Origin of the sequence: Desulfurispirillum indicum S5, assembly GCF_000177635.2 — a bacterium.
Taxonomy (GTDB): domain Bacteria; phylum Chrysiogenota; class Chrysiogenetes; order Chrysiogenales; family Chrysiogenaceae; genus Desulfurispirillum; species Desulfurispirillum indicum.
Window position 1 is genome coordinate 2,511,915 of the sequence record NC_014836.1, and the last position, 230,686, is coordinate 2,742,600.

Sequence of the window (230,686 nt, forward strand, 5' to 3'; positions counted from 1 at the left end):
GCGCCTTTTCGCATCTGATTCTGGATGTGACCCGCACCATGGGAGGCGGCATATTTGTGCTCTGCACCTCCTACCGGCGCATGAACCAGCTGGCTGCAGTGCTGGAAGGGCCAATGGCAGGGCTGGGCGTCAATCTCTACGTGCAGGGGAGTTTTGCGCGCACGGAGTTGCTGAGGCGGTATCGGGAAAATCAACCGGCAGTGTTACTGGGAGTCTCATCATTCTGGGAGGGTGTGGACGTCAAAGGGGAGGCCCTGCAGTGCGTGATTATTGAGAAGCTCCCCTTCCCCGTTCCCGATACCCCGCTGTTTCAGGCTCGCTGTGAAGCCATAGATCGCGCGGGGGGGCGATCCTTCTGGGATCTTTCAGTGCCCAAGGCGGTTATCCGGTTGAAGCAGGGTTTCGGGCGCCTTATCCGGGACACCAGTGACCGCGGAAGCTGTATACTTTGTGACAACCGGATCGTGAATCGACGTTACGGAACCATTTTTTTACATTCACTTCCATTGAAAAAACATGTATTCTGTGAGGCGGATGAAGTGGCGCGGCATCTGAAATTTTCCATACCCACACTGCCCGAGCACTGAGCCGCGCCAGCGGGCGAATATGTTTGCAAAAGCATGCGAAATCTATTACACGATAGGCTTACACCACTGTTGACGGAGGGTTCCCTTGATATTTGATGCACTGGTTGGGATTTTTTCCCGCGATCTGGCGATTGACCTTGGAACAGCTAACACGCTGGTCTACTGCAACGGCGTAGTGATTAGCGAACCGAGCGTGGTTGCCATAGATGAGAGGACGAAACAGGTTCTGGCCGTCGGGAAGGAAGCCAAGGAGATGCTGGGCAGAACTCCCGGCAGCATTACCGCGATCCGCCCCATGAAAGACGGTGTTATCGCGGACTTCGAAGTCACTGAAGCCATGCTGAAGTACTTTATCCAGAAGGTCCATAACCGCAAGACTCTGGTCAGCCCCCGCATTGTCATCTGTATCCCCAGCGGTATCACCCAGGTGGAAAAACGTGCTGTCAAGGACAGCGCCCGTCAGGCCGGTGCCCGCGAAGTCTATCTGATGGAAGAGCCCATGGCGGCAGCCATCGGCGCCGACCTGCCCATTCAGGACCCCAGTGGCAACCTGATTGTGGATATCGGTGGCGGTACCACTGAAGTGGCGGTTATCTCCCTCTCGGGAATCGTCTATGCCAAGAGCCTGCGTATCGCCGGCGATGAAATGGATGACGCCATCGTCCAGTATATCCGCAAAAAACACAATCTGCTTATCGGTTACCGCACCGCCGAGCAGATCAAGATAGAAATCGGCTCAGCCTTTGACGTCTTCGAAACGCCGCTGACCATGGCGGTCAAGGGCCGTGATCTGGTGACCGGCATACCCAAGCACGTTGAAGTTTCTTCTGACGAAGTCCGCGAAGCCCTCAGCGAGACCATTGCCACCATTGTGGATACCATCAAGGTAACCCTGGAGAAAACACCACCCGAGCTGGCTGCTGATATCGTGGACAAAGGCATTATGCTTGCCGGTGGCGGTTCGCTGATCCGTGGCCTCGACACCATGATTCGCGAAGAGACCAACCTGCCCGTATCCATCGCCGAAGACCCCCTGAAAGCGGTGGTACGCGGTGTCGGCAAGGCACTGGACAATATCGGGCTGCTGAAAGCCATTTCTGTTGACTGATTGCTTCGCCGTGACGCGAAGAGCAGAAGGAAAATGAGGATAAGGAAAAGACGTCGGGCAATCCGGCAGCTTTTCCTTTTTTTCTGGAATACGATAACACGCGCTGGAGTGTCCCATGAGTTTTACCGACTACAAAGTTGCCGATATGTCACTGGCTGAATTCGGCCGCAAGGAAATCCGCATAGCCGAAAAAGAGATGCCCGGACTCATGTACATCCGGGAGAAGTATCGCGCTTCCCAGCCCTTGAAAGGGGCCCGGATTGCCGGGTGCATTCACATGACCATTCAGACCGCCGTGCTGATCGAAACCCTGGTTGACCTGGGTGCGCAGGTGCGCTGGTCTTCGTGCAATATCTACTCCACCCAGGACCACGCCGCCGCCGCCATTGCCGCAGGCAATATCCCGGTTTTTGCCTGGAAGGGGGAGACGGAGGAGGAGTACTGGTGGTGTGTGCACCAGACCATTCAGGGCCCTGATGGCTGGCTGCCAAACCTGCTCCTTGACGATGGTGGCGACCTGACGGAAGTGGTGCATCGCGACTATCCCCAGCTGTGCCAGGAAATAAAAGGAGTATCCGAGGAGACCACCACCGGCGTTCACCGTCTCTACCAGATGATGGGCCGCAATGAGCTGAAATTTCCCGCCATCAATGTCAATGATTCGGTCACCAAGTCCAAGTTCGACAACCTCTACGGTTGTCGCGAATCCCTGGCGGATGGAATTAAGCGGGCAACGGACGTCATGGTGGCCGGCAAGATTGTGGTGATCTGCGGGTATGGTGACGTGGGCAAAGGCTGCGCCGATGCCATGGCGGGATTGGGAGCGCGGGTGCTGGTTACGGAAATAGACCCCATCTGTGCCCTGCAGGCCACCATGGAGGGGTATCAGGTGACGACCATGGATGAAGCCGCAGCCATGGGGGATATCTTTGTGACGGCCACCGGCTGCTGCGACGTGGTGACCGGCGAGCACATGCTGGCCATGAAGGATAACGCAATTCTCTGCAATATCGGACATTTCGATTCAGAAATTGACATGCGCTTTCTGGAGAATCCTGCCAATAATATCCGGGAGACCGGCATCAAACCCCAGGTGGATATGTTCACCTTTCCCGATGGCAAAACTCTTATCGTGCTGGCACGTGGACGGTTGGTCAACCTGGGCTGTGCCACGGGCCATCCCTCCTTTGTCATGAGTAATTCCTTTTCCAACCAGGTTCTGGCCCAGATCACCCTCTGGAATGACCACTACGATCTGGGGGTCTACACGCTGCCAAAAAAGCTGGATGAAGAGGTGGCCAATGCGCACCTGGCCAAGCTGGGCGCCAGGCTGACCAAACTGACCCCCAAGCAGGCAGAGTACCTGGGGATCCCCATTGAAGGCCCCTTTAAGCCCGAGCATTATCGTTACTGACGGGAATACCAACATGGAAAGCCGCCGGCTCAGCACAGAGCCGGCGGCTTTTTTTGTGCAGCCAGAGAATGCATGGTGAATTCATACGGTTTCCATGCGGTGAAACATCATTCTCAGTTTCTGCACCCCGAAACGGCAGGTTGTCTGCGCAGACACTGATGCCATGCTGGAATGGCGGAAATAGTTCTGCGCAGACTGTTTCGCTTGGCATTGCCCTCAGCTTGTTTATGAGTTTCTTTTGCCACTTTTTACCCGCAAAAAGTGGCGCAAAAGCGGCCCCCAGTGCTGTCCTTTTCAGCCGTCCGCTTGCCTGGAACTGGGGACCGCAAACAACCGCCCTCCGTGGCTTTTGGTTTGCGGTTGCCGCCGTCGTGGCGGCAACCCTGCGGGTCCATAGCGTTCCAGTCTTCGCGTCCTGGCTGGGCCAGCACACGGGGGAAAGGCAGAAGCAGGCCGTTCCCCCCTGAGCCCGTCCGGTGAGTGCGACGCCTGGCTGGCAAGACCCGAACGGGACACTCACAGGAAGTGAGTGGTCCGGCAGCACTGCAGGGATGCAGGGGTCAGGCGTGCCGGAAAAACGGGTTCATCCGGTTAAAGCGTACTTTGAATTATGGAGGGCCTTTATTCTGAGCTCGAAGAATTCCATATCTCTGTATCCATAGGCTTGCCTTTTGAGGGTATCAATTTTGTTGTTGATCCCCTCAAGTGGTCCTGTTGATATGGGGTGATCATACCAGTTCAGGATTCCCTCTCGGTGCTTCTCCAGCGTTTTGGCCATTTTCTTCAATCCTTTGATAGCTGATGCTTGAGCCCTGTTGATCCAGTCATCGAGGAATACCGTGGCAGTTACCTTGTCAGTTTGTTGCCATATCTGGCGGAGGTCTTCTTTCATGTAATAGGCAACCGCCAATGGTCGATTGGCCTGCAGGGCAAGTTCAAGGCGTTCATGATCACTGGTTTGCTCGCCAATGCTCTGCGGATTTTTGAGAAGCATCCAGCGAGTGCCTTTGAGAATGCTCTTGTCATGCTGACTTGTGAGCTCATGGTACAGCTCGCGGCGAATATCGGTAAGGCGTTCTATAATGGGCCCAGTAAATCGGACAGGGGTTTAAGTTTGGCAAAGTCATCGGAAGTGGCGTAGATTGACCTGATCCAAACATCACCTGGAGAGTGACTATAGTGCAACGTAAGACATTTACCAATGAGTTCAAAGCCAAGGTAGCCCTTGAGGCGCTGCGTGAAGAAAGACTGTTCAGGAGCTGGCTCAGGAGTATGAGGTTCATCCCCAGCAGATCAAGGAGTGGAAGAAGCGTGCTCTGGAAGCCATGCCTGATATATTCGATCGTCCCAACAAGAAGAAGGGCAAGGACAAAGAGGATCGCAATGTTGACGCCCTTTACAAGCAAATTGGCATGCTTCAGGTTGAGAAGGACTTCCTAAAAAAAAAGTATGTGCAACTCTACGGTCACGAGCCAAAAATGCCATAGAGCCAGGCCATAAAAACCTGAGCATACGGATGCAGTGCAAGTTGCTTGGCATCAGCCACTCGACCTACTATTACCAGTCACGTTCGTCGGCGCTGGAGGAATCTGATCTTGAAATACTGAAGGTTGTTCTCAGGGTGCTGCAAGACATTCCCACCTTCGGTTATCGCAAGATAGCCATACAGCTCAATGAGGAACATGATATGGCCGTGAGTTCCAAACAGGTGCGGCGCATTATGCACAAGCATGGGCTGCGTGCGATTTACCCCAAACCCAATCTTTCACGGGCCAACAAGCAGCACAAGAAGTATCCGTACTTGCTGCGAGGATTGAATATCTGGCTTCCCAACCAGGTTTGGGCCACTGATATCACGTACTTGAAGCTTGGCGCCAAGACGGTGTACCTGACAGCTATCATAGATCTGTTCAGCCGCAAAGTACTGAGCTGGCGCATCTCCAACACCATGGATACCTGCTTTTGCCTCGAAGCACTGGATGAAGCCATCAGACGCTATGGAGTCCCTGGGATATTCAACACCGACCAGGGAAGCCAATATAGCTCAGAGGCATTTACGCAAAGACTCAAGAGTCACGGCATCAGAATCAGCATGGACGGCAAAGGCAGAGCCCTTGACAATGTCTACGTAGAGCGCCTTTGGCGCAGTGTGAAATACGAAAACATCTATATCAAATGCTATGAGAACATGACCGAACTCAAGGAAGGAGTAAAGCGATACTTCACCTTCTACAATAGCAGAAGGTTTCATCAGTCTCTTGACTACAGAACACCAGACAAAATGTACATGTCAGTATTTAGAATAAAGGAGGAAAAGCTTGCGGCATAGGCTGCAATAAGAAAACTTAAACTTCCTCGAAATATGTCTGGACAACTGGGCCCACTTTATTCATTCATAAGCTTGACGACATGGAAACGATCAAACACCAACGCAGCAGATGGAAGGTGTTCGAGCACTGCCGACCGGTAAGCCGGACTCATGTCAGCAGCAACGGCTTTGATAGATGACTTGCGACGACCAAGGCGTTTCCAGAAACCATCAAGCGCTTCTGCCTGTTTGCCTGCTCCAACGTATACGACCCTGGCTGAACCAAGGTCAATGACGAGAGTAATGAAGCCATGTTTGCGTCCTGTGTATTTCTCATCAATGGCGATATACTCAAGCCCAGCAAGTGAAGGGCTACTGTAGTGATGATGCAGATACTGCTTGAAAATGGACTTGACCAGGTCCCAGCCTATACCAAGAAGCCGTGCTACATCAATGAGGGTCATAGCTTGGGCAAGGGAGACCACATACCGAGCAAATGCATGGGTGTAGGAACACCGTGGAGAGGCTATTTTCAGACTCACCCGCCTGACACTACCGCACTGAAGGCACTGGATGCGTGGAACGTGGACGTGCAACCAAGTGGACTTGATCCCCAAAGGCAAACCTCGTAACCGACGAATGCTACTGCCGCGTAATATGACAGAACGGCCAAGGCACGCAGGGCAGCGAATCAGCTTTTTACGGGGCCGGACATGGAAATTGATGGTATTGCCGCAATACTCTGTGCGGATGTAATCGTAGCCAGCAAGGCCGTAGGCATGGTAAAGAACACTGGTGAGCATGGTGCTTCTCCCGGAATTATTTGGTTGTAATCCCGATAAGTGGCACCATGCTCACTTTTTTGTCAATGTATCCTCAATACGGAAGAGCCATATTTTTCTCTGCATCGTTAAATGCGCTATTTGATGAGAGTATTACACTATTTCTATTTCTGAAAAACTCTTCTGCGACCTGATGGGAAATCCAAGCTCTACCGTCAAAGGCATTAATCGCAGCAAGCAAAGCTTCCCTAGTGTCTTCGTGGTACCTATAAAGATCTAAAAGCACGTTCGTATCAACTGTTAGAATTCCCTCTTTCCATATATTTCTAATCTCGTCATCACTTAGAGGGAAATACCACTTAAACAGTTCTTTCATAAAATCTCCGAGATGTGGAAAAATCTAACTATATTTAGAACTTATCCATAAATTACGCCGATTTTCCTGTATGTGATTATGGCTGCCGCAAGACACGTCAACCCGTAGTGAGTGACCTCAAGCTTCTCAAAGCGCACATGAATCTTCCTGAAACGGTTGAACCAGGAAATAGATGCTTCCACTATCCAGCGCCTCGCCTTCTTTGATGGGTCACGCTTCTTGTCCTCGATCTCTTCTTTTCGCTGCTTTACATGGGGTATGTATCCGCGCTGAAGAATGCTGCTGAGCGCCTGCTTTCCCTTGTAGCCACAATCTGCGCAAAGATGCTGCTCCTGCTCTGCAGGCTTCTCGAAGACTACGCCATCAAGAACAGCTTCAAGCTGGCTCACATCATGCCGGTTCGCTCCGGTTACGACGATGGACAACGGGACGCCACGACCGTCCACCAGGACATGACGCTTGCTCCCGTTTTTTTCCCCGATCCGTCGGGTTCTTCCCTACGGTTTCAAGAGCCATTGGTGCTTTGTACATTCCGCCATCTATGCTTTGCCACTCCCAGGCAATTCCCTCCATCTCGTCATACTCAGCCAGCCCTTGACGCCAAATAGCTTCGAATACACCGGCCTTACTCCACTCAATGAAGTACTTGTGCACGGCACTGGCGCAACCAAACTGCTCCTTGGGTATGGCTTTCCACTGGCAACCGGTGCGCAGCACATAGACAATGCCGGAAAACGCCATTCTGGGGTCAAGTCGCTTCCGTCCGCCACCAGGCTTGCGTTTGTAGGTCTTGTCAGGATCTCTTTGCTGGATTGGCAGCAAAGGCTCAACTCTTTGCCAGAAAGCATCTGAGACTTCCCATGATTGCACTTTAGACATAAATCACCGCCATGAATGATCTCTCACTGAATCATTCTATAGCAAACTATCATAATGGTCAATAATTATTTATGGACAAGCTCTTAGGCGTCAAAAGTGACGCTATGCACTTTCTCAAAAACCGTACAAAATGACGGATAAAAATGCCCGCCTGACTGTGCATCCTGTAACTCTTTCATGAAAATATGCTTTCCTGTCAGGCTTTTATCCGGGCCAGTATTTCCGTCAAATCCACAATTGGAAAGACCGTCTTCCTGATGCGTTGCATTGCCGCGCCAGTTGCTTCAGTCTGTATGATATCAGAATAAATGTTACAGGAATACCATTGACCTCCATGGAATTGACAGATGCGTGATTTTATTCCTGGAGCAGCTCGTTTAAACGCTCTGCGTTCAGATCGGCTCATGTACCCCAATCCGCTCCGCAGTTAATCCTCCTGCCTTTCCTTGGTGCCTTTGCGAGCTTGGCGAGAGGTATGTCTTTCTCTCTTTTTCCGTGCCTTCCGTGTTTTCCGATGGAGGGTAACAGCCAGCTGAAACCACGGATGAACACGAATAAACGCGAATCCAGAAGAGTGAAGCAAATCTCTCGCCCGTTCGCTACGCTCACCGGGGTTGCAAAGCCCGCCAAGGAAGGCAGGGGCGCACAGCGTACAGTGGGTGTCCTTAGTTCGCGGGGGCGTCGGGTCTGCATGGGGTTATTTCTCCAGACTGACGTGCAACCTCATTCCCAGAGCATTTGCCGCCTTGCCAAGGGTTTGCAGCGTGATTCCAAGATTCTCCGGGTCAAGCAGACGATTCAGCGAAGCACGGCTGGTGTGCATCTTCTCCGCCATAACCTTTTTGGTCACTTTCTTATCCCGCAGCTCCTGCTCTATCTGATGAGCAATAATTCGTTTCACAGCCACCAGTTCCACTTCCTGAAGAATACCCTCTTCCGTAAGGAAATCATCAAAGTCGCTGCCTATATGAGAATTTCGTTTACTCACCACATACCTCCTTCTGGCGCTTTCTGGCTAGGTCGATATCATTTCTTGGGGCCTTCTGTGTCTTCTTGATGAAACCATGCAAAAGGACGATTGAAAAGAGCGTACCTTTTTTGATTCGCAAGTCAAGGGGTCGCCGGGAGAGCTAAGTGAGAGTTTACCACGAATGGACACGAATATACGCGAATATGGGAGAGGGGAGACTTGTAACCACGGATGAACACGGATGACACAGATGCGCAAAGACAACGAGGCATAAAAACGTAACCGCTGAAGAAGAAAGGCATATTGTCCGCAGATTACGCAGATGAGCGCAGATAACGGCAAATACAAAAAGACGGTTCCTCACGCGTTTGCTGCGCTCACTCAAGTCGCAAAGCCCGCCAAGGAAGACAAGGGGCGCACAGCGCAAAGTGGGTGTCCTTTTCGTCTATTGCTGCTCGACCGTTTATAAGAGTGCAATTAATCCTGATCTAGCCTCATTATAATAGCGCATTACGTTTTCACTTGCTTGCCCTTTCCTGCCTTTGTCTGCGGTAAAAGAATGCTGCTATGCTTTCCCTCCGCAGCTTTGCATGAGACTGTGCCTTTCTCTGTGCCTTGGTGGACTTTGTGTGAGACATATTATCCCAACTGGCGGATGCGCGTTCGCTTATCCGCCCTACATCTATTCGCGTTTATTCGCGGCCATTCGCGGTAAACCCTGCCTTTCCTTGGCGAGCCTGGCGGCTTGGCGAGAGATATGTCTTTCCCTCTTTTTCCGTGCCCTCCGTGTTTTCCGTGGTTCAATCTCTCTTTGCCTTTTCCCCGCGCCTCTGCGTGCTCCGCGAGAAACCTGCCTTCACAGCTCCCTGCATCTATTCGCGTTTATTCGCGTCCATTCGCGGTAAAGCTCCCCCTGCCTTTCCTTGGCGAGCCTGGCGGCTTAGCGCGAGGCATATTTTCCCCTCTTTATTTCGTGGCTTCCGTGTTTTCTCCCCGTGTTATCACGCGGGAAAACATCTGCGCGAAGCGCTGGTGCGCGGTGGTGAAATCGGTGGCCGACAGGGGAGAGCGAAAGCGTTTATCCAGCATGGGGGCGCGGTCGCGCAGAAACTGCAGGGCCAGGGGAGCGCTGCCGCAGTGGGCGGCCAGGGCGCGCAGTTCTTCGGGTTCGGGCAGTTTCCAGAGGGTGTGGCGCAGTTCAAAGGGGATGCTGGCGCTGCACAGATGGGCCAGGCTGGTCAGCAGGGGCTGTATGCTGGTGCAGGTGCGGGTGATGTGGGCCATGTCGGCATCATTAAAGGCTTTGACGTCTACGGCCACAAAGTCCACCAGTTCCTGTTCCAGCACCTGTTTCAGGCGATGGGGCAGGGTGCCGTTGGTGTCGAGTTTGATCCGGATTTTCCGGCTGCGCAGCTGTTGCAGCAGGGTTTCAAGTTCCCGCTGAAAAAGGGGCTCGCCGCCGGTGATGGCGACGGCCCCGATCTGGTGCCGGTCAATGTATTCCAGCAGCTGGTCCTGGCGGCTCCTTCCGGGCTGTCCCAGGACGAGTGCGGGATTGTGGCAGTAGCGGCAGCGCAGGTTGCAGCCGTGGGTGAAGACGGTGGTGGCGATTTCACCGGGAAAGTCCAGCAGACTGACGGGGGTGAAATCGGCCACCAGGGTGGGCGTGTGGCTCATGGGTTGACCGCAAAGGTCTCCCGCTTGCCGAATTCCTCTTTTTTGCCTTCGTTCCAGTGGTTGGTGGGGCTGTGGTAGCCCACGACACGGCTGTAGATGTCGCAGGGGGTTCCTTTGACGCTGGCAAGCTGTTCTTCCAGTTGCTGAATCTGTGCTTCGCGCTGGCTCATGAGTGTGCTCCTGTCAGATTGATTTCGTGCAGGCCGTCCTGGCCTTTGAGTTCGGTAATCCGGGTCTGAATTTCCTGCCGCTGTTCCTGGGCGCAGTGGGGGCAGTGGGTGTGCTCGCCCTTGAGGTAGCCGTGAACAGGGCAGATGGAAAATGTCGGTGTGATGGTGATGTAGGGCAGGTGGTAGCGCCGGGTGATGGTGTCCAGCAGTTTGCCCACGGTGGTGCCGTCCTCCACGGCTTCGCCCAGGAAGATGTGGAAGACGGTCCCCCCGGTGTAGAGGGGCTGCAGCTGATCCTGATGGTCCAGGGCGGCAAAGAGGTCGCGGGTTTTCTCCACCGGTATCTGGGTGGAGTTGGTGTAGTAGGGGCGCTCTTCAGTACCGGAGGTGATGATGCCGGGAAGGGTCTGGCGGTCCTTGCGGGCCAGGCGGAACGAGGTGCCTTCGGCGGGGGTGGCCTCCAGGTTGTAGAGCACGTCTTCCTCCAGCTGGAACTGTCCCAGGCGCTCCCGCATGAATTCCATGACGCGACGGGAAAATTCCAGCCCTTCGGGATGGGTGATATCCACGCCGATAAAGTTCAGCAGCGCTTCGTTCATGCCGATGATGCCGATGGTGTTGAAGTGGTTTCGCCAGTACTCGCCAAAGCGCTGATGAATATCCTGCAGGTAAAAGCGGGAATAGGGGTAGAGGCCGTTTTCCGTCAGGCGCTCCAGGGCCTTGCGTTTGATTTTGAGGCTGTCGCGGGCCAGCTCCATCAGCTCGGCCAGCCGCTCAAAGAAGGCCGTTTCGCTGTCCACGCTGTGGGCGATGCGGGGCAGGTTGATGGTTACCACGCCAATGGAGCCGGTCAGGGGATTGGCGCCAAAGAGTCCGCCACCGCGCTTGTGCAGTTCCCGATTGTCCAGACGCAGGCGACAGCACATGCTGCGCGCGTCGTCGGGGCTCATGTCGCTGTTGACGAAGTTGGCAAAGTAGGGGATGCCGTACTTGGCGGTAGTCTCCATCAGCCTGCCCACCATGGGGTGCTGCCAGTCGAAGTCGCGGCTGACGTTGTAGGTGGGAATGGGGAAGGTGAAGACGCGCCCTTTGGCGTCGCCTTCCATCATCACTTCCATGAAGGCCTGGTTGAGCATGAACATCTCTTCCTGAAATTCCCCGTAGGTGCGTTCCTGGGGCTTTCCGCCTATGATGACCGGCTCGTCGCGGTGGGTGGAGGGGACGTACAGGTCCATGGTCAGGTTGGTGAAGGGCGTCTGAAATCCCACGCGGGTGGGGATATTCAGGTTGAAGACGAACTCCTGCATGGCCTGCTTCACTTCGGGGTAGGTCAGCTGGTCATAGGCGATAAAGGGTGCCAGGCAGGTATCGAAATTGGCAAAGGCCTGGGCCCCCGCGGCTTCCCCCTGCAGGGTGTAGAAGAAGTTGACCACCTGACCCAGGGCCGAGCGCAGGTGTTTGGCCGGCTTGCTCTCCACCTTGTCGGCCACGCCGCGAAAGCCGCGCACCAGCAGATCCTTCAGATCCCAGCCGCAGCAGTACACCGCCAGCAGCCCCAGATCGTGAATGTGAAAGTCGCCACGGGAGTGGGCTTCCTGCACCTGGCGCGGATAGATCTTATTGAGCCAGTAGCGGGCGGTGATGGTGGAAGAGATGTAGTTGTTGAGCCCCTGCAGCGCATAGGTGGTGTTGCTGTTTTCGTTGACCCGCCAGTCGCTGCCGCCCAGGTAGGATTCCACGATGCTCTCCAGACCTTCGAAGCTTTCGGTCATGGCCCGCATGTCGGCGCGCTGGTGGCGGTAGATGATATAGGCTTTGGCGGTTTTGGCGTGGCCACCCTCGATGAGAACCTTTTCCACGCAGTCCTGCACCTGCTCTACGGTGCAGGAACCGTACTGGCCGTACTGGTCCACCAGGGCGCGCAGCACCTGCAGGGAGAGGGCCGAGGCAATGTTACGGTCGCTGCCGCCCACCGAACGGGCGGCCTTGAAGATGGCAGTGGCGATGCGCTCCTGGTCGAAGGGGACAAAACGACCATCGCGCTTCATGACAGTAGTGATCATAGTTCAGGCTCCGTGGCTTCCGCCACTGTCCGTCCGCGAAGACGGCACATCATCCCGGCAAATATCCGGGCAGGCAGTGGCAGGGGTACGCATGTGATGAAAGAAATGGGTACGTGGGCCGCAGAGCGCTGGCTACAAAAGACGGGAACGTGAAGACAGAACTTCCATAGGAACATCCCTCCGCTGTGTGTTCTCGGGGCAGGTATCCTGGCTCGCCATCATCCTCAGCTCCGCCTTCCCGTGTTGTCACAGTGGCGCATGGAGCCTTGTCCGGCTTACAGTTGCGGGGGCAGCGACGGATTTTCACCGCACTTCCCTGAATCCCGGATCGATATAGTGCCCTGCCTCTGCGACCATGTCAACGGAAGATTTCCCACCCCCGGCTTCCCTTGATTGCCACGGGTTTCTGGAGTAGTATCTGCCCATCGGACTCGTATTTTTTTATCCATCTCGAATATCAGGAGGCATTCCATGCATGAAAAAAGTATAGCTCTGCTGAACAAGGCCGTATCTGAAGAAATCGCCGCGCTCCACCAGTATATGTATTTCCACTTTCACTGTGACGACCAGGGCTACGACCTGCTGGCCGGGCTCTTCAAGCGCACCGCCATCGAAGAGATGATCCACGTGGAGCGTCTGGCCGAGCGCATCCTCTTCCTGGGTGGCGACGTGGAAATGAAAGCCGGCTCCAACGTTATTCCAGAACAGGACGTGAATAAAATGCTGGAAATGGCTGCCAAAATGGAAGAGCAGAGCGCCATGGACTATAACCGCTGGGCCAACGAGTGCGGCACCAACGCCGACTCGGTCTCCAAGAAACTCTTCGAGGATCTGGTCATGGATGAAGAGCGTCACTACGACCAGTATGACAACGAAATCGACAACCTCAAGCGTTTTGGCGAAAACTACCTGGCCCTGCAGTCCATTGAGCGCAGCAAGAGCCGCAGCGCCGGACAGCCCGCAGAGTAAAACCCCTCAGAACATGTATATCCAGGGAGCGTCAGCCGGCGCTCCCTGTTTCTTTTGCTGGCCACGGCACCCCTTCACCCCTGCGACAGCCTCACCCACAGCACTTTCCTGCTGAAATGCCCGAATACCCTTGACAGAGGATCGAAAAAAGCGCTAGAAAGTTTGCGTAAACTAACATGATCGCCCGTGCCTCCACACTCACCAGAAGGTGAAGCAGCGTGAACGCGACGCACCCGGAAGAGCGACTGGAAGAGGGCATCCATGTCAGATCAGAATCCCCACGACATCTACCGCAACCACCACAAGGATATCCTGCGCTATTTCTCCAGCCGCGTATCCTCTTCCGGAACAGCGGCAGACCTGACCCAGGAAACCTTCCTGCGCCTGCTGCGCAGCTCCATCTCCCTGCTCAATCCCAAAGCGTACCTGCTGAAAGTTGCCCACAATGTACTGATCGACTACTATCGATCCGCGAGCCACATGCCCGTGGAGGATATCAGCCCCGAAGAACTGGAAAGTGCCATGGGCCGGGCTCCCTCAGCCGAAGACACCGCTTTGTCCCGTGAAGAGCTGGCAATCCTCATGGATGCCATCGCGGAACTGCCCCCCAGGGCCAGGGAGGTCTTCCGGCTCAAGCGCCTGGAAGGGTTGAGTTACAGCGAAATCGGACAACAGCTTGGCATCACGCGCAGCACTATCATGGAACATATGGCCCGCGCCCTCACCCACTGCACCAGACGCCTGGATGAGTACGCCACGCAACAGGAGAAATCATGAGCCAGCACCCGGAGACCTCCTTCACCCCGGACCTTTCATCACCCCAGAAACAGAGTCCAGACGAGCAGGCCATCGCCTGGCTTGTACGCCTGCAGGACGACCAGGCCAGCGAAACCGACCGCCGCGCCTGGTCCGCGTGGATGGACCAGAACCCCATCCACGCCCAATCCTGGCGGAAAATACAGCGCATCTGGCACGGCATGGAGGACCTGGCCCCGCGCCGGGCCAGCACCACCTTTCGCCACCGGGCACTCCGGCAACGCGCCTGGTCCACCCTGGCCACCGCCGCCGCCGTCCTTCTGGTGGTCGCAGGCATCACAAGTATCAGCCTGCACCACTCTCCCGGTCTGCACTGCCTGGGCGCAGACTACTGCACCCGTGCCGGTGAGCTGCGCCAGATTACCCTGGCAGACGGCTCCCGCATCTCCCTGGGGGCCGCTTCGGCCATCAGCGTCCAGATGGAAAACCACCAGCGCCAGGTAACCCTGCGCCATGGCGAAGGGTTCTTTGACGTTGCCCCCGACACAACTCCTTTCCGGGTAAAAGCCGCCGCAGGCGAAGTCCGCGTGCTGGGCACCAGCTTCAACCTGCGCCTTGAGCCCGCTGGCGCCAGGGTCGCCGTGGCCAGCGGCCAGGTGGAAGTTGACACCCTGGGGCACCAGGTAACCCTGAACCCCGGCCAGGTACTGCACTACGACACCAGCCGTCTCCAGCGCCTGCCCGACGTGGATGTCAACAGCATCGGCCTGTGGCGCCAGAAGCGCCTGCTCTACCAGAACACCCCGCTGGGTGAAGTCCTGCGCGACCTGGAGCGCTACCACAGCGCCCGCTTCAGCGTCGACCCGGACGTGGCCGCCATCCCGGTAACCGGAATATTCAGCGCCAGCGACCCCGAAGCAGCCCTGCACAGCATCGTCAACAGCTTTCCCGTGCGCATGAGCCGCTACACCCATTTTTTCATCCGCATATCCGCCAACTGACTGATGCCGCAACCGCACGAAACAACAGGGGCTCACCCTCGCCATAAGCATTAGCTTCGTTGAATTTTTAAAGATTATGCAAAAAATGTTTTCACCGGCCCGTACATTTTGCATGGTTTTCCGTCTTACCTGGTAGAGGGATCGATAACCAGAAAAGAGGAGAAAACACCGCATGCCCCGACTTAGAGCTTGTCCATAAATAATTATTGACCATTATGATAGTTTGCTATAGAATGATTCAGTGAGAGATCATTCATGGCGGTGATTTATGTCTAAAGTGCAATCATGGGAAGTCTCAGATGCTTTCTGGCAAAGAGTTGAGCCTTTGCTGCCAATCCAGCAAAGAGATCCTGACAAGACCTACAAACGCAAGCCTGGTGGCGGACGGAAGCGACTTGACCCCAGAATGGCGTTTTCCGGCATTGTCTATGTGCTGCGCACCGGTTGCCAGTGGAAAGCCATACCCAAGGAGCAGTTTGGTTGCGCCAGTGCCGTGCACAAGTACTTCATTGAGTGGAGTAAGGCCGGTGTATTCGAAGCTATTTGGCGTCAAGGGCTGGCTGAGTATGACGAGATGGAGGGAATTGCCTGGGAGTGGCAAAGCATAGATGGCGGAATGTACAAAGCACCAATGGCTCTTGAAACCGTAGGGAAGAACCCGACGGATCGGGGAAAAAAACGGGAGCAAGCGTCATGTCCTGGTGGACGGTCGTGGCGTCCCGTTGTCCATCGTCGTAACCGGAGCGAACCGGCATGATGTGAGCCAGCTTGAAGCTGTTCTTGATGGCGTAGTCTTCGAGAAGCCTGCAGAGCAGGAGCAGCATCTTTGCGCAGATTGTGGCTACAAGGGAAAGCAGGCGCTCAGCAGCATTCTTCAGCGCGGATACATACCCCATGTAAAGCAGCGAAAAGAAGAGATCGAGGACAAGAAGCGTGACCCATCAAAGAAGGCGAGGCGCTGGATAGTGGAAGCATCTATTTCCTGGTTCAACCGTTTCAGGAAGATTCATGTGCGCTTTGAGAAGCTTGAGGTCACTCACTACGGGTTGACGTGTCTTGCGGCAGCCATAATCACATACAGGAAAATCGGCGTAATTTATGGATAAGTTCTTAGCCTCATGGTACGCGCCTGCGCGCTTGTCGCTCTGGCGCTTTTCCTGAACGCCATACCCGCTCCCGCTGCCAACCTCGCCTCCTTCCACAGCTTCTCCATAGCCGCCCAGCCACTGGGCGGCGCCCTCCTGCAGTTCTCCCTTGCCACCGGCATTGATGTCCTGGTGGACGATCGCATCGTCCAGGATCATCAGTCGCCGGGAGTGCAGGGGCAGTGGCGCAGTGACCAGGCTCTGGAGCAACTGCTGGAAGGAACCGGACTCCAGTGGCACCTCAACGGCAACAACCTCATCACACTGACCCCTCACAGGACAGCTGACATGGAGCTTTCCGTGACGCCAGTCACAGAGCTTCAGGAGCTGCAGGGAGTCCCGCTTCCGGTGGGGTTGCGCCCCACAGAACGGGAACAGGTCGTCCTGGCTCCCGTAACCGTGCGCGGTACCCGCGAAGACGACGCCACCTTTCGCGCTCCCGCCTCGGTCAATATCATCACCCAGAGGGATATCGAACGCTTTCGCGGCACCTCCGTGGGCGACATCTTTCAGGGAACTCCCGGTGTACTCATTGGTGAAAACCGCAACAGTGGCGGACTGGACGTGAATATTCGCGGCATGCAGGGGCAGGGTCGCGTTCCGGTGCTCATCGACGGCGCGCGCCAGGAAACCACCGTCTATCGCGGCTATGCCGGCGTCTCCAGCCGCAGCTACGTGGACCCCGACCTGGTCGGCGGCATCCGCATCGACAAGGGCCCGGTCACGAGCGCGGAAGGTACCGGAGCCACCGGCGGAACCGTCAGCATGCGCACCATTGAAGCCGGCGACATCATCAAGCCCGGCAAGGAGTGGGGCATTCGCCTGCGCGGATCGCTCATGGGCAATAATTCGGGATCGGTACCTGCAGCGGGGACACCGGCCGGCTACCACCTGGGCGCAATCAACGATGACGGCGTCTATCGTATCGACTGCGCCCGCCCGGATATCTGCGAACAGCAGCATTTCACCGGGCGCTCCTACGCCCTGCCCGACAGCTTTGCCCCCGTCGAAGGCATGGATCGCCCCGACCTGTTTTCCCCCAAAAGCCACGCCGGCAGCATCGCCCTGGCCCGGCGCTTTGACTGGGGCAGCCTCCTGGCCGCCTACGCCGAGCGCAGCCAGGGGAACTACTATGCCGGCAAGCACGGCCCGGCACCGTACATGGATCTGTCCGATCAGCGCAAACTGGCCTTTTACACCGAAGTGCGCCCCAAGCGTGAAGGAGCTTCCCGCTTTCGCGCCGAGGAGCGCATCGTCAACAGCAACTACGCCAGTGAATCCCTGCTGCTCAAGGGCCAGTTCCACCTGCCCGCCGATCAGAGCCTGGAGTTGAGCTACCTGCGCTACGACAGCACCTACGGCGAACTCATGCCCTCCCAGTTGATGTGGTTCGGAACCGTACGCCAGACCAACAGCTCCACCGTACTGGCAGAGACCTACAACGCCCGCTACCGCTGGCAACCCGCCGAGCTCGACTGGGCCGACATACTCGTCAGCCTGTGGCAGACCGATACCCGCAGCCAGAATATTTTTTACTACCTTGAAGGCGACTTCTCCAACAACAGCGCCACGGAAATGGGCTCCGCTTCCGCCGAGCGCTACCAGCGTCGCGGCGCCGATCTCTCCAACACCATGCACTTCTGGAGTTACGGTCAGCCCGTTGTGGCCTACGGAATCTCCCTGCAGCACGAAGACCTGAGCCCCACCAGCAAGAGCGCGCAGATGGGCGATGATTTCTCCCGCGATGGCCTGCGCGAAGAGCTGAGTGCCTTCACCGCCGTGCAGTGGTACATGCACCCAAATGTCATACTGGATGGCGGCATGCGCCACACGCGTTTTTCCACCGAAGACCGCAAGGCTGCGGAGGTGAGCAGCACCAGCAGCCTGTGTGTAGACAGCTCCGGCGACGGTACCTGTGACCCGGTGTACTATGAAAGCAGCAGCTCGGGAACCACGCCCATTGTCAGCCTCACCTGGGAGCCCAGAGCCGATATCCAGCTGTATGCCCGCTATGCCGAAGCCATGCGCATGCCCAGTCTGTTCGAGACCACCCAGGGATTTTCCGTCAACCCCAACATGGATACTGAACTCAAGCCGGAGCACGCCAAGAACCGCGAAGTCGGGCTCAATGTCCTGCGCGAGGGGATGCTCACCACCAGCGACACCTTTCGCCTGAAACTGGCCTATTTCCGCAATTACACCAAAGATTACCTCACCCGTACCTCCATCAATTTCTGGGAGGAGTCAAGTACCAACTCCATGGATTTCTTCCGCATGCGCAATATCGACAGCGCCAGCTTCCATGGTGTTGAGCTGAATATGGATTACGACCTGGGCTGGCTGTTCACCGAGCTGGCCGGCACCAAATACACCCATATAGAAATGTGCCACCACGGCAGCCTGCGCCGTTACGACTGCACCGATTACGGCATCTCCAACTCCTACATCAACAATATGATCCCGCCCCAGTGGCACGCCAGCGCCATCCTCGGCGTCCGGCTGCTCTCCCGGAAGCTGGAGCTGGGCACACGGGGTACCTTCATGGGCCAACGCACCATGGCCGAATTTCACGACGACACCAGCAACGGATTCACCAAACCCATACCCTGGCACGAGTACACCCTGTGGGATCTCTTTGTCAGCTACCAGCCCAACGACTGGCTGACACTGGATTTCAATATCGACAACCTCACCGACGAATACTACCTGGACGCCCTCAGCCTGGGCCTGGTGCCGGCACCTGGCCGCACCGCGCGCCTGAGCATGACCCTGCACTTCTAGCAGGCTGCTGAACCTGATGTCATCCGTTGCCATATTTCGCAAACCCCAAACGCCAAGACAAAAAGGAAAACACCATGAAGCGCTCTTTGTTCCCCACCTTCATACTGCTGTGCCTGCTGCTGGTGCTGGCCGCCTGCGGCAGTGACGGTAAAGACAAAACCACTCCCATACCCACCGCCGTTGCCACGGCCCTGCAGGAAACCGTCCAGATGGGCAGCACCGTGCAGCTGGATGGCTCCACCAGCAGTTCGCCCAATGGCGGCAGCCTGAGCTATCAGTGGGCCTTTGTCAGTAAACCGGAACTCAGCCTGGCGGAATTTTCCGACTCATCGGCAAGCAACCCCACCTTCGTGGCCGATCTGCCCGGCACCTACGAAGTGCAGCTGCGGGTAGTCAATCAGGATATCGCCATCAGTCAGCCAAGCCAGATCACCATTACCGCCACCAATACCCAGCCGGTGGCCGTGGCTACGACCCTGCTCAACCGCTTGGTCGACTCCTGGGTCGTCCTTGACGGCAGTCGCAGCGTTCCCCCCACTGGCGAAGACCCCGCCGGACTCACCTACGCGTGGACCCTCAACCCCCCCGATGGCAGCACCGACGAGCTCAACGACCCCACCAGCGCCGCCCCCGGATTCAGCCCCACCAGCGAAGGCATCTATATCGCAACCCTGCAGGTGCACTTCGGCGATCAGAGCAGCAAGCCCCTGCAGGTCATCATCAATGCTTCCAGGGCCAACGCCGTGCCCGTCGCTGACGCTGGCGGCCCCTATGAAATCGAGCTGGGTGAGACCGTCACCCTGGACGGCAGCGGCAGTTCCGACGCCGATGGCGACACCCTCAGCTACCACTGGACGCTGCTGCACAATACGTCGGTGTCCATGAGCCTTGCAGACAGAAAACCCAGGGGCTCCTCCGCCGAACTGGACAGCCGCGACGGCGTCACCGTCACCTTCACCCCCGACGTGGTGGGCACGTATAATGTGCAGCTGGAAGTCTTTGACGGCACCGCCCTGAGCGCCGCGCAAGTCGCCACCATCACGGTCACCAAGCCCGACGGCCATCCCAATACCCCGCCCGTCGCCGTTATCTATGACCACTATCCCATCGGTCTTGGCGGCAGCGTGGGGGAAGCCGAAATCACCGCCTGGGGATACGCCTACTTCTACTCCGGCTCCTACGACAACGACGGCGATGCGCTGACCCATAAGTGGGAGTGGGTCGAAGTGCCCGAGGACTTTAAAGACACCACCCACTACACCCAGGAGTGGCTGAACACGCGCAGTGCCAACGTTTCCTTCATAGCCGCACCCCTAGTGGGTGACGAGTATGTTCCCATCGAGGGATATTACACCATCCGCCTGAGCGTCAACGACGGCACCGTCGACAGCGACCCCGTCGAACAGACCATCCACGTGCGCACCGGTGCCAACACCCGCCCAAGTGCCGTCGCCAACGCTGATATTGCAGCCGTACTGGTAGGTGCCGAAGCCTGGTTTGACGGCAGCGGCAGCAGCGACCCCCAGGACGGCACCACCGGCCTGCAGTACCAGTGGCAGTGGGTCTATACCCCACCGGGAAGCAATGCCGTCCTGAACACCCCCAATGCCGCCCGCACCAGCTTTGTGCCCGACCTGCCCGGCCCCTACACCGCCGAGCTGATCGTCACCGACAACGACGGTGCCTCCAGCCGCCCGGCCCATGGCAACTACACCCCCTCCACCGCCACCGTCAACGCCAAGCTGACCAACTACCCGCCCTATGCGAGATTCAACGACGTCGACATCAGCAATGGTCATGAAAACAAAGAGAGCACCTTTGACAATTATGGTATCGACTATGATGCGACCACCGGAATCTACACCTACCAGCTGGGCTCCATTGTCGATCGCTGTCGCTGGGCGAATCCAGGGACCTTACAATACCACTGCGCCGACAACTTCACCGTAAGAGTCACCGCCTACGACCCCGACGGCGACCCCCTGTTTTACGACATCACACTGCAGCAGCCCGCCGGCAGCAGCTTCCAGCCCTCCTACACCGGAGCCTTTACCTCGGGAGGCTTTAACACAACGCCAAGGGCCTCCGCGGACATAGGCCGTGGCAGAGGCCAGGCGGGCATTACCGTGCCCGGCGACTACCACTTCACCCTGCAGGCCAGCGATGGCACCGACCTCAGCGACCCGGCAACCCTCACCGTGCGCGTGCTGGACTTCCCCGACGACTTCCAGGCCCTGCAGCTCGGGTTCCTCTACGACACCAATTACAGAAGGGGCTCCGCCGATGGCAGCGATCTGACCAACATCCACTACCCCCCCTTCCGTATTTCCAACCCCTCTTTTGCTGAAGGCAGTACTTATGCGGAATTTGCCGATCAGGGCGGAGTGGCGCAGTACTACAAACTCACCGCCATTGGTGGCAGCTACAGCATCCAGAATGCCGAAGCCTTTGTGGAAAAACGTATAGGATTCGCCTATGAAAGGGACTTTGCAGGATCAGAAACCTTCACACCGGAATTCCGCGACCTGCCCACCGTCATCAACGCCGGGGAAACCGTCGTCTTCAGTATCTGGGTACCCAAGCTTCCTGCCCCCGCAGCGAGCCAGGAGCGGTACCGCATGACGTGGAGCTTCGAAATCCCCGAAGTCGCCACGGAAAACCACAGTGGCTTCTATCGTGATCAGATATTCACCATCCCCGCACAGTAACGCCTTCCTTCATCCTCAATAGAGCCTCCAAAAAAAGCCCCGGGGGAATCGGTTCAACCGATTCCCCCGGGGTGCGTGGTGGTGAAAAATAAGGGCTTATCCATAAATTACGCCGATTTTCCTGTATGTGATTATGGCCGCCGCGAGACACGTCAATCCGTAGTGAGTGACCTCAAGCTTCTCAAAGCGCACATGAATCTTCCTGAAACGGTTGAACCAGGAAATAGATGCTTCCACTATCCAGCGCCTCGCCTTCTTTGATGGGTCACGCTTCTTGTCCTCGATCTCTTCTTTTCGCTGCTTTACATGGGGTATGTATCCGCGCTGAAGAATGCTGCTGAGCGCCTGCTTTCCCTTGTAGCCACAATCTGCGCAAAGATGCTGCTCCTGCTCTGCAGGCTTCTCGAAGACTACGCCATCAAGAACAGCTTCAAGCTGGCTCACATCATGCCGGTTCGCTCCGGTTACGACGATGGACAACGGGACGCCACGACCGTCCACCAGGACATGACGCTTGCTCCCGTTTTTTTCCCCGATCCGTCGGGTTCTTCCCTACGGTTTCAAGAGCCATTGGTGCTTTGTACATTCCGCCATCTATGCTTTGCCACTCCCAGGCAATTCCCTCCATCTCGTCATACTCAGCCAGCCCTTGACGCCAAATGGCTTCGAATACACCGGCCTTACTCCACTCAATGAAGTACTTGTGCACTGCACTGCCGCAACCGAACTGCTCCTTGGGTATGGCTTTCCACTGGCAACCGGTGCTCAGCACATAGACAATGCCGGAAAACGCCATTCTGGGGTCAAGTCGCTTCCGTCCGCCACCAGGCTTGCGTTTGTAGGTCTTGTCAGGATCTCTTTGCTGGATTGGCAGCAAAGGCTCAACTCTTTGCCAGAAAGCATCTGAGACTTCCCATGATTGCACTTTAGACATAAATCACCGCCATGAATGATCTCTTGCTGAATCATTCTATAGCAAACCATCATAATGGTCAATGATTATTTATGGACAAGCTCTAAATCTACAACGCATTTCAATAAAAACTACACTACTACTCTATTTCCTCCGCTCAAAGGCTTTGCGTTGATACAGCGAGCTGTTTCAAGCAAAGGTAGTGGAAGAGAAGGAACTTTGAGCCCATCACTGAAAAACATAGCTTCCTTCCCACGAGAGGCATTCCTCGCACTATAGTTCAAAGTATATTGCAGCCATGAGGTATCCGAATAAAGGTCATGAATTGGCCGGACATCATCATAAGAGACAACCCAACTCACATGTGTCAGCCTAAAGACTGATTCAGCAATAGACTTATGATCCTCAGGAGCATAAGCATCATAATACAAATACCGCCCTTTTTCATAGTAAGGCGGATCAATATACACTAAAGTGTTAGGGTTCCAGTTACCTGCTTTCTCCGCAAAAAACTCTTGGGCATCCATACCTGTTAATTCAACTCTAGAGCGAAGCGCTGCTATCTTTTTAATGCGAGAAATCAAATCGCCCTTATTAAAGCGAGCATCAATTTTCCACTTTCCTGTTTGATTGCGTCCACCGATAACCCCTGCATTCAAAATACCAGACCTATTCGTGCGATTCAGAAAGAAAAATGCCAGACCAAGCTTAAACTCATCTGCACCCGTATGATCAAGAAATATTTCCCTTTGCCTATCCCACTCATCAACTGTTAAAGGAATTGAATCAATTGCCTTACATAGCTCCTCAGTACGATGAAGAACCGACATCCAAAAGGCATAAACCGGCCTGCTGACATCATTTATGGCGACGCGCCGCACAACACCTGTAATTAAAAGCTCCCATGCGACAGCTGCTCCGCCAGCATACGGCTCAACATAAAGCCCATCTGATAAACCATTCAAGCGAATAACTTCGCACATAAAGCGCGCTACCTTGCCTTTTCCCCCAGGATAGCGCAACGGTGAGTAACGCCCGCTCTGCGTAACACGTGTGGATTCATTTGACATCAGCTGCTCCAAAAGCTGCAATAAACACTGGCACTGCGGCATCCCACCCCGATCTCAACGAGTCTGAAGTCGGTATCTGGTATTTATTATGAATAAATCCATTAAGAGATTCTATTGACGCAGGCGCCGATTTTTCAATGAACAGAACCCTAAATCCGTGCAAGTCTTTTTTTGACTTAAGGCCACTATCTTCAATATGTTTTACAACCATTACCGCACATTGTGTCAAACTTAACTCAGCTTTGTTTCCATTACGGGTATCCTTCAGTTTAGAGAGGCCATTCTTTCTCACATACTCCTCAAGCGCAGCTTCAATAAACGCACGCAGGAGAAACGCTGATGAAATAGTATACCTATCTACATCAATTAAAGACGCTTCATGGAGTAACCTCTGCACTTTTGTTGATGCTGGTGTCATAAAGTCATGCCGCTTAGGCGACAATGTGCGCCGCTGACGCGGAGTAATTGTCTTCTTAGAGGTGTTTGCTCTGACTGCCACACTTTTTTCTTTGGGCGCTCCTTTGATAAAAATATCCCTGAACGCGCAAGGTGTTAATGCCTTCTTGGAAGACTTCGGCTGAAATTCACCTGGTAGGCTTTCAAAGTAATTCGCAATATCAGACGCTTTATTCAAAGCACGAGAATCAATAATACCATCACGTACATCTTCGATGATATGCTTCAGCACACCTAATGCCCACTTTGGGTCTGACATCAGCATTGGTATTATTTCACTTTCCGATTTTACAATTGCAATTCCAAGATGCTTTCGCCCAGCTGCAGACTCAAGAAGCCGGGCAAGATTTGAAGATTTCCTACTCTCAATCATTGACTTTGTTGAAGCCCATTCGTCATCAGAGTAGTCAGCATTGCGACCAACAAACTCGATGACGTCTAGGATTGATCGATCACCAGAAAAACGCTGAATCTCCATAGGACCCCAGTTTATACGCCCTTCACCTTCAGCTGCTCCAGTGTGACGACGATATATCCAATCGTGCGCTTCCTCGCGATTTCGAAACAGCACACAACGAATAGGCTCAATAGCATCACGATTAAAATCTAGTGCAACTTTGACCAAAGAATTCTTAACAGCAGAGGTCACTTCTATACCGTCAAGTATATCTGGATTTACCAAAATCTTCATTGCAGAAAGGCGGCGATTCCCTTCAAGCACAATATAATCTCGTTTATCGTCAGCCTGGATCACATACAAACTATCGCCTGGATCAAGGCCATTCTCCTTAATACTAACCATCAATGCCCTGAAATGACTGTGATTCAGTTTGATGATTGCCTCCAAAGCTTCAGACTGGCTATCTACAGCGCCAAGCCTTGGATTCTCTTGATCAAGTAACAATTCGTCAATCGTCAAGTCTAGATACTCAATCATTAAATTCCTCGTTGACAGTAAGAGTTCAGCCAATCAACGGCCTCTGGGAGTAAATCAAATGCCTCAATTGGTATACCCTCTCCATGCAAATTCATAGCTTCTTTAACCCGATATGGTATACGTAATCGGTGAAGCACATTACCAAAATTTAGCACATCATCCCGAAACTCACGATCTGGCCTTGCAAATGGAATAATATGATAACAAACAAGCTGCGATACCGGCTGTCTGCCAAACCATCTTTTCCAAAATACGTCGGTAAGGTGCCCCTTAATAGATTTCTCCTTCCAATTTGCACCTGTTGCCACTTGAGCTCCTGCAAGTAAAAAACCAGGCAATCCATCTGGATGGCCTTTCCAAGCAAAAATATCCACTTGATCATCCTGAGGGTGAATCGGTGCTGATGGATCAGGGTCAACCATTCCATCTTTTAAAACCCCCCATATTTCTTTTAGTTTGGTGAAAAAGCCAGTATGGTCTGGGCGAGGATGTCCAAACGACCAAGCCTGTCCACCTATTTCCGCAGCAAGCGCAGCTGTCGCAAAATATTGAAAGTATTCGCGAAGCTTTCTGACTTCATCCTCATGAGGATATACAGATGATCCACTCAGAATAGGTGAAACTGATTTCAAGTGTGACAAAATCAAGCTAAGCAGATAAGCTGCCTGGCCGATCTCGATTGAATCCTTCTGGTAAATAAGCAAATCCCCTTGAGCATCAAGCTTAAAGGGATAACAATCACCAAGAGCTGTTTTGCGATCACCTATACAACGAATTACCTGAGAGCGGATCTCCTCCCTCTGGTTAATTTCGGCATCAACATCCCCATAATCCTCTTCTGCACCTATTTCCGAGGCGTTTATTATGTCAGAAGTAAACGCTTGATTATCTCTCGAGAAAAAACTGGTTAGTTCCAGGTAATCAGCACCAATATCCGGCGTTGCTTCATCAAGCGGGAAATACAACGCAACAGTCATAAGTCTTTCCCCATTGCACTTTTAAATTTTTGATGCATGCGATTATATAACGTCTGAGCTGTTTCGGATACATCCTCGGCAATATTCAGAAGAGACTCATCCTGCCCATTATATCCGCGCAAATTGTGGGATGCCTCGCGCAGGATACTTCGCGCACGAATAATCGCGGATGAAAGCTTCTCATCGGCAGGTTGAGCACTCACGTATGCCTCGTCTAGCGATCTGCCAGCACGCAAGACATGGAGCCCCTCAGTGCTGCATAACACTTCTCCTAAGCGCTTGATGTCAGGATTCTGGGACTCAACGACAGGCTTCATACCGTCTTCTTTAGACCCATAAATCCAAACCAATACTTCTTTTAAGCTCTTAAGTTTATTCCTTGGAATCGGATTAGGACTCGGCTCATATTGTGACCAGGCAATATCAACCCCCAGAAACTCCATGTAGTGACTACGTGATAGAGCTGTGTACAAATGAGAGAAATGAAACTTGGCCGCAAATCTATCGTCAACGGAAAAAACCTCCTCTGCTTCCGCCTGATCCAAAACATAAATTGCCGCAACCATTCTCTTGATAGTATCGTGCTTATCACCTATTTTTTGTGCAATTTCCTCAAGATCGGCACTTCCAGAGCGAAACCATTCTGCTGCAAATTTTGCCTTCGCGTAAGACTCCCATTTAGCAGCACCGTTAATATGTTTGAAACCGATAAAGGAGCGTGCATCTTCGCGGCTCGGAACGCGATAGACCGAAACAGAGTCAAGCGTAGGACGATACTCTTCAGGTAACTCAGGTACACTAATATTCAACTGTTCAGATGTTCGAATTTTATCAAGAAGATCAGGTTCTCGAAACAATCGGATGGCTGCTAAACGCCGATTTCCTTCCAACACAATAAGATTACCATTTTGATCCTGTTCAACTATCAAGGGTTCAATATCAAGATAACCATTTGCAGATATAGACTGAAGCAGTTCCGATAACTCTTCGCTACGATAAAGTTGAGCGATAATTCGTTCTTCTGTTACTCCCGCCCCAAGGCCAATAAGACGAGGGTTCATACGATCGAGATAGAGCCTTCCAATTGAAACTTTATGCGTCTCCCGCAAAGGAACTTCACTATTTTGCATCAATCTCTCACTCATAGCTAACCTCTCTTAGTACAATAGCACTTCGACCACAAAACAAAATACAGGTAATACGAATAGTGCGTCGTGTATACACCCCTAAAGCCACTAGCAAAATCATACTGTGACTGTTATAGATTTGAGATGCTGCTTAATCTAGACACCCATAAATAATGATAAAATTCTATAATACCACATAATTTATCGTCAACCAGCGTTTGCCGCATCAAGAAATCAAATCGTTGCATTATCGTTTCCCCAGTAGCTCCATCGCTTGGCAGCGCCCTACACACCGACTCAAAATACTTGGCATCCTCATCCTGCAGGGAGACGAGTGCCACACTCATAACACCTGACATTCTGTGCCAACGTTATCCTTAACAGTGACATTTCTCTGCGGTCCGGCTATGCCTCGCGAATCCCCTGCATAAACTCCACCAGTTCATGAACATGGGTGCTGGGATTGTCGGTGCCGCTTTGCCGGGCGGCTTCCAGGGATCGCCGGGCGTTCTCCATGGCGAATTCCAGCTGGTCGATATGCGAGGCGAAAAGGGGTTGTTTTCCTTTGCGATAGCGCTTCATATGGGTGCGCAGCTCCTTCAGGAGTTGCGCGCACGCGCTGTTGCCGGGCAGGGTTTCGTAGGGTCTGGTGGTGTAGACGTAGTGCAGCAGCAGCCAGTATTCAAAGCAGGGTACCGAGGGTATGGCGTGATAGGTCTCTTTGGGTGTGGCGCTGGTCAGGATGTCCAGCGCTTCCCCGTAGCGGGCGTGGTCATCCCGGTCAAAGACGCAGTAGACCCGATCAAAGGGGTCACCGGCGTCTTTTTCCTGGCGGTAGCGCTGCCTGGCAAACTCCACGACACCCACGGGATCATAACCGCAGCCATAGACTTCCACATTGGCGGTGTTCAGCTTGTAGTAGTCGCAGATTTCCCGAAAGTAGCCGGGCTCGGTTTTTTCGCCTTCACAGACAATCAGGATTTTCGTGTAAGGGGCGCGTTTCGCGGCACGTCTTTGCAGCCACTCGACTCCCTTTGCCCCGCGCCGGCGCAACAGATCATCGGTGCCCATCAGCCCTCCCGTGTCAGTGAGCGCACATAGGGCAGCGCCCCGTAGCGTCCCGAGAGGTAGGCCAGCTCCAGGTTTTCGCGTCCTTTGCGGGGGCTGAAATCGGTCAGCGGATAGAGCACGGTGGCCTGGCTTTTGTCTTTATCGCAAAACCAGATCTGATCGCGGCGAAACATTGCCTGATTGAGGATGGAAGTCTCGTGGGTCGTAAAAATCAGCTGGGCGTGGCGAGGATTGGTCTCTTCATGGTGAAACAGCTGCACCAGAAACTTCACCAGTTCGGGATGCAGGTTATCGTGCAGTTCATCGATAAAGAGCACGTGCCCGTGTTTCAGGGCCTCAAGCCACGGCCCGGCAAAGGCGAACACCTTGCGGGTGCCGTCGGATTCTTCCGCGAGGTCAAACCGCACCGGCAGGCCATCACTTCCGGTGCGCACGGTCTGAATTTTCAGCAGCTGTTTTCCAGTGAAATCTTCCGCGATGGTTTCGCGCAGGGACTCCGGCATGCTTTCGGGGAGGGCCTTGACATCAAGTGATGTTTTTTCGACCAGGACATCTTCGATATCCAGGTCCGCTGCCCGCAGGAAATCCAGAATCCGTGACTTTGTGGCCTGTTCACACAGGAGTGCAGAGGAGTCGGGGCTCCAGCCACCGACGCCCGACAGGCGCAGCCTGCTCCTGAACCAGTCGAAGACGGGCTGCAGCTGGTGGCTGTTCAGCTGCACCGCAGTGGAGAGAAAGAGGGCGTTGTCGCGGGTGGACTTCTGCCACAGGAGTTTTTCCCCCGTCAGGTGGCTCCCGAACTCCCAGTGGTACTGTTCGCCTTTGGCATTCCAGACGCGGGCAAACCAGCGCTGTGCCCGGTGCTTTGGGTATGCCAGCAGCCATTCTTCGTGGATGCGCTCCGCTGTGGCCGCGAACCCGTACTGATAGCGCACGCCATCGACGATGAAGATCACTTCAAACTCGCTCGGCTGCAGACGGGTACCGGGATCAAGGCGGAAGGGCATGACAGGGAGTTGATCACCCCTTTGCATACTGGTGGCTGACTCAAGAACAACGCGCTTCATGGCCTGCAGGGCCAGCAGAAAGTTCGATTTGCCACCGGCGTTGGGGCCATAAATGGCCGCCGATCGAAGCAGCTCCATGCTGTTGGCCTTGAAGCTGTTGGTCTCCTGCAGTTCGCTCCCCTTGCCCTTGATCAGGCTGAAGGTCTGCTGATCGCGCAGGGAGCGGAAATTGGCCACGCTCAGTTCAACAAGCACAGGAACCTCCTTGGGATGGAAATGTATTCACAGACAGAGCCCTACGTGGGCACAAAGAAAGACAAGACTACGGGAAAATAGCATATAATTGAAGTTTTGCGCCCCGAAACAGCAGGTTGTCGGGATCGACCCTGATGCCATGCTGGAATGGCGGAAATAGTTCTGCACAGACTGTGTGCTTGACATTACCCTCACCCTGTTTATGAGTTTCTTTTGCCACTTTTTACCCGCAAAAAGTGGCGCAAAAGCGGCCCCCAGTGCTGCCCTTCTCAGCCGTCCGCTTGCCTGGAACTGGGGACCGCAAACAACCGCCCTCCGTGGCTTTGGGTTTGCGGTTGCCGCCCTCGTGGCGTCAACCCTGCGGGTCCATAGCGTTCCAGTCGGCGCGTCCTGGCTGGGCCAGCACACGGGGGAGAGACAGAAGCAGGCCATTCCCCCCCTGAGCCCGTCCGGTGAGTGCGACGCCTGGCTGGCAAGACCCGAACGGGACACTCACAGGAAGTGAGTGGTCCGGCAGCACTGCAGGGATGCAGTGTCTGTCGGATCTCCAGAACAGGCGAGCAGGCGATCCGGAAAAACGGGCGTTCGGGGGGCGCGTTTTTGGGTCCTTTTTGCGCGGTCAAAAAGGACAATATCCGGATGAGTCAAGTATGCAAAACCAATACGGTTTCCGTGTGTAAAATAACAGGACAATAACGCCTTAACCCAAAGCGAAAAGATGCAGGACTTCAGATACAATCTCTACATAAGAGAGATATCCTTTCATTTTTGGCGAAATTTGTCAAATACCGCGCCAAGATATGCGCAGCATGGCAATAATAAGCACGCACGCCTGACTTTCCCGCGAAGAGTGGCCGGAAAATCTTCCGCCGAATCTCTCTTTCTTCGCGTTGACTACTTTACAAAATATCCTCAAGGCCTACACTCTGGAGAGAGTTCGAGGGTTCACACCAGAACACCCTCGGAGCAGGTGCGCTGATGCCGTGTGCCCCAGCGTCACTGCACCGCGAAAAATCCAGAACCACTGAGAGGTACCCCATGAATATCATCGACATTCTGAAAAAGCGTCGCACCCAGTACGCCCTGGGCAAAACCCTGCCGATGGCGGAAAACGAGGTTGACGCCCTGATCCGCGAGGTTGTCCGCCAGGCACCCTCTTCCTTTAACTCGCAGAGCTCGCGGGTCGTGATACTGTTTGGCCGGGAAAGCGAAAAGCTGTGGAGTATTGTCAAGGAGACCCTGCGCGCCATTGTGCCGGCGGAAAACTTTGCCAGTACCGATGCCAAAATTGACAGTTTCGCGGCTGGCGCCGGCACCATTCTGTTTTTCGAGGATCAGGACGCTGTGCGGGAGCTGCAGCAGCAATTTCCGCTCTATGCTGAGAATTTCCCGACCTTTTCCGAGCAGTCCGGCGGCATGGCGCAGTTTGCGGTGTGGACGGCCCTGGCCAATGTGGGCATCGGTGCCAGCCTGCAGCACTACAATCCCCTGATTGACGAAGAAGTGGCGCGCACCTGGGGCCTGCCTGCTTCGTGGAAATTGCGGGCGCAGATGCCCTTTGGTTCCAACGAGCAGCCCATCGACGAGAAAACGTTCATCGACGATGCCATCCGCTTCCGCACCTTCCGCTGACCGTTTGCTGAAAATACAAAATCCCCCATCGACACACTTTCGATGGGGGATTTGATTTTGCCCTTCCTGGTTCAAGGGGGGGGTCAGGGAGGGGGAAGCTGCCTGTCTTTTGCCTTTCCCCCGTGTTCTTTCCCAGCCAGGACGCACCGACTGTCAGGCTGCTGAAAAGATTCATCTGCGGCGTTACTCACAAGTACTCGTCGCTGAGGGTATTGCGTGAGCCCTTCTTTTCCTCTTGTGCGGATGTCAGCCTCTCTCGCCAAGAAATTCCAGCAGCATGCGCTCATACTCCCGAACCATGGCTATTTCCACGTACTCGTTTTCCTTGTGGGCCATACTGCCCTGGCCGGGGCCGAAGTTGACGGCGTCGAGGCCAAAGAGGCTGAAGCGGGCCACGTCCGTCCAGGCCTGTTTGGATTGTGGTGGCTGACCGCTGATGGCGATGAGCTTTTGCAGGGCGGGATTTTCCAGGTTGACATCACCGGCGGGGGAGAGGTCGGTGAAGTCGACGCTGGCGGCTCCATGGGCAAAGGCCAGCTCTTCGATTTCACGGCAGGCCTGCTCGATGCTCTTGCCGGGGGCAAAGCGGTAGTTGATGTTGATGGCGAAGGTGTCGGGAATGGTGTTTTTGGTGTTGTTGGTGGTGGTTGTGGTGGCGTGCATCACTTCACGGTAGAGCAACTGGCCGAAGGTGTGATCCACGGGCTGCAGCTGGGCCAGGGCATTGAGGTAGCCGGTGGACTGGTAGATGGCGTTGTCACCCAGCCAGGGACGGGCGGAATGGGCGCGCACGCCCTTGAAGGTAACGGTGGCGTGAATGGTGCCCAGGCAGCCCACCTGCACGAGGTTATCGGTGGGTTCGGGGCAGATGGCCAGCAGGGCCTGGCGAAAGAGGTGGCCGTGCTCTTCCAGCACGGGGCCGAGGCCGTTCTCTTCGTAGGGGCCTTCTTCCGCGTCATAGAGAACGTGTACCAGATGGTACGCGCCGGCCCACTGACGGCCATATGCGCGGATAATCTCCATCATGACGGCGTCGCCGGCCTTCATGTCGCTGCTGCCCAGGCCATAGAGCCTGCCTTCGTGAATTTTGCCGGTGAAGTTGTTGGGGCTGATGACGGTATCCGTATGGCCTGCCAGCACAATGGTTTCGGTGGCGGCGGGGTTCAGCGAGGGCTGCAGGGCGATAATGGCATTGCCGCTGCGGATAACCTGTCCGGCAGGCAGGAACTCCCGGCAGAATCGCTCCACATAGGCGGCAATGGCTTCCTCGTCCCCGGTGACGCTGGGGATGGCCAGCAGTTCCTGGAGGATATCAAGGCTTTGCGGCTCGCTCATTGGCGGATAACCTCCCAGCCACGGGGGGTGTCGGCCTCAAAGTGCCTGGCGGGAAAGCTGATGTTGGGGCGCACGCCATCAAAGGTGATGGTAGTTATATCCAGGCTGGCCCCTTCGTAGATCAGGGTCTTGGGCAGATTGTTCTCCAGCAGGACGGTAATGAAGACCACGGGTTCCTCTTTGGATTCCAGCACCAGGGTGTCGCGGGTGTTCTCCTGCACATGGTAGATGCGCTCCATGGCTTCGCGATCCAGCATGGAGAAGCTCATGGATTCAAATTCCCCGATATCCATGATGGTCAGTTCCCGCTCATCGTAGAGGTAGAGCCACAGGGTGTGGTCGCGGATGAGGTACTTCTGACGCTCGGGCCTGGTGTACTCCCACATGCTGGAACGGGCATCCTTCGAGATGGAGAAGGTTCCCCGGCCTTCCTGCACAAAGCCGTCGGAAGAGTGGGTCTGCTGAGAAAAGGATGCCTGCAGGCTCCGGTAGGAGGTCAGGATATCCAGGGCCGTGTCCGATGCGGCGGCGACAGGTGTGGCAACGAAAAATATCGCCGCCACCAGAAGGGGAGCAATGGCAAACATAGGCTAATCCTCCAAAAGACGGTAGAGAAGGTAGAACTGTTCCAGGCTCAGGGCTTCGGCGCGCAGCTCCGGCGATATTCCCAGGGCGGGCGCCTGATCCATGAAGGTTTCAAACCAGGTGGTTCCGCGATAATTATTCTTCAGGGTCTTGCGGCGGTGGGAGAAGGAGAGGCGCACCAGCTTCTGAAAGCGGACGAAATCTCCGACGGGAAAGCGCGGCTGGGGCAGTCGCCGTCCCTGCAGCACCGACGACTCCACGCCGGGCGCGGGGTAAAAGACGCTGGGGGGGATACGGGAGATGCTCAGTTCCAGATCGTAATAGAGGCGCAGGTAGATGGCCAGGGGGCCGAAGTCCTTGGTGCCGCTTTCGCCCATGGCACGCAGGGCCATCTCCCGCTGCAGCATGACCGAGAAGCTCTGCACCAGCTGATGGTGTTCCACGATGGCCATGAGAATCTGGCTTGATATATTGTAGGGCAGGTTCGCGATGACGCGGCATTCGGCGGGCAGGGTGCCCCAGTCGTAGCGCAGGGCGTCGGTGTGAACCAGGGTGACATTTTCCGGCAGGTGCGCACTGCTTCTGAGATAGTCCAGCAACTGGCCATCAATCTCCAGGGCGATCACCCTGGCCGAGCGCTCCCCCAGGACGCGGGTCATTACCCCCAGCCCGGGACCGATTTCCAGCACAGTATCATCTGGTCCCACGCCGCTTTGCTTGACGATGCGCTGCACAAAGGATTCATCGCAGATAAAGTTCTGCCCCAGGGATTTCTTGGCCATCAGGCCGTGGGTATTCAATATCTGACGGACTTTCACGCTTTTCCTCCATAACTGCGCCGATGCTCAAGAATGCGCACCGCGCAGCGGGTGGCTTCCACCAGGCTCGTGCTGGAGGCCTGCCCCTTGCCGGCGATGCCAAAGGCCGTGCCGTGATCAACGCTGGTGCGCACGATGGGCAGCCCCATGGTGATGTTCACCCCACCGCCGAACCCGGCCATCTTGACGGGAATCATGCCCTGGTCATGGTACATGCACACGGCCACGTCAAATTCATTCCCGGCTGCCATGCGGGCAAAGAGGCTGTCGGCGGGCAATGGCCCGGCGGTGCTGGTGCCGTGGGTGCTGTCATATTCCCTGATGGCGGGCAGGATAATCTGCTCTTCCTGGGAGCCGAAAACGCCACCATCGCTGGCATGGGGGTTGAGGGCGCACACGGCTACCCGGGGCAGGGCAATGCCGATTTCAATCATGCCGCGATAGGCGTTTTCCATGGCCTGCATGATACGGGGACGATTGAGCAGAGCGGGCACGCTCTCCAGGGCCACATGGGTGGTGACCAGTACGACGCGGATATTGCCTGCCACCAGCATCATGGACTGGCTGGTGACGCCGGTATACTCCCCCAGCATCTCGGTATGGCCGGCATAGTGGTAGCCGCCCAGGTTGATGGCTTCCTTGTTGATGGGCAGGGTCACCATGCCATCCACCGCTCCCAGCATGGCTTCCTCGATGGCGCAGATGACGTAGCGGGCACTGGCGGCCCCGGCAGCGGCACTGAGTTTCCCCGGCTGGGGTTCGCGACCATAGTAGCCTTTGTCCATATACTCGCAGTCGGGCACCGTCAGCCCCAGCTTCTGGCCGTAGTATTCCAGCGTGCCACGCTCCCCGATGACCACGGGGCAGCACAATTTCGTAATTTCGCTGAAGGCCTTCAGGAAGACCTCCGGGCCAACGCCATTGGGGTCACCAAGGGTGAAGGCGAGGCGGCAGGGTGTCGCGGACTGCGGCATGGTATATTCCTCTTCGGTAAGCTGCTGGATAATGTATGTGAAGTCTTGAAAATGCTCAAGAGCAGGTTTCGGAAAAATCATCGGAGTTTTCCGCTGCGGCCACCGGATGCCGGGCATCCGCCTTTCCCATTGACGGGTACTGCCGATACGGTATTATGGTGCAAAATTTCGCAACGAGATCATACGGAACATGCCATCCCTTGAACACACCACCCATGCCCTTGCCGGCCAGAGCCTTTCCTGGATCAGTTTCCAGATAGGCCGCCGCATTCTCTTTCCTTCAAAGAACGATATCCTGACAGGCCGCCGTTTCTTCCTGAGCCTGCCCGACGACGACAGCGCCCGCCAGGTCTACCGCACCATCAACTCCCTGAATATTCCCTGTGTCTACCTCTCGGCCTGGGAGATCCTGCCGGGGGAGGCCAACGATTTCTACGCGCCCAATGCCGCCGCCCGGGCCCAGGCCATCGACGCCATTGTGGGCGGCAGCGCGCCGGTGGTCGTGGCCACCCACAAGAGTACTGTCCAGAAGATCCCCCCGGTTTCCCAGCGCATCATGGAGTTGCGTCACGGTTACCGCTACAAAATAGACGATCTGGCCCAGACCCTAGTGGACAAAGGTTACGTCCGTGTTCCCATCGTGGATGACTTCGGTCAGTTCGCCCTGCGCGGCGATATCATGGATATCTACTGTCCGGGAGGCCCTTTCCGCCTGGAGTTCTTTGACGAGGAGCTGGAGCGCATCACCCGCTTCGACGTGGACACCCAGACCAGCCAGGAGGGTCTGGAGGAGCTGATGGTAATGCAGTACCGCGAGTACAGCCAGTCTCCCTGGGAGCTGGAGCGTCAGTCGGTGTTCTCCTTTGTCAGCGACGCCGATATCCTGCTCTTTGATGCTGACCACCTGGAAATGGTGCTGCAGCGCGAACGCCAGCAGTGTCAGTCCATCAGTGCCGATCGTATTCTGCTGAACCTGGCCGATATTCCGGCCCACTGCGTCCTGCTGCCACCACCACCGGCAGCAGCCGGTCTGCTGGAGCCTGCAGGCGAACATGTGGATATCAGCCAGCGCGTTGAGCGGTGCCTGGACATACTGCGCCGCACCCCCCTGGCCTTCCTGAGCTACCGCTCGGAGCAGGCCCGCGACAAATTCCAGGCCCTGTTGCAGGAGCACGGGATCAAAGCCCAGAACCTGGAGCAGCCCCTGGCGGTTCAGGAGGGCACGGTTCTGCTGCCGGCGGACTTCCAGGACAGCTTCGCCATTGACGATCACCGTGTCCTGATCAGCGATCGCGAACTTTTTGGCCTTTCCAGGCCCAAAAAGGAACAGCGCTTCCGGGGCATGACCACCTACCTGACCGACCTGGCCATGCTGCGGCCCGGCGACCACGTTGTGCACGTGGAGTATGGGGTGGGCATCTTCCGTGGCATCGAAAACCTGAGCGCCGCCGGAACCCGCGGCGACTTCCTGAAGATTGAGTACGCCCGTGGCGATATCCTCTACGTACCCAACGACAAGTTCCACCTGGTGCAGAAGTATATCGGCTCCGACACGGGTGATCCGAAACTCGACCGCATGGGCTCCAAGAGCTGGGAGAAGCGCAAGAGCCGTGCCCGCAAATCAGTGGAGGACATTGCCCAGAGCCTGATGCAGACAGACGCCCTGCGACGCCGCCACAAGGAGCACACCTATCTGCGCGACAGCAGCCTCTACGATGAGTTTGTGGCCCAGTTTCCCTACGAGGAGACTGAAGACCAGCTGCAGGCCATCAAGGAGACCATTGAGGACATGTGCAGCCCCCATCCCATGGATCGCCTGGTGTGCGGCGATGTGGGATACGGTAAAACCGAGATCGCGCTGCGCGCTGCCATGAAATGCGTTGAATCGGGCTATCAGGCGGCTATTCTGGCACCCACCACCATTCTGGTGGAGCAGCACTTCCGTACTTTCAGGGAACGCTTTACCCCCTTTGGCATTCGCGTTGACATGCTCTCGCGCTTTCGCTCCGCCAAACAGAATCAGGACGCGATCGCCCGCCTGGCTGCTGGTGAAATCGATATCGTCATTGGCACGCACAAGCTGCTGGGTAAAGGGGTGAGTTTCCACAACCTGGCTCTGCTGGTGATTGATGAAGAACAGCGCTTCGGCGTCACCCATAAGGAAAAACTGAAACAGTTCAAGGCCAATGTGGATGTGCTGACCCTCACCGCCACGCCGATTCCGCGCACCCTGCATATGGCCATGGGCGGCATCAAGAAGATGAGTGTCATCGAGACGCCGCCCAAGGATCGTCGCGCCATTAAAACCGAGGTCATCGAATTCCAGGATGAGATCCTCCGCCAGGGTCTGATGCGCGAATTTCACCGGGGTGGTCAGATCTACTTCCTGCACAACCGGGTGGAGACCATCAACGCCATCGCCCTGCGGGTGCAGGGGCTGATTCCCGAAGCGCGGGTGGCCGTGGCCCACGGCCAGATGAGCGAGGCTCAGCTGGAACGGGTGATGCTGGAGTTTTCCGCCGGAGAGCACGACGTGCTGGTGTGTTCGTCCATCGTGGAGTCGGGTCTGGATGTTCCCCGCGCCAATACCATATTCATCAACCGGGCCGATACCCTGGGGCTGGCCCAGCTCTATCAGCTGCGCGGCCGGGTTGGTCGCAGCGAGCGCCGCGCCTTCTGCTACCTGATCATCCCCCCTTTCGACACCTTGCATGATGTCGCCCAGAAGCGCATCCGCGTCATCGAGGAGCTGAGCTACCTGGGAGCCGGCTTCCGCCTGGCCACCTATGACCTGGAAATCCGCGGAGCCGGAAACCTGCTGGGCATGGAACAGTCGGGGCAGATTGCCTCTGTGGGCTTTGAAATGTACACCGATATGCTGCGCGAGTGCGTGCAGCAGCTCAGGGGCCAGAGCGAAGAGCTCTTTGAACCCTCCGTGCGCACCGAAGCTGCCGCCTTTATTCCGGAAACCTATGTGGAGGACATGCCGGCGCGCCTCTCCCTCTACAAGCGCCTCGGTTCCGTTACCAGCGCAGACGAGATCGCCAGGCTGTCCGCCGAGCTGCGCGATCGCTTCGGTTCACTGCCGCCGGAGGTGGAACGCCTGCTCTGGGTCACCCACATGAAGATCCTCGCCCGCCAGCTGCACATCGACCAGCTCTACCTGGGCAGCAGAAACAGCTCTTTCATGGTCAGTGAAAAATCACGGGTGAACATGGCCACTATCATCCAGATGGCCGTGGAACGAAAACTCACCCTGGACCCCCAGGGCAAGGTGACCCTGCCAACGGAATCGACAGAAAAAACCGAACGCTTTCTGCTGGCCATACGGCAATAACGCCAACACACCACCAGGACTCCTGCGAACACGTCATCACATTTTCCATCTGATCCATTCCACAGGTCAGGCCGCAATGAAAAAAGCCCCGGGAGAATTCCCGGGGCTTTGCTATGACAGAGGAGAAGGCTGTGCGTCTAGTTTGCTTGCGGCTGATCTTCAGCGACCGCCTGCGGCTTTCCACTCTGGCGACGGTTCAGCACAAAGCGCTGCAGGGCGTAGAGGGCCACCAGGATGGCCAGACCACTCAGGTCAAGCAGGTGGTTGGGTGAGACCAACAGGAAGGCGCCTGCCAGGAGCAGGGGCTGCTGCCAGCGATCCACTTTTCCAAAGAACCAGGACTGCACGGCTGATGCCAGGGCAAAGATACCCAGCATGGCGGTACCAAAGCGCAGGACTACATCAAGGGGTCCGCTGCCGGCCAGCTCCATCATGGCTTCGTTCATGAGCAGGTCAGGTGCGTAGAAGAACATGAAGGGCACGATATAGGCCGCGATTCCCAGGCGGAATGAGGTGTACCCGGTCTTCATGGGGTCGGAACCACTGATGGCGGACGCAGCATAGGATGCCAGGGCCACGGGAGGCGTGATGGCGGATACGCAGGCGAAGTAGAAGACAAAGAAGTGGGCCAGCAGAGGCTCAATCCCCATGCTGATGAGGCCGGGAGCCACGACCGAGGCCGCCACGGCGTAGGCTGCTGTGGTGGGCATGCCCATACCCAGGATAATGGCAATACACATGGCGAAGAACATGGCCATGAATTCACTGGTGCCGGCAATGCCCAGCAGCAGCGAGGAGAACTTCAGACCGATACCGGTGAGGGCGATAACCCCCATGATAATACCAGCGGCGGCACACACGGCCATGAGCTGAATGGTACCCTTGGCACCAGCTTCCAGAGCCTTGAAGACCCGGTGTGGCCCCATGCGGTTTTCCTTGTTCACCCAGCTGATGACCAGGGCGGCAATGATCGCAAAGAAGCCGGAGCGGATAACGGACATCCCCATCATGAGCATGCCGAAGAGGATCACTATCGGCAGGAACATGTAGACCTTCTTCATGACCTCGCCCAGGGGCGGCAGCATGTGGCGGGGTACGCCCATCAGACCCAGTTTGCTGGCTTCCTTGTCCACCATGAAGTAGGCGGAGGCAAAGTAGAGCAGCGCGGGCAGGATACCGGCGATCATGATGTGCTGGAAGGGAATCCCGGTCATTTCGGCCATGATGAACACGCCGGCGCCCATAACGGGGGGCATGATCTGGCCACCAGTGGAAGCCACGGCTTCGGTGGCCGCCGCAAATCGCGGTTTGTAGCCAACTTTGCGCATGAGGGGAATGGTCAGGCTGCCCGTGGCAACGGCGTTTCCAGCTGAGGTTCCATTAATGGTTCCCATGAGGGCGCTGGCCAGGATAGCAACCTTGGCAGGCCCACCGCGCAGGTGTCCGCTGACGGAGAAAGCCCACTCCACAAAGTAACGACCTACACCAGATACGGTCAGGAAGGAGCTGAAAATGATAAAGATGATGATGTACTTGGAGGAGATGGAGATGGGAACACTGAAGACCCCATCAAGTCCGTAGATGTAAGTGAAGAAACGCTCCATGCTGTAACCGCGGTGGTTCAGCACGCCGGGCAGGTGGGGACCGGCAAAGGAATAGCCGATAAACACGGCGCTGAGGATGGGCAGGGCCCAGCCACTGGCGCGGCGGGCAATTTCAAGAACCAGGAAGGCCCCCACGATGGACATGTAAAAATCCAGTTTGGTGGGCAGAACACCCATGCGGAACATGAGTATCTGATAGTTCTGGATAATGTACACACCAACCACCACCGAGGCGATGGCAAAGGTCCAGTCCACAAGGTTCGGTTTGGCCTTGGAGGCGCTGCTCCAGCCTGGCAGCAGCAGGAAGCCCAGCACGGAGAGGGTCATGACGTGAAAGACGCGGAAGACCCAAGGGTCAATGGGATAGAACACGAGACTGTAGATGTGCAGGGCGGAAATAACCGCCGCCGCTATGGCAATGGTCTTACCCAGCCAGCCCTCAATGTTGCGTTGAGCGCTGAGCTCTATTTCCTCGTTGATCTCCAGGTTCAGACGCCCAGACTCCGGTGCGGCTCCCCCGGGGGTTTCCGCCCGGAACTGTGCATCTTTAGGGGTTTTGTCGCTCATTTAACAATCCTTCTTAATCCTTGATTTTGCCTTAAAAAAAGCACCCCCGCTCTCGCGCAGAGAGCGGAAATGCTTCTTGTCATCCGTAAAGATCAGGCACTTGCTTAGCGCTGGTACTCCGGGGGGTACACATCGGGATGCAGTTCAATGCCCAGCTCTTCGTAGTAGCGAATCGCGCCGGGGTGCATCCACATCCAGGTGTTGTTGACCACGTACTCTGCCAGGGTCTCCTTGGCAGCAGCGTGAGCCGTTACCATACGCTGGTGGTTGTCGAAAACACCCTTGACGATATCGTACACCAGGTCGTCGGGGAGATCTTTGCTGGCGATAGCCATGTTCCAGATGCCCACAGTCTCAATGTCCTGGTCGAGGAAGTCATAGACGGAAGCGGGAATCACAGCGGGTGAGAAGTAGGGGTACTCTTTGAGGATTTTTTCGCGGTTGGCGCCATCAATGCCGAACATGGTGATGCGGCGCTGATTGGCCATTTCCAGAACAGCTCCAACGGGCAGGCCGGCGGCAAAGCTGTTGGCGTCAAGCTGGCCATCCATATGCTGTCCAACCAGGTCACTGATACCAGCGTGGCGTACGGTGGCATTGATGCCCAGCAGGTCAAGGAAACGGGGGTGGAAGGTACCGGCGGTTCCGCCCTGGGGACCAACGCCTACGCGCTTGCCAGCCAGATCATCAATCTTCGTGATACCAGAGTTCACGGTTGCCCACCACTGGGAGTAGGTGTTGTACATGGGGAAAATAGCGCGCACATTGCGGTGCTCAATACCATTGGTCCAGGCTTCGAGACCATACCAGGCTTCATAGGCGGGGCCCATGGTAACCATGCCCAGCTCCAGGTCGCCCATGTGAACCAGCTGCATATTGTGGTTGGGACCACCGGTTACCTCAACACCGGTGGGGATACCGGTTACACTTTCAATAACCTGCGACCAGCCACCGCCATACACATAATAGGTTCCACCAATAGAGGCGGCTCCGATGGTCATGGACGTGGGACGCTGACCTTCAGCCTGCTGAGGATCACTGCTGCACCCGCTCAGGGCGAAGGCCATGGCCACAACGGCCAGGGCGATCCATTTAAAATGCTTTCCAACTGCCATAGTAACTTCTCCTTTGAATTTGTCTTCTCCCGTAAGAGACATTTCATAATGTCGTTTTACCGTGAGTATATGGATCACGGCCCACGGGAACAAGTAAGATTTATACAAGTGCAGATATCAGGCTCTCACTGGCACATACCTCAGGTTTAACATCAGTATCCCCGTATTAGCCAACGCACCTGCACTATCAAACCTTATTCCATTATCATAGCAAAGATAATTGAACAATCAATGGAATCTTCCTCCCGCCTGAAGCTGCTGCGTCCCCTGAAGGCTGCCACACCGGTATCCGCGGCATCACGGACAAACATTTTCTCAAAAATCCCTGTTCATGCACGGGCTCTTCGGGCCAAAATCCATGAACATGCCGCGGGATGGGGAAAATTTTCACACAGTGTTCTGATACCGGCTCGTCGGTTTTCAGCAAGGTGTTTGACTGGATTTCCCATTGACTTTTCCCGGTACCCGTGTATATATCCCCTTGTCGAATCACCCCTTCCCCTCACAGCTATTCATCCGAACTTTCCCCCGTAATTATGGAGACTCATCCCCCATGGATTTAAACGTACTCAAAGTCACTCCCATCAGTGAGCTGGTCGAGATGGCCCGCGACGCCAATATAGAGGGAGTCAGTGTTCTCAAGCGCCAGGATCTGATTTTCAACCTGCTGATCAAGCACGCCAAGTCCGGCGGGCACATCTTCGGCGGCGGCGTTCTGGAAGTTCACCCCGACGGATTCGGCTTCCTGCGCGCCACCGACTACAATTACCTGCCCGGCCCCGACGATATCTACGTCTCCCCCAGTCAGATTAAGCGCTTCAGCATGCAGACCGGCGACACCATAGAAGGGGAGATCCGCCCGCCCAAGGAGGGGGAAAAATACTTCGCCCTGCTGCAGATCGAAAGCATCAACTACGCCAGCCCGGAGCAGGCCAAAACCAAGGTGCTCTTCGACAACCTCACCCCCCTGCACCCCAATGAACGCATTCACCTGGAAATGCCCGGCAAGGAAAATATCTCCACCCGCCTGGTGGATATCATCGCCCCGGTGGGCAAAGGCCAGCGCGGCCTGATCGTCGCTCCGCCCAAAGCCGGCAAGACCGTTTTTCTGCAGAATATGGCCAACGCCATCGCCCATAACCACCCCGAAGCCCACCTGATCGTCCTGCTTATTGACGAGCGCCCCGAAGAAGTGACGGAGATGCAGCGCTCGGTCATCGGTGAAGTGGTCTCCTCCACCTTTGACGAACCGCCCACCCGCCACATTCAGGTGGCTGAAATGGTCATCGACAAGGCCAAGCGCCTGGTGGAGCACAAGAAGGATGTCATCATCCTGCTGGATTCCATCACCCGGCTGGCACGCGCCTACAACACGGTCATCCCCCACAGCGGGCGGGTGCTTTCCGGTGGTCTGGACGCCAATGCCCTGCATAAGCCCAAGCGTTTCCTGGGCGCGGCCCGCAATATCGAATTCGGCGGCTCCCTGACCATCCTGGCCACGGCCCTGGTGGATACGGGATCAAAGATGGATGAAGTCATCTACGAGGAGTTCAAGAGTACCGGCAACATGGAGCTGTATCTGGATCGCGGACTGGCCGAACGCCGCATCTTCCCGGCCATCGACATCATGCGCAGCGGCACCCGCCGCGAAGAGCTGCTCTTTACCGAAGAAGAGCTGCGCAAATCCTGGATCATCCGCAAATTCCTGCAATCCATGTCCACCCACGAAGCGGCAGATTTCATGATCGACCGCCTCAGCCATACCAAGAACAACCAGGAATTTTTTGACACCATGAACAAGTAGGGAAGTAAAAAGAGCAGAAAACTGCTTGCAAAAATCCACACAGATGTGATAGATGATTGCGCTTGTGGGTTTTTCAGAGAAAACATCTTATGGATATGACGAATACAAGGAGTCAGGAAACATGAAGCAGGGCATCCACCCCCAGATGAATCAGATCAACGTTGAGTGCATGTGCGGCAACGTCATACAAACCCTTTCCACACGTTCCGATGAGTTCAAGCTCGACGTGTGCTCCAGCTGCCACCCCGTATTCACCGGGCAGGAGCGGGTCATGGATACCGCCGGTCGCGTTGAGCGCTTCCGCAAGAAGTACGCTAACAAGGGATAAGGCACCGCCACTCTCTTGCCACTTCTTTTTCAGCTTATCCCCGCAGCACTTCACCGCCGCGGGGTTTTTTCTTATCAGGCTGCCGAGGTACCCTATGAAAACACAGTGCAACGTTGTTCTCCTCAAGCACACCGAAGACCCTGAAGGTTCCGTATACGCGGCGGCGCGGCTCTGCTACAGCCCGGCCCACATTGAAGAGCTCATGGAAGCCAGCGCCACCGAGAAGCAGAAATTCGTCCAGAAGATCCGCGACCTCGGGCACCTGAGCGTCTTTGAGCACGTCAGCTTCACCTTCGCCGTGGAAGGCATCTCGCGAGCCTGCTCCCACCAGCTGGTCCGCCATCGCCTGGCCAGCTACTCCCAGCAGTCCCAGCGCTATGTCCGCCAGGGACAGTTTTCCTATATTGAACCAGACAGCATGGCCGCCATGCCAGCAGGGTGGTTTGCCGAAAAGATGGCCACCATGCAGCGGTGGTACCAGGAAGCCCTGGATGCCGGACTGCCTGCCGAAGACGCTCGCTTCCTGCTGCCCAACGCCTGTGAAACCCGTATTATCCTGACCATGAACGCCCGCGAACTGATGCTCTTTTTCAGCCTGCGCTGCTGCGAGCGGGCCCAGTGGGAGATCCGCGCCATGGCCGATCAGATGCTCGAACAGTGCAGAACCGTTTCGCCTGTCATCTTTGCCGACGCGGGTCCCGGCTGCCTGCGTGGCCCCTGCCCCGAAGGCAGCATGTGCTGCGGCAAGACTGCCCAGGTACGGGAGCGTTATCGCGAAGGCTTGTGAATTGCGCGACTGCTGAAACAGCCGGGCGAAGTGAAGAGCGCGTCAGCGCCTGCGCTGCGCCATGTGATAAAGTACGATGGAAGTCGCCACAGCAGCGTTGAGGGACTCAACCCCCGCGTCCATGGGAATGGAAACCGACTGCTCACGCCAGCGGGCGGGAATGCCGGCGCCCTCAATGCCCGGCACCAGCATGGTGGGATCGCTGAAGACCGTTTCCGCAAGGGGCTTTCCTTCGGCGGAAAGACTGACGATCTGCCCCGGATACGGGAGATGGAAAATATCCTCCAGACGCGGACCCGCGAAGAAGCGACAGTGGAAAACCGCCCCCGCCGAAGCGCGGATGGCTTTGGGCAGAAAGGGGCTGGCGCACTGCTCCAGCAGGAGAATATCCCGCACCCCGAAGGCAACGCTGGAACGAAGAACACTGCCCACGTTCTCGGGATCCTGAAACGCCAGGGCCACGCAGGTGCCCACGGGCAGACTCCCAGCCCACTCCACAGGCTGGGCGCAGCGCACCAGCACCAGGGGAAAATCCGTGCCACAGACATCCAGCTGACGAAAAAGCTCCGGCTCCAGCACCAGCCGGGAAACCGCGTTGAGCCCTTCGATGTTTTCATGGCGGCTGCTGGACACCAGTGCCAGCACTTCAGGACTGCCAGAAGCCAGGAGCTCGCGGACGATTTTCTCTCCGGAAACCAGAGCCTGCTGATATTTACGGATGCCACGCGCCTGCAGCAGGCGCAGCAGTTGACGATAGGTGGGATTGGCCGGACTGGTAATCAGCTTCATGAAAAATCCTCTGAATTCCATTCTTGCGTTACAACTGACGTCTCGCATCTTGTCGTCTTGACTTAAGATACTGTTGCTCTGATGTTTGCCACGCAGAAACCGTATTGATTTTGCGTGCTTGACTCATCTGGTATCTCTTTTCGTTTGTGGACATTGTCCTTTTTGACCGCGCAAAAAGGACACAAAAACGCGCCCCCCGAACGCCCGTTTTTCCGGCTCCTTTACTCGCCTGTTCTGGAGATCCGGCAGCAGGCTGCTCAAAGAGGCCCATCTGCTGCGTTGCCGGGCATCGCTCGTCACTGCGACGTACAGGGAGTACGCCTCCCTCCTGCTTTGCCCGCGCCTTGCACCTGGGCCTCTTTGCGTTGCCTGACCCCTGCCTCCCTGCAGTGCTGCCGGACCACTCACTTCCTGTGAGTGTCCCGTTCGGGTCTTGCCAGCCAGGCGTCGCACTCACCGGACGGGCTCAGGGGGGAACGGCCTGCTTCTGTCTCTCCCCCGTGTGCTGGCCCAGCCAGGACGCGCCGACTGGAACGCTATGGACCCGCAGGGTTGCCGCCACGACGGCGGCAACCGCAAACCAAAAGCCATGGAGGGCGGTTGTTTGCGGTCCCCAGTTCCAGGCAAGCGGACGGCTGAAAAGGACAGCACTGGGGGCCGCTTTTGCGCCACTTTTTGCGGGTAAAAAGTGGCAAAAGAAACTCATAAACAGGGTGAGGGCAATGCCAAGCGACACAGTCTGTGCAGAACTATTTCCGCCATTCCAGCATGGCATCAGGGTCGATCCCGACACCCAGCTGTTTCGGGGATGCGAAAGCTGAGTTACAATACTATGACACAGAAAATCACCGGGTTCACCGGAAAACTCACCGGTGACGCGAGAGGAACCATGAGCGCCACTGCCCACGATCCCGCCAGCTTCAGCCACCGTGAACTCCAGGTCTTGCACCAGGACAATCATACCATCGTGGTATTCAAGCCAGCCCGCGTTCCCGTGCAGTCCGACAGCAGCGGTGACATCAGCCTGCTGGAAGTGGTGCGACAGTACATCGCTGCGGAATACCAGAAGCCAGGCAACGTCTTCGTGGGCATGGTTCAGCGGCTGGATCGTCCCGTCAGCGGGCTGGTGGTCTTCGCCCGCACTTCCAAAGGCGCGGCGCGCCTCTCGGAACAGCTTCGCCAGCATCGCATCTACAAACACTACCTGGCCCTGGTCCATGGAGCACCCTCCGAAAGCGAGGGTACCCTGCGCCACCTGCTGGAGTACCGTGAAGGCACTGCCATAGCGGGGCGCCATGGACAGGGCAAAACCGCCGTGCTGCACTACCGGGTGCTGCAACACCTGCCCGATGCCAGCTTGCTGCATATACGCCTGGAGACGGGGCGTAAGCACCAGATCCGCTTCCAGCTCTCCAGGATCGGCTGCCCCATCCTGGGCGACCTGCGCTACGGCGCTCGCGCTCCACTACCCGATCAGTCCATCGCCCTGTGCGCCTGGGCCCTCTCCTATGAACATCCCACCAGTCGGCAGCCGATCATGGTGCGCCTGCCCGCCGGATTGCTGCCACAGGCCATACAGCCGCTGGCAGAAATACTGCCCGATCCATTTACCAAGGAGACACTCCATGAAGTATGAGGCTCCAGACGCAAAGCGGGGCTTTGTCTATGTGTGTCGCCTGCTCTCCCGACGCGGCTACCACAGCGCGGAGATCCGCCACAAACTACTGAGCAAGGGCTACAGCGAAGAGATGGCTGCCGATATCCTGGAGCAGGTCGGTGGGCTGCTCAACGATAAACTGTTCTTTGACGCCTTTGTATGGCAGCAGCTGGGCAAGCTGCATGGCACGGTGTATATGGAACACTCTCTGAGAATGAAGGATATCGCGTTGCCCACAGGCTGGGATGAGCTGCGGGAGCGCCACTTTGCGGAACGTCTGGACGAACTGGCCCGCCGCGTTGCGCGCAAGTATCAGGAGGCCCTGCAGGAAGGGCGCTGGGCTCTGGAGCAGGCGTTATGGCGTCGCGGGTTTGACCAGCAGGAAATACTCCGGATCATGGAACGCATCGGGGAGCTGACCCATGAAGAGTGAGCTTGAGCGCCACTGCCATGGGGCCGTGGAACAGTATTGCCGCTGGAGTGGTTCTACCAGTATGGTCGTGGCCGTCAGCGGGGGAGTGGACTCCATGGTACTACTGCACCTGCTGGCAAAAATACAGCCCGAACTGAAGCTGAACCTTGTGGTGGCCCATCTTGAGCACGGCCTGCGCGGGGAAGAGTCCCGCGCCGACGCGCGCCTGGTAATCCAGACCTGCGAACGCCTCGGTATCCCCTGCTACGCCCGTTTTGTTGATGAGCACTTCTGGCAAAGGCAGGCGGGCAACTTCCAGGACAAAGCCCGCGCCCTGCGCTACACCTTTTTTCGCCAGGTGGGAACGGATTTTTTTTCAGGTCGGGCCTTTGCCATTGCCACCGCCATGACCCAGGATGACTGTCTGGAAAAGATCTTCATGGATATCCTGCGCGGACGCAGCCTGCTGGGCAGTCTGAGCCATCAGCAACCCGACACACTGCGACCGCTGCGCACCATCAGCAAGGAAGCACTCATCGCCTATGCCACCGGGCAACAGATCTCCTGGCGCGAAGACACCAGCAACCACCAGGATTCCTATCTGCGCAACCGCGTACGCAATCAGCTCATCCCTTTGCTCCGGGAGGAATTCGACTTTCAGAAATCCATACAAAGCCGCTTCATCACGGATATGGAGGAGGGGATGACGTTTCTGAGTGAACAGCTGGACGCCCTCTTCGCATCCTTACTCCGGGAAGGCTCTCTGCGTGTTTCGGATCTTCGTCAGCTGGCATCGTTCCCACAGCGACAGATATGTCTGCGCTTTCTGCAGCACCACGGGATCCCTCCCAGCGAAGAAAAGCTGGCGCTCTTTATCCGTCTGCTGACAACAAAGGGTACGCGCTCCATGGATGCCGGAGGAGGCCGCCAGCTGGTGATTGCGTACGAAAATATCCGTGTCAGCGACCACAACGCTGTCGCGAAACCTGTAACACCATTGACTGTTGTCAGTTGCGGAGAGTTCTCCCTGAATGGAAAACAGCTTCGCCTGACACAATTTACCAGCCAGAGCGAAAAGAGGTTTTCTCTTCCCGCGAATCTTGTTATCTTTCCCCTGATTATCCGCAGCCGTCGCCCCGGTGACACCCTGGCCCTTCCCGGAGGCCATGTGAAACTCAAGAAGGCTCTGATAGACCGCAAGATTCCCCGCCAGATACGGGATTCGCTTGTGGTGGTGGAAAACCGTGCCAGCCAGATTATCTTTGTTGAAGGCATTGGTGCCATTCTCCCCCGAAAAAACTGTTCCGACACCCTGGAGTATACTGTTGAAATCCTATGATATTCAGACCCTTATTCCTCCCCAGCAACTGCAGCAAACCATTGAGCGACTGGCCCGCGAAATCGCTGCGGACTACGAGGGGCAGTCACTGCTGCTGGTATGCATACTCAACGGTTCCTTCATCTTCACCGCCGATCTGGCCCGCGAGCTCTCCCGCCACAACCTGGAAGTGGAAGTGGACTTCATGAAGGTTTCATCCTACGCCGACAGCGAATCCACCGGCTCGGTCAAGATGGACTTCGACATGAGCCGCTCCATTACGGGCCGCAATGTCCTGATTGTGGAGGATATCATCGACACCGGCCGCACCCTGGAGCACCTGCTGCGCCTGCTGCGCACCCGTGATCCCCGCAGAATGGCCCTGTGCTGCCTGCTGGACAAACCTTCCCGAAGAGTCAACGGCCTGCAGGCCGACTACGTTGGCGAGGTCATCGACGATCTTTTCGTGGTTGGCTACGGACTCGACTATAATCACCGCTTCCGGGAGCTGCCCGGCATCGGTATCATGAACATAGAGGAGTAAGACTTTGAATAACAATTTCTATCGCAATATCACGCTCTGGATTGTCATCGGACTGATCGTCATTCTGATGTTCAATACCTTCAGCGCCCCGACTGCTCCCCAGAATACGATCCCCTACAGTGAGTTCATCTCCATGGTGGATCGCGGCACCATCTCCCAGGTGCAGATCCAGGGGAAAAAGGTCACCGCCAGCGGCATGGACGGGCGGCGCATTGAAACCATCGCCCCCGATGACCCTGACCTGATACCCACCTTGAAGGCCCGCGGACTGCGCATTGAAGTCAAAGAACCCGAAGGGACCCCCTGGCTGCTGCAGATCCTGATCTCCTGGTTCCCCATGTTGCTGCTGATTGGTGTCTGGATCTTCTTCATGCGGCAGATGCAGTCCGGCGGCAACCGTGCCATGAGTTTCGGGAAATCCCGTGCCAAGATGCTGACTGAAGAAAACACCAAAATAACCTTCCAGGATGTGGCCGGCATTGACGAAGCCAAGGACGACCTGGTGGAAATTGTGGAATTCCTCAAAGACCCCAAGAAGTTCACCAAGCTGGGCGGCAAGATCCCCAAGGGCGTTCTGCTCATGGGTTCGCCGGGCACCGGGAAGACCCTGCTGGCCAAAGCCATCGCCGGTGAAGCGGGCGTGCCCTTCTTCAGTATCTCCGGTTCTGACTTCGTGGAGATGTTCGTGGGCGTGGGCGCCAGCCGCGTGCGCGATCTCTTTGAACAGGGCAAGAAGAACGCTCCCTGCATCATCTTTATCGACGAAATTGACGCCGTGGGTCGCCACCGTGGCGCTGGTCTGGGTGGTGGACACGATGAGCGCGAACAGACCCTGAACCAGCTGCTGGTGGAAATGGACGGCTTTGAATCCAATGAAGGCGTCATCCTGATCGCGGCCACCAACCGTCCCGATGTTCTTGACCCCGCCCTGCTGCGCCCCGGGCGCTTCGACCGCCAGGTGGTCGTCCCCAAGCCCGATGTCAAAGGCCGCCTGGGCATTCTGAAAGTGCATACCACCAAGGTTCCCCTGGCCAAGGACGTGAACCTGGAAACCCTGGCCAAGGGAACCCCTGGCTTCAGTGGTGCCGATATCAGCAATATGGTCAACGAAGCCGCCCTGATGGCGGCTCGCCGCAATCGCATCAAAGTGCGCATGGTTGACCTGGAAGATGCCAAGGATCGCGTGACCATGGGTCCCGAACGTCGCAGCATGGCTCTGTCCGAGTACGAAAAGCGCAACACCGCTTACCACGAGGCGGGCCACGCCATTGTGGGCAAGTTCCTCAAGGGAACCGATCCCGTGCACAAGGTCACCATCATTCCCCGCGGCCGCGCCCTGGGGGTCACCCAGTTCCTGCCCCAGGATGATAAGTACTCCGTGGACAGCGATTACCTGCAGAAGCAGATATCGGTTCTCATGGGCGGCCGCATTGCCGAAGAGCTGGTGATGAGCCATATGACCACCGGTGCCAGCAATGATATTGAACGGGCCACGGCCATTGCCCGCAAGATGGTCTGCGAATGGGGCATGAGCGCGAAACTGGGTCCCCTGGCCTATGGTCGCAAGGACGAAGAGGTCTTCCTGGGTAAGGAGATCACCCAGCATAAGAACTACAGTGAAAAGACCGCCGAGCTGGTGGACGAAGAGATCAAGTCCATTGTCGATACGGCCTATGGTGTCGCCAGGGAAATCCTGGAAACCAACATGGACATCCTCAACGATGTCTCGGCGCGGCTGCTGGAAGAAGAGACCATCGACGGCACGGTGCTGGATGAGATCATCCTGAAATACCACCCCGATTATGAACCACCAGTCAGCACCTCCGAAGAGGAGCGCAAGAAACAGCGCACCCAGGAGGTCGACGAGAGCACCGAGGCACCAGGCGAGCCTGAGCCTGAAGAAACCAGTGACACGGGGACACCCCTCACGCCAACTGACGAGAACGAGCCAAAATCCTGAAGGTTACCATGAACCTCTGCGCCCCCTGGCCGAAAATTGCGGGCATCCTCAATGTCACCCCCGACTCTTTCAGCGATGGCGGGTGCCACCTGCAGACCAGGAATGCCGTGGAGCGCGGTCTGCAGATGGTGGTGGAGGGGGCGCACATCATTGATGTGGGTGGCGAGTCAACCCGGCCGGGAGCGGCCAGAGTCAGTGCCGAAGAGCAGATGAAGCGCATTCTGCCGGTGATCGATGCCCTGGTCGCCCACGAGGTGCCGATCAGCGTGGATACGACCAGCGCACTGGTGGCCAGAGTCTGCATTGATCGTGGTGCCACCATGATCAATGATATCAGCGCCGGAAAAGATGACCCGGCCATGTTCCCCCTGGCAGTGGAACGCGAAGTTGACATCTGCCTCATGCACAAGCGGGGCAACCCGGCTGTCATGCAGCAGCTGACACACTATGACGATGTGGTTGACGAGGTTCACCACTACCTGGCGATGCGGGCACAGGCATTCCTTGAGGCGGGTGGCAGCGCCGGACGCCTTTTCCTGGACCCCGGCATCGGCTTACCCAAGGACAGCCAGGCCAATCTCCGGCTCATCATGTCCATGGGCAGGCTGCGGCAGCTGGGCTACCAGACCTACCTGGGAGCCAGCCGCAAGAGCTTCATCGGCGCGATATGCCAGGTGGAAGACCCCCGGGAGCGCCTGCCCGGCAGCCTGGTGGTCGCCATGGAGGCATATCGGCAGGGGGTGCACATGCTGCGGGTTCATGACGTTGCGGCGACTGTCCAGGCCCTGAAGATGGCGGCGGCACTGTGGGCACATACAGATAACAACAAGCTCTGATACCTATACTGATACGGTGGCGGCACTGACATGCTTGATATTCTCCTGAACCTCACCTGGCGCGATGCCGTAGATATCTTCCTCGTATGGGTCATCCTGTACAAACTCCTTACCTTTTTGCGTGGCACCACGGCCATACAGGTGTTCAGCGCCATTCTGCTGATCCTCGGCCTCTCCTTCGTCGCCCATGTGGCCGAGCTCAAGACCATCTACTGGCTGGTGAAGAATATCGCCGGCTATCTGGTGCTGGCACTGATCATCCTTTTCCACCCTGAGATCCGCAAATTCCTGGTCACCATAGGCCAGAACGAAATATTCCGCCTCTTTGCCAAGTCCGACGAGAAGCAGCTGGAAACCCTGGAAGAAATTGTCAAGGCCTGTGTCAACCTGGCTTCCCGCAAAATCGGCGCCCTGATCGTGCTGGAGCGGGAAAGCAACCTGGATAATTACGCGGACATCACCGTTATCCTTGACGCCATCGCCAGCAAGGAACTGCTTATCACTATCTTTCAGGAGAGCGCGCCCATCCATGACGGCGCTGTGCTCATCCGCAACAACCGCATCTATGCCGCCGGGTGCTTTCTGACAGTCAGCATGAACCCCGATATCGACAAGGAGCTTGGAACCCGCCACCGCGCCGCCATCGGCGTGACCGAGCAGACGGACAGCGTGGCCATCGTGGTCAGTGAGGAGACCGGAACCATAAGTATCGCCATCGGCGGCAAGATCATCCGCAAGCTTGACAGCACCACCCTGAAAAAAGTTCTGAAAAATATCTTTTCGCCAAAACCCCGGGGAGGAAAGAAGTGATCCGCTTTGTTACCGATAACCTCACCTATAAAGTGGTGGCTCTGCTCTTTGCCCTTGTCCTGTGGGCATTTGTCAAGAGCACCGACAAGAGTACGATTACCGCGACTTTCCCCATTTTTTTCCAGGATGTCCCCGAGGGTATTACTGTCGTCAGCGATGCCGAGTACGTGGAGGTTCAGGTTTCCGGCCCCAATACGATTCTCTCCGGCCGCCTCTTCCAGCAAAGCCGTGTTGAAGCCCCCGTCAGCATCAAGCCCCTGGGCCAGGAGAGCCTGCTGAACCTGAGCGCGGAGCACATCAAGGTGCCTTTCGGCCTGGAAATTCTGGCCATCAAGCCCAATATGATTCGCTATCACCTGGAGACGGTCGTGCCGATTCATGCCATCGTGGTGCCCTCGCTCATGGGAGACCCGGCGGAAGGGTATGAAATCAGGCGGGTGCTCGTGGAGCCGGAAACGGTCAAACTCCTGGTGCCGGAAAAGGAGCGGGAGGCATTCTCCGCTATTCGCACCGCGCCCCTGAGTATTCACCAGCTCAGGGAAACCAGGCGTATTCACACTGTCCTGACCCTGCCACCGTCCATCCAGTGGGAGCCCCAGGAAATACGCATCACCGTAGAGGTGGAGGAAAAAACCGTTACCAGAACCCTCCACGATATTGTCGTTGTGGCGGAAATCGGCGAACAGCTCCTGGTACCCACAACGGTATCACTTACTCTGGAAGGCAAATACCACACCATGGCGTCGCTCCAGGCAGTGACTCTGCAGGCCGTGGCTCAGGCAGACTCCGGTCAGATACACGCGGTACGCGGTCTGCCCCAGGGGGTGCGATTTATCGAAGCTGATCCCCAGTACATTCCACTATTACAGCCCCCTGGGGAGAAAAGTACACCACAGGGATGAGAGGATAACGACATGCGACAATTTTTCGGAACCGATGGCGTACGGGGGGAAGCCAACTGCTATCCCATGACCGCCGACTTTGTGCTGAAGCTGGGAATGGCGGCAGCCCATATATTCAAAGACCGTGATACTTCCAAGAAAAGCCAGATCGTCATCGGCAAGGATACCCGACGCTCAGGCTATATGCTGGAGAGCGCCCTGGTGGCCGGAATCACCAGTGCTGGCATGGACGCTATCCAGCTCGGTCCCCTGCCCACACCGGGCATCGCCCTGATGACCAAGACCCTGCGCGCCAGTGCGGGCATTGTCATCAGTGCCTCCCACAACCCTTTCTTTGACAACGGCATCAAGTTCTTCAACCGCGATGGCTTCAAACTGGATGACAATGTGGAAGAAGAGTTGGAGCGCATCGTCCTGGAAAACGATGTGGAACGCTATACTTCCCGTCGTGGAGCCCTTGGCCGCGCCCGCCGCATCGAAGGTGCCACGGAGCGCTATATCGAATACTGCAAGGGAACCTTTCCCCGCAATATGACTCTGGATGGCATGAAGATCGTGGTGGACTGCGCCAACGGCGCCGCCTACAAGGTCGCTCCCGAAGTCTTTTCGGAGCTGGGCGCCCAGACCATTGCCATCAATACCCAGCCCAATGGGATCAACATCAATGAACAGTGCGGTGCCGTCCATCCGGAAGGGCTGGCCCAGGCGGTCATCAGCCATGGCGCCGAAATCGGCATTGCCCTGGATGGCGACGCCGACCGGCTTATCGTGGTGGATCGCCACGGCAACGTCATTGACGGCGACCAGATCATCGGCGTCGCCGGCCGCTTCATGCACCAGCGCTCCCTGCTCAAGGGGGGTGCCGTGGTGACCACCGTCATGAGCAACCTCGGCCTGGAGCACTTCCTGGCTGGCATGAACATCAAACTCATTCGCACCAGTGTTGGCGACCGCTATGTGCTGGATCGCATGCGCTTCGGAGGGTTCAACCTGGGTGGCGAGCAGTCGGGCCACCTGGTCTTTCTGGACTACGCCACCACGGGAGATGGCATCATCAGTGCCCTGCAACTGATGGCCATTATGGTGGAAAACGGTCGCCATATTGATGAACTGGCTGCCGACATTCCCCGCTACCCGCAGGTGCTGGTGAACCGCTCCGTTTCGGAAAAAATCCCCCTGGAGAATCTCCCTGCAAGCCAGGCACGCATCCATGACATTGAACAGGCGCTGCGCGGCAGTGGCCGTGTGCTGGTGCGCTATTCGGGCACCGAACCCAAGGTGCGGGTCATGCTGGAAGGCGACGACGAGCAGACGCTGAAGAAATACGCCGATGATATCGCTGAGTGTATCGTCAACGAAATAGCCGCGAGGGGGATATGATGGTAAAACTGGGAGTGAATGTCGACCATGTTGCCACAGTTCGCCAGGCCCGCAGGGGCCACGATCCGGAAGTTGTTGCCGCCGCCGCGCTGGCAGAGCTGGGTGGAGCGGACTCTATCACCATTCACCTGCGCGAGGACCGTCGTCATATCCAGGATCGCGATGTACACATTCTCATGCAGACCGTCAGTACCAGCATCAACCTGGAGATGGCCTGCACGGAAGAGATGATCGCCATTGCCTGCGCTGCCAGACCACTGCAGGTCACCCTGGTGCCGGAGAAGCGCGAAGAGCTGACCACCGAGGGTGGCCTGGATGTGCTGGGTAACGCCCGTGAGCTGGAGAAGGCCGCGACACGCCTTCGGGATGCGGGCATCAGGGTCAGTTTCTTCATTGACGCCAATCAGCAGCAGATACAGGCCAGCAGGGATTGTGGTGCCCAGGCTATCGAAATTCACACCGGCCACTACGCCGACGCCCGTGACGAGGCCACCAGCAACCGCGAACTGCTGCGTATTGTTGAGAGCAGCCACTTCACCCGCCAGATCGGCCTCCAGCTCAATGCGGGCCACGGCCTCAACTATACCAATGTCGGACCCATTGCCCAGATTCCCGGCATGCGCGAACTCAATATCGGCCACAGCATCGTCGCCCGCGCTCTTTTCGTGGGCATGCAGCGGGCAGTGGAGCAGATGAAAGCCGTCATCAACCAGTCCATGGGGCTTCGGGAGCTTCCATGATCCAGGGAGTCGGCGTTGATATGGTGGAGGTGGAGCGCTTCGACAATATGAAACTGCACTTCATGGAGCGGGTCTTCACCCCGGTGGAAATCGAATATGCTTCGGGAGTTGCCAATTCGCGGGAACGCTTTGCCGCCCGCTTCGCTGCGAAGGAAGCTTTTCTCAAGGCCATGGGCACTGGACTGCGCGACTGTCGCCTCAAGGATATGGAGGTCTGCCACGATCCCCTTGGGCGTCCATTTTTCACTTTTTACGGTAATCTCAGCCGTTATAATGACCGTCAGCGCTACAATGTACAGCTCTCCCTCTCCCATACCCGCCAGCACGCCATCGCCTATTGCGTGATTGAGACGGGGGAGTTATGCTGTTCGCAGCCTGTGCCCCACGGCCAGCATGACAATACCTCCTGACACCACAGCCTGAAACCCGACGGCTCGTGCGCACCCGTCCTCGCCGGGGCAAACCGATATTTCAAAACAAGATATATACACAGGTGAATAATGAGCAATTTTACACAGAAAAAATATATTTTCATCACGGGAGGCGTTCTGAGTTCGCTGGGCAAGGGGCTGGCGGCTGCCAGCATCGGAGCCTTGCTGGAGGCTCGCGGCTACCGGGTGAAACTGCAGAAATTTGACCCCTACCTGAATATCGACCCAGGCACCATGAGCCCCTACCAGCACGGGGAAGTCTTTGTCACCGACGATGGCGCGGAAACAGACCTGGATCTCGGCCACTACGAGCGCTTCGTCAATATGACCACCAACCGCTACTCCAACATCACCACCGGCCAGGTGTACAACAACGTCATCACCAAGGAGCGACGCGGCGATTACCTGGGCGGCACCGTGCAGGTAATCCCCCACATCACCGACGAAATCAAGCGCCATATCTACCTGGGCAACGAGGACGCCGACATCATCATGACGGAAATCGGCGGGACGGTCGGCGACATTGAAAGCCTGCCGTTCCTGGAAGCTATCCGTCAGTTCGCCTACGACGTGGGACGGGAAAACGTCTGCTACATGCACCTGACCCTGGTGCCCTACATGGCCGCCTCCGGTGAACTGAAGACCAAGCCGACCCAGCACAGTGTCAAGGAGCTGCGCGAAATCGGCATTCAGCCCGATGTCCTGTTCTGCCGCACGGAATACCCCCTTTCCTACGATATCCGCGAGAAAATCGCCCTGTTCTGCAACGTCAAGCCCAAGCGGGTCATCGAAGCCATTGATGTGGATACCATCTACCGCGTCCCCCTCCAATTCTACAATGAAAAAGCTGACGAGGCGGTTCTGGATGTGCTGGGTCTGGAATATAACCAGGCCGACCTGAGCGAGTGGCAGCGCATTGTGGATCGCAGCATCAATCCTTCTGAAGAGACCACCATCGGCGTGGTTGGCAAGTACGCCAAACTCAAGGAAGCCTACAAGTCCCTCTCTGAGAGCATCGGCCATGCCGGTATCGAAAACGACATCCGCGTCAACATCAAGTGGATCGACGCGGAAGAGGTGACGCGCCAGGGGGCAGCAACCCTGTTGCAGGATGTTGATGGCATCCTGGTTCCCGGCGGTTTTGGCGACCGGGGAGTGGAAGGAAAGATTCAGGCCATCCGCTACGCCCGCGAGAAGAAAGTTCCCTTCTTCGGTATCTGCCTGGGCATGCAATGTGCGGTTATTGAATACGCCCGCAACGTCCTGGGCATACAGGAAGCCACCAGTATTGAATTTGACAGCGAGGCCCGACACCCTGTCATTGACTTCATGGCCGACCAGAAAAATCTCACCAATCTCGGCGGCACCATGCGCCTGGGCAAATACGACTGCAGGCTCCAGCCCGATACTCTCTCCCACAAAGCTTACGGCCAGGAGCTGGTCAGCGAGCGCCACCGCCACCGCCTGGAGTTCAACAACAAGTACCGCGACGAGCTGCAGAAGGCTGGCCTGGTCATCTCAGGCACCAGCCCCGATGATACCCTGGTGGAGATCGTTGAAGTGCCTAACCACCCCTGGTTTGTGGCCTGCCAGTTCCACCCGGAGTTCAAATCGCGGCCATCCAAGGCCCACCCACTCTTCCGCGAATTCATCAAAGCCAGTGTCAAGAGTGGCAAACTCTTCAAAGAGGAGTAGGCGAGCTGACTTCCCCATGACGACCCGGCGAAGCGTGGCTGTTTTGCGAACACTGACGGCAAAGGCATACCGGCCATGAAAAAACTCACGGTCATCTTTTTTCTGATACTTTTCCTCGCCATGGCGAGCATTGTCTGGATATCCAGCAAAGTTGAAGGGGTGGTGGAATATCTGCGCCTGGAACACGGCCTGGATGTCACCTACAGCACCCTTTCGGCCAATCTTCGCGGCATATACTTCTCCGACCTGGTCATCGAATACCAGACCCACCGGGCCGCTTTCGAGTCGGCACAGATCACGGTGTTCTGGAAGTGGCCCCTGGCAGTACCCGGCCTGGGGCTGGTGATTTCCGACGGCCAGATCAGCCTCGGCGATCTCTTTCCCCCGGATCGCGAACCCCTTGACCCTGAGGTGCTGGGCAGCAAGCTGCACCAGAGTACCGCCCGCTTCAGTCCAGTGGTACGGGGCATTCGCGTTGAACGTACCGACATCGCCCTTGCAGATGGCTCCCGTGCCAGCAACCTGACCGCGGCCATGGACAGCTCCCTTGATTTCCAGATGACCCTGGATGAGCTCTCCTTCCACGGGCAGACCATACAGAACCTTGAAGCCACGGGCACATTGCACCCCGCTGCACTGGCGGCCTCCCTGGAAGAGGCTGCCCTGGAATGGCAGGATCATGTCCTGCGTGCCCGGGGGCACGTAGGACAGCGGGGAATCGACATGCACCTGGAAACCAGCCACAGCGTCGACATCCGCTTCCTGAAAACGCGCCTGGATATTCAGGTGCGCGCCCATGGCCAGTGGCAGGAGCTGCACCATGAGGGCTCGGTCACAAGTTCCCGTTCCACCATTCTGGGCAATGGTACCTTTCCAGATCTGCGCGCAGAGTTCCATGGCGACATGCAGCAGGTCGAGGTGAACCTCGCTCCTGTGGACAAATCAGACTTCCACCTGCGGGCCACGGTTCCCTTTGACCTGGAGACCATCAGCCTGCAGGCCACCTTTGACCGCTTTCACCTGCACCCCTACCTGCTGCCCCATATCCGCTTTCTGGATTTTGATGATATTTCCGGCGAAGTTGAGGGTTCGTTCTCCCCTGATGAAGGGGTGCTGCGCGGCGCTGGTGTTCTGGATTTCTCCTATAACGCTTTCCACAGGCCCCTGAAAGCCCGGCTCAGTACAGCAATGGATATCGACCGCCATGGTATCCGCTTCCACGATGGCACCCTGAATTCTGAACACTTCACTGCGGAAGCGGGCGGTGAGCTGGTCTTCAGTGGTCCTGACTTCTTTCGCCTGTGGAGCCATGGCGAAGTTCACGACCTGGCCCCCATCCTGGAAAGCTTCTGGGTGAACTTCATCGACGGCAACTCGCGCTTTGCGGTCAGTATCAACGGTCCAGCCACCTCACCGCTGGTGGATGTGGCCTTTGACTCCAACGATCTTCGGGTCTTCCAGGGGCATCTGACCCACGCCTTTGGCAGTGTGCAGGTGGATCTCAACCATATCACCCTGCATGGCATCACCGCACGCACATCCACTGGCGAGGCACAGGTCAGCCAGGGGCAGATCTCTGTCTACGGAGCCAATGATGTCCAGCTGCGCTTCCCCTACACCGCCCACAATATCAGACTCGAGGATGCCCTGGCCTTTGGCAATCTGACGAATCTTCCCTCTCTGCCACGCATTCTGGAGGCTGATGGGCAGATTGAAGGCGAAGTGCGGGATCTGCAGATTACCTTGCAGGGGTCGCTGGCGGAACACCAGTGGCGCGAGGGGTTGTTCAGCCCGAAGCTTTCCGTAAGCGGAGCACTTCTCGACCAGCTTGTCCACGCCTCCATCGAGGACGAGCACTCCCATGTCAGCATCCAGGGGAATATGGATTTTGGCGGCAAGCTGAATTTCCGGGCGGCCGGGCAGGATATTCCCCTCTCCTCCTATATGCGCACCCTGCCTGCCGAGTGGTCCTTGCTGCTGGACAGCTACGGGCTGTACCTCTCAGGAACCTTTGCTGAGCCACGCCTTGAAGGAACCCTGGGTAACATTCAACTGGAAAACCCGGAACAGGATATCTCCCTGTGGGGAGATGTGGAACTTACCTATGCGGAGCGCGTCTTCAGCGCCGACATCACCCGCATGATCCTGCAGCGCCCCCTGATTGTCTCCCTGCACGGCAGTTCATTCCTCCACGACATGAGCGGGGAAACCAGTCGCCAGGAGCTCTTCCTGCGCACGTCCACGGAGCATGGCGTCCTCGAGACTGAGGCCTCGCTCCGGAACTTCTCCTTGGAGCACATGCGCGTGGAGGGTGCCCTTGACCTGGCTCTGGCAACCATCATCTCCCGGGGTGCTCTGGAAGGCAGAGGCACCGTTGACGTGGCCATCGAGGGCAGCGATACCATCAGGGGCACCATCGCCTTTGGCACTGCGGCAGAGCTGTTCGCAGTTGCTCAGCCCCAGCTGCGCATGCGACAGCTCAGGGCCAATGTCACCATTGATCGCCTGGCCCGCCGGGGTTCCATTGACGATATCGCCTTTCTGGTCGGGCGCGATGGCACTGGCGAGGCCCAGGTGTCGGCATCACTGAATGAGCAGGGACTGCTCAGTTACTCCGCTGGCTACCAGTTGCACAATGTGCTTTATCAACAGGGGCGCAATGTTCTGCTGCTCAATATCTCCGGCAGCGTCAGCGGCGACACGGCCACGGAACCCCAGGGAGAAATCGCCGTGGATATCAGGCGTGGCCAGCTCAATATTGACCGCAATGGAGCCGCAGCACCCACCTCACCACTGCTGCAGTTTCCCGGCAACTGGACCCTGAATGTCCAGGCATCTTCTCCCATTCGCTTCTCCATGGCAGAGGGCAGTATGCTGCTGCTCCCCCAGCTGCAGATTCGCCTGCAGGATGGAATAGTCTATCCACGCGGCAGAATCCAGGTGCTCTCCGGCAGCCTGCTTTTCAACCGGGACACCTACACCCTGCAGCGGGGATCAATAGAGTTCAGCGACAGCCTCATCGCAAACCTGAACCTCAGCGCAACCACCACCAAGCAAGGCTACCAGATTGTCATTACCATAACCGGTACCAGTGACGAGCCGCGTTTTCTCTTCCGCAGTGTGCCCAGTCTTCCCCAGGAGCACATCATCAGCCTGCTTCTCCTGGGCAGCTACGACGAAGGACTTTCCCCTGCTTCCGCGGCTTCCCATATCCTGGCCAACCGCATCGCGGAAACCCTCAATGATATAACCGGCCCCGCACTGCGCGGTGAAGCCTCGTTCCGCGTCTCATCCAGCGGTCTGATGAGCGACAATCCCGACATCGCCCTCACCAGTGAACTCTCTCAGCGACTGGAAGTACGCATTGCCCGTGAGCTCAGCGCTGAGGGCACCCAACAGTTCCAGGTGATCTACAAAATCTTTGATTTCCTCTACGTGCGTGGCCGCGAGCATATCGGCGGATCCTACGGCGTGGATATTGAATACAGGATTGGTCGCTGATGCTGGCAGAAATACTGACCATAACCATCATGGGGATAAGTGATGCCGACCAGGAGAAGCTGCAACGGCTCTTCCCCACGCCACTGAGCCAGGAAACTGCCCTGGAAACGGCAAAGCAGCTGGAGAATCTCTCCTACTTCAGTGTGGAAGGGGTGCAGGTGCGCGACCAGGAGCTGCTGCTGCAGATGTCGCAACGCTATCCGGTGGAAAAAATCGTCCTGAAGGGCAACTGGGCTTTCCTGGACAGTACCCTGTTCAGCCAGATCACTTCCTTCCCCGCTTCCGGCACCGATACCGTAGCCATCCGGCAACTGCGCCAGCAGGTACTGGATTTTTATATCCTGGAAGGCTACCTGGACGCCCGCGTTGAAGTGGAGGTGGTGAACCTGGACTACACCAGTGTTCTGGTCATCCAGATCCGTGAAGGCAGCCCCTATGTGGTGACTGACACCTCCTTTGTGGGCAGAAGTGAAACCGGAAGCCCTCCCCTTGTGCTGCCCGGCACTTTTTTTCGGCCTATACGGGTTATTGAGGCCCTTGAACACTGGAAAGCCCAGGCACTCTCCGAGGGCTACTCCCAGGCCGACTATTTCTTCAGCTTTGAGCGCAATGAGCGCACTTTTCCCGGCTTCTCCATCGCGGCCCCCTTCAAGACGCTCTTCAACGTGCTTAACCAGCGTCGAGGCGTCAGCCTCTACATCGGGCTCTTCCCCGGTGACAAGCTGGACGTGGAGCTGGAGGTTCCCGAAGGGATAGACCCCGGGCGCTTCCTGCAGTCTCTGCGCCTGGAGCAGCGCTCGGCCATTGATGAGTTTGAGATTCCCCTGCTGGAGCATGACATCCGCAACTTCATGCTGCGCAATGGCTTCACCACGACATCCATATCCATCGAACCCGCCGCTCCCCACCTGCGCATCCGGGTGGAGGGGCACCGCAAAAGCTATTCGGCTGTCACCATTGAGGCACCGGTATGGCAGTCTTCTCTGGAAAAGCGTCTGCAGGAACAGCTCCGGGATGGCATTCTGGAACAGGAAAGCGTGGCGGACTTCCAGCGCCGGGCCTACCTGGAGCTGTTAAATCGCTCGGTGGAAAGCCGCATCCGCATTACCGATCAGGAAGAAGGGCAGGCCACCATGTACTTTGATATGCGTTTTCCGCGCCTGCCCCTCCACATGAGCGTTCACGATGGCACCCAGGAGGAGGAGCAGACACGGCAGCAGGCGCTCATGACCCTGCACCAGCTCTACATGGATAACGAACGCTCCCTGGATGACCCCCAGCTGATCGCTCAGCGAGTGCGGCGCGTGTACGCTGAAGCCGGCTACCTGGAAGCACAGGTGCGGGTGGAGCGCCACGTGGCACCCGATCACGTGGGAGTTCTCGTGCGAGTGGATGAAGGGCAACGCTTCCGAAGCGCAGGGGTTATCACTTTCGGTGCCGAGAACACTTCCAGACGCTACATCCGCCGCATGACAGGCCACCCGCAAATGCAGCCTTTCGCCAGGGCGTCTGATATCGAAGGCGCCAGACGGGTTGTCGAAGCAGAGCGCATATTCTCCTACAGCCAGTACACCCCGTTACTGGTGGACGGCAATGTTCACCATATTGTCGAAGCCGAAGACCGCGACAACCTCTTCGGCGCTGTTTCCCTGGGTTATGACTCAGCCTATGGTCCCAACGTGCAGTTCCGGGTGGGATACAGCAACGTCCTGGGCCGGGGTGGCGAAGTGACCGCGACCCAGCGGCACAGTGAAAAGCGCCAGGTCACCGCCCTGGAGTACAGTGAGAGCCACTCTTTCGGAATTCCTATAGATACTGCCTATACGCTCTCTCACACCTCTAACGAGTACGACAACTACACGTCCCGCACCGACCTGTTTTCCATGATGGTGCGATACTACCTGCAGGATACGCTCCCGCTGGCAGCAACCTACTGGCGCACCAGCCACTCCTATTCATCGGTTCACCCGGGAATTGTCCAGGGAATTGACTATTGGCCAAGGAGTTCCTATCACCATTTCGGGCTGAACATCCGCAAGGACGGAACCGACAACATCATCTCCCCCACCCAGGGGTATGAGCTTTCCGCCACCCAGCACTATTCACTCAGCGATTCGGCCAACCTCAGCAACTACCACACGAGCATCGTCAGGGGCACCTACTACCTGCCTCCTTGGCCCCGGGGAGTCATCGCACTCCATGGTGCCGCTGGCCAGATTACCCGTGAAGATGACGCACTGCCCGTTCCCCTGGAAAACCGTTTCCGCCTCGGTGGCGCCAACTCCATTCGTGGTTTCAAATACGAGGACATCGCCTCCCGCAGCAGCGGGGGAGCCCGAATCGGCGGATTTGCCTACGACCTGCTCAGCGTTGAATACCGCCACTTCCTGGGAAATTTCGAACTGGTGGCCTTTTACGACCTCGGCAATGTCTACAGCGAGCGCCTGGGAGACAGCAGCAGCTCCACACCCTACACCGGCATGGGCACAGGGATACGCTACCGCACCCCCGTCGGCCCCATCCGCCTGGATGTCGCCCGGGCTCAAAGCCACAAAGACCAGGCCAGCGATTTTGAAATTTACCTGACCATCGGCTACAGCTTCTGAATGCACGTTCCCGCTTTGTCTCCATTCACCATACGGGAGTGTGTATAAACCGGGGTTCACACAACGTCCGCAAAGCCACAAAGAAAGGCATTTCTCACGCCCGTTCGCTACGCTCACTCAAGACGCGAAGTACGCGGAGAAAAGGCAAAGAAACTCAAGTTTCGCATCTTGTTGTCTTGGGTTAAGGTGCTATTATCCTGACATTTATCGCGCGGAAACTGTATTGATTTTGAATGCTTGACTTATCTGGTATTCCACTTTTCGACTCTGGATATTGTCCTTTTTGACCGCGCAAAAAGGACGCAAAAACGCGCCCCCCGAACGCCCGTTTTTCCGGATCGTTGGCTCGCCTGTTCTGGAGATCCGGCAGACACTGCATCCCTGCAGTGCTGCCGGACCACTCACTTCCTGTGAGTGTCCCGTTCGGGTCTTGCCAGCCAGGCGTCGCACTCACCGGACGGGCTCAGGGGGGAATGGCCTGCTTCTGTCTCTCCCCCGTGTGCTGGCCCAGCCAGGACGCGCCGACTGGAACGCGGTAGACCCGCAGGGTTGCCGCCACGACGGCGGCAACCGCAAACCAAAAGCCACGGAGGGCGGTTGTTTGCGGTCCCCAGTTCCAGGCAAGCGGACGGCTGATAAGGACAGCACTGGGGGTCGCTTTTGCGCCACTTTTGGCGACCCAAAAGTGGCAAATAACTTATAAAAAGGTAAAGGTAATGTAAGCGACGCAGTCTGTGGAGAACCACTCCCCCTCATTTCAGCATGACAGAAGGGAAGACGCTAACAACCTGTCGTTTCGGGGTGCGAAACTTCAGAAAGAAAGCTTCTGCTTTTGTAACTCTTCACGGTGTGTTGGCACTCGCGCCAGCATTCCTCCCAGAGACGCTCACTTTCGTCCGAGGACCTACGTCTCTGCCGCTCACCATCCGGGCTCGCTCTCGGAATACTGGCGCTCCTGCTGGAAAAATCGCAGGGGAGCCGTGAATGGTTACCTGCTTTTTTTCTCAGCGTCCTCTGGCGCTTGGCGAGAAAAATGGCTGCTCTGCTTGAATTATCCCATTTGCGGTAAGTGGTTCCTGCTGACTTTTTCAGCAGAAGCCAGAGTCTTGTCAACCGGCTGCGTTATGAAATTGAGTGTTTCGACAAAGGGCAAAGGTATGCTAGACTGCTTTGTTGTGGTGGATGCTCTGAATCACCATAAAGCCAGCATGAGGATCCCATGAAAATCAATACTCCCAATCAGCTCACCATATTGCGCGTTGCTCTTATCCCCCTCCTGGTATTCACCTTGGCCTACAAGAACTTCACTATGGATCTGATTTCCGTGGCCGTCTTCTCCATCGCTGCCATTACCGACTATTACGATGGCTACCTGGCGCGCAAATACAACCTGGTGACTGATTTCGGCAAAATCATGGATCCTGTGGCGGATAAGCTTCTGGTCGCGGCGGCACTTATCTGTCTGGTTGAGCGGGGTGACCTGGCGGCCTACGCGGTCATTCTCATTCTGGCCCGTGAGTTCGCTGTCACGGCCCTGCGTGCCGTGGCTTCTTCCCATGGCTACGTAATGCCTGCCGACAACTTCGGCAAATGGAAAACCGGACTGCAGATTACTGCCATTATCATGCTGATTCTCAGCTGGAAAATCTGGTTCCTGGATATCTATGCCATCGGCCTGCTGATTCTCTGGATATCCATCATCATCTCCCTCTACAGCGGATGGCGCTACTTCGCCGACTACTGGTCCTACCGCAAGCAACAGGGGATGGGCGAATTCAGCTAGCCCATCTGTGAAGAAGAATTCACTCGTTCCCGCACAGGGCCTGTGCGAGAATGCGCAAGGTTGGCTGAAGTGGCCAGCATCCCGTTCAGCTATCGCCTGGAACCTGCATCACCAGGAACAGGTCGCAAATCATTGCCATTGCCCTTCAGGGTTGTTATAAAATGGATCAGATTGCATGGAAAGTGTGTGCTGTGCAATGTTGATGTGTTGTGTGTGAGTAGAATTTGCGGGAATCTTCCCGAATGTCATTGGAGTTGGTATGATGTCTTTCAAGTCGTTTACGGATCATCTGTTTTCTATGAAGGCCATGCTGGTTGTACTGTTTATTATGGCAGTCGCCTGCGCCGCCGCAACGTTTATCGAGAATGACTACGGCCCCGAAACAGCCCGCGCGGTGGTCTATAACACCCGTTGGTTCGAGGCTCTCTACGCCTATCTGGTGGTGAATTTTATCGCCAATATCTTCACCTATCGCATGTGGCGCCCGGCGAAGATTTTTTCCTTTATGTTGCACCTTTCCCTGATATTGATTCTGATTGGTGCCATGGTAACCCGCTATTTCGGCTACGAGGGTATGATGCATATCCGCGAAGGCGAAACCGTCAGCCACATCCTTTCTACTGACACGTACGTGCAACTCCGCGTAGGTGACAAAGAAATCGACTGGCCCGTGCTTATCTCCCAGATGGGCTCAAACTCGTTCACCTATACGGAAAACATTGACGGCAAGGAATTTGCCGTGAGCTATATCAATCACAGCGGTGGGCGGCAGAAGCAACTCAGCGTTCGCGTCTCCTATAACGGAGAAGAGCGCACCTTCAACCTGGTGGGTGGCCAGGGCCTGGAAGGTATCCCCCAGCGCATTACCATCGGTGGTCTGAACGCGGTTCTGGCCTATGGCGCCAAGCCTCTGCCCTTGCCCTTTGGCCTGGAGCTGGAACGCTTTGCCCTGGATCGTTACCCCGGCTCCAACTCACCAGCGTCCTACTCCAGTTATGTCATTATTCATGATGAAGAGCTGGGAGCCCCCAAGCCATTCCATATCTACATGAACCATATTCTCGTCCATCAGGGATTCCGCTTCTACCAGTCCTCCTATGACACCGATGAACTGGGCACCTACCTTTCTGTTTCCAAAGACCCCGGCAAACTGCCCACCTATATCGGCTACTTTTTTCTGACCGTGGGACTGGCGGTCAGCCTCTTCATGCCCCAGGGCCGCTGCCGCATCCTCCTGCGCCAGCTTTCCACCGCCAAGGCCACCCAGACGGCTAAAGCAGCCGCTGTGGCACTCCTGGCTGGAGCCATGCTGGTTCTGAACCCTCTCTCCGTCCAGGCCTTCCCCGAATACGCCAATCAGGAAGACGCCGAGGCGCAGATACAAGAGGCGCAACCGGCTGCTGAACAGCAGCAACCGCCCCAGCAGCGCATGCAGCGCCAACGCCCCGTCATGCCGGTGCCTGACCAGTTTGACCTGCGCCACTCCCAGGAGTTTGGCAAGCTGCTGGTGCTCGACGCCGCCATTGGACGCATCAAGCCCATGGATACCTTCACCAGCGAATTGCTGTACAAGATTGCCCGCACCGTTACCCTGGAGGGCTTTACCCCCAATCAGGTGATCATGGGCATGATGGTTGATCCCTTTGCCTGGCAGTACATGGAGATGATCCGCGTGGAGCACCCCCAGCTGCGCCGCATTCTGGGCATCACCGACGATAACCAGCGCCGTACATCATTCGCCAGCTTCTTTGATGAGCGCGACCAATATGTTCTGCTGCCCTATGTGGAAGCGGCCTATCAGAAGGACCCTTCCCTGCGCAACACCTTTGACCGCGGCGTCATCACCGTCGATGAACGGGTCAGTATCGCCTATATGATTTACACGGGCATGCTGTGGAAGTTCTTCCCCCGCCAGGAGGGCACCACCAACACCTGGTACACCATTACCGAGGCTATGGAGCGCTTCCCCGAAGATCAGCGCCGTGAAGTCATGCGCCTCTACGGCAATTACTTCACCGCTGTGGAACAGGCCATTCAGTCCGGCAACTGGAGCAATGCCGACCGCTTTGTACAGGAAATCCGCCAGTACCAGCGCGATCATGATCCCACCGAAGCCATTCCCTCCGAAGCCGAAGTGAAGGCGGAACTGTTCCTGAACAAGTACAGTATCTTCAAGAACCTGATGCCCTACTTCCTCTTCGTGGGCCTTGCCTTCCTGGCCGGCGCTCTGGCACGTATGTTCATTCCAGTCAACAAGGGCAAAGGCAAAAAGAACCTGCTGGACAAATACTATCCCATGTTCCACAATCTGATGTTTGCTCTGGTGGCCCTGGGATTTGTGGCCTTTACCATTGGACTGGGTGTGCGCTGGTACGTTTCCGGTCACGCCCCCATGAGTAATGCCTATGAATCCATGATTTACATAGCCTGGTCTACCGTGCTGGCCGGTCTGGCTTTCCACCGCAAGCAGTACGCGGCGGCTCCGGCAGCTGCGGTCATGTGTGCCATTGCCCTCATGGTGGCCCACCTGAGCAACATGAACCCCCAGATCACCAACCTGGTGCCCGTACTCAAGTCCTACTGGCTCGTCTACCATGTGGCCGTTATTACCGCCAGCTATGGCTTCTTCGCCCTCAGCCTGCTGCTGGGTATGCTGGTACTGGTTATGTACGCCGTGCGCTCAGAAAAGCGTCCCCACCTGGATACCTCCATCAGGGACATGATGATCATTAACCGAATTTCCATGATCGTGGGCCTGGGCCTCTTTACCATCGGAAACTTCCTGGGTGCTGTCTGGGCCAATGAGTCATGGGGCCGCTACTGGGGTTGGGATCCCAAGGAAACCTGGTCACTCATCATCATCCTGATCTACGCACTGGTTATTCATATGGATATGATCCCCAAGCTCAAGAACAAATACTACTGGATTGCCATTGGCTCCGTGCTATCCTTCTCCACTGTGCTCATGACCTACTTCGGGGTGAACTTCTACCTCTCGGGGCTGCACTCCTACGCGGGGGGCGACCCCATGCCAATCCCAAGCTGGGTCTGGTACAGTCTGGTGGTCATCACGGCCCTGTTTGTGGTTTCCTATCCCAAGCGTGATGGCAAGATGCCCCTGGCGAGGGAGAGCTGATGGAATTCGTACCCAAGTGGATTGCCTGGGAGAGCACCGAGCGCTGCAACCTGTCGTGCATCCACTGCCGCTGCTCTTCCGATATGGAAAAGGACCTTTTCCACCTGGATACGGCCAGGGCCCTGGAGCTGGTGGATCGCATCGCTGAATTCTGCACTCCGGTCTTTGTGCTCAGCGGCGGCGAACCCCTTATGCGGGACGATCTCTTTGAGATCGCCCGCCACGCTGACAGTAAGGGCTTTCGCGTCTGCATCGCCACCAACGGTGGGCTGCTGACCGACGCCATCTGCGAGCAGATGAAAGCCACCAATATCCGCATGGTCTCCCTGAGCCTGGATGGTTCTTCAGCCGAAGTTCACGATAACTTCCGCCAGGTCCCCGGCTCCTTCGATGCGGTAGTGCGGGCAACCAAGCTGCTGAAGTCCCATGGCATTCCCTTCCTGATCAATTCCTCGTTCACCAAGCGCAATCAGCACGATATTGCCGCTACCTTCCGCCTGGCCAAAGAGCTGGGCGCGAAGGCGTGGTATATGTTCATGATTGTGCCCACGGGAAGAGGAGAAGATGTGATGGCTGAGTTGGTGGCCAAGGAGGACTACAACGAAATCCTGCGCTGGCACTATGAGCAGGAGAAGCAGGAAGAAGATGCTATCCTCATGCGCCCTACCTGCGCCCCCCATTACTACCGCATGGTGCCCCAGCTCAACCGTGAAAGCGATACCAAACTGGAGCGCCGCTCTCTGACTTTTTCCACGGGAGGAGGCAAGGGCTGTATCGCGGCCCAGACCATCTGCTTCATCGATGCCAGGGGCAATGTCAAGCCCTGCAGCTATCTGCCCCTGAGCGCTGGCAATATTCTGGAGACGCCTTTCCAGACAATCTGGGAGGAGTCGCAACTCTTCCGGGATATGCGCGACTTCAAGTCCTACAAGGGGCGCTGCGGAGCCTGTGAGTACGTCAATGTATGTGGCGGCTGCCGTGCCCGCGCCTACAGCGTCACCGGTGACTACATGGATGAAGAGCCATTTTGCGATTATGTGCCCCTGAGACTGCAATAGAACATGACCTTCCGGCAACTCAGGAGAACGTCTGCGGTACTACCGTTTCAATTACTGAATAAGTGAGGAATGCATGCCAAATTACGATTTCATCAATGCCTGTTACGGCAAACCCGTCAGCCGCACCCCCGTGTGGTTCATGCGCCAGGCAGGCCGTTACCTGCCCGAATACCGCGCCGTGCGCAAGAACTACTCCTTCCTGGAAATGTGTAAACTGCCGGAGGTGGCCTGCGAGGTAACGGTCCAGCCCATTGATATCATCGGCACTGACGCCGCCATCCTCTTCTCGGATATCCTGGTTCCCTTCGAACCCATGGGCCTGGATCTGGCGTTCAATCCGGCACCGGTTATCGCCAACCCCATCCGGACCCGCCAGGCCGTAGACAGCCTGCGCCTGGATGCCGCCGGAGAAGTCACCTTTGTCTATGACGCCATCAAGCTGCTCAAGAAGGAGCTGGCCAGCCGCAATGTTCCGCTGATCGGCTTCAGCGGTGCTCCCTTCACCCTGGCCTGCTACGCCGTGGAAGGCGCTGGCAGCAAGAACTACCCCACCCTGAAGCGCATGATGTACAGCGACCCGGCCCTCTTCTCCGACCTGATGCGCGCCTTTGTGGTGGTCACCGCTGAGTATCTGAACAACCAGATCGCCGCTGGCGCCGATGCGATCCAGATCTTTGATTCCTGGGGCGGCATCCTCTCCCGCCAGGACTATGACCACTTCGTGCTGCCCCACATGAAGAGTCTGATGGGCCAGCTCAACCGCAGTGTGCCCATTATCTTCTTCATCGGCAACAACGCCCATCTGCTGGAATCTCAGATGTCCACGGGCGCTGATGTGATGGGACTGGACTGGCGCATCCCCCTGGATGACGCGCGCCAGCGTGCGGGAAATCTCTCCGTACAGGGTAACCTCGACCCCACCCTGCTCTTTGCAGACCAGAAGCTCCTGAAGGAGCGCGTGCTCGATATCCTGGGGCGCAACAACGGCCGCGAGGGCTTTATTTTCAACCTCGGCCACGGTATCACTCCGGAAACCCCTGTCGATAATGTCAAAATGGTTGTGGAACTGGTACACGAGTACCCCATTAACTGATTCGCATAACGGGCCTCCCGTCGACTACGGTGCTGTTGTTGACGGGAGGTTCCTTTGTGCATGAGAAGGAAATTTCGCCATGGTCAGTGCCCTTCAGCATGCGAGCTTCATCGCCTATCTGCTCTCCTGTATCTTCTTCTTCCGCTATATCAGCAAAGATACGCAGTTCACAGAGCGGGCTGCATATCTTTTTGCCACCTGCGGGCTTATCTTCCAGCTCTTCCCCATGGCTATCATCATACGTGACGCGGGATACTTTCCCCTGGAAAATCCCCTGATAATGCTTTCGCTGTTTGCCGCCTGCATTCTGGTCATTTTCCTCATCTTCTCTCACCAGCACCGCTTCGCCATTTCCGGCACCTTTGTCATGCCCCTGGTCGCCTTTGCCGCCGCCAGCCAGCTGGTCATGAGTGAACCACACCTCGGCCTGCCTGAAGCCCTGCAGTCCTCCCTGTTCACCCTGCATATTCTCCTTGTGACCATTGCCTTTTCCTTTTTTTTCCTGTGTGCCTGTACCGCGGTGTTCTATCTGATCATGGAAGACCAGCTGAAAAATAAAAAACAGGGAGCCCTCTTCCATCGCATTCCCAGTATCGGCTCGCTGATCCGCCTGAAAAACCAGGCGCTGCTGTGGGGCTTTCTCAGCTATACCGCAGGAATTCTCGTCTCCCTCTACTGGAGCACCCAGCTCTACGGCCTCAGTGTGCTCAGCGGTGACCCCAAGGTTCTGGTCTCCTTTGTCACCTGGCTTATTTACGGATCGCTCTATTTCACTGCGAAACTGGGGGTCATGGATCCACGCCAGTCTTCGTACGCGGTCATCGGCTCCCTGTTCCTCATTATCCTGGCCCTTTTTGGCGTTGGACATATCTTCCCCCGGAACCAGCTATGACATTGATTGCATTAAGCTTCAGTTATAAATCCGCTCCCGTCGAATTCCGTGAACGCCTGGCTTTCGGCCCGGATACCCTGCAGGCCATCCACAGCGACCCAGCGGCTCTGGGCCTGAAAGAAGTGGTCGTCGTCTCCACCTGCAACCGCGTGGAAATTTATGGAACGTCCAGGGACCTTGAACAGACCATTGAACATATCTATTCCTACCTGCAATCGGCCACGCAGCTTGAACTCCAGAGTCTGGAGAGCTGCGCCCAGCTCTTCACCGGCGCCGATGCCGTCAACCACCTCTTCCGGGTCAGCTCTTCCCTGGAATCCATGGTGCTGGGCGAGCCCCAGGTGCTGGGGCAGGTCAAGGATGCCTACCGTGCGGCCCGCGAACTGCAGAAGCTGCCACAGCTGGAAAAGCTCTTTATCAGAGCGTTCAAAGCCGCCAAGCGGGTGCGTACCGAAACCGGCATTGCCCAGAACGCGGTCAGTGTCTCCTTTGCCGCCGTTGAACTGGCCCGCAAGATCTTTGAAAAACTTGATGAAAAGCAGTGCATGCTTATCGGAGCTGGCGAAATGTGTGAGCTGGCCGCCCGCCATCTGGCATCCCACGGTGTCAGAAACTTCATTGTCGCCAACCGAACATTGGAACGAGCCCAGCGACTGGCCACCATGTTCAGCGGCACCGCCTGCACACTGGACAAGCTGGAAGACTATCTGCACACCTGCGATATCGTCATCTGCTCCACCGGCGCCCAGGAACCCGTCATTACCAAAGATATGGCCCGACGCGCCATTAAAAAGCGGGGCATGGAAAACCCCATGTTCTTTATCGATATCGCGGTACCCCGTGATGTGGAGGAATCGGTCAACGACGTTCCCATGGCCTATCGCTACGATATTGACGACCTGCAGGAAGTGGTGGAAGAAAACAAGCGCACCCGCATTCACGAAAAAGAGAAGGCCCTGGGCATAATTGAACATGAAACCGCCCAGTACCTCCAGTGGCTTGAAGTTCGCGACATAAGTCAGTATATTGTAGCCTTTCGCGCCAACGCGGAAGGTATTCTCGCCAACGAGCTTGAACAAAGCGCCAGCAAACTCTCTGCCGAAATGCGTCAGGAGATGGAGCGCTTCGGTCGACGCCTGATGAACAAGTTTCTTCACGCTCCTTCGACCAACATCAAGCGTTTGCTCAGCGATGATGAAAACAGTGCCCTCTATGTGGAAACCTTTAAAAAACTCTTTGATCTGGAGCGTTCATGAAGATAGTTATCGGAACTCGAGCCAGCCAGCTGGCCCTGTGGCAGGCTGAGCACATCAAGGCCGAGCTGGAAAGCCGCTGGGACGATGTACAGGTGGAGCTGAAAAAAATCATCACCAAAGGCGATAAGATCCTCGACTCTCCCCTGGCCAAAGTCGGTGGCAAGGGACTCTTCGTCAAGGAAATCGAAAATGAGCTCATCGACGGTACCATTGATATTGCCGTACACTCCATGAAGGACGTTCCCACCGAATTTCCCGAAGGCCTTGAGCTTTTTGCCATAACCGAGCGCGAAGATCCCCGCGACGCCTTTATCAGCCGCAATGGCAAGAGCATGGCCGAACTGGGACAGCAGAAGGACGTCACCATCGGCACCAGCAGCCTGCGCCGTCAGGCCCAGCTGCTGACCCTCTATCCCCACTGGAATATCGTCTCCATCCGGGGCAATGTGCAGACCCGCCTCAAGCGCATGGAAGAGCGCCAGATGGACGGAATAATCCTGGCCGCCGCCGGTATGAAACGCCTCGAGCTGGAGCACCTGGTCAAAGAGTACATCGCTCCGGAAGTCATGATTCCCGCCATTGGCCAGGGCGCCCTCGGCCTGGAGGTGCGAAGCGCCGACACCGCCCTGAAGGAGCGACTGGAGTTCCTCAGACACCCGGTCACCACCCAGTGCGTTCTGGCCGAGCGGGCATTGCTGCGTACCATGGAGGGAGGCTGCCAGGTGCCCATCGGGGCATATGCTGTTCCAAAGGAGAATGGCAGCGTTTTCCTGAACGCCCTGGTTGCCAGCGTAGATGGCAAAGAAGTGGTCAAGGGGCAGCTGGAGGGGAATAACCCTGAAGAGCTGGGGGTCACCCTGGCCAATCAGATGCTCAACAGTGGCGCACGGGCAATTCTGTCCGTGGTCTATCATAACAATTGATCTTGCGGGAGGTTCTCCGTGAAAAACGTACTCGCAATACTGAGTCTGCTTGCAGTTCTCCTGCTCATAAGCGGCTGTGGTGCTGATCGCTCGGAACCCGGCATCAGCATGGCCCACGAAGTGGAGGCAGCCCTGGCTTCCGGCATGCCCGTTCTGCTTGATTTTGGCGGCGATGGCTGCCCAACCTGTGTACAGATGAAGCCCACCGTCTATCGCACGATCACCGACTACCAGGACACGCTGCGCGTCGTGATGGTAGACACCAATGTGGATCGCCAGCTCTCGGCGGAATATCGCGTTCGCGCTATTCCCACCTATGTCTTCATTGACCCCAGCGGAAGGGAGATCGACCGGCACATCGGGTTTATGGAAGCCAGTGCCTTCGACCGTAAAGTACAGGAATTTATTCAGCGGGCACATCGCTGAATCCGGTATTTTCTTCCATATCCCCCCCGGACCCTCTTTCCCATGAAAGAGGGTCCGTTGCATTTTTCAGCAGCATGAATTCCCGGAGCGACATATCAGGACAACCCGAAGCCATCACTTGCGAAAACATGGCAAAAAAGATACAAGTGTTCCTGATTTACGAGGTACTCCATGGCTCAGATGATCCGCATCAACGATATAATCACGGAAGTACGCCAGCGCCACAAAGATGTTGACGTCACTCCTATCAATAAAGCCTATATCTACGCTGCCCAGGCCCATCGGGGCCTGATGCGCAAATCGGGAGAGCCCTACATCAGCCATCCCCTGGCAGTCGCGTATCTGCTCGCCACCATGAATCTCGATCCTTACACCATCACCGCCGGACTGCTCCACGACACCATAGAAGACACCACGGCCACATTTGAAGAGCTCCAGCAGCAATTCGGCCACGATGTGGCCTTCCTGGTGGACGGTGTTACCAAAATTGAGACCATGGTGGGAAAGAGCAACAAGTCCTCCGACGTCAAGGCCGAAACCCTGCGCAAGATGCTCATCGCCATGGCCAAGGACATCCGTGTCCTGCTCATTAAACTGGCCGACCGGCTGCATAATATCCGCACACTGGAGTACATGCCCGAGGAAAAGCGCAAGGCCATCGCCCAGGAAACCCTGGATATCTATGCTCCTCTGGCCCATCGCCTGGGGATCAACTGGATGAAAACCGAACTGGAAGATCGCTCCCTGGAACACTTTGATCCAGAAACCTTTGCCATGATCCGCAATGAAGTGGAGCCGCGGGAAGGTGACCGCAAGAGCTATGTGGATGAGCTCATCGCCAGGATCAGCGAGCACCTGGCCAGTCTGGGTATCACCTGCGAGGTGCACGGCAGGCCGAAACACTATTTCAGCATCTACAAGAAAATCAAGCGACAGAATGTCTCTCCAAAAGAGCTCTTCGACCTGCTGGCCCTGCGGGTCGTCACCGAGAAAGTCTCTGACTGCTACCTGGTTCTGGGGGAGATTCACCGGCTGTGGCGCGCCGTTCCCAATCGCCTCAAGGACTATATCACCAACCCGAAGTCGAACCTGTACCAGTCCCTGCACACCACGGTTATCGGCCCGGAAGGCCTCAAGGTGGAATTCCAGATCCGTACGGCGGAAATGCACAAGATCGCCGAGGAAGGGATTGCCGCCCACTGGGCCTATAAGGAAGGTGTCCACCCCGAAAATGACGAGACGCAGCGCTTTGCCTGGCTCAAGAGCATCCTGGAGGGGGGAGCTGAGTTTGAGGACTCCAGCGAGTTCCTCAAGGCCCTGCGCCAGGAGCTCTACGTCAAGGAAGTCTACGTCTTTACCCCCAAGGGAGACACCATCGAGCTTCCCGATGAGTCCACCATCCTGGATTTCGCCTTCACCATCCACTCGGAAGTGGGTTACCACTGCACCGGCGGCTATGTGAACGGCAAGATGGTGGGCATTCGCCATCGACTGCAAAACGGCGATACCGTGGAAATCATCACCAGCGACAAGCAGCACCCCCGCAAGGACTGGCTCAAGTTTGTGCGCACCAACCGCGCCAGAATCCGCATCACCTCATATCTGAACAAAGTGGAACGCCAGAAGGCCATTGAAAGCGGCAAAGATATTCTGGAAAAGGGACTGCGCAGCTACCGCAAATCCCTGGACAGCATCGGCCCCAAGAACCGTAGCAAGCTGCTGGAACTCTCCCACATGCCCAGCCTTGATGAACTCTACCGCAACGTGGGCCTGTATAAGATCAACTGCAAGACCCTGCTGGAGCGGCTTTTTGAGGACGATATCGCCAAACGCCAACAGCAGGATGAGCACGGCAAGCATAAGGATGAAGCAGTTTTCGAAGGGGCCAAAGAGCGCCATCAGGAATCGGTACGCGGCTCGACCATTGAAATCAAGGGCATCTCTGATGTTCTCATCCGCGTGGCCAACTGCTGTTCCCCCCTGCCCGGGGACCCCATCATCGGCTATGTCACCCATGGCCGTGGCATCAGCATCCACAAACAGGACTGCCCCCAGATGCGAGACGCCTTCAGCGAGCGCCTGATCGAAGCCAGCTGGAGTGAAGCCGCCACAAAAAATATCTATGCCGTGAATTTCACTGTTCTGTGCAAGGATCAGCCTGGAGTCCTGGCCGGAGTCAGCAGTGTGCTGGGCGACAACAAGGCCAATATCACCAATATCCGCATGGTCAAGCAGGACATCAACCGCGCTGAAGTCTTGCTGGAATTCACCATTGAAGTCAACCACAAGGACCAGCTGACCCACATCCGCAACCGGGTCAAGGGGCTCGATTTTGTGCTGGAAGTGAAATAACGGAAGTTCCGCACCCTGCCACCTCGGCTTCAGGTGGTGTTGTTATGAGCTGAAGTTTCGCATTGCACCATCCCGGGTTAAGGCATCATTATACTGACACTTATCACGCCAAGACAGTATTGATTTTGCATGTTTGACTCATCTGGCACTCCTGTTTTCGTTTGTGGATATTGCCCTTTTTGACCGCGCAAAAAGGACTCAAAAACGCGCCCGTTTTTTTCTTTGCTTCGCCTGCAGGCAATCCTTCGATATTGAATTGATCAATGAATAAATCAATTGGCACACCACGAACGAGAACACAATCACCGGAATCTGAGCTATAGCTCTTTACATACCATTGCTCGATATCAAGAAGTCGTCTATCAGCACTTGACTTAGTAGCACTTGAATCTCTTCTTCCACCGTCACAAATTATTACTCTTACAGGCCAATTAAGACGAGCTGCCTTTTGTAGAGAAAAATCCATTTTCGTTGCTCGCCGAGACTGGGGCGAACTAGCAGCGTTTTTTGCTGTCTCTCTCAAGTTTAGCTTTTGAACTATCTCGCCATCTTGTACTGATAGGTTTTCATACCAAAGATTAAGAACTTATCCATAAATTACGCCGATTTTCCTGTATGTGATTATGGCTGCCGCAAGACACGTCAACCCGTAGTGAGTGACCTCAAGCTTCTCAAAGCGCACATGAATCTTCCTGAAACGGTTGAACCAGGAAATAGATGCTTCCACTATCCAGCGCCTCGCCTTCTTTGATGGGTCACGCTTCTTGTCCTCGATCTCTTCTTTTCGCTGCTTTACATGGGGTATGTATCCGCGCTGAAGAATGCTGCTGAGCGCCTGCTTTCCCTTGTAGCCACAATCTGCGCAAAGATGCTGCTCCTGCTCTGCAGGCTTCTCGAAGACTACGCCATCAAGAACAGCTTCAAGCTGGCTCACATCATGCCGGTTCGCTCCGGTTACGACGATGGACAACGGGACGCCACGACCGTCCACCAGGACATGACGCTTGCTCCCGTTTTTTTCCCCGATCCGTCGGGTTCTTCCCTACGGTTTCAAGAGCCATTGGTGCTTTGTACATTCCGCCATCTATGCTTTGCCACTCCCAGGCAATTCCCTCCATCTCGTCGTACTCAGCCAGCCCTTGACGCCAAATAGCTTCGAATACACCGGCCTTACTCCACTCAATGAAGTACTTGTGCACGGCACTGGCGCAACCAAACTGCTCCTTGGGTATCGCTTTCCACTGACAACCGGTGCGCAGAACATAGACAATGCCGGAAAACGCCTTCCTGGGGTTAAGTCGCTTGCGCCCACCACCAGGCTTGCGCTTGTAGACCTTGTCAAGATCTCTTTGCTGGATTGGCAGCAAAGGCTCAACTCTTTGCCAGAAAGCATCTGAGACTTCCCATGATTGCACTTTAGACATAAATCACCGCCATGAATGATCTCTCACTGAATCATTCTATAGCAAACTATCATGATGGTCAATGATTATTTATGGACAAGCTCTAAGCGGTCGAAACAGTTTGTCAGCTGATCGGCTCGACATGTCATTTGGCGAGCTAATGAACATGTATTCGAACGATGAGCTAGTTATTGATCCTGAATTCCAAAGATTGTTCCGGTGGGATTTAGAGCAAAGGTCTAGGTTCATCGAATCAATACTTCTAGGCATTCCGATACCGTCAATTTTTGTTGCCGAAGACACAGATGGCAGGTGGGAGATTGTAGATGGCCTTCAAAGGCTATCCACAATACTTTCTTACTTCGGAATGCTTAAGCACACTCCTGAAAAGAATGGGTGGGCTCTTGTTGCCGGAGATGTGGTTGAGTCGCTCGAAGGGCTTCAAGTTGCAGACCTCCCAGTTAAATATCAGCTGAATATAAAGCGCTCAGTATGTCGAATTGAAGTTGTTAAATGGGATAGTAATTATGATATGCGTTACGAGCTTTTTAACAGATTGAATACAGGTGGCTCTCCCTTGACTGATCAAGAAATACGAAATTGCATATTTCGTGGTATTTCAGTTGAGTTTACCAACTTAATTAAACAGCTTTCATCAAAAAATGACTTTGCTGAGCTTATTCAGCCAACGCAAAAACAGAAAGATGAACTGTACCTAGATGAGCTGGTTCTTCGGTTTTTTTCTCTCTTTCAGAATCATGAAAAAGTTAATAAAAACCTCTCAGATCATATGACTGAGTATATGAAAATGGCGACAAGGAAAGAAGTTGATTATGAGGGAAAGATGGAGGCATTTAATCGCGTTGTTGAAATTGTAGGACCGATTGGTCGAAGCGCCCTAAGCGGTAAAAATGGACAGCTGTCCACCAGTCTTTATGACGGGGTTTTTAATGGAGTAGCTGGAAACATTGATTTTTATGAGAAAGCGGGTGAAGCCAAACTCCGAGAAAAAATTGAAGCCCTCAAAGAGGATGAGGAGTTCAAGAAGGTTTCTGGTGTGGCATCTAACTACAAGGAAAGGGTTAAAAAGAGAATTGAAAGAGCCATAGAGGTCTTCGCACCGAATGAGTAATTTGCAATCGCTTCTCTGTTGCGAGCTAGATGCTTTGCAGAGCAAGATGTATAAGTGTAAAACGGTACACCTTCGTTACTCAATGCTCCCAGAGCACCGGCACTTCCTGCTTCGTCAGTCAATTTTAGGAATATATGCGGAATGGGAAGGTTTTTTGAAGAAGTCTGTCGCTCTTTATTTACAGGAAATAAACAAAGAGCGCGTTCCATTCTCAAATTTGCATGATCATTACATATCCTACCAAACTGACAATGTCGCCAAATTCAAGTCACCAAAGACGGACTTTGGAACGATAACTAAGTTATCTAGAAATTTGTTCGATATGTATCGGGGGCATGTGGTTTTCAGTACCGCTGTCAATACAGAGTCAAATGCCAATTTGAAGGTGACAAACACTATATTAAAAAAACTGTGTTTGAAATGTCTTAGCTCTGAATATGAAACTCCACTTAATAAGCTATTGAAATTTAGAAACTCTATCGCTCATGGTGATGAGGGTATTCCCGTCAAACAGAGTGATGTCGATGATTTCACCTTGCTCGTTCAAGATTTAGCAACAGATCTTGTTCTGTCCGTCAATGAAGGCTTTCAGGATAAAGTTTACTTAACCCATAACATCGCGTTGTAGGTGATGTCCGGCCCGCTACGCGCGCCAGCTGCACCTGACGGGGGCGTTAGAAAGCCGAGTTATCCACAAGTAGTAAACCAAAAGGATCTTTGATGCCGTCATCACAAAACAATAGGACACCCACTTTGTCCTATTGGAGGATTGGAACTGGTGATAATCTACTTTTCTTGCGGTATGGCGAATATGAGAACACTTAACCAGGCCAAGCACGGCGACAGCTTTTTCGTTACGGCTTCGCCTCCACTACAAAGCTGCGCGTGTTGGCGGCGTTATGTGTATAAAGGAATTTTGAAATGCAACCACTTATGATGGTCAAAAAACATGAAAACCAAGAATGGAAAGATGAAGAACCAGAAATTTTTAAAACATTATTAGAAGGATACAGAGAATGTATGCCATCTATCAATGACATGTTACTTGAAACAAGGTATTTTATGAATAATCATATATTAAATAATGACTTTAAAATAGTACCAAAATATTTTTTGGCTTTTGACGATAGTACAGCTCAAACAAATGACATAGTGTCAATTAGTGCCTTATATGTTTTCCCAAAATTTAGAAATAATGGATTTGCAAAAACGCTATTAGATCAAATAAAATTTTTGGCACAACAAAACATTATATTGCAAAGTGCAGTCAATGAGAATAAATTTGATGAATTAAAAGATTTTTATTTAAAAATGGGGTTCCAAACAACAGGTGTAGTCAATCCACCTGATAGTTTAGGAATTAAGTATATTGATTTATTTTGGTGTATTTCTCCAATTAAATTAACATTTACTCCAAATGGTACGGCAATTGAACGAACATAAAACACATAACAAATCAGGGGAGCTTATGACTATGGCCACACTAAAGGACACCGGCCACACTACAGGACACCCACTTTGTCATAGAGCTGCGCAGCGCCGGTTAGCTCTACATTAGCCGTATAGAGCAGAAAACTATGCGCGTTTCACTTATCGTTTTATCTTTGATCATTTTTCTTCTAAGTGGGTGCGCGAGCACAAAGATTGATGTGACAGGCCTTTCACTGAAAGAGCCTCTGTGTAAATTGGATGCACAGCCGATAACCGCGCATGTCTATTGGACAGCTCAATGGCGCGCTGACCAAAAGGAACCGGATCTTCGTGAAGCTGCCAGAGCGCTAAAGGACACCCACTTTGTCCGTGATAGCCTCACCATATATCCGCTACACTCAACCACCAAATTCCCAGCAGGAGGTGCCCCATGACCATTTCCAGAAGTCAGATTATTGCCCTGGATTCCACGCCCTACTATCACTGCGTCAGTCGTTGTGTGCGGCGGGCCTTTCTGTGTGGCATCGACAGCGTAACGGGGCAGAGTTTTGATCATCGCAAGCAGTGGATTCTGGATCGGCTGGGGATGCTGACTGAGGTCTTTGCCATCGATATCTGCGCCTACGCTCTGATGAGCAACCACTACCATCTGGTGCTGCGGGTTGACCGGGAGCGGGTGGAGGCGATGTCTGACCATGAGGTACTCGGACGCTGGAATGTGCTCTTTTCCGGTAATCCGCTGATCAGGATGTTCCTGGCGGGGCAGAAGCTCAGCACGGTGCAGGAGCAGATGCTGGCGGCTTTGATTCGGGATATTCGACCCCGCCTGTATGATATTTCCTGGTTTATGCGCAGTCTCAATGAGTGGATTGCCCGGCAGGCCAACAAGGAAGATGGCTGCAAGGGGCGTTTCTGGGAGGGGCGATTTCGCACCCAGGCGCTGCTGGATGAATACGGTCTGCTGACGTGCATGGCCTATGTGGATCTGAATGCCATACGGGCGGGGATTGCCGATTCACCGGAGCATTCTGACTTTTCTTCCATTCAGGCGCGCATAGGAGCCTGGGGAAAGGCTTTGGGGAAAGAGGCGGCGGCTCAGTGTCCGCCTTTACTGGGTTTTAACGACAGTGGCACTGATGACGCTCTGCTGCCCTTTACCACCCTGGATTATATGGAACTGGTGGACTGGACGGCGCGCAATGTGCGGGCCGACAAGGCCAGCGCCATGGATGAGGACGCGCCGCCGATTCTGGTGCGCATGGGCATAGACAGTGAGCGCTTTACCAGGCAGATGCGGGGTGAAGGTGGCAGCTTCCCAACCTTTATAGGAGCCTACCACTGTCTGCGCGATGCGGCCAGAGAGCGGGGGTTGCACTATGTGCGAGGCAGTGGTACGGCCAGGCGATTGTTCTGCGGCGAGATGGTTTCATAAAAATGCCATATCGCATCCAGGAGCTGCATTTTATCGGCACCGCCAGCTGTTGCCTCAATCACTGGCCACTGCCAGCACCTCCTGAATAATCTGCGACTGCCAATCAAAATAGGGATTGAAGGTGAGGCGCGCATGAATCTTGCCCGGCTCACGGTAGTCCCAGTCGGAATACCAGACCGGATCACCAGCCTGGCAGCGGGCGGTGTCCTCGTCTGTCTGTCCATTGAAGCAGATGCGTTCACTGCCATCCCGCCCATACAGCGGATTCTGAGGTGAGAACAGGATGCCCATGTGCGAAAACTGGCTGATGCGCTCCTGGGGCAACACATCGGTGCGCACCAGCACGCGTGCCGAGGAGGTTGATCTGGGCGGGGGGCTCCCATACCAGATCAAGCGGCTGGAAGCATGGGTGAAATGGCGCTCAAAGATGTTTCGTACATAACGCACATCGACGACCGAATCATGCTGGGCCAGCACAATGACCGTTGGGCGGTCGAAGGTTCGACCCTTCAGGCTTTTGCGCACCGCCACGCTGCTGCGGTAGAACTGTGCCAGGCCGTTGGTGGGTACGATGTGGTAGCGAAGCGGTGATTGCAGCGGGTGCCTCTCAGGGGAAAGCAGCCAGGGCTTAATATGTACGAGCCAGGGCGTGGCCCAGTCAAACAGCTCGTTCGAACGCAGCGCGGGGGAGAACAGCACCAGGCCCTGGATCTGAGGGTCGTCCAGGGCGTATTCGAGCACCAGGTTGGCACCGGTTGAAAAGCCGCCCAGCCAGACGTCCGGAAAATCCCGTTGCAGCAAGCTGATCTGTTCACGCACCAGTTGTTGCCAGTCTTCCAGCCGAATGCCGATCAGGTCGGCGGGCTGGGTGCCGTGTCCAGGCAGCAGCAGTGTGCGTACCACATAGCCTTGTTCAGCAAGACGGTGCGCCACATCGGTGAAAGACCAGGGTGAATCGCCCAGGCCATGCACCAGCAGGATGGCTTTGGTGGTTGGCGTGGGCGGGTGGAGCTCAAAGGGAGCATTCCACTCGATTTCATGGAGCGGATTTTCCGTCTGAAAACTGCGCTGTGCTCCAAGCAACTGCCGTGTCGTTTCGGTATAAGCCTGAAAAGCCGAAAGGTGAGTTGTGGGTACAGCAATATCCGTTTGCGCGGAACACCCCATTGCCATTCCCAGCAGCCCAGTGGCCACAAAGACGAACATGGAAGCAAGGGAGCGGATCTGCCGATTCATAAACGTATCTCCATGGTGACTCCGTGTCTTGAATGAGCGTAGCAAACGGGCGTGAAACACACCAACCCCCTCTTCTTTTCTGTGTTTCATGATAATCACGAACAGGGCACCTATATAATTTCGGAAGAACTCCATTGCCTGAGCTTCCCATCGCCTGCTTGATTTCAGGTGTTTCAGCAGGCTGTCAGCCCTTCCGGCTTTCGAGCATGCGCAGAAGCAGTTCCTGGAGAAGCTGCTGATCCGGTGCGCTGAGCCCTTCGATAATCGGTGCCAGTGCCTGCTGAGCCTGGGCACGTACCCGCTTTACAAGCTCGACTCCGTCACTCGTCAGGAACACATCCGTCGCTCTCCCATCCTCCTTATTTGGCGCTCGCGCCACCAGCCCCCGTTTTTCTGCTCGGGCGATCAGTCCCGACATCGTCTGTTTCTCCAGACCAAGGTATTTGGCGAGTTCTGCCATGCGCGGGCGCCGATCCCACAGTATTCCCAGGACGCGAATCATCGAGAGGGACAGGTCGTTTTCAGCACCGATCTTATTGATGACAGCCATCGTGACAAAGGAACTTACTACAAGTGCGTCGGCCAGTTCCTCGTTGGATGGAGGGGCTTGTTCCATTGAGGTCTCCTTTCGTATCGCAATTCAACTTGACATAGTTCGCAATGCGAGTCAATAATAGGTTCGCAATACGAATTATTGACTCGCGTTTTCGCCGAAGGAGAACCCCATGAAAGCCACATCCAAGCGGTGCGAGTGCGTCCTCGCCACTTCGACTCCCACTGATCAGTGGATATTCCGGCCATGAAGCGTCACCTCGTCACCATCTTCGTCGTCGCTGGCGTTTTCGCCGCCTGTGTCGCACTGCTTCTGGGCATGCGCAGTGCTGCTCCTTCCATCCCACCCACCTCTGCGGCACCGGCGCTGACGGTCAAGCGTACCTTTGCCACGGCACAGCAGTGGCCACAAACCCTGCACGCCGTCGGCAGCATCGCCGCCTGGCAGGAGGTCATCATCGGCGCGGAAATTGGCGGACAGCGGCTGTCACGCCTGCTGGTCGATGTCGGCGATCATGTGGAAAAGGGACAGCTTCTGGCGCAGCTTAACCCCGGCACGCTTGAAGCGGACTTGAACGCCAGTCGCGCGGCACTTCAAGAGGCCGAGGTCGATGCGGCCCAGGCGCAGCGTGCCGCCGATCGTGCCCGGGCGTTGCAGCGCACCAATGTCTTATCTGACCAGGCCCTCGACCAGGCCCTGTCCACTGCCGAGACGGCACAGGCGCGCCTGGCTGCCGCCCGCGCGCGGGTGCAGGCGGATTCGCTGCGTCTGGCGTATACCGAGGTGCGCGCCCCGGACGAGGGGGTAATCAGCGCCCGACCCGCCGTCGAAGGCGCGCTTGTGCAGGCCGGAGCGGAACTCATGCGCCTGCAGCGCCAGGGCCGGCTGGAGTGGCGTGCCGAGCTGCCTGGCCCGGAGCTTACGCAGATTGCACCTGGTCAGGCTGTTCGCATCACATTCGGTGCTCCACAGTTTGTTGAAGGGCGCGTGCGCAGGGTTTCGCCGCAGGTTGATCCGCACACGCGCACCGGCATTGTGTACGTGGATATTGATCCTTCAGCGCTGGTGCGCGCCGGGCTGTTCGCACGCGGCGAATTTCTGCTGGCGCAGCACCGGGTGCTGACGCTGCCGGAAACCGCTGTCCTGCTGCGCGACGGCTTCAGCTATGTCTTTCGCATCGAAGGCAGCCAGGTGCGGCAGCAGAAGGTCACCCTGGGCGCCCGGCGTGGTGACCGGGTGGAAATCCGCGAGGGAATCGACGCTGACACGCCGGTCGTCGAGTCCGGTGTGGGCTTCCTGTCCGATGGCGTGACGGTACGCCTCGTGACCGCAGGCCCAAATACATATCCCGCGCTGAAGGAGTGAGCATGAACGTCTCCGCCTGGTCGATCCACCACCCGATCCCGGCCATCCTGCTGTTCGCCATGCTCACGGTGGCGGGCCTCTTCGCGTTCCATGGTGCCAGAATTCAGCACTTCCCGGACGTGGATCTGCCCATGGTGACTGTGGTGGCCAGCCTGCCCGGCACAGCCCCGGCGCAGATGGAAACCGAAGTGGCACGCAAACTGGAAAACGCCATGGCCACCATGAAAGGGCTGCGACACCTGCATACGGTGGTGCAGGATGGCGTAGCCACGGTGTCGGCAGAGTTCCGCCTGGAGAAGCCGCCCCAGGAGGCTCTGGACGACACCCGTGCCGCCGTGGCCCGGGTGCGGGGCGATCTGCCTGCCGCCTTGCGCGATCCCGTCATCAGCCGCATCGAGTTCAAGAACGAGGCGATCCTGACCTACACGGTGGCGTCTTCGCGTATGGACGAGGAAGCCCTGTCGTGGTTCGTGGAAGATCAGATTACCCGGCGTCTGCTCGCTGTGCCCGGTGTCGGCGCAATTATCCGTGTGGGCGGCGCGAGCCGTGAAGTGCGGGTGGAACTGGACCCGGATCGACTGCTGGCATGGCGCCTGAACGCCGCCGATATTTCGCGGCAGCTCGCCCAGGTGCAGCGCGAAGCCCCGGGCGGCCGTGCCCGGCTGGGTAGCGGTGAACAAACGGTGCGCACTGTCGCCACGGTGTCCTCCGCCGAAGCACTGGCAGCGATGGAGATCCCCCTGCCCGATGGCCAGGTCGTACGCCTGGATCAGGTCGCCACCGTAACCGACACGCTGGCCGAGCGCCGTAGTGGCGCCTTCCTCGACGGCAGGCCAGTGGTCGGCTTCGAGATCTTTCGCGCCACCGGCGCCAGCGACCTGGACGTAGCCCATGGCGTGCGCCAGGCACTTGCCGAGCTGCGCGAGGAACGCCCCGACCTCGAACTCACCGAGGCCGTCAACGCCACTGACCAGGTTCTGGAGAATTTCCGGGGCAGCCTGTCGCTGCTCATCGAAGGCGCCCTGCTCGCGGTGCTGGTGGTGGGTCTCTTTCTGCGCAACCTGCGCGCCACCCTCATCTGCGCGGTAGCCTTGCCCCTGTCCATCATTCCCACCTTCCTGTTCATGCAGTGGATGGGGTTCACGCTGAACATCATCACGCTGCTGGCCCTGTCACTGGTGATCGGCCTTCTGGTGGATGACGCCATCGTCGAGGTCGAAAACATCATGCGTCATATGGGGCGGGGCAAGGAGCCCCTCGTGGCGGCGCGCGAGGCCGCCGACGAAATCGGGCTGGCGGTCGTCGCCACCACCTTCACCCTGATCGCCGTTTTTCTGCCCACCGCCTTCATGCAGGGCCTGGCCGGCAAGTTTTTCGTACAGTTCGGCTGGACGGCCTCCATCGCCGTGCTCATCTCGCTGGCCGTGGCACGGCTACTCACGCCGATGATGGCGGCCTACCTGCTGAAGAAACCCACCCGTCCCCATGTCGAGCCTTTCTGGATACCAACGTACTTGCGGGTCGCGCGCTGGGCGTTCACCCACAAGAGCGCCACGCTGGCAATCACAGCGGCCTTCATCCTCGTCTGCAGCGTGCCATTGCTCACGGGCGCCATCAAAGGTGACTTCATGCCGCCGAGCGACCTGAGCCAGACCATGATCAGCGTCGAGCTGCCGCCGGGCAGCACCTACGCGCAGACGCGAGCGATCGCCGATGAGGCGCGCGCCATCGTGGCAACACACCCGCATGTAGAGCAGGTTTACACCGCCATCGGCGGCGGCAGTGCGGGAGACAACCCCATGAGCGGTGCCGCCGAGTCCCGCACAGCCCAGCTGACACTGAACCTGACACCACGCAAGGAACGCCCGGGCGTAAGCCAGCAGGACATAGAGCGCGAACTGCGCACGCGCCTGCACGCGGTTGCCGGTGCGCGTATCAAGATGGCCGCGGGCGAAAGCTATACCCTGGCGATCTCAGGCGAGGACAGCGAGCTGCTGGCGCAGCACGCGGCCACCGTGGAGCAGGAACTGCGCGGACTGGCCGGAATCGGCCAGGTAACCAGCAGCGCAGGCCTGCAGCGTCCCGAGCTGATTGTGCGCCCGGACACCGCGCGAGCGGCAGACCTGGGGGTAAACACCGATGCCATCGCGGAAACCCTGCGCGTGGCAACGCAAGGCGACTACGATCAGTTCCTGCCCAAATTAAACCTCGATCAGCGCCAGATACCCATCATCGTGCGGCTGCCCGACGAAGCCACGCGGGATCTCCAACTGCTGCGCCAACTCACGGTACCGGGCGCGTGGGGCCCGGTACCACTGCGTGACGTGGCGGACATCGAAATCACCAGCGGTCCGGCGCAGATCAACCGCCTCGACCGCTTGCGCAACGTGAACTTCGAAATCGAGCTGGACGGCCAGGCCCTGGGCGATGTACAGCAGCGCGCCAGCGCGCTGCCCAGCCTGTCGCACCTGCCACCGGGCCTGACAAGGCACGACATCGGTCAGGCGGAAACATCCAACGAACTGGGCCGGAGCTTCCTGCTGGCAATGGGCACAGGCGTGGCCTGCATCTACATCGTACTGGTACTGCTGTTCCATGCCTGGGCGCAACCAGTGACCATCCTCGGGGCACTGCTGCTGTCCATTCCGGGGACGATCCTGGCGCTGTTCCTGACCGGCACCCACCTCAGCATGCCCGCCATGATCGGAATGGTCATGCTGATGGGTATCGCCACCAAAAACTCCATCCTGCTGGTCGAATACGCCATCATGGCACAGCGTGATCATGGCCTGGCCCGGCTTGACGCACTGCTGGACGCCTGCCGCAAACGCGCACGTCCCATCGTGATGACCTCGCTGGCCATGGGCGCCGGAATGCTGCCCATTGCCCTGGGCTTCGGCGCCGACCCAAGCTTCCGCGCGCCGATGGCCATTGTCGTGATCGGCGGCCTCATCACCTCCACCTTCCTGAGCCTGCTGGTGATCCCGGTGCTCTATGAGATAGTTGACGACCTCGTTCAGTGCCTCTCAGCGAAGCGCTGGTGGCCCAGATGAAAGGAACGGAGCAGGAACCGTCTCTTCCGTTGCATTTATGCCCCTTGTCCTTGAACAAGAATCATGCAATGCATGAATTCCAGGAATATAACAATTGACACAACCAGGACTGATCGGTACATTTTCACTTGTCAGCACCACCACATTCCAAGACGGTATAGTCCCATTTCTTCCAACAGAATGTTACCACTTCAGAACAGCTGAACTGAAAGAACTGCTTCCAGACCTTCCATAACCGAAAACAGGAGAAATGTATGGCTATTACAAAGAGACAATGGGGAAACATTCTGTTGAACATGCTTGGATTGAGAAGTGGCGCAACTCCCGATGATATTGGCAGCGCAGCTTCGTATGCAATGGACTGCGGTGTAACGGCGAGCATTCCATTTCCACCATCAATTCCGGAAAACTGGGACACCCTTCTCCATGGAACGATTAAACACATGCAGGAGTTTCCAGGCTACCAGAGTCGTTATTTACTGATAGTCAAACCAAGCTCTTCAACGAACTTTGAATATCAGGACTGCTTTCCGAAGTGCAGCACGAAGCCGACGGAAGTTCTGGCAAGCATAAGTCTGGATAACACCCCTGAAGAACTCGTGCAATGGGTTGTGGACAGGATACCGAGTGAGTAGTCCGCAATAAACCCATCAGCACCTTGGCATCCCGGATTACACAAGCGAGTTTCCCGAACCCGTAACCTTGAACAAAGCGCTCCCCTGACCGCAAGTGAACTGAATGTGCAGAAAGGGGAGCTTCTTCTCAACGAAAGAGTCCCGAACGGCACAGTGGAAGGAACCCATGTATCACCATCCTGCCGATGAACTGATCGCCATGATGAAGGAGGATCAGCACGTACTGCAGCGGCTTTTCGACTCCGGCGAGCTCCCTTCTGAGTCGTATCACCCCCGAATGAGAGCCCTGCATGAGCGGAATACTTCCCGCCTGAAAGAGATTATTGACTGCCACGGCTGGCCCGGCATTTCACTGGTCGGGGAAGAAGCCGCCAAGGCGGCATGGCTCATCGTCCAGCATTCCGTTTCAGATCCGCAATTCATGGCGGAGTGTGCCGTCCTTCTGGAAGATGCCGTTGCAAGAGCAGATGCGCCTGGCTGGCAGCTGGCATTCCTTCACGATCGGGTGCGGACGTTATCTGGTCGGCCACAGTACTACGGAACGCAGTTTGATGTTGACGAAAACGGCTGGCCGATACCATTGCCCATTGAGGATGCTGCTGCGGTTGATGAACGCCGTGCGCGCCTCGGGCTGAACTCCCTTGAGGAACGCCAGAATCAAATGGCTGAGCAGGAGCGAAAGCGTCGCGCCAGCAGTGCCAACACGAAAAAGTGCGATACCGGCTGACCCAAGCGCCTGCACCTGTTCCCCTCCAGGCGAATACCGGCGACCCGAAACTGCCTGCCCGTTGCCGCGTTTGCTTTTTTTCAACTGAAGCGTCAGAATAACTCCTTGAGCCACAAGCCACACGACTATTCATATTGACAAAAGTGTCTACGCAAACTACATTCCCAGGCTGTCAAGATCTACCCACTTTGTCGCCAGAGGCTTTTTTCGGCGCTGCAGAGAGTCACGCTCCCCTGCAAGGTCACTCCTCACAGAGACAATTCGTTTCATCCATTGCTGCCTGCGAGCCTGGCAGAAAGGGATTTCACTCCATGAAAATCACTTCAGATAACAAGCACTTTCTAGAGCAAGCCCCGGTCAGCCGGGTCTTCCTGAAATACGCGCTGCCAAGTATCGTCACGATGGTGTTTTTTGGCTTGCAGAGCCTGGTGGATGGTATTGTGGTGGGCAATCATCTGGGTCCGGACGCCCTGGGCGGAATAAACATCATCCTGCCACTCTTCAGCATCATCATGGTGCTGGCGCTGATCGTCGGTATCGGGAGCCAGACCCTGGTCAGTATGGAGCTGGGGCGCAGGAATCCCGAAAAGGCGCAGGACGCTATGTCCACTGGCTTCAAGGCCATGGTGGGCATCAGCGCAATGGCCACGGTGTTGCTGCTGCTGTTCGCAGAACCTCTGATCAGGCTGATGGGCGCTGACGAGCGACTGCTGCCATTCTCCCTTGCCTACCTTACAGGGCTGACGCCGTTCATCCTGCCGCTGAGTTTGTGTTTTTATTCCGATGCCATGCTCAAAGCGCTGGGGCACCCCAGGTTTTCCATGGTCATCATGTCGCTGACCGTTGTGATCAATGTACTGCTCAGCCTGTACTTTGTGATCGGGCTGGACTGGGGAACTGCTGGAGCAAGCACGGCCACAGGGGTGGCCTTCACCGTGGGACTGCTGATCTCCGGCAGTATTACCTTCAACCCCAAACAGCGGCTCTCAATGCTGAAAGGTCGTTTTCGCCTGCCACTCCTGCTGCGCGCCGCCTACAACGGCTCATCGGAAGGCGTTTCAGAAATGGCGGCGGCAGCCACTATCCTGATCATCAACCTCACTGTCGTGCGGCTTCTGGGAGCCGATGGGGTGGCCGCGTTCACGGCGATCAACTACATCAACTTCATGGGTGTGCTGCTGTTCCTGGGTATTTCAGATGGCCTGATCCCGGTGCTGAGTTATAATTACGGCGCCAGAAATTATGAGCGTGTCAAGCGCTTCTTCCGCTTTGCCGCAGTGGTCAACACGAGCATCGGCACCGTGATATTCATCCTGCTGCAGGTATTTGGGGGCCACGCAATCCTGCTGTTCTTCGACAGCAGCGAAAGCCAGGCGTTTCAGATTGCCGCCGAGGGCTTGCACCTCTTTGCTTTCGTGTTTCTGGCCAACGGGCTCAATATGCTGATCATTGCCTCCTTCACCGCATTGGGTGAAGCGAAGAATTCACTCGTCATTTCGGTGCTGCGCGGGTTGGTATTCTTGCTGATCGGAGTCACCGTACTGCCAGTATTTTTCGGCATTCATGGTGTCTGGCTGGCAATCCCACTGGCGGAAGTGCTGTCACTTGGCGTAGCGTTCCTGCTGGTTCGCAGGATTTACAAAAGATTGTCTGGAGAGGTATAGGCATATATCCATCCGGCAGATGTGACGCCGGGGCCCAGGTGATCACATCTGCCGGTGATGCACTCTTCAGGGGAGGTTTCAGGCCAGCGGGATAAAGTTCCCGGTCTCCTGAGACAAGCCCGAAAGGGTGCCCGCCTGCAGGTCGAAATACCAGCCGTGCAGTTCCAGGGAGCCGTTTTCCACCCGCTCCTTTATCCATGGAAAACTCAGCAGGTTTTCCAGGGAGAGCAGGATAGCCGCTTTTTCACAGGCCTGGTTCTGCACCTCCACAGGTTTGTGACTCAGCTCCTTCAGCACCTTCTCCTTGGCGGCCTGGGCAATCCCGACCCAGCTGCCGATGAAACTCTGCTTGCTGCACTCGCAGATGCCATCCATCAGCCCCTTGATGCCTCCGCACTGGGAGTGGCCCAGCACAATGATGTGCTCCACATTCAGGTGGCACACGGCATATTCCAGCGCCGCACTGACCCCGTGGTGACCTTCGTCGGGCCGGCAGGGAGGAACCAGGTTCGCCACGTTGCGTACAATGAACAGCTCCCCCGGCAGACAGTCGGTGAGAATGGCCGGATCAACGCGGGAATCGCTGCAGCCGATGAGCATGGCTTTCGGGCTCTGTCCTTCCCGCAATTCATCGAAGAGGGTTTTGTCGGAACCTAGCCAGGTATTCTGGAAACGTTTGAATCCGGAGATAAATCCTTCAATATCTTTCATCTTGCAATAACCTCCTGGTGCACTGCTGCAAGTATTGCTGACGGAATATTACCCTTTGCTTACAGCTGCCAGCGCTTCTTCGGCTGTCTGGTCGTAGCGCTTGCGATCTTCCTCAGCCAGCTTGGCCAGTGCCTTGTCAATGGCGGGGTACTTGATGGCCAGAATGCGCGCCGCCAGAATGGCCGCGTTGCGCGTTCCATCCACGGCAACCGTTGCCACGGGAACCCCTGGAGGCATTTGCACGGTGGAAAGCAGGCTGTCCCAGCCGCTGAGAGGACCATTGCCCAGGGGCAGGCCAATGACGGGAAGGCGCGTATGGCCAGCAATGACACCCGCCAGGTGGGCGGCCACACCAGCGCAGCCGATCAGCACTTCAACTCCCTCGGCGTGGGCGCGGTCGATATAGGCGAACACCTTGGCCGGAGTCCGGTGGGCGGAAGCAATAACCACCTCGCTGTGAATTCCCAGCTCGGTCAGAGTCTCCTGAACCTTGATAACCTTGGGCAGATCATTGGGACTTCCGGTCAGAATACCGACCAGGGTTTTTGAATCACTTGACTTGGACGCAGCCTTTTTCGCCATTGAACACTCCTGTAAAGATTTTGATAGAGCAGCCTGAAAAGAAAAAGGGGCCGCCAGCACACATGCTGACAGCCCCTTTGAGATTACCTACACCATGCGGTGACGTTCCATCTGACTCAGGCTATTTCTCTGAAGACACGAACCACCGGCAAAGGCCCATGGCATATCGCAACTTGCCCGCAGGCCATTTGCGACTCATGTCAAAACAGAATTGATAAAGATATTCAGGCAGATTGTCAAGGAAAATACGCAGTTTACTCCGGCAACGCCTCGGGCCGGGATTCAAGGGAAAAAATGATGATGCGCTCGCCGGTTATGGTGCTCAGATCCGTATGCAGACTCTTGACCCGCGTGCCGAGAATATCATGGATAATCGCATCCAGCATTGGCCGTCCCTTTTCCAGCAGGGCATGACGCATGCGCTTGATCAGATCGCGCCCATTATAAGCATCGGTGGACTCGGCAAGCTGGCACTCGGCCCGGGTCAGCACCCCTTTGAGGCGCACCACCACCAGATCGTCCAGAATATAGGTTTTGGTCTCCAGGGGACCACGCCCCATATACTCCTTTTCGAAGCGGATGACCGCATCGCTGATCTGCGCTTCCAGCTGCCCCCTGGTCTTCTCCATGCACCCTCCTTTTTCCCGCATCCGGAACACCCGTATCTATACCACGGATTCCACTTTCTGGATACTCAAGGGAGCGCATGGCAGGGTGTCATGAACACACCCCGCCACCGCTGAAAACATCACTTCTTGGCCGGTTCCCACTTGCAACGAACGGGCGAGACAATGGCACCTTCTGCCTTGAGCTCCTTGAAGGCCTTATCCACCACGGCGCGATCCAGGCCGGAGTGCTTGACGACTTCCCCTGCGGAAGCTGGCTTGCCGATTTCCTGCATGGCTTTCAGTACTTCTGCTTTCATTTTCCACCTCTGATCCAGTAATGAGAGTTATTCCTGAGCGATAGTAGCATATCTGCACCGGTTTCGCTCGTCAGAAAAGAAGCCACACAGCCCGTTGGATATATCCCGCCGCCTCAGTCAATTTTGCAGCTTGCTGAAGGAAAGCTCGTCAGTGGCGCTTGAACGTTTCCAGGAGCCTTTTGGCCGCCATTCCGGGCGTCGTCACGCCTTCGGCCACACTTTGCTGAATCTGGGGCAGGAGGGCTGCCACTTTGGGGTGGTGGTGAAAGCTGTACTTCAGGCTCTCCATCACGGTGCTCCACATCCAGTCCACGGCCTGGCGACGGCGCTTTTCCTCGAATTCCCCCGTTTCACTCATGGCCTCACGATAGGTTTCCAGCATCTGCCAGACGGTTCCCATGCCTTCTTTCTTCAGAGCGCTGACCAGGTGGACGGGAACCTGCCAGTTGGCGCTTTTGGGCTTCATGATGTGCAGGGCATTTTCAATCTGGCGCCCTGCCAGTTCAGCGCGAGGGCGGTTGTCGCCATCGGCTTTGTTGATGAGGATGCCGTCGGCTATTTCCATAACGCCTTTTTTGATGCCCTGCAGTTCATCCCCGGCATTGGGCAGCTGCAGAAGCAAAAAGAAGTCCACCATGGCAGCCACGGCGGTCTCCGACTGGCCCACTCCCACGGTTTCCACAATGATCACATCAAAGCCGTAGGCTTCGCACAGCAGCATGGATTCGCGGGTTTTGCGGGCCACGCCGCCCAGGGTATCGCCGGAGGGGGAAGGGCGGATAAAGGCATTGGTCTCCCGCGACAGCAGCTCCATGCGGGTCTTGTCGCCCAGGATACTGCCGCCACTGATCTGGGAGGAGGGGTCCACGGCCAGCACGGCCACCTTTTTGCCCTGCTGCAGCAGGTACATGCCGAAGGCTTCGATAAAGGTGCTCTTACCGGCGCCAGGCACGCCACTGATGCCAATGCGCAGGCTGCGTCCCGTGCGCGGCAGCAGCTCCTCCAGGATGGCGGCCGCCCGCTGCTGGTCTTCGGGACGCTGGCTTTCTATGAGGGTTATGGCTTTGGCCAGGGCGCGCAGTTTACCCTGGTGGATGCCCTCAATGATTTGCTGGGGTGTCATGATTCTCCTGTTGTCACTTTACACGATTGTAACTCTTCACGGTGTAGCAGCACTCGCGCCCGCATTCCTCCCGGAGACACTCGCGTTCGTCCGTGGCTCGAATCTCCGTCGTTCGCCATCCAGGCTCGCTCTCGGAACACAGGCGCTCTTGCTGAAATACAGCTGCGAGACCGTGAATGGTTACACACGATTCTCTGTTGCCAAAGATGGTGCCACCCGCTTCGTGCCAGGCAAAGGCTCAAAAGCGAGGTTACCACCCACCCCCTTGGGGTTTCTCGGTGTCGAGATAGAACAGCCCCGGTTTTCACCGGGGCATGTTGATGATTTCCATTGTGGGCGAAAGCAAAGACCGGTTGCGTTACTGCTTATCCAGGACTTCCAGGATGCGCTTGGCCGAATCGGTGATTTTGGTGCCCGGTCCGAAAATGCAGCTGGCTCCGGCGGCGTAGAGGTCATCGTAGTCCTTGCGGGGGATGACGCCACCCACGACGATGATGATATCGTCTGCGCCCAGTTTTTTCAACTCGGCGGCCAGCTGGGGCACCAGGGTTTTGTGTCCGGCGGCCAGGCTGGAAACGGCTACCACGTGCACGTCGTTTTCCACAGCCATTTTTGCACTCTCTTCGGGGGTCTGGAACAGCGGCCCCATGTCCACGTCAAAGCCGATGTCGGCCAGGCCGGTGGCAACGACCTTGGCACCGCGATCATGTCCATCCTGACCCATTTTGGCAACCAGGATGCGGGGACGGCGGCCATGCTTACGGGCGAATTCTTCTGTCGCTTTCTGCAGTTCTGCAAACATGGTGTCACCCTCATAGGAGCTGCCGTAGACGCCAGAGATCATCTGGGTATGGGCATTGTGGCGTCCGTAGACTGTTTCCAGGGCGTCGGAGATTTCGCCCACCGTGGCACGCACGCGGGTAGCCTGTACGGCAAGATCCAGCAGGTTGCCACTGTTGTCGGTGGCGGCCTGGGTCAGGGCGTCCAGGGCCTTTTGCACCGCTGCGCTGTCGCGGCTGGCGCGGATGGCTTCGAGGCGCTTGATCTGGGACTGACGCACGGCGGTGTTGTCGATGTCCAGAACTTCAATGGGATCTTCCTCCGCCACGCGGTATTTATTGACACCGACGATGACGTCTTCAGCACGGTCGATGCGGGCCTGCTTGCGGGCAGCGGTCTCTTCGATCTGCAGCTTGGGCATGCCCGATTCAACGGCCTTGGTCATGCCACCCATGCGCTCAATTTCGTTGATCAGCGCCATGGCTTCATCGATGAGCTTCTGGGTCAGGTTTTCCATCATATAGGAGCCGGCCCAGGGGTCAACGATGCGGCAGACATTGCTCTCTTCCTGAATGATAAGCTGGGTATTGCGGGCAATGCGGGCCGAGTGGTCAGTGGGCAGGGCAATGGCTTCGTCCAGGGCATTGGTGTGCAGGGACTGGGTGCCGCCCATGACCGCCGCCATGGCCTCGATGGTAGTGCGGATAACGTTGTTGTAGGGGTCCTGCTCGGTCAGCGACCAGCCCGAAGTCTGGCAGTGGGTGCGCAGGGCCGATGACTGGGGATTTTTTGGATTGAACTGCTGCATGAGCTTGGCCCACAGGAAGCGGGCAGCGCGCAGCTTGGCGACTTCAGTGTAAAAATTCATGCCGATGGCGAAGAAGAAGGAGAGGCGTGGCGCGAAGGCGTCCACATCCAGCCCTTTGCCAAGGGCGCAGCGCACATACTCCAGACCATCGGCCAGGGTGAAGGCCAGCTCCTGCACGGCATTGGCTCCCGCCTCCTGAATATGGTATCCGGAGATGGAGATAGAGTTGAAGCGGGGCATGTATTGGGAGGTGTACTCGATAATATCGGCAATAATGCGCATGGAGGGTTCAGGGGGATAAATATAGGTGTTGCGGACCATGAATTCCTTGAGAATGTCATTCTGAATGGTTCCCGCCAGCTGCTCCTGGGTGACGCCCTGCTCTTCAGCGGCCACGATGTAGCCTGCCAGAATCGGCAGCACCGCGCCATTCATAGTCATGGAGACGGAAACCTGATCCAGGGGGATATCGCCGAAGAGAATCTTCATATCTTCCACGGAATCAATGGCTACTCCGGCTTTGCCCACATCGCCCACCACGCGGGGATGATCGGAATCGTACCCCCGGTGGGTCGCCAGGTCAAAGGCGACGGAAAGGCCCTGCTGACCTGCCGCCAGATTCCGCTTATAAAATGCGTTGGACTCCTCCGCCGTTGAAAAACCCGCGTACTGGCGAATGGTCCAGGGACGCCCGGTATACATGGTGGCGCGTGGACCGCGAATGTAGGGAGCGAATCCCGGCAGGGTATTGGTATGCTGTACTCCCTCCATGTCCTCGGCGGTCCAGAGGGGTTTCATGTCAATATTCTCCGGAGTGCGCCAGGTCAGATGATCCAGACTCTCCTTCTTGCACTCCTTCTTGGCCAGGCTTTCCCAGTCCTGCAGACTTTTGTGGGGAAATTCGCTCATAAATATACACTCCTGGGTTTTTCGTAAAATGCGCTCCGCGTGGCTGATGACAAACAGCCCGCCGTGATCACGCCAGAGCGACAGAGACCTGGCCCTTGAAAATAAAACACTTTCAGGAAAATCCAGTTTTCTCTGCGCAATTTCGCTGATCTCGCCGGGCTGAACACACAAAACCGCACCAAAAGGCGTTGGCGCGTTTTAGTGAATAAAAAGCAGTTATAGTTTTATATCCAAAAGCGGGAAAAGCTGTCAACGCCCTTTCACGGCGGCATCGGGAGACATTCACCCCAGCTGCACTATTCTCCCGCGAATGACACGAGAGGCACCCCAAACGACAGAATATTTATTCAGCGCATCCAGGTGCCAATGGTCTCCATGCGGATGCAACCGGGTTTCACACACCCCGCATCACATCCGGATACCTGCCCGCACACGCAAAAGGCCCCGCAGCCTCTGGCTGCGGGGCCTGCAAAACACTTCCCTTAGCTGAGAACCGCTTTCAGGTACTCAATGGTGCACTCGCGGCGCTGCTTCTCCAGCTCCTTTGGATCAACTTCCACAAACTTCTCGTCGGGCGTGATCTTGAAGAGCGGCTGCCCTTTGGTCACGATCACCCCTTCACCACCTTCAATGAGGATCTTGTCAACGGTTCCCGAGAAGGGCGCGGTGATCTTGTTGAACATCTTCATAACTTCAATGATAAACAGTGGCTGTCCCTTTTCAAAGTGGTCACCCTCTTTGATGAACTGGGGCATGCCGGGAGCCTCCTGGGCATAGTACATGCCGCCGCAGGGCGAGACGATCTCGTCTGCCTTGGTGGCGGGAGGCGGAACCAGAATCTTCTTCATGCGAGCCTGCAGGTCAGGGTCATTGAGGTGCTCAGGGATAATGATATCCATGTCCTCATCGACACAGAAGTCATAAAACTTTGTGCGATCTCCAATCAGGAAGAGGGTTCCCAGTATCTCCACACCGGCTTCGTAACCGAAGTGCGCCGAGCGCACTTGCTGCCAGGTGCTGTCGTCAAAGCCCTTGGGCGCCTTTTCACTCTGCAGCAGCTCATTGATTTTAAAGAAGTCCTCCTTACCGAGCTTCAGACGCTTGCGCAGCTCGGAATAAAAGGCCAGGGCATCCTGCAGTACCTTGTTGTCATGATCCCAGATGATTTCTGCGGCAGGTGCCTTGGGGTCGTAGGACATATTCAGGTACTCGTAGGTCTCATCCAGAATGACCAGCGGATTTCGCAGCCAGACCACGCGACCACCTTCCAGACGGAAGTTGTCTTTGTTGAGGCTCAACCAGCCCGCCAGCAGGTGGGGGTCATCCAGCAGAACTTCCATGGGGCGGGTCAGGAGCGTGCCTTTGCGATCCAGGATATTGGAGATATTCTTCAGCTCTGCGGCCTGTGCTTCCGGCTCATCGGCGAACATCTCGCCAATCCTGGCCGCGTAGTGCTTCTTCATCTGCAGGAAAGCCGTAACCGGATCAAGCTTGTTGGCCTCTTCCTTGAGGGTTCCCACCAGGGTCAGGTAGGGCACTACAAAGCGCGTCGTGGGCTTGGAGTTGACGCCATTGGCAATAAACCAGTTCACCAGGCCATAGTGGAACTGCAGGTTCGTCGCCAGGTTGGTGCCGCGCAGTTTGGTCTTGCGCAGGACGCGGGAGAGGTACTGATAGCTCTCCAGGCGATTCTCTCCCTTGGTCAGCAGCAGGGCAATGTTGGAGTCATAGGCACCGGCTACGGTGTAGGTCATGAACACATCGGTGTCGGGGTTATTCAGGCAGATCCCCTGGTCATCGCGCACCTCGCCCTCAATGGGGGGCGACCAGTAGCGGATAATACCACCGGCGTGGGGTGAGAGCGAGGCATCGGTCGCGTTCAGGCGAGCTTCAGCGGAAGCGCCGAAACGTTTGATGCGTTCGGGCTTGGGGACACGTTTCTTATGCCTGGCCAGCAGCGCCATGGCTTCCACCAGCGACTCCACGACAAAGAAGTCGTTGGGGTCGTCAGGGTTCGTGAATTTCAGGCTGTAGCACAGCTCGGTAACCCGGTGTTCCACCTGGATGCGGGTGTTGACCTCCATGAAGTAGTGACGGTCGCGATCCACAATGCACTCAAAGGTGGAGGCGGAGTCGAGGCCAACGGCCTGACCAAAGCGCGCCCCTTCCTCTTCCATGCGTCCGAGGATGGTGAGGTCGTTCTGGAGAGACTTGACCTCTTTTTCGTTACCGGCGGCACGGGCCCTTTCAATGGCGGCCTCCAGCCCCTCCTTGGTAACGGAAACCTCCAGCAGCTTCTGCTCGTGCATCTGCACGGAGCAGTCGCGACCACCCAGGGAGACGCACCACTCGCCGTTGCCCAGCAGCTGAATTTCATTGTGGCGGGTCTGCTCGATATTCAGCTCCACGAGGACGTTCTTATTGTCGCCCACGCCATTGGCTTTTACCTCGTTGAGGACTTCGCGCACCAGACCGGGAGCTTCTGCCGCCGCTTTGGCGATAGCCTCCTCGGTTACCTCTTTGGCCACCAGCAGCGAGGCGCCCAGGATGCGCTGCCCCTTACCGCCACCACCGCCGATGGCTTTGAGGCGCACGCGGCTGCGGGGGTACTTGCGGAACATCTCGGTGACTTCCACCTGCACCTGAGCACACAGCTCATCGATGCTGAAGAGGTCGATGCCCTTGGCATAAGAGGCGAAGAGAATGTGGTTTGCCAGCGACTCCAGCGAAACCTTGCTGTCGCCAAGAATCTTCTCGTCACAGCTGAGGCCTTCGCTCTTTACCAGGGCCAGCAGACTTTCGCGGGTGGGGTGCTTTTTGAGCAGAGTGCGGACGGTGACATCATCAATACCAGGCGTAACGCTGACGTTCACTTCCAGCGCCGTACGCTTGGCTTCGTCCTTTTTCCCGGCGCGGGCCTGGGTGATGGAGTTGGGGCCGATGAAGTTCAGGCCCGCCTTTTCAATGGCCGCGACGAACTCCTCGTCTTCCGCCATGAAGCCGTATCCGGCAAAGATGGAGTCGTAGTTGTTGTCCTTGGCGATCTGGATGATCTGATTGATGCGCTCAACCCGCTCTTCCTTGCTGGCGCCAGTGTAGTCGGGAACGCGGTGCACCCGGCTGGGGTCGGTCAGCTGGCGCAGCTCGGGAGCCAGCGCGTTTGGATAGACGATGGAGTCCTTCTCGGAGAGCAGGATACCGTAGTGGTTGATGCCCATCTCCTCGTAGACATCCATGGCCTCCTTGCGGATGGGGCCGCGGCAGACGATCAGAGGCCGCAGATCCTCACAGGAAAAGGAGCGCACCCACTTGGATGACGATTTGCTCAGGCGACGATCCCGGTGGATCAGTGGATTCTTTTTATAGTAGTCGACTTTTTTTGCCATGAATCTGTATCTCCCTGTTCAGTGTCGTTGCTTGGTAAGAGAAGAGGCCATCAGTGGAATTCGCGCTGCACACACTGCATGGGCGAAGGCTTGTAGTGGCGCAGGAAGAAGTTCAGATTCTCACCCAGCACCTTGCGCAGATCCGTAGGCATGACAATGGAGGAGATTGATCCCAGGGCCAGGCCCTCTTTGGGATTCATGAGCTCCTTCTCATAGCGCTGGTTCAGGAGAGCTTCCTCAGCCCGCAGCCAGTCGTTCACCTCTTTTTCCGCATCGCGCTTGGCCAGCGCGCCGTCCATTCCGGCAGCAATACGCTCCTGGGTGCCCTGCTTGATCTTGCCGGCAACCGCAGCGCGCAGCTTGCGAACCTCATCCTTATAGACAAATTCCTTACCGGCAGGGCCCATAACCGCCAGGCGCGTCGTGGGCAGGGCCAGAACCAGGTCGGCACCGGTGGGATAGTTGTTGTAGGAGGCATAGGCACCGCCGAAGGCATTGCGCAGGATCAGCAGAATACGCGGAGTGCGCAGGTCAACGATGGAGTCCAGCATGGAGCGGCCCGCCTGCACAATACCGCGGGATTCCTGCTCGCGGCCGGGCAGGAAGCCGGTGGTGTCTTCCATGAAGATCACGGGAATATTGTAGATATTGCAGAAGCGGATAAAGCGGGCAATCTTCAGAGCAGCGTCCACGTCGATCTGACCGGAAGCCACCGCACTGTTATTGGCACAGAAGCCCACCACATTGCCACCCAGGCGACCGAAAGCCGTGATCACGCAGCGGGCGCGATCGGGCTGCAGCTCGATAAAGTCGCCAAAGTCGCAGATCTGCTGAATGATGATGGAGACGTCAAAGGGAGTATTGAAACCGGTTGGCGAATTGAACGCCTTTTTCAGCAGGGTATTGATCTCCCAGGTCTTGCGCTCCAGGGGGTCGCTGGTGGGCTGGAAGGGTGCCATCACGCTGTTGTTGTCGGGAATGTAGCTGAGCAGACGCACGGCGCGGCGCAGGGCGGCCACTTCATCGGCAACGGTGATATCCGCGACGCCGGACTGGCCGTGAACCTGAGGCCCACCCAGCTCTTCAGGGGTAATGTCCTCACCCAGAACCGATTTCACAACACCGGGGCCCGTCAGGCCGAAAAAGGTGTCATTGGGTTGGATGACAAAGCTGCCCTGACGGGGCAGGTAGCTGCCGCCACCAGCGTTAAAGCCGAACATGCACATGATACTGGGAACCACACCACTGATCTTGCGCAGGGCGGTGAAGGCTTCAGCATAGCCGTCCAGACCACCCACGCCGGCCGGAACGAAAGCACCGGCACTGTCGTTCATGCCGATCAGGGGAATCCCCTTTTCGCCAGCCATGTAAAACAGGCGGGCCAGCTTGTTGCCATTGGTGGCATCCATGGAACCGGCGCGTACCGTGAAGTCGTGACCGTATACGGCCACATCCCGGCCACCGATATTCAGAATCCCCGTGACCAGGGAAGCGCCATCAAGGTTCTTGCCCCAGTTCTGGTAGAGGATATTGGGCTCCTGATCCGTGAGCACCCGAATGCGCTCCCACACGGTCATGCGCTTTTTGAAATGCTGCTTTTCGATCTGGCCGATGGAAACGGATTTGATGGGACGTTGAATAAGCTCGTAGCCTTCTTTCATGGCCTCTTCATAGGGGCCGGTCTTGGCGCTGGCTACTTCGCCTGGAATGTTGAAGTCGATGACTTCAGGTGGAGCAAAAGGATTTTTTAACGAAGGTCGGACTTTGGTCTTGGACATTGCAGCCATCCTTAATGAGATTGATGATAGGAAACTTCCCCCCACTCAACGGATTGCAAATCAAACCCAGGCGCAGCCGTGGAAACGACCAGCACCCAGAGGAGCAGCAAACCGGAAAAGCACGGGAGCGCACACGCGACATACGCCGCATCGTGCGGTAAGGTGACAAGAAAACGCTGAGCCAGAAACGGAACGACGTTCCCCTCGGAAAGCAACAGCGAATAGCCTGCCCCGCCCAATCAGATCACACCATAAATAGCGCAATCTGCTCGGACATAATGAAACTCATCAGCCAGGCGAAATAGAACTGCTTTTTATTGTTCCTCGACAATAGTTGAAAATGTAAACGTTGTCAATCATTATTTTTACACAGTTACCTGCGGAAATATCGCCCATCGCCAAAACTCAAACTTCGGTAAAAAAAAAGGATATAGAACGGCTCTCGCAAAAATATAACGCCGTTATCAAATGATACAACCGACTGCACCACAACCGGGCCACACGCACAGCCAGAAGCCAGACTCCCCCGGCACCGGAATGCCCCTCGCACCTTCGCCGGATGCTCACCGGTCTGCCTTGCATCCGCGCTCCCAGTGTACTATAGTGGGCGCCTTCAACAGCTCAACGCAAACCGGTGCCACACATTATGCAGTCTCTTTCTTTTCAGCTGAAACACACCTGCGGGCAGGCCCGCGCTGGAACCGTCACCACCAGGCACGGAACCATACACACCCCCATCTTCATGCCCGTCGGCACCCAGGCCACCGTCAAAGCCCTCTCGCCCCGCGAGCTGGATGAGGCCCAGGCCCAGATCATCCTCGGCAACACCTACCACCTGTACCTGCGCCCCGGCCACGAGCTGGTCAAGCGCTTCGGCGGCCTGCACGGATTCATGAACTGGCCCAAGCCCATCCTCACCGACAGCGGCGGCTACCAGGTCTTCAGCCTGGGCAGCCTGCGCAAAATCACCGAAGAGGGCGTGGAATTCCGCAGCCACATCGACGGCAGCAGACACTTCATCAGCCCCGAGAAATCCCTGGAAATACAGCAGGCACTGGGCTCTGACATCATGATGGTCTTCGACGAATGCCCGCCCAGCACCGCCGACCGCGGCTATATCGAGAAGAGCCTGGCCATGACCCTGCGCTGGGCGTCCCGCAGCAGAACAGCCTGGACAAACCGTCAGCAACAGGCGCTTTTTGGCATCATTCAAGGTGGACTTTACCCTGATTTGCGCCTACAATCCCTGTCGGCTTTAGTGGAGATGGACTTTCCCGGCTACGCCATCGGCGGCCTCAGCGTCGGCGAACCACCGGAAAAAATGTACGAGGTGGTGGAGCACATCGCGCCAGCCATGCCCGCTGATCGTCCGCGCTACCTCATGGGCGTGGGAACACCGGTCGATCTGATCCAGTGCATCGATCGCGGCGTGGACATGTTTGACTGTGTCATGCCTACGCGCAATGCCCGCAACGGCACCCTGTTCACCTCGACAGGCAAGGTCAACATCAAGAATGCCCGTTACGCCGAGGATCACGAGCCCCTGGACAGCCAGTGTTCCTGCTATACCTGCCGCAACTTCTCGCGGGGATACCTGCGCCACCTCTACCAGTGCGGCGAAATACTGGGGCTTCGGCTGAACACACTCCACAATATCCACTACTACCTGCAGTTAATGGCAGGCGCGCGCGCCGCCATTGCTGACGGAACCTGGAACCGCTGGAAAAACCAGCAGCTTGACATTTACAAGTGATTTACATACAAATAGTTGCGCTGCGAGCCTAAAAAGAGGGCACTCCCAGCGGAGGCTGCGAGGACAGACGTTTTCCACAGCATTACCAACAAAAACCCCCAGGGTTATCAACAATTTTTGTGAAAAAACACAAGGAGCATTTACTATGGAAGGCTTTTCCGCACTCATTCCCCTCATCCTCATGTTCGCGATTTTCTGGTTCCTGATCATTGCCCCCCAGCGCAAGCAACGCAAAAAGCACCAGGACATGGTGAACAACCTGCAGGTGGGCGATGAAATCGTCACCCTGGGTGGATTCTACGGCCATGTCACCCGCGTTGAACCCGAAGTGATCTTTGTCAAGCTGGGACAGAACATGGAAGCCAAGCTGCGCCGCATGAACGTGGCGGAAGTGGTGCGCAAAGCCCAGCGTACCGCTGAGTAAGAGCGCGGAGTATGGATGGCAAGCTTATAGCCAAACTCCTGCTCATCGCTGCCGTTATCGGCTTCTGCATTCACCTGGCCACCCCGCTGAACGAAAAGATCGCCCTTGGCCTCGATCTGCAGGGCGGCATGCACCTGGCCCTTGACGTCGACACCGAGCAGGCCGTCGAGCGCAAACTGGACGCCATGACCAACGCCCTGCGCCTGGAAGCACAGCAGCAGCACCTGGTCATCGGCACCATCCAGCGCCGTGGCATGCAGATTCTGATACCCGTGCCCTACGCGGAGGAAAAGGCCGAATTCAAACGCCTGATGCAACGCCGCTATGGTCAGCTTGAACTCCAGGACGAGCAGCCGGAGCTGCTCGTCTATGGGTACACCACCTACGATATCGAAGAGATCAAGGAGCTGGCCGTAGGCCAGGCCCTTGAGACCATTCGCAACCGTATCGACCAGTTCGGCGTCAGTGAACCCACCGTGCAGAAGCAGGGCGACCGGCGCATCATCATTGAACTGCCCGGCGTTGAAGACGTGGATCGCGCGGTGGAGCTCATCGGCCGCACCGCCATGCTGGAGTTCCGCCTGGTAAACGAGAACGTCTCGACCCGGGACGCCCTGGACGGCTTCCTGCCCGAGAACTCCGAGGTTCTCTACCAGCGCCACATGGACCCCCAGACCAACACCGAAGTGGACCGCACCCCCTTTGTCCTCTACCGCGACGTCATCTTCACCGGTGACCGCCTGCTGGACGCGCGGGTGCGCTTTGACCCCCAGTTCAATACGCCCTACGTCTCCATCACCCTGGATGGCGAAGGAGCACGCCTGTTCGCCGATGTCACCGGCAGGAACGTGGGCAGACGTCTGGCCATCGTGCTAGACGGCCATGTGCACTCCGCCCCGGTCATCAACGAGCGCATTCCTTCGGGACAGGCCTCCATCAGCGGCCAGTTCACCATGGAACAGGCCACGGATCTCAGCATTGTGCTGCGCTCAGGCAGCCTGCCCGCCCCCGTTGACATCGTGGAGAACCGCACCGTGGGGCCAACCCTGGGGCAGGACTCCATCGACAAGGGCATTCTCTCTGTCACCATTGGCATGGCCCTCGTTCTGCTGTTCATGGTGGCCTACTACCGACTCTCCGGCCTGCTGGCCAACATGGCTCTGCTGATGAATCTGATTATCCTGATGGGTCTGCTGGCCTATTTCGGCGCCACTCTCACCCTGCCGGGCATAGCGGGTATTATTCTGACCATCGGTATCGCCGTGGATGCCAACGTGCTGATCTTTGAACGCATCCGGGAGGAATTGCGTCGGGGAGCTTCACCGCGCCTGGCCATTGAAGAGGGTTACGCCAAAGCGTTCAGCACCATTCTTGACGCCAATATCACCACCCTGATTGTGGCAGTGATTCTCTTCCAATTTGGGACTGGACCTATCAAGGGCTTTGCAGTAACCCTGAGCATTGGCATCCTGGCCAGCATGTTCACCGCCATTCTGTGTACGCGGGCCATTTACGAACTGATACTTGTCTATAAACCCATCCGTAAACTCAGTATATAGGGGAGGAACCATGCGACTTCGTTTCTATTACATCCCCTTTATGCGGCTGCGCACCTACGCCGTCGCGGTGTCAGCCATTCTCGTCGCCATTGCACTTATCTCCATGGGAACGCGTGGCCTGAACTTCGGTATCGACTTCACCGGCGGTGCCCTGGTGCAGCTGGAGTTCCAGCAGCCACCAGTCATAGAGGAGATTCGCAGTCATCTTTCTGCCGTAGGGTTGGGGGACAGTACGATTCAGCACTTTGGCTCCGACCGCGAAATCCTGGTACGCGCTCCCATCATCAGCGACGAAAGCGCAGCAGCCATGGAGCTCATTTCCCTGATTCGCGAGACCCTCAGCGCCCAGTACGGTGATCAGATGGATGTACTGCGCATCGAGACCGTCGGCCCCCGGGTGGGAGGTGAACTGCGTGAGCAGGGAACCTACGCCATCCTCTACGCCCTATTAGCCATCGTTGCCTATATCTGGTGGCGCTACGAGCTGAATTTCGGCGTGGCAGCGGTTATCGCCCTGGTGCACGATGTCGTCATCACCCTCGGAATCTTCAGCCTGGCGGGTGTAACCTTCTCATTGCCGGTACTGGCTGCCATACTGACCGTCATTGGCTACTCTCTTAACGACACGATTGTGGTCTTTGACCGCATCCGGGAAAACCTCTATATCCCGGAAGGAAAAGAAAAGCCGAGCATTATCTCCATTATCAACACCTCCATCACCGAAACCCTCTCCCGTACCATACTCACCAGTGGTACGACCCTGATTGTTGTCGCAGTTCTCTACTTCTTCGGCGGGGAAGTGATCAATGGCTTTGCCTTTACCCTGCTGGTGGGCATTATTGTGGGGACCTATTCCTCCATCTTCGTGGCTTCCCTCCTGCTGGTCTATTGGCGGCCCAGGTATATTGAGCCACACTTGAAGAAGCTGCAGGAAAAGCCTGAAGAGGTTGTATGAGTTTTGACCCCGCCCTGATACCCTTGTTTCTGGCCCTCGGCGCCATCACAGGCTTTCTGGCGGCCCTGCTGGGCATCGGCGGCGGGATTATCTATGTTCCGGTTCTGACCTTCATGCTGCCCTGGCTGACGGGCAATGGCGATGACTTCATCCGGGTCGCCATTGCCACCAGCCTGCTGGTGGTTCTCCTCAGCTCCATCTCCAGCAGCCTGGCCAATCTGCGCGCCCACAACGTCCACCTGCCCCTGCTCAGGCGCGCCCTGGTCAGTGGGCTGATCGGCGCCTTTATCGGCTCCCAGTTCGGCACCCTGCTGCCCGCAGCTCTCCTGAAGATCTCCTTTGCCCTGCTGCTGTTCTACGTGGGCTACCGCCTGATGGCATCGGCGGGCAAGCCGGAGTATGTGGACGGTGAAGATATCCTGGACTGGCGACGCGTCTTCCCCATCTCCGCCTTTACCGGGCTGATCACCTCCACCTTCGGCGTGGGCGGCGGATTTTTCAGTGTGCCGGCCTTCAACCAGTGGTGCCACATCTCCTTGCGCAAGTGCGTGGGCACCTCCAGCACCATGATTTTTTTCAACTCCCTGATGGGAGTTTTCGGCTACCTGCTGGGGCAAAGTATCACTGGACTTCCGCTGATTCGTTATGATATTGCAATCGTGATTGCCATTGGAGCCATGGCAGCCGCTCCACTGGGCATTCACCTCCTGGGAAAGGTCAATCTCAGCCTCTTCCGCAGGTTCTTCGCACTGCTGGTATTTGCCTCTGCCATCAACCTCCTGGTACATTGACACGCAAACATTCCCAAAGGAGTTCCCATGACCACAGCCAAGGATATCATGAGCACCAGCCCCATCTGCGTTGCCCCCGACCACTCCATCAAGGATACCGCCCGCCTCTTTCTGGAAAAGGACATTTCCGGCGCGCCGGTTCTGGATGCCAGCGGCAAGCTGGTGGGCATCATCACCAAAAAGGATATCATCGACACCATCAAGGAGCTGAAACTGCCCCGCATGATCAACCTCTTTGACGCCATCATCTACCTGGAAAACACCGAAGAGTACAACCACGAGCTGGGCAAGATCTCTGCCGTGCAGGTGGCCGAAGCCATGACCCGCAAAGTGGTCACCGTCGATCCCCAGACGGATATCGCCAAAGTGGCCGGCATTCTTTCGGAAAGCCACGTTCACATGGTTCCCGTTGTGGATGAGGGCAACCGCGTCCAGGGAATCGTCAGCACTACCGATATAATGAGAGCAATTGCCTATGACAACGGAAATAAAGGTGACAACCAGTAGCGAGGATGATACCTTTTCCCTGGGCGAAACAATCGCTTCGAGGATTCCAGGCCCGATCATCATCGGCCTGAAAGGACAGCTCGGCGCGGGCAAAACCACCCTGGTCAAGGGCATTGCCCGCGGGCTCGGCATAGACCCCGATACGGTGACCTCACCCACCTACTCCATCGCCCAGCACTATGAAGCTTCGCCCCACTCGCTGTGTCACTGCGACCTCTACCGCCTCCACAGCGAAGACGACTTTTACCACAGCGGTATAGACGAAATGCTTGAAGATGCCATCGCCGTTGTCGAATGGCCGGAAATGCTGCCAGCAGCCATAACCACATCTTCCGCTTACGGCGAAATCACGCTGAGCGCGATATCTGAACACGAGCGACTGGTTTCGCTCAGACTCCCCTTCTGGGCAGAAGGACAGGAACTCCCTGCAGGTGAATAGCAGTGCTGAAAAAACTCTTCGGTAAACGCTCCCAGGAGAGCGTCTCCCCCCAGATACTGGAACTCTTCACCAGAGCCGTTGAACGCAACGAGCCCCTTGACGTGTTTCTGGGGGATACCGATGCCTATGACGGATACCGCAAACTGGGCAAGGAAGCGCCCTTCCGCAGCTCCGCCATGGCTGAGCTGGACAGCGCGGAGCACATCCTGAAAATCGAGTACGTCTTTCCCCGCACACCGGTATTCAGGAGCAACCCCATCATGCTCTTCTTCTCCGTGGACGGGGTCATGTTCTACTGCTCCACCACCATAGCCGCCGTTGACCGCGAAAATGACATCATCAGCGTCCACCTGCCCACCAAGGTGCACCGCAACGAGCGCCGCAAAGTCTTCCGGGTGCGCATATCCCAGTACAATATCCGCTGCTCCCTGAAGAACATCTCCAAAACCGAGCTGGCCCACAGCCAGGGCCAGGTCAAGGCCTTTGACTATGACGGCAAGGCCTATGACATCTCGGAAGGCGGCCTCTTTTTCATGTCCTTTGCCACCATGACCCTGGATATCAACGATGTGGTCTACCTGGAGTTCACCCTGCCCGGCATCGACCTGCTGCCGCGCACCAGCGTCAAGGTGCTGGCCCGCGTCGCCCACATCAAGAGCTTTAACCGCTTCTGTGGCCTGGAATTCTTTACGGAAAAGTCCAAGAACGTGCCCTACGTCTCCCAGTATCCCTACCTGGTGGACAGCTCGCTGATGCAGCACTTTGCCCGCTTCTGCCGCGCCGCCAACATCAGCAACCTGGAATCCGAAAACCTGATGGAGCGCACCCAGCAACCCTCAGCCGAAGCCACCCTGCAGGCTGCCGCCCAGGAGCGCCGCGACGTCGTCATCATCGGCGACCGCAGCTCCACCTATTACAACAACGAGGAATTCGAGCAGCGCTACCGCAAGCACTACCTCAGCGATGAACGGGAAATACTGGATTTTCTTGAGGAAAATGAAGACTGCTTTGTCATATTCGACAACCTGGTCACCGCCAAAGAACGCAGGTGCGACTTCACCTGGAGCGCGTTCATCAAGACCCTGCGCTCAAAGAACCTCTTTCACCCCGTCTTTGTCATCGACTCCGACCCCATGGAAAAGCTGAAAAAGCAGAAGCTGCAGGAGTACAAGATCTTCCACTGCTGCCGTTTCGATATCACCAACCCCGCCGACCTGCTCAAGCAGATCAGAACGCTGCTGCCAGCTGTTCAAAAGTCCTGATCTTCGGACTCTCGCCGCACAGGGGACAGTGGGGATCTCTGCTGATTTTCGTCTTCCGGAAGTGCATCACCAGGGCATCAAAGCCCAGCAGCGTATTATAGAGAGGCTCACCGGCACCGGTGAGGTACTTGATGGCTTCCGTCGCCTGAATCGTGCCCAGCATACCCGCCACCGAACCCAGCACCCCCAGCTCCACCCGCTTCTCTTCGCGCGCCGGCGCTTCAGGAAAGAGACAGCGCAGACAGGCCGTCTGGCCGGGATTCACCGTCAGCGTCTGGCCCGTAAACTCCCGGATACCCCCGTGGGAAAAGGGCTGCCCCACCAGCACACAGGCATCATTCACCAGAAACTTCACGTGGATATTGTCCGTCGCCTCCACCACAAAGTCGTAGGGCTCCATCACCTCGGCGATATTCTCCGGCGTAATCCACTGGTGGTACACCTTCACATCCACATCGGGATTGATATTGCGCAGACGGGCGCGCGCCGAGAACACCTTGGGCGTATCCAGATCGGGCGTGCCATGGAGAATCTGCCGCTGCAGATTGGAAATATCCACCACATCCGCATCGGCAATGCCAAGGTGCCCCACACCCGCCGCCGCCAGATACATGGAAACCGGCGAACCAAGACCCCCGGCACCAATCACCAGCACCCGCGAATCCAGCAGCCTGCGCTGCCCCGCCTCGCCGATCTGGGGCAATTGCACATTGCGACGGTAGCGACCCTGGACATCCATGCAAACCTCCTGAAAAGTGTTTTGACCTGTTTTAAGGAGTGCAGTATAGTGAGTAAACCCGAGAATGTCTACCATCATTGACGGTTTACTCAAGATTCTGTCTCGGGCGAATTTGCGCAGGGACAAAATGTAACTGCATGGCTCCGGTACTTTTTGAACGCGCAAAAAGTACAGCGAACGGTCATGAAACATTGCCTTCCTTTGAGCCTTGGTGGCTCTTGTGTAAAACCCTTCCAAAAAAACAGCGTGATGGATACTTATGAAAAACCTCTTCCGCCGCCTTCTGCCATCGGAGCACCCCTTCCAGGAGCTTCGCCAGAATGTCATAAAAGCCCCCGATACCTACTACTTCGACTTCACAGCTACAGGCCTTGGCTACCAGCCCATCGAGGAGCGCATCGCCGAGGCGATGCAGGACTACGCCAATACCCACTCCAAAATCGCCCGCTCGGCAGCCCTCACCTCGTCGCGCTACGATGTGGCTCGCTCGCGCCTCAAGGATTTCCTCGGCATCAACAACGAGTTTGCCCTGCTGCCCTGCGGCAATGGCTCCACCGCCGCCATGAAGAAGTTTCAGGAACTGCTGGGCATCTACATTCCCCCCGCCACCCGCAAACGCCTGGGCATTGCCATTGACCCCGAGCAGCTGCCCGTCTTTCTCATCGGCCCCCAGGAACACCACTCCAACGAAATCAGCCTGCGGGAAACCGGCGCCACCGTCATCCGCATTCCCCTGAACGCCCAGGGCACCATCAACCTGGACACTCTGCGCGCCGAAGCCGCCCGCCACGCCCACCGTCAGATCATCGGCTCCTTCTCCACCGCCTCCAACGTCAGCGGCGACCTGCTGCCCTGGGAAGAAGTCTCGCGCATCATCCGCCAGCACCAGGGCCTGGTATGCTTCGATATGGCCGCATCTTCGCCCTACATGAACATCGACAACAGCCTCTATGACGCCGCCTTCCTCTCGCCCCACAAACTGCTGGGCGGCCCCGGCAGCTGCGGACTGCTGGCCATCCGCCGTACCCTGGTGGACACCAGCCTGCCCCCCACCTTCGGTGGAGGCGGAACCGTGGGATACGTCTCCCGCCAGCAGCACGATTTTGTGGAAAACCTGGAGCAGCGCGAAGACGCCGGAACCCCCGGCATCCTGCAACTCCTGCGCGCCAGCTTTGCCTACCAGCTGCGCAACGAAGTGGGCTTCGCCTTCATGGAACAACGCAAAAACAACCTCAGCAGCGTCTTCCTGGAAGGCCTGGGAAATATCGGCAGCCACACCATCTACGGCCCCGCCCAGGACATCCCGCGCATCAGCACCTTCGCCCTCAACTTTGAAGGCGTCAGCCCCTACAGCCTCTGCGAACACCTCTCCGAACTCTACCGCATCGAAACCCGCCCCGGCTGCAGCTGCGCCGGCCCCTACGGCCACGACCTGCTGAACATGCCCGACGACCACGACCTCGCCCGCAAACCCGCCTGGTTGCGCGTCAGCATCCACTACACCCACTCCCTCGAAGACGTGGAATACCTGCTGGAAAGCCTGCGCAAAGCCGTCAACGCCCTGCGCGGCAGGGAAGACCAGAAATGGGAAGCGTGCTGAAGCTGGGGGATAGGGGCTGGAGAATAGAGAGAGAGGAAAAGGCAGGGAGAGATTGAACCACGGAAAACACGGAAGGCACGGAAAAAGAGAGAAAGACATACCTCTCGCCAAGGCGCAAAGTCGCCAAGGAAAGGCAGGAGGATAAAACCGCAGAGGGTGTTTTTTACCGCGAATGAACGCAAATGGACGCGAATAACTTCCAGTATGAGCAGCCAGTAAGAGGGTTTACCACAGATGAACGCCGATTAACGCAGATGAATGCAGGGGAGCGGGGGTACGGAAAAGAGAGAAAAACATGCCTCTCGCCAAGGCGCAAAGTCGCCAAGGAAAGGCAGGAGGATAAAACCGCAGAGGGTGTTTTTTACCGGTAGAGTAGAGAGCAGGTTTCACCCTGCTCCCCCTCCTCAAACCGGACATGCGGATTTCCCGCATCCGGCTTTCCTGCTGCCTTCACCTGAAGGAACACGCAGAATTATCTGCTTCGCCTGCAGGTACAGCTGCTTCATCAGACCAGGGATTCTTCCGGCAGCATGGCTTTTCCATTACGGGTACTCACGACTCTGCAGGGTTTGTTATCGAGTGAGTCCACTCAAGCAAACATCCCATTTGCCAATAACTCAGCATGACAACAGTAAGGCCCCTTCGCTCCACCAGCATTACCCGGTTTCAGCACTACTATGGGCCTCTCCGACTCCCACATTACAGGAAAACATGGTTATGCATTCCCATGCACCCTTTTGGCTCGAAGCCACAGCAATATGGGCCTCCCAGGTTCCTGACCAATCTGTCGGTACGCGCTGCCTCCAACCACCCCGGAGAGTCCGATGCATGCACTTGTCTGTTGCTTCTGCAACGATTATAGGCTTCACCTCATTCGGCAGGATGGCCACTCTCAATTAGCGTTAACGAGGCCGAATCGAGTTCACTTGCGTTGCGGCTCGCACCTTCGCAGTTACGGGGCTTCGTACAGAAGATTACTCCGATGCACGCCCGGCTGCTACATAGTCAAACAGACAATTACTATGGTAAGCTCCTTTCAGCTTACGAGATTGGCCAGACTTAGCCTGGCGCACCGAATGAACGCAAATGGACGCGAATAACTTCCAGTATGAGCAGCCAGTAAGAGGGCTTACCACAGATGAACGCAGATTCACGCAGATGAATACAGGGGAGCGGGGGTACGGAAAAGAGAGAAAAACATGCCCCTCGCCAAGGCGCAAAGCCGCCAGGGAAAGGCAGGAGGATAAAGCCGCAGAGGGGATATAACCCTCACGGCAGCAAGCCGACCGGAGTTGATCTACGATTACTACGGGTTTCCGGCCGAATCCTACCAGGTTGAATACCCTGCCGCCGGTGAACCGCTTCTGGCGCGAACAATAGCGCAGCAACTGGAAAAAAACGGCATTGAAGCAACCCTTCACGCGTCGAGGGGTTTTGATCACGGCATCCTTGTGTTGTTGTGCGCGCTATGGCCGCCTCGACGCACTCCATATCTCGCGCCTGAGAGATATGGAGTGCGACTTTCCTTTCTTATTTCAAAAAAAATGATATAACCTCTTGGAAGGCTTCCATAAATCGCAGTCGCGAGATAAGAAAGGCAAAGCCATGCGCAGTGGCCAATTTAAAAAAATGCCCGTTGGTTACACGGCTTTTTTCCCCGCCCCTCTCCCGCCGGTTCCGCAGATCAGCCTGGAAGGTGATCTTGCTCTGTTGCTTTCCGAAGCGGATCGCGCCTTGGGGGCGCTGAATGTCGTTGTCACGGTTCTGCCCAATCCCGATCTGCTGGTCGGGATGTTTATACAGAAAGAAGCACTGCTCAGTTCCCAGATCGAGGGAACGCAATCGTCGCTGGTTGACGTACTGGGTGCGGATGAAGACCATGTTCCGACTGCGGACGTAGGCGAAGTCATCAATTATGTCAAGGCCATGCGCCATGGATTGAAACGACTCCAGGAGGATGATTTCCCCATGTCGCTGCGCTTGATCCGGGAAATTCACGGGGTGCTGATGCAGCAGGTGCGGGGAGGAAACCCCAATCTGACCCCAGGGGAATTCCGCCGCATGCAGAACTGGATCGGTGGGACCAGCCCCGCCAACGCCCGATTTGTTCCGCCGCCCGTCGAGGCCATGCACGATGCGCTGGCGGCTTTCGAGCGGTACCTGCACGAGGACGACGCCCTGCCGCCGCTGATCCGCTGTGGCTTGCTCCATTACCAGTTTGAAACCATCCACCCGTTCAACGACGGCAATGGCCGGGTAGGGCGTCTGCTGATTACACTTTATCTGGTCTGGAAGGGGATTCTCGATGAGCCGATGCTCTATCTGAGCGCCTATCTGAAGACCCATCAACAGGAATATTACGATCGCCTGACCCAGGTCAGGGTGGAAGGTAACTTCGAGGCCTGGATCCGTTTTTTCCTCGAAGGAATTCGTGACGTCTCCCTGATGGTGTTGCAGACGACCAAAAGGATTCAGCTTCTCGAAAGGGAGGATTCGGATCGTCTGGTGGCTCATGGAGAAGGATCTTATGGTCTCACCCTGCTGCGTGGTTTGATGCGCCAGCCTGTGGTCATGGTCAATGACGTCGCCCGCATGGTCGGTGTCAGTTACACCAAGGCCAATGCCTTGATCGCCACCTGCGAAGATCTCGGCATCTTGCGCCAACGGGGAACCGGAAAGAGAAACCGGAAGTTTATCTACCATGCCTACGTGGAGATTTTGAGTGAGGGGACGGAACTGATTTCGGGTGTTGATGGATAAATTGGTGGCGGGATTCAGGGAGCGTTGGTCGGGGGAGGGTTTGTGAGGAAGCAGAGTTTGGCCCGGCTGATATAAATTTGCTGTGGAACGCCAGCTCCTTAAGCCGCCAAGAAAAGGCAAGAGGATAAAACCGCAGATGTTTTTTACCGCGAATGAACGCAAATGGACGCGAATAACTTCTAGAATAAACAGCCTGTAAGAGGGCTTACCACAGATGAACGCAGATTCACGCAGATGAATGCAGGAGAGCGAAGGCACGGAAAAAGAGAGAAAGACATACCTCTCGCCAAGTCGCAAAGTCGCCAAGGAAAGGCAGGAAGACTAGCTACGGGTCGGACCCGTCAATAATTCTGGCACATAAAACCGATCTGAACGCAGAGCGTTTAAATGAGACGCTCCAAGTATAGAATCACGCATCTGTCAATTCCATGGAAGTTAATGGTATTCCTGTAACATTTATTCTGATACCATACGGACTGAATCAACTGGCGTGGCAATGCAGAGCTTCAGCAGTACGGTTTTTCCAATTGTGGATTTGACGGAGAAACTGGCCCGGATAAAAACCTGACAGTAAAGCACGGTTTATGAAAGAGTTACAGGGCGCGCAGTCTGGCGGGAATTTTTATCCGTCACTTTGTACGGTTTTCGAAAAAGTGCATAGCGTCACTTTTGACGCCTAAATATAGTTAGATTGGCGCTGCGCGCGCGGAGAAATAATAGGGAGATAGAATATGAAAGAGATTGCTCGCTTTAACACAAGAATAGAAGCAGAAATGTGGTGTGTAGCACTAAAAGAAAAAAATATTCCATATATTCTTCAAGGAAATGATTATGGAGGTGCTAATCCTTTAGTGGGGATGATTAATGGCGTAAAAGTTCTTGTTGCTGATGAAATGATTGATCAAATAGAAAATATTCTCAAGTAGCTAAAGTGTTGGCTTTATCGCTTCACGTGCGGAAATTAAGAAAATCATTAAAAAAGAATTAGTTTTTCAAGAAGAAAAGCAATATTTCATGAAGAAAGAATTTGCTTGTCAAATGGAGAAAAGTTTATTCGAAAAGAAGAAATAAATATGAATGGTTTGACAGGAAGAGAACAAATATTTCAGAAAGAAGAACAGGTCAAGTTCCTTATTTGTCATGATTAGAAGATTTGGTTACGCAAAGATAAATAGAGAATAGATTAGTTTGTCAAAAGGAAGAAATAGTTCAGAAAAAGTAAAGATAAGATTTTTTTCAGAAAGAGAAGAATATTTCTGTCAAAATAATGCAAAAAAAATATAGTAATTGGAATGTAAGATACAGGAAGAAGCAGATTTTTCAGGAATGGATTGGGAAGAAAAAAAGAGAGGATGATAATGAAAACTGAGTTTACAAACTGGATGGTACGCTTCGAAAATAAATCACAAAATACAGCATATCAATATGCTCAATCGATTGATAAAATAAGTCGGCATCATTCTGAAATGACAAAAGAATATTATGATTTATATACGTCTACTGATTTATTGAAAATAAAGGGAATCGCTGTAGAATATGGAATTGGTGGGAAATATTCTGATTTTGGTAATTATGGAAATGGTACAGTTCGTAACGCAATAGCAACATACGTTCGGTTTTTAGAAAAAAAGAATATTGGCAAAGAAATTAATAAAATTGATTCAGATGATATTGAGTTAATGAAAGAAACCAATCAAGCATTAAAAGAAAATAATCTAAATGGAATAAACTTTACATATGAAAGAGATTTACAAAGCTCATTAATACTACAAGCAGAGCAATTATTTCCATCATATAGAATATTTGGGCAGAATAAAGAGGGGATTGAGTATAATATCGAAGGTAAAAGAATAGATCTTTTACTTGAGCATAAAAGTGAAGACAAATTGTTAGTGACTGAACTAAAAGCCGGAGTAGCTGATTTTAAAGTATTTGGGCAAATATCAATGTATCTTGGATTGTTAAGCAAAAAGTATCCAGAAAAAGAAATAAATGGAGTGATTATAGCAAGTGAAATAGATGAATCTTTAATTAATGCAACGTTAACAACAAAACGTATAACATTGAAAACATATAAAATGCAATTAATGCTTGAAGAAATTTAATCTAACGGATAAGGTTAGATTGTGCTCGCAAAGCGAGCCACGATCTGAACCGTTTGTTGGACGGGCCCGGTTATAGAAAATAGCTTTTTTGATCTCATGGTTGTTTAATCAGGTTTTCGAGCCGTTGCGATGCGGAAGAGGTGTCAGGCCTTGCAGATTTGCAACTTCATTGCTCATTAACGGCTGTTTCAGGCGTTTTTCAGGCGCAACTCTCCTATAGCGGCTCGCGCCGCAAGTCAATTTCACAATAATGGTTGTGTTGCGGCTTACATGGACAGAGCCTCCGGCTGTGCTGGCTGGTACAGTATGGCCGGAAGGACTCGTGGCCGTGAAACTCTTGTTGCAATGATTCCCATAGCTGCTCCGCAAACGGGACAAACGATAGATGGCCGTGGTTTTCTGTCGCGCATAAGCAAGCGCCATGGTTTTACTCGCAGTACCACTTGCAGCAGGCGGATCAGCTTTTTACTGCAGGCATGGAGAAACCCATACGATCTTGCTCGCCGGAATCCTCGGGGGAGTACATGGAGCATGAGCAGATAGAGAAAGTACTCGCCCGTGACGGTTCTGGTGCGATTTTCTGCGCTTTTGGCGTGGCGATACTGGAAGGTGACCATGCCGTCCTTGCAGTACAGGATGTCTTGTTCTCTGATAACACCTCGATACAGGTAGCGACCAAGATAGATCAGTGCCTTTTCGCCATTACCTGCATCCTTGCAGTCAACCACCCACTGTTTCGGGCAATCATACGGAACTGGCAGTGTGTTTTCGACGAAACTTTGAAGCAACTTGGCTCGAAACACCCTGGCCAGCGCCTTGTGGCTAAACAGATACTTCCCGGACTTTTCCTTCCACATTCTGGTCTTCAGGTTGATGCTTGCTCCAGGCATGATTACGTGGATATGGGGATGGTAGTCCAGGGTTCTGGAGTGGGTGTGAAGGATAGCGGTAAACCCAGGTGATCCACCGAGCTTTTTGTCATTACCGGTAAAGGATTTCAGAAGATCCTGCACGGCCGTGAACATCAGGGTGTAAACGGCTCTCTGGTTTTTCCATGCCATATCACGCAACTGCCCAGGCAGGGTAAAGGTGATTAGAAAGTATTGACATGGCAGCCGCTTTTCAAGCTGGTTCTCCAGCCACTGCTGGCTCTCGTGGTTCTGGCAGTGGGGGCAGTTCCTGTGACCACAGGAATGGGGAATGTAGACATGCTTTGCACACTGGTGATCCGAACAGTGAGCTACCATGTGCGGTCCATGTGCCTGTCTGCACCGAGCCATGGACTCCAGTGCCTTGATATGGCTTGGCAGGAGGTTCTTCTGGTAAGTGCGCAGAAAGCTTTTCCTGAACTCTTTGATGATTGTGGAGAGCAACATTATTTTCGCCCCCTCCACGTCAGGTCGAAAGAGTTCACAATGGAGTTGACGACCACCCTTGTATTATTGGCCGTTGTGGCAGTCAGGTGGGTGTACCTGGCAGTGGTCAGAATGCTGACATGGCCAAGAATCTGCTGCAGCTCAAGCAGATCTACTCCAGCTTCCAGCATATGGGTGGCATAACTGTGGCGCAGGGAATAGCATGATATTCTTCTCAGACCAAGATGCCGAACCACGCTTTGCATAGCAGACTGGATACCTCCCCTATCCAGAGGCAGATCAACCAGGTGGGCATTCTTCAGGCCCCTTTTCCTGCTGGGGAAAAGAAAGCAAGGATGCCGATGCACCGCCCAGAACTCTCGCAAGACCTGCAACGTCTTATCGGGCAGCGGCACCAAGCGATCCTTGTTCCCTTTGGCATCGCGAATATGCACCCGCATATTGCCTGTATCAATATCATCTACCGTAAGGCGGATACCTTCACCAAGGCGCAAGCCCATGCTGTAGCAGGTGAAAAAGAAGACCTTATAGCTCAAAGTGCTGGTTGCGGCGAATAACCGTCCGGCCTGCTCCACTGACAGAATATCAGGGATTCTGGAAGCTTTTGGGGGCTTAATCAGGAGGATATTCTCCCAAGGCTTGCGTAACACCTCGGAATAGAAGAATTTCAGTCCGTAGAGATCGAGCTTGACCGCACTCCAGGAGTGCGTATCCAGAAGCTCGGTGAAATAATCAAGTAATTGATCGGATGAAAGATCACAAACGTTGCCATCGAAATAGTGACCAATGCGCCGGAGCGCACGAGCATAGGCATCAATAGTTTTAGGTTGCAGGCCCCCTAGCTTGAGACATTTGAGGTGCTTCTGGTACAGTTTGTTGAAACTCGGATCTTGCGGCATGGTGGTGTTCATTGTAATCTCCTCGGTACTTGTATAGAGAGCGGTAGACGCTCCGCTGCTACCATTACCGAATACGGTGAGATTACAAGTGGTTCATCGTGGTGAAATGGGTTCGATCGGTATTTGTCTGCCGCGTAGCGGCTTCGTCCAACAAGCAAATGCAGCCGACGCAAAATACGCGCGGCTGATTTGGGCGTTAGCTGTCAAGATTGACCTCCGTGTCTTGAACAAGCAAATGCAGCCGACGCAAAATACGCGCGGCTGATTTGGGCGTTAGCTGTCAAGATTGACCTCCGTGTCTTGCAAGAGTAGTCATAAACCGACAAAAGTGATACTGTAGTGGCACTTTGAAGGAGGTAGCCCATGAAAGTTGAGCTTGTAACCAATCTAAAGCGTCAAGCGACAAGAATTCTTGCTGATCTGCATGAGAGCAAGGAAGCGGTCCTGATCACAGAACACGGCCAGCCATCCGCTTACCTGGTCGATGTTCAGGATTACGAATTCATGCAGCGCAGGCTGGCGCTGCTGGAAGGATTGTCCAAGGGAGAAAGGGCCATTCTGGAGGGCAGAACGACCTCCCATGAAAAGGCCAAAGAGCGGATGCAAAAGTGGCTGAAATAGTATGGACGGATCCCGCACTGGATCAACTGGAAGAAATCGCAGATTACATCGCGTTGGATAAGCCGGAAGCTGCCGCAGGGCTTGTTAAGAAAATATTTTCAACCGTGGATCGGCTTGGGCAGTTTCCGGATTCGGGACATGTCCCCCCCGAGATTCCAGGCTCGATATATCGTGAAATTTCTGTCAGGCCATGTCGAATATTTTACCGTCAAGACAAGGGTGTGGTTTTCATTGTTCACGTCATGAGGGAAGAAATGTTGTTACGTAAATTTCTTCTGGACGAGGAGTTGAACAGCTAACCATCAATTGCACGTGACCAGCTACGCTGGCACGTGAATATGTGCGTTAGGTGGCCAAGGATGACGCTTGTACCAACATACACTGAGTTCGAATGAGCGGAGACTCTTCGATCGATCGTTTGGAAGCGTTTCGCTCTCTTCATCGGGTACACAACACGGTACTCGGATTCGTCGCCTTGGTGGTTTTTGCCACCTTCATCGTGAATAACGTTGCGGCGGTCGACTTGCCCAGTCGCTGCCGAACTAAAGGACACCCCGAACTAAAGGACACCCACTTTGCGCTGTGCGCCCCTTGCCTTCCTTGGCGGGCTTTGCAACCCCGGTGAGCGTAGCGAACGGGCGAGAGATTTGCTTCACTCTTCTGGATTCGCGTTTATTCGTGTTCATCCGTGGTTTCAGCTGGCTGTTACCCTCCATCGGAAAACACGGAAGGCACGGAAAAAGAGAGAAAGACATACCTCTCGCCAAGCTCGCAAAGGCACTAAGGAAAGGCAGGAGGATTAACTGCGGAGCGGATTGGGGTACATGAGCCGATCTGAACGCAGAGCGTTTAAACGAGCTGCTCCAGGAATAAAATCACGCATCTGTCAATTCCATGGAGGTCAATGGTATTCCTGTAACATTTATTCTGATATCATACAGACTGAAGCAACTGGCGCGGCAATGCAACGCATCAGGAAGACGGTCTTTCCAATTGTGGATTTGACGGAAATACTGGCCCGGATAAAAGCCTGACAGGAAAGCATATTTTCATGAAAGAGTTACAGGATGCACAGTCAGGCGGGCATTTTTATCCGTCATTTTGTACGGTTTTTGAGAAAGTGCATAGCGTCACTTTTGACGCCTAAATATAGTTAAGTACACAAGGAGAAATCGATGAGAATCCTAATTTTATTGGTAGCCGCTATTACTTTGGCTGGGTGTGCTCAAAGTGGATACAAGCAATTCTATAATCCATACGTAGATGCTAGAACACTGCCTGATGTGGAGCTTATATCAGAAAGTGAAGAGCCACAGGTTTTTGGCACCGATAATTTTGACCGAGATATTCTCATTCTCCGTTCAAAGAAGTACATACCTGTAGGCTACTCTTCTTTTAATGGTGGTTACGAAGATACGAAAAACGCAGCGGCACAGGCCAAGAGAGTTGGTGCAACTATTGTGCTTGTAAGCTCTCAATACACAAACACCCAAACAACAACTTCAACATTATTATTACCCGACAATAAGACCACATATCATTCGGGTTCAGTCTACGGCAATACCTCATATAACAGTGCCAATAGTGGCTACCTGGGCAATAGCACTACGACAGGCACATACAGCGGCACATCTACGACTTATGGCACTAAGGCTGTTCCAATAACTTCGCATCAGCGTCGCTATGATCAAAGCGCAGTATATTTTGTTAAGTCAAACCAAAAGTATAAGTTTGGGGTGCAGTTTAACGATCTAACTCCAGCACAAAGAACCCAGTACGAACGAAATACTGGCGTTCTTATAAATGTCGTTATAGAAGATAGTCCGGCTTTTTACTCCAATGTTCTTGCAGGTGATGTACTTGTTGCTGTAGATGGCGCAACAGTCAAGAATACGAATCACGCTATGCAGTTAATGGGAAGTGTCCCGCCCTCTCAAGAACATTCGGTTTTAAAAGTAATTCGAAATGGCCAAGAAAAAGACATTCAGGTTCAGTTCTAAAGTGTACTTAACAAGCGCGTCAATTAGGACGCTCGCAAGCTCGCGCCTATTACGCGGGCGTTATGTGTGGAAGCGAAGTGTCTGCCAATGAATAGAAAGCAGTTTATCGAATCCCTGGGCGCTACCTGTCGGAATTGGACGTGGAGCTGGTCGTTCGTTAACGAAAAGAAAAAGGTGGTCATCTTTGGCGCTTGGGACAGGAACACCGATGGCAACACGTCCCTAATCCTCAGTGAAGACTGGGAGGTTGGCCGTAAAGGACGGAAGCAGCCGGCATATGAACAGGCCAGAGAACACATAAGACTCGTCGAAGAGGAAGGTTATAAGTTGATGACCTTCCCGATGAAGTACTCGGACGCGAACAAGGGTGAGGATGGCACCGGCCCAGCCAAGATCGAAGGATTCGAGCCGAAACTTACAGAAAAGTCTCTCAAGAAGGTTGCTGGGAAGTGGTACGCGTCCGATGGCCTGTTGGGAAGCCTTCTTCCCGAAGAGGTCGAGTCGCCTGAGCAGTTCATCGAAGGAGCGTCGAAGGTCATTGCCGTTAACACCTACGAGCGGAACGCCGAGGCGCGAGCCAAATGCATAAAGCATCACGGCTATGAGTGTGCCGTATGCAAGTTCGACTTTGCGGCGTTCTACGGTTCAATCGGGGAAAAGTACATTCATGTCCATCATGTGGTCCCGCTCTCGGAGATCGGGCGAGAGTACATTCTGAATCCAATCAAAGACCTCGTTCCGATCTGCCCTAACTGCCATGCCATCATCCATCGCACGCGGCCGGCTATAGACGTGGAGCAGTTAAGGAGGCATTTGGAGGAGAGAAATGGCAAAGACACATAACCAGTCGCTCCATCGGACGCCAAAAAGGCTAGCGCCTTTTCGGCGCCGCTGAGCTTCGCGAGTTGCTGAACGCTCTGTCCTCGGCGCGCAGCGGCTTCGCCCCACTTCCTTCGCACCGCGCTAAAAGCGCGGGCTCGGTGCGGGGGTGTCGCTCAACTCGCGCCCCGTTAGCTGTCAAGATTGACCTCCGTGTCTTGCAAGAGTAGTCATAAACCGACAAAAGTGATACTGTAGTGGCACTTTGAAGGAGGTAGCCCATGAAAGTTGAGCTTGTAACCAATCTAAAGCGTCAAGCGACAAAAATTCTTGCTGATCTGCATGAGAGCAAGGAAGCGGTCCTGATCACAGAACACGGCCAGCCATCCGCTTACCTGGTCGATGTTCAGGATTACGAATTCATGCAGCGCAGGCTGGCGCTGCTGGAAGGATTGTCCAAGGGAGAAAGGGCCATTCTGGAGGGCAGAACGACCTCCCATGAAAAGGCCAAAGAGCGGATGCAAAAGTGGCTGAAATAGTATGGACGGATCCCGCACTGGATCAACTGGAAGAAATCGCAGATTACATCGCGTTGGATAAGCCGGAAGCTGCCGCAGGGCTTGTTAAGAAAATATTTTCAACCGTGGATCGGCTTGGGCAGTTTCCGGATTCGGGACATGTCCCCCCCGAGATTCCAGGCTCGATATATCGTGAAATTTCTGTCAGGCCATGTCGAATATTTTACCGTCAAGACAAGGGTGTGGTTTTCATTGTTCACGTCATGAGGGAAGAAATGTTGTTACGTAAATTTCTTCTGGACGAGGAGTTGAACAGCTAACCATCAATTGCACGTGACCAGCTACGCTGGCACGTGAATATGGGCGTTAGGTGGCCAAGGATGACGCTTGTACCAACATACACTGAGTTCGAATGAGCGGAGACTCTTCGATCGATCGTTTGGAAGCGTTTCGCTCTCTTCATCGGGTACACAACACGGTACTCGGATTCGTCGCCTTGGTGGTTTTTGCCACCTTCATCGTGAATAACGTTGCGGCGGTCGACTTGCCCAGTCGCTGCCGAACTAAAGGACACCCACTTTGCGCTGTGCGCCCCTTGCCTTCCTTGGCGGGCTTTGCGACCCCGGTGAGCGTAGCAAACGGGCGAGAGAATTGCTTCACTCTTCTGGATTTGCGTATATTCGCGTATATTCGTGTCCATTCGCGGTAAATCCGGCTGCTCCTCCCAACTGCCTTTCCTTGGTGCCTTTGCGAGCTTGGCGTGAGAAGTTGCCTTTTGCAGGCTGCTGAAAAACCCTCATCTGCGGTGTTGCCTGCGTAGCTTGAGGTATTTCTGCAAGCTGTTTGGTATTTGCCGCTATCTGCGTTCATCTGCGAAATCTGCGGACAATATGCCTTTCTTCTTCTGCAGTTACGTTTTTTGCCTCGTTGTCTTTGCGCATCTGTGTTTATCCGTGCCCATCCGTGGTTACAAGTCGCTTCTCTCCCATATTCGCGTTAATTCGTGTCCATTCGCGGTAAATCCGGCTGCTCCTCCCTCCCCACTGCCTTTCCTTGGTGCCTTTGCGAACTTGGCGTGAGGAATTGCCTTTTGCAGGCTGCTGAAAAGCCTTCATCTGCGGTGTTGCCTGCGTAGCTTGAGGTATTTCTGCAAGCTGTTTGGTATTTGCCGCTATCTGCGTTCATCTGCGAAATCTGCGGACAATATGCCTTTCTTCTTCTGCAGTTACGTTTTTTGCCTCGTTGTCTTTGCGCATCTGTGTTTATCCGTGCCCATCCGTGGTTACAAGTCGCTTCTCTCCCATATTCGCGTTAATTCGTGTCCATTCGCGGTAAATCCGGCTGCTCCTCCCTCCCCACTGCCTTTCCTTGGTGCCTTTGCGAACTTGGCGTGAGGAATTGCCTTTCTCTCTCTCAAAATTCGCGTCTATTGGTGTCCATTCGCGGTAAATTCCCTCTTTCCACAGACAAAAAAAACGGCCTGCTGACGTTCCAGCAAAGCCGCTTTTCCAGAAACCTATTCCTCTGTCTGTGCGCTTTCCATGCGCTTTTTCTGCTTTGCCTTCCGGCGGCGATACCACCAGTCGTACAGGCCACTGAGCCCGATGATCAGCAGCAGTATGCCTCCGATGGGAACCACCAGCATGTAGCTTGTGCCCAGCCACTTTTCAAAGATACGCCCGTTATGGAACTCGAAGAGGTAGTGCCACAGGGAGAGGGGGGTGTTGCGGGCTATCTCGCGGGGCATGGCGGGTGGAATATCGGCACGCTGGGCGCTGAGGGGCAGCATGCCGTCGTGGTAGTCCAGGCGGAAGCGGGGATACCCTTCCTGCAGGATCACGCCACTGACCAGGTCGTTGCTCATGAAGGGGTTGCCGCCACGCAGCCCGGGCCTTGGCAGGCGCCAGACTCGCTGCGAGAGTTCCTCCCACACGAAGAGGCCGGAAAATGAGCCGACCAGGAAGAGTCCCGGCTCCATCTCTTCCAGCACGGTCGCTCCCATGCCATGGATGGAAATCGGCACTGAGGCGGGACGAAAGGGCGCGGAAAAATCAGCTGGCCCACGCCAGAAGCCGCTTTCCGTGGCCAGCAGAATGCTGTTGTCCCAGGTGGAGTAAAGGGCGCGCTGTATCTTGCCGCCCAGGCCGTGGGAGCGTTCGGAAAAGCTCAGCAGGGGGTGCTCCCGTTCCATGGAATAGGGGGCAATGGCAATGAGCAGGGGCGGACGCAGGAGGGCGCCACTGATGGCCAGCACGGCCAGGAAGGCCACGGCGTATACGCCCACTTTCAGGTGGTAGCGCCAGTTGAAGCGGAAGAAGGTGCCGGGGTTTCTGCGCCAGCGGGCAAACCAGCGGTTGCGGCGCGGCACATACCAGATCACCAGGCAGCTGATGCTCAGGAATACCAGGGCCAGTCCGACCACATCCACCAGCAGTTTGCCGGGCAGGCCGATGATGGTGCCGTTGTGGATGTCGTGCAGTATCCGGAACAGGGGAACCCGTCCACGGAAGTTTTCATCGGCGACGGTCAGCTCCACGGGTCGGAAAGAGAGTTCATCGGCCTCTGCCACAAACACCTGACGGGCGGTGAAGGCGACGATCTGCTGGCCAGCCCGTACCACGTCCACCACGTGGGGGGAGCGGCCAGCTCCTGGCAGTTCCAGCTGTCGCCAGGACTGCTGCGAGCGATCAAAGGCATAGAGTCCGCCACGGGTTGCCGCCAGCAGGCCGCCATCCAGGGGCAGCAGGGCCGAGGTGTCCCGTTCGTACAGTGCACGGGGAAAACCCTGTTCCAGTGCGGTGAACACGCCGTCGTCACCGCGCAGCACTCCGGCTTTGCCCGCCACAAACCAGGTGTCGTCGGAGTCAATAAATCCCTGGCGCACCAGCATGCGGTTCCAGTTCTGGTACTCATAGTTGACAGGGGTCAGGTTCCACGAAACGGACATGGAGCGAATCCAGCCGGGATTGTTCAGCAGAAGGCCGCTGGCTCCCATGGCCAGAAAATACAAACACAGGACGAGTCCGAGATACTTATGAATAGGTTTTGAAATACGAAAGAAAAAACGGTACAATGTGTTCAAAACAGCGTTCTCCTGTAGGAATGGGACATATTGAACTTCTCAGCACACACTCCCTGTGCATACCACAGCAGGCGCAGCGGAAAAATTGACCAGGGTCAATTTTTCCCGCACGGGTGACACCTATACTGCACCTATCAACAAAGGGGAAACCACATGTTTGACAATAACCGCCGCAAACATATTATCGCCACCACTGTGATATTCGGCATTCTCCTGCTGGCACTGGCTTTCTATTCCGCCAGCTTCTCCTCATGGAGTGACGAGGACAAAAGCAACATCATCCATTTCCTGAACTCCCTGGAGGCCAACGGGCAGGCGCATATGCTGATGACCTCCCGCACCAGCGCCCGTGGCGAGCTGTCTCCCACGGAGATTGAACAGGTCCTTGCCCTGCGGGAACGGGCCCTGGAGCAGGCCCTGCTGGTTGAAGACCGTGTTCTGGAGAAAGCCCACCGTGACCTGCCCCACCACTTCCGCCAGGACTATCAGCGCGGTCTGGAGGCGTCCATTCGCAACCTCAAAGGCGTCCGCAGTGGCAGCGCGCAGATCCAGGAGTCTCACCAGCTGGAAAGCTGGAACCACTGGATCAGCATCAACAAGCACGAAGTGCGCATACCACGGGTGCGCTGAACCCGCCGCCCACAAGCCCGGAAATACACCACAGCTGAAAATACTCACACAGAACATCCCGGCACCAGGGGAGTGCAGCGTACTTCCCCGCAGATGGATGTTTTCAGGTGCCATGCAAGGAGCCCCCATGGGAAGAGACAGCCGCAAGGCAACCCGCCGCAATCTTATCTACTACTTCCCCGTCTATACACAGGGGTCCCATCGGCTGCTGGGGCGCATTGTCGACCTGACCGACAAGGGGTTCATGCTCGTCCACGAGGAGCCCCTGCCCCAGGGTCACTACTTTGATGTGTATGTGAAGTTTCCCGCTGAAGCGCGGGAGTGGGAGAAAATTCACGTCCCTCTACGCGTTCTGAGCCGCTGGAGCAAGCGCGACATCAACGACAGCCTGCTGGCCACCGGCTTTGAGTTCATCGATAAATCCGAAGAGGCGGAATATCACATCAATCGCGTTATCATGACCTATAACTTTGAAAAACAGGTGACCTGAAGGGTCTTCTGGAAAATCAAAAAGCCCTCCGCATGGAGGGCTTTTGTCGTAAAGGTGTCGTGTGCTGAAATACCGGCTCAGCGCATGGCATTCTCGGCCATAATGCGCGCGACGGAACGGGCGTAAGCGGCGGGGTCGGTGGGTTTGGAGCCTTCCAGGATAAGGGCCTGGTCGTAGAGCAGGCGGGCGTACTCCTTCAGGGTGCCGCTGTCCTTGTCCTTTTCGTACAGGCCATTCATGGCGCTGAAGAGCAGGTGGTCGGGATTCAGTTCCAGGATGCGGCTGCCGGAAGGTACTTCCTGGCCCATGGACTTGAGGATCTTTTCCATCTGGGGGTCCATGTCGGCTTCCCCGGCCACGAGGCAGCAGGGAGAGTCCTTGAGGCGACCGGAGAGGCGCACTTCCTTGACGCTTTCGCCCAGTTCGTTTTTGATCAGCTCCAGCAGGTCTTTGTGCTTCTCCTGGGCCTCTTTTTTCTTCTCTTCGTTCTCTTTATCCAGGGTAATGTCGCCCTTGACGGCGGACTTGAATTCCTTTTCCTGGTACGTGTGCAGGCTGCTGACGATGAAGTCGTCGATTTCATCCAGCATGAAAAGCACTTCGTAGCCCTTTTCCTTGAAGGCCTCCAGGTAGGGTGAACCCTCCAGTTCGCGGCGGCTGGCGCCGGTGATGTAGTAGATGTGCTCCTGCTCGGCGGGCATGTGGCCAATGTAGGACTGCAGGTCGGTCAGCTTGCCCACTTCGGTGTGGGTGGACTCGAAGAGCAGCAGGTCGGCGATGGTGTCCTTGCGGGTGGGATCGTAGTGGATGCCCTCCTTGAGCACCTTGCCGAACTCCCCATAGAAGCCGAGATAGGCGTCGTTTTCGTCGCGCTTCATTTCACCCAGTGTGTCCAGCACCTTCTTGGTGATGGTCTTGCGCATCTGTTCCACCTGGCGGTTTTTCTGCAGGATTTCACGGGAGACGTTGAGGGGCAGGTCGGAGGAGTCCACAACGCCTTTGACAAAGCGCAGGTAGAGAGGAACCAGGTCTTCGCAGTGCTCCATGATCTGCACGCGGCGCACATAGAGGGTGGGGCCGATTTTGAACTCTTTGTAGAAGAGGTCAAAGGGCGCACGCGAGGGCAGGTAGAGCAGAGCCGAAAACTCGCTGGTGCCTTCGGCACGGTAGTGGATGACCTTGGCCGGGTCGGTGAAATCGTGGGCGATATGCTTGTAGAACTCGTTGTACTCTTCGGCGCTGACGTCGGACTTGTCCTTGAGCCAGATGGCTTTCTGGGAGTTGAGGGTCTCCTCGCTGATGACCTTTTTCGCGTCGTCGCCCTCGCCTTCGGTCTTCTCCACATCCATGACGATGGGATATTCGATATAGTCGGAGTAGCGGCGCACGATACCGCGCAGAGTCCACTGGTCCAGGAACTCCTTCTCGTCATCCTTCATCACCAGGGTAATTTCCGTCCCCTTGTTTTCCTTGGTGCAGGCATCGATGGTATAGGAACCATCGGCGGCAGACTCCCAGACCACGCCACTTTCAGCGGGCTCACCGGCCTTGCGGGTGCGCACGGTGACTTTGGAGGCCACCATAAAGGTGGAGTAGAAGCCGACGCCGAACTGGCCGATCAGCTCAGGATTATTCTGCACCTCTTCGCTCTTGAGGGCCTGGATGAACTCCTTGGTGCCGGAGTGGGCGATGGTGCCCAGGGACTTGATGACATCGTCACGGTTCATGCCGATGCCGTTATCGCTGATGGTGATGGTGGCGGCATCCTTGTCGATGGCAATTTTGATCTTGCCGTCGCCCTCGCCCTCCAGCAGACCGCTGTTGGTCAGGGAAAGATAGCGCACCTTGTCGATGGCGTCGGAAGCGTTGGATATGAGCTCCCGCAGGAAGATCTCCTTGTGGGAGTAGAGGGAGTGGATCATCAGGTCGAGCAGTTGCTGAACTTCCGTCTTGAATTCCATGGTTTGGGCTGTCATGTCTCTATGGCCTCCAGGATTGTATTGCATATTTGCTGGCACTCGGATTCCTTGAGTGCCAGCGCATTATACCCATCTGACGTAAAAAATCAACGCAAAGCTTGCGCCCGCGGAGCGGGTAACGTACAAAAGCGCCAGAGACCTCACAGGAGTACACATGCCCTTCAGCGCCATTTTCCTTGACCGCGACGGCACCATCAATCGCGAACTCGAATACCTGCACCGCATTGCGGATTTCGCCTACGAAAAAGAGGTTCCCCAGGCCCTGCAGGTGCTGCGCGCCCTGTGCGACCACCTGGTGGTGGTCACCAATCAGTCCGGCATCGGGCGCGGCTACTACCGCCAGGAGCAGATGGATGAGCTGAACCGCTTCATGGTGGATGACCTGCGCGACCGCTACGATGTCGCCATCGACGCCATCTACCACTGCCCCCACCACCCCTCACGAGACGGGGAGTGCCTGTGCCGCAAACCCTTGCCGGGAATGCTGCTGCAGGCTGCCCGTGAACACGGGATCGACCTGCAGCGGGCGTGGATCATCGGCGACAAGGACGCCGACATCCTGGCGGGCTACGCCGCGGGATGCCAGGGGGGCATCCTGGTCCAGACCGGCCACGGCAGGGAATATGACAACTTCACGCCCCCCCAGGAGCGTCCCTTTGCCTTCCAGCGCTGCGCCACCCTGCTGGAGGCCGCCCGCTTTCTGCAAGACCAGTAGCCAGAAAAAAAAGCCCGCAACCCCAGGGGGGCGCGGGCGAAATTTTCTCTACTTGCGGCAAGCGGGGCCGCTATTCAAACATTCCCTTGACCTTATCCCAGAACCCATTGCCCGATGCGGCGCTGTCACCCAGCTCCTTCTGCAGCTCAAGCAGCAGCTCTTTCTGGCGAGCGCTCAGTTTAGTGGGGGTGTGCACCACAATGCGCACCAGCTGGTCGCCAATGGTCCGTCCGTGGATATCGGCAATGCCCTTGCCCTTGAGGCGGAATATCTTGCCGGTCTGGGTGCCTTCGGGGATCTTCAGTTTGGCTTTCCCGGTCAGTGTCGGCACTTCCACTTCTCCGCCCAGGGTCACGGTGACGAAAGAGACGGGGACATCGCAGTAGACGTTATTGCCTTCGCGCTCGAAGATGGCATGGGGCTTCACGGTCAGCTGGATGTACAGGTCACCTGCGGGGCCGCCGTTCTGGCCGCTCTCCCCTTCGCCATTGAGGCGCAGGCGGTTGCCGGTCTCCACTCCGGCGGGGATATTGACGGAGAGGGATTTTTCCACCCGCACCTTGCCGACACCATGGCAGTGGGAGCACTTATTCTTGATCTTCCTGCCGGCACCACGGCAGTCGGGGCAGGTCTGGGTCAGGCTGAAGAAGCCCTGGGTGCGGCGCACCTGGCCGCGTCCGCCACAGGTGGCGCAGGTCTCCACATCCTCAGGGGAGTTGGCACCGCTGCCACCGCATTTGGTGCAGGTTTCCATTTTGGGAACCTTGATCTGCCGGGTAGCCCCGAAGGCCGCTTCCTCAAAGGTGATTTCCAGTTCAAAGAGCAGGTCGGAGCCCTGGCGACGCTGAGTGCCGCTGCGACCGGAAGAGCGACGTGAACCTCCGCCGCCGAACATATTGAAGATATCCTCGAAGTCACCAAAGATGTCTTCGAAGTTGACATTGCTGTAACCATGGCTCTGGTAGTTTCCGAAACCGCCATTGGTGGAGTGGCCGAACTGATCGTACTGGGTGCGCTTCTGGGGGTCGCTGAGCACCTCGTAGGCTTCGCTGGCTTCCTTGAACTTCTCCTCGGCTTCCTTGTCCCCCGGATTCTTATCAGGGTGGTACTGGATGGCCAGCTTGCGGTAAGCCTTTTTTATTTCGGTCTCCGAGGCGTTCTTGTTGACCCCGAGCACTTCGTAATAATCACGTTTTGCCATGTGTGCGTATCCTGGTTGGTTTGGGTTGTCTCAGTTGAAGAAAGAGGGGTTGTATCACAGGGGAAGGTGGTCTGCAATTCCCCGGAAGTTACCCCTGGAAACAAACTGACACCAATGCATCGGACCTGGAGCCACTCCCGCGTGCATTCGTGTCAGTTCGCTCAAGCAAGGAAGAAGCCGTCCCCGGCTGAGCCGGGGACGGCGAGTGCGCTTACTTCTTCTCTTTGTCGTCCATGTCCTCAAACTCGGCATCCACCACATCGTCGTCGGCTTTATTGCCTTCAGACGAGCCGGCATCTCCAGAGGCATCGGCCTGGTTTTCACCAGCCTGCTGCTCCTGCTGAGCCTGCTGGTAGACGATTTCGCCCAGCTTCATGGAGGCTTCGGAAAGCTCCTTGGTGGCGGCTTCAAGCTGCTCTTTGCTGGCGCCGGTGTCCTGGATCAGGTTCTTGAGGGCGGCAAGCTTCTCTTCAATGCGGCCCTTGTCTTCAGGCTGCAGCTTGTCACCATGTTCGCCCATGGCCTTCTCGGTGGAGTAGACCAGGGTATCGGCCTGGTTCAGCGTCTCGATACGCTCTTTTTTGCGCTTGTCTTCATCGGCATGCAGCTCGGCGTCCTTGACCATCTTTTCAATCTCTTCGTCGGAGAGACCGCTGGAGTCGCGGATGACGATGGACTGCTGCTTGCCGGTACCCATATCCTTGGCGGATACGGAGACGATACCGTTGGCGTCGATGTCGAAGGTGACTTCGATCTGGGGCATGCCGCGAGGCGCGGGGGGGATTTCCACCAGGTCAAAGCGTCCGAGGGACTTGTTATCGGCGGCCATTTCCCGTTCACCCTGCAGGACATGCACGCTGACGGAAGTCTGGTTGTCGGCGGCAGTGGAGAACACCTGGGAGCGCTTGGTGGGAATTGTGGTGTTGCGCTCAATGACCTTGGTCATGACGCCGCCCAGGGTCTCGATGCCCAGGCTCAGGGGAGTGACGTCCAGCAGGAGTACGTCCTTGACGTCGCCCTTCAGGACACCGGCCTGAATGGCGGCACCAATGGCGACCACTTCGTCGGGGTTCACGCCCTTGTGGGGCTCCTTGCCAAAGAACTCCTTGACCTTCTGCTGCACTTTGGGCATGCGGGTCATGCCGCCCACCAGGATAACCTCGTCAATGTCAGAGGCTTTCAGACCGGCATCCTTGAGTGCCTTGCGGCAGGGCTCAATGGTGCGCTCAATGAGGTCTTCCACCAGCTGCTCCAGCTTGGCGCGGGTCAGTTTGATCTGCAGGTGTTTGGGGCCGCTGGCGTCCATGGTGATGAAGGGCAGGTTGATTTCCGTCTCCATGGAGCCGGAAAGCTCGTGCTTGGCTTTTTCAGCAGCTTCTTTCAGGCGCTGCAGGGCCATTTTATCGTTACGCAGGTCGATGCCGCTCTCTTTTTTGAACTCGTCGGCCACATAGTTGAGAATGCGCTGGTCAAAGTCTTCGCCACCCAGGTGGGTGTCGCCATTGGTGGACTTGACTTCGAAAACGCCTTCGCTGATTTCCAGGATGGAAACGTCAAAGGTTCCACCGCCCAGGTCAAAGACGGCCACGACTTCGTCGCCCTTTTTGTCCATGCCGTAGGCCAGAGCCGCGGCAGTGGGCTCGTTGATGATGCGCAGCACTTCCAGGCCGGCAATCTTGCCGGCATCCTTGGTGGCCTGGCGCTGGGAGTCGTTGAAGTAGGCGGGCACAGTGATGACCGCTTCGGTCACCGTCTCACCCAGATAGTCCTCGGCGGTCTGCTTCATCTTCTGCAGGACCATGGCGCTGATTTCCTGGGGCGAGTAGTCCTTGCCCTGGGCTCCGATGCGCACGTCGCCGTTGGAGGCGCCTGAGAGTTTAAAGGGCAGGCTCTTGACGTCGCGCTGCACGATGTCGGAGTCGTATTTGCGCCCGATGTAGCGCTTGATGGCAAACAGGGTGTTTTCGGGGTTGGTGATGGCCTGACGCTTGGCGGTCAGTCCCACCAGGCGCTCGTCCTTGTCGGTGAATGCCACGATGCTTGGCGTGGTGCGGTTTCCTTCAGCATTGGCGATAACTTTGGCATCGCCACCTTCCATGACGGCAACACAGGAGTTTGTGGTGCCCAGGTCTATTCCGATTACTTTACCCATGATGTATCCTCCATTATTCCTTATTCAGATATGTTGTGAGTTTACTTTTTGCAGACCTTGACCATGGCGGGGCGAACCACGCGATCGTGGAGCAGGTAGCCTTTCTGCAGTACTGCCACTATATGGTTGTTCTCATGGTCCGGCGATGCTTCCTGCATGACAGCTTCGTGATGGTTGGGGTCGAACTCGCCATCGGTGGGCACTTCCTGCAGGCCGTACTTTTCCAGCAGATTGGCGAACTGCTTGCGGGTCATCTCCACTCCATCGCGAATGGCCTTGTACGCTTCATCGCCAGCGGGAATGTGCGAGATGGCCAGATCAAGGTTATCCAGCATGGTCAGCAGGTCTTTGATGATCTGCTGGTTAGCGAAGCGCACGGCGTCATGGCGTTCCTTGTTGTTGCGCTTCTTGAAGTTCTCAAACTCGGCATGCAGACGCAGCAGCTGCTCTTCTTTCTCCTGAACCCGCTTCTCCAGATTGGCCAGCGCGGCACCCTCGTCGGGAGTAGCTCCTTCAGCTGGCGACTGAGCCTGTTCTGATGCCTCGTTTGTGTTGTGTTCGGACATGATGTTCCTTCACCTCTTGTATTGTTCTTGTCTCTTCACGACTTCATCAGGTCGTCCAGGCAGGACGCGGTTATGTCCACGATATCAATCACGTGCTGATAGTTCATGGACTTGGGACCAATAACGCCGATAGCCCCCAGCGGAGCCTGTTCATCGCTGCCGTAATTGCGCACGACCACTGAATAATCGCTCATGTCCTCCACCGGATTTTCCGCACCAATGAAGATCTTGATACCCTGGGCCTTCAGGCTGTGATCAATGACGTCGAAGATCATCTTCTTCTCTTCAAAACCCTTCACCAGATCCTGGATTTTCTGGATATCCTCCACCCTGCGGCCATCCAGCATGCGCAGCAGACCTTCCATATACACCTGCTGATCACTGCTCTGGGTGTGGACACTCAGCTTTTCCATCAGGCTGCGAAACTGGCGCATCTCCCGCTCCAGGATCACCCGCAGCTTGCGCTGGGCTTCCTGCAGGGATATTCCCACCAGGTGCTCATTGACAAAGCGATTGATCTTTTCCAGATCATCGGCCCGCAACTCTGCTTCGGTGGTAATCACCGCGTTCTGCACCATGCCGGACTCCGTCACCAGGACCACCAGCAGGCGTTTGCCTCCCAGCCCCAGAAAACTGACCTGACGGATCGGCAGCTGCGACAGCCGTGGCGCACTCACAAGGGCCATGCAACCGGTCATGGCCGACAGGACGCGGGAAGTCTCCTGCAGCAGCTGGCTCTTGTCGTCGGCCTTGCGGCTGAGGGAATCGGATACATTACTGTAGTCCTGCTGTTTGCGCTGCTCACGCTTTTGGGTGATGAGTGTATCCACATAAAAACGGTACCCACTGTCCGTGGGAATCCGTCCCGCCGACGTATGGGGCTGGGTGATAAAGCCCATGTACTCCAGATCGCTCATGACATTGCGAATGGAGGAGGCACTGAGCCTGATGGAGGACTGACGCGAGAGCGTACGTGATCCCACCGGCTCCTGGGAGTCGATGTAGAGGCGCACGATGTCCTGCAAGATCACCTGGCTTCTTTCATCAAATACACTCATTGCGCTGCTCCTTGCAATTGGCACTCCTTGAAGTTGAGTGCCAACACGGGGCATACTATAGTGGCGGCAGAGTTTTTGTCAAGATGTTTCCCCCGTGGTTGTGGTAGGATATTGACCGAGTTTGCGCTATATTTTTTCTCTGTTCGTCATTGCTGAGTTCATTTTGAAATACTGGAGGAATTGCATATGAAGCACATCGAAAGCCAGCTCCTGCACGGCGGCTACCGCCCCGACCACACCGGCGCCTGCATCGCCCCTCTTTACCAGACGGCCGCCTATGAGTTCAAAAGCCCCGAACACGCCGCTAACCTCTTCGACCTCAAGGAATTCGGTTTCATCTATTCCCGCATCAACAATCCCACCCAGGAAGTGCTGGAAAAGCGCGTGGCTGCCGTATCCAAAGGCACTGCCGCCCTGGCCCTTTCCTCGGGCATGTCGGCCATCATGCTCAGCATCCTCAATATCGCCCGCTGCGGCCAGAACATCGTATCCACCTCCTGCCTCTACGGCGGCACCTACAATCTCTTCCGCCATACCTTTGCCCGCATGGGCATCGAGGTGCGCTTTGTGGACTCCTCGAACCCCGAGAACTACCGCCGCGCCGCCGACGAAAACACCCGCGCCTTCTACATGGAGTCCATCGGCAACCCCGGCAACAACGTGGACGACATGGACGCCATTGCCGCCATCGCCCACGAGCTGGGCCTGCCCCTGATCGTGGACAATACTGTCTCCCCCATCATCTTCCAGCCCTTTGACCACGGCGCCGACATCGCCGTCTACTCAACCACCAAATACATGAGTGGCAACGGCTCCAGCATCGGTGGCGTTATCGTGGAAAAGGGTGACTTCCCCTGGAACAACGGCAGATTCGCCGAATTCACCGAGCCCGACCCCTCCTACCATGGCGTTCAGTACTGGAGTGCCTTCGGCGATCACGACCAGGCTGCCGCTCGCGGCATGGCCTTCTGCATCAAGGCTCGGGTACAGCTGCTGCGTGACATGGGCTGTGCCATCGCCCCCTTCAACGCCTTTCTGACCATGGAGGGTATGGAAAGCCTGCCCCTGCGCATGGAAAAGCATACCGACAACGCCCTGAAGGTGGCCCGCTTCCTGGAAAACCACCCCGCCGTCAACTGGGTCAACTATCCCGGCCTGCCCTCCCACCGCGACCACCAGCGCGCCCAGGCCTATCTTGACGGGCGCTGTGGCGGAGTTATCGGCTTTGGCATCAAGGGCGGACTGGAAGCCGGCAAGCGTTTTCTGGAAAAGGTGCAGATGATCATCCACCTGGTGAATATCGGTGACGCCCGCACCGTGGTCAGCCACCCCGCCAGCACCACCCACCGCCAGATGACCACCGAGGAGCGCCGCGCCGCCGGCATCAGCGACGACTACATCCGCCTCTCCATCGGCATCGAAAATGTGGACGACATCATCGCCGATATCGAGCAGGCACTGCAGTAGCACTGCCGCTTCACCAGTATTCCCAGTTGCACAGGAGGAACCCATGCCATCGTTTGACATTGTCAGCCAGGTTGATCTGCAGGAAGTGGACAACGCCATCAATATGACCAGCAAGCTCGTGGAAAGCCGCTACGACTTCCGGGGCAGCAAGAGCGAAATCACCCTCAACAAGAAGGACAAGGCCATCACCATCCTCACCGAAGATGACATGAAGCTGCGCGCCATCAAGGACTCCATCATCTCCAACTGCATCAAGCGCAGTGTGGACCCCAAGGTCTTTGCCTTCGACGAGGCAGAAAAGGCTTCCGGCAATATGATCCGCGTCCACGCCCGCATTCAGGAGGGCATCGACAAGGAGACGGCCAAAAAAGTGGTCAAGATGATCAAGGAGACCGGCCTGAAGGTGCAGGCGGCCATTCAGGATGAGCAGGTGCGGGTCACCGCCAAGAAGATCGACGACCTGCAGGAGATCATCCAGGTGATGAAAAACGCCAACCTGGACATCCCCCTGCAGTACGTGAACATGCGCAGCTAACGCCGCAGGCGGCTGCTTTCCGACTGCCGGTCAGGGAATGCGCCCGGAGCAGGGAACCCCGGTCTGGCAGAGCCCGCAGCCGATCTGGGGCAGATCGTACCGGCCCTCCAGGGCTTGCTGGGTGGTGCCATACACATAGCCATTACAGATATCCTTCTCGTGCCCCGCGGGGCCGATAGCGTGAACGGGACAGCGTCCGGCACAGGCCAGGCAGGTCCCGTTTCGCATATACAGACAGTATTCACCATGAAAAGAGTAGGGACGGGGAGTGACCTCCACCTCAAGGCTGGTCACGACACTGCCGCAGCGATGGGCAATCCCCCTGGCGCTGATCAGGCCATCGCTGATGGAGAAGGTTCCCAGCCCGGCGGCATAGGCCGCGTGGCGTTCGGACCAGCTTGAAGCGATGCCCACGGGCGTGTCCTCAAATTTCTGCCACGCCGGGGAAAGTTGGGGAACCAGCGCCTGCCCACCCTGCTCCCGGAGAAAATCCGCAAGGGCGCGACGCAGCTCCATGTTGATATCCTCGCCCCGGCTGCGCATATGCGACCAGAGATACGCGGGGAAGGTCGCCTCCTGGGCGTTGGCGGTACGCACCGCTTCCGTCGACGGCAGAATCCAGCTGATCACCGCGCGGGGCTGCCAGCTTTCCTGCTGGGCCGCCACCAGCTCACGGGGAGTCAGATGAAAGAAACCGATGATCTGCTTGTACTGATCAAAAAGTTCATCATCGGCGGCAGCGCAGCCCACCAGCGGGGCATCGAACATGGCCCCGCTCCCGCCACCGGGCAGGCGATTCAACGGGTGACGAAGGACAAAGTCACTGACAAAGGACTCGATACTCCCCAGCACCTCACACCATCCTGACCCGGGCCTCGTTGCGGGGAGGGATGCGATGACAGGCCACGCGCGGATAGCCAAGCATCAGGGCTCCGCAGAAACGGTGCCCCGGCAGCAGGTCCACACGGGCCGCGAACTCCCTGTCGGCCTCAACCACATACTGCAGCAAACCGGCCCAGCACACGCCCAGCCCATGGGTTTTGGCCAGCAGTTCAAAACAGGTCAGGGCAATGGTGCCGTCCACCTGAGCCCAGGGCTTCTCGCGGGGAGCACTCACCATGACCAGATGGGGAGCGCCGCGCAGCATGGGATCGCGCCCCTGCTGCAGTGCTTCGCTGATCAGCGGGTTCCTGCGTTTGGCCAGAAACCAGGAGGCCAGCTCCGTGGCCAGGCTTCGCACCCGGGCACTGTCGTGCCAGATGGTCCAGGTGAGATACTGCTCGTTTTTGGCAGTGGGAGCAAAGCGCGCCTCCGCCAGAATGGCTTCGAAAATCGCAGTATCGACGGGCTTGTCGCGAAAAACCCGCACGGAGCGACGCTGACGAATCAGCTGGCCGAGACTCTCTGCCGTCGGCAGTGCCCCTTCGTCGGCAACTTCAAACCCCTCATCCGGAAGCCCTTCGTGACGCAGCGCATCGTGGGGACACACGGCCACGCAGTGGCCACACGCAATGCACAACCCCGCGCGATCTTCACGGGCACAGGGATACCCCTGCTCATCCTGGTGAATAATGGCCACCGGGCAGACACTGACGCAGTGACCGTCGCGCCGGCATCGTTGTGAATCGACCTGCAGCATGACTCCCTCCCGAACGTTGTTATTATGGGGGTAACCACTCACGGTCTCGCAGTTGTATTTCAGCAGGAGCGCCTGTGTTCCGAGAGCGAACCCGGATGGCGAGCGGCGGAGACGTAGGTCCTCGGACGAAAGCGAGTGTCTCCGTGAGGAATGCGGGCGCGAATGCTGCTACACCGTGAAGAGTTATTTATGGGGAAGCATAGCACAAAAGCCATCAGGGACGGACAGATCGGGAGAAAAGTCACAAAGGCCACGACCGCGCCGTTGCACCGGACGCATCAAAAACCTTGTCGCTGACCAGCCCCTTGGCGTATAAATTCACTTCTGTCAATTCTTCGCAGCGGAGTTTTCATGGACGCTCTCTCACTGGAAGCCATACTCTGGGTTCTTTCGGCAGTCGCCCTGGCGGCATTTATCCACGGCGCGCTGGGGATCGGATTTCCCATGGTGGTAACCCCGCTGATTGCCCTGGTGACAGACGTGCAGACAGCGATTATCGTCACCCTGGTTCCCAATATCGTCGTCAATGTGATGAGCATCTACCGGGGCGGACAGTGGGCCCAGAGCATCGGCCGTTACTGGCCCCTGGCCCTGTTCATGCTGACCGGCAGCGTCCTGGGAACCATTATCCTGGTGAATTCCGACCCCAACCCCTTTCGCCTGATCCTGGCTTTTGCGCTGTTTTTCTACCTGTACACCACCCTGCGCTCCACCCGCATCTCATTCCAGTTCCTGCACAGGCACCCCCGCTCCAGCACTGTGGGAACCGGTTTTGTGGCTGGCCTGCTGGGGGGAACTGTCAATGTCAGCGGCCCCATTCTGCTGATCTACCTGCTGGAGCTGAGCCTGCCCCCCCTGGCCATGGTGCAGATCCTCAACCTGTGCTTTCTGGTGGGCAAAATATCCCAGACCATCACCTTTGCCTCCCTCGGACAGATCAGCATTGAGCTGATGCTCTTCTCCCTGCCGCTGCTGGCCCTTTCCGTGGCCTGTCTGCTCTTTGGCATGCGCTTACGGGATCGACTGCCCGTGGCCACCTATAAACGCTGGCTGCACTGGCTGCTGGCCGTGGTAGCCTGCCTGCTGGTGGTGCAGTTCTTTCTGCAGCAGCTGGCGTAGCGCGCTGTGCTCTGAAGTTCCACACCCTGCTTCTGAAGAGTGTTGCTGTTTTTCACTGCTGGCCGGGGCCTGTCATAAACCGCTGCACCAGCGGGCGGTACATCAATCCATAGAACATTTCAATATAGCGGCGAATCTCCTCGCGGTCTTTTTTGGTCATGTGTTTCCAGAAGCCGTACACCTTGGCCAGGGTCATCAGACGCTCAACGTAGTGGGGCCAGTTGTACTTTTCCTCCACCCTGGCGATGGCACTGCGCGATATGGCGTCCCAGCTGGCGGGATTGCGGGCCGACTCCCGCAGAAAGTCGACAATGACGGCGGTGCTGGCTTCGTCATCGGTGGGGTCGATGTGGAAGCCCGACTCGCCGTGGCGAATGATTTCCAGCGGGCCGCCGAAGGTGGTGGCAAAGACGGGCAGGCCGGTGGTCATGGCTTCGATGACGGTCAGACCGAAGGCTTCAAAGAGGGCGGGCTGCACAAAGATGCCCCGTCCGTCGGCAATATAGCGGTAGAGCTCGCCGGTCATCTGCTTTTCCAGCTGGATGCCGAGCCAGCGGGCGCTGCCATCCAGGGCGTACTGGTCAAAAATGCCGTGCATGATATCAATCTGGGCGCGCTCCTCTTCATCCCTGGAGTTGGCTTTGTCCACATGGCCGGCGATGAGCACCAGGTTGGCATGCTGGCGCATCTCGTCACTGGCGGCAAACCAGCGGGCCAGGCCGGTCAGGTTCTTGACCCGATCCAGGCGGGCGATGCTGAAGATAATGGGCTTTGCGGGGTCCAGCAGCCTGCCGCGACTGACCGAATCCGGTTCTCCACAGATCAGGGCTTCAATCTCCGGGTGCAGGGCGTGCAGGCGCCGTTCACTCCGGGTGTAGGGGAAAAAGACCTCCTCATTGGCGCCGGGAGAGATGATATTGAACTTGGTGTCATAGACGTCGATGCCGTTGACTACCTGATAGAGGCCCGGCAGGGTGAAGGTCTTGTAGCTTTCGTACTGGCCGATGCCAGTGGGGCTGCCGGCGATCTCCTGATAGGTGCTGGAGATAATGAAGTCGGCGGAATTCATGCCGATGAGGTCGGCGGTGTACTGGATGGAGAAGTGGTAGTCCTCTTCGTTGTCCTCCCAGTAGAGGTCGCTGTAGAGGTACTTGGACTTTTCCAGGGCGTGGGCGATGGTGCACTGGGTGACCTTCAGGGTCTGGGAGATCAGGGTGGCCACCAGGTTGCCATCGGAGTAGTTGCCGATGATGAGGTCGGGCCGTCCACCCATGGCGCCCCGGATTTCGGTGATGGCATCAAAGGCGAAGCGCTCCAGATGGGGCCAGATATGGAAACGGGAGATCCAGTGGGGAATCACTTCGCCATGGTCGTCCCGGAAGGGCACCCGCAGAATCCTGGCGTTGTGGGTGCCCCAGATCTGCTCTTCGCGCTGATCACAGGTGGTTCCCTGGGCTTCGGGAATCAGACGGGTCAGCACCACGATCTCCGGCTCGATATCAATGCCCTGCTCATGGACATTGGCCCGCATTCTGGCTTCCAGGGCGCGCACCTGGTCGAGGATATAGACAACCTGGCCGCCGGTGTCGGGGTAACCCAGCACCTTTGACTGGCCGAAAAAGCCGTGGGGCGAGACGATCAGTACCCGGAAGATCATGGGCACCTGGCTGAGGAAGTGCTCTATCGTGGCGGGGCTGTCGGGCTTTCTGAGGATATCCTGCAGAAGTCCCATGGTGGTGCGGATCCTCTCCACACTGCGCCCCCAGCCGCGCTCAAATCCCAGGGCCTGCAGTTCATGGGCGATATCGTCGTAAAGGGTCTGCGGTTCCCACTGGCGAAGTTTTTCCAGGGCCTGCTCCACCGACTGACGCAAAGCAGCCACGTCCTTGATGCGCGGGCTGACCATGAGCGGCATGCCATTGTAGCGGTGGAGGGTCAGGAACTCCAGCAGGTGCTCCAGCTCGCTCTCGCGATCGGCGAAGAAATCAATCAGGTGGCGGTTGAGATACTCGATGCCATTGCCGATATCCCTGGCGTCCTGCACCTTGGGAAAATCCTGATTGAAGGGCTCCACATCGAGGCGCAGGCGCCACTCCCCCCGGGCGGCGCGTCCCACCAGCTGTTCCTTGAAGCTCAGAAAGACACTTTTGCGCACCACCGTGTACTGGAGCGAATCCAGATCAAAGGCCACATAGAGCCACTTGCCGATATCCACGCGCAGGGCGCAGTAAAGCTGGGGCGCGTAGACAATCACCTCCTGGATAGAGCCGATCAGCACTTCCATTTTCGCACAGGGCTGCTCCAGGCAGGGGGCAAACTCTGTGTAGGCCTTCTGCACTTCGGTGCACAGCACCAACGGTTTTTCCATCTCCAGTATCCTGCGGAAAAAGAGAAAGAGGTTGCCCTTCACCTGTTCAATGGTTGCCGGAATCGCCTGTCGCTGCATCGTCTTCCTCCTGAAAAAAGTCGTAGTAGCGGATGCCGTCAATGACACCCGCCGCGAAGTTGGTGTTGGCGAAATAGATATTCTCGTGCCCTTTGAGTTTTTCCAGTTCCTGGCTGTAGTTGCCCACGACGACAGCCCGCGCTCCGCCCCGCAGCATGCCTTCGTCATTACCCGAGTCACCGGCCACCAGGATATTCTCCAGGGGCATGCCCCACTTCAGGGCGATATAGCGCACGGCGTGCCCTTTGGAGGCCCGCACGGGCAGGATGTCCAGGAATTCGTTGTGGGAAAAGACCACATTGACGGTCACATTGGCCTTGCGCAGCAGGCGGTTGATCTCCTTCAAACTGGGAGCCCGGGTCGGGTCCAGCAGATAGCTGATCTTGAACTGGCGCTGCTCGCTGTCGGCCTGCAGGCGAATGCCGGGAACCTCTTCAAGCACCTGGCGGATACGGGTGGGGTTCCAGCGATAATCGATATGGCGGCTCCAGGAGTGTTCGGGCCTGCCGCTGTGTCCGTAGTGAATTTCACTGCCCACGGCGGTAATGAAAACATCGGGGGTGGGAACGCCCCACTCCTGCAGCACCGCCCGTGCGCTGTCGATATGGCGCCCCGTGGCCACACCGAAGCCCACGCGCCGGTTGTTGCGCTTGATTTTCTCCACCAGCGCCTGCAGGGCCGCCAGGTCACCGGTGAGAGTATTGTCGATATCGCAGATCAGCAGACGATCCATGATGGAAAATTTCTGCATGGGCTTCAGTTCGTAGGTGTGAGGATCTTCCAGGTGGGTCATGGCCCGGATATGGTTGAGGTAGGTATCCACATGGCTGTGCCAGGTATAGTGCTGGCGCACCTTTTCCATACCACTGCGGGAATACTCCTGCCAGCGGCTGCCATCTTCCAGAATATCCAGCAGGCAGTCGGCAATCTGCCCGGTATTAAGCGGATCCACCAGCAGGCCATTGTGGCAGTTGCCCACAATATCCTGGGGCCCGCCATCATCGGTGGCCACAATGGGAACGCCACTGGCCGCCGCTTCGATGAGAGTCAGGCCAAAGGGTTCCGTCAGAGCCACATTGACAAAGACGCCACCGGAAGCTGCCGCCAGGCGATAGAGGGCCGGAACATCATCGCTGCCATGGTGTTTGGGGTAGGCCACATGGCCGTAGAGATCGTAGCGATCGATCAGCAGGAGCATGTGGGAGAGCACCTTGCGCGACCCCGTATCCAGCTCACGGATATCTTCGCGGTTCCCGATGACCAGCACCAGGTTGGCCAGTTCCCGCAGGCGAGGGTGCTGAGCGTAGGCGTGAATGAGGGAGGCGATATTCTTGCGCTCGTCGGGCCGGCACAGAGCCAGGATCATAGGCTTGGCGTGGCTGCGCAGAAAGGGTTCCAGCAAAAGCCGCACCCGGCTGTCGGCAGCGGCGGGCTCAGGATGAAAGCGCTCGATATCGACCCCCGGTGGAATCACCACCTTCTTGTGGGGATGAAAGTTCTCGTACTGCCGGTACTGGGTGGTTATCTCCTGGCGGGTGCTGCCCACCACCATGGAAGCCACTCCCAAAGCGAATTCCTCGGCTTCAATGCGGTTGCGGATATTGTAGCGCTCCTGGATATCCTCCTCACTGAGCCCCTTCTCCAGCAACTTGCGCAGCTTCTCCCGCCCCAGGGAGTGACCGGTAAAGACAAAGGGTACCTCCAGCAGTGACGCCAGCCCCGCCCCCACATAGCCGGCATCGGCATAGTGGCCGTGAATGATATGGGGAATGCGGCCCGCGCGGCGGATATGGCGAATGGCCTGATCGGTGAACTGATCCAGATAAGGCCACAGCACCTCCTTGCGCAGATAGCGGCGGGGCCCGCAGGGCAGGCGCACGATAAAGGACTTGGCGTCGATCTGCTCTTCGGGAACGCGGTAGGACTCGTCCACTTTCTGGTCGAAAACCTGACGCGTCAGCAGATCAACCCGGCCCACGTCGGGGTGACGGGAGAGCGCTTTGGCCAGTTCCACCACATACAGGCTCTGCCCGCCAGTGTCGGCATCCCGGCCAAGCTCCAGATCCCTGCCGCGAATCAGACCATGAATACTGATGAGAACGATATAGTATTTTGACTCCATAACTGCCCCCTAGGCTCCATTCCATTGTTGCAGGGTTTGGCGATACAGGCGATGGTCGGCGGGAAGAGCCCCCTGAACAGCGCAGATGGACGCCGCAAAGGTCGCGGCCCGGTGCAGCAGCGTCTCCATGGGCCACTGCCGCATGATTCCCAGCATGGCAACGGCGCTGAAGGCATCGCCGGCACCCACCGTATCCTCCATATGCGACACGGGCACTGCCGGGCAAAAGTGCCTTTCGCCACAGCGCAGCAGCACAAAAGCCCCCTCCCCGCCACAGGTCAGCACAATGCCCTGAAGGGGGAAGGCCCGGAAAAGCTCTCCGGCATCATCAAAACCGGTGATGAGCGATGTCATGCCAAGCAGACGGGTCACTTCCAGCAGCTCTTCCGTATTGAGTTTGAGCCAGGTGGCCTGCTCCAGGCAGGCGCGAACCGTAGCGGCATCATAGTGGGGTGAGCGCAGATTCAGGTCGATAAAAGAGGGCAGGGAGGAGGTCTGCTGCAGCTGCAGCAGGGACTGACGAGAGCGGCTGTGGCGCAGAGCCAGGGTGCCGTGATAGAGCAGGGCGTGGGGAGCTGGGGAAAAGACGGGTGGCGGTTCAATGGCGTCGTAGGCGCATGGAGAGGCGATGGTATAGGAGGGAATGCCCTCCCGCAGCTTGACATCAACGGTTCCGGTGGGCAGGTGGTCATCCTGCTGCAGCGCCTCGGTCAGCATCTTCTGGCGCTGCATGGCCTGCATGATCTGCGCGCCGTAGGGGTCGCGACCCACGCGGCTGACGAAGAGCGGTTCAGCCCCAAGACCGCGCAGATGCCAGGCCACGTTAAAAGGGGCTCCCCCCAGCGCCGCTCTGCCGCCGGGAAACACATCGAAGAGCACCTCGCCGAAAACCACAGTATCACAGGAAAGTGTATGCACCGGAAACCTCCCAGGTTGCACAAACGTCCACGAACAGCGTGCGGAATACCTTACAACAGTCTATTCACGCAGCTACTCTAGCACACTTTTCCGAAAAAAGGGAGGGAAGGGCATCCGGGGCAGCTCCAGCTGCCTTAGAGGGACAGCTGGCGCTCACTGGCCTGCAGGAAGGCCTTTTTCAGATCGGCATAGGTATCAACGGCTGGGAACTGCGGGAATTCCGCAATGACATTGTGGGGCGCATGGAAGAGGATACCCCGCTCAGCCTGGGCCAGCATGGTGGTGTCGTTATAGGAGTCACCAGCCGCGATCACCCGGTAGTTGAGCAGCTGGAAGGCCCGCACGCTCTGCCGTTTGGGGTCCGGCTGGCGCAGCCGGTAGTCCACGACCCGGCCATGGGCATCCACCTCCAGGCGATGGCACAGCAGGGTGGGGTAGCCCAGGGGCTTCATGAGGGGCATGGCGAATTCATAGAAGGTATCGGAGAGAATGACCAGCTGAAAACGCTCCCGCAGCCAGTTGGTGAACTCGACCGCCCCCGGCAGGGGCTCCAGGGTAGCAATCACCGCCTGAATATCCGGCAGTTTCAGGCCGTGCTCGTCGAGTATGCGCAGGCGCTGGCGCATCAGCACATCGTAGTCCGGCACATCGCGGGTCGTGGCACGCAGCGCTTCGATACCGGTTTTTTCGGCAAAGGCAATCCATATTTCGGGGATCAGTACTCCTTCAAGATCCAGGCAGGCAAGTTCCATGATATTCCTTCAGCGGTATAATGTATGGCCTTCGCGCAGTACTGCCATGCGGGTGCTTCATCGTGTTGCGCCCGGCAAGGGTTCACCTACTGCATGAAGTTCCGGTGGATCGTATACAGGCAGCCCAGCACGCTGCGTCCAGCCTGGGTCAGCGCGTATTCGCTCTCTGTCTGTTCGATGAACTGCGCCTTGCGCAGGACTTTCAGGTGAAAGTACATCTTGGTGTGATCTTCAATACCCAGCGCGCGAGTGATATCCATGAATTTCATGGTGCTGTTTTTCCCCAGCAGATCGATGATGCTGCGGCGAATTTCATTGGAGAGGGTGTAAAAAAGGGCATCTTCATCGATGTTATCGCAGCAGGAATCCTCGTCGTCACCACTGTTCACCTGCAGGGTCATGACCAGATCGGAGGTATTGAAGGGCTTGATCAGGTAGTCACTGGCACCCTGCTTCATGGCTTCGACGGCGTTCTCCACCGTGGCGTAAGCCGTGATCATGATAATGCGGGCGTGGGGACGCTGCTGTCGCAGCTGACCAATAAGCTCTATGCCATTGATACCCGGCAGAACCAGATCCACCAGGGCCGCCTCAAAGGCGTGGTTCCGGGCAATGTCAATGGCCTCTTCACCACTGGCGGCGCTGAGGCAGGTATAGTTTTCACTTTCCAGGGCTTCGCAGATATTTTCGCGCAGTTCGTTGTTGTCGTCGACCACCAGTATGGTTTTTGTGCTCATCAGCAGTTATCTCCAGCGGGGAATTCCATGATTACCGTAGTGCCTTTGCCAAGGCTGCTTTCAATGGCGATATTTCCGTTATGCATCTGAATAATACCATAACAGATGAACAAGCCAAGCCCGGTTCCCTTGCCTTCAGGTTTTGTGGTGAAGAAGGGGTCGAAGAGCATGGCTTTGTGCTCAGAAGCTATCCCGGCGCCGGTGTCGATGATCCGGGAACGAATCGTCTTGCCGTCAAGTTCGGTAACCAGCGTTATGGTTCCACCTGGCGGGGTGGCATCCATGGCGTTGTTGAGAAGATTGACATAAATTTCCTCAAGTTTCCAGGGGATGCCGAGCATGGGCGGAACTTTCTGGAGCTGGTACCGCACGGTGTAGCCCTTCAGCTGCTGCTCCACCTGCCGGCAGGCCCCCATGATCACCTGATTCAGATTCAGGGGCAGAAAATCCGTCTCCTTCTGGCGGGAAAAGAGCAGAAGCTCGCGGGCGACCATGGCGGCTTTCTGCAGGTTGCGCTCAATGGCCTCTATGCGATTCATGCACTTGCTGTACTGGGGATCGTCCGGCGCCATGGTGATACGGGCCTGCTTTTTCAGCATATCAAGGCCCAGGGAGATGTTGGTCAGGGGCGTATTGATCTGGTGAGCCACCCCGGCGGCCATGCGGCCGATGGAAGCCAGCTTGCTGGAGTGGGCCAGTTTGTTGAGGGTACTCTCGAGCATCCGGTGGTACTCAATATCGAAGATATGCATGGCCTGCATGAGAAAGTGCAGGATGACAAAGCCGGAGATGGCACGCAGCAGCTCCACGTCTATCCCCAGGGGCGTAAAGGTGACACCCGAGGGAACAGCACCGGTGAGCACACCGTAGACGATCAGGCTGACACCGCACCAGTAAAGACTGCGGGCGCCTTTTTCACTGATGGAGACCACCTGCTGGGAGTAGAGAATCAGGGCAATTCCCGATATGAGGCCAGCGGGCAGGCCAAAGAAGTTGCGTACCCTGCTGAGAATGAAGCGGCACTCCTCCGCGCTCTGGCAGTTGGCGTCGGCAACCTGAATGGTGACGGCAAAGCCGATAAAGAGGAGCAGAGGAATAATGACGGAGATGCTGCGCAGCACCTGCCGGGTGCTGGAGAGAATTGCCAGCCCGAATGCCAGCAAAAAACCATAGGAGAGCAGGATTATCCCGATGCGCACCAGGTTCGGGTACGCGTAGGTACCTGCGGTCATCTCCACGGGAATGCACACCTGGGCCTGGGGGGAGTACTGAAACCAGGTGAGATAGGCGTGCTGCTGGCTGATATTTTCCTGGCTCTGCAGGATCAGGTAGAGCTCAAACCACTCGTGGAGGCCATGGATAAAGGCAAACGCCGCCAGCAGCCACAGGTGGCGGGCAATCTTGAGCTTGCTGTAGCGCTTCTGTTTGGAGGTGATGGCCACACCAATGGTGAAAAAGGCCAGGCCGTAAAAGAGGTAGAGCATGAAGACATTGATGGTGGCGCTCATGGGTTCTGGTCTCCGGCACGGTGGTTCTGCACGTCGAAGGCTTCCTTGAGGGTATCAATATAGGTGGGGTCCGTACAGATGGATTTGCCGGGAGAGTCACTGATTTTCGCGACGGGCTGGCCATTGCAGCGGGTCATCTTGATGACGATATCCAGCGGGGTATAGCCGCCAAGGTCGTTGGTGAGATTGGTACCGATGCCAAAGAGGGTTCTGATACGGCGGCGGAAGTAGCGGTGAATTTCCAGGGCCTTGGGTATGTTCAGCCCGTCGCTGAAGACCAGGGTCTTCGTGGTGGGGTCAATTCCCAGTTTCTGGTAGTGGGCGATGAGGCTGTCTCCCCAGTGGAAGGGATCGCCGGAATCCTGGCGGGCGCCAGCGTAGGCGCTGGCCAGACCAGCGTCGAAATCCCGCAGGAAAGCCTCCAGGGTGATGATGTCCGACAGGGCAATGCCGAGCTGATCCCCATATTCCCGCCGCCACAGTTCAAAGGCGTAGCGCTGGCTCTTCTGCAGTTGCGGCGCCAGCACCTGGCATATCTGCAGGTACTCATGGGCCATGGTGCCCACCGGTTGCAGACCCATGGTGCGGGCCAGGTGGAGATTACTGGTGCCGACACAGTTGGCGGGAAGCTCCTTGCGCAGATACTCCATTACCCGGAAGTGATGGCGGCGCGAGAATCGGCGGCGGGTGCCAAATTCAACAAAGTGGAAGTCGGCGCCGTCAGGGTGCTGGCGAACCAGCTCCACCTTGTCCCACAGGCGCTGCCAGGCCTGTCTGAAGTCGGGATCGGGAAACACCTGCTGGTAATACAGCTCGTTGACAATGGCCAGCAGGGGAATCTCGAAGAGAATCGTCTGCAGAATGCCGCCCCGGATAATGATTTCCAGATTGGCGTCTCCACAAGCCTTGACACTGACATTTCTTTCATCCAGGCGAAAGCGCTCCAGAAAGGCCAGGAAATCCGGCTGCATATAGGGCAGCGAGGCCAGGAAGTCAAGCTCTGGCGCCGTCAGCTGCAGCGTGCACAGATGGCGAACTTCAGTGCGCACCGCTTCCACAATGCCGCCCAGATCTGCGTCGCTGGTGCGGCAGAAGAAACGATACTCGGCATGGGCCTTCGGATACTGGTGAAAGGCCACCTGCATCATGGTGAATTTATAGAGGTCGGTATCCAGAAGTGATTGAATAATCATTGGGGCCCTTGACGTATCTGCGCCGTACCGGAGACGATGATGGCGCCACAGCGCTCCATTTCGTCAATGGCCGCCTCCACCGTTTGCGCGGCTATGCCCCGGCAGGCTCCCAGATTCACCACAACCTGAAAGCCAGCTGCCAGCAGCTGCAGCACGGTGGTCCTGACACAGTAATCGGTGGCCAGCCCTCCCACAAGAACCGTGGTAATCTGGCGACTGCGCAGGAACTCGATGACTCCCGTGGTGAGTTTCCCCGCCAGATCGTGATAACAGGCACCGTAAGGGTGCATGTCCGGCTCGACGCCCTTCCAGACAAAGTAGTCATAGTCCGCTGGATGGGGAAGCCCCGCGATCAGCTCGAAACCACGGGTTCCCGGAACCGCGTGCTGGTTCCAGCGTATATCCACATGCTCTCCGGCCACCGCGCTGAACTGGGGATGCTCCTCGGTGGCAACCCAGATGGCGCAGGGGCTGTGGGCGTCCTTGGAGCCAACGCGCACACTGGCCAGAGCCGCCTGACAGTTCAGCTCCTCCACAATGGTCGTCCCCTCGGGAACCGGAAGCTCGTCGGGACAGACCGGCGTAAAGGTATACTGGGCATCAATATCAAAACTGGCAACCCGGGAAATATGGGGAAGTGTCACCATGTGCAGCCTCCTGTTGCGCTTTTTTCCACTCTACTAAAATCCCGCCGGTTTGCCCAGTGGGCCGCGATTTTCCGGTAAAGAAGTGTTCCGGCAGCGGGTCTCCCTGATTCCCAGGCTGGCCAGCAGGGAGAAGACGCAGAAGGCGAAACACAGCCACAGCCCCCGCTGGTAGGCTTCAATACTGTACCAGCGCACTCCATCGATGATCACACCGCTCCATCCCAGATCCATGGCCCAGCCAAAGGCCGGTTGCAGGATCGCCGCCCCCAGAAAGCTGCCGGTATTGACCATGGCCATGGCGGTTCCCGCCGACCAGGGTGGAACAATTTCGCGGGCAGCGGGAAAGACCGCCACAAAACCACCGGCAGAGATCCCCAGCAGCGTGTAGAGCACAAATCCGCTCAGCCCCGGCCCCCAGGGCATCAGGATCAGGGCCAGCCAGACCCCACAGGAGAGGGCGCAGGAAAAGACGATGGGCGGCTTGCGGCGGCCCAGGCGGTCGGTGACAAAGCCCATGCCAAGGCAGCTGATGGCGAATCCCAGCAGTGCCATGCTGGTATACTGGGAAGCCTGGGTACGGCTGATGCCATGCACCTGCTCCAGGTAGGGGACTCCCCAGAGACCGGCAAAGGCCAGCAGTCCACCCAGCATGCCCACATTCATCAGCATGGCGGCCCAGATGCGCGGATTGGCCAGCACCTGGCGCAGATCAGCCAGCCACGACTGCTGGCGCTCCGGGTGGGTCAGCTGCCCTTCCATTTCACGAATGGAGGGAAATCCCGCATCTTCAGGCCGGTTGCGCACGACAATGGCGCTGGCCACGGCCAGGCCCAGCGAGACAATTCCCGCCAGCACAAACACCGTGCGCCAGGAGAGAACATCCAGGATCAGGCCCAGGGGAGCAGCAGCAAAGACGCCCCCCAGGTTCCCCAGAAAGATGGTCAGCCCGCTGATAACCCCATAGCTGCGCTCGCTGAACCACTGGGTATTGCTCTTCATGAAAGCCACAAAGACGACGGAGACCCCCAGTCCCACCAGCAGGCGCCCTGCCATGGCAGTGGAGTAGTCGGGTGCCAGGGCAAAGAGCAGCGAGCCAAGCCCGGCCAGCACACCTCCGGCGGTGACGCAGACGCGAGGCCCCAGGGTATCGGCCAGAATGCCCGAAGGGATCTGCATGGCGGTATAGACGTAGTAATAGGCGGCAGCCAGGGAACCAAGAGCCACCGCCGACGTATTGAAGGCGGCCATGAGCTCACCGGCCACGACGCCGGGAGCAATGCGGTGGAAGAACACGGAGATAAAGGATGCCGCCAACAGACCATAGATGATCCAGCGCAGGCGGCTGAAACGCTTTTGTTCGCTGGTACAGAGGATTCCGGGTCGATCGTTCATGGGAAAAAGGCCTTCCAGAGGATGCGCGCAGCCACGAGAAGCACCAGCAGGCCAAAGATGCGCTTAAGCCTGGGAGCGGGCAGACGATGGGAGAGGGCAACACCGAAGGGCACACTGAGGAAGGTAAAGGTGGCGATGCCCAGCAGCGCTGGCAGGTAGACGTATCCCAGGCTCCAGGCCGGCAGGCCGAGGCTGTGCCAGCCCGCGTACACGAAACCGATGGTTCCCGCCGTGGCAATGGGCAGCGCCAGAGTGATGCTGGTGGCGACGGCATTCTGCATGGGAACATTGGAGGCCACCAGCAGGGGGATGATCACATTTCCGCCGGCAATACCCGCCATGCCGGAGACCAGGCCCACAAAGGTGCCCGCTCCCGCCGTCCCCACCCCGCCGGGAAGCTGCCGCCTCGGATTTGGGGTCCAGCGGCGCAGCATATTGATTCCCGCATAGGTGAGAAAGCAGCCGATAAACGCCTGCAGGGCAAAAGCAGGTAGCAGGCTGGCCACGGTCCCACTGAGAAAGGCGCCCAGGAGTATATAGGGTGTCCAGCGACGCACCACCTGCCAGAGAATGGCGCCGCGCTTCATTTGCGCCAGGATGGCCGAGATTGAGGTAACAATAATGGTGGACAGGGATGTGGCCACGGCCAGCTTGATGGCCAGGGCCGGGTCCATGCCCTGGCGCGCGAAGAGATAGAGCAGGGAAGGGACAATGATCACCCCGCCTCCCACCCCGAGGGTGCCGGCAATAATACCAGCGGCAATGCCGGTCAGCGCGAAATGGAGAATATTGACAAGTTCCAAGGAGCCCTCTGGCGTCTGAGATAAGGGAAAAGATACCACGGCGGGCATATTTCACAAGCCACAAATTCCAAGGATTTCAAGCTCCAAAACAAAAGCCTTGTGATGGTCTGTCATTGTGGGTATCAAAATACTTGACACCTTGTAAGCATGCCCATAGGATGCCTTTATCTGTTTTATTACTCCCTCTTTATGGAAATACAGGTGGTGCGTATGGGAAGGAAACTCCTTTTGGCTGGTGCTTTTTTGTGGCTTTTCCCCGTCGTGGGGCACGGAGGGACACTGCATCCTCCCGGCTCCACCCTGACCCTTGGCAATGTCAGCCACAATCAGAGTCTGCTGGCCAGCGTGCAGAATCCCGCTGCCGGAGCGGCCGCCCTTGAGAAAAAAGGAGGGCAGTACCGTTTCGGCATTCTGAGCTCCATCGGTTTCGGCTATGAATTTGGCGACGTGGATAACCTGCTGGATGAACTGGATGACCTTTCCGACCTCCTGGATGACGCCTCCACCCTGCAGGAGGTGGAAGATATCAAGGAGCGCTTTGACGAGGCCCTGGTGGATATGAGCCGGGATGGCTACCTGAAGGTTCAGGGTGGCGTCCATGTCCCCCTGATGCCGATCGTCATGACCCACTCCCTGTGGCAGGGCAGCATCACCTTTGACGCCAGCTACCAGGGACAGGCCCGTCTGGGCGTCCTGGACGACCCCATTGCGTGGGACGAAGTCCGCGGCGAAGCCGTGACCAACACTTCCCTCTACCTGAAGGGAGCCGTGATTCGCCAGATCAGCCTGGGATACAGCCGCCAGGTATGGGAAAATCATTTCGGCACCCTCTATGCCGGTGCCCGCCTCAAGCACTATGAGGGAGATTTTTCCAAAAACGTCATCGCCCTGATGGACGCCGATGACGATGTGGCCGATGTCTTTGAAGACGAATTCGACGCCAACCAGCGTACCTCGTCGGCCCTGGGAGTCGATGCCGGCGTCCTCTGGGTGGCCCATCTCTATCGCCTGGGAGCCACGGTCAACAACCTCAACAGTCCCAGCCTCTCCTATCCCGCCATTGGTACAGGGTGCGACTCCCTCAGCGGCTCCGCCCAAGACAACTGCAATACGGCGGCGTACTTCAGCAACCGCATCAACCTGCGGGAAAAATACGAGATGGAGCCCCAGTTACAGGTAGAAGGTACCCTCTACCATCCCAACCGTCAGTGGGTGGTGTCCGCCAGCCTGGACGCCAATCCCGTCTATGACGCCGTGGGCGACGAGGTGCAATGGTTTACCCTCAGCACAGCCTACCTCAGCGAAAGCTGGGTGATTCCCGGCTACCGCTTCGGCTACCGCAAAAATCTCACCGGCAGCGAACTCAGCTATGTCACCACCGGCTTTACCCTTTTCAGAACCTTTAACCTGGATATCGCCTACGGCCTTGACCGCATCGAGGTTGACGATGATGAGTACCCACGCTCCATCATGGTCAACCTGGGCTTTGATCTGACGTTCTAACGACTACACCGTGCTGGCCCAGGTGGTGATCGCCGGCATCCCCCAGAACGTACTCATAAAATCCAAAGCGGATGGTGACTATGATGTCTCCTCATACTAAGCTTCAGCATGTGTTTGCGAAAAGCGCGGGCATCGCCCTGATACTGGGAGCCTGCGCCGGCACCTCTTTGAGCGCACCGGTGAACTTCGAAGGCGCGGGCAGCCTGACCATGGGCAGCGCCAGCGTCATGGAAGAGGGGGCATTTGTCTGGTTCCTGCCGGTTCTGCGCGAGAATTTCCCCGATGAAGTGGGAACCACCACCGATATTCCCTGGGGCGTGCGGGCCGGCATCGCGCCGGGCTGGGAGCTGGGAGCCCGTTTCCCCTACCGCAGCGACAGCGAACTGGAAAAGGATGGCCTGCGCCACATTGAGCTTTCCGCCAAAGTGCAGCTTTTCGGCGGTCCCCGTGCGCAGCGCTCCGGAGCCCTGGCGCTCTTTGGCACTGTGGTGAACTCAGAAGGTGAGCCCTTCCTGGGAACCGGCAGGGCCAATATGGGCATCGAGTTCCTGGTGACGGAAGTGCTCAGCACCGACACCCGCTTCCACTCGTCCATCGGCCTGGCGCGACGCGATATCCGGGCCCCCTACCTGGAAGCCACCGACCCCGACTATGATCCCGAAGCCATATACCAGATCACCAGGACGCTCTCCTATAAAATGGGCCTTGAACAGCGTCTGTGGAGGCAGAGCTACCTGCTCCTGGAAGCCGGAACCTCCATTGGCCTGGCAGGTGAAGACGAGCAGGATCAGTTCTCCATTTACGTCATGCCCGGGCTGCGCTTCGGCAATCCGGCAGCAGGCTGGAACCTGACCATGGCCGTTGGCCGCGACATTCCCGAAAACGGACTGGAACCCGAAAGTCGGTATATGCTTGGGCTGAGTTATCGAACCCAGCCCGCCCGCGCCACCCAGGACGATGAGCTGCGCAAGCGCCTGGAGGAGCTGGAAAAACGCCTGGCCGCAGAAGCCGCCCTCGATCAAGACCCCGCTGCCGGCGCCCCCCTGCCAGGAGCCGCTGCGCCGGCAGCCACCGGCAGGCTGCGGGTGGAGGTCATCAACGCTTCCGGTGTGCCCCTGCTGGGCGAACGCATTGCCGAAGAGGTCCGCCAGAAAGGCAACTATGATGTGATCCGCGTCGGGTCCACGGGAAATGTCACGGACCAGGAGCTTACCCACATCCATTATCGTGACGGATTGGCCCGCGACGCGGTGACCCTGGGGCACTCCATGCGTAACTACCAAATTGTTACCCAGGGAAGGGACCTGCCGGAAGACGTTGATCTGCGGATAGTTATCGGCGTCGACCAGTTCCGGCCCTGACGCCCTGCCCCTGGTTGGCACACCTGAAAAATCGCCTTGCCTGTGGTCAGCATCTGAAAAATGTGCTACATATTTTCTTGTTGTGTACTTACGCCATGATAAGAAAAAGAGGTAGTCAATGACAAAAGATCTTCAGGGGAAGCATATTCTTTTCTATGGACTTATCCGTGAAGAGGGTTTTGCTGACTTCATCGCGTCGGAACTGGTATCACGGGGAGCGACAATATACTGCCTTGCGGCACCGGAACTTACTCCTGAGGGTGAGGCCAGACTCCGCGCCCGGAGCATAGAGGTCATTCGTACCCCTCTGTGGTATGGCATCAAGGATGACGACTATCCCGAGTCCTTTAAGACCCTGAAAAAACCTGAGGATATACTTGCCTATCAACCCGATGAAGCCCTCTGCGCTTCTTTGATAGAGTCTTCCGCCACCAGCAGCCTCGAGGAAGCCCGCTCCATTTTTGCGGAACTTTCCCAGCGCACCGGAGGCAAGATCGACGGGATCATCCACATCATGGCCGGTGGCATTCCACGCACCCGTGGCATGATGATGATTACCAAGTCGATGCTGGGAACCAATGATCCCGACCGCTTTATTTCCACAGCGGAATTCATCAAATCTCCGGTATTCAAATGCTTTGTCGGCCCCAATATGGATCTGGTGACGGCGGTCAGTTATGACCACATCTTCACGGCTGCCCAGGAGCTGCTGAGCGCGAACCCTCACTGTCCCGTGGTCGCCCTCGGCTACCAGGGTGAACATGTGGTGGACACGAACGGCCGCTTCGTTTTCACCTCCTATCCTGGCTACCTGGTGGGCTTTGCCAAAAACCTGCTGCAATCCATGTCCCAGACACGCAGACAACAGGGATACCAGGCGGTCACCATCAATCTCATGGGCGCCGAAACCGCCTCAACCAGTGCCTTTTCCGGGATCGAGTACTATATCCTGAACTCCCTGCGCCAGCTGGAGATCAGCGGCAAAGTGGATACCGCCACCCTGCGCCAGCAGTGTCAGTCCAGGCTGCTCGAGGGAGTCAGCACGAGCGACGTGGTTGGCTGCGCTGATGAATACCTCTTTTCGCCCCAGATGCTGAACACCGTTGGCATGGATTTCCCGGTGCACAGCTCCCTTGAGGTGCTCAGCCTGACCATGGCCATAGAACAGAAAATTATCGGCATGCACAAGGATCGTCGGGAACTGATGACTTCCGTGATCAGCTCCCATGTGAAGCAGCTGATGGCCGGGCACTTCTGGGATGAAGCCCTGGAGGCCACGGAAGCGGTAGTACTGCTGGATACCAAGCGAATCATTGAAAGACTCTAATATCGCCTGCAGGCGTCACGGGGTGGGGAATATGTTGACCAGTATGACAGGGTTCGGCAGTGGAGTCTTTGCGACCGAGGGCATCAGTGCCAGCTGCGAGATCAAGAGCCTGAATAACCGCTTCTTTGAGTGCTCCCTGCGAGCCAAATGTCCACCGCTGGGGGAGTTCGAACAGACCATCAAAAACCGGGTCAAGGAACGCGTGGCCCGAGGGCGCGTGGAGATATTCCTGAAAGTCTCCTTTCTCGACTCCTCGGCCCATGTGATCTCGCTGGATCGCGGCCTGGCCGATGAATACTACAAGACCTTCACGGAAATCCTCGACCGCTACGGGCTGGATCGCAATGTTCGACTGGAGGACTTTCTGCGCCTGGAAAACCTGCTGGATCGCGAGGAACGTATTCCCGATCGCCAGCTCTTCCAGCAGGCGTTGATGGCAGCACTGGACACGGCCCTGGATCGCCTGACCCAGATGCGCAAGCAGGAGGGAAAACTGCTGCAGGACGACATCCTCTACCGCCTGGATGTCTGTGAGGGTAAGATGGTGGAGATCGACTCCATGGCTTCCGATACCCCGCAAGCCCTGGTGGAGAAGTACCGCAGCCGCCTGAAAAAGCTGCTGGAAGATCATGGAATGGAAAGTGGCCTGGACGAAGGACGCATTGTACAGGAAGCGGCAGTGATCGCAGACAAGTCCGATGTCACCGAGGAAATAATCCGCTTCAACAGCCATGTACAGCAGTTCCGGGAGTACCTGCAGCTTGCCGACCCCGTTGGCCGCAGCCTCGAGTTTCTGCTGCAGGAGATGCAGCGTGAAATCAATACCATCTCCTCCAAGAGCGCCGACAGCCGCATCTCCCGCCTGAGTGTGGAAGTGCGCTCCGAACTGGAAAAAATACGCGAACAGGTGCAGAACGTCGAGTAGATCCCCGCGCGGGGAATCCTCAGAATGTGCTGTCCAGAAATACAGGAAGAGTCATGCCGAAAACTTTTTCCGGGAATATCCTTGTCCTCACCGCACCCAGCGGAGCGGGCAAGACCACTCTCAGCCGCATGCTGGTACAGCGCTATCCCCAGTGCCAGCTGAGCATCTCCCATACCACCCGTGAAGCCCGCCCCGGCGAGGTCAATGGCCGGGACTATTTTTTTGTGGAACTGGATGAATTCCTCTCCATGATTCAGGAAGGCAAGTTCCTGGAGTACGCCACCGTGCATGGAAACTATTATGGAACCTCGTTCCAGTACCTGTACCAGGCCATGGAACAGGGGATGAACGTCCTGCTGGATATCGACTACCAGGGGGCCTTCCAGCTGAAAAAGAAGATGCCCGAGGCCATCCTGGTGTTTATCCTTCCCCCCAGTCTGGAGGATCTGCGCGAACGCCTGACCTCCCGCGGTCGCGACGACGATGAAGTGGTGAAACTGCGCCTGCAGAACGCCGAAGAGGAAATCCTGCAGTACAGCCACTTTGATTACGTGGTGGTCAATGAAGACCTTGAACAGGCCTACGAACAGCTGGCCAGCATTCTCACCGCCGAGGAGCTGCGCAAGAACCGGCGGCGGCCGCTGAGCGAGCTGGCAGACATTCATATCGAAATCGCCCCCGAGGGGCAGTAATCCATACCCAGTGAAAATTTCCCAACAGGAGTGAGTGATGGCCTTCATCAATATTGAAAAGTGTCTCAAGGACTCGTCTTTTCTCAACAACCGCTTTGTACTGACCAGCGTTGCCGCGAAGCGCGCCAATGACCTGGCCCTGGTCAGGGATCATCCCATGATCTCCGACTCCAGCTACACCAAGTTTCCGACCCAGGCCCTTGAGGAAATCTCCCTTGGCCTGCTCAACGCAGAACGGGTTGAGGCTCCCAAGCACGACTGATGAACGTACTGCTCGGCATCTGCGGTTCCATTGCGGCATACAAGGCATGCGACCTGCTACGGCTTTTCGTCAAGGATGGCCACAGCGTCAAGGTATGCATGACCACCAATGCCCGCCACTTTGTCACACCGCTCACCCTGGAGTCTTTGAGCGGTTCGCCGGTGTACACCGATGAGTTCGCCCTCGGTGTGCGCACCAATGCGGAACACATTGAACTGACCAAATGGTGCGATCTCTTTGTCATCGCGCCGGCCAGTGCCAGTGTGCTGGGGAAAATGGCTGCCGCCATTGCCGACAATCCCGTCAACACCCTCTATCTGGCCTGCCGCAAGCCCGTCCTGGTCGCCCCTGCCATGAATACCGCCATGCTGGAACATCCGGCCACAGGCCGCGCCATGGATCTTCTGCGTACCGATGGCGTCCACTTTGTTGAGCCATGGTGCGGTTCTCTGGCCTGTGGCGACATTGGTCGTGGCAAGCTGGCGCCCATTGAAGATATCTACGCCCACAGCCTGCATCTGCTGGAACCGCGTAAGGACTTCGCGGGCAAGCGCGTACTGGTCAGTGCCGGCCCCACCCGTGAACCCCTCGACCCCGTTCGCTACCTCTCCAACCACTCCTCGGGAAAAATGGGTTACGCCCTTGCCCAGGCACTGTACCAGCGAGGGGCTGAAGTCACGCTGGTCAGCGGTCCCGTCAGCCTGAGCGTCCCCTATGGCGTCCGGTGTATCCCCGTGGAGACCGCAACCCAGATGCACGCGGCCATCATGGAGCAGCGCCACCATGCGGATGTCATCATCAAAGCCGCAGCCGTTGCGGATTTTGCGCCAGCTGAGCCAGGGAGCATCAAGTGGAAGAAGACCCGCGAAGATGACGTGCCAACGCTCAGCCTGACCCGGAACCCCGATATTCTCCATACCCTCTGCCAGTCCCGCCAGCCGGGACAGTATATTGTGGGATTCGCTGCGGAAACCCACGACCTGGAGCGCCATGCCAGGGAAAAACTGCAGCGCAAGGGTGCCGATATGCTCATAGCCAATCTGGTGGGAGCCGACCACGGCGGCTTCGGCCGCGATGAAAATACCGTGGAGATCTTTACTCCCGCAGGCTCCCACGGCCAGTTTTCCGGTTCAAAAATTCAGGTGGCCCATGCCATACTGGATCAGGTGGCAATGCAATGCACAGTACCATAGACCGTCTGGCTTTTACCTATCTGACTCACTTGCGCTACTCTGGCCGCCCCCGCCTGAGTGTGCGCGATGTCGCCGCACTGCGCTCCCTTTCCGACCCCGGACCCCGTTCTGCCAGCCGACCGCCGGTGTTCCAGCAGACGACCCGACCAGCAGCTGAACCTCCTCCCCGCCAGACCACAACGCCTGCGGTCATCCCGTCCCAGGACAGCTGGCAGCGCCTGGAAGAGGATCTCAAGGACTGCCAGGCCTGCGCTCTGGCTCGCCAGGGGCGCAAAACCATCGTCATGGGCGAGGGCAATCGCCAGGCTGACATCATGCTGATTGGCGAAGGCCCCGGCTTTGACGAGGATCGTCTTGGCCGCCCCTTTGTGGGGAAGAGTGGCCAGAAACTGGATCAGATCATGCTGGCGGTAGGATTTCAGCGTGAAGAGTTGTATATTGCCAATGTGGTCAAGTGTCGTCCACCGGGCAACCGTAACCCCGAGCCGGGAGAAATTTCCATCTGCCAGCAGTTTCTCCAACGGCAGATCCGACTGGTGAATCCGCGCTTTATCCTGGCCCTGGGAAAATTTGCCGCCAATTTCCTCTACGGAGAAAGTGGCGCCCCAAGAACCCTGGGCAGCATGCGCGAGAAGATCCTTCACTATGGGGATATCCAGGTAGTGGTGACCTACCACCCCTCAGCCCTGCTCCGCAATGAAAACCTGCGGCGGCCAGTATGGGATGATGTCCGCGTTCTGCGCAATCTCTATGACACAGCCCGGCAGGAACCACTGCGTTTTCCGGCTGAGTTGAAATACCCGGTGGCACAGGATGTTGAATAGCTTGCAAAAGTTTCGCACCCCTTGATCCGGTCGTAAAGCGTCAAAATGATTGCTGTTTGCTGCGGGTAAACTCCTTCAATTTGCCCGCTTGACTCATTCGACATCCAGATTATGTGTCCATTGTCCTTTTTGACCGCGCAAAAAGGACGCAAAAACGCGCCCCCCGAACGCCCGTTTTTCCGGCTCGCCTGCTCGCCTGTTCTGGAGATCCGGCAGACACTGCATCCCTGCAGTGCTGCCGGACCACTCACTTCCTGTGAGTGTCCCGTTCGGGTCTTGCCAGCCAGGCTTCGCACTCACCGGACGGGCTCAGGGGGGGACGGTCTGCATCTGCCTTTCCCCCGTGTGCTGGCCCAGCCAGAACGCGAAGACTGGAACGCGATGGACCCGCAGGGTTGACGCCACGAGGGCGGCAACCGCAAACCAAAAGCCATGGAGGGCGGTTGTTTGCGGTCCCCAGTTCCAGGCAAGCGGACGGCTGATAAGGACAGCACTGGGGGTCGCTTTTGCGCCACTTTTGGCGACCCAAAAGTGGCAAATAACTCATAAAGAAGGTAAAGGTAATGCAAGCGACGCAGTCTGTGGAGAACCACTCCCCCTCATTTCAGCATGACAGCAGGGAAGACGCTAACAATCCGTTGTTTCGGTGATGCAAAAATTACGTAATTACTAAGTATATATAAACAGGTGGTGAACCCATGAAACAAGCAGAGATTCTGGCCGTATGTACCAGCGAAAAGAAGGGGCAGCGCAAAAAAGATGTGGGCAGGGCCCAGTTGCAGGAAAATTTCGGGATAGTGGGCGACGGCCATGCCGGCGACTGGCATCGTCAGATCAGCCTGCTGGCCATGGAGAGTATCCACAAGATGATTGCGGCCGGCCTGACGGTTGGTCCGGGGGATTTCGCGGAGAACCTCACGACCACTGGCATTGAACTGCACACGCTGCCAGTGGGTGCGCGCATGCGAGTAGGCAGTGATATTCTGCTGGAAGTCACCCAGATCGGCAAACTGTGCCACGAGCGCTGCGCCATATTCTATCAGGCGGGTGACTGTGTGATGCCGAAGGAGGGGATTTTCGCACGGGTTCTGCACGGTGGCGAGGTCAAGCGCGGCGACCAGATTGTGCTCCTGGAGCCAGCCTGAGCATCTGGAAATCTGCTGTTATTCCGGCAGGAAGGGTGTCTCCACTATATCTGGCAGCGGTTTCCCCACATAAAAGCCCTGGGAGTGCGATATCCCCAGCTCGCAGGCCTTTTCATGGACTTCGCGGCTGCAGACGTATTCTGCGATGGTCTGAATTCCCAGGCTGTTGGTGAGGTTGATGATGGCCTTGGTGATGGTGACGCTGCGGGGATCCTTGTCCAGGTTCTTGATGAACATCCCGTCGATCTTCACGTAATCCGCCTGCAGATCCATAAGGCGGCTGAAGTTGGAGTGCTCGGCACCGAAATCGTCCAGGGCGATCTGACATCCCAGCTCTTTGAGGGCCTGCATTTGCTCGATAATGCCATGGGAGGCGTACACGCTGACCCCTTCGAGGATTTCAAAGACGACCTGTCCAGGGTTGACGTTATGGCGCTGAAAAGCTTCCTTCAGGTAGTCGACCAGATAGCCCTCCCGCAGGTCCTCATCGATGATATTGAGGGAGAACTGGTAGGGTTTTCCGCTGAAGTGGGCAAATGACTTTTCGACAATGCTCCTGGTGATGGCAGGCAGCAATCCCACCTGTTTGGCCGGTTGCAGGAACTGGAAAGGGGAGATGATTTCCCCCTGCTCCCAGATGCGGGCCAGGCATTCAAATTTCTCTATTTTCCCCGTCCGGTTATTGAGAATGGGCTGAAAGAACGGCACAACTGTCTTGTTCTCCAGGGCCGCGCGCAGCCGGTTCATCCAGTAGATATTGTTTTTCTGCTTGGCCTCCAGGGGGGATTTTCCCTGGTAGACGGCAATGCGGTTCTTGCCCAGCTCCCGGGTTTCCAGCATGGCCACTTCTGCGTTGCGCAGCAGATCCCAGCCCTTGCCTTCGGCAATGGCCATGGTGAAGGTAATCTGCAGGTCTATCTGCTTCTTCTGAAGGCGGATGGGCGGAAGGAAGGCCTTTCGGATTACATCGTGGGCGAAGTCGCGGGCTTCGTGTACGGAGTAGCCGGGCAGCAGGCAGATGAACTCGTCAGAGGCAAAGCGGCACAGGTGAGCTCCGTGGCTCATGCACTCCCTGAGACGTCCGGCAATGGCAACCAGGGCCTCGTCACCAATGCTGTAGCCGTAGGTGGTGTTGATGTGGCTGAAGTTATCGACGTTCAGCAGGATCAGCGTGGTGACCTGCCCTGTATCGAGAATTTTCGCCAGCTGCACCCGGTTGGGCAACCCGGTCAGGCGGTCAGAGGTCATCTCCTGGTTCAGCTCACGGGATTTGTCTTTGAGCATGCCCGCGTACTGCTGCACCATCTCTTCCAGATACGCCCGGTACATGAAGTTTTCCCGATGTTCGCGGATGCGGATAGCGGTCTTGGTTAAGGTTTCCAGAAGCTGTTCCATGTCCACGGGTTTCAGAATAAATCCGTCCACACCGTTCTTGATGGCCTTGGCGAAATAGGAGGTCTCGTTGTAGGCGGAAATGATGATAATGTGCTGATAGGGGTCGATCTTCTTGATTTCCCGCGCCATGGTGAGTCCATCCATGGCGGGCATCTGAATATCGGTTATCACAATGTCAACAGAATTATTACGGTAGATTTCCAGGCCTTCACGACCGTTGGCAGCCACCAGGACATTGGGGCAGAAGTGACGCAGCAGGGTAACCACGCTTTCACGGGAGATATCTTCATCCTCAACATAGAGGATGGTACTCTCCTGTAAAAGCTTCTGAAGCTCCTTCAGCTGTTCAGCGCCCATAGGGTTTCTCCTGGTTCAGTCAGTATCCGGGGATGGGGTCAGCGGTGTAGGGGCTGCGATCACCCTGTTCCACCACACAGGTGGTGTCTATGCCACCCCTGGTGTTATAGATCGTGGCCACCTTCAGATATGCGGGCTGCAGTGCCGTCCAGAGATCCCCGAAGATACGGCTGGTTGCCTGCTCCTGATAGACGCCCACATTGCGGAAGCTCACCAGGTAGTACTTGTAGCTTTTCAGCTCCACAATGGACTTTTCCGGGATATATTCCAGGATAACGGTACCGATATCGGGGAGACCACTGAAAGGACAGACGGCACTGAATTCCGCGCTTTTATACTGGATGAACTGACGGTAGCCCTCGTACCCGAAGGTTTCCAGGCAGCCGGTGTCAATGTGTGATGTGTCCAGAAAATCGTAGCTTCGTCCTTCAGCCTGCGCCATGGGAACTCCGTCACTGCTTTTTTGGGGAATCACAGGAAGCGCTCTGGGCCCGGCATTTTTGCTGCGCTGGCTCACTTTCCTGTGAATTGTCCAGATTGTCACAATACCACAGCGCCGGAGGGGGCGCAATAAATCAGTAACAGCTCTTGCCCGGCGAAGCCGGGGGTTATACACTCGGAAGAATTTGCTAAGGAGACTTCTTGCCATGGAAACAGATATCATATTCAGCGGAATGGAAAAGATTGCCCACAAAGTCCTGGCTGGCGAGCGCCTGGGGATGGCGGAGGCAGTGGAGCTCTATGACAGCCACAACCTTCTTGGCCTCGGCAGGATGGCTGACATCCTGAACCAGCGCAAAAGCGGCGGACGTGTCTATTTCAATCAGAATCGCCATATCAATCACACCAATGTCTGCGTGAATCGCTGCCGGTTCTGCGCTTTCGGCAAAGACGCCTCGGAGCACGACGCCTACACCATGTCCCTGGAGAAGGTACTGGAAGCAGCTGCCAAGGCGCCTTCCACCGTAACGGAATTCCATATCGTGGGTGGACTGCATCCTGACCTGCCGTTTTCCTACTATACCCAGATGCTCAGCGCCCTGAAGAAGTCCTACCCCCACGTGCACCTGAAAGCATTTACGGCCGTGGAAATTGACTACTTTGCCTCCCTGACCGGATTGCGGGTGGAAGAGGTGCTGGAGGAGCTTATTGATGCCGGACTCGGCAGCATGCCCGGCGGTGGGGCGGAGATCTTCGCCGAAGAGGTGCGCCAGCGCATCTGCCCGGAAAAAATCAGCGGGCAGCGCTGGCTTGATATCCATGAAACCGCCCATCGCCTGGGCATTCACACCAACGCCACCCTGCTCTACGGCCACGTGGAGTCCTCTGCCGACCGCATCGACCACCTGGAGCGGCTGCGCCGCCTGCAGGACCGCACCGGCATGTTCCAGGCCTTCATCCCCCTCGCCTTTCACTCGGAAAACACCGATATCGTCAAGCAGGGCACGACGGGTGTGGATGACCTCAAAACGCTGGCCATGGCCCGGATATACCTGGACAACTTTGATCACATCAAGGCGTACTGGATCATGCTGGGTGAAGGCATAGCCCAGATCTCCCTCAGCTTTGGCGTCAACGACCTTGACGGCACTGTCGTCGAGGAAAAAATCACCCACGCTGCCGGTGCGAAAACCTCTGAAGCCATGGAGAAGGATCACCTGATCCACCTTATACGCAGCGCCGGCAAGATCCCCACCGAACGCACCACCCTCTATGAAATTCTGGAGGCTCAGCCGTGACCATTCGCCAAAGTGCCGTGGCGGGAATGTTCTACCCTGACAACCCCCGGGAGATCAGAGCCTTTCTCGACCATCATATGGCTGCTGCCACAGCACCCGTTGATGCCTGTGCCGTGGTGGTCCCCCATGCCGGGTGGATCTATTCTGGCCAGCTGGCGGCTCAGGTGCTGGCACGTGTGAGGGTGCCAGACACCGTGGTGATTATCGGGCCGAACCACACGGGCCTTGGCTCAGCCATCTCCATCTTTCCACCCGGCCTGTGGCGCACTCCGGTGGGCGATATCCCCGTTTCACCCCACGCCCGGACCCTGGCGGCACGCCTTGGCCTGACCTGCGACACCGCCGCCCACCAGCGCGAACACAGCCTGGAGGTCCTGCTGCCCATGCTGCACTACCGCAACCCCAGCCTGCAGATAATTGCCATAACTGTAGCAGGCGGCTCCCCGGAGGACGCCCGGGAACTGGCCCACACTCTGGAGGCAGAATTTCAGGGAGAAGACGTTCTGCTGCTGGCTTCCTCGGACATGAACCACTTTGAGTCTCAAGCCGTCTCTGACCGCAAGAATGCCCTGGCCATGGAGCGCATCGCGGCCCTGGACAGTCCCGGCCTGCTGGAAGTGGTGAATCGCCACAGAATCAGCATGTGTGGTGCCTTCCCCGTTGCCGTCGCCCTGGAAAACGCCCTGCTGCGCGGGGCTTCCCATGCCAGCCTGGTGGGCTATACCGACTCCGCCGCCGTAAGTGGCGACCATGATTCCGTGGTGGGATATGCAGGGTATATTCTGGCATAGTCAGGGACAAAGCTTTGGTGTATACTGCGCGATCAAGTTACAGATTATGGTGAACGCATGAGTGTGTTGCATTTTCAGCTTCTCATGGAAAACGGAGAAGATATGACGCCCCAGTCATCATATCTGGCCCGTCACTTCGGGAATACCGGTTTTCCCCCAATGGATATCTTTGAGACCAGCGAAGCCTATTTCCTGGAAATCGATCTGCCAGGCGGCATTGATCCGCAACAGGTCAACCTGAGCTATGGGGCGGGCAACCTGGTTATCCGGGGGAAACTGCCTCATCCGGCGCTGCCCGAGGGCGGACGCTACCTGCAGGTGGAGCGCCAGGCGGGACAGTTTCACCGCGTTGTGCATCTGAGTGCGCCGGTGCGCCCGCGCGACATATCCACCCGCTATGACCTGGGGGTTCTCACCATCACCATACCCAAAGAACACCATTACGAAATACAGATAGAGGAGCATTATGCAGGACAATAACCATCAGCGGGACGATGAACACAGCGATCATCAGGAGCATGTGCCCGAAACAGGCGCAAACACCGATGAGAAAACCGCCAGTCTGGAAGTGACTGAGGAGGCTCTGCTGGCCAATATCCCAACGGTCATGCCCCTGCTTCCCATTCGGGATATCGTCGTCTACCCCTTTATGTTGCTGCCCCTGTTCATCGGCAGGGATCTTTCGGTAAATGCCGTCAATAAAGCGCTTTCCAGCAATCGATACGTCTTCCTTTCCACCCAGAAAGATCCGAGCCAGGAGAACCCCCAGGAAAACGACCTGTACCGGACCGGCACCGTGGCATCCATCATACGTATGCTGCGCCTTCCCGATGGACGGGTAAAAGTGCTGGTACAGGGATTGCGCAAGGGCGTGATCGAGCAGTTTTTTGCCCGTGAAGGCTACCATGAAGTGGAGGTGCGCCAGTTCGACGACCTGCAGGTGAACACCAGCGGCGTGCGTACGGAAGCCCTTATCCGCAATGTCAAAGAGCACCTCGGCCAGATGGTACAGTACGGGCGCATGATCCTGCCCGATGTCCTGGCGCTCATTGACTCCATGGATGATCCGGGCAAACTGGCCGATATCGTGGCCGCCAACATGTCACTCAAGGTGGAAGACGCCCAGGAAGTGCTGGCGGAACCCCATCCGGTCAAGCGCCTGCGCCGCGTCTACGACCTGCTGTCCAAGGAGCTCAAGCTGCTTGACATGCAGATGAAGATTCAGACGGAAGCCAAAGGCGAAATGGACAAGCTGCAGCGGGAGTACTACCTGCGCGAACAGCTCAAAGCCATTCAGAAGGAGCTGGGAGACACTGACGATGTGGGCGAAGAGGTGCGGGAGCTGGAAGAGAAGATCAGCAAGGCCGGCATGCCCAAGGATGTCCACAAGGAGGCCATGAAACAGCTGGGGCGCTATCGCCGCATGCATCAGGACGCCTCCGAAGCCAATATCATCCGCACCTACCTGGAGTGGCTCATCGAAATCCCCTGGAAAAAGAAGACCAAGGATAACCTGGACCTGAAAAAAGCCATGCAGATCCTCAACGAAGACCACTTCGGGCTGCAGGACATCAAGGACCGCATTGTTGAATACCTGGGTGTCAAGAAGCTCAAGCCCGACATGAAAGGGCCCATCATCTGCTTCGCCGGACCTCCGGGAACCGGCAAAACCTCCCTGGGCAAATCCATTGCACGCGCCCTGGGACGCAAGTTCGTGCGCATCTCCCTGGGAGGCGTGCGCGATGAGGCGGAAATTCGCGGCCACCGTCGCACCTACGTGGGCGCCATGCCGGGCAAGATCGTACAGGGCATGAAGACGGCCGGAACCGTCAACCCCCTGTTCATGCTGGATGAGATTGACAAGCTGGGATACGACTACAAGGGCGACCCCTCCAGCGCCATGCTGGAAGTGCTGGACCCCGAACAGAACAACAGCTTCCAGGACCACTACATCGGCCTGCCCTACGACCTCAGCGGTGTCATGTTCATCTGCACCGCCAATAATGTGCACTCCATCCCGGCCGCTCTGCGCGACCGCATGGAGATCATTGAGCTCTCCAGCTACACCGAAGAGGAAAAGCTGCAGATCGCCCGCAAGTACCTGATTCCCCGCCAGATGGAAGCCAACGGCATCAGCGAAGAGTATATCAACCTCTCCCAGGAAGCCCTGGAACAGGTGGTACGCCAGTACACCCGCGAAGCGGGACTGCGCAACCTGGAACGGGAACTGGGAAAGCTGTGCCGCAAGGTGGCGAAAAAAGTCGCCGATGGCCACAGAAAGATCCACCGCATCAGCGTCACCAACCTCCACCACTACCTGGGCACGCCAAAGTTCCTGCCCGATGAGGAGAACAAGGAAGACAATATCGGCGTGGTCAATGGCCTGGCCTGGACCCAGGTGGGCGGAGAAATCCTCCTGGTGGAAGTCGCCAGCATGTCGGGCAAGGGAAATCTGATGCTCACCGGGCAACTGGGAGATGTCATGAAAGAGTCTGCCCACGCGGCCCTGACCTATGCCAAGCACCTGGCCCTGGAGCTGAAGCTGAAAACGGATATTTTCAGCAAACGTGACTACCACGTGCACGTGCCGGCGGGAGCCATACCCAAAGACGGGCCCAGCGCAGGCATCACCATCGCCACGGCCATCGTCAGCGACATCTGCCGCATTCCCGTACGCCATGACGTGGCCATGACCGGTGAAATCACCATCCGCGGCAATGTCCTGCCCATCGGCGGGCTGAAGGAAAAGGCCCTGGCAGCTGCCCGTGGAGACATCAGAACCATTATCATACCCAAAGGCAACGAAAAGGACCTGCGCGATATTCCCAAAAAGATACGCGATACACTGACGATACATGTGGTCAAGCACGTGCGGGAAGTGCTGGAAATAGCGCTGACCGAACCACTTGATTCGGTGGTACATGAGGATACAGAAGCGCCGGAGAGCTAACCGGCAGAGAGTCTACCTGCGACTGTGGCGACGGCGACTGCGCCCCTATGTGGATTTGCGAGGGTGGTACCAGCGCATCATCCACCTGGACGCGCCTCCCAAAAAGATTGCAATTTCCTTTGCAATAGGGGTATATATTGCATTTATCCCTCTGCTTGGTGTGCAGACGGCTTTGTCCATTGCGCTTTCATGGCTGTTGCGCCTGAACGTGGTAGCCGTTGTCTCCGGGTCGCTGTTCACCAATCCGGTGACTTTCGTCCCCCTTTTGTGGATAAGCTTTCACGCCGGAATGCTGGTCTATCCCTATGGAGAAAACCAGGAGTTTGAGTGGACCTCCCTGGGCATGGACAATGCCCTTGAGGTGATGAAGCCCTATCTGATTCAGCTTCTGATCGGGCTTGGAGTGGTAGGGCTGTGCTGTGCAGCGGCTTCATATTTTTTGACTTTGTTTCTTATAAAGCGTTATCGGGAGCACCATGAAGGCAAGTAGTGGACAACAGACCAAAATTCTGGCTATCGGCGGCGGCAAAGGAGGGGTCGGCAAAACCCTGATATCATCCAACATCGCTATACTGCTGGCCAAATACGGCAAGCGCACTATCGTCATAGACGCTGATTTTGGCTGCAGTAACCTGCATACCTGCCTGGGAATGGGGAAACCCGACCGTTCCCTGGCGGATTTTGTTTCCAAGCCAGCTCGTATCAGTGATATGGAAGATGTCGCCGTTGAAACACCTTATCCCAATCTGCGGCTCATTTCCGCCCACGTGGACGTAACGCCGCTTATCAACATGCACCATGCCACGAAAGGCAAGTTCATACGCTCCGTCCAGAAGCTCAAGGCCGATTACGTCATTCTTGACCTGGGCGCAGGCAGCACCCAGGATCGCATTGACATGTTCCTGACAGCTGACTGGGGCGTCGTGGTGGTAACACCGGAACCCACCAGCGTGGAAAACGTCTACAGCTTTCTGAAAAACTGTATTTTCCGCATGACCATGGAACTGTTCAAGGGGAACTCCGTTATTACCGATATACTGAAGAAGTACGCCGAGAACCCTCAACAGACCTTCAAGACCCGCCATCTCATTGAGGAGATCGGGGAGTTCCGGCCGGAAATGGCTGAAAAGCTGCAGAACACCCTGAAGGAAGTCCGTCCACTGATCATCATGAACATGGTCCGTGAAGACGGTGACCGCAGGGTCGGACAGGGCCTGGAGGAGATCATCCGCAAGTACCTGCTGCTGGAAGCGAAGTTTATCGGCTACCTGCCCTACGACATGGCCGTGGTACAGCATATGCGCGAAGCTCGTCCCGTGGCGGCAGCCGATGAGAACGCCACTTCCGTGAAGTCGCTCAAGAATATCGTCGGTCAGATCAATTTCATGAATAAAAACAGCGAAACACCGTAGGCGAGGGGGGATCATGACGACTCTGGAGCGCCAGCACCACGCGAGATCCGAAGAGCAGGAAAATATGGACAGCACCCTGCAGTTAGTTGGTTTCAAGCTGGGTGAAGAAGAGTACTGTATAGATATTCACAATATCCAGGAAATCAACAAGCGCATGCACATCACCCGAGTGCCCAAAAACCAGCCCTTCGTCAAGGGAGTCATCAACCTCCGCGGCAAGGTTATCTGCGTTATTGATCTGCGCAAGCGCTTTGGCCTTCCCGACAACTTCGACAACGACACCCGCATCATGGTGATCGATCTGGCCCATGAAACCATGGGATTCGTTGTGGACAGCGTGACAGAGGTCATACGAATTCCCGTGAACCGGGTTGACCCCACCCCACCTCTGATCGGACACATCAGCAACGAGTATCTGCTGGGCGTCGGCAAAACCGACAAGCGCCTGCTGATCATCATAGATCTCAACCGCGTTGTCGGCTTCAAAAACGAGAGTGGCCGCTACTATGAGAGCGAGCTTGAACGCAAGATAAAACGCGGGCAGGGAACCGCGATTGAAGAGTTCGTCGCTGTCCCGAAATCCGAGCCCAAGGCCGCCAAGCCAGCCCCCACACCCGCACCGCAGACGCCAGTGGCAACTGCCATGGCCCCCGTGGAGGAAAGCACTCCTTCCAAACCAGCCCTCAGTGAAGACGAACTGGATAACCTTGATGATCTGATTGCCCTGGAGCTGAAGAAGCGCGAAGCCGAAGATGCCCAGAGACTGGCACAGCAGGTAGAAACCACCCCGAAAGGTGCCAGAGGCGGCGAAGAGGTTGTCAGCCTCCCTGCCGAAGAACAGGACGATCTTGACCAGCTGATCGCGATGGAACTCAAGAAGCGTGAAGCCGAAGACGCCCGAAGGCTGGCACAGCAGCCAGAGGAAGAACCTGAGGAAGAATTTCCCCAGATGGGCGAAGAGCTCTCCAGCCTGCCCGCCGAGGAACTGGATGATCTTGACCAGCTGATCGCGCTGGAACTCAAGAAACGCGAAGCTGAAGACGCCCAGAGGCTGGAAAAGCTCCAGCAGATAGAACAGGAAGAGCCTGAAGAGGAAATGCCTTCCGACGACGGCACCCAGCGCATAGATGAGCTGATTGCCCTGGAACTGAAAAAACGCGAAGCCGAAAACGCACGTCGTCTGGCGGAGCTCGCCGAAGCAGAGGCTGCCGGAAAAAAGCCTGAACCACCGGGGGCGCCAAGCGAGCCTCAAGCCTCGGTGGAAGTTGAGGAATTGCCCGGGCCTGCCGCCGAGGTACCGCCGATATCTCCCGCTGCGCAGACAGCATCAGTATCCCCGGATCACAACGCCGTTCTCGATGGAGTGATGGGCGAACTCTCCCGTCAGCAGGCCGAACTGGAAAAAATCATGGGGGAAACCTCCATGCGCATCAGTGAAGACGAGCTGGAGGAACTGGATACCCCCGATTCCCTCGCCGCTGAGCTTGAAGACCTGGACAGTATCCTGAACTCCGTTGAAAAGCAGGACATCGCCAGTGAGAACGGTGAGGACGAGTGGAATATCGAAACCGCCTTCCGCTGGCCGGGCACAGTACCCGGCCGCTTTGAAGAAGACTTTGTCCCGGAGCCCCTGGAAGACATCCTGGACAAGGCGGACGAGCCGCAAAGTCCTGAAGAAACTGAAAAAAAAAAGCCCGTAGCGGGCCGTGAGGATACCGAGCAGGAAGTGTCGCTCTACCTGGACGAACTCCTGGCAGGCAGCTTTTCCTCCGACTTCCATGGCGATCCCGAAATCGGCATGCTTCTTTCGCGCATCCAGTCGCTGCTCATTGCCAGTGAAGTGACTATCAATACCGCCAGGGAAGAAGTTCCCGCCATCATCTCCGCGCTCTATGACAGCAGCAAATACGCTGAACGCAGCACCAACCGGATCCTTGATCTTTCCGAGAAGATACTGCAGAGCAATAACGCCTTTCAGGACGAATTCACCGAAACCCGCGCCCAGTTTGGCAGCCTTGACAGCCAACAACGCCTGGAGAAAGTCCATGCACTGGTCAAGGATGTGGATCAGTCCATTGACCACGTCTTTAACATCATGGGCGCCATGGAATTCCAGGACATCACCAAACAGCGTATCCAGAAGCTCAGCAAGAAGCTGCGCGACTTCAAGGCCACGCTGGCCGACATGGATTCCCTGATCCCCCTTGGTGTGCAGACATCAGCCTCTCAGCCAACGGCCCAGGAACCGTTCCCCTTCAGGCGGCCCGCTGAAGAGGAAGCCAAAATCGAGCGGGACCAGCACGCCGTCAACTCCCTGCTGCGCGAACTGGGCATTGAATAAAACGATAGAGCACAGAGAAAACTGAACAAAGGATAGAACACCCATGCTATGCATCACGCTCCCCGACGGTACCCAGAAACACTTTGAACACAGCCCGGTGACTCCCATGGAAGTCGCCCTGTCCATTGGCAGGCGTCTGGCCAAAGATGCCGTTTCCGCCCGTGTAGATGGTGTCCTGGTTGATATGAATACCCCCCTGACGGCAGATGCCACTCTGGAAATCATCACCGCCAGCTCCGCCGAAGGCCTGGACGTACTACGCCACTCTGCCTCCCATATCATGGCCCAGGCCGTCAAGGACCTCTTTGGTGGCGACAAGGTGAAAGTGGCCATCGGCCCCTCCACCAGCGAAGGCTTCTACTACGACTTCGATATGGAACACCGCCTCGTGCCCGAGGATCTGGAAAAGATTGAAACGCGCATGGCGGAAATCGCCGCCGCCGACCAACCCTTCGTGTGTCGCAAAATGGAACGCGCCGAAGCCATAAACACTTTCAAGCAACAGGGAGAACTCTTCAAAGTGGAGCTCCTGCAGCAGGATATTCTTGATGACCAGGTGGGAATCTATCAGCAGGGCAGTTTCCTGGACCTGTGTCGCGGTCCGCACATTCCCAGCACTGGAAAGCTTGGCGCCGGCAGCTTCAAACTCCTGAGCATCGCCGGGGCCTACTGGCGTGGAGATGAAAAGCGGCCCATGCTGCAGCGTATCTACGGAACCGCCTTCGCCACGGAAAAAGAGCTCAGGGAATACCTGTTTTTCCTGGAAGAAGCGAAAAAGCGCGATCACCGCAAGCTGGGCAAAGAACTGGATCTGTTCCACTTTGACCCGGAAGTGGCCGTGGCCTCACCATTTTTCCACCCCAAGGGAACCGTGGTTTACAACCAGCTGCTGGAGTTTATCCGCGAAATGTACCGCTACTACGGGTACGGCGAAGTGATCACGCCCCAGGTCATGGATGTGGAACTGTGGAAGCGCAGCGGTCACTATGACAACTACGTGGAAAACATGTACTTCACGGAGCTGGATGGGCAGCATAATGCCCTCAAGCCCATGAACTGCCCTACCCACGTGATGATCTATGGCGCCTCAAGCCGCTCCTACCGCGACCTGCCCGTGCGCTATGCCGACTTCGGCCGCCTGCACCGCTACGAACGCAGCGGGGTAGTCCAGGGGCTGACGCGCGTACGCACATTCTGCCAGGACGATGCCCATATTTTCTGCCGTCCCGATCAGATCGAAGACGAAATCAAAAATCTGATTGACTTAATCCTGAAAACTTATAAAGTATTCGATTTTGAGGATATCGCCATCGGCCTGTCCACACGGCCCGAAAAAAGTATCGGCAGTGACGAGATATGGCAGAAGGCTGAATCCGCTCTGGCAGCAGCCCTGAACAGCCTTAGCGTGAAGTTTTCCATCAATGAGGGCGATGGCGCCTTCTACGGTCCCAAGATCGACTTCCAGGTTCGCGATGCCATCCGCCGCTCCTGGCAGCTGGCAACCGTGCAACTGGACTTCTCCATGCCCCAGCGCTTTGGCGCCAGTTACGTGGATGAGCAGGGACAGCGCCAGGCACCGGTTATGATTCACCGCGCCGTGCTGGGCTCCATTGAAAGGTTCATGGGCCTTTATCTGGAGCATACTGCGGGAGCCCTGCCTTTCTGGCTGGCACCGGTGCAGTGCAGTATCATTCCCGTGAATGATGAACTGCTGCCCTTCTGTCAGCAGCTGCGCCAGATTCTCACCCGTCTTGGCTATCGAGTGGAAGTGGATGCGTCCAGTGAGTCCATGGGCAAGAAGATTCGACGCAGCCAGACCCAGAAGCACCCCTACACCCTGGTGGTGGGAAAAAAGGAACTGGAAGAGCGAATCTTCGCGGTGCGCGCCTACGGGCACAAGGATACCTTTGCCAGCAGCTGGGAAGAACTGCTGGAGCGATTTCACCAGGAGAACAACCGGGCCCGTCTGGCGATGGGCTACCATGTGGCACCAGCCCACATCATCGGTTTCCCCTAACAGCTTGCTGAAATACCTCAAAAGACGCAGGCAATTGAAAAATGCTCAGGTGCAAGGCGCTCGCGGAGCAAGGAATGAAGCGTACTCCCCGTACGTTGCAGTGACGCGCGACGGCGAGCAACACCGCAGATGAGGGTTTTTCAGCAGCCTGCTAACGTGGCATACGCCTTCGGGCTTTGCAATATATCAGGATCGGCTCACCCACAACATCACAGGAGGTTTACGTATTAGCAAGGATCAGCGTCCAAAGATCAACGAGGAAATCAGAGCCACGGAAATGCGTGTTGTTCTGGACTCAGGCGAAATGCTGGGTGTCCTCACCCGAGAAGAAGCGCTAGAAGCGGCGCACAACAGGGGCCTTGACTTGGTCGAAGTCGCCCCGGCCGCAAAGCCACCGGTCTGCAAGATCATGGATTTTGGCAAATTTGCCTATGAGCAGTCCAAAAAGCAGAAGGAAGCCAAAAAGAATCAGAAGCTCATCGTCATCAAGGAAGTGAAATTTCGCCCCAAGATCGAGGAACATGACTACAACTTCAAGTTGAAGCATGCTCAGCGTTTCCTGGAGGACGGTGCCAAGGTCAAGGTGACCATCATGTACCGTGGCCGCGAAATGGCCCACACCGAGATCGGTCGCGAGATTCTGAACAAAGTGGTTGCCGATATGGAAGGACTGTGCACCGTGGAAGCTCCTCCCAAACTGGAAGGACGCAACATGACCATGATGCTGGCGCCGGTAAAACCCAAATAACGGAGATAAGCATGTACAAACTGAAGACCAAAAGAGCTGCCGCCAAGCGCTTCAAGGCGACTGGCAGTGGCAAAATACGACGAAACCAGGCGTTTATGCGCCATATTTTGACGAAAAAGTCCTCCAAGCGCAAATCTCAGCTCAAGAATCCCGCACTGGTTGCTGCCGTTGACGTCCCCAACGTCAAGCGCATGATCCCGTACGCGTAAGAAAGAGGTGAACACATGCGTGTAAAAGGTGGATTCGTCACACGACGTCGTCATAAAAAAGTTCTCAAACAAACCAAAGGTTACCGCGGCGGCCGCAGTAATCTCTTCCGTATGGCCAATACCACACTGGTACGGGCCCTGAATTTCGCTTTCCGCGACCGCAAGGTGCGCAAGCGCGAATTCCGCCGTCTGTGGATCATCCGCATCAACGCGGCTGTTCGTCCCCACGGCCTTTCCTACAGCCGATTTATGCACGGTCTGAAACAGGCACAGGTTCATCTTGACAGGAAAGTCCTTGCCGACATGGCCGTCAACAGCCCCTCCTCATTTGAAGCTGTGGTAGGAAAAGCCAAAGGGGCTTTGTCCTGATCGCAACTTCGTGAACGTTGTGAGGTTTTGAAAGTCCATTCCTGATACCAAGACGAGATGAAGAGCCTGTGCCTGCACCTGTTGCGGGCCAGGCTTTTTTTGTCACTTACAGTACACGCAGGTGATTAATGAGTGAAACAATAGAAGCAAAAAAGAAAGCTGATGCAGCAATTAATGAGGCATTAGAACGATTGTCCATAGTTCCCCGCTTGATAGATGAGTTAAACGCTCCAGTTCGGGATGCATTGAAAAGCTTTGAAAAAATAAATGACATGATTAAAGAGATTGAGGAAGCTCCCGGCACACGTCAGCTGGATGAGTTGCGAATACACTATCTGGGGAAAAAAGGTTTTATTGCGGCTGCTATGCAGCAGCTCAAAGATGTTGCACCTGAGGAGCGGCCTAGCGCTGGCAAGGTGGTCAATGAAGTCAAACAGGCTATAAGTATGGCCCTTGAAGCAAGGGTTCATGCTTGCGCCGAACTGGAGCAGGCCGAAGCCCTGCAGCGCGAGCGGGTGGATGTGAGTCTCCCCGGAATCAGCCCCAACACTCCCGGTGCGCTCCATCCCCTGACACGCGTTATGCATGAAATCATTGCCATCTTCGCCAGCCTGGGCTTTACCGTCAAGGAAGGTCCGGAAATCGAGATGGATTTTTATAACTTTGAGGCCCTGAATATTCCGAAGAACCATCCTGCCCGCGATATGCAGGATACCTTCTATATTTCCGAAGAAATTCTGCTGCGCACCCACACCTCTCCGGTGCAGGTGCGCACCATGCTGAACCAGCAGCCTCCCGTTCGCATCATTGCGCCGGGTAAGGTGTATCGCTGCGACAGCGACATCACCCACACTCCCATGTTCCACCAGGTGGAGGGGCTGCTGATCGACCAAAGCACCACCTTTGCCGATCTCAAGGGTGTGCTGGAGTATTTCTGCAAGGCCATGTTCGGCGAGAATACGGCTGTGCGCTTCCGTCCTTCCTTCTTCCCCTTCACCGAACCCAGTGCCGAAGTGGATATCCAGTGCGTCATGTGCCGGGGCAAGGGCTGCCGCGTCTGTAAGGAGACGGGCTGGCTGGAGATCCTGGGCTGTGGCATGGTGGACCCCAATGTTTTTGAGGCCGTCAAGTACGACCCGGAAGTGTATCAGGGCTTTGCCTTCGGCATGGGTGTAGAGCGCATTACCATGCTCAAGTACGGGATCAATGACCTGCGCCTCTTCTTTGAAAACGATTTGCGTTTTCTGAAGCAGTACCAGTGACAAGGGGATAAACCATGAGAGTAAGTTACAGCTGGCTGAAAGAATATACGGATATTCCACTGGAGCCGCGGGAGCTGGCCGATCGCCTGACCCTGCAGGGTCTGGAAGTGGATGCCATCATCGAATACGGCAACTTCACCCATGTGGTGGTTGGCCAGATTGAATCCATCGAGGGTCACCCCAATGCGGACAAGCTTTCCCTGTGCGTGGTGAACGTTGGCCAGGAACGCAGTCTTTCCATTGTCTGCGGGGCGACCAACATGAAAAGTGGCGACCGCGTGCCCGTTGCCCTGCCGGGGGCTGTCCTGCCCGGTGGCTTTGCCATCAAGGTGAGTAAACTGCGCGGCGTGCAGTCCGAGGGCATGCTGTGTTCCCGCTCTGAACTTGGCTTGGAAGAGCATTCCAGCGGACTCTTTATCCTGCCTGCTGATGCACCCATCGGCACTGAGGTGGCCCGGTATCTGGAACTGCGCGATACGGCTATTGAGATTGGCCTGACCCCAAATCGCTCCGACTGCCTCAGCCATGTGGGTGTGGCGCGGGAGGTCAGCGTCATGACCAACAGTCAGGTGCGCCTGGCGAAGCTGGATCTGCGGGAGGCGGGGAAACCGGCCAGCGAATATGTGCAGGTTGACACCAGCGACTCCGGCGATTGCCCACGCTACATGGCGCGCATTGTAACCGGCGTGCGTATCCAGCCATCGCCCCAGTGGCTGCAGAATCGCCTGGTAGCCTGTGGTATCAGACCCATCAACAATATTGTCGATATTACCAACTACATCATGCTGGGCCTTGGTCACCCGCTGCATGCCTTTGACTATGACAAGCTGGAACGCAAAGAGGTTCTGGTGCGACGCGCCCGCGCCGGTGAAACCATGGTGACCCTGGATGAAGTCACCCGTGAGCTGACGGAGCAGGATATGGTCATTACCGATGGGCAGAAGCCCATTGCCCTGGCCGGAGTTATGGGTGGCCTGCACAGTTCCATCGACAACGGAACCACCACGGTGCTCATCGAGGCCGCAACCTTCGATGGCAGCGTGGTGCGCAAGACGGCCAAGCGGCTGGCACTGCACAGCGAATCCAGCCACCGTTTCGAGCGTGGCGTTGACCCCAATGGCTGCCAGTACGCCATTGACCTGGCAGCCCATCTGATGGCGGAACTGGGAGGCGGAACCATTGCCCCCGGTGCGGTTGATTGCTACAAGGCGGTCAGTATGCCCCGCACACTCCTTCTGCGCCTGCCGCGCATCCGGCAGATTCTTGGTGCCACTATCGGGGTCGAAGAGGTGGTGCAGATTCTGCAAAGGCTGGGCATGACTGTCCTGTCATCCCAGGATGACGTCCTGCAGGTGCAGGTGCCTACCTACACGGGGGATATTCACCGTGAAGTCGACCTGATTGAGGAAATTGCCCGTATCTACGGCTACGCCAACATTGCGCCCGCCCTGCCGGCCGTGGAGGCTCTGCCGCCCCAGAAGACCCGCGAGGAGGCCCTGCTGGATATCAAGCAGACTCTGGCCGGACGCGGATACTTCGAAGCGATCAACTACTCCTTCACTTCCGCCAGCAACCTGGAGAAAGTTCTAGGGGCTGGCAAGCGCGTACACCTGCTCAATGCCATATCGGAAGAGCTGGCGGTGATGCGCACCAGCCTGATTCCCAGTCTGCTGATGAACATCAAGGGCAACCTGCACCTGGGGCAGGACAGCCTGCGCCTGCAGGAAATTTCCTATGCCGTGTGCGAAGGGCACGATGGCACCGGCGAGATTCCCCCTTCGCGCCTGTTGCTGTCTGGAGCGGTTTGCGGTGAAATGCCTAAGCAGTGGTGGACCGACTCTCCCCAACCCTTGGGGATTTTCCATGTGAAGGGTGATCTGGAGTTCCTGTGGAATCACCTGGGGCTCGCGCTTGAGGTGCGCCCCGCTTCCCGGCCCTGGCTGCACCCGGGTATCAGTGCCGATATTGTGCTTGATGGTGTGACCATCGGGTATCTGGGTGAGATCCATCCCCAGGTGCGCCAGGCACTTGATCTGGAGGCCCGGGTAACGGTCTTCGAGATAGAGATGGAGCCCGTGCTGAACAGCAGCCTGGCGCGCAGCTGGGGCTTCAGCGAAATCTCCCGCTTCCCCTCCACCTGGCGCGACCTTGCCTTTGTCGTCAATCAGGCGGTAACGACCCAGCAGGTGATTGATGCCATGCGGGGATCAGGGGCGCTGTATCTGGAGAATATTCGCCTCTTTGACGTGTATCAGCTGGATGGGGAGCGCAAATCCCTGGCATTCCACCTGGTCTTCCGCGATGCCAGTCAGACTCTCACCGATGTCATAGTTGACCAGCAAATCAAGGCAATTGTTGAAAGCGTAAGCAGGAAAACCGGCGGAACCCTGCGCTGACAGGTGAAAAACGTTGACAGCTGTTACAGTGAACGTATAAACTTTCTAAACATAGGAAAAGGGGAATTCGCCATGAGCTTAAGCCATTTGGATATGTTAAACCAGAAGGTACAAGCGCTCATTAGCCGTAACGATCACCTGGAACAGGCGGGCACGGAAATGGAGCGTAAGGTTTCAGACCTGGAGCTTGCCGTCCTGGAGAGCGAGGAGATCATCCAGCAGCTCAAAGAAGAAAATCAGAGCCTGCGTGATTCCTATGCGGCGAGAATAGAAGAGCTCACTGCGGAAATTAATACCTATAAAACCAGAGTTGAGTCTATACTGGGAACCCTGGAAAATGTTGATGTCACTCCAAGTCTGTAGGACGCGGAGTCACGCGCGAAAGATGTTCTTGGATTCTGCTGAACCGGGAAATGTCATATCAGTCGGAGTAGCTTCTTGCAAGTGACCATAAACGGACAACGCTATACCCTCAAAGGTGGGAGCAGTCGGGAGCATGTGGAGCAATTAGCCGACTATGTTGACAGGAAATTCCGGGAAGTTTCTGCCAAGGCGCCCCAGACCTCCATGGAAAAGGTGGCAGTACTGGTAGCCCTGAATATCGCTGAGGAGCTCTTCGCCTCTCAGCGGCAGGCTCAGGAGATGGAAGCCAGCACCAAGAACAAGACCTTGGATATCCTCAAGGTAATAGACGGCAAACTCAACTTGTAGAATTCCCCTGCGCTGATACGTGATGAAGTGGTGGTTTTGAGCCAATGCTAAGTGAACGGGATACCGGCCTGTGGGTGGTGTGCACGCCTCCCTTGCGGAGGAAGCCTGAAACCCTGCACTGGTAGCCCACCTGGTTAGACCAGGTTCAAATGCACCCACTCACACGACATGTGCGGGGGTTTTTTCTGTGGACTTTCGCAAAACATGAAGCAGCAAGTTCGAGACCACTGCCGTAATCTTCGCCAGTCCCTCGGCGACGAGGAACATTCACATCTTTCCCGGATAGTCTGCCAGCGGGCCATAGCCCTTCTGCGGCACTGTCTCTCCCGCAAGGTTGCCAGCTATATTCCCCTCAAGGGTGAGGTTTCCGTAGACACCCTGAACTCCTATCTCATGCAGCACAACGGTTCTTTGCTCCTGCCGCGGGTTGAGAACACGGAAGAAATGCACTTTTGCCGATTTGGCTCAGAAGACCAACTGATAAAAGGACGCTTTGGCCTGCGCCAGCCCGCCCGGAACTGCCCGGTGGACGACCAGCCCGAAGTGATGTTCGTGCCCGGCATGGCCTTTGACGAGCATCTGAACCGCATTGGGTACGGAAAAGGCTATTATGACCGCTATCTTGAGCGCACCCGCCACCACTGCCTGCTGGTGGGCCTCAGCCTGGAGCGTTATGTCTTTACCGACATTCCCGCCCATGAACATGACAAAAAGGTACATATGATAATAACAGAAACATCCATACTTGGAGGAAAGACATGGAATTCATTTTGATAGCCGCCATCGGCGGTATCGTGATAGGAGCCTTTGCCGGATTCTACTACCAGAAGAATATTACCCAGAAAAGCATGGGCGCAGCAGCCCAGACAGCGGAAGCCATCGTCAAGAACGCCAGGCAGGAAGCGGCCACGCTTCGCAAGGAAGCGGAAGTTGAGTCCAAGGAGCTGCTGATCAAGACCCGCCAGGAAGCTGAACGCGACCTGAAAGAGCGCAAGAAGGAGCTCAGCCAGATCGAGAATCGCCTGCTCAGCAAAGAAGGCAATATCGACAAAAAGCTGGACAGTCTTGACCAGAAAGAAGAGCGCCTGAACCAGAAGGAGAACGCCATCCAGGCCAGGGAGAACGACCTGGAGGAGAAATCCCGCGAACTGGAACACGGCCTGGAGCGCCAGCGCCAAGAGCTGGAGCGTATCAGTGGTCTGACCCAGGAAGCTGCCAAGCAGATGCTTATGGAACAGATGCTCCACGAAGCCCGCGTGGAATCCGCCAAGCAGGCCAAACAGATTGAAGAAGAAGCGCTGGAGGAAGCCGAGCGCAAAGCCAAGAAATACATCTCAACCGCCATTGGCCGCCTGAGCAGCGACACCGTCTCGGAAATGACCGTCAGTGTGGTGGATCTGCCCAATGACGAAATGAAGGGCCGCATTATCGGCCGCGAAGGCCGCAATATCCGCGCCCTGGAAGATGTCACCGGCATCAACCTCATCATTGACGACACTCCCGAAGCCGTCATTCTCTCCGGCTACGACGCCATCAAGCGCGAAGTGGCCCGCCTCTCCCTGGAAAAACTCATCACCGACGGCCGCATCCACCCCGCCCGCATTGAGGAAGTGGTGGAAAAGACCCGCAAGGAAGTGGACCGCACCATCAAGGAAGCCGGCGAAAGCGCCATCTTCGAACTGGGCATCAACAACATCCACCCCGAGCTGGTGCGCCTGATCGGTCGCCTGAAATACCGTACCTCCTACGGCCAGAACATCTACAAGCACTCCATTGAAGTGGCCTACATCTGTGGCATCCTGGCCGCCGAGCTGGGAGTAAACGTCCAGGTTGCCAAACGGGCCGGCCTGCTCCACGACATCGGCAAGGCAGTGGACCACGAAGTGGAAGGCTCCCACGCCATTATCGGTGCTGATCTGGCCAAGAAATACGGAGAAAAACCGGAAATCGTCAACGCCATCGGCGCCCACCACGGCGAAATGGAAATGGACTCCGTGGAAGCCGTGCTGGTACAGGCCGGTGACGCTATCAGCGCCGCCCGTCCCGGCGCCCGCCGCGAAGTGTTGGAGAATTACATCAAGCGCCTGAAAAAGCTGGAGGAAATTGCCGACTCCTTTGATGAAGTGGAAAAGGCCTTTGCCATCCAGGCAGGACGCGAAGTACGCATTATCGTAAAAAGTGAGCAGGTCAACGACTCTCAGGTCCACCTGCTCTCCAAGGATATCTCCAAGAAAATCGAGTCCGAACTCACCTACCCCGGCCAGATCAAGGTCACCGTTATCCGCGAGACCCGCGCCGTGGAATACGCCCGCTAAGAAACACACTCAGAAAAAGGGTTCATGCTACCGCATGAACCCTTTTTTTCATTCCGTCAGACCAGAAAGTCTACTCTCCCAGTCCTCCACCTGACCACTGCGCAAACGCCCCAGCGCCAGCTCACGCCACCCCTGGGGGAGCGTTTCCAGCTCCACAAACTCGGCGAGCAGCGTTGTATTGAGCATGTCATGGTAGAGCAGGGCAATAATGCGCGACAGGGGCCACTGAGGCAGAGGCCGCTCCAGCAGTTCCATGGTATCACCCGCGCTCACCGTGCCGGTGCGCAGCACCCGGTAGTACCAGCCAGTGCGCCCACTGCTCTGTACCCTGTGGGCGATGCGGGGATGCCCCAGGTGCACATTGAGTTTCCAGCAAGGCTGACGGGGCTGGGAAACCTGAACTTCCGCATCTCCCAGACGAAAGCGATCCCCAAGACAGACCGTCTCTTCGGTCAGCCCGACAGTGCTGATGTTTTCGCCGAATCCACCAGGCGCGAACTTGTGAGTGTCGGCCAGGGGAAACTCCTCCCGCCAGGCCCGATAGTGCTCCGCCGCATAGTGGTGAATGGCCTTGTCCCGGCCGCCATGGTGACGAGTATCAGCCTGCTCATCACCCTCTATGCCCAGCAGGGTTACCGTCAACGGCTCCAGGGTGGCCTGTTTGGCAATACCGCTGAATTTCCCGGCAGTGCCGATGGACTGCACCCGCCCGGTCAGAAGAGAATCAATGGCAACGATTACTGATGGCTGCATGGCTTGCTCCGATGATGGATTTGCCGTGATCCTAATGGCAACGGGCTCTTCTGACAAGAGCGTCACGGAAAATCGTGCCCGGCCCCTGCAGACACAATGCCTCAGCAGGGCATTTCGGCGTGACGCCGGGCGTAGTACCACCAGGTCATGGCAATGCAGGTGATATAGAAGGCGATGAAGCCATAGAGAGCCATTTCGGGGCCACCCGTCATACTGATGGAAGTGCCATAGCTTTTTGGAATAAAGAACCCGCCATAGGCGGCGATGGCCGAACTGAACCCCAGCACGGCAGCACCCTCCTTGTTGGCGTCCCGTACCGCCTGTTCCTGCGCCTGGGCACCTTTTCCTTCGGCTTCCCGCAAACGCTCGGTCATAAAAATGACCGGCACCATGCGGAAGGTGGAGCCATTACCGATACCCGTAGTGATAAACAGCACCATAAACATGGCCAGGAAACCCCAGAAGTTTCCACCACTGCCATTGGCAGGCAGGAAATACAGCACACCCAGTACGGCAACAGCCATGGCGATGAAGTTCCAGAAAGTAACCTTGGCGCCACCCAGCATATCCGAGAGCCAGCCACCCAGCGGCCGGATCAGGGCACCCACCAGCGGTCCTAGAAAGGCGTACTGCATGGCGTCAATACTGGGGAACTGGGTTTTGATCAGCATGGGAAAACCAGCGGCATAGCCGATGAACGAACCGAAGGTTCCCAGGTAGAGCCAGCACATCAGCCAGTTGTGTTTGCGCCGAAAGATGATGGCCTGATCGCGGAAGGACGCTTTGGCCGTGGCGATGTCATGCATGCCGAACCAGGCTGCCAGGGCGGCGATAGTAATGAAGGGAACCCAGATGAACCCGGCATTCTGCAGCCACATCTGCTTTGTGGTGCTGCCATCGGTCCAGGTGAGGGGCTCACCGCCCAGGAACCCGAAGACCCCCGCCGTGATAACCAGGGGAACCACAAACTGCACGGTGGAGACTCCCAGATTGCCAAGCCCGGCATTCAGGCCAAGGGCCGTGCCCTTCTGAGATTTGGGGAAGAAGAAGCTGATATTGGCCATACTGGAGGCAAAATTTCCGCCGCCAAAACCGCACAGCAACGCCAGGACCAGCATGACCACATAGGGAGTGCCGGTGTTCTGCACCGCAAAACCGATACCCAGGGCCGGCAGCAAAAGCGATGCGGTACTGATGGCCGTCCAGCGCCGCCCGCCAAAGATGGGCACCATAAACGAGTAAAATATCCGCAGAGTCGCACCGGAAAGACCAGGCAGTGCCGCCAGCCAGAAGAGCTGATTGGCGCTGTAGGCAAAGCCCAGATTGGGCAGATTGACGACCACGACACTCCACACCATCCACACTGCAAAGGCCAGCAGCAGATTGGGAATGGATATCCAGAGGTTGCGCTGGGCAATACGTCGACCCTGCTCTTCCCAGAAACGGGGATCTTCCGGTTCCCAGCGGGTCAGGAGGTATGCTGAAGAATGGGACTTTGACATGGTATTTCCTCCAGGAAAAGAATAAGAGGCAGAAGGCGTTGTGCAGAAGCTGTCATGGGCGATCCCTCTTCGAAAGCTCGTCCCCCCGTGCCGCAATGAGCTTGAGGTTCTTCAATCCCCGCACCTCCGTTGAGTACATCCAGACCAGCGACCAGCAGGTTGCTCCGAAGAGAAAGAGGAAGATGCTGCTGTTGATGGCCGTCAGATCCACCAGAAGCCCGAAGAGCACCGGGAAGAGAAATCCCCCCAAACCCCCGATCAGGCCCACAATGCCCGAGATAACGCCGATATTTTCGGGGTATTCGTCGCCGATGTACTTGAAGACAGAAGCCTTGCCGAAACCCCAGGCGATACCCACGATGAAGAGCAGCAAGGTGAAAACCCAGGCATTGAGACCCAGGCTGAGCGTCACCTCACCGCGCAGGGTATGAAAAGTCACCTCGTGCTGGGGATAGGAGAGCAGGAAGAGACAGATGCAGGAAGTCCACATAACCCACCAGGTGACCGTATGTGCCCCGAATCGATCGGAAAGCCAGCCGCCCAGAGCGCGGATCACCCCCGAAGGCAACACGAATATGGCGGCAATCAGCGCCGCTGTCTGGATGCCGAATCCATACTCACTGATATAATAACGGGTCAGCCACAGGGAGATCGCCACATAACCGCCGAAGACAATGGAATAGTACTGACAGTACTTCCAGACCCGGATATCCTTCAGGGCTGAAAGCTGCTGGCGAATGGTGACCTGGGAACCCACCCGGTGGCTGGGGTCACTGTAGGTGAAAAACCAGAACAGGATCACGACCACCGCCATGGCCACCGCATAGATTCTGGGGACCGCCTGCCAGCCATAGACCACCACCAGGGTAGGTGCCGCAAATTTGGTAATGGCGGCTCCCGCGTTACCGGCGCCGAAAATCCCCATGGCAAAACCGCGCCGTTCCTGGCTGAACCAGCGGCCGGTATAGGCAATACCAACGGCAAAAGAGCCCCCCGCCACGCCCACAAAGAGCCCCAGCACCAGAAAGTGCCAATAGGTGGTTGCCGCACTGATCAACCAGATGGGAATGAGAGTGGAAATCATCAGCAGGGTGAAAACCACGCGCCCGCCATAGGTATCCGTCCACATTCCCAGCGGCAGGCGGATCAGCGACCCCGTGAGAATCGGCGTGGCTGCCAGCAGGCCGAACTGGGTATCACTGAGCCCCAGTTCATCCTTGATGGGAATACCGATAACGGAAAACATGACCCAGACGGCGAAACAGGCAGTAAAGGCCAGCGTGCTCATGACGAGCACCGAAATCTGTTGCTTCTGACGTGTTGCCATAACCACCTCGAAAAAGCCCGGCCGCGCAGCCGGGCGTGTCTTCAGTTATGACCAGTGGTGCGCCTGCGGTTCCAGATAACCACCTGGGCTGGCCGCCACAGATAGCCCAGGGGAACGCTCAGCACATGCACCAGACGGGTGAACGGGAGTACCGCGATCAGGACAAAGGCGTTGACCGCGTGGAATTTGACAATCCAGGGCAGGTTGGCCATGTATTCCACCTGCGGACTCAAACTGAACAGCGACCACAGCCAGGGGGTGGCCGTATGCAGATACCACACCGATCCCCAGCGCAGGGTAACGGCGATCACGACACCACTGATGACCTGCAGCAGCAGAAGGAGCAGGAGCACCCAGTCCATGGTGGTGGTCACCACCTTTACCCGTGGCCGGGTAAAGCGACGTACCATCAGCAGGGCAATGCCAATAACCGTGGTGATTCCCAGGGCCAGCCCCGTGACCTCCAGCAGATACAGGCGCAAGGGCCGACCGGCCAAGGTGGCCCAGGCCGCCGGAAAGAGAAAGGCCAGCAGATGGGCCGCCAGAACCAGGAAAATCGCAATGTGCCAGGGCACCGAACCCCAGTAGAGCATGGGACTCTCCAGGAACTGCGAGGAGTGCGAAGAGTGGGAGTAACGGTCGCGGGAGTAGCGATACCAGGTGGCACCGATTGCGAGAACCACCGCGACATAGGGGAATATGGCAAAAAAGAACAGATCAGGCATGGAACACCTCCACATCGGGGGGAGCAGTACAAAGCGTGGTTACAGAGCGATCAATACAGTACTCAAGGGACTGCAGGATATGTCGATAGGGGTTTTCTCCCTGGGCCAGTGCTCCATGGATGGATCTGACAGCTGGCAGCAGCGCGTCCCTGGCGAGGGCACCATGTTCCGTTGAACCCGCCGTGGTCGCCAGAAAGCGCAGGACCGTCGCCAGGTGATCCGCCAGTTCACCGGGATCAGGAGTAATGCCCCGCTGACGGTAGATCTCCTGGAGCCGAATCAGGAACTGCCCGCGTCGGGCATCATCACCGAAGAGGTGGTAGCCCACATAGGGGGCGGCCAGGGGCTGCAGGTCAAAGGCCGCGGTGTAGGCCTCCTGCATGACCTTCACCCCAGAATCCTCCGCAACCCCGCAGAAGAATTCCAGGGGTTGTGCCGCCTGGGGAAGAAACGCGGCTGCCTGGGCCGCCTGGCGGGCCACCGACGCCATATGCAGATCGGGATAGCGCATGAGGACACTGAAGCAGCGATAGAGTTCTGCGGTTATCATCTGAGCACCTTTTACCAGCGACGCGCGGGAGCAAGACGCGCGCCAAAGCCATTGGCGCCGCGATGCTCATGGGGATCAGTATGGGCCTCAATGGCCATTTCGCGGGCCATAGGCGGCACGACGATGCGCTCCTTGATGCTGCTCAGCGCGCTCATGCGATAGATCTCCCGGGCCACTTGCGGAGCCACTATCGCAGCAGCCTGCTCCACCTCGCCGGCACTCAGGTCGCCGACACTGTCAGCCCGGCGCTGCAGCCGCACGGCAATCAGGCGCCGGTACACCGCTTCGACCTCCTGCTCGTTGCCGCCGGCAAAGAGATTCGCCAGATAGCGCAGGGGCAGACGCGCCTTCTCCAGACTGCTGAAACTCGCCTGGGCCATATCGGCCACTCCGCCTTCCACCTTGGCCAGCACAGGCAGCAGGGGTGGCACATAAAAGAGCATAGGCAGAGTGCGGAACTCGGGATGCAGGGGCAAGGCCAGCCCCCACTCCTTGACGAAGCGATACACCGGGGACTGCCGGGCGGCCTCCAGCAGGGGGAACGGAATGCCATCACGGCGAGCCTGGGCGATCACGGCAGGATCATGGGGGTTGAGGATGAGTTCGCGCTGGGCCGCTGCCAGCTCCTGGGGTGGCAGGCCGGCGGTGGCGGCAATGCCGGCGGCATCGTAGAGCAGAACCCCCATATAGCGGATACGCCCCACGCAGCTGGCATAGCAGCCAGGCATCTCCCCCGACTCCAGACGGGGATAGCAGCTGATACACTTTTCCGACTTTCCCGCCGTCCAGTTATAGTAGGTCTTCTTGTACGGACAGGCCGAGACGCACATGCGCCAGCCCCGGCACTTCTCCTGATTGATCAGCACCACCCCGTCTTCGCCACGCTTGTAGATTGCCCCCGAAGGACAGCCAGCCACACAGGCCGCATTGAGACAGTGGTTGCAGCGGCGGGGCAGATAGAAAAAGGCCATGCGCTCCGTGGCAAACAGCTGCTGACGCTCATCGGGCGTCAGACCTTCCAGTGAAGGGTCATTGGCCGCGTAGAGGCTGGAGCCACCCAGGTCATCATCCCAGTTGGGGCCGCTTTGGGGGTCCATGGGCTGACCCGTCACCATGGAAACGGAGCGGGCCACAGGCTGATCACTCCCCTGACCGGCCTGGAAGAGATCCTGATAGCGGTAAGTCCAGGGCTCGTAATAATCATCCATGGAGGGCAGGTCAGGATTGTGGAAGAGGTTGAGCAGCCCCTTGCCCTTGCCGCCGCTGCGCAGTTGCAGGGGCTGCTTTTCACCATCCCAGCCTCCCCGGTAGTGTTCCTGGTCTTCCCAGCGGGTGGGATAGCCCGTGCCGGGCTTGGTTTCCACATTGTTCCACCACATGTATTCCGCGCCCTTGCGGTCGGTCCAGATATTCTTGCAGGTGACACTGCAGGTGTGACAGCCAATGCACTTATCGAGATGAAAAACGGAAGAGACCTGTGCCCGGATATTCATGAGCGTCCTCCTTGAAGGTCGTTCTGAGGCAATAGAGGGAATTCACGGCTTACCATTGGGGCTCTCCTTCCAGTTTGCGGATGAGCACAAAAGTATCCCGGTTGGTGCCGGTGGGACCCCAGTAGTTAAAGCCATAGGTAAACTGACCGTAGCCACCGGCCATGAGATTTGGCTTGAGACGGGTGCGGATCAGGCTGTTGTGGCTGCCACCCCGCCCTCCCCGCAGCGGCGATTTGGGCACGCCGACGGTGCGCTCAGGAGCGTGATAGATAAAGGCGATGCCCTCGGGAATACGCGCGCTGACCACCGCCCGGGTCATGACAACGCCGTGGTCGTTGTACACCTCGACCCAGTCATTGTCCTGCAGGTCGATGCGGGCGGCATCCCGGTCATTGATCCACAGGGGATGCAGGCCCCGTGACAGGGTAAGCATGCGGTGGTTATCACCATAGGTGGAGTGAATACCCCACTTGCCATGGGGGGTCAGATAGTTCAGGGCGATGGTCCGACCTTCCGGTTCACTGGCCACCAGATCCTGCAGCAGAGCGGCCTCCAGTTTCGGCTTATAGGTAGGCAGGTGTTCACCGTAGGCCAGATAGCTCTGGTGATCCAGGTAGAAGTGCTGACGTCCGGTCAGGGTCCGCCAGGGCACCAGGCGCTCCACATTGAGGCAGTAGGCGCTGTAGGCGCGACCATCATTACTGATACCCGTCCAGCAGGGGCTGGTGAGCAGACGGCGGGGCTGGCGGGCGATATCCTCGAAACTGGTGCGCACACTGCGGTTTTTCTCTGCCAGATCCACCAGGGGCAGCCCCACCTTCTTCTCCTCGGCCACAAAGGCGCGGTAAGCCACCTCGCCATTGGTCTCCGGTGCCAGGTGCATGATGATATTGGCGGCATCGGACGCCCTTTCCAGCGATGGATAGCACTGACCATCCCACTGGTGCACCGGGCGCGAGGCCAGCAATTCGTCGTATTCGGGCTGCACCGACCAGGTAAGGCCGTGCATGCTCAGGCCATTCTCACGGGCCCCCGGCCCCAGGGAGAGCATGCGCTGGTAGAGGTCCACGTAGTTGCGCTCCACCACCACCAGGCCCGGCATGGTTTTCCCGGGAATGGGCTCACATTCGCCACGGCTCCAGTCGCGCACCTCGCGCTGGGCCATTTCCGCGGGAGTATCGTGCTGCAGGGGCACCGCCACCACATCCAGGATGGGCTCGGGCAGGTGCACTAGCGCCAGCTCACTGACCTTGCGGGCGATGTCCTGGAAGATATCCCAGTCGGGACGAGCCTCCCAGCAGGGCGCTACCGCCGCCTGCAGCGGGTGGATAAAGGAATGCATGTCCGTGGTATTCAGGTCGTCTTTTTCGTACCAGGTGGCCGTGGGCAGCACCAGATCCGAATACAGGGCGCTGGTATCCATGCGGAAATTGATATCCACCACCAGATCCAGTTTGCCCTCGGGAGCCTTTTCACGCCAGACCGCTTCCGTGACACCATCGCGAGCAGTCTCAGGGGCAATGGCGCTGGAGTGGGTACCCAGATAGTGCTTGAAAAAGTACTCCTGCCCCTTGGCACTGGAAGAGAGGGCATTGCCCCTCCAGATAAACCACAGGCGCGGCCAGTTTTCGGGGGCGTCGGGGTCCTCCACCGCAAAGTGCAGTTGCTTCTGTTTGAGCTGTTCGACAGACCAGGCGACGATGGCAGGGGCGTCCTTGGCTCCGTCGGCCTGGGCAGCAGCAGCCAGATCCAGGGAATTGCGGTTGAACTGAGGGAAAAACGGCAGCCAGCCGCGCTTGACCGCCCGTACCTGATGATCCATGGTGTGCCCGCCTGCCAGGGGACCATCATGGCTCGCCGGATTCAGCTGCTCTTCGTCAACCGCCCGCTCATAACGCCACTGATCGCTGTGCACATAGTGAAAAGAGGGAGTGTTCTGGAAACGTGGCGGCCTGGTCCAGTCCAGGGCTCCGGCAATGGTCAGCCAGGGAGCCATGGGAGCCAGTTTTTCCTGCCCCACATAGTGATTGAGTCCACCGCCATTCTTGCCCACACAGCCACACAGCATGAGGGCCACAATCCCGGCACGGTAGGTGAGATTGGCATGATACCAGTGGTTGATGCCGGCACCGATGATGATGGAACACTTGCCATCGGTGCGCTGAGCGGTATCCGCCCACTCCCGGGCAAAGCGGATCACAGTGTCGCGGCCCACCCCACTGTACTTTTCCTGCCAGGCCGGGGTATAGGGTGCCGTTTCGTCATCAAAGTCACGGGCGCAGCCCTCGGCGACACCGGGCCGGGCCACGCCGAACTGGGCCATCAGCAGGTCATACACCGTGGTGACAGCAATGGTGCCGCGATCACTTTCCACGTAGCGCACGGGAACGCTGCGCAGGAGCTTCTCCGTTCCGGCAAAGTCATCGAACCGGACTTTCAGCACCTCGTCATTTTCATCGGCGAAGCTCAGGCGCGGACTGATGGGCTTGCCATCGAGACCATCTTCCATCTTCAGGTTCCACTCACCCTTGCGCTCCTGCCAGCGAAAGCCGAGGGACCCCAGGGGCATGCGGGGAGCACTGCTCGTCTCATCCCAGACCAGGAACTTGAACTCCCCGTTTTCCACCTCCCGGTAAGGTGTCAGTTTCGCAGCGGGCACCATGCGTCCGGGCTGCCAGGAGTCCTGGCGCTTTTCCAGTTCAATCAGAAAGGGACTGTCCGTATAGCGCTTCACATAGTCCAGGAATGCCGGCGTCGGGGCCTCGTGGTGATACTCCTTGAGAATCACGTGGTTGACCGCCATCCAGAAAGCACCATCCTGGCTGGCATGCACCGGAATCCACCAGTCGCCATACTTGGAGGTCATATTGAGATCGGGGGAGAGAACCGCAACCTTGGTGCCGTTGTGCCGGGCCTCCGCCAGAAAGTGCACATCGGGAGTGCGGGTCATGCCCAGGTTGGCACCCATGACCGCGATAAACTTGCTGTTATACCAGTCGGCACTTTCGGCCACATCGGTCTGCTCCCCCCAGATTTCCGGTGAAGCATTGGGCAGATCACAGTACCAGTCGTAGAAGGAGAGGTTCACCCCGCCCAGCAGCTGCAGAAAACGCGAGCCGGCCGCATAGCTGAGCATGGACATGGCGGGAATGGGCGAAAAGCCGATGACCCGGTCGGGGCCGTATTTCTTGATCGTATAGATGGTGGAAACGGCAATCATTTCCAGCGCTTCCTCCCAGTCGATACGACGGAACCCCCCTTTGCCGCGGGCCTGCTGATAGGCGCGACGGCTCTCGGGACTCTCCACGATGGAGGTCCAGGCATCCACCGGATCATCGTGCTGGGAGCGGGCCTCGCGCCACAGATCCTGCAGTACCCCACGCAGATAGGGGTATTTGACCCGCAGCGGGCTGTAGAGATACCAGGAGCAGGAAGCGCCCCGCTGGCATCCCCGAGGTTCATAGGGAGGAATCTCTCCTGCCAGCGGGGGGTAGTCAGTGGCCTGCATCTCCCAGGCGACAATGCCATCCTTGACGGCCACATTCCACGAACAGCTGCCGGTGCAGTTGACCCCGTGGGTACTGCGCACCACGCGATCATGCTGATGGCGGTTGCGGTAGAAATCTTCCCAGGTGCGGGCCTGGGGGTCGATGATATCCTGTATCCAGCTCATAGACTTTTCCTCCCTGCAGTGGATGAAATGGGTGTCATGGTCCGCTGAACTCTGGCGGCACTTCGTCGCCGGCTCAACAGAAAGAAAAGGCCAAAGAGTATGGCGGCGCCCAATGCTCCATGGAGCACAAAGCCAGAGGACGTGCCGCGAACCGGTGAGCTCTCAGCTGACTGGGCGAGAAAGGCGGTAACATGTCGCCTTTCGTCCTCGGTCAGTGGACGCTCCCGATAGATGGCCGCCATAGTGGGGAAGTGGTGCAGGTTTTCCAGAAGAGTCTGTATCCCTTCGGGGCTGAGGAAATGGGAGAGATAAGTCAGGTCACTGGCCAGACTGGCGTTGCCGGCCACGCCAAACTCGGCGGCGCCCAGGCCATGGCAGGCAATACAGGATGCCCCTCCATTGGCGTAGGCCGCACCGCCAAAATACCATTGCCGCCCGTCGTCAACACTGCCTGGCGCAGAGCAGGCAGAGCCGGCAAGGATAAACAGAAAGCCGATGACCGCCAGCGCGCAGATACCGAAACGTCCTGAATACATCATGCGTTTACCTCCTTGACCATGCTGTTCAATCAAGCACGATACCAAGAGTAAAACGCTATTTTATTTAAAGAAAATTGATCTACATCAAGAAATGGCCAAGATAATTCATTCACTTAAACACTTGTTTTCGTGAAGATTTGAACTTGCAGCGCATCTCATTTCCGGAAAACGCCGTTCAGTGAACATAAAAACAAGTACTGACAGGACTGGTTCTTTTTAAGATTGAATCTGTGCGTGGCAACGCAAATGAGGTGACGGAAAATGCCTTTCAGGGTAACGGAAAAAGCGCGCTCAGTTGGGCTGAGTAAAGCGGAAGCCCTGGGCGTAGAACATGCCGAAACGTCGCTCGCCAAGGGAGAATGCTGGTTGCACTCCGGTAAAGGCGATGCGCTCGGTCTTGATGTCCAGAGCCATGAACCCCTCTTCATCAGCGGCATAGACGCCAATCTTCCTGCCCGGGGGAAGGAGAAGGTTCGTGCGCAGCTCAAAGCGCATGACCAGCTTGTTGCCTTCTACGGTAACCCGGAAATTCTCGCCCTGCAGAGGAGCATTGGCGGCCTTGTCATCAAGAAAAATATGGGTGAAATAGCTGTATGGACCAAGCTGGTTGAAAATGCGCTGGCGGATGACCTCTTCTTCGGGCGGATCAATCTGCCCGTTCCCGTTGCGGTCAAAATCCATGAGATAGAGAGCGGTATTCATCTCATCAAAACGCCACTCCACATCAATGCGCTCCAGGTGGCTTCTGTGAATATGCAGGTGATAGGAAGCGTCTATAAACATATGGGGGTGAGCCACAGCCGGTACCGTCGACAGGCAAGCCAGCATCAACACGATAACGGCGACGGGTGAGAATTTCCGGGCCATGTTAACCAAAGCGGCCACCTCCCGTTGACATGGGCTCGGCCAGCAGCAGCAGGATACCGACGCCAATAACCACCAGCGGTCCTGCCAGAGAGAAAAAGCGGGCGATGGGCAATTTTGTGTGTCTGCTGACACTGCGAGTCTTGACCGTTGCCAGAGCCACCAGACAGATAGTCAGACCCATGCCGACACTCATGGCCACCGTGGCGGCTATTCCCACAGCCAGCTGACCCAGCAGCAGGGCGAAGAGCAGCACCGTCATGACGCCGGGGCAGGGCACAATACCCGCCGCCAAAGCCAGGCTGAAAATTCCCCGACGATCGGAGGCCAGAATCGGAACCTCTTCGCCGTGGTGATGCTGACACCCGCAGGAGCGGCCACTGCGCACAAATCGCCACAGCAGCCACACGCCGACCAGTATAATCAGTATGCCCGAAACATTCATCATAAGCGCTTCTGTTTCGGCAAAGCTCTGGCGAAATGTTGCCCGAGCTGCAAAATAGATGGTAAGGGAAACCGCCAACCCCGAGATCGCGTGAATCAGGGCAACCAGAGCACTGGCAAGCAGGGCGGATGAAAGCCGGGCATCCCTGGCCAGAAAGTATCCGGCCACCAGCGTCTTGCCGTGGCCGGGGCCAGCGGCATGCAGAGCGCCATAGAGAAAAGCCACTCCCAGCAACAGGAGAACCGCTTCCAGGCCACCGCTTTCCAGCTGGCGAAACAGGGAGGAAAGCTGGGCGTTAAGCTGGGCCTGCAGCTGCATCAATTCAGACAGAAGGCGCTGGAACATGATTTTCTCCTCAAACGGCTGTGACGGCAGTGGTAAAGCATCGAAAACCGCAGCTGTTACGGCAGAGAAAATACCCCAGTTCCTCCCTGCTGTCAAAGCGAACCGACGCTACTGGCGGAGAATCCGCAGCCTGGCCATCCTGTAGCGCAGCACCCGTTCACTGATGCCCAGCTCCTGGGCCGCGCGGGTCTGCACCCAGTCGTGGCGCTGCAGAGCTTCCTGCAGAATATGGCGCTCAAGGTCAGCCAGTCGCTCATCCAGGGAGGCACTCTGCTTCTGCTGGCTATAGTGGACAATTTCCGGTGGCAGGTCGGCCGGAGTGATCGTCTTCCCCCGCGCCAGGGTCACCGTGCGCTGAAGCAGATGCTCCAGTTCACGCACATTGCCAGGAAAAGGATACTTCACGAGCATATTCAGGGCCTCAGCAGAAAAGCGTACCTGCTCCATACCAAAGCGACGCAGGAAAAAGTCGACAAAGGCGGGTATATCCTCACGCCGGTGGCGCAGCGGGGGAATCTCCAGCTCCAGGACGTTAAGCCGATAGTAAAGATCTTCGCGAAAATCTCCCCTGCGCGACATCTCCAGCAGGTTGCGGTTAGTCGCGGCAATAAGTCGCACATCCACAGCAATCTCCTCCTCACCGCCAACCCTGCTTATACGTTTTTCCTGCAGAACACGCAGCAGCTTGGCCTGCATGGCCAGAGGCAGCTCACCCACCTCATCGAGAAAGAGCGTCCCGCCCCGGGCCTGCTCAAAGCGACCCCGCTTGCGGCTGATGGCTCCGGTGAAGGCCCCCTTCTCATGGCCAAAGAGCTCCGACTCAAAGAGGTTTTCCGGGATAGCGGCGCAGTTAAGGGCCACAAAAGGGCCATCACTGCGATCACTCAGCTGGTGAATGAGATTGGCAAAGAGCTCCTTGCCCGTTCCCGTCTCACCGTGAATCAGTACTGTCCAGGGTGAAGGAGCGATGCGCCGCACCATGGAGAGGAGCTGACGCATTGGGGGTGAATCCCCGGCCACCGTCATGGGAAGCTGACGCTCAGCCAGGTGGCCATTCACCTCCTGGACCTCATCGCTCACCACGATATCCTGGGCCAGCTCCTGCAGCTTGCCCAGCAGCTGGGTCAGATCCACTGGTTTTTCCAGAAAATCCACCGCCCCCAGCTTCATAACCTGAACCGCCATGTCGACGGCACCATAGGCGGTGACCATTATGGCGCGCACCAGGGGATTGATCGCCTTGAGCTCGGCCAGCAACTGGTCGCCATTCATATCGGGCATGCGATGGTCGAGAAGAACCAGGTGCACCGGCAGGCGTTGAAAAATTTCAAGGGCCTGCGCGGCATTGGCCGCCGTCAGAACCTCGAAGCCCTGTTTGAGTAAAAAACCTTCCAGCATCTGGCGCTGCATGGCCTCGTCATCGACAATAAGGATTTTTATGCTCACAGCTGACTCCTTTGCTGACACGTTCCCCCGGCGGGAAGCACCACCGTCACGCGGAAAATACCAGTCTGGGGGCTCTCCAGGAACAGCTGACCGCCATGGGCCTCCACAATGCGCCGGGCAATGGGCAGACCCAGGCCACTGCCCTGGGTCTTGCTGGTCACATAGGGCTCCAGCAGATGATCCATGTGGACAGATGATCCATCGTATCCACTGTTCTCCAATATCATCACCAGATGATGCTCCTGACGGTACAGACCCACCGTCAGTCGACCACCATGGGGAGCAGCCTCAAGGGCATTTTTCACCAGATTCTCCAGCGCCTGGCAGAGCAGTTCGGGGTCAGCACTCAGACTCCCCGTGAACTGCCAGTCAACCTCAACAGTAATATCCTGTTGCGTAAAGCCATTACGATAAAGGGACAGCACCGAGGAGACCAGCTGCTGCGGATCAATCTGCTGGCACCTGGGCTGTACCGGGTGGGCGTACTCCCTAAGGGCGCTGACAATACGGCTGGTGCGCTCCACGGCAGAACGCATGGAGTACAGCAGCTCCTGCTGCTCCGGCTCCAGTTGCGGCACCTCCATGGAAAGGCGCTGCAGACCCATACTGATGGCATTCAACGGATTTTTGATCTCATGGCTGATGGTGGCAGTGGCGCGCCCGATGGTGGCATCCTCATGCTGCTGGGCCAGCTGACGCTCGGCGGCCTGGACCGTCGCCAGGTGCGCCTGCTGCATGCGTGAGAGGAGCCAGGCAAACAGCAGCCCCACCAGAATCAGCAGAGCACTGAAAACAACGAACTCCCCCCACAGACGCTGCACCCGGTCGTAATAGTGATCGGCATCCTGATTGACCACCAGCCACTTTCCGCCATCCAGGGGCAGGGTAATGACGACCTCGCGGGAACGCGGAAGCATCTGAATACCGGTATCCCGCTGATCCGAGAAACCAGGGGGCGGGCTGTCCATCACTTCAACGCGTTTCATATGGGGCAGAGCTCCCAGTGAACCAAGCATCGCCTCCAGACCGCTTCGCTCCTCCAGGAGATGCAGAGCACTCGCGTCAAACCCCACCTGAATACGATAATCCTCCTGGGGGGAGAGGCGGCTGAGGACAAAAAGCTTCTGCTCCCGCAGGTGAAAAAAGCCCTCATCCTCTCCAATGGTTTCCCCCAGCCAGCCCCGGGGACCCTCCACCAGCTGCTGAGGCCCGGCCGCTGAAGCGATGCGTATTCCGGCCAGCCCCGCCTCCTGGGCAAAAGCCGTAAGCTCATCATCGGTAAAGGGTTCAATGCTGTTGAGGTAGGCGATAAACTCAGCGGTACTGCTGAGGAAAATATGGGCGGTGCTGCTGAGCAGCTGGCCCGTCGTGGTGGCAGTACGGGTATTGAGCAGGAGAACCTCTGCCAGCAGCTGGGCCTGCTCGGCAGTGTGCTCGGAGAAGGTGCGGGTATTGTGGCTGGCCTGCCAGGAGAAGTAGATCAGGGTCAGAAGAATCAGCAGGCCTATAACCAGTATATTGCCGCGACGATAGCGACTGGCGCGGGGAATCGGAGAACTCAGAGGAGAGTGTGGCGGTGCAGCAGTGACCATATCAGGGCCTCCTTCCCCGCTGGGAGCCCAAGCCGGCACCAGCGCCATGCCCCTGCCGGGACTCGCCCAGGCGGGAGCGCACACCGGTACGATCCTCGCGCTGAGGCCCCAAACCCATGCGCGGCGCAATGTGCTGCAGGCGGATGTGCCCCTGGGCATCAAGGGCCTCGCCGCGCAGACGTACCACGGCATCGGGGCGCATCTGCTGGCTCCAGCGCTCTATCTGTTCCTGGCTGAAATGCACGGTGAGCAGCGACTCCCCGGTGACATCAGCCGGAGTATCCAGCTCTATATGCATTTCTCCCTTTTCCAGATCAATCGCGACAACGCGCCCCTGAATCATTTCGGCGCTGACCGAAACAGGGGACAAAAACATGCAGATGAGCAGGGCGTTCAGAAAGACCAGTAGAGAACGCATTGGGTTACCTCCCGACGGTAACTGCTGTGGGGTGGCTGCGAGTCAAGATCATGGTGAAACCACTGCAAGCGCAACTCCACCGGCCCCCGGTACCAGCCTATACCCACCGTTGTGGAAAGCGCGTCTTCACGATACGGCTCAAGCTCGTTACCGTCGACAAAGCGCCTGTTTGCCTTGATTGCGCCAAGACTGACAATCAGGTATTCCGAGAGAAACCAGTGCAGCCCCATGCCGGCTTCACTCCCCGTATACCCTTCTCCGGGAAAGCTTGATGATACCCGAGTAGAGGCCAGATGTACATTGACATCCAGGGAAGCATTCAGATACCACAGGACAGAAGCCTCTGTGGTCTGATACACCTCCTTTGCCCCCGGCGTTGAGACACTGTTGATGCTGGTGTTACGCCAACCCGATCCACGGCCGGAAATAGCGCTTTCCTCACCAGAGACATCCTGAAAGCGGTCTTCGCCTCGAAAGTGGCTGACTCCCAACCTGACGCGATCAGCAGCCTGCCAGTACAGGGATACTGCGCCCTGAACACCGCGAAAGGAGTCGATCACCTCCTCTTCATCGCGGAAATCCACAATATCCAGCCCCAGACGCCCCAGGAAACCTTCTGCCAGGGGAACTTCCAGGGCAGCGCCTGCGCCCGCCCTGCGCTGGTCGTGGCGACTTTCATAGACACGCGTGCTCAGGTGCCCGCTGAAACTCAGAACCGTGCCACCGTCTTCCGGCAGCACTTCATGGAACAGCTCAAGGGAGGGTTGTACAAATACGGCACTCCATGAATGTTCATTATCCGCATGGTTATACGCCTCATAACCAACCCCTGTCCCCACCGTTGCCGTCACAGCTGATGCTGCGCTGCTGCACGCGATGGCAAGGCTGCAGGAAAAGAACACTGATCGCTTCAGATGGGAATATTTCATAATTCCAGACGACTTCCCGAATCCGTTTCTGCCGCCCCTATCAACTCATAAATCCGGGTCGGCGTGAGTCCGGCCCGCTCACCAATAACGCGCAGGGTTTCGCTGCCCTGGGCGACAATTCCCTGATGCCTCAGTGCCTGCAGAGCGTGTTCCAGGGCTATGCCATGCTCACGGCATACCTGCTCCAGGCTCATGCGCCCGAGGCCCGAAGGGGCAACGGCAGCAGCGTCATCACGAAGCTCCGGGTTGACGGGAACAGGGGCGGGCAGCGTACGAGGATCGTCCTGAATGGCATTATAAAGCGCCATGGGAGAGATACCCGAAAGGGCGTAGAGCTCTTCAAGACTCTGTTCGCCTGAAGTCACCGACACCCCTGCTTCGCGCAGAACCTCTATCGCAGCCGTCAGGTCAAACCCCTGGCGACTGGCCAGAACCCTCAGGGGCGACTGCTCCGCGTGCCCGTAGGGCGCCTGGACATCCTGACCATACCAGGCCTCCTTGAGGCGCCCTCCCAGCTCCATAATAGTGCCAAAGGGAGGAAAGAGGCTGATGCTGCCAAAGACCAGCAGCCCGGTCAGGCCAAGGCTGACCAGCAGTTCCCCTTTGAGGCTGAAAGCCCGCGTAGCACGGTTGCGCAGGTAGAAGAGCAGCACTTTCCAGTTATAGAGAATATGGAAAATCACGGCGACGACGAAGGCAAAAGAGGCAATGGTGTGCATGGCCTCCCAGCCGCCCTTGTCAACACCCAGGAAATGCCACCCCGCCCAGCGGGCAACCCTGCCTTCCGGAATGACATAAAGCAGAAGCCCGCTGATGGTGAGAAGAATTGCGTTCAGAGTAAGAAACAGGGAAACAAATCCGCGCACATGGAATGACCTGGTGGGTGCAACGCTCATGAAAAGCTCCAGTAAAGAAAATGTGTACCCCGATGGGCAAGGGGGGGCCGCCACGTCACTCCACCGGCAGAAAAGATCTCTGCGTGTGGTGGAGTGAAAAGCGATGCCGGGAAAAACTCCACTTAGCGGCGGGGTCCACCACCGCCACTGGACTCGCTGTTGCCACGAGCACGATCGGCATTGCGGGCACCCAGAGCTGCACGTTCACTGCGTCGTTCTTTACGCAGGGCTTCGCGGCCGACAAAATTGTCGCAGTTGCCATCACCGTTCGCATCGACAAAATTTTCGCCGGCGTTGCGGCCAGCGCCGGTACCACGGGTGGGGCGGCTGTCCGCCACACCATCTCCCGTGGTGTCCACCCAGAAGGTGCCAGGGGCTGGACGGGTGTCAGTCTGGGCAGCAGCGGGCGCAATAAAAGTAAAGGCAGCAAGGGCAATAAAGGCGATTGAGGCGGCAGTGCGCAAAGGGTTCATGTGCTTTTTCATGGTAAGCTCCTTGAAAAGTGTTTCCTCCATCTGGAGGGGTAAAGTTGCCAGCTCCCGTGTGCTGGCTCGGGAAACACTTTTCATGTGAGCAACTGGCGTGCCAACACGACAAAGCATTAATAGAAAATGCTTTACAATTCAGCAGAGGCAGGAAAAGGCGACAGATCCTGTCACGGCTCGACATTTTTGTCGAAAGGGTGGAGAAAGCAGCAGGCTTTTCAGGGTTCTGCCGATAAAAAAATCCCCCCGGTGGCGCTGCACCCGGGGGGCCGCTTCCCAGCCACTTTTTGCGGGTAAAAAGTGGCAAAAGAAACTCGTATATATGGTGAGGATAACGTCAAGCGACGCCGTCTATGCAGAACCATTTCTGCCATTTCAATATGGCATCAGTGTCGACGCCGACAACCTGCCGCTTCGGGGGGGTGCGAAACTTCAGATATCCGTTTTATTTCTTTAGTCCCTTGGCGCCGATATCGCGGCGGAAGTAGGCGCCTTCCCAGTGAATACAGTCGGTGGCGGCGTAGGCGCGATCGATGGCCTGCTGCAGGGTATTGCCCTTGGCGGTCACTCCCAGCACGCGCCCTCCGCTGTTGACGATCTGGCCATCTTTTTCGGCGGTTCCCGCGTGGAAGACCATCACGTCTTCCACGGCGGCGGCACGATCAAGCCCGCTGATGGGAAAACCCCTGGTGTACTCGGCGGGATAGCCGCCACTGGCCATGACCACGCAGATGGTGGGGTCGTCATGCCACTCAATGGTGGTCTCGTGCAGGCGGCCCTCCACGCAGGCCAGCATGATTTCCACAATATCGCTTTTCAGGCGCATGAGCACCGGCTGGGCTTCGGGGTCACCAAAGCGCACGTTGAACTCCAGCACCTGGATCCTGCCCTGGTCAATCATCAAGCCACCGTAGAGGATGCCTTTGAAGGGGCGACCTTCGCGGGCCATGCCGTCAATCATGGGCTGCATGACCGTCCGCATGGCTTCCTGCTGCAGTTCGGGGGTCAGGATGGGGGCAGGGGAGTAGGCGCCCATGCCACCGGTATTGGGGCCGCGATCCCCTTCGTAGACCTGTTTGTGGTCCTGGGCAGGCACCATGGCCACAGCGGTTTTGCCATCACAGAAAGCCAGCAGGCTGGCCTCTTCGCCAGCCAGGAAATCCTCAATGACCACTTCGTCGCCACTGGTTCCGAACACCTTGTCTTCCATGATATGGGCGATGGCCTCCAGGGCCTCTTCAACGGTAAAGGCCACAGTAACGCCTTTGCCCGCCGCCAGGCCACTGGCCTTGACCACGATGGGAGCACCCTTTTCCTGAACATAGGCACGGGCGCTGGCAGCATCGGTGAAGGTGCGGTGCTGCGCGGTGGGAACGCCATACTTGTCCATGATCATCTTGCAGTAGGCTTTGGAGCCCTCCAGCTCGGCAGCACCCTGGGATGGACCGAAGGCCTTCAGGCCACAGGACTCAAAAAAGTCCACGATACCCAGAGTCAGGGGCAGTTCCGGGCCCACCACGGTAAGATCGATATGTGTATCCCTGGCGAAGCTTGCCAGACTGTGCAGATCGTCCACGGCAATATCCACGCACTGGGCGATGGTCGCAATACCAGGGTTTCCGGGCGCGCAGTAGATATTTTCCACACGGGGTGATTGGCTGATTTTCCAGACGAGGGCATGCTCACGCCCCCCGCCACCGACGACGAGGATATTCATACAGGCTTCCTTTATGATTTTTTACTGAGCAGGAGTTTCTTGAGGCGTTCGCCACTCTGCAGAACGTGATTGTACACCAGATCCTCCACCAGCTTGGCATCTTTGGCCCCAAAGGCATCAATTATGCTCTGATGGTCAAGGACAGCGGCGTCAACCTTGTCAGTCATGGTCATGGCCAGGTTGCGGAAGCGGTCGAACTGCCGTGAAAGGCTGTAGAGAATGCGAATAAGCCGCTCGTTCTGACACTTGTTGATGAAAATGGCGTGAAAACTGTTGTTAATAAAAGAGTAATCGCGACTGACCACCTGCCCCTGCAGCTTTTCCAGCTCCGTGTTCTTGCGGGACATCACCGCGATATCCTCCGGGGTGATGTAGGGAGCGCTGAGATAGGCGGCCAGCCCCTCAAGCTTGGCGGCAATCAGGTAGAGATCGTCGACGTCCTTGGGGGTAATCTCGGTGACAATGGCTCCCTTGCGGGGAATGATTTTGATAAAACCCTCGCCTTCCAGTTGACGGAAAGCTTCGCGGATAGGTGTTCGGCTGATGCCGAAGCGCTCCGAGAGCTTGGGCTCCACCAGGCGTTCACCCGGCTTGAGCGTGCACAATATAATATCTTCACGAATGCTGTCAGCTATAGTATCCTTGAGCGACTTTCCGTATTCCATGGGTGCCCCCTGCCAAGAGAGTTATTCTTGCATAATCTAGCATGATTGGCATACTGTATACAATCGCTAAGATTCCCGGGCAGCCCTTCGACGGAAAACTTTTTTCACCCACGCCGGGGAAGATTCCGGCAATATCTGCTCCTTTTCCAACTCCATTCGAGGTTTTCTTCATGCGCAACGATATCTATGTTTCGCCTTTTTCCCAACGCTATGCTTCCAAGGAAATGTCCTACCTCTTCAGCAATGATTTCAAATTCTCCACCTGGCGAAAACTGTGGGTAACCCTGGCACGCTGCCAGCGGGAACTGGGCCTGGATATCACCCAGGAGCAGATCGACCAGATGGAAGCCCATATTCACGATATCGACTATGAGCAGGCCGCCGCATTTGAAAAGAAACTGCGCCACGACGTCATGGCCCATGTGCACACCTTTGGCGAGCAGGTGCCCGAAGCCATGCCCATCATCCATCTGGGAGCCACCAGCGCCTACGTGGGAGACAACACCGATCTGATCCAGATGCGTGAAGCCCTGGAGCTGGTGCGCGCCAAGCTGGTCAATCTCATGCAGAACCTGGCCGACTTCGCCCTGAAACATAAAGATCTGCCCACCCTGGGATACACCCACTTCCAGCCAGCCCAGCTGACAACCGTCGGCAAGCGGGCGGCCCTGTGGCTGCAGGATCTGCTGCTGGACTTCCATGAAATCGAGCATCGCATCGACCAGCTGCACTTCCGCGGCGTCAAGGGAACCACCGGTACCCAGGCGTCATTCATGGAACTCTTCAACGGCGACCACGCAAAAATCCGTCAACTCGACCAGATGGTCAGCCAGGCCATGGGCTTTGATAAGGTCCTCACCATCACCGGTCAGACCTACAGCCGCAAACAGGATGCCCTGGTGCTGGGAAGCCTGGCGCAGCTGTCCAGCAGTGCCCACAAGATGGCCACCGACCTGCGCCTGCTGGCCAACCTCAAGGAAGTGGAAGAGCCCTTCGAAAAAGACCAGATCGGCTCATCGGCCATGGCCTACAAACGCAATCCCATGCGCAGCGAGCGAGTCTGCGCCCTGGCACGCTTCGTCATGAGCAACGTGATGAATCCCCTGCAGACCCAGTCTGTCCAGTGGTTCGAGCGCACCCTGGACGACTCGGCCAACAAACGTCTGGCAACACCCGAAGCCTTCCTGGCCACCGACTCCCTGCTGGATATACTCATCAACATCACATCGGGCATGGTGGTCTACCCCAGGATGATCCACAAGCACCTCATGGCCGAACTGCCCTTTATTGCCACCGAAAACATCATGATGGCCGCCGTCAAGAAGGGCGGCAACCGCCAGGAAATTCACGAAATCATCCGCCAGCACTCCATCGCTGCCGGCAATCAAGTCAAGATGGAGGGCGGGGAAAATGACCTGCTGCAGCGCCTGGCCGACGACACGCGCTTTGACCTGAACCTGCAGGAGCTGCAGCAGACCCTGGAGCCTTCCCGCTATGTGGGCCGCGCGCCCCAGCAGACCGAAGAATTCATACGCGACGAAATCCAGCCCATCCTCAAACACTATGCCCACGTCCTCGGGGTATCAGTGGAACTGAAAGTATAGGAGAATGCAATGAGCCCAATGGCACGAATCAAGCGCGGCATCTGCAGCGTGGCGCTGCTCTGCCTGTTCAGCGTACCCGCTCTGGCCGACTGGCTGGACATCAACATCAACGACGAAACCCTGTTCCTGGAATACAGTTACATGCCGTTCTATGAAAGCAACCTGCACATGAGCTTCGGATACCTGTACTACTCCGAAAGCGATGGAGATGACGTGCACGCCGGCATGATCGGCATGTTCATCGCCGAGCGCCTGGCGGAAAACACCAGCGTCGCCATCGGCGGCAAGGCCTATGCCATCGACGCCCTGGGAGAAAAAGCCGTCTCCATCGCCCTGGGCGGCGCCGTGCGCCAGAACTTCCCCTTCGCGCCCCTGGCAGGCGTGGAGGCCTATGGGTACATGGCCCCCAAGGTAACCTCCTTTGGCAAAGCGGAACGCATGTTTGAAACTGGCGCGCGAGTCTTCTACGAAGTGCTGGTCAACGCTGATGTGTACCTGGGCTATCGCAACCTGCAGGTCAAGTACGACGGTGGCTCCATGGAAGAAGCGGAAGACGGGTTTCATATCGGCCTGAGAATGCGCTTCTGAGCAAGGCCGCAAAACGCCCCCCATGCTGCCCTTTTCAGCAAACCTCTTGCCTGGAACTGGGGACCCACCCATCGTGGCGATTTGTTTACGGTTGCCGCCCTCGTGGCAAGGCAGAAGCAGTCAGCTCCCCCCTGAGCCCGTCCGGTGAGTGCGACGCCTGGCTGGCAAGACCCGAACGGGGCACTCACAGGAAGTGAGTGCCCCGGCAGCACTGCAGGGAAGCAGGGAAAGTGAAGTACTTACGCGCGGCAACCGACTGGCATTTAACGCCTCAGGCCCAAGCCAAGAGCTGAAAAATCACCTGGGCTGATCCGCCCCATAGACAAGGAAATCTGGTTCTGCGTCCAGCCACTGCTGGGCGCATTGCTGTATCTGCTGGGCCGTGACGGCAAAGATACGCTCAGGATAGCTGGCATCGTGCTCGGCACCCAGCCCCATGGCAATATTCAGCAGTGCCGAAAATCCCTGATCGCCGATGGTTTCACGGCTGAGGGCATGATTTCCCACCAGGTAATTCTGAGCCCGCTGCAGCTCGCTCTCGCTGACCAGCTCGTCGCGAAGCTGACGAAAGTGGCGCTGCATGGCATCCAGCGCATAGGCCGCGTTGTGGCGCGCCGTACCCATATAGGCATCGATGGAAGCGTTGACCATGGTGGTCCCCAAGCTGGCATTCACCGAATAGGCCAACCCTTCTCTCTCCCGCAGCTGGCTGAACATACGGCTTCCCATGCCACCACCCAGTATGGCGGTTCCCACCTGCAGGGGAGGAAAGCAGGGGTCATCAGCTCCGGGGGCCCCATAGCGCAGGAAGATGTGGGCCTGCTGACCGGGCGCGTCGTGCCAGCGCTGCAGGGGCGAGGCCGTATCGAAGTGCACAAATGCCTTCAGGGCAGTCTCATCATCGGCGGGCAGGGCGCTGAGCTGACTGACGACCAATTCAATCAACGGCTGATCAAGGTCGCCGGCCAGCAGGAAGTACGCACCACCAGAGCGGGCGATAACCCGGCGGTGGTAGTCGCGAACCTCGTCAATACTCAGGTTTGCGGTGGCTTCAGCATCGCCGGTGGCCGTGAAAGCCATGGGGGTACCGGCAAAGAGTTCGCGGCGAAAAAGCCAGGCGCCGTGACGGTGGGCGATGGCCTGCCGGTTGGCAATGGCCGCCATGGTCTGGTTGCGGATAACTTCAAAGCGCTCCGGCGGCAGCAGTGGTTCGCGCTGCATGGAGACGAGGAAGGAGAGGGTGGTCGCCGCGTCATCACGGTGAACCGTAGCGCTGAGAGCTCCCAGGCGATTATAGCTCTGGGCACCGATGGAGCCACCGTTCTCCTCAATGGAGTGCAGCTGCTGCCGGGAGTAAGTGCGGGTGCCCTCACTGAGCAGGGCGTAGGTTATGGAAGCCAGGGAGTTGTCTTCGGATTGGGCCACGACGCCACCGGGCTGGTAGAAGCCCATGGAGACCAGCGGCAGGTTTGCGTCACGCAGCATCACCATGGTGATACCATTTTCCAGAGTGCGTATCTCGGCACCATTGCGCGCGGCGGCAGTACACACCAGCAGGACGCTCAGCAGCACCCCGGTCAGGACACGCTGCCACGCCTTCATTTCAGCAACACCCGGCGGCCCTGAATTTCATACTTCCCCGCAACCACCAGGGCAATGGCTTCGCTGTAGGCCACATGCTCCTGCTCCAGAATACGACGGGAGAGAGCGGCAGCATCATCGGCAGGCAGCACGGGCACAACCTTCTGCACGATAATCGGCCCCGCATCCAGGTCGTTGGTCACAAAGTGAACCGTGCAACCCGAATAGCGCACACCGTAGTCAAGGGCCTGCTGCTGGGCATCCAGCCCGATGAAGGAAGGCAGCAGGGAAGGGTGGATATTGAGAATGCGCCGGGGAAAAGCATTGATAAAGCCTTCTCCCAGAATGCGCATGAATCCGGCCAGAATAATGAAGTCCACGTTGCGGGCCTGCAGACCATCGATCATGGCCTGCTCCCACTCCTGCTTGCTGGCGTACTGCCTGCGGGCGCAGACCATGGTGTCGATGCCCCGCCGGCGGGCCTCTTCCAGCCCAGGGGCATCGGGCTTGTCGGAAAGCACCACATCAATATGGCACCCCTGGAGGGCACCGCTGGCAATCGTTTCGGCAATGGCCACAAAGTTGGAGCCACGCCCGGAGAGCATGACCGCCAGCTTCTTACTCATAGCGCACCTGCTGGTTCCCATCCACGATGCGGCCAATGACAACCGGAGACTCACCCATGGCGTGAAGGCGATCCATGGCAGCCGCTGCTTCGGCTTCACGAACCACAATCAGGAAACCACAGCCCAGATTGAAGGTGCGGGCCATCTCCTCGAAGGGCAGGTTCCCCATCTCCTGAAGAAGCTTGAATATGGGTTGGGTCGGAATGGCATCCCGCTGCAGCAGGGCATCAAGACCAGCCGGCAGGATGCGGGGAATATTTTCAGTCAGACCACCACCGGTCACGTGCACCATACCCTGAACACTGACCTGCTCCAGCAGGCCCATGACAGTGGAGACATAGATGCGGGTAGGCTCCAGAAGCGTCTGCCCCAGGGGTTTTGCCAACTCAGCCGGATGCCAGTCCAGGGGCTTGTTGTGCACCTCGAAAAAGAGGCGCCGCACCAGACTGTAGCCGTTGGAGTGGATGCCGCTGGAGGGCAGGGCGATGATGGCATCACCGGTGCGAATACCGGAGCCATCAATAACGCGATCCTCATCCACCACGCCCACCACGAAACCAGCCAGATCATATTTGCCATCGGGGTAGAAACCGGGCATCTCTGCTGTCTCGCCACCGATCAGGGCCGCGCGGGACTGCCGGCAGCCCTCGGCAATACCGGCAATGATATCGGTGTTTTTTATGGAAGAGAGTTTGCCACAGGCCAGATAATCCAGGAAAAACAGGGGCTCGGCACCCTGCACCAGAATATCGTTGACGCACATGGCCACCAGGTCGATGCCCACCGTGTCGTGCTGATCCATCATGATGGCCACCTGCAGCTTGGTGCCCACGCCATCGGTGCCGGAAACCAGGCACGGCTTGCGATACTTCTGGATATCCAGGCGGAACAGGGAACCAAAGCTGCCGAAATTATCCATGACACCGGGAGTAAAGGTGGATTTGACCATGGAGGCGATGTTGCGGACAAAAGCATTGCCGGCGTCAACATCGACACCGGCATCTTTATAGGTAATCGTCTTGGAAGTGTTGTCGTTGCTCATGGATAGAGATACCCTTCTGTTTTGTTTGGAATTATAGCGATGCGGCAGGTGGGCGGATATTGCCGATCCTGCCGTTTCATAAAAAATGTCCAGGTGCAAGGCACCCGCAGAGCGTGGAATAAAGCGCACTCCCCGTACGCTGCTGCGACGGGTGATAGCGGACAACGCCGCAGATGGAGGTTTCCAGGAAACACTTAGCACTCAACTTTCGCACCTTGTTATCTCGGGTTAAGGTGTTATTATTATGACGTTTATCGCATTGAGACCGTATTAATTTTGAATGCTTGACTTATCTGGCATTCCACTTTTCGTCTCCGGATATTGTCCTTTTTGACCGCGCAAAAAGGACACAAAAACGCGCCCCCCGAACGCCCGTTTTTCCGGATCATTGGCTCGCCTGTTCTGGAGATCCGGCAGCAGGCTGCTCAAAGAGGCCCATCTGCTGCGTTGCCGGGCATCGCTCGTCACTGCGACGTACAGGGAGTACGCCTCCCTCCTCCCTTTGCCCGCGCCTTGCACCTGGGCCTCTTTGCGTTGCCTGACCCCTGCCTCCCTGCAGTGCTGCCGGACCACTCACTTCCTGTGAGTGTCCCGTTCGGGTCTTGCCAGCCAGGCATCGCACTCACCGGACGGGCTCAGGGGGGGCAGCCTGCTTCTGCCTTTCCCCCGTGTACTTTCCCAGCCAGGACGCGCCGACTGGAACGCTATGGACCCGCAGGGTTGACGCCACGAGGGCGGCAACCGCAAACCAAAAGCCACGGAAGGCGGTTGTTTGCGGTCCCCAGTTCCAGACAAGCGGACGGCTGAAAAGGACAGCACTGGGGGCCGCTTCCCGGCCACTTTTTGCGGGAAAAAAGTGGCAAAGAAAAAAAGAGAAAAAGGGTTTTGTGCGTTAAGCAAAGCAGTTTATGCAAAACCAAATGTCCCCTTCCAGCGTGGCATCGGAATCCATACCGACACCCAGCTGTTTCGGGGGTGCGAAACTTGAGTTAGCAGTTTGCAGAAAGACCTCAAACGACGCAGGCAATTGAAAAATGCTCAGGTGCAAGGCGCTCGCGAAGCGAGGAATGAGACATACTCCCCGGACGTTGCAATGACGAACGACGCCGCAGGTGAGGGTTTTTCAGCAGCCTGTCAGATGTCGTCGATTTTAATCTGCTTCAGGCGCTCCAGCTCTTCCTCCACCACCTGGCGGGCGATTTCAGGCAGCATGTCCTGGATCTGTTCGCTGAGGAGCTCGCGCAGGTGTTCACGCAGGTTATGACGCAGAAAGTCCTCGATGTAGCTGCGATCGACCACAAAGCGCAGCTCGCTGAAGTCGCCCTTAGGCTCGGGGAAATACACCTTGGGAGTGAAGGATTCGGGAATGGTCAGCTGCAGATCTGTCAGGCGCACGTGATGATCACCAGAGCCACGGGCCGCAGCGGGCTCAGGCCTGATCTCCTCGGGCTCTTCCACATTCAGATAGGGATTTTCGTCATCACTGTCCTGAGCGTCCTTCAGCGCATCCAGCGTTGCGTCAGCACTCAGGTCATCCATATCGGCGAAGGCGTCGTCCAGGGGATCGGTTCCGCCTTCCTCAGGCAAAGCCACCGCGACATCGCCCATGGAATCAAGCACATCGTCCAGATTCTCCAGGTCGATATCGTCCATGGAGATCTCCTGATCCGCGCCAAAATTGTTGGACTTTTCCGAAACCTCATCATCTTCCGTTTCCAAAGCCTCTTCACCCAGCAGTTCATCCAGCGAGCCATCCTGGCTTTCCAGCAGACCCTCCAGCTCATGGGCGGTTTCGGAATCTATCTCCATATCCAGATTTTCAATATCCAGGTCTCCAGACGCCTCAGCGCTGTCCGGACGGAAAAGGTCGTTGATCTCCTTGGAAACCTCTTCATCCAGGGAGTTTGTTCCAATGCTGCTGAACAGGTCGTCAAAATCACTTGATGCGCCCGCGGCCGAAGTCACCAGCTCATCGTAGCACTGGATAAGTTCGTCGGGATCAAAGGGCTTCTTGATTTCGCGGCTGATGCCTTCAAGGCTCTCCACTTCACTGAACTCTCCGCGCAGAAGAACCACGGGGACGGTGCTGATACTTTGAATCAGAGCCTGCAGTTCATCCTGGTCGGCAACAAAATCCGCGTCCAGAAAGACAATGCCAGGGTCCTTTTCTTCAACGGTCTCGGAAAGCCCTTTGGCGTTGTCGGCAAAGAGCACTTCATATTCTTCGCTAAAGGTCAGCTCGAAGAGCTTGCGCAGACTCGGACTTTGATCAGCAACAACTATCGGGCGCATCTACATTCCCCAGGGTTTTGGTAGAAAGATTTTGTGGTATTGGTCCAATAAGTAACGGTCAGTCATGCCGGCCAGATAATCACACACCTGACGCTGCGGCGAAGCGTCTGTCACGCTGTACTCAATGGAGTTTATATGGTTTTGATAGTATTCGTAAAGTTCTTTTATTATCTTGTAAGCCTTTTCGAATTCAACCTGAATGCTTGGATGCGGATAAACCGCATTGTACATAAAGGTTTTCAGCTCCTCCGTGGCCTCATTCACCTCGTCGCTCATGAGGATAGCGGCATAATCACTTTGCATGGTGGTGAAAATAATATCCTCCACCATGCGCTGAATACGCTGGGAGTGGGTGCGCCCCAGAACCATCAGCGTCTGACGGGGAAGATCATCCTCATGGAGCAGCTCCGCCCGCAGAGCATCATCGATATCGTGGTTGATATAGGCAACAGCGTCGGAAATGCGCACCACCTGACCCTCCAGGGTCATGGGCAGATGAGCCTGACGCAGCTTTCCCTTGCCCTTGGAGTGCAGCAGAATGCCATCACGCACCTCGCGGGTCAGATTCAGGCCCGCTCCATGGTTTTCCAGCAGATCCACCACCCGCAGACTCTGATGCGCGTGGTGAAAGCCCTCTTCCATGATATCCGCCAGCACCCGCTCACCAGCATGGCCCATGGGCGTATGGCCAAGATCGTGCCCCAGGGCAATGGCCTCGGTCAGATCTTCGTTGAGCCCCAGCGCACGGGTGATGGTACGGGCGATCTGGGAAACCTCCAGCGTATGGGTCAGGCGGGTACGGTAGTGGTCGTTGGAGGGAGCCATGAAGACCTGAGTCTTGTGCTTGAGACGCCGAAACGCCTTGCTGTGGAGAATGCGGTCGCGGTCGCGCTGGAAAACCGTGCGGTAGGAGCATTCTTCTATGGGGCGCACCCTGCCGAGACTCTCGGAACTGAGAGTCGCCCGGGGATGCAGTATGGATTTTTCCCGTTGTTCCAGTTGCTGACGTATCATAAGACCATGAAGTAATCGGAATTGCCATCCCTGTCAAGCCCGCACATCCTCAAACAGCTTGCTGAAATACCTCACAACAAGCAGGCAATTGAAAAAACCACAGGTGCAAGGCGCCCGCAAAGCAAGGAGTGAAGCGTACTCCCTGTACGTTGCAGCGACGAGCGACAGCGGGTAACACCGCAGATGGGGGTTTTTCAGCAGCCTGCAAAGGGGACAAACGGGCGAAAAGACCCTTCCGCTCGCCTGTTCTCGTTCATCTGCGTCGGCCTCTTCCCCCTTCGCTGCGCTCTCGGGGCGCCACAAACCGTGAGCAGTAACGCCCCTGAATGTGCATATTTTCACCAAAACAGCACCCAAAAAACCACTTTCAATTGTATACAATGTTCTGCTAAAATGAAATCGTATTTTATTTTCAAGATTCACGTAAAACCTTCACAGGAGATTGTCAATGATTGAAGCCTACCTCCAACACGAAAAGGAACGCAGTGCCCAGGGCATTCCTCCCAAACCGCTGACTCCCGAGCAGACCGCCAGTGTCTGTGAAATGCTGCAGAACCCGCCTGCGGGCAAAGAAGAATTCCTGCTGGCGCTCCTGCGCGATCGCGTTTCCCCCGGTGTTGACCCTGCTGCCGAAGTAAAAGCCGATTTCCTGGCCAAAATCGCCAAAGGACAGGCCAGCTCTCCCGTCATATCCAAACAGGACGCCGTGAAAATGCTGGGCACCATGCTGGGTGGCTATAACCTCCAGTACCTGGTTGACCTGCTCCAGGACAGCAGCCTGGCCAATGAAGCCGCCGAAGCCCTCAAAGGCCTCGTGCTTATCTTTGACAAGCTGGAAAGCATCAACAAGCTGGCCGCCTCCAACCCCGCTGCCAAGAGCGTGATGGAGTCCTGGGCCAACGCCGAGTGGTTCACCCGCAAACCTGACTTCCCCGCCGAAATCAAAGTGAAAATCTTCCGCGTGGACGGCGAAATCAACACCGACGATTTCTCCCCCGCTTCCGAAGCCTGGAGCCGCCCCGACATCCCCCTGCACGCCCTGTGCATGGGGAACAAGCGCTTCCCCGGCGGCCTGGAGCAAATCGCCAAGATGCGCGCTGAAGGCTTCAGCGTGGCCTTCGTGGGCGACGTCGTGGGCACCGGCTCTTCCCGTAAATCCGCCTGTAACTCCCTGCTGTGGCACATCGGCGAAGACATCCCCTTCGTCCCCAACAAGCGCCGCGGCGGCGTTATCATCGGCAACGCCATCGCGCCTATCTTCTTCAACACCGCCCAGGATTCCGGCGCCCTGCCCCTGCGCTGCGACGTTTCCAAACTGAAAATGGGTGATGTGGTTACCATCAATACCGTTGAAGGCACCATCAAGAACGAAGCCGGCGAAACCCTGAGCACCTTCAAGGTCAACCCCGGCACCCTGAAAGACGAATACCGCGCCGGTGGCCGCGTACCCCTGATCATTGGCCGCTCCCTCACCAACAGTGCCCGCAAGCTGCTGGGCCAGGGCGAAAGCGACCTGTTCATCCAGCCCGATAACCCCCAACCCAAAGCTGGCCAGGGCTATACCCAGGCTCAGAAAATCGTTGGCAAAGCCTGCGGCCTGCCCGGCGTACTGCCCGGAACCGCCTGCGAACCCAAAATGACCACCGTCGGCTCCCAGGACACCACCGGCATGATGACCGCCGACGAGCTGAAGGAACTGGCCTGCCTCAAATTCCAGGCCGACATGTACATGCAGTCCTTCTGCCACACCTCCGCTTACCCCAAGCCAGCTGACGTGTCCATGCACAAGAACCTGCCAAACTTCGTGGCCGAGCGCGGCGGCGTAGCCCTGCGCCCCTCCGACGGAGTTATCCACTCCTGGCTCAACCGCCTGCTCATCCCCGACACCGTGGGAACCGGCGGTGACTCCCACACCCGCTTCCCCATCGGCATCTCCTTCCCCGCCGGTTCCGGCCTCATCGCCTTCGCCGGTGCCCTGGGCTTCATGCCCCTGGATATGCCCGAGTCCGTACTGGTGCGCTTCAAAGGCAAACTGCGCGAAGGCATCACCCTGCGCGACGTGGTCAACGCCATCCCCTACTACGCCATCAAGCAAGGCCTGCTGACCGTACCCAAAGCCGGCAAGATCAACTGCTTCAACGGCCGCATCCTGGAAATGGAAGGCCTGCCTGAGCTGAGCGTAGAACAGGCCTTCGAACTGACCGACGCCGCCGCCGAGCGCTCCGCCGCCGCTGGCTGCATCAAGCTCTCCGAAGCAAGCGTTGTGGCCTACCTCAAGTCCAACATCGCCCTCATGGAGCAGATGATCAAAGACGGCTACCAGGATGCCAAGACCCTTGAGAAGCGCATCGCCGACGTCAAAGAGTGGCTGAAGAACCCCAGACTCATCGAAGCCGACTCCAACGCCGAATACGCCGAAATCATCGAAATCAACCTGGACGAAATGACCGAGCCCATCGTGGCCTGCCCCAACGACCCCGACGACGTGAAACTCCTCTCGGAAGTTGCCGGCACCAAAGTGGACGACGTCTTCATCGGCTCCTGCATGACCAACATCGGCCACTTCCGCGCCGCCGCCAAAATCTTTGAGGGCGAGAAATTCAACCCCGGAGTGCGCACCTGGCTGACCCCTCCCACCCGCATGGACTACAAGAAGCTCATGGCCGAAGCCACCTTCGCCAAGTTCAGCGCCATCGGAGCCCGCATCGAGCAGCCAGGCTGCTCCCTGTGCATGGGCAACCAGGCCCGCGTCCCCGACAAGGTGACCGTGTTCTCCACCTCCACCCGTAACTTCGACAACCGCCTCGGTGACGGCGCCCAGGTCTTCCTCGGCTCCGCCGAAGTTGCCGCCGTGATCGCCCTGACCGGTAAAATCCCCACTCCCCAGGAGTACCTGGACATCTACCGCCAGCGCGTCGCCCCCCACGCCGCAGACGTGTACAACTACCTGCAGTTCGACGAACTGCCCCAGGACATCGTCTCCCTGGTGTAAACCTGCATCAGGCAGACCCACCACAGAAAAAGCCCCCGCTTCCCAGGAAGCGGGGGCTTTGTTATTCTTCAGGAACCCTTCAACCAGCGGGATGTCCAGGATAGTGACCATTAAGGACACGCTGCCACCACTTTCTGTTCTCAAGATACCAGCATACGGTTTTACGAATTCCTGATTCAAACGTCTCTTCTGGCCACCAGCCAAGCTCATTTTGAATTTTTCCAGCATCTATCGCATAGCGCATATCATGTCCCGGCCGATCGGGCACATGGCGTATCAGATCCGCATATCGCCTTATATCACATTGACTTTCCCTCTGTGCTCCATCATTAATGGGGCACAACTCATCCAGAACCCTGCAGATGGTCTCCACAACATCGATGTTGCGTTTCTCTTCATTACCACCGATGTTATAGGTTTCGCCAATTTTCCCAGTGGTCGCCACCAGAATCAGCGCCCGTGCGTGATCCTCGACATACAACCAGTCGCGAATCTGGTTGCCCTTTCCATATACCGGCAAGGGCCTCCCAGCCAGTGCGTTCAGAATCATCAGAGGAATCAATTTTTCTGGAAACTGGCAAGGGCCATAATTATTAGAGCAATTTGTCACCAGCACAGGCAAGCCAAAAGTCCTGTGCCATGCTCTGACGAGATGGTCAGAACCAGCTTTGCTGGCAGAATACGGACTGCTGGGCTGATAGGGAGTCGATTCCGTGAACCGAGTCTGGAGAGTGGGTGATGGAGAATCGGGGCTGGCAGGAAGTGTTTCGCCATTACCAGCGTCATCATCCGGGTGAGGCAGGTCGCCATATACCTCATCCGTAGACACATGATGAAAGCGAAAACCTGCACTTCGTGACGGCTCCATTGCCTGCCAGTAAGCTCTCGCCTGCTCCAGCAGCACATAGGTTCCAATAATGTTAGTTTGCATAAACTCGCCGGGAGAATCAATGGAACGATCAACATGGGATTCTGCGGCCAGATGCAACACGATATCCGGTTGATAACGACTGAAAATGTCCTTTATCGCCTTGGCATCAGCAATGTCGGCCTTCTCAAATGAGTACCGGTCACTGAAGCTCACCGACACCAAAGAGTCCAGATTCCCCGCATAAGTCAGTTTGTCAACATTGACAACGCGATGAGCCGTGTGCTGAATCAAGTACCGTATCACCGCTGAGCCAATAAACCCTGCTCCACCAGTTACCAGAAAAGTCTTTATACTGTCGCCTGTATTATGAAACCCTTCAGTCACAGCCCACCTTCAACCTGCTTATACAACGTTCAAGCGAATTGCGCCAATAGGGGATGGTAACACCGAATTCCGTCTTGATTTTTCTTTTGTTCAAAACACTATAGTGGGGGCGCTTTGCTGGAAGTGGGTATTCACTTGTTTCAATGGGCTCAATATCACACTTGATACCCGCCATGGCGGTTATGGCACAGGCAAAATCATACCAACTGCAGACACCTTCGTTGGCAAAGTGGAATACCCGCCCGCCCCCCACTGAAGAACATGAGAGCATACGAACCAGCATATCTGCCAGATCACCTGCATAAGTAGGGCTTCCCACCTGATCATCGACCACCCGCAGCTGCCCGCTGCGGCTAGCGTGTTGGAGAATGGTTTTCACGAAGTTCTTTCCTCGAGATGAGTACAACCAGCTGGTACGAACAATAGTACTACGATCATTTGCCGACATGACCGCCTCCTCACCAGCAAGCTTACTGGCTCCATACACTCCCAAGGGGTTTGGCACGTCACCTTCCACATAAGGAACCGTCTTGGTGCCGTCAAATACAAAATCCGTAGAGATATGAATAAAAGGAATCCCCAAGTCGCCTGATATGCGAGCAAGATGCGCCGCGCCTTTTTCGTTAATCCGAAAAGCGTTTTCACACTCACTTTCAGCCGCATCAACAGCGGTATATGCAGCACAATTCACAATACCGGCAATGGGATAAGTCCGGCAAAATCGCTCGACATCACCATAGGCCGTAACATCAAGGACCTCCCGACCCGCAGAGATACACGCTGGCCCCAGGCGTTCGCTGAGTTCCCCACCAAGCTGACCATGGCCACCGGTGACAAGAATCTTACTCATACAAATTTTCAGCAGGAAAGAGTTCAGCCTCTTTCAGGGATGGCTGATGCGAGTCCTTATCAGACAAAAGCAGCTGATCTGCCGGAAGCCTCCAGTCAATGCCAAGATGTGGATCATTATAGACTATTCCGCGATCACTTTTGCTGGAGTAATAATTATCGACTTTATACTGGACAACTGCGACTTCAGAGAGCACCACAAAACCGTGGGCAAAGCCACGCGGAATAAAGATCTGACGTTTATTCTCCGCAGAAAGCTCCGTGCTCACGCAGGCTCCAAAGGTAGGGCTTTCCCGGCGAATATCGACAGCGACATCAAGCACACAGCCAGCCACGACACGCACCAGCTTGCTTTGAGCAAACGGCGGCAGCTGATAGTGCAGTCCTCGTAGTACTCCACAGCGCGAACACGACTCATTGTCCTGCACAAATCCTACCTGAAAGCCAAGAGCCGCATGCAGGGCATCAAGGCGGAATGTTTCCATGAAATACCCGCGACTATCTTCCAATACTCTGGGTTCAAGCAGCAGGACGTCAGCTATCTGTGTGGGCGTAATCTTCATCCCTTCAACCTTTCCCGCTCAGCAATCCGTAACAGATACTGACCATACTGGTTCTTTTCAAGAGGCTTTGCCAAATGCACTAACTGCTGTCTGTCAATGTAGCCCATCTCATAGGCTATCTCCTCAAGACACGCTACCTTCAGGCCCTGCCGCTTTTCAATGACCTCAATGAAATTTCCCGCCTCAAGAAGACTCTCATGGGTTCCAGTGTCCAGCCAGGCATAGCCACGCCCCATAAGCTCAACCTTCAAGCGACCCTGCTTCAGGTAGTACTCGTTGATGGCTGTTATCTCAAGTTCTCCTCGTTCAGAGGGCTGAATCCGCCTGGCAACCTGCACCACATCATTGGTGTAGTAGTAAAGACCTACAACAGCATAATGACTTTTAGGAAACTCCGGCTTTTCTTCAATGCTTACGGCGTCCAGATTCCGGTCAAACTCCACCACTCCATAGCGCTGGGGATTACTCACCTGATAGCCAAATATCACTGATCTGCGCTCCTGTTCGACTATTCTCACGCTTCTGCGCAGCACCTCAGATAAACCATGTCCATAAAAAAGATTATCCCCAAGCACCAGACACACATCGGAGCCTCCGATAAACTCCTCACCAATGAGAAATGCCTGAGCCAATCCATCGGGGCTTGGCTGGACGGCATAGCTGAAGCGCATGCCAAGTTCCGTTCCATCCCCGAGCACATTCTGAAAAGTGGCCTGATCCTGGGGCGTTGTAATAATAAGAACTTCACGGAGCCCGGAAAGCATCAGCACCGAAAGGGGATAGTAAATCATCGGTTTGTCGTAAACCGGGATCAGCTGCTTGGAAACTCCTTTGGTTATAGGATACATACGTGTACCGGAGCCCCCGGCAAGAACAATAGCCTTCATCGTTGAAACCTTTCACCACTTGTCAGCTGGAGGGCTGTAAAAATATTTGGCAGAGGTATATGTGTTGCCACTCAAGAGCTCTCAGACGGGGCAACAGTACGCTCGAAATCATCGTCAAGCCGCACGATGTCATCTTCACCGATATATTCTCCCACCTGAGCCTCAATAAGCACCACCGGAATCCTGCCCTCATTTGAAAGACGATGGATCTCACCCATTTTAATGTAGGTTGATTCATTGGGCCTCACCAGGCGAACTTCATCACCCACAGTAACGGTTGCTGTCCCGGAGACAACGATCCAGTGCTCGTTCCGATGGAAATGTTTCTGTAAACTCAATCTCTTGCCGGGCTTGACTTCAATTTTTTTAATTTTGTAACCACGAGCTTCTTCCAGCACGGTAAAGGTCCCCCAGGGACGGTGACCTGTCAGGTGGATATTGTGCAGCCCATTGCCCTGGGCCCTGAGCCTGTCGACAATCTGACTCACTTTCTGAGATGAGGACTTCCGTGATACCAGCAAAGCGTCACCAGTATCGACAATAATCAGGTTCTCAACATCAATCGTGGCTATTTTTCTTTCGCGGCCATAAATAAAATTGTTTCTTGAACCAACACTTATGTGACAATCATTAAGGGTGTTACCATGCTCATCTTTTGGCAACTCATCATGCAGCGCCGCAAAATTCCCCACATCGCTCCAACCCATAGCAGCGGATACCATTCTGACACGGTCAGATTTTTCCAGCACCGCGCAATCAATGCTGTCATCGGGGATATCAAGCATATCCTCATGCCTGATCCGCATGATTTCACCGTGAATTCCATTCTTAAAAGCCTTCACACAGGCATCATGGATTTTAGGTGAATGGCTGCGCAACTCGTCTAGGAACACGCCAGCCTTGAAGAGGAATATCCCGGAATTCCAATAGTAGCTTCCTTTTTCCAGATACTCCTCAGCAGTGGCCAGGTCAGGCTTCTCGTGAAAAGCCTTTACTGTGAAGCCCTCTCCTGACTCAATATACCCAAAACCCGTTTCGGCATAGGTCGGCTGAACACCGAAAGTCACCAGATAGCCATTCCGGGCAAGCTCCTGTCCCTTGTCAAGAACCTGCTGATAGTGGCGCTGATCCTTGACAAGGTGATCGGAGGGAGTAACCAGAACCAGCTCATCCGCAGCCAGGGCCAGACATGCCAATGCAATAGCTGGAGCCGTGTTCCGTCCGACAGGCTCCAGCACATAGCTTCCCGAAGTCTGATCAAGTTCATGAAGCTGATCGACAGCCAGAAAGTACTGTTCCGCATTGGAAACGATACACTGTCGGTCACATAGCGCGGCATTGCGACTCACGGTTAACTGAAAAAGCGACCGCTCGCCAAACAACTTTACAAACTGTTTCGGCATCAAAGCCCGGCTGACAGGCCACAGCCTGGTACCTGATCCACCACATAAAATCACATTCACCATATTTTGCCTCGCTCCTGTTCAGGGTAGCAGCATGTAATGTCCCATGCAGCTTACCACACCGACGGGAAGATAAACTATTCACGCTCAACGCGAAAGGAGATCGGCCTGCGCAGAGCAGTCATACCGATGGCCAGCAAAACCTTCACCATGTAATATCCTCCCTGAAAGCCGTTGATTGAAGATATTCCCCCTTGGCGCTCGCGCATCTGCACCTCAACTTCGCTTATGGTAAACCCGTTTTTTCCCATGAGGATCACGGCTTCCGGCTCGGGATAATCCTCTGGATAGTAGCTCGCAAGAAAGCGAATCGCCTCGCGGCTGTAAGCTCTGAACCCAGAAGTGTTATCCATTATCTTCTGACCTATCAGTAAGGAGTTGACCCGCTGAAAAAAACGAATGCCAATGCGACGCAGAAAAGTTGAACGGTAACCATCATGGGGAGCCAGAAAACGCGAGCCAATCACCATATCGCTCCCCTGGTGGAGTGCTTTGAGCAGCGCAGGGATCTCCTGAGCCACATGCTGTCCATCCCCATCAAACTGTACCGCATAGCGGTAATTATGGTGTTGGGCAAACTTAAACCCAGTCTGCACCGCCCCGCCAATACCAAGATTCTTCTGCAGATCAATCACCACAGCACAGCCAGTTTCCCTGGCAATGCGTGAAGTATCATCAAGGGAGCCGTCATTGATAACCACAATATCGACATGAAGGCTTTCCTGCTGAAGATCGCGAAGAACTCCGGCAATACTGTTTTCCTCATTCAATGCGGGGACAATAATCAGAGTATCTGCCTGCGGCTCATGGCGACCAGCCACGTGCAGTGCCAAAGCTTGTATCATTTCCTTATTCTGCTCTGAAATCCGGGTAATCACCACCGTCAGGTGAATCAGCAGCAAAAAAGTAAACCCTGTTGTCATGAGAATAAGAACACTTGGAGGATAAGCAATCCCGAACAGAGCGCCAAGCCTGTCAATTGCAAAACGATCAAGGGAAAGATAGAGTAGAAAAATACTCATGACGAACCAGAGGAGTGAATATTCCTCCTTCATGCGCCTGTTCTTAACGAGACTGAAGATAAAGAAAAAAATAAACAGGCTGAAGGCAATAGCCACCAATTGTATACGGTCGAAAACCATCAATCCCCCCCCGTCGGCGTCACCTGATCCAGCAACTCACGGAAGCTCAGGTGATAGCGCTGCAACAATGCAGACAGAGCCTGTGATGTCACTTTACGCCTCCGCATGATATATCGCCTTTTCCTCAGCATTCCCGGACTTCCCGCTAAAGCCTCGCCGGCTCCCTGCAGTGTCGCCAGAATCATTGGCCACGCTGAACCCTGCTGCAAAGCTTCAGCGCCTGTACCCTGCTTTCGGCGAATACTGCGCCATTGCTCAAACCAGCGAACCGTCGTCGTAACCGGCAACGCGATAACAAATCGCAGGGGAAAGGTTTTCAACACCATCCAAAAGTGATTTCGCTCCACAAGGCGCACTTTAAAGGAAGAGAGGCGGCCCGCTGTCTGTGAATATTTATGGTAAACAACAGCCTCAGTCGCCAACACAGCATCCCAACCTGCCAGACGACCACGTAAACCCAGGTCGGTATCCTCTGCATAGGCAAAAAAGTCATCATCAAAATAACCCGTCTCATCCAGCATCGCCCTTTTGTATAGGGCTGCACAGGCACTGGGAAGCAAAATTTCCTCAACCTCCTCCAGCCGAAGTGACGACCAGCGCCGATTGCGGAAGCTCCCTCTGGACATGCCGTCAGAACAGATCTTCAAGCCCAGTGAATCAATCACGTCCGAATCATCAAAGCCACAGATACGACAGCCCACCATACCCGCCTGCGGATAGCGATCGGCCACATCTACCAGTGTCTCCAGCCAGTCAGGCGCAACCCGGGTATCATTGTTCAACGTGACAATATATTCGCCACACGCTTGCTCAATACCGCGATTATTGCCGGTCGCAAAGCCCATATTCTCAGCGAGGTTCACCAGCCTCACCTGGGGAAAACTGGCAGCAACATATGCTGCAGAACCATCATGCGAGCCATTATCTACCAGGATTACCTCATAGCCCGCCATAGTCTGCTGAAACAGACTCCCCAGGCAGGCCTCCAGGTGATGGCGACCATTCCAGTTCACAATAACAACCGAGACTCTCACACTTCCACCGGTATCAGGAGCCCCACGGATCAGCATAAGACCAGCCAGCCAATATTCCGAATCATTCCACTGTATCGAAAACCATAATGGAAAATATGTATCCGCCTTTTCAGCATACCCTGTTGCTCCATGGTAATAAAAGCCTCCAGCATAGCCCGGTCGGGTTCCGGCAACAACACCTGAAAGCGTTCGTAAAAAGCTTTGGCCTGCTTTCGATTACGAGAGAGCACCTCACGAACGCGCGCCAGCGAACATACCTGTCGCAGCAGGTATAAAGCACTCCCGCTGCTGGCACCAACCTGGTTCCCACCATGCTGACGATATAAAAGCATCGGCTTTGGCACATAAGCAATTCCGCCGAAGCAGGAAGCCACCAGGCCCACCCAGTGATCGTGCATAAGTGCCGCATCAGCAATTGGCAAAGCCATTTTGCACAACCTGCGATTCATCATTGCCGTGCAACCTGTCACTACATTCTGCACCAGCAGGCGAGGCAACCGCGCCCCGTGCAGAGGATCAATCCGCTGATAGCGATGCCCCGATGCCGCAAGCTCCTGTAATCCACGATCTACAATTACCATATCCGTATGAACCAGCAGCGGTTTCTCTTCCCCGCACACCGCTTCCAGCTCCTGCATTTTCTCCAGCGAACAGGTAATTTTCTCCGGTAACCAGACATCATCCTGGTCACAGAACATAACGTAGTCGGCACTGCTGTATTCCATCAGCACCGCAAAATTTCCACAGGGGCCGAGATTACGGCTCTGTCGCGGTAGTAACACCATCCGATTCCCATGCTCCCGTGAAAACGCTTCGAGAATCCCCAGGGTCGCGTCAGTTGAGCCGTCATCACGGACAATCAAACGCCAATCTGCGAAACTTTGTTTTAAAATACTCCCTAACAGCTCTGGCAGATGCTCAGCGCCATTGTACGTAGCCAGGAGAATATCAACCGTTCTCGTCATGCAGAACCGCCTCCACAATTGCCCGCAAGCGGGCATTAAATTGCTCCTGCCCCCACTGCGCAGCCCGCTGCCTCCCTTTTTCCGACAATTCAGCGCACAGAGCATCATCAGTCCACAGGCGCCTTATGCAACAGGCAATCTCTTCGCTGGAGTCGGGGTGAAAGTGCAAGGCAGCACCACCAGCCTGCTCCGGCATCGCGTAAATTCCCGATATAGCCACCGGGCACCCCACCGCGAAAGCCTCCAGTGGAGGAATGTTGGTTGGCCCGTAATACGTAGGCATCACCAGTGCACGCGCCCGGCGATAGAGCTCCGGCATATCTTCATCGGGGACATAGCCGAGGAAAATCACATCATCGCCCAAACCCAGCCCCTGCACCTGTCTGACAACCGCCTCGTAAGCATTCTGCCGCCCCCCTGAAAGCACCAGTTTCAGATCCGGTAACTGCTTTTTAAGCTCGGCAACTGCCTCTATCAGGTGTTTATGGTTTTTATGCCACCAGAATTGCGCTGGATAAAAAAGGAATTTTTTCGGTAAAGAAGGATACGTCGAGTCAAAATCATCACGCACCACAGTGGAATGCATATAACGAGGGGCAATAAAAGGCAGGGCATGAACCCGTTGGGCAGGGGTGCCATAGGACTGCATCATTTGCTCGCGGCCCAGCTGGGAGTCAACGAGTATCCCTTTTGACCACCGACTGTTACAAGAGTTGATCCGCTCACGATTCCAGGAGGCCCATCCCGAGGAAGACTCTGGAAAGCGCTTTTCATAGCGATACATCAGATCGTGAATACTGACCAGTGAGGGCACCGGATACTGATAGCTGCGCAGATCATAAGACGGGAAGATCCACAGATCACACTTTTCCCGTAACAATGCCCTGGCAATCGGGTGAAACAGAGGAGTCAGCCTGCGCCATAATCCCATAGGCAAACCGGCAACTGTCCAGAACAGCCCGAGAGCGCGGGCGACCGTTCCACGCTCAATCCTGAGCACCTGCATATCTCTGTTGTGCAGGTAGGGCAACCAGCGATCAGAAGTGTAGCCAACTACCACCGAAAACTGTTCACATGGTAAAGAAGCAAGCGCATCAAGCATCGTCTGATTATACTGAAAAGTTCCGCCGAAATGCGGCTCCGCCTCCAGATACAGTCCAACTTTTCTCATGAAACCACCTGACGGACATCTCGGTCGATCTGCCGGGCCACAAAGCAAACTCCCCAGGTATCAAATCCTGGCTGTCGTGCTGTCATCCATTCTGCAGATTCAACAAGCGTCATGCCTGCCTCTTGCAAGAACATTTCCACTTCTGGCTGAAACAGATAACGCATACGGTGAGTTTCCTGCAACTCTTCCACCGCATTACTGCCTTTGTCGCGCACAAATACCTGATAGTGGGTTTCGACCAGGTTGGTAGTGGCAAACATGACCGGTTCAACAACGCGCGTGACCGCAATTTCGTTATCTTCGACTCGCTTTACTCGCACCTCAGGTCGATCCGTGAGCACAGCCGGGCCATACCAGCAGTCAAAAAGAAAAAGTCCTCCCGGTGCCAGGTGAGACCGGGCCGTCATAAAAGCTGCTTTTAAGTCCGCATTGGAGGTCTGGTAACTCATCACATGAAACAGGGAAACCACTGCATCAAAGGTTTGCTCAAGCCGGATAGTTCTGATATCACCACAATAGAGCGAGACACGATCTACGCAATCCCCAAGTGCTCTCTCCTTTTCTGCAACCGTCAGCATTTCCTGGGACCTGTCAACCCCAGCCACCAAATAACCTGACTTGGCCAGCAACATCGCATGCCGGCCAGTGCCACAGCCAAGATCCAGTACGCTCGCCGCTCCGGGACGATATCTCTGAATCAAACCATCAACATAAGCAGCTTCTGCAGCATAATCCTTGTCGCGATAGAAGAGATTGTAATACCGTGAATATGCACCAAAAACATTCATATCGCCCTCGTTGGCTGGTAATTGTCAGCGGAAAAAAGCTCTTTGACTGCAGTAACCACCATCTCCATCTGCGCTTTCTGTAAAGCCATACCACTGGGAATGTAAAAACCGCGCCGGGCAAGACGCTCGGCAACCGGGTAGCGCTCCCCGCCGAACAGCCCCATATTTCTGAATACCGGCTGCTCATGCATGGGCCAGAAGAAAGGGCGAGTGGCAATCTGCCGACTCCCCAGGCGCGCCATAGCCTCCGATGCTTCAAAAGGCACAGAATCATGCAGAACCGCGCCAAAGACCCAGAAGATATTCTCGGCATAGTTCGTTGACAGCGGCATCATCTCAAGGCAGTCAAGATCCGACAGTAATCGACTATACAAATTGCCCATCTGACGCTTGCGAGCGACAAATTCATCGAGGCGTTCCAGCTGAGCCACCCCCAGGGCAGCCTGTAGATTACTCATACGGAAGTTATAGCCAAGCTCCTCATGGATAAAGCGCCTGGAACTAAAACAGAGATTGCGTAAAGAGCGGCAACGCGCAGCCAATCCTTCATCGTTCGTCAACACCATCCCACCCTCGCCGGTGGTGATATGCTTATTGGGATAAAAACTGAACGTGCTGATATCACCGAAACTCCCGCAAGGCTGTCCCCGGAAAGTCTGACCAAGCATCTGGGATGCATCTTCAATAACAAGAAGGCCATGCTTGCGAGCAACCCTGGCAATAGCATCCATATCTACCGGCAAACCATAGATATGCACTACCATGACTGCCCGGGTTTTTGGTGTAATACGACCCTCAAGCTGGTTCACATCCATGTTCCAGGTTTTAGAATCGCTATCCACAAGCACCGGAACACAACCACGGCGAATAACCGCCGCCGCACAGGAGATGATCGTGAACGTCGGCATAAGCACCTCATCTCCCGGCTGCAGGCCAAGACCAGCAATGGCAAGCTCCAGGGCAGCCGTACCATTGCACACCGCGATACCATGCCGACGCTCCACCCGGCCAGCCAATTCGCGCTCAAAACGCTCAACAAACGGCCCTTCCGATGAAATCCAGCCACTGTCAATACACTCAGTGACATAGCGACGCTCATTTCCATCCAACAAAGGCTCATTGACAGGGATCATTGCCAGCTCCTTTCATATTGAGCTCACCCGGCACTATGGCCTCATCTCTCAACCTGTCTGTCAGCGGACCATTCCCCTTGACTTCTGATAGTGATCCTGCTCAGCGCAATAGGGCTGCTGCTCAGGCATAATACCGAACTTCCAATCCTGATACAGTTTTTCAAGGGCAAGATTGTAATTGTTATGCGACGGCACACAATAGGCACAGGTATTCTTGGAAAGAGCCCTACGCTGAGACAGACTTTCACCCCACAGGTGCTGAAACTGGGCACCCAAGGAGACAAGCGAACCAAATTCAGACAGCTGCCCGAGAATATCCTGACGAGCCCGCCGATACTGAGAACCTGGATTCGCAGCATCGGAGCACGGATACAGTTCGCCGTAGGGGCCAACAGTCAACATTCTTCCTCGGATGGAAACCCAGCAGCGCGGTACCCGAGCCGGAGCAACCTCCCGTTGCTCCGGCTTTTGCAGGAGATTATCATCGATAACCACATCCAGAGGGCGAAAAACTCCCTGCTGCACCTTTTCAAGCAACCCCCCCAGGGATTCACGATAGCTTTGCTCAGCCTGATACACGGGTTTGTCGCCATAGCAGGTTTCAATCTCCTTGATATCGCAAAAATCCAGGCCAGTTTCACGGGCTCGCAGCAAAAACCCTTCCACATTGGAGACGAAGCGCGACACCAGGCAACTTGCTCCAATTCGCACCGCACTGCCTGTTCGCTGCTTGGCACTGACTACCTGGGCTATATTCTGCCACAGAGACTCAAAAAGCCCAGCATTGCGCCCTTTGTACTGCGACCACTCCGCCGCCGTCGCCGCATCAATGCTGAAACGCACTTTATTCAGATTTTCGGCCAGCACACGATGCTCCTTCGCTCCCCACTCTGCCGGAAAGATACCATTGGTATACAGGGAGATTTCTGCATCGGGAGCAATACTGCGCAGATGTTCCATGGCAGGTACCGTTAACCCGGACAAGGAAGGCTCACCACCGCCACCAAAACTGAAACTCCTCACCCCCATATCCACAAAAAGCTGCTGCAGCAAGTGCAAGCGTTCACTGGTCAACGCCTCGCCTGACTGTTTATAGCCTATGAAGTGCCATGTCCCACTTTCATCGGGACGACAATTCGGGCATGCCTTGCAACGCAGATTACATACCAGGGCAGGATGGAATTCCACATGACAGGGCAAGCAGACATCACCAGCAAACAAAGTGCCCAGCATGGTGCGGTTGTCAGGAAGGAGCTCACGCCGTAAAAAGCTGACACGACGGCGCAGGGGGGAGTCAAAGGTCAGAGCATCTTGAATCGACCGTGATTCCCTGATAACAGCGTAAATTTCAATCAACTCCTGGCAGCCCAAACCAAACAGCTTTGCAATATCTTCGCTGGGCAAAGTTGGATCGATAAAAAGCGTCTCGGCAACACTGAGCGCCAGGCGCGACTGGGCAGTATCAGCAAGAGCCGTTGAGCCATGCCGTAAACGCAACGCCGTTGCCAGTTCTTCGCCAAACCCCGCCATCGACATGTCAGGTGGAATTTTTTCAACAGCGGGGCAGAGTACATCCTTTTTCATAAGCTTCTTTAAACCTTTACAAGTACTTCACTGAACCGGAAACTCCCGGCTTCACAATTTCACTGGTATCCGAACTGACAATTGGGATTTAACAGCTTGCTGAAATACCTCAAATCATGCAGGCAAGTGAAAAACCATCAGGTGCAAGGCGCCCACAGAGCCAGGCGCGAAGCGTACTTCCCGTACGTTGCAGCAACGAGCGGCAGCGGACAACACCGCAGATGGCGGCCCAGAAGCCTGGTTAATACAAAACACATTTCCTACACTCCATGATTCCCCGCGAGATTTGAGTTGCCAACAGCTACCAGAAACGAGGATTCACCAGTGCACTGCTGAGCATTCGCCCCGTCGGACGCAACTGTCGAAACAAGAAGCAGGAACCATGGGCCGCAAACCAGTAAGCCACCAGGGACGCAACCGCGGCTCCTATTCCCCCATAAATTGGAATCAGCCACAGATTCAATGCAATATTCAACAGGCAGCCTAATACCACCGTCACCAAATACATTCGTGTCCAGTTCATCACCGTCAGAAATGAGCTGCGCGCCATCTCCAGGCTGACAAAAACATTTGACCAGATCAATACCCCAAGCATCACACCAGCCTGTCCATAGGCTTCTCCAAATAAAAATGGCACCAGCCATTGCGCCACAAACACCACCGGAAGCGCAAGCGCATAGGAAGAAAACACCATCAAACGGTAGAGCTTTTGCAATCTCTCATAAAAAAGCTCCTCGCTGATTCCCTTTGCCTCCACAATTGCCGGGTACACCGACCAGTAAATCGCCGCCGGAATAAAATACCAGACCTCCGATAAGCGTACCGCCACCGAGTAAATTCCGACAGCCTCATTACCAGCCAGCTCCCCAAGTAAAATCTGATCAATGCGCAAATAGATCATGATTACCACAGCCGACAACATCAAAGGCCAACTGTCCCGCAGCATCTTTGCAGCAGCCTGATAGCGCCAACGCCAGAGTGACAAGCGCTCGGCCTTCGAAAGATATACTGCTATCAGACCAAACGCCCCCAGGATCACTTCCAGCAGCGTAACCCATGCAAAAGCAATCAGAGGTAATTCCATAAGAATCATGCCGACCTTGACCAGTGCACAGAGAAAAAACGCGCTGCCTTTGGCCATTACCATATATTTTGCCTGAACCTGTGAGTGAAACCAGAACTCAATAATAAAAAAACCATGGAACAACGAACCAGCCGCCACAATACCCACCAGCCAGTGGCTGAGCGTATCCTCCGGGCGCAGCAACACAATAACCACCATCGCCACCATAAAACTGATCGCCCCACTCACCATCCTCAGACCAAAAGCCGTACCCAGGATTTCATATCTCTTTTCAGGTGCGCGCACCACATCACGCACCACAATATCATCCATACCAAGCCCCGCGATGGCCGTAAACAACGCAGTAAAGGCAAGAGCATAGCTGAACAGGCCAAACTGCTCCGGTCCAAGATAACGAGCCAGCCAGATACCGACAAGCAGGCCAACACCCATACGCAGAATCTGATCACCAAACTGCCAGGCCGTGTTGCCCACAACATTCTGCAAATAGACCTGACCTTCTACCCTTCTGCGAATACACAAAGGAAGATATTTGAGCCACGGCTGGTTTATCAGTGGTGAAGATGCCATAAAAAAGGCTCTACCTTTCTGCACATTGTGTTATGAGGTATCTTTATTGCCGACCTGTGGAGGGCAGGCGCCCCAGCAGACTCTGGGCAAGGGCTGGATCAAGGCGTTGCAAACGCTGCTGGAGAGTATACGCACCCTGCACATCACCCAGCTCAAGATATATCAAAGCCCCGTTGTAAAGCGATCCAGCATGAGCCGGATTTAACCGTGAAGCCGACATGAACGCCTGCAAGGCTTCTCGCAACTCTCCTTTGCGATGCAGCACCAGCCCCAGATTGAAATAAACCATTGGATCGGGAGCAAGGGAAACAGAGCGCCGGTAGTGTCTAACCGCCTCATCAAGCTGGCCCAGCCGATCATGGGACAAAGCAAGGTTAAAAAGCATAGTGGGGTCATTTGGCTCCAAAGCAACCCCTTTGCGCAAGAAACTGTTTGCCTCGTGGAAATTCCCCTGGGCGTTGTAAAGGGTGCCAATATTGTTATACAGCCGGTAATGCCAGGGATTCAGCCTGATACCCTCAAGGAGTATATCGATGCCCATCTTATATTGAAGCTCAGCAGCGTAAGCACGCGACAAATTAATGTGAATTGGCACATAGCGAGGATTGATTTCCAGTGCACGTTCATACAGTAAACGAGCCTCGCCCACTCTGCCCTCTGCCATATAGAGATTTCCCAGATCAACATATATCCTCTCATTGCTCGGTGCACGCTGCAGGTTATCTTCATAAAATGCAACAGGATCATTCCAAAGACTGTTACGCTGCCACGTCAGAACCGACAGTACCGTCACCAGAGTCAATAACACCGCCACAGCATAGCTCCTGGGAATGCGCTGTATTGCAGCCATAACCACCAGGACAAAGCCAAACATGGAAATATACAGACGATGCTCAAAGACCGGATCAAGAGGAATAATGCTGGACTCAACCACCAGCCCCAGAAAAAACCAGAGGATACCAACGCAGATGAGGGGTTCGCGACGACGCAACAAAACAGCAGCAACCAGCAAAGCAAGAATACCCAGCAATCCCAAGCCATTGTGCA

General features: G+C 56.4%; 195 protein-coding genes, 1 other RNA gene, 2 pseudogenes and 1 riboswitch (2 of these 199 only partly in view). Of the genes and pseudogenes, 103 read left to right on the forward strand and 95 right to left on the reverse strand.

Annotated features, from left to right (window positions below):
• The 3 genes from SELIN_RS11765 to ahcY form a co-directional block, all read left to right on the forward strand.
• Positions 1-587: the 3' end of an ATP-dependent DNA helicase gene (locus tag SELIN_RS11765; RefSeq protein WP_041726099.1), read on the forward strand. Its footprint begins 1,483 nt before the window's first position; only the last 587 of its 2,070 coding nucleotides appear in the window; the start codon falls outside the window, past its left edge; the stop codon is at positions 585-587.
• Positions 588-672: 85 nt separating this feature from the next.
• Positions 673-1,695 carry a rod shape-determining protein gene (locus SELIN_RS11770; protein WP_013506878.1) on the forward strand — a complete coding sequence of 341 codons (1,023 nt, stop codon included), beginning with the start codon at positions 673-675 and terminating at the stop codon, positions 1,693-1,695.
• 115 nt (positions 1,696-1,810) lie between these two features.
• The gene (gene ahcY, locus SELIN_RS11775; protein WP_013506879.1) at positions 1,811-3,109 is read left to right on the forward strand and encodes an adenosylhomocysteinase; all 1,299 of its coding nucleotides are present in this window, start codon (positions 1,811-1,813) and stop codon (positions 3,107-3,109) included.
• A 583-nt stretch (positions 3,110-3,692) separates the two neighbouring features.
• Here ahcY and SELIN_RS11780 read toward each other — a convergent pair.
• Positions 3,693-4,187: pseudogene (locus SELIN_RS11780) on the reverse strand (ISL3 family transposase); the annotation flags it as partial.
• 247 nt (positions 4,188-4,434) lie between these two features.
• Here SELIN_RS11780 and SELIN_RS15150 point away from each other — a divergent pair.
• Together SELIN_RS15150 and SELIN_RS11790 are read left to right on the forward strand one after the other, a co-directional pair.
• Complete coding sequence (locus tag SELIN_RS15150; protein WP_156788072.1) at positions 4,435-4,596, forward strand: hypothetical protein; 162 nt, start codon at positions 4,435-4,437, stop codon at positions 4,594-4,596.
• 23 nt (positions 4,597-4,619) lie between these two features.
• Positions 4,620-5,438, forward strand: a complete 819-nt coding sequence (locus SELIN_RS11790; protein WP_232218762.1) for an IS3 family transposase — start codon at positions 4,620-4,622, stop codon at positions 5,436-5,438.
• 59 nt (positions 5,439-5,497) lie between these two features.
• Here the strand turns inward: SELIN_RS11790 and SELIN_RS11795 are convergent.
• The 8 genes and pseudogenes from SELIN_RS11795 to SELIN_RS11830 all read right to left on the reverse strand — a co-directional run.
• Positions 5,498-6,220, reverse strand: a pseudogene (locus tag SELIN_RS11795) (ISL3 family transposase); the annotation flags it as partial.
• A 73-nt stretch (positions 6,221-6,293) separates the two neighbouring features.
• The gene (locus SELIN_RS11800; protein WP_013506880.1) at positions 6,294-6,575 is read right to left on the reverse strand and encodes a PIN-like domain-containing protein; all 282 of its coding nucleotides are present in this window, start codon (positions 6,573-6,575) and stop codon (positions 6,294-6,296) included.
• A 41-nt stretch (positions 6,576-6,616) separates the two neighbouring features.
• A protein-coding gene (locus tag SELIN_RS14875; RefSeq protein ID WP_013506402.1) for an IS5 family transposase occupies positions 6,617-7,454 on the reverse strand; the annotation gives its coding sequence in 2 pieces (ribosomal slippage) (positions 6,617-7,048 and positions 7,050-7,454; 837 coding nt in all).
• 697 nt (positions 7,455-8,151) lie between these two features.
• Positions 8,152-8,442 (reverse strand): helix-turn-helix domain-containing protein, encoded by a 291-nt coding sequence (locus tag SELIN_RS11815; protein ID WP_013506881.1) that lies wholly within the window; start codon positions 8,440-8,442, stop codon positions 8,152-8,154.
• Positions 8,435-8,563 carry a type II toxin-antitoxin system RelE/ParE family toxin gene (locus SELIN_RS15550; RefSeq protein WP_083806045.1) on the reverse strand — a complete coding sequence of 43 codons (129 nt, stop codon included), beginning with the start codon at positions 8,561-8,563 and terminating at the stop codon, positions 8,435-8,437. The genes SELIN_RS11815 and SELIN_RS15550 overlap by 8 nt, the downstream gene beginning before the upstream one ends.
• Positions 8,564-9,390: 827 nt before the next feature.
• Complete coding sequence (locus SELIN_RS14225; RefSeq protein ID WP_013506882.1) at positions 9,391-10,101, reverse strand: anaerobic ribonucleoside-triphosphate reductase activating protein; 711 nt, start codon at positions 10,099-10,101, stop codon at positions 9,391-9,393.
• A complete protein-coding gene (gene nrdD / locus SELIN_RS15155; RefSeq protein WP_013506883.1) occupies positions 10,098-10,271 on the reverse strand; it encodes an anaerobic ribonucleoside-triphosphate reductase in 174 nt (57 codons plus the stop codon). Before nrdD ends, SELIN_RS14225 begins: the two co-directional genes overlap by 4 nt.
• Positions 10,268-12,334: a ribonucleoside triphosphate reductase gene (locus SELIN_RS11830; RefSeq protein ID WP_013506884.1), complete on the reverse strand. Its 2,067-nt coding sequence runs from the start codon at positions 12,332-12,334 to the stop codon at positions 10,268-10,270. The genes nrdD and SELIN_RS11830 overlap by 4 nt, the downstream gene beginning before the upstream one ends.
• A gap of 180 nt (positions 12,335-12,514) precedes the next feature.
• A riboswitch (cobalamin riboswitch) is annotated at positions 12,515-12,707 on the reverse strand.
• A gap of 98 nt (positions 12,708-12,805) precedes the next feature.
• Here SELIN_RS11830 and SELIN_RS11835 point away from each other — a divergent pair.
• The 6 genes from SELIN_RS11835 (at position 12,806) to SELIN_RS11865 (ending at position 21,694) form a co-directional block, all read left to right on the forward strand.
• Positions 12,806-13,303: a bacterioferritin gene (locus SELIN_RS11835; protein ID WP_013506885.1), complete on the forward strand. Its 498-nt coding sequence runs from the start codon at positions 12,806-12,808 to the stop codon at positions 13,301-13,303.
• A 261-nt stretch (positions 13,304-13,564) separates the two neighbouring features.
• The gene (locus tag SELIN_RS11840) at positions 13,565-14,080 is read left to right on the forward strand and encodes an RNA polymerase sigma factor (RefSeq protein ID WP_013506886.1); all 516 of its coding nucleotides are present in this window, start codon (positions 13,565-13,567) and stop codon (positions 14,078-14,080) included.
• Positions 14,077-15,060: a FecR family protein gene (locus SELIN_RS11845; RefSeq protein ID WP_013506887.1), complete on the forward strand. Its 984-nt coding sequence runs from the start codon at positions 14,077-14,079 to the stop codon at positions 15,058-15,060. The genes SELIN_RS11840 and SELIN_RS11845 overlap by 4 nt, the downstream gene beginning before the upstream one ends.
• A gap of 268 nt (positions 15,061-15,328) precedes the next feature.
• A protein-coding gene (locus SELIN_RS14885; protein WP_013506402.1) for an IS5 family transposase occupies positions 15,329-16,166 on the forward strand; the annotation gives its coding sequence in 2 pieces (ribosomal slippage) (positions 15,329-15,733 and positions 15,735-16,166; 837 coding nt in all).
• A gap of 12 nt (positions 16,167-16,178) precedes the next feature.
• A complete protein-coding gene (locus SELIN_RS11860; protein WP_013506888.1) occupies positions 16,179-18,986 on the forward strand; it encodes a TonB-dependent receptor in 2,808 nt (935 codons plus the stop codon).
• 74 nt (positions 18,987-19,060) lie between these two features.
• Positions 19,061-21,694 carry a PKD domain-containing protein gene (locus tag SELIN_RS11865; protein WP_013506889.1) on the forward strand — a complete coding sequence of 878 codons (2,634 nt, stop codon included), beginning with the start codon at positions 19,061-19,063 and terminating at the stop codon, positions 21,692-21,694.
• Between the two features lie 96 nt (positions 21,695-21,790).
• Here the strand turns inward: SELIN_RS11865 and SELIN_RS14890 are convergent.
• The 7 genes from SELIN_RS14890 to SELIN_RS11910 form a co-directional block, all read right to left on the reverse strand.
• Positions 21,791-22,628 (reverse strand): IS5 family transposase gene (locus tag SELIN_RS14890; RefSeq protein WP_156788073.1). Its coding sequence is split into 2 segments (ribosomal slippage): positions 21,791-22,222 and positions 22,224-22,628, totalling 837 coding nucleotides; the frame shifts between segments, so codons are not numbered across the junction.
• A gap of 110 nt (positions 22,629-22,738) precedes the next feature.
• Positions 22,739-23,677, reverse strand: a complete 939-nt coding sequence (locus SELIN_RS11880) for a DNA adenine methylase (RefSeq protein WP_013506891.1) — start codon at positions 23,675-23,677, stop codon at positions 22,739-22,741.
• Entirely contained in the window at positions 23,667-25,070 is a 1,404-nt protein-coding gene (locus SELIN_RS11885) for a hypothetical protein (RefSeq protein ID WP_013506892.1), read from the reverse strand. The genes SELIN_RS11880 and SELIN_RS11885 overlap by 11 nt, the downstream gene beginning before the upstream one ends.
• Complete coding sequence (locus SELIN_RS11890) at positions 25,070-26,047, reverse strand: hypothetical protein (protein WP_013506893.1); 978 nt, start codon at positions 26,045-26,047, stop codon at positions 25,070-25,072. The genes SELIN_RS11885 and SELIN_RS11890 overlap by 1 nt, the downstream gene beginning before the upstream one ends.
• Positions 26,044-27,192 carry a ParB/Srx family N-terminal domain-containing protein gene (locus SELIN_RS11895; RefSeq protein ID WP_013506894.1) on the reverse strand — a complete coding sequence of 383 codons (1,149 nt, stop codon included), beginning with the start codon at positions 27,190-27,192 and terminating at the stop codon, positions 26,044-26,046. The genes SELIN_RS11890 and SELIN_RS11895 overlap by 4 nt, the downstream gene beginning before the upstream one ends.
• Before the next feature lie 387 nt (positions 27,193-27,579).
• A complete protein-coding gene (locus SELIN_RS11905; RefSeq protein ID WP_013506895.1) occupies positions 27,580-28,245 on the reverse strand; it encodes an RloB family protein in 666 nt (221 codons plus the stop codon).
• Positions 28,245-29,507, reverse strand: coding sequence for an AAA family ATPase (locus SELIN_RS11910; RefSeq protein WP_013506896.1), 1,263 nt, complete (start codon positions 29,505-29,507; stop codon positions 28,245-28,247). The genes SELIN_RS11905 and SELIN_RS11910 overlap by 1 nt, the downstream gene beginning before the upstream one ends.
• Before the next feature lie 1,038 nt (positions 29,508-30,545).
• Between SELIN_RS11910 and SELIN_RS11920 the strand changes: the two genes are divergently transcribed.
• Positions 30,546-31,139, forward strand: a complete 594-nt coding sequence (locus tag SELIN_RS11920) for a nitroreductase family protein (RefSeq protein ID WP_013506897.1) — start codon at positions 30,546-30,548, stop codon at positions 31,137-31,139.
• A gap of 246 nt (positions 31,140-31,385) precedes the next feature.
• Here the strand turns inward: SELIN_RS11920 and dapE are convergent, their stop codons facing one another.
• From dapE to pdxA, 4 genes are read right to left on the reverse strand one after another with little or no spacing between them, the layout of a single operon-like run.
• Entirely contained in the window at positions 31,386-32,474 is a 1,089-nt protein-coding gene (dapE, locus tag SELIN_RS11925; protein ID WP_013506898.1) for a succinyl-diaminopimelate desuccinylase, read from the reverse strand.
• On the reverse strand, positions 32,471-33,061 hold the full coding sequence (locus SELIN_RS11930) for a LolA family protein (protein WP_013506899.1): 591 nt from the start codon (positions 33,059-33,061) through the stop codon (positions 32,471-32,473). Before SELIN_RS11930 ends, dapE begins: the two co-directional genes overlap by 4 nt.
• 3 nt (positions 33,062-33,064) lie before the next feature.
• Positions 33,065-33,877, reverse strand: coding sequence for a 16S rRNA (adenine(1518)-N(6)/adenine(1519)-N(6))-dimethyltransferase RsmA (gene rsmA / locus SELIN_RS11935; RefSeq protein ID WP_013506900.1), 813 nt, complete (start codon positions 33,875-33,877; stop codon positions 33,065-33,067).
• Positions 33,874-34,932 (reverse strand): 4-hydroxythreonine-4-phosphate dehydrogenase PdxA, encoded by a 1,059-nt coding sequence (gene pdxA / locus SELIN_RS11940; protein ID WP_049871143.1) that lies wholly within the window; start codon positions 34,930-34,932, stop codon positions 33,874-33,876. Before pdxA ends, rsmA begins: the two co-directional genes overlap by 4 nt.
• Positions 34,933-35,041: 109 nt before the next feature.
• Here pdxA and mfd point away from each other — a divergent pair, with 109 nt between their 5' ends.
• On the forward strand, positions 35,042-38,188 hold the full coding sequence (mfd, locus tag SELIN_RS14230) for a transcription-repair coupling factor (RefSeq protein ID WP_013506902.1): 3,147 nt from the start codon (positions 35,042-35,044) through the stop codon (positions 38,186-38,188).
• Between the two features lie 137 nt (positions 38,189-38,325).
• Here the strand turns inward: mfd and SELIN_RS11950 are convergent, their stop codons facing one another.
• A complete protein-coding gene (locus SELIN_RS11950; RefSeq protein ID WP_013506903.1) occupies positions 38,326-40,359 on the reverse strand; it encodes a TRAP transporter permease in 2,034 nt (677 codons plus the stop codon).
• 104 nt (positions 40,360-40,463) lie between these two features.
• Entirely contained in the window at positions 40,464-41,474 is a 1,011-nt protein-coding gene (locus SELIN_RS11955) for a TAXI family TRAP transporter solute-binding subunit (protein ID WP_013506904.1), read from the reverse strand.
• A gap of 553 nt (positions 41,475-42,027) precedes the next feature.
• Here SELIN_RS11955 and rho point away from each other — a divergent pair.
• From rho to thyX, 3 genes are all read left to right on the forward strand, one after another.
• Positions 42,028-43,278, forward strand: coding sequence for a transcription termination factor Rho (gene rho / locus SELIN_RS11960; protein ID WP_013506905.1), 1,251 nt, complete (start codon positions 42,028-42,030; stop codon positions 43,276-43,278).
• A 121-nt stretch (positions 43,279-43,399) separates the two neighbouring features.
• The gene (gene rpmE / locus SELIN_RS11965) at positions 43,400-43,606 is read left to right on the forward strand and encodes a 50S ribosomal protein L31 (RefSeq protein WP_013506906.1); all 207 of its coding nucleotides are present in this window, start codon (positions 43,400-43,402) and stop codon (positions 43,604-43,606) included.
• Between the two features lie 94 nt (positions 43,607-43,700).
• Positions 43,701-44,393: an FAD-dependent thymidylate synthase gene (gene thyX, locus SELIN_RS11970; RefSeq protein WP_013506907.1), complete on the forward strand. Its 693-nt coding sequence runs from the start codon at positions 43,701-43,703 to the stop codon at positions 44,391-44,393.
• A 42-nt stretch (positions 44,394-44,435) separates the two neighbouring features.
• Here thyX and SELIN_RS11975 read toward each other — a convergent pair whose 3' ends face one another.
• Complete coding sequence (locus SELIN_RS11975) at positions 44,436-45,182, reverse strand: TrmH family RNA methyltransferase (protein ID WP_013506908.1); 747 nt, start codon at positions 45,180-45,182, stop codon at positions 44,436-44,438.
• Between the two features lie 832 nt (positions 45,183-46,014).
• On the opposite strand from SELIN_RS11975, the gene SELIN_RS11985 reads away from it, so the two are divergent.
• The 23 genes from SELIN_RS11985 to SELIN_RS12095 all read left to right on the forward strand — a co-directional run bounded on the left by SELIN_RS11985 (position 46,015) and on the right by SELIN_RS12095 (position 76,893).
• The gene (locus SELIN_RS11985) at positions 46,015-46,818 is read left to right on the forward strand and encodes an RluA family pseudouridine synthase (protein ID WP_013506910.1); all 804 of its coding nucleotides are present in this window, start codon (positions 46,015-46,017) and stop codon (positions 46,816-46,818) included.
• The gene (locus SELIN_RS11990) at positions 46,808-47,272 is read left to right on the forward strand and encodes a regulatory protein RecX (RefSeq protein WP_013506911.1); all 465 of its coding nucleotides are present in this window, start codon (positions 46,808-46,810) and stop codon (positions 47,270-47,272) included. The genes SELIN_RS11985 and SELIN_RS11990 overlap by 11 nt, the downstream gene beginning before the upstream one ends.
• Entirely contained in the window at positions 47,262-48,590 is a 1,329-nt protein-coding gene (gene tilS / locus SELIN_RS11995; RefSeq protein WP_013506912.1) for a tRNA lysidine(34) synthetase TilS, read from the forward strand. Before SELIN_RS11990 ends, tilS begins: the two co-directional genes overlap by 11 nt.
• Positions 48,577-49,113, forward strand: coding sequence for a hypoxanthine phosphoribosyltransferase (gene hpt, locus SELIN_RS12000; protein WP_013506913.1), 537 nt, complete (start codon positions 48,577-48,579; stop codon positions 49,111-49,113). Before tilS ends, hpt begins: the two co-directional genes overlap by 14 nt.
• 4 nt (positions 49,114-49,117) lie before the next feature.
• The gene (gene ftsH, locus SELIN_RS12005; protein WP_013506914.1) at positions 49,118-51,073 is read left to right on the forward strand and encodes an ATP-dependent zinc metalloprotease FtsH; all 1,956 of its coding nucleotides are present in this window, start codon (positions 49,118-49,120) and stop codon (positions 51,071-51,073) included.
• An 8-nt stretch (positions 51,074-51,081) separates the two neighbouring features.
• Positions 51,082-51,909, forward strand: a complete 828-nt coding sequence (gene folP, locus SELIN_RS12010; RefSeq protein WP_013506915.1) for a dihydropteroate synthase — start codon at positions 51,082-51,084, stop codon at positions 51,907-51,909.
• A gap of 30 nt (positions 51,910-51,939) precedes the next feature.
• Positions 51,940-52,719: a diadenylate cyclase CdaA gene (cdaA, locus tag SELIN_RS12015; RefSeq protein WP_013506916.1), complete on the forward strand. Its 780-nt coding sequence runs from the start codon at positions 51,940-51,942 to the stop codon at positions 52,717-52,719.
• Positions 52,716-53,621, forward strand: coding sequence for a CdaR family protein (locus tag SELIN_RS12020; protein WP_013506917.1), 906 nt, complete (start codon positions 52,716-52,718; stop codon positions 53,619-53,621). The genes cdaA and SELIN_RS12020 overlap by 4 nt, the downstream gene beginning before the upstream one ends.
• Before the next feature lie 12 nt (positions 53,622-53,633).
• The gene (gene glmM / locus SELIN_RS12025; RefSeq protein WP_013506918.1) at positions 53,634-55,001 is read left to right on the forward strand and encodes a phosphoglucosamine mutase; all 1,368 of its coding nucleotides are present in this window, start codon (positions 53,634-53,636) and stop codon (positions 54,999-55,001) included.
• A complete protein-coding gene (locus SELIN_RS12030; protein WP_041726109.1) occupies positions 55,001-55,741 on the forward strand; it encodes a pyridoxine 5'-phosphate synthase in 741 nt (246 codons plus the stop codon). Before glmM ends, SELIN_RS12030 begins: the two co-directional genes overlap by 1 nt.
• Positions 55,738-56,151 (forward strand): holo-ACP synthase, encoded by a 414-nt coding sequence (acpS, locus tag SELIN_RS12035; RefSeq protein WP_013506920.1) that lies wholly within the window; start codon positions 55,738-55,740, stop codon positions 56,149-56,151. Before SELIN_RS12030 ends, acpS begins: the two co-directional genes overlap by 4 nt.
• A 90-nt stretch (positions 56,152-56,241) precedes the next feature.
• The gene (gene pyrG, locus SELIN_RS12040; protein ID WP_013506921.1) at positions 56,242-57,867 is read left to right on the forward strand and encodes a CTP synthase; all 1,626 of its coding nucleotides are present in this window, start codon (positions 56,242-56,244) and stop codon (positions 57,865-57,867) included.
• 75 nt (positions 57,868-57,942) lie between these two features.
• The gene (locus SELIN_RS12045) at positions 57,943-61,368 is read left to right on the forward strand and encodes a translocation/assembly module TamB domain-containing protein (RefSeq protein WP_013506922.1); all 3,426 of its coding nucleotides are present in this window, start codon (positions 57,943-57,945) and stop codon (positions 61,366-61,368) included.
• Positions 61,368-63,974, forward strand: a complete 2,607-nt coding sequence (locus SELIN_RS12050) for a BamA/TamA family outer membrane protein (RefSeq protein ID WP_013506923.1) — start codon at positions 61,368-61,370, stop codon at positions 63,972-63,974. Before SELIN_RS12045 ends, SELIN_RS12050 begins: the two co-directional genes overlap by 1 nt.
• 1,219 nt (positions 63,975-65,193) lie before the next feature.
• The gene (pgsA, locus tag SELIN_RS12055) at positions 65,194-65,757 is read left to right on the forward strand and encodes a CDP-diacylglycerol--glycerol-3-phosphate 3-phosphatidyltransferase (RefSeq protein ID WP_013506924.1); all 564 of its coding nucleotides are present in this window, start codon (positions 65,194-65,196) and stop codon (positions 65,755-65,757) included.
• 259 nt (positions 65,758-66,016) lie between these two features.
• Entirely contained in the window at positions 66,017-68,893 is a 2,877-nt protein-coding gene (ccsA, locus tag SELIN_RS12060; protein ID WP_013506925.1) for a cytochrome c biogenesis protein CcsA, read from the forward strand.
• The gene (locus tag SELIN_RS12065) at positions 68,893-69,951 is read left to right on the forward strand and encodes a radical SAM/SPASM domain-containing protein (RefSeq protein WP_013506926.1); all 1,059 of its coding nucleotides are present in this window, start codon (positions 68,893-68,895) and stop codon (positions 69,949-69,951) included. Before ccsA (SELIN_RS12060) ends, SELIN_RS12065 begins: the two co-directional genes overlap by 1 nt.
• Positions 69,952-70,024: 73 nt before the next feature.
• Positions 70,025-71,044 (forward strand): uroporphyrinogen decarboxylase, encoded by a 1,020-nt coding sequence (gene hemE, locus SELIN_RS12070; RefSeq protein WP_013506927.1) that lies wholly within the window; start codon positions 70,025-70,027, stop codon positions 71,042-71,044.
• Between the two features lie 79 nt (positions 71,045-71,123).
• Positions 71,124-71,936: a cytochrome c biogenesis protein CcsA gene (ccsA, locus tag SELIN_RS12075; RefSeq protein ID WP_013506928.1), complete on the forward strand. Its 813-nt coding sequence runs from the start codon at positions 71,124-71,126 to the stop codon at positions 71,934-71,936.
• A complete protein-coding gene (gene hemA, locus SELIN_RS12080) occupies positions 71,933-73,192 on the forward strand; it encodes a glutamyl-tRNA reductase (protein WP_013506929.1) in 1,260 nt (419 codons plus the stop codon). The genes ccsA (SELIN_RS12075) and hemA overlap by 4 nt, the downstream gene beginning before the upstream one ends.
• The gene (gene hemC, locus SELIN_RS12085) at positions 73,189-74,115 is read left to right on the forward strand and encodes a hydroxymethylbilane synthase (RefSeq protein ID WP_013506930.1); all 927 of its coding nucleotides are present in this window, start codon (positions 73,189-73,191) and stop codon (positions 74,113-74,115) included. Before hemA ends, hemC begins: the two co-directional genes overlap by 4 nt.
• 18 nt (positions 74,116-74,133) lie before the next feature.
• Positions 74,134-74,541 (forward strand): thioredoxin family protein, encoded by a 408-nt coding sequence (locus SELIN_RS14235; RefSeq protein WP_013506931.1) that lies wholly within the window; start codon positions 74,134-74,136, stop codon positions 74,539-74,541.
• 171 nt (positions 74,542-74,712) lie between these two features.
• The gene (locus SELIN_RS12095) at positions 74,713-76,893 is read left to right on the forward strand and encodes a RelA/SpoT family protein (RefSeq protein ID WP_013506932.1); all 2,181 of its coding nucleotides are present in this window, start codon (positions 74,713-74,715) and stop codon (positions 76,891-76,893) included.
• 103 nt (positions 76,894-76,996) lie between these two features.
• Here the strand turns inward: SELIN_RS12095 and SELIN_RS15160 are convergent, their stop codons facing one another.
• Both SELIN_RS15160 and SELIN_RS14910 read right to left on the reverse strand, forming a co-directional pair.
• Positions 76,997-77,359, reverse strand: a complete 363-nt coding sequence (locus tag SELIN_RS15160; RefSeq protein WP_156788074.1) for a hypothetical protein — start codon at positions 77,357-77,359, stop codon at positions 76,997-76,999.
• 120 nt (positions 77,360-77,479) lie between these two features.
• Positions 77,480-78,317, reverse strand: a protein-coding gene (locus SELIN_RS14910; RefSeq protein WP_156788070.1) for an IS5 family transposase whose coding sequence is annotated in 2 segments (ribosomal slippage) — positions 77,480-77,911 and positions 77,913-78,317 — 837 coding nt in all. Because the reading frame shifts where the segments join, the coding sequence is not laid out codon by codon here.
• Between the two features lie 61 nt (positions 78,318-78,378).
• Here SELIN_RS14910 and SELIN_RS12110 point away from each other — a divergent pair.
• From SELIN_RS12110 to SELIN_RS12125, 4 genes are all read left to right on the forward strand, one after another.
• Entirely contained in the window at positions 78,379-79,428 is a 1,050-nt protein-coding gene (locus tag SELIN_RS12110; protein WP_013506933.1) for a DUF262 domain-containing protein, read from the forward strand.
• An 82-nt stretch (positions 79,429-79,510) separates the two neighbouring features.
• Positions 79,511-80,056, forward strand: a complete 546-nt coding sequence (locus SELIN_RS12115) for an MAE_28990/MAE_18760 family HEPN-like nuclease (RefSeq protein ID WP_232218772.1) — start codon at positions 79,511-79,513, stop codon at positions 80,054-80,056.
• Between the two features lie 293 nt (positions 80,057-80,349).
• Complete coding sequence (locus SELIN_RS12120; protein ID WP_013506935.1) at positions 80,350-80,871, forward strand: GNAT family N-acetyltransferase; 522 nt, start codon at positions 80,350-80,352, stop codon at positions 80,869-80,871.
• 418 nt (positions 80,872-81,289) lie between these two features.
• Positions 81,290-82,291 (forward strand): hypothetical protein, encoded by a 1,002-nt coding sequence (locus SELIN_RS12125; protein WP_013506936.1) that lies wholly within the window; start codon positions 81,290-81,292, stop codon positions 82,289-82,291.
• A 54-nt stretch (positions 82,292-82,345) separates the two neighbouring features.
• Here the strand turns inward: SELIN_RS12125 and SELIN_RS12130 are convergent, their stop codons facing one another.
• Positions 82,346-83,434, reverse strand: coding sequence for an alpha/beta hydrolase (locus SELIN_RS12130; protein ID WP_041726981.1), 1,089 nt, complete (start codon positions 83,432-83,434; stop codon positions 82,346-82,348).
• Positions 83,435-83,711: 277 nt separating this feature from the next.
• Positions 83,712-84,143: a MarR family winged helix-turn-helix transcriptional regulator gene (locus SELIN_RS12135; protein WP_013506938.1), complete on the reverse strand. Its 432-nt coding sequence runs from the start codon at positions 84,141-84,143 to the stop codon at positions 83,712-83,714.
• Between the two features lie 183 nt (positions 84,144-84,326).
• Here SELIN_RS12135 and SELIN_RS12140 point away from each other — a divergent pair, with 183 nt between their 5' ends.
• The 5 genes from SELIN_RS12140 to SELIN_RS12160 all read left to right on the forward strand — a co-directional run bounded on the left by SELIN_RS12140 (position 84,327) and on the right by SELIN_RS12160 (position 91,524).
• Positions 84,327-85,445, forward strand: coding sequence for an efflux RND transporter periplasmic adaptor subunit (locus SELIN_RS12140; protein ID WP_013506939.1), 1,119 nt, complete (start codon positions 84,327-84,329; stop codon positions 85,443-85,445).
• Between the two features lie 2 nt (positions 85,446-85,447).
• Entirely contained in the window at positions 85,448-88,498 is a 3,051-nt protein-coding gene (locus tag SELIN_RS12145; RefSeq protein WP_013506940.1) for an efflux RND transporter permease subunit, read from the forward strand.
• 254 nt (positions 88,499-88,752) lie between these two features.
• Entirely contained in the window at positions 88,753-89,133 is a 381-nt protein-coding gene (locus SELIN_RS12150) for a hypothetical protein (RefSeq protein WP_013506941.1), read from the forward strand.
• 166 nt (positions 89,134-89,299) lie between these two features.
• Positions 89,300-89,860 (forward strand): DUF6624 domain-containing protein, encoded by a 561-nt coding sequence (locus tag SELIN_RS12155; RefSeq protein ID WP_013506942.1) that lies wholly within the window; start codon positions 89,300-89,302, stop codon positions 89,858-89,860.
• A gap of 311 nt (positions 89,861-90,171) precedes the next feature.
• Positions 90,172-91,524, forward strand: coding sequence for an MATE family efflux transporter (locus tag SELIN_RS12160; RefSeq protein ID WP_013506943.1), 1,353 nt, complete (start codon positions 90,172-90,174; stop codon positions 91,522-91,524).
• Between the two features lie 78 nt (positions 91,525-91,602).
• Here SELIN_RS12160 and SELIN_RS12165 read toward each other — a convergent pair whose 3' ends face one another.
• The 8 genes from SELIN_RS12165 to SELIN_RS12200 form a co-directional block, all read right to left on the reverse strand.
• Positions 91,603-92,235 carry a carbonic anhydrase gene (locus SELIN_RS12165; RefSeq protein ID WP_013506944.1) on the reverse strand — a complete coding sequence of 211 codons (633 nt, stop codon included), beginning with the start codon at positions 92,233-92,235 and terminating at the stop codon, positions 91,603-91,605.
• A 48-nt stretch (positions 92,236-92,283) separates the two neighbouring features.
• Complete coding sequence (purE, locus tag SELIN_RS12170) at positions 92,284-92,817, reverse strand: 5-(carboxyamino)imidazole ribonucleotide mutase (RefSeq protein WP_013506945.1); 534 nt, start codon at positions 92,815-92,817, stop codon at positions 92,284-92,286.
• A 254-nt stretch (positions 92,818-93,071) separates the two neighbouring features.
• Entirely contained in the window at positions 93,072-93,446 is a 375-nt protein-coding gene (locus SELIN_RS12175) for a Na-translocating system protein MpsC family protein (protein WP_013506946.1), read from the reverse strand.
• A gap of 119 nt (positions 93,447-93,565) precedes the next feature.
• The gene (locus tag SELIN_RS12180; protein WP_013506947.1) at positions 93,566-93,742 is read right to left on the reverse strand and encodes a hypothetical protein; all 177 of its coding nucleotides are present in this window, start codon (positions 93,740-93,742) and stop codon (positions 93,566-93,568) included.
• 148 nt (positions 93,743-93,890) lie between these two features.
• Positions 93,891-94,865 carry a methylmalonyl Co-A mutase-associated GTPase MeaB gene (gene meaB, locus SELIN_RS12185; protein WP_013506948.1) on the reverse strand — a complete coding sequence of 325 codons (975 nt, stop codon included), beginning with the start codon at positions 94,863-94,865 and terminating at the stop codon, positions 93,891-93,893.
• A 358-nt stretch (positions 94,866-95,223) separates the two neighbouring features.
• Positions 95,224-97,362: a methylmalonyl-CoA mutase gene (scpA, locus tag SELIN_RS12190; protein WP_013506949.1), complete on the reverse strand. Its 2,139-nt coding sequence runs from the start codon at positions 97,360-97,362 to the stop codon at positions 95,224-95,226.
• A 482-nt stretch (positions 97,363-97,844) separates the two neighbouring features.
• Positions 97,845-100,748, reverse strand: a complete 2,904-nt coding sequence (locus SELIN_RS12195) for a biotin/lipoyl-containing protein (RefSeq protein ID WP_013506950.1) — start codon at positions 100,746-100,748, stop codon at positions 97,845-97,847.
• A 50-nt stretch (positions 100,749-100,798) separates the two neighbouring features.
• A complete protein-coding gene (locus SELIN_RS12200; RefSeq protein ID WP_013506951.1) occupies positions 100,799-102,526 on the reverse strand; it encodes an acyl-CoA carboxylase subunit beta in 1,728 nt (575 codons plus the stop codon).
• Positions 102,527-103,172: 646 nt separating this feature from the next.
• On the opposite strand from SELIN_RS12200, the gene tgt reads away from it, so the two are divergent.
• The 8 genes from tgt to SELIN_RS12240 all read left to right on the forward strand — a co-directional run bounded on the left by tgt (position 103,173) and on the right by SELIN_RS12240 (position 110,216).
• Positions 103,173-104,279: a tRNA guanosine(34) transglycosylase Tgt gene (gene tgt, locus SELIN_RS12205; RefSeq protein WP_013506952.1), complete on the forward strand. Its 1,107-nt coding sequence runs from the start codon at positions 103,173-103,175 to the stop codon at positions 104,277-104,279.
• A gap of 145 nt (positions 104,280-104,424) precedes the next feature.
• Positions 104,425-104,703 (forward strand): preprotein translocase subunit YajC, encoded by a 279-nt coding sequence (gene yajC, locus SELIN_RS12210; RefSeq protein WP_013506953.1) that lies wholly within the window; start codon positions 104,425-104,427, stop codon positions 104,701-104,703.
• 11 nt (positions 104,704-104,714) lie between these two features.
• Positions 104,715-106,262 carry a protein translocase subunit SecD gene (secD, locus tag SELIN_RS12215; protein WP_013506954.1) on the forward strand — a complete coding sequence of 516 codons (1,548 nt, stop codon included), beginning with the start codon at positions 104,715-104,717 and terminating at the stop codon, positions 106,260-106,262.
• Positions 106,263-106,272: 10 nt separating this feature from the next.
• Entirely contained in the window at positions 106,273-107,217 is a 945-nt protein-coding gene (secF, locus tag SELIN_RS12220; RefSeq protein ID WP_013506955.1) for a protein translocase subunit SecF, read from the forward strand.
• On the forward strand, positions 107,214-108,008 hold the full coding sequence (locus tag SELIN_RS12225) for a sulfite exporter TauE/SafE family protein (RefSeq protein WP_013506956.1): 795 nt from the start codon (positions 107,214-107,216) through the stop codon (positions 108,006-108,008). The genes secF and SELIN_RS12225 overlap by 4 nt, the downstream gene beginning before the upstream one ends.
• Before the next feature lie 27 nt (positions 108,009-108,035).
• A complete protein-coding gene (locus tag SELIN_RS12230; protein WP_013506957.1) occupies positions 108,036-108,515 on the forward strand; it encodes a CBS domain-containing protein in 480 nt (159 codons plus the stop codon).
• Positions 108,502-108,954, forward strand: coding sequence for a tRNA (adenosine(37)-N6)-threonylcarbamoyltransferase complex ATPase subunit type 1 TsaE (gene tsaE / locus SELIN_RS12235; protein WP_049871144.1), 453 nt, complete (start codon positions 108,502-108,504; stop codon positions 108,952-108,954). Before SELIN_RS12230 ends, tsaE begins: the two co-directional genes overlap by 14 nt.
• 2 nt (positions 108,955-108,956) lie before the next feature.
• Entirely contained in the window at positions 108,957-110,216 is a 1,260-nt protein-coding gene (locus SELIN_RS12240; protein ID WP_013506959.1) for a PilZ domain-containing protein, read from the forward strand.
• Here the strand turns inward: SELIN_RS12240 and SELIN_RS12245 are convergent.
• Positions 110,182-110,955 (reverse strand): HesA/MoeB/ThiF family protein, encoded by a 774-nt coding sequence (locus SELIN_RS12245; RefSeq protein WP_013506960.1) that lies wholly within the window; start codon positions 110,953-110,955, stop codon positions 110,182-110,184. The genes SELIN_RS12240 and SELIN_RS12245 overlap by 35 nt on opposite strands.
• A 259-nt stretch (positions 110,956-111,214) precedes the next feature.
• Here SELIN_RS12245 and SELIN_RS12250 point away from each other — a divergent pair, with 259 nt between their 5' ends.
• From SELIN_RS12250 to SELIN_RS12275, 5 genes are all read left to right on the forward strand, one after another.
• The gene (locus tag SELIN_RS12250; RefSeq protein WP_013506961.1) at positions 111,215-112,555 is read left to right on the forward strand and encodes an aminotransferase class V-fold PLP-dependent enzyme; all 1,341 of its coding nucleotides are present in this window, start codon (positions 111,215-111,217) and stop codon (positions 112,553-112,555) included.
• Between the two features lie 1,262 nt (positions 112,556-113,817).
• Positions 113,818-114,108, forward strand: a complete 291-nt coding sequence (locus tag SELIN_RS15575; RefSeq protein WP_083806049.1) for a DODA-type extradiol aromatic ring-opening family dioxygenase — start codon at positions 113,818-113,820, stop codon at positions 114,106-114,108.
• Between the two features lie 4 nt (positions 114,109-114,112).
• Entirely contained in the window at positions 114,113-115,315 is a 1,203-nt protein-coding gene (locus SELIN_RS12265; protein WP_041726115.1) for a Fic family protein, read from the forward strand.
• A gap of 731 nt (positions 115,316-116,046) precedes the next feature.
• Entirely contained in the window at positions 116,047-116,241 is a 195-nt protein-coding gene (locus SELIN_RS12270) for a putative signal transducing protein (protein ID WP_013506964.1), read from the forward strand.
• A 432-nt stretch (positions 116,242-116,673) separates the two neighbouring features.
• On the forward strand, positions 116,674-117,420 hold the full coding sequence (locus SELIN_RS12275; protein WP_013506965.1) for an endonuclease NucS domain-containing protein: 747 nt from the start codon (positions 116,674-116,676) through the stop codon (positions 117,418-117,420).
• A 266-nt stretch (positions 117,421-117,686) separates the two neighbouring features.
• Here SELIN_RS12275 and SELIN_RS12280 read toward each other — a convergent pair whose 3' ends face one another.
• Together SELIN_RS12280 and SELIN_RS12285 are read right to left on the reverse strand one after the other, a co-directional pair.
• Entirely contained in the window at positions 117,687-118,796 is a 1,110-nt protein-coding gene (locus tag SELIN_RS12280) for an IS91 family transposase (protein WP_013506966.1), read from the reverse strand.
• Positions 118,796-119,707: a tyrosine-type recombinase/integrase gene (locus SELIN_RS12285; RefSeq protein ID WP_013506967.1), complete on the reverse strand. Its 912-nt coding sequence runs from the start codon at positions 119,705-119,707 to the stop codon at positions 118,796-118,798. Before SELIN_RS12285 ends, SELIN_RS12280 begins: the two co-directional genes overlap by 1 nt.
• Before the next feature lie 351 nt (positions 119,708-120,058).
• Here SELIN_RS12285 and SELIN_RS12290 point away from each other — a divergent pair, with 351 nt between their 5' ends.
• From SELIN_RS12290 to SELIN_RS12310, 6 genes are all read left to right on the forward strand, one after another.
• On the forward strand, positions 120,059-120,316 hold the full coding sequence (locus tag SELIN_RS12290; protein WP_013506968.1) for a type II toxin-antitoxin system Phd/YefM family antitoxin: 258 nt from the start codon (positions 120,059-120,061) through the stop codon (positions 120,314-120,316).
• Positions 120,304-120,615, forward strand: coding sequence for a type II toxin-antitoxin system RelE/ParE family toxin (locus SELIN_RS14920; RefSeq protein ID WP_013506792.1), 312 nt, complete (start codon positions 120,304-120,306; stop codon positions 120,613-120,615). Before SELIN_RS12290 ends, SELIN_RS14920 begins: the two co-directional genes overlap by 13 nt.
• Positions 120,616-121,491: 876 nt before the next feature.
• Positions 121,492-122,316, forward strand: a complete 825-nt coding sequence (locus tag SELIN_RS12295; protein WP_013506969.1) for a PDZ domain-containing protein — start codon at positions 121,492-121,494, stop codon at positions 122,314-122,316.
• 87 nt (positions 122,317-122,403) lie between these two features.
• Positions 122,404-123,159 (forward strand): HNH endonuclease, encoded by a 756-nt coding sequence (locus tag SELIN_RS12300; RefSeq protein ID WP_013506970.1) that lies wholly within the window; start codon positions 122,404-122,406, stop codon positions 123,157-123,159.
• Positions 123,160-123,416: 257 nt separating this feature from the next.
• Positions 123,417-123,674 (forward strand): type II toxin-antitoxin system Phd/YefM family antitoxin, encoded by a 258-nt coding sequence (locus SELIN_RS12305; protein WP_013506793.1) that lies wholly within the window; start codon positions 123,417-123,419, stop codon positions 123,672-123,674.
• Positions 123,662-123,973 carry a type II toxin-antitoxin system RelE/ParE family toxin gene (locus SELIN_RS12310; protein ID WP_013506792.1) on the forward strand — a complete coding sequence of 104 codons (312 nt, stop codon included), beginning with the start codon at positions 123,662-123,664 and terminating at the stop codon, positions 123,971-123,973. Before SELIN_RS12305 ends, SELIN_RS12310 begins: the two co-directional genes overlap by 13 nt.
• A gap of 1,196 nt (positions 123,974-125,169) precedes the next feature.
• On the opposite strand, the gene SELIN_RS12320 is transcribed toward SELIN_RS12310, so the two are convergent.
• Positions 125,170-126,735, reverse strand: coding sequence for a PepSY-associated TM helix domain-containing protein (locus SELIN_RS12320; RefSeq protein ID WP_013506971.1), 1,566 nt, complete (start codon positions 126,733-126,735; stop codon positions 125,170-125,172).
• Positions 126,736-126,888: 153 nt separating this feature from the next.
• On the opposite strand from SELIN_RS12320, the gene SELIN_RS12325 reads away from it, so the two are divergent.
• Both SELIN_RS12325 and SELIN_RS12330 read left to right on the forward strand, forming a co-directional pair.
• A complete protein-coding gene (locus SELIN_RS12325) occupies positions 126,889-127,365 on the forward strand; it encodes a hypothetical protein (protein ID WP_013506972.1) in 477 nt (158 codons plus the stop codon).
• Between the two features lie 127 nt (positions 127,366-127,492).
• Complete coding sequence (locus tag SELIN_RS12330) at positions 127,493-127,855, forward strand: PilZ domain-containing protein (protein ID WP_013506973.1); 363 nt, start codon at positions 127,493-127,495, stop codon at positions 127,853-127,855.
• Positions 127,856-127,932: 77 nt separating this feature from the next.
• Here SELIN_RS12330 and htpG read toward each other — a convergent pair whose 3' ends face one another.
• Positions 127,933-129,831 carry a molecular chaperone HtpG gene (htpG, locus tag SELIN_RS12335; RefSeq protein ID WP_013506974.1) on the reverse strand — a complete coding sequence of 633 codons (1,899 nt, stop codon included), beginning with the start codon at positions 129,829-129,831 and terminating at the stop codon, positions 127,933-127,935.
• A gap of 157 nt (positions 129,832-129,988) precedes the next feature.
• On the opposite strand from htpG, the gene SELIN_RS12340 reads away from it, so the two are divergent.
• The gene (locus SELIN_RS12340) at positions 129,989-130,549 is read left to right on the forward strand and encodes a D-glycero-alpha-D-manno-heptose-1,7-bisphosphate 7-phosphatase (RefSeq protein WP_013506975.1); all 561 of its coding nucleotides are present in this window, start codon (positions 129,989-129,991) and stop codon (positions 130,547-130,549) included.
• A 70-nt stretch (positions 130,550-130,619) separates the two neighbouring features.
• On the opposite strand, the gene dnaJ is transcribed toward SELIN_RS12340, so the two are convergent.
• From dnaJ to hrcA, 4 genes are all read right to left on the reverse strand, one after another.
• Positions 130,620-131,750 (reverse strand): molecular chaperone DnaJ, encoded by a 1,131-nt coding sequence (gene dnaJ / locus SELIN_RS12345; protein WP_013506976.1) that lies wholly within the window; start codon positions 131,748-131,750, stop codon positions 130,620-130,622.
• Positions 131,751-131,961: 211 nt separating this feature from the next.
• Positions 131,962-133,902 (reverse strand): molecular chaperone DnaK, encoded by a 1,941-nt coding sequence (dnaK, locus tag SELIN_RS12350; protein ID WP_013506977.1) that lies wholly within the window; start codon positions 133,900-133,902, stop codon positions 131,962-131,964.
• A 41-nt stretch (positions 133,903-133,943) separates the two neighbouring features.
• Positions 133,944-134,468 (reverse strand): nucleotide exchange factor GrpE, encoded by a 525-nt coding sequence (grpE, locus tag SELIN_RS12355; RefSeq protein ID WP_013506978.1) that lies wholly within the window; start codon positions 134,466-134,468, stop codon positions 133,944-133,946.
• Positions 134,469-134,503: 35 nt separating this feature from the next.
• Positions 134,504-135,526 carry a heat-inducible transcriptional repressor HrcA gene (hrcA, locus tag SELIN_RS12360; protein WP_013506979.1) on the reverse strand — a complete coding sequence of 341 codons (1,023 nt, stop codon included), beginning with the start codon at positions 135,524-135,526 and terminating at the stop codon, positions 134,504-134,506.
• A gap of 186 nt (positions 135,527-135,712) precedes the next feature.
• Between hrcA and SELIN_RS12365 the strand changes: the two genes are divergently transcribed.
• Positions 135,713-136,993, forward strand: coding sequence for an O-acetylhomoserine aminocarboxypropyltransferase/cysteine synthase family protein (locus SELIN_RS12365; RefSeq protein ID WP_013506980.1), 1,281 nt, complete (start codon positions 135,713-135,715; stop codon positions 136,991-136,993).
• Between the two features lie 43 nt (positions 136,994-137,036).
• Positions 137,037-137,528, forward strand: coding sequence for a YajQ family cyclic di-GMP-binding protein (locus SELIN_RS12370; protein WP_013506981.1), 492 nt, complete (start codon positions 137,037-137,039; stop codon positions 137,526-137,528).
• Between the two features lie 30 nt (positions 137,529-137,558).
• On the opposite strand, the gene SELIN_RS12375 is transcribed toward SELIN_RS12370, so the two are convergent.
• A complete protein-coding gene (locus SELIN_RS12375) occupies positions 137,559-138,380 on the reverse strand; it encodes a hypothetical protein (RefSeq protein WP_013506982.1) in 822 nt (273 codons plus the stop codon).
• Between the two features lies 1 nt (position 138,381).
• On the reverse strand, positions 138,382-139,167 hold the full coding sequence (locus SELIN_RS12380) for a nitroreductase family protein (RefSeq protein ID WP_013506983.1): 786 nt from the start codon (positions 139,165-139,167) through the stop codon (positions 138,382-138,384).
• Positions 139,168-139,518: 351 nt separating this feature from the next.
• Here SELIN_RS12380 and SELIN_RS12385 point away from each other — a divergent pair, with 351 nt between their 5' ends.
• Positions 139,519-140,286 (forward strand): sulfite exporter TauE/SafE family protein, encoded by a 768-nt coding sequence (locus SELIN_RS12385; protein ID WP_013506984.1) that lies wholly within the window; start codon positions 139,519-139,521, stop codon positions 140,284-140,286.
• 52 nt (positions 140,287-140,338) lie between these two features.
• Here the strand turns inward: SELIN_RS12385 and SELIN_RS12390 are convergent, their stop codons facing one another.
• The 10 genes from SELIN_RS12390 to SELIN_RS12435 all read right to left on the reverse strand — a co-directional run bounded on the left by SELIN_RS12390 (position 140,339) and on the right by SELIN_RS12435 (position 152,804).
• Positions 140,339-142,732, reverse strand: coding sequence for a sucrose synthase (locus SELIN_RS12390; RefSeq protein ID WP_013506985.1), 2,394 nt, complete (start codon positions 142,730-142,732; stop codon positions 140,339-140,341).
• A complete protein-coding gene (locus SELIN_RS12395) occupies positions 142,701-144,854 on the reverse strand; it encodes an HAD-IIB family hydrolase (RefSeq protein WP_013506986.1) in 2,154 nt (717 codons plus the stop codon). Before SELIN_RS12395 ends, SELIN_RS12390 begins: the two co-directional genes overlap by 32 nt.
• 9 nt (positions 144,855-144,863) lie before the next feature.
• Positions 144,864-145,772, reverse strand: coding sequence for a PfkB family carbohydrate kinase (locus SELIN_RS12400; protein WP_013506987.1), 909 nt, complete (start codon positions 145,770-145,772; stop codon positions 144,864-144,866).
• A 134-nt stretch (positions 145,773-145,906) separates the two neighbouring features.
• Complete coding sequence (gene thrH, locus SELIN_RS12405; RefSeq protein ID WP_013506988.1) at positions 145,907-146,524, reverse strand: bifunctional phosphoserine phosphatase/homoserine phosphotransferase ThrH; 618 nt, start codon at positions 146,522-146,524, stop codon at positions 145,907-145,909.
• 86 nt (positions 146,525-146,610) lie between these two features.
• Positions 146,611-147,261, reverse strand: coding sequence for a response regulator (locus SELIN_RS12410; RefSeq protein ID WP_013506989.1), 651 nt, complete (start codon positions 147,259-147,261; stop codon positions 146,611-146,613).
• A complete protein-coding gene (locus SELIN_RS12415; protein ID WP_013506990.1) occupies positions 147,261-148,769 on the reverse strand; it encodes a sensor histidine kinase in 1,509 nt (502 codons plus the stop codon). Before SELIN_RS12415 ends, SELIN_RS12410 begins: the two co-directional genes overlap by 1 nt.
• A complete protein-coding gene (gene pncB, locus SELIN_RS12420; RefSeq protein ID WP_013506991.1) occupies positions 148,766-149,962 on the reverse strand; it encodes a nicotinate phosphoribosyltransferase in 1,197 nt (398 codons plus the stop codon). Before pncB ends, SELIN_RS12415 begins: the two co-directional genes overlap by 4 nt.
• Positions 149,959-150,609 carry an isochorismatase family protein gene (locus SELIN_RS12425; protein WP_013506992.1) on the reverse strand — a complete coding sequence of 217 codons (651 nt, stop codon included), beginning with the start codon at positions 150,607-150,609 and terminating at the stop codon, positions 149,959-149,961. Before SELIN_RS12425 ends, pncB begins: the two co-directional genes overlap by 4 nt.
• A gap of 33 nt (positions 150,610-150,642) precedes the next feature.
• Positions 150,643-152,001: an MFS transporter gene (locus SELIN_RS12430; protein ID WP_013506993.1), complete on the reverse strand. Its 1,359-nt coding sequence runs from the start codon at positions 151,999-152,001 to the stop codon at positions 150,643-150,645.
• Complete coding sequence (locus SELIN_RS12435) at positions 151,998-152,804, reverse strand: sulfite exporter TauE/SafE family protein (RefSeq protein WP_013506994.1); 807 nt, start codon at positions 152,802-152,804, stop codon at positions 151,998-152,000. Before SELIN_RS12435 ends, SELIN_RS12430 begins: the two co-directional genes overlap by 4 nt.
• Before the next feature lie 210 nt (positions 152,805-153,014).
• Between SELIN_RS12435 and SELIN_RS12440 the strand changes: the two genes are divergently transcribed.
• The 9 genes from SELIN_RS12440 (at position 153,015) to SELIN_RS12480 (ending at position 162,036) form a co-directional block, all read left to right on the forward strand.
• Entirely contained in the window at positions 153,015-154,307 is a 1,293-nt protein-coding gene (locus SELIN_RS12440) for a conjugal transfer protein TraF (protein WP_198007098.1), read from the forward strand.
• 80 nt (positions 154,308-154,387) lie between these two features.
• Positions 154,388-155,668, forward strand: coding sequence for a LytR C-terminal domain-containing protein (locus SELIN_RS12445; protein ID WP_013506996.1), 1,281 nt, complete (start codon positions 154,388-154,390; stop codon positions 155,666-155,668).
• A 118-nt stretch (positions 155,669-155,786) separates the two neighbouring features.
• Positions 155,787-156,995: an enoyl ACP reductase FabMG family protein gene (locus tag SELIN_RS12450; RefSeq protein ID WP_013506997.1), complete on the forward strand. Its 1,209-nt coding sequence runs from the start codon at positions 155,787-155,789 to the stop codon at positions 156,993-156,995.
• Positions 156,996-157,026: 31 nt separating this feature from the next.
• Complete coding sequence (locus tag SELIN_RS12455) at positions 157,027-157,920, forward strand: YicC/YloC family endoribonuclease (RefSeq protein WP_013506998.1); 894 nt, start codon at positions 157,027-157,029, stop codon at positions 157,918-157,920.
• Positions 157,921-157,973: 53 nt separating this feature from the next.
• Positions 157,974-158,612 (forward strand): guanylate kinase, encoded by a 639-nt coding sequence (gene gmk / locus SELIN_RS12460; RefSeq protein ID WP_013506999.1) that lies wholly within the window; start codon positions 157,974-157,976, stop codon positions 158,610-158,612.
• A gap of 37 nt (positions 158,613-158,649) precedes the next feature.
• Entirely contained in the window at positions 158,650-158,874 is a 225-nt protein-coding gene (rpoZ, locus tag SELIN_RS12465) for a DNA-directed RNA polymerase subunit omega (RefSeq protein WP_013507000.1), read from the forward strand.
• Positions 158,874-160,067, forward strand: coding sequence for a bifunctional phosphopantothenoylcysteine decarboxylase/phosphopantothenate--cysteine ligase CoaBC (gene coaBC / locus SELIN_RS12470; protein ID WP_013507001.1), 1,194 nt, complete (start codon positions 158,874-158,876; stop codon positions 160,065-160,067). The genes rpoZ and coaBC overlap by 1 nt, the downstream gene beginning before the upstream one ends.
• Complete coding sequence (locus SELIN_RS12475; protein ID WP_013507002.1) at positions 160,052-160,891, forward strand: uracil-DNA glycosylase; 840 nt, start codon at positions 160,052-160,054, stop codon at positions 160,889-160,891. Before coaBC ends, SELIN_RS12475 begins: the two co-directional genes overlap by 16 nt.
• A 698-nt stretch (positions 160,892-161,589) precedes the next feature.
• A complete protein-coding gene (locus SELIN_RS12480) occupies positions 161,590-162,036 on the forward strand; it encodes an MOSC domain-containing protein (RefSeq protein WP_013507003.1) in 447 nt (148 codons plus the stop codon).
• Between the two features lie 18 nt (positions 162,037-162,054).
• Here SELIN_RS12480 and SELIN_RS12485 read toward each other — a convergent pair whose 3' ends face one another.
• Together SELIN_RS12485 and queF are read right to left on the reverse strand one after the other, a co-directional pair.
• The gene (locus SELIN_RS12485) at positions 162,055-163,788 is read right to left on the reverse strand and encodes an EAL domain-containing response regulator (protein WP_013507004.1); all 1,734 of its coding nucleotides are present in this window, start codon (positions 163,786-163,788) and stop codon (positions 162,055-162,057) included.
• 19 nt (positions 163,789-163,807) lie between these two features.
• Complete coding sequence (gene queF, locus SELIN_RS12490) at positions 163,808-164,230, reverse strand: preQ(1) synthase (protein WP_013507005.1); 423 nt, start codon at positions 164,228-164,230, stop codon at positions 163,808-163,810.
• A gap of 205 nt (positions 164,231-164,435) precedes the next feature.
• Here queF and mqnE point away from each other — a divergent pair, with 205 nt between their 5' ends.
• The 18 genes from mqnE (at position 164,436) to rny (ending at position 183,048) form a co-directional block, all read left to right on the forward strand.
• Complete coding sequence (gene mqnE, locus SELIN_RS12495; protein WP_013507006.1) at positions 164,436-165,527, forward strand: aminofutalosine synthase MqnE; 1,092 nt, start codon at positions 164,436-164,438, stop codon at positions 165,525-165,527.
• A complete protein-coding gene (gene amrB, locus SELIN_RS12500) occupies positions 165,524-166,318 on the forward strand; it encodes an AmmeMemoRadiSam system protein B (protein ID WP_013507007.1) in 795 nt (264 codons plus the stop codon). The genes mqnE and amrB overlap by 4 nt, the downstream gene beginning before the upstream one ends.
• Positions 166,319-166,375: 57 nt before the next feature.
• Positions 166,376-166,798 carry an Hsp20/alpha crystallin family protein gene (locus SELIN_RS12505; protein WP_013507008.1) on the forward strand — a complete coding sequence of 141 codons (423 nt, stop codon included), beginning with the start codon at positions 166,376-166,378 and terminating at the stop codon, positions 166,796-166,798.
• Positions 166,785-169,268 carry an endopeptidase La gene (lon, locus tag SELIN_RS12510; protein WP_013507009.1) on the forward strand — a complete coding sequence of 828 codons (2,484 nt, stop codon included), beginning with the start codon at positions 166,785-166,787 and terminating at the stop codon, positions 169,266-169,268. Before SELIN_RS12505 ends, lon begins: the two co-directional genes overlap by 14 nt.
• Positions 169,240-169,758: a DUF2062 domain-containing protein gene (locus tag SELIN_RS12515; protein WP_013507010.1), complete on the forward strand. Its 519-nt coding sequence runs from the start codon at positions 169,240-169,242 to the stop codon at positions 169,756-169,758. Before lon ends, SELIN_RS12515 begins: the two co-directional genes overlap by 29 nt.
• Positions 169,745-170,680 (forward strand): nucleotide-binding protein, encoded by a 936-nt coding sequence (locus tag SELIN_RS12520; RefSeq protein ID WP_013507011.1) that lies wholly within the window; start codon positions 169,745-169,747, stop codon positions 170,678-170,680. Before SELIN_RS12515 ends, SELIN_RS12520 begins: the two co-directional genes overlap by 14 nt.
• A 13-nt stretch (positions 170,681-170,693) precedes the next feature.
• On the forward strand, positions 170,694-173,021 hold the full coding sequence (locus tag SELIN_RS14930; RefSeq protein WP_013507012.1) for a chemotaxis protein CheW: 2,328 nt from the start codon (positions 170,694-170,696) through the stop codon (positions 173,019-173,021).
• Between the two features lie 43 nt (positions 173,022-173,064).
• Positions 173,065-175,038, forward strand: coding sequence for a threonine--tRNA ligase (gene thrS / locus SELIN_RS12530; RefSeq protein ID WP_013507013.1), 1,974 nt, complete (start codon positions 173,065-173,067; stop codon positions 175,036-175,038).
• 226 nt (positions 175,039-175,264) lie between these two features.
• Positions 175,265-175,786, forward strand: a complete 522-nt coding sequence (gene infC / locus SELIN_RS12535) for a translation initiation factor IF-3 (RefSeq protein ID WP_083806053.1) — start codon at positions 175,265-175,267, stop codon at positions 175,784-175,786.
• A gap of 11 nt (positions 175,787-175,797) precedes the next feature.
• Positions 175,798-175,995 carry a 50S ribosomal protein L35 gene (rpmI, locus tag SELIN_RS12540; protein ID WP_013507015.1) on the forward strand — a complete coding sequence of 66 codons (198 nt, stop codon included), beginning with the start codon at positions 175,798-175,800 and terminating at the stop codon, positions 175,993-175,995.
• A gap of 15 nt (positions 175,996-176,010) precedes the next feature.
• Positions 176,011-176,364, forward strand: a complete 354-nt coding sequence (gene rplT / locus SELIN_RS12545; protein ID WP_013507016.1) for a 50S ribosomal protein L20 — start codon at positions 176,011-176,013, stop codon at positions 176,362-176,364.
• Positions 176,365-176,636: 272 nt separating this feature from the next.
• Positions 176,637-177,626, forward strand: coding sequence for a phenylalanine--tRNA ligase subunit alpha (gene pheS, locus SELIN_RS12550; protein WP_156788080.1), 990 nt, complete (start codon positions 176,637-176,639; stop codon positions 177,624-177,626).
• 14 nt (positions 177,627-177,640) lie between these two features.
• Positions 177,641-180,022: a phenylalanine--tRNA ligase subunit beta gene (gene pheT, locus SELIN_RS12555; protein ID WP_013507018.1), complete on the forward strand. Its 2,382-nt coding sequence runs from the start codon at positions 177,641-177,643 to the stop codon at positions 180,020-180,022.
• Positions 180,023-180,094: 72 nt separating this feature from the next.
• The gene (locus tag SELIN_RS12560) at positions 180,095-180,385 is read left to right on the forward strand and encodes a hypothetical protein (protein ID WP_013507019.1); all 291 of its coding nucleotides are present in this window, start codon (positions 180,095-180,097) and stop codon (positions 180,383-180,385) included.
• An 81-nt stretch (positions 180,386-180,466) separates the two neighbouring features.
• A complete protein-coding gene (locus SELIN_RS12565) occupies positions 180,467-180,733 on the forward strand; it encodes a cell division protein ZapA (RefSeq protein ID WP_226509095.1) in 267 nt (88 codons plus the stop codon).
• Position 180,734: 1 nt separating this feature from the next.
• A non-coding RNA gene (ssrS, locus tag SELIN_RS14935) (6S RNA) lies at positions 180,735-180,916 on the forward strand.
• A 21-nt stretch (positions 180,917-180,937) separates the two neighbouring features.
• Positions 180,938-181,507: a 5-formyltetrahydrofolate cyclo-ligase gene (locus SELIN_RS12570; RefSeq protein WP_013507021.1), complete on the forward strand. Its 570-nt coding sequence runs from the start codon at positions 180,938-180,940 to the stop codon at positions 181,505-181,507.
• Positions 181,492-183,048, forward strand: a complete 1,557-nt coding sequence (gene rny, locus SELIN_RS12575; protein WP_013507022.1) for a ribonuclease Y — start codon at positions 181,492-181,494, stop codon at positions 183,046-183,048. Before SELIN_RS12570 ends, rny begins: the two co-directional genes overlap by 16 nt.
• Before the next feature lie 48 nt (positions 183,049-183,096).
• On the opposite strand, the gene SELIN_RS12580 is transcribed toward rny, so the two are convergent.
• The 18 genes from SELIN_RS12580 to SELIN_RS12665 all read right to left on the reverse strand — a co-directional run bounded on the left by SELIN_RS12580 (position 183,097) and on the right by SELIN_RS12665 (position 203,412).
• On the reverse strand, positions 183,097-183,801 hold the full coding sequence (locus SELIN_RS12580) for an MOSC domain-containing protein (protein ID WP_013507023.1): 705 nt from the start codon (positions 183,799-183,801) through the stop codon (positions 183,097-183,099).
• Between the two features lie 101 nt (positions 183,802-183,902).
• Positions 183,903-185,303, reverse strand: coding sequence for a NarK family nitrate/nitrite MFS transporter (locus tag SELIN_RS12585; protein WP_013507024.1), 1,401 nt, complete (start codon positions 185,301-185,303; stop codon positions 183,903-183,905).
• A gap of 52 nt (positions 185,304-185,355) precedes the next feature.
• Complete coding sequence (locus SELIN_RS12590) at positions 185,356-186,630, reverse strand: MFS transporter (protein ID WP_013507025.1); 1,275 nt, start codon at positions 186,628-186,630, stop codon at positions 185,356-185,358.
• A gap of 41 nt (positions 186,631-186,671) precedes the next feature.
• Entirely contained in the window at positions 186,672-187,355 is a 684-nt protein-coding gene (gene narI, locus SELIN_RS12595) for a respiratory nitrate reductase subunit gamma (RefSeq protein ID WP_013507026.1), read from the reverse strand.
• The gene (gene narJ, locus SELIN_RS12600) at positions 187,348-187,905 is read right to left on the reverse strand and encodes a nitrate reductase molybdenum cofactor assembly chaperone (RefSeq protein WP_013507027.1); all 558 of its coding nucleotides are present in this window, start codon (positions 187,903-187,905) and stop codon (positions 187,348-187,350) included. The genes narI and narJ overlap by 8 nt, the downstream gene beginning before the upstream one ends.
• Before the next feature lie 11 nt (positions 187,906-187,916).
• Entirely contained in the window at positions 187,917-189,398 is a 1,482-nt protein-coding gene (gene narH / locus SELIN_RS12605; protein ID WP_013507028.1) for a nitrate reductase subunit beta, read from the reverse strand.
• Positions 189,399-189,447: 49 nt separating this feature from the next.
• Positions 189,448-193,071, reverse strand: coding sequence for a nitrate reductase subunit alpha (locus SELIN_RS12610; protein WP_013507029.1), 3,624 nt, complete (start codon positions 193,069-193,071; stop codon positions 189,448-189,450).
• Positions 193,068-193,610: a c-type cytochrome gene (locus tag SELIN_RS14240; protein WP_013507030.1), complete on the reverse strand. Its 543-nt coding sequence runs from the start codon at positions 193,608-193,610 to the stop codon at positions 193,068-193,070. Before SELIN_RS14240 ends, SELIN_RS12610 begins: the two co-directional genes overlap by 4 nt.
• 291 nt (positions 193,611-193,901) lie before the next feature.
• Positions 193,902-194,477 (reverse strand): DUF1007 family protein, encoded by a 576-nt coding sequence (locus SELIN_RS12620; protein WP_041726128.1) that lies wholly within the window; start codon positions 194,475-194,477, stop codon positions 193,902-193,904.
• A gap of 1 nt (position 194,478) precedes the next feature.
• A complete protein-coding gene (locus SELIN_RS12625) occupies positions 194,479-195,264 on the reverse strand; it encodes a nickel/cobalt transporter (protein ID WP_013507032.1) in 786 nt (261 codons plus the stop codon).
• 108 nt (positions 195,265-195,372) lie between these two features.
• Positions 195,373-196,704, reverse strand: coding sequence for a sigma-54-dependent transcriptional regulator (locus SELIN_RS12630; RefSeq protein WP_041727020.1), 1,332 nt, complete (start codon positions 196,702-196,704; stop codon positions 195,373-195,375).
• A 2-nt stretch (positions 196,705-196,706) separates the two neighbouring features.
• Positions 196,707-198,302, reverse strand: coding sequence for a sensor histidine kinase (locus tag SELIN_RS12635; protein WP_013507034.1), 1,596 nt, complete (start codon positions 198,300-198,302; stop codon positions 196,707-196,709).
• Position 198,303: 1 nt separating this feature from the next.
• The gene (locus SELIN_RS15290) at positions 198,304-198,720 is read right to left on the reverse strand and encodes a hypothetical protein (protein WP_013507035.1); all 417 of its coding nucleotides are present in this window, start codon (positions 198,718-198,720) and stop codon (positions 198,304-198,306) included.
• Entirely contained in the window at positions 198,696-199,649 is a 954-nt protein-coding gene (locus tag SELIN_RS12645) for a hypothetical protein (RefSeq protein WP_013507036.1), read from the reverse strand. The genes SELIN_RS15290 and SELIN_RS12645 overlap by 25 nt, the downstream gene beginning before the upstream one ends.
• Complete coding sequence (locus SELIN_RS12650; RefSeq protein WP_013507037.1) at positions 199,646-200,545, reverse strand: DUF4405 domain-containing protein; 900 nt, start codon at positions 200,543-200,545, stop codon at positions 199,646-199,648. The genes SELIN_RS12645 and SELIN_RS12650 overlap by 4 nt, the downstream gene beginning before the upstream one ends.
• A gap of 122 nt (positions 200,546-200,667) precedes the next feature.
• A complete protein-coding gene (locus tag SELIN_RS12655) occupies positions 200,668-201,030 on the reverse strand; it encodes a hypothetical protein (RefSeq protein ID WP_013507038.1) in 363 nt (120 codons plus the stop codon).
• Between the two features lie 445 nt (positions 201,031-201,475).
• Positions 201,476-202,747 (reverse strand): phosphoribosylamine--glycine ligase, encoded by a 1,272-nt coding sequence (gene purD, locus SELIN_RS12660; protein ID WP_013507039.1) that lies wholly within the window; start codon positions 202,745-202,747, stop codon positions 201,476-201,478.
• An 11-nt stretch (positions 202,748-202,758) separates the two neighbouring features.
• On the reverse strand, positions 202,759-203,412 hold the full coding sequence (locus SELIN_RS12665; protein WP_013507040.1) for a GntR family transcriptional regulator: 654 nt from the start codon (positions 203,410-203,412) through the stop codon (positions 202,759-202,761).
• Between the two features lie 170 nt (positions 203,413-203,582).
• Between SELIN_RS12665 and purB the strand changes: the two genes are divergently transcribed.
• Positions 203,583-205,016 carry an adenylosuccinate lyase gene (gene purB, locus SELIN_RS12670; protein ID WP_013507041.1) on the forward strand — a complete coding sequence of 478 codons (1,434 nt, stop codon included), beginning with the start codon at positions 203,583-203,585 and terminating at the stop codon, positions 205,014-205,016.
• 9 nt (positions 205,017-205,025) lie between these two features.
• Positions 205,026-205,604 (forward strand): YfaZ family outer membrane protein, encoded by a 579-nt coding sequence (locus tag SELIN_RS14245; protein ID WP_013507042.1) that lies wholly within the window; start codon positions 205,026-205,028, stop codon positions 205,602-205,604.
• A gap of 297 nt (positions 205,605-205,901) precedes the next feature.
• Here SELIN_RS14245 and SELIN_RS12680 read toward each other — a convergent pair whose 3' ends face one another.
• The 5 genes from SELIN_RS12680 to SELIN_RS12705 all read right to left on the reverse strand — a co-directional run bounded on the left by SELIN_RS12680 (position 205,902) and on the right by SELIN_RS12705 (position 212,159).
• Entirely contained in the window at positions 205,902-207,206 is a 1,305-nt protein-coding gene (locus SELIN_RS12680; protein ID WP_013507043.1) for a M16 family metallopeptidase, read from the reverse strand.
• Positions 207,203-207,811 carry a phosphoribosylglycinamide formyltransferase gene (gene purN / locus SELIN_RS12685; protein ID WP_013507044.1) on the reverse strand — a complete coding sequence of 203 codons (609 nt, stop codon included), beginning with the start codon at positions 207,809-207,811 and terminating at the stop codon, positions 207,203-207,205. The genes SELIN_RS12680 and purN overlap by 4 nt, the downstream gene beginning before the upstream one ends.
• On the reverse strand, positions 207,804-208,853 hold the full coding sequence (purM, locus tag SELIN_RS12690; RefSeq protein WP_013507045.1) for a phosphoribosylformylglycinamidine cyclo-ligase: 1,050 nt from the start codon (positions 208,851-208,853) through the stop codon (positions 207,804-207,806). Before purM ends, purN begins: the two co-directional genes overlap by 8 nt.
• A 1,134-nt stretch (positions 208,854-209,987) precedes the next feature.
• Positions 209,988-211,145: a DNA-binding transcriptional response regulator gene (locus SELIN_RS12700; protein WP_013507046.1), complete on the reverse strand. Its 1,158-nt coding sequence runs from the start codon at positions 211,143-211,145 to the stop codon at positions 209,988-209,990.
• Positions 211,146-212,159 (reverse strand): deoxyguanosinetriphosphate triphosphohydrolase, encoded by a 1,014-nt coding sequence (locus tag SELIN_RS12705; protein ID WP_013507047.1) that lies wholly within the window; start codon positions 212,157-212,159, stop codon positions 211,146-211,148.
• A 448-nt stretch (positions 212,160-212,607) separates the two neighbouring features.
• Between SELIN_RS12705 and SELIN_RS12710 the strand changes: the two genes are divergently transcribed.
• Positions 212,608-215,151 carry a bifunctional aconitate hydratase 2/2-methylisocitrate dehydratase gene (locus SELIN_RS12710; RefSeq protein ID WP_013507048.1) on the forward strand — a complete coding sequence of 848 codons (2,544 nt, stop codon included), beginning with the start codon at positions 212,608-212,610 and terminating at the stop codon, positions 215,149-215,151.
• 79 nt (positions 215,152-215,230) lie between these two features.
• On the opposite strand, the gene SELIN_RS12715 is transcribed toward SELIN_RS12710, so the two are convergent.
• From SELIN_RS12715 to SELIN_RS12780, 14 genes are all read right to left on the reverse strand, one after another.
• Positions 215,231-216,406 (reverse strand): dTDP-glucose 4,6-dehydratase, encoded by a 1,176-nt coding sequence (locus tag SELIN_RS12715; protein WP_013507049.1) that lies wholly within the window; start codon positions 216,404-216,406, stop codon positions 215,231-215,233.
• Positions 216,399-217,256: a dTDP-4-dehydrorhamnose reductase gene (rfbD, locus tag SELIN_RS12720; RefSeq protein ID WP_013507050.1), complete on the reverse strand. Its 858-nt coding sequence runs from the start codon at positions 217,254-217,256 to the stop codon at positions 216,399-216,401. Before rfbD ends, SELIN_RS12715 begins: the two co-directional genes overlap by 8 nt.
• Positions 217,249-217,818, reverse strand: coding sequence for a dTDP-4-dehydrorhamnose 3,5-epimerase (gene rfbC, locus SELIN_RS12725; RefSeq protein WP_013507051.1), 570 nt, complete (start codon positions 217,816-217,818; stop codon positions 217,249-217,251). The genes rfbD and rfbC overlap by 8 nt, the downstream gene beginning before the upstream one ends.
• Positions 217,815-218,705 (reverse strand): glucose-1-phosphate thymidylyltransferase RfbA, encoded by an 891-nt coding sequence (gene rfbA, locus SELIN_RS12730; protein ID WP_013507052.1) that lies wholly within the window; start codon positions 218,703-218,705, stop codon positions 217,815-217,817. Before rfbA ends, rfbC begins: the two co-directional genes overlap by 4 nt.
• A 71-nt stretch (positions 218,706-218,776) precedes the next feature.
• Entirely contained in the window at positions 218,777-220,171 is a 1,395-nt protein-coding gene (locus SELIN_RS12735) for a mannose-1-phosphate guanylyltransferase/mannose-6-phosphate isomerase (protein ID WP_041726133.1), read from the reverse strand.
• A gap of 74 nt (positions 220,172-220,245) precedes the next feature.
• Positions 220,246-221,310 carry a DUF2304 family protein gene (locus tag SELIN_RS12740; RefSeq protein WP_013507054.1) on the reverse strand — a complete coding sequence of 355 codons (1,065 nt, stop codon included), beginning with the start codon at positions 221,308-221,310 and terminating at the stop codon, positions 220,246-220,248.
• Entirely contained in the window at positions 221,310-222,344 is a 1,035-nt protein-coding gene (locus SELIN_RS12745; protein WP_156788081.1) for a glycosyltransferase family 2 protein, read from the reverse strand. The genes SELIN_RS12740 and SELIN_RS12745 overlap by 1 nt, the downstream gene beginning before the upstream one ends.
• Before the next feature lie 29 nt (positions 222,345-222,373).
• Positions 222,374-223,309: a glycosyltransferase family 2 protein gene (locus tag SELIN_RS12750; RefSeq protein WP_013507056.1), complete on the reverse strand. Its 936-nt coding sequence runs from the start codon at positions 223,307-223,309 to the stop codon at positions 222,374-222,376.
• Positions 223,293-224,480, reverse strand: coding sequence for a glycosyltransferase family 4 protein (locus SELIN_RS12755; RefSeq protein ID WP_013507057.1), 1,188 nt, complete (start codon positions 224,478-224,480; stop codon positions 223,293-223,295). Before SELIN_RS12755 ends, SELIN_RS12750 begins: the two co-directional genes overlap by 17 nt.
• Positions 224,477-225,268 carry a class I SAM-dependent DNA methyltransferase gene (locus tag SELIN_RS12760; protein ID WP_013507058.1) on the reverse strand — a complete coding sequence of 264 codons (792 nt, stop codon included), beginning with the start codon at positions 225,266-225,268 and terminating at the stop codon, positions 224,477-224,479. Before SELIN_RS12760 ends, SELIN_RS12755 begins: the two co-directional genes overlap by 4 nt.
• Positions 225,265-226,401, reverse strand: a complete 1,137-nt coding sequence (locus SELIN_RS12765; RefSeq protein ID WP_013507059.1) for a DegT/DnrJ/EryC1/StrS family aminotransferase — start codon at positions 226,399-226,401, stop codon at positions 225,265-225,267. Before SELIN_RS12765 ends, SELIN_RS12760 begins: the two co-directional genes overlap by 4 nt.
• A gap of 60 nt (positions 226,402-226,461) precedes the next feature.
• Positions 226,462-227,985: a radical SAM protein gene (locus tag SELIN_RS12770; protein WP_013507060.1), complete on the reverse strand. Its 1,524-nt coding sequence runs from the start codon at positions 227,983-227,985 to the stop codon at positions 226,462-226,464.
• Positions 227,986-228,286: 301 nt separating this feature from the next.
• The gene (locus SELIN_RS12775; protein ID WP_013507061.1) at positions 228,287-229,639 is read right to left on the reverse strand and encodes a flippase; all 1,353 of its coding nucleotides are present in this window, start codon (positions 229,637-229,639) and stop codon (positions 228,287-228,289) included.
• Between the two features lie 43 nt (positions 229,640-229,682).
• Positions 229,683-230,686 carry the 3' portion of a tetratricopeptide repeat protein gene (locus SELIN_RS12780; RefSeq protein ID WP_013507062.1) on the reverse strand. The gene runs 958 nt beyond the window's last position, so only the last 1,004 of its 1,962 coding nucleotides appear in the window; its start codon lies beyond the right edge, outside the window; it ends in the stop codon at positions 229,683-229,685.

What these genes read in the sequence shown, in the direction of transcription:
- SELIN_RS12760 (WP_013507058.1), bottom strand. Translation starts at nt 225,268, where the DNA reads ATGAATGTTTTTGGTGCATATTCACGGTATTACAATCTCTTCTATCGC.
- SELIN_RS11975 (WP_013506908.1), bottom strand. Translation starts at nt 45,182, where the DNA reads ATGAAGCTGATTACCAGTCCGGCCAATCCCACCTATCGTCAACTGCTG.
- secF (WP_013506955.1), top strand. Translation starts at nt 106,273, where the DNA reads ATGCGACTTCGTTTCTATTACATCCCCTTTATGCGGCTGCGCACCTAC.
- SELIN_RS12520 (WP_013507011.1), top strand. Translation starts at nt 169,745, where the DNA reads ATGAAGGCAAGTAGTGGACAACAGACCAAAATTCTGGCTATCGGCGGC.
- SELIN_RS12145 (WP_013506940.1), top strand. Translation starts at nt 85,448, where the DNA reads ATGAACGTCTCCGCCTGGTCGATCCACCACCCGATCCCGGCCATCCTG.
- SELIN_RS12480 (WP_013507003.1), top strand. Translation starts at nt 161,590, where the DNA reads ATGAAACAAGCAGAGATTCTGGCCGTATGTACCAGCGAAAAGAAGGGG.
- SELIN_RS12430 (WP_013506993.1), bottom strand. Translation starts at nt 152,001, where the DNA reads ATGAACGATCGACCCGGAATCCTCTGTACCAGCGAACAAAAGCGTTTC.
- SELIN_RS11920 (WP_013506897.1), top strand. Translation starts at nt 30,546, where the DNA reads ATGAATATCATCGACATTCTGAAAAAGCGTCGCACCCAGTACGCCCTG.
- rpmI (WP_013507015.1), top strand. Translation starts at nt 175,798, where the DNA reads ATGTACAAACTGAAGACCAAAAGAGCTGCCGCCAAGCGCTTCAAGGCG.
- SELIN_RS11835 (WP_013506885.1), top strand. Translation starts at nt 12,806, where the DNA reads ATGCATGAAAAAAGTATAGCTCTGCTGAACAAGGCCGTATCTGAAGAA.
- coaBC (WP_013507001.1), top strand. Translation starts at nt 158,874, where the DNA reads ATGAACGTACTGCTCGGCATCTGCGGTTCCATTGCGGCATACAAGGCA.
- SELIN_RS12415 (WP_013506990.1), bottom strand. Translation starts at nt 148,769, where the DNA reads ATGAGCGCCACCATCAATGTCTTCATGCTCTACCTCTTTTACGGCCTG.
- SELIN_RS12650 (WP_013507037.1), bottom strand. Translation starts at nt 200,545, where the DNA reads ATGAGCGTTGCACCCACCAGGTCATTCCATGTGCGCGGATTTGTTTCC.
- thyX (WP_013506907.1), top strand. Translation starts at nt 43,701, where the DNA reads ATGAAAACACAGTGCAACGTTGTTCTCCTCAAGCACACCGAAGACCCT.
- SELIN_RS12570 (WP_013507021.1), top strand. Translation starts at nt 180,938, where the DNA reads ATGAAGCAGCAAGTTCGAGACCACTGCCGTAATCTTCGCCAGTCCCTC.
- SELIN_RS12755 (WP_013507057.1), bottom strand. Translation starts at nt 224,480, where the DNA reads ATGAGAAAAGTTGGACTGTATCTGGAGGCGGAGCCGCATTTCGGCGGA.
- purM (WP_013507045.1), bottom strand. Translation starts at nt 208,853, where the DNA reads ATGAGCAACGACAACACTTCCAAGACGATTACCTATAAAGATGCCGGT.
- SELIN_RS12160 (WP_013506943.1), top strand. Translation starts at nt 90,172, where the DNA reads ATGAAAATCACTTCAGATAACAAGCACTTTCTAGAGCAAGCCCCGGTC.
- SELIN_RS12590 (WP_013507025.1), bottom strand. Translation starts at nt 186,630, where the DNA reads ATGGCAACACGTCAGAAGCAACAGATTTCGGTGCTCGTCATGAGCACG.
- SELIN_RS11885 (WP_013506892.1), bottom strand. Translation starts at nt 25,070, where the DNA reads ATGATTGAGTATCTAGACTTGACGATTGACGAATTGTTACTTGATCAA.
- SELIN_RS12450 (WP_013506997.1), top strand. Translation starts at nt 155,787, where the DNA reads ATGACAAAAGATCTTCAGGGGAAGCATATTCTTTTCTATGGACTTATC.
- SELIN_RS12125 (WP_013506936.1), top strand. Translation starts at nt 81,290, where the DNA reads ATGACCATTTCCAGAAGTCAGATTATTGCCCTGGATTCCACGCCCTAC.
- SELIN_RS12700 (WP_013507046.1), bottom strand. Translation starts at nt 211,145, where the DNA reads ATGCGCCCGATAGTTGTTGCTGATCAAAGTCCGAGTCTGCGCAAGCTC.
- narI (WP_013507026.1), bottom strand. Translation starts at nt 187,355, where the DNA reads ATGCCTGATCTGTTCTTTTTTGCCATATTCCCCTATGTCGCGGTGGTT.
- ccsA (WP_013506925.1), top strand. Translation starts at nt 66,017, where the DNA reads ATGATGTCTTTCAAGTCGTTTACGGATCATCTGTTTTCTATGAAGGCC.
- SELIN_RS14225 (WP_013506882.1), bottom strand. Translation starts at nt 10,101, where the DNA reads ATGAGCCACACGCCCACCCTGGTGGCCGATTTCACCCCCGTCAGTCTG.
- ccsA (WP_013506928.1), top strand. Translation starts at nt 71,124, where the DNA reads ATGGTCAGTGCCCTTCAGCATGCGAGCTTCATCGCCTATCTGCTCTCC.
- SELIN_RS11845 (WP_013506887.1), top strand. Translation starts at nt 14,077, where the DNA reads ATGAGCCAGCACCCGGAGACCTCCTTCACCCCGGACCTTTCATCACCC.
- pheS (WP_156788080.1), top strand. Translation starts at nt 176,637, where the DNA reads ATGATTAAAGAGATTGAGGAAGCTCCCGGCACACGTCAGCTGGATGAG.
- SELIN_RS12295 (WP_013506969.1), top strand. Translation starts at nt 121,492, where the DNA reads ATGAGAATCCTAATTTTATTGGTAGCCGCTATTACTTTGGCTGGGTGT.
- SELIN_RS12155 (WP_013506942.1), top strand. Translation starts at nt 89,300, where the DNA reads ATGTATCACCATCCTGCCGATGAACTGATCGCCATGATGAAGGAGGAT.
- narJ (WP_013507027.1), bottom strand. Translation starts at nt 187,905, where the DNA reads ATGATAACCGCAGAACTCTATCGCTGCTTCAGTGTCCTCATGCGCTAT.
- SELIN_RS14240 (WP_013507030.1), bottom strand. Translation starts at nt 193,610, where the DNA reads ATGATGTATTCAGGACGTTTCGGTATCTGCGCGCTGGCGGTCATCGGC.
- SELIN_RS12330 (WP_013506973.1), top strand. Translation starts at nt 127,493, where the DNA reads ATGGGAAGAGACAGCCGCAAGGCAACCCGCCGCAATCTTATCTACTAC.
- SELIN_RS12620 (WP_041726128.1), bottom strand. Translation starts at nt 194,477, where the DNA reads ATGGCCCGGAAATTCTCACCCGTCGCCGTTATCGTGTTGATGCTGGCT.
- SELIN_RS11950 (WP_013506903.1), bottom strand. Translation starts at nt 40,359, where the DNA reads ATGAGCGACAAAACCCCTAAAGATGCACAGTTCCGGGCGGAAACCCCC.
- mqnE (WP_013507006.1), top strand. Translation starts at nt 164,436, where the DNA reads ATGGAAACAGATATCATATTCAGCGGAATGGAAAAGATTGCCCACAAA.
- SELIN_RS12735 (WP_041726133.1), bottom strand. Translation starts at nt 220,171, where the DNA reads ATGGTGAATGTGATTTTATGTGGTGGATCAGGTACCAGGCTGTGGCCT.
- SELIN_RS12110 (WP_013506933.1), top strand. Translation starts at nt 78,379, where the DNA reads ATGATTATTTATGGACAAGCTCTAAGCGGTCGAAACAGTTTGTCAGCT.
- SELIN_RS12045 (WP_013506922.1), top strand. Translation starts at nt 57,943, where the DNA reads ATGAAAAAACTCACGGTCATCTTTTTTCTGATACTTTTCCTCGCCATG.
- SELIN_RS15150 (WP_156788072.1), top strand. Translation starts at nt 4,435, where the DNA reads ATGCCTGATATATTCGATCGTCCCAACAAGAAGAAGGGCAAGGACAAA.
- SELIN_RS12095 (WP_013506932.1), top strand. Translation starts at nt 74,713, where the DNA reads ATGGCTCAGATGATCCGCATCAACGATATAATCACGGAAGTACGCCAG.
- SELIN_RS11830 (WP_013506884.1), bottom strand. Translation starts at nt 12,334, where the DNA reads ATGATCACTACTGTCATGAAGCGCGATGGTCGTTTTGTCCCCTTCGAC.
- SELIN_RS12225 (WP_013506956.1), top strand. Translation starts at nt 107,214, where the DNA reads ATGAGTTTTGACCCCGCCCTGATACCCTTGTTTCTGGCCCTCGGCGCC.
- rny (WP_013507022.1), top strand. Translation starts at nt 181,492, where the DNA reads ATGGAATTCATTTTGATAGCCGCCATCGGCGGTATCGTGATAGGAGCC.
- rfbA (WP_013507052.1), bottom strand. Translation starts at nt 218,705, where the DNA reads ATGAAGGCTATTGTTCTTGCCGGGGGCTCCGGTACACGTATGTATCCT.
- SELIN_RS11930 (WP_013506899.1), bottom strand. Translation starts at nt 33,061, where the DNA reads ATGTTTGCCATTGCTCCCCTTCTGGTGGCGGCGATATTTTTCGTTGCC.
- mfd (WP_013506902.1), top strand. Translation starts at nt 35,042, where the DNA reads ATGCCATCCCTTGAACACACCACCCATGCCCTTGCCGGCCAGAGCCTT.
- dnaJ (WP_013506976.1), bottom strand. Translation starts at nt 131,750, where the DNA reads ATGGCAAAACGTGATTATTACGAAGTGCTCGGGGTCAACAAGAACGCC.
- SELIN_RS12475 (WP_013507002.1), top strand. Translation starts at nt 160,052, where the DNA reads ATGCACAGTACCATAGACCGTCTGGCTTTTACCTATCTGACTCACTTG.
- SELIN_RS12390 (WP_013506985.1), bottom strand. Translation starts at nt 142,732, where the DNA reads ATGCAGCGACAGGCGATTCCGGCAACCATTGAACAGGTGAAGGGCAAC.
- glmM (WP_013506918.1), top strand. Translation starts at nt 53,634, where the DNA reads ATGCGACAATTTTTCGGAACCGATGGCGTACGGGGGGAAGCCAACTGC.
- hemA (WP_013506929.1), top strand. Translation starts at nt 71,933, where the DNA reads ATGACATTGATTGCATTAAGCTTCAGTTATAAATCCGCTCCCGTCGAA.
- tgt (WP_013506952.1), top strand. Translation starts at nt 103,173, where the DNA reads ATGCAGTCTCTTTCTTTTCAGCTGAAACACACCTGCGGGCAGGCCCGC.
- purN (WP_013507044.1), bottom strand. Translation starts at nt 207,811, where the DNA reads ATGAGTAAGAAGCTGGCGGTCATGCTCTCCGGGCGTGGCTCCAACTTT.
- SELIN_RS12275 (WP_013506965.1), top strand. Translation starts at nt 116,674, where the DNA reads ATGAAAACTGAGTTTACAAACTGGATGGTACGCTTCGAAAATAAATCA.
- SELIN_RS12560 (WP_013507019.1), top strand. Translation starts at nt 180,095, where the DNA reads ATGAGCTTAAGCCATTTGGATATGTTAAACCAGAAGGTACAAGCGCTC.
- folP (WP_013506915.1), top strand. Translation starts at nt 51,082, where the DNA reads ATGAACCTCTGCGCCCCCTGGCCGAAAATTGCGGGCATCCTCAATGTC.
- hemC (WP_013506930.1), top strand. Translation starts at nt 73,189, where the DNA reads ATGAAGATAGTTATCGGAACTCGAGCCAGCCAGCTGGCCCTGTGGCAG.
- SELIN_RS12765 (WP_013507059.1), bottom strand. Translation starts at nt 226,401, where the DNA reads ATGATCCCTGTCAATGAGCCTTTGTTGGATGGAAATGAGCGTCGCTAT.
- nrdD (WP_013506883.1), bottom strand. Translation starts at nt 10,271, where the DNA reads ATGAGCCAGCGCGAAGCACAGATTCAGCAACTGGAAGAACAGCTTGCC.
- lon (WP_013507009.1), top strand. Translation starts at nt 166,785, where the DNA reads ATGCAGGACAATAACCATCAGCGGGACGATGAACACAGCGATCATCAG.
- SELIN_RS12385 (WP_013506984.1), top strand. Translation starts at nt 139,519, where the DNA reads ATGGACGCTCTCTCACTGGAAGCCATACTCTGGGTTCTTTCGGCAGTC.
- SELIN_RS12300 (WP_013506970.1), top strand. Translation starts at nt 122,404, where the DNA reads ATGAATAGAAAGCAGTTTATCGAATCCCTGGGCGCTACCTGTCGGAAT.
- htpG (WP_013506974.1), bottom strand. Translation starts at nt 129,831, where the DNA reads ATGACAGCCCAAACCATGGAATTCAAGACGGAAGTTCAGCAACTGCTC.
- SELIN_RS12280 (WP_013506966.1), bottom strand. Translation starts at nt 118,796, where the DNA reads ATGTTGCTCTCCACAATCATCAAAGAGTTCAGGAAAAGCTTTCTGCGC.
- SELIN_RS12485 (WP_013507004.1), bottom strand. Translation starts at nt 163,788, where the DNA reads ATGGGCGCTGAACAGCTGAAGGAGCTTCAGAAGCTTTTACAGGAGAGT.
- pyrG (WP_013506921.1), top strand. Translation starts at nt 56,242, where the DNA reads ATGAGCAATTTTACACAGAAAAAATATATTTTCATCACGGGAGGCGTT.
- SELIN_RS12655 (WP_013507038.1), bottom strand. Translation starts at nt 201,030, where the DNA reads ATGAAAAAGCACATGAACCCTTTGCGCACTGCCGCCTCAATCGCCTTT.
- rpmE (WP_013506906.1), top strand. Translation starts at nt 43,400, where the DNA reads ATGAAGCAGGGCATCCACCCCCAGATGAATCAGATCAACGTTGAGTGC.
- SELIN_RS12445 (WP_013506996.1), top strand. Translation starts at nt 154,388, where the DNA reads ATGATGTCTCCTCATACTAAGCTTCAGCATGTGTTTGCGAAAAGCGCG.
- SELIN_RS12285 (WP_013506967.1), bottom strand. Translation starts at nt 119,707, where the DNA reads ATGAACACCACCATGCCGCAAGATCCGAGTTTCAACAAACTGTACCAG.
- SELIN_RS12140 (WP_013506939.1), top strand. Translation starts at nt 84,327, where the DNA reads ATGAAGCGTCACCTCGTCACCATCTTCGTCGTCGCTGGCGTTTTCGCC.
- thrS (WP_013507013.1), top strand. Translation starts at nt 173,065, where the DNA reads ATGCTATGCATCACGCTCCCCGACGGTACCCAGAAACACTTTGAACAC.
- SELIN_RS12410 (WP_013506989.1), bottom strand. Translation starts at nt 147,261, where the DNA reads ATGAGCACAAAAACCATACTGGTGGTCGACGACAACAACGAACTGCGC.
- SELIN_RS12580 (WP_013507023.1), bottom strand. Translation starts at nt 183,801, where the DNA reads ATGCAGCCATCAGTAATCGTTGCCATTGATTCTCTTCTGACCGGGCGG.
- SELIN_RS14245 (WP_013507042.1), top strand. Translation starts at nt 205,026, where the DNA reads ATGAGCCCAATGGCACGAATCAAGCGCGGCATCTGCAGCGTGGCGCTG.
- narH (WP_013507028.1), bottom strand. Translation starts at nt 189,398, where the DNA reads ATGAATATCCGGGCACAGGTCTCTTCCGTTTTTCATCTCGATAAGTGC.
- SELIN_RS12050 (WP_013506923.1), top strand. Translation starts at nt 61,368, where the DNA reads ATGCTGGCAGAAATACTGACCATAACCATCATGGGGATAAGTGATGCC.
- SELIN_RS11955 (WP_013506904.1), bottom strand. Translation starts at nt 41,474, where the DNA reads ATGGCAGTTGGAAAGCATTTTAAATGGATCGCCCTGGCCGTTGTGGCC.
- SELIN_RS11800 (WP_013506880.1), bottom strand. Translation starts at nt 6,575, where the DNA reads ATGAAAGAACTGTTTAAGTGGTATTTCCCTCTAAGTGATGACGAGATT.
- SELIN_RS12585 (WP_013507024.1), bottom strand. Translation starts at nt 185,303, where the DNA reads ATGTCAAAGTCCCATTCTTCAGCATACCTCCTGACCCGCTGGGAACCG.
- SELIN_RS12635 (WP_013507034.1), bottom strand. Translation starts at nt 198,302, where the DNA reads ATGGTCACTGCTGCACCGCCACACTCTCCTCTGAGTTCTCCGATTCCC.
- SELIN_RS12710 (WP_013507048.1), top strand. Translation starts at nt 212,608, where the DNA reads ATGATTGAAGCCTACCTCCAACACGAAAAGGAACGCAGTGCCCAGGGC.
- SELIN_RS12455 (WP_013506998.1), top strand. Translation starts at nt 157,027, where the DNA reads ATGTTGACCAGTATGACAGGGTTCGGCAGTGGAGTCTTTGCGACCGAG.
- SELIN_RS12270 (WP_013506964.1), top strand. Translation starts at nt 116,047, where the DNA reads ATGAAAGAGATTGCTCGCTTTAACACAAGAATAGAAGCAGAAATGTGG.
- SELIN_RS12340 (WP_013506975.1), top strand. Translation starts at nt 129,989, where the DNA reads ATGCCCTTCAGCGCCATTTTCCTTGACCGCGACGGCACCATCAATCGC.
- hrcA (WP_013506979.1), bottom strand. Translation starts at nt 135,526, where the DNA reads ATGAGTGTATTTGATGAAAGAAGCCAGGTGATCTTGCAGGACATCGTG.
- pncB (WP_013506991.1), bottom strand. Translation starts at nt 149,962, where the DNA reads ATGATTATTCAATCACTTCTGGATACCGACCTCTATAAATTCACCATG.
- SELIN_RS12230 (WP_013506957.1), top strand. Translation starts at nt 108,036, where the DNA reads ATGACCACAGCCAAGGATATCATGAGCACCAGCCCCATCTGCGTTGCC.
- SELIN_RS12030 (WP_041726109.1), top strand. Translation starts at nt 55,001, where the DNA reads ATGGTAAAACTGGGAGTGAATGTCGACCATGTTGCCACAGTTCGCCAG.
- rplT (WP_013507016.1), top strand. Translation starts at nt 176,011, where the DNA reads ATGCGTGTAAAAGGTGGATTCGTCACACGACGTCGTCATAAAAAAGTT.
- SELIN_RS12395 (WP_013506986.1), bottom strand. Translation starts at nt 144,854, where the DNA reads ATGGAGTCAAAATACTATATCGTTCTCATCAGTATTCATGGTCTGATT.
- grpE (WP_013506978.1), bottom strand. Translation starts at nt 134,468, where the DNA reads ATGTCCGAACACAACACAAACGAGGCATCAGAACAGGCTCAGTCGCCA.
- cdaA (WP_013506916.1), top strand. Translation starts at nt 51,940, where the DNA reads ATGCTTGATATTCTCCTGAACCTCACCTGGCGCGATGCCGTAGATATC.
- SELIN_RS12645 (WP_013507036.1), bottom strand. Translation starts at nt 199,649, where the DNA reads ATGAAATATTCCCATCTGAAGCGATCAGTGTTCTTTTCCTGCAGCCTT.
- purE (WP_013506945.1), bottom strand. Translation starts at nt 92,817, where the DNA reads ATGGCGAAAAAGGCTGCGTCCAAGTCAAGTGATTCAAAAACCCTGGTC.
- SELIN_RS12150 (WP_013506941.1), top strand. Translation starts at nt 88,753, where the DNA reads ATGGCTATTACAAAGAGACAATGGGGAAACATTCTGTTGAACATGCTT.
- SELIN_RS12740 (WP_013507054.1), bottom strand. Translation starts at nt 221,310, where the DNA reads ATGGTTTTCGACCGTATACAATTGGTGGCTATTGCCTTCAGCCTGTTT.
- dnaK (WP_013506977.1), bottom strand. Translation starts at nt 133,902, where the DNA reads ATGGGTAAAGTAATCGGAATAGACCTGGGCACCACAAACTCCTGTGTT.
- purB (WP_013507041.1), top strand. Translation starts at nt 203,583, where the DNA reads ATGCGCAACGATATCTATGTTTCGCCTTTTTCCCAACGCTATGCTTCC.
- SELIN_RS12770 (WP_013507060.1), bottom strand. Translation starts at nt 227,985, where the DNA reads ATGAAAAAGGATGTACTCTGCCCCGCTGTTGAAAAAATTCCACCTGAC.
- SELIN_RS11860 (WP_013506888.1), top strand. Translation starts at nt 16,179, where the DNA reads ATGGTACGCGCCTGCGCGCTTGTCGCTCTGGCGCTTTTCCTGAACGCC.
- SELIN_RS12305 (WP_013506793.1), top strand. Translation starts at nt 123,417, where the DNA reads ATGAAAGTTGAGCTTGTAACCAATCTAAAGCGTCAAGCGACAAAAATT.
- yajC (WP_013506953.1), top strand. Translation starts at nt 104,425, where the DNA reads ATGGAAGGCTTTTCCGCACTCATTCCCCTCATCCTCATGTTCGCGATT.
- SELIN_RS12175 (WP_013506946.1), bottom strand. Translation starts at nt 93,446, where the DNA reads ATGGAGAAGACCAGGGGGCAGCTGGAAGCGCAGATCAGCGATGCGGTC.
- tilS (WP_013506912.1), top strand. Translation starts at nt 47,262, where the DNA reads ATGAAGAGTGAGCTTGAGCGCCACTGCCATGGGGCCGTGGAACAGTAT.
- SELIN_RS12290 (WP_013506968.1), top strand. Translation starts at nt 120,059, where the DNA reads ATGAAAGTTGAGCTTGTAACCAATCTAAAGCGTCAAGCGACAAGAATT.
- SELIN_RS15290 (WP_013507035.1), bottom strand. Translation starts at nt 198,720, where the DNA reads ATGCGTTCTCTACTGGTCTTTCTGAACGCCCTGCTCATCTGCATGTTT.
- SELIN_RS12120 (WP_013506935.1), top strand. Translation starts at nt 80,350, where the DNA reads ATGCAACCACTTATGATGGTCAAAAAACATGAAAACCAAGAATGGAAA.
- SELIN_RS12750 (WP_013507056.1), bottom strand. Translation starts at nt 223,309, where the DNA reads ATGACGAGAACGGTTGATATTCTCCTGGCTACGTACAATGGCGCTGAG.
- SELIN_RS11905 (WP_013506895.1), bottom strand. Translation starts at nt 28,245, where the DNA reads ATGGGCACCGATGATCTGTTGCGCCGGCGCGGGGCAAAGGGAGTCGAG.
- SELIN_RS11840 (WP_013506886.1), top strand. Translation starts at nt 13,565, where the DNA reads ATGTCAGATCAGAATCCCCACGACATCTACCGCAACCACCACAAGGAT.
- SELIN_RS12135 (WP_013506938.1), bottom strand. Translation starts at nt 84,143, where the DNA reads ATGGAACAAGCCCCTCCATCCAACGAGGAACTGGCCGACGCACTTGTA.
- acpS (WP_013506920.1), top strand. Translation starts at nt 55,738, where the DNA reads ATGATCCAGGGAGTCGGCGTTGATATGGTGGAGGTGGAGCGCTTCGAC.
- SELIN_RS12370 (WP_013506981.1), top strand. Translation starts at nt 137,037, where the DNA reads ATGCCATCGTTTGACATTGTCAGCCAGGTTGATCTGCAGGAAGTGGAC.
- gmk (WP_013506999.1), top strand. Translation starts at nt 157,974, where the DNA reads ATGCCGAAAACTTTTTCCGGGAATATCCTTGTCCTCACCGCACCCAGC.
- hemE (WP_013506927.1), top strand. Translation starts at nt 70,025, where the DNA reads ATGCCAAATTACGATTTCATCAATGCCTGTTACGGCAAACCCGTCAGC.
- SELIN_RS12195 (WP_013506950.1), bottom strand. Translation starts at nt 100,748, where the DNA reads ATGGCAAAAAAAGTCGACTACTATAAAAAGAATCCACTGATCCACCGG.
- purD (WP_013507039.1), bottom strand. Translation starts at nt 202,747, where the DNA reads ATGAATATCCTCGTCGTCGGTGGCGGGGGGCGTGAGCATGCCCTCGTC.
- rfbC (WP_013507051.1), bottom strand. Translation starts at nt 217,818, where the DNA reads ATGAAGATTACGCCCACACAGATAGCTGACGTCCTGCTGCTTGAACCC.
- SELIN_RS12165 (WP_013506944.1), bottom strand. Translation starts at nt 92,235, where the DNA reads ATGAAAGATATTGAAGGATTTATCTCCGGATTCAAACGTTTCCAGAAT.
- rpoZ (WP_013507000.1), top strand. Translation starts at nt 158,650, where the DNA reads ATGGCCTTCATCAATATTGAAAAGTGTCTCAAGGACTCGTCTTTTCTC.
- SELIN_RS12180 (WP_013506947.1), bottom strand. Translation starts at nt 93,742, where the DNA reads ATGAAAGCAGAAGTACTGAAAGCCATGCAGGAAATCGGCAAGCCAGCT.
- SELIN_RS12065 (WP_013506926.1), top strand. Translation starts at nt 68,893, where the DNA reads ATGGAATTCGTACCCAAGTGGATTGCCTGGGAGAGCACCGAGCGCTGC.
- SELIN_RS12515 (WP_013507010.1), top strand. Translation starts at nt 169,240, where the DNA reads ATGAGGATACAGAAGCGCCGGAGAGCTAACCGGCAGAGAGTCTACCTG.
- SELIN_RS11990 (WP_013506911.1), top strand. Translation starts at nt 46,808, where the DNA reads ATGAAGTATGAGGCTCCAGACGCAAAGCGGGGCTTTGTCTATGTGTGT.
- ahcY (WP_013506879.1), top strand. Translation starts at nt 1,811, where the DNA reads ATGAGTTTTACCGACTACAAAGTTGCCGATATGTCACTGGCTGAATTC.
- dapE (WP_013506898.1), bottom strand. Translation starts at nt 32,474, where the DNA reads ATGAGCGAGCCGCAAAGCCTTGATATCCTCCAGGAACTGCTGGCCATC.
- SELIN_RS12425 (WP_013506992.1), bottom strand. Translation starts at nt 150,609, where the DNA reads ATGGTGACACTTCCCCATATTTCCCGGGTTGCCAGTTTTGATATTGAT.
- rfbD (WP_013507050.1), bottom strand. Translation starts at nt 217,256, where the DNA reads ATGAGTAAGATTCTTGTCACCGGTGGCCATGGTCAGCTTGGTGGGGAA.
- SELIN_RS15160 (WP_156788074.1), bottom strand. Translation starts at nt 77,359, where the DNA reads ATGGATTTTTCTCTACAAAAGGCAGCTCGTCTTAATTGGCCTGTAAGA.
- SELIN_RS11895 (WP_013506894.1), bottom strand. Translation starts at nt 27,192, where the DNA reads ATGAGTGAGAGATTGATGCAAAATAGTGAAGTTCCTTTGCGGGAGACG.
- SELIN_RS12440 (WP_198007098.1), top strand. Translation starts at nt 153,015, where the DNA reads ATGGGAAGGAAACTCCTTTTGGCTGGTGCTTTTTTGTGGCTTTTCCCC.
- thrH (WP_013506988.1), bottom strand. Translation starts at nt 146,524, where the DNA reads ATGGAACTTGCCTGCCTGGATCTTGAAGGAGTACTGATCCCCGAAATA.
- SELIN_RS12380 (WP_013506983.1), bottom strand. Translation starts at nt 139,167, where the DNA reads ATGCTGCAGGTCGATTCACAACGATGCCGGCGCGACGGTCACTGCGTC.
- SELIN_RS12245 (WP_013506960.1), bottom strand. Translation starts at nt 110,955, where the DNA reads ATGGATGTCCAGGGTCGCTACCGTCGCAATGTGCAATTGCCCCAGATC.
- SELIN_RS12250 (WP_013506961.1), top strand. Translation starts at nt 111,215, where the DNA reads ATGAAAAACCTCTTCCGCCGCCTTCTGCCATCGGAGCACCCCTTCCAG.
- SELIN_RS12365 (WP_013506980.1), top strand. Translation starts at nt 135,713, where the DNA reads ATGAAGCACATCGAAAGCCAGCTCCTGCACGGCGGCTACCGCCCCGAC.
- queF (WP_013507005.1), bottom strand. Translation starts at nt 164,230, where the DNA reads ATGGCGCAGGCTGAAGGACGAAGCTACGATTTTCTGGACACATCACAC.
- SELIN_RS11985 (WP_013506910.1), top strand. Translation starts at nt 46,015, where the DNA reads ATGACACAGAAAATCACCGGGTTCACCGGAAAACTCACCGGTGACGCG.
- SELIN_RS14930 (WP_013507012.1), top strand. Translation starts at nt 170,694, where the DNA reads ATGACGACTCTGGAGCGCCAGCACCACGCGAGATCCGAAGAGCAGGAA.
- SELIN_RS12775 (WP_013507061.1), bottom strand. Translation starts at nt 229,639, where the DNA reads ATGGCATCTTCACCACTGATAAACCAGCCGTGGCTCAAATATCTTCCT.
- SELIN_RS12665 (WP_013507040.1), bottom strand. Translation starts at nt 203,412, where the DNA reads ATGGAATACGGAAAGTCGCTCAAGGATACTATAGCTGACAGCATTCGT.
- SELIN_RS12115 (WP_232218772.1), top strand. Translation starts at nt 79,511, where the DNA reads ATGCTCCCAGAGCACCGGCACTTCCTGCTTCGTCAGTCAATTTTAGGA.
- SELIN_RS12200 (WP_013506951.1), bottom strand. Translation starts at nt 102,526, where the DNA reads ATGTCCAAGACCAAAGTCCGACCTTCGTTAAAAAATCCTTTTGCTCCA.
- SELIN_RS12680 (WP_013507043.1), bottom strand. Translation starts at nt 207,206, where the DNA reads ATGAAGGCGTGGCAGCGTGTCCTGACCGGGGTGCTGCTGAGCGTCCTG.
- SELIN_RS11865 (WP_013506889.1), top strand. Translation starts at nt 19,061, where the DNA reads ATGAAGCGCTCTTTGTTCCCCACCTTCATACTGCTGTGCCTGCTGCTG.
- SELIN_RS12705 (WP_013507047.1), bottom strand. Translation starts at nt 212,159, where the DNA reads ATGATACGTCAGCAACTGGAACAACGGGAAAAATCCATACTGCATCCC.
- pheT (WP_013507018.1), top strand. Translation starts at nt 177,641, where the DNA reads ATGAGAGTAAGTTACAGCTGGCTGAAAGAATATACGGATATTCCACTG.
- SELIN_RS12610 (WP_013507029.1), bottom strand. Translation starts at nt 193,071, where the DNA reads ATGAGCTGGATACAGGATATCATCGACCCCCAGGCCCGCACCTGGGAA.
- SELIN_RS12505 (WP_013507008.1), top strand. Translation starts at nt 166,376, where the DNA reads ATGAGTGTGTTGCATTTTCAGCTTCTCATGGAAAACGGAGAAGATATG.
- SELIN_RS11890 (WP_013506893.1), bottom strand. Translation starts at nt 26,047, where the DNA reads ATGACTGTTGCGTTGTATTTCCCGCTTGATGAAGCAACGCCGGATATT.
- SELIN_RS12325 (WP_013506972.1), top strand. Translation starts at nt 126,889, where the DNA reads ATGTTTGACAATAACCGCCGCAAACATATTATCGCCACCACTGTGATA.
- meaB (WP_013506948.1), bottom strand. Translation starts at nt 94,865, where the DNA reads ATGACACCCCAGCAAATCATTGAGGGCATCCACCAGGGTAAACTGCGC.
- scpA (WP_013506949.1), bottom strand. Translation starts at nt 97,362, where the DNA reads ATGAGCGAATTTCCCCACAAAAGTCTGCAGGACTGGGAAAGCCTGGCC.
- pgsA (WP_013506924.1), top strand. Translation starts at nt 65,194, where the DNA reads ATGAAAATCAATACTCCCAATCAGCTCACCATATTGCGCGTTGCTCTT.
- SELIN_RS12625 (WP_013507032.1), bottom strand. Translation starts at nt 195,264, where the DNA reads ATGTTCCAGCGCCTTCTGTCTGAATTGATGCAGCTGCAGGCCCAGCTT.
- pdxA (WP_049871143.1), bottom strand. Translation starts at nt 34,932, where the DNA reads ATGATTTTTCCGAAACCTGCTCTTGAGCATTTTCAAGACTTCACATAC.
- rho (WP_013506905.1), top strand. Translation starts at nt 42,028, where the DNA reads ATGGATTTAAACGTACTCAAAGTCACTCCCATCAGTGAGCTGGTCGAG.
- secD (WP_013506954.1), top strand. Translation starts at nt 104,715, where the DNA reads ATGGATGGCAAGCTTATAGCCAAACTCCTGCTCATCGCTGCCGTTATC.
- SELIN_RS11880 (WP_013506891.1), bottom strand. Translation starts at nt 23,677, where the DNA reads ATGTCAAATGAATCCACACGTGTTACGCAGAGCGGGCGTTACTCACCG.